Source organism: Streptococcus oralis ATCC 35037 (genome assembly GCF_900637025.1).
Taxonomy (GTDB): domain Bacteria; phylum Bacillota; class Bacilli; order Lactobacillales; family Streptococcaceae; genus Streptococcus; species Streptococcus oralis.
Window position 1 is genome coordinate 543,701 of the sequence record NZ_LR134336.1, and the last position, 230,686, is coordinate 774,386.

The following is a 230,686-nucleotide window of genomic DNA, read 5'->3' on the forward strand; positions in this document are numbered from 1 at the left end:
TTGATAGAGTGGTAAATATTGTTCAACAATGGACCAATCCAAAATAGAACCTCCCATCTAGGAATAATATAGCTATTGTAGCACTAAAGGACATGTTTGGATAATATGAATTTTTTATCACAATGATAGAAAATATTTATCATGTCTGTGCTTTGAAATTTCCAGACAAAATTTTTGAAAGGATTCTGAAAAAGAGGTAAGATAGTTTATGTAAGAAAAAGTAAACGCTTACTTAACAAGGAGGACACTTTATGTCATATAAAACAAGCAACGCAGAAGGACCTGTAGATTTTATTAACACTTATGATTTGGAGCCAATGGCGCAACAAGTCATTCCTAAAGCTGCCTTTGGTTATATCGCTAGCGGAGCAGAGGATACTTTCACTTTACGCGAGAACATCCGTGCCTTTAACCACAAACTGATTGTTCCACATACGCTTTGTGATGTTGAAAATCCAAGTACAGAGATTGAATTTGCAGGTGAAAAATTATCTTCACCCATCATTATGGCGCCTGTTGCGGCTCATAAATTGGCAAATGAACAAGGTGAAGTGGCTACTGCGCGTGGTGTGCATGAGTTTGGTTCTCTTTACACAACTAGCTCTTACTCTACTGTAGATCTTCCAGAAATTACAGAAGCTCTTCAAGGGACACCTCACTGGTTCCAATTTTACTTTAGTAAGGATGACGGAATCAACCGCCATATCATGGACCGTGTGAAGGCTGAAGGTTATAAAGCGATTGTCTTGACGGCGGATGCAACTGTAGGGGGCAATCGTGAGGTTGATAAGCGCAATGGTTTTGTCTTCCCAGTTGGTATGCCAATTGTTGAGGAATATCTGCCAGAAGGTGCTGGAAAATCAATGGACTTTGTTTACAAGTCAGCTAAACAACGCTTGTCTCCACGCGATGTCGAATTTATCGCTGCATACTCAGGTCTTCCTGTTTATGTCAAGGGGCCACAATGCCGTGAGGACGTTGAACGCTCTCTTGCCGCAGGTGCTTCTGGTATCTGGGTAACCAACCACGGTGGCCGCCAAATCGACGGTGGACCAGCATCCTTTGACTCGCTTCAAGAAGTGGCTGAAGCAGTTGATAAACGTGTGCCAATTGTCTTTGACTCTGGTGTTCGTCGCGGTCAACACGTCTTTAAAGCCTTGGCTTCAGGAGCAGACTTGGTAGCTATTGGTCGCCCTGTGATCTATGGTTTGGCTCTTGGTGGTAGTGTTGGTGTGCGTCAAGTCTTCGAGCACTTAAATGCAGAATTGAAGACAGTCATGCAGTTATCTGGAACTCAGACTATTGAGGATGTCAAACACTTCAAACTCCGTCATAACCCATACAACCCAACCTTCCCAGTCGATCCTCGTGATTTGAAATTGTATTGATAAAGTAGAAGGCCTCCACCTGATGTGGAGGTTTTTATTTGTGTTTTAATAGTTTTAATAAAGGGAAATAGTATCAAAAACTATATAAATATATTTTCTAATCAAATATCTTGCTAGGGCTTTCAAATTCTGTTATACTGGTCCAGTAATAAAATAATAAAGACATTTGGGGTGCTTTAGGCTGAGATGATACCCATTGAACCTGATACAGTTAAGACTGGCGAAGGGAAATGTGAAAAGGTTTTTTTCGTATGTCGAAAAGAACTGTCTAATCTTGTAAGCTAAACTCTAATTCTTGATTGTAATTGGAGTTTTTTTGTTTATCAAAAGAGGATAGGTTGGACGGCAAGCCTTTCGGTAGCTCTCCTTGAATGCCCCACTTTTCTTTAAAAAAGGAGTTTTTTATGTTGAAAAAATGGCAGTTAAAAGATGTTATCTTGCTTGCTTTCTTGTCTATCTTTTTTGGTGGCGTTTTTGTGGGTTCAGGCTATCTGTTTGATATCCTCACCCTGATCTTGGCCCCTCTTGGTTTGCAGGCCTTTGCCAATGAAATTCTCTTTGGTCTCTGGTGTATGGCTGCGCCCATTGCAGCTATCTTTGTTCCAAGAGTCGGAAGTGCAACGATTGGAGAAGTGTTAGCTGCACTTGCTGAAGTCCTTTATGGTAGCCAATTCGGTCTAGGTGCTCTTTTGTCCGGCTTGGTTCAAGGCTTGGGAAGTGAATTTGGTTTTCTCGTAACCAAGAATCGCTATGAAAGTTGGCTCTCTCTAACTGCCAATAGTATTGGGATTACGCTTTTTAGCTTTGTCTATGAATACATTAAGTTAGGTTACTACGCCTTTTCCCTTCCTTTTGTCCTTTCCTTGCTTGTGGTGCGTTTTATTTCTGTCTTTTTCTTCTGTGCCATCTTGGTTCGTGCCATTGTCAAGCTCTATCATCAGTTTGCATCTGGAGGTAAGGCATAGATGGGGCTGGAACTACGGGGGATTCAGTCACCAATCTTTTCGGAACCGATTGATTTTACTTTTCATGCGCAAGCTTTTACCTTGTTAGTTGGGAGCAGTGGTTCAGGAAAATCCAGTCTCTTTCAAATCATTGCCCAGGTCACTTCCTTACCCTATAGTGGTCAAGTCCTGATAGATGGAAACCAGGTCAGTCAGCTTTCAATCGTTGAACGTGTTCAGACGATCGGCATTCTCTTTCAAAATCCCAATCATCAATTTACCATGGAGAACTTGTTTGAGGAGCTGATTTTTACCTTGGAAAATATTGGGCATCCCGTTCAGGAAATTGATTCTAAAATAGCAGAGGTGGTCCAGCAATGTCGCTGCAAGGCGATTTTGCACCGTCCCATTCATCACTTATCAGGTGGGGAAAAGCAAAAGGCTGCTTTGGCTGTTCTCTTTGCTATGAATCCTAGGGTCTATCTCTTGGATGAGCCCTTTGCTTCTATTGACCGCAAGAGCAGGCTGGAGATATTGGAGATTCTAAAAGAGTTGGCCTCTGATGGGAAGACAGTCATCCTGTGCGACCATGATTTATCAGACTATGAAGCCTATATCGACCATATGGTGGAGCTAAGAGACGGCCAGTTAAGGGAGGTGTTTCAAATCCCTTGCTCTGAGATGACACAGGTTGCTTCAAAGAAAGTTGCTCCTAGCCCAGAACTATTCCACATGGACAGAACGACTTGTGAGCTAGATCATCGCCCCCTCTTTTCCATTTCTGATTTTACATTCTACCAAGGAATTTCTTGTATCTTGGGTGATAATGGTGTCGGGAAATCAACCCTCTTTCGTTCCATTCTTCAATTTCAAAAGTATAAAGGGCGCATTAGTTGGAAGGGATCGGTTCTCAAAAAGAAAAAGAGTTTGTATCGTGACTTGACAGGTGTTGTTCAGGAAGCTGAGAAGCAGTTTATCCGAGTCAGTCTGCGAGAGGAACTGCAATTAGATGTTCCAGATACTGTGAGAAATCAGCGGATTCTCCAAGCATTACGATATTTTGATCTGGAGCAGGCGCTCGATAAGAGTCCCTATCAATTAAGTGGTGGACAGCAAAAGATTCTTCAGCTATTGACCATCTTGACCAGCAAGGCTTCTGTGATTTTGCTAGATGAACCTTTTGCTGGTTTGGATGATAGAGCTTGCCATTATTTTTGTCAGTGGATTGTGGAGGAGAGCAATCAAGGAAGAAGTTTTTTGATCATTAGCCATCGTTTAGATCCCTTGATCTCTGTGGTTGATTATTGGATCGAGATGACTAGTGAGGGTCTCCGTCATATTAAAGACGTGACAATCAGCAAACCACTCACATCTCGGAGTATCAATACTCAAGGGGAGGTGAAGTAGTATGGTCAAAGTAGCAACCCAGACACCGATAATCGGTCTCTTCTTTCTAATTTTATCCTTGGAAACATCTTTCCTTCCTTCGATTGCTCTTAATCTTTCAGTAGTCGCATTTTGCATTCTCTTTATGCTCTATTATCGTCGATTTAAGATGTTGGCTTGGATGATTGTGCTCGCCATTTTGCCATCTTTGGCCAACTACTGGGCAGTTCAGTTGCATGGGGATGCTTCGCAGGCAGTGATACTTGGAACGAGGGCTTTTGTGACCGTTTGTATCGGCCTTGTCTTTGTTTCCAGCATTTCCTTAAAAGAGCTTCTCTTGTACTTGGCTCAAAAGGGGTTATCACGGTCTTGGGCCTATGCCTTGATTGTGGTATTCAATGCCTTTCCCCTCATTCAGCAGGAAATCAAGTCCCTCAAGGAAGCTTGCTTACTGCGTGGTCAAAAACTGCATGTTTGGTCGCCCTTGATTTACAGTAAGGTTTTGATGACGGTTTTTAGATGGCGCCATCTCTACTTGAGAGCTCTGTCTGCACATGGATATGACGAACATGCGCAGTTGGAGAATCGCTATCGGACTTTTTATATTTCTAAAAAAACAAAATTAATCTACCTGCTGTTCTTTTTATTACTTCAAACCAGTCTATTTTTATAAAGGAGTTATTATGGATTTTACAGATATTGCGATGGAATTATCCAGGGAAGCTTGGCAGGCTTCCTTTCATCACCCATTTGTATTACAGTTACAAGAGGGGAATTTAGAACCTTCCATCTTTCGCTATTACCTGATTCAGGATGCCTACTATCTGAAGGCCTTCTCAGAAGCCTATCACCTCTTGGCTGATAAGACTTCAAACGAGGAGATGAAAAGACTCTTGAAACAAAATGCCCAGAGTCTAGTGGAGGGTGAGTTGTTTATCCGACAACAATTTTTCAAGGAATTAGGAATCAGCGACCAGGAAATGGACGAGCAACCGATTGCTCCAACCTGTTATCATTACATTTCGCATATTTATCGACAGTTTGCAGAACCAAACTTGGGCATTGCTTTTGCTAGTTTGCTCCCTTGTCCTTGGTTATACCATGATTTGGGCAAGGCACTTAATCGCAAACCATCCCCGAATCCTCTTTATCAACAGTGGATTGAAACCTATATCACCGATGAGTTAGAACAGCAGATTAAAGAGGAAGAAGAGCTGGTCAATCAACTCTATCAAGAAAGCGACGAGACAGACAAACAAAAAATGCTAGAGGCCTTTCACCGAAGTGTCCACATGGAAGCCAAGTTTTGGGAGATGGCTTACCAACATCAAACATGGACGAGTGATTTGCAGTCCTTAGAAAAAGAGAAGAAATAGAAAATGAGAAAGCACCAACTACAAGTTCACAAATTAACTATTTTATCCATGATGATTGCCCTTGACGTAGTCCTTACACCCATCTTTCGAATTGAAGGAATGGCACCGATGTCTAGTGTAGTCAATATCCTAGCAGGAATTTTGATGGGGCCTGTTTATGCCTTGGTCATGGCTACAGTCACAGCATTTATCCGTATGTCAACTCAGGGGATTCCTCCTTTGGCCCTCACAGGAGCTACTTTCGGAGCCCTCCTAGCAGGTCTCTTTTATAAGTATGGTCGAAAATTTTACTTTTCTGCCCTAGGAGAAATCTTGGGAACAGGGGTTATCGGTTCCATTGTTTCCTATCCTGTTATGGTTCTCTTTACCGGATCTGCGGCCAAGCTCAGCTGGTTTATCTACACCCCTCGATTTTTCGGAGCAACCTTGATCGGTACAGCCATAGCCTTCCTTGCCTTTCGATTTTTAATCAAGCAGGAATTCTTTAAAAAAGTGCAGGGATATTTCTTTGGAGAAAGGATAGACTGATGCAGGCATTTACAAATCCTTTCCCTCTGGCAACCAGTTCCTTGATTCACTGCATCACCAATGAGATTTCCTGTGAGATGCTGGCTAATGGCATTTTGGCTCTAGGATGCAAACCTGTCATGGCAGATGACCCTCGTGAAGTTCTTGATTTTACTAAGCAAAGTCAAGCCCTCTTTATCAATTTGGGGCATTTGTCAGCCGAGAAGGAAAAAGCAATCCGTAGGGCAGCTTCTTATGCAGACCAAGCTTGTCTCCCAATGGTAGTAGATGCGGTTGGCCTAGCAGCATCTCCCATTCGAAAGACCTTAGTCAGAGATCTTTTAGAATACAAGCCCACAGTCCTTAAAGGGAATATGTCGGAAATCCGAAGTCTTGTTGGTTTAAAGCACCACGGAGTTGGAGTTGATGCTAGCCATAAAGATCAAGAAACTGAGGATTTACTTCAAGTCTTGAAAGACTGGTGTCAGCTTTATCCTGGTATGTCATTCTTAGTAACTGGACCTAAGGACCTCATAGTTTCAGAGAATCAAGTTGCTGTATTGGGAAATGGCTGTGACGAATTAGACTGGATAACGGGGACAGGAGACCTGGTTGGAGCCTTGACAGCTGTTTTTCTCAGCCAAGGAAAGACTGCCTTTGAAGCTTCGTGCTTAGCGGTTTCTTATCTCAATATTTCTGCTGAGAGAATTCTTGTTCAAGGAATGGGATTGGAAGATTTCCGCTTTCAAACTCTCAATCAGCTCTCTCTTCTAAAAAGAGATAAAAATTGGCTAGATGCTATCAAAGGAGACTTTTATGAATAGAGAAGCACTCAGACTATATCTGGTAACCAATCGCTACCAAGATTCCTTGGAAAACTTTCTTGAAAAAGTCGAGACGGCCTGCCGTTCAGGTGTTACCATCATCCAACTACGAGAAAAAAATCTCACCACCAATCAATACTATCAACTGGCAAAACAAGTCAAGGAAATAACCGATGCCTATCAGGTCCCCTTGATTATCGATGATCGTTTGGATGTTTGTCTCGCGGTTGATGCTGCTGGGTTGCATATAGGCGACGATGAACTACCAGTTTCGGTTGCCCGCAAAGTCTTGGGTCCTGAAAAAATCCTCGGTGTCACTGCTAAAACAGTAAAAAGGGCTCTTGAGGCGGAAACATCGGGTGCGGATTACTTGGGAACAGGAGCCATTTTCCCGACTACGACCAAAGAAAATGCACCCATCACTCTGATTTCAACCTTGAAAACCATTTGCCAAACGGTCGCCATTCCAGTAGTTGCTATCGGAGGATTGACGTCAGAGAATATTGACCAACTTGCTGAAACTGGTATAGCAGGGGTAGCCGTTGTCCGTGATTTGATGCAGGCAGAAGATATAGAAGCAAAAACGCAAGCTTTTTTAACAAAGCTAGATGACATTATTTCCTAATCAAAAACTCTCTAATTCCCTTATAGTGGGAACTAGAGAGTTTTTTCTTAATCTTTAAAGCTTGTATGGTTGACTGGGCCAGAACCATGACCGAGTTGAGGGGCGTCTTGGATGGCTTTTGTGATAAAGGCCTTGGCCTTATCGACTGCCTGATAAAGGGTCTTCCCCTTGGCTAGTTCAGCCGTAATCACTGCAGCAAAAGTACATCCAGTACCATGGGTGTGACAGGTTTGAATTCGTGGACTTTCCCAGACAAATTGTTCCTCCTTGGTAAAGAGGAAATCCTTGGCACCACCTTCAAGATGACCACCTTTGATAACTACAGACTGAGGACCAAATTCTTTTAAAATCAGGCGACCAGCACGCTGCATGTCTTCTGGATCATGGATTGAAAAACCAACAATCTCTTCTGCTTCAGGAAGATTGGGAGTGATAATGGTTGCAAGGGGAAGTAGGTTTGTTTTTAGGAAGCTTCTCGCACTGGTATCAATCAGGGTGTCCCCACTCGTAGCGACCATAACAGGGTCCAGCACATAGGGACAGTCCAGCTTTTTAAGGTAGGGTTGGATGATCTCCATGATCTCAGTAGTTGCCAACATACCAGTTTTCACAGCCTGAGGTTTGATATCCGAAAAGACACTCTCCAATTGAGCTTCCAGCATTTGGTTGGAGACGTGCTCGATTAATTGAACACCTCTGGTATTTTGAGCGACAAGGCTGGTGACAACGGCCATTCCATAGACATCTCTCGCTTGGAATGACTTCAAATCAGCCATAATGCCAGCACCGCCACTAGGGTCAGTTCCTGCAATGGTTAGAGCAACGGGTAAATAAGTCATCTAAAACCTCCCAACCAACTGAAGTTTGTATTCTCAAGAACAAGCTAGTCTGTTTGAGGAAAGCAATAGAAGACTAGCTAGTCCTCATTATCATTTCCACTTCCATCAGCTAGCATTACCTAGATTGAGTCAAAGGGATATAACAGTCGTTAATCTCAGCTTTACGCACCCCTAGTGGTTGTTTTCTTTTTTCTACAGTATAGCATATTTTTATAGTTTATATAGTGAAATTTGACTGCAAATCTCTCGTTACAGGATTAGAATTCTATTTTTCGAAAAAATAATAAAAATTATAGTTGACAAATGTAGATTTTGAGAGTATACTAATAACTGTAATCGACAAATGTAGATTTAGGAGGTGTGATGATGCAGATTTCAGATGCAGAATGGCAGGTCATGAAGATTATTTGGATGCAAGGAGAGCAGACCAGTACGGATTTGATCAGGGTTCTGGCGGAGCGGTTCGACTGGTCCAAGTCGACCATTCAAACTCTTTTGGCTCGTTTAGTTGAGAAAGAGTGTCTGACAAGGAAAAAAGAAGGCAAGTTCTTTGTCTATTCAGCCCTTTTAACTCTGGACCAGAGTCGAGACTTGCTTGTCCAAGATATCAAAGACAAGGTTTGTTCTCGTAGGATTAAGAACTTGTTGGCTGATTTGATTGTGGAATGTGATTTCACTTTGGCTGACTTGGAAGACTTAGAAGCTGTGATTTCTAAGAAGAAATCAAGCGCTGTAACAGAAGTAAGATGTAATTGTATGTAAAGGAGACGTCATGTTAAATAGTATTGTAACCATTATTTGTATTGCCCTTATCGCGTTTATCTTGTTTTGGTTTTTCAAAAAGCCTGAAAAATCTGGACAAAAGGCCCAGCAAAAAAAGGGTTACCAAGAGATCCGAGTGGAAGTCATGGGGGGCTATACGCCTGAGTTGATTATTCTTAAAAAATCAGTGCCAGCCCGCATTGTCTTTGACCGCAAGGACCCTTCACCCTGTCTAGATCAGATCGTCTTTCCAGATTTTGGTGTGCATGCGGATCTTCCTATGGGTGAAGAGTATGTAGTGGAAATCACACCTGAGCAGACTGGAGAGTTTGGCTTTGCATGTGGTATGAACATGATGCACGGCAAGATGATTGTAGAGTAGGAGGAGACTATGACAGAAATTGTGAAAGCAAGCCTAGAAAATGGCATTCAAAAAATCCGTATCCGAGCTGAAAAAGGCTATCATCCAGCTCATATTCAGCTTCAAAAAGGGATTCCGGCTGAGATAACTTTTCATCGTGTGACGCCATCAAACTGTTACAAAGAAATCCTTTTTGAAGAAGAAGGTATCTTGGAACCAATCGGCGTGGACGAGGAGAAGACAATTCATTTTACGCCTCAAGAGTTGGGGCAACATGAATTTTCATGTGGCATGAAGATGCAAAAGGGGAGTTATATCGTAGTTGAGAAGACGCGAAAATCTTTGTCACTTTTGCAACGTTTTTGGATTACCAGTATCTTTACTGTGCCGCTAGTTATTCTCATGATTGGGATGTTGACAGGGACTATCAGTCATCCAGTCATGCATTGGGGCACCTTTTTAGCCACGACGCCTATCATGCTAGTGGCCGGTGGTCCTTATATCCAGAGCGCTTGGGCCAGCTTTAAAAAACACAATGCCAACATGGATACCTTGGTGGCACTGGGAACCCTAGTAGCCTATCTCTATAGTCTAGTTGCTCTCTTTGCTGGTCTCCCTGTTTACTTTGAAAGTGCTGGATTTATCCTCTTCTTCGTTCTTTTGGGGGCGGTTTTTGAGGAAAAAATGCGAAAAAACACTTCTCAAGCTGTGGAGAAATTACTAGATTTGCAGGCTAAAACAGCAGAAGTCTTGCGTGAGGATAGCTATGTCCAAGTTCCCTTGGAGCAAGTCAAGGTAGGTGACCTGATTCGAGTGCGTCCCGGTGAAAAGATCGCGGTTGATGGTGTTGTTGTCGAAGGTGTCTCCAGTATTGATGAATCCATGGTGACAGGTGAGAGCCTGCCGGTAGACAAAACAGTTGGAGATACTGTGATTGGCTCCACTATCAATAATAGTGGAACACTGGTTTTTAAAGCAGAAAAAGTTGGTTCAGAGACTGTCTTGGCTCAGATTGTGGACTTTGTGAAGAAAGCCCAGACCAGCCGTGCACCGATTCAGGATTTGACGGATAAGATTTCAGGAATTTTTGTCCCAGCAGTTGTCATTTTAGCGATTTTGACTTTTTGGATTTGGTTTGTCTTACTTGGGGCTAGTTTTGTGACCTCTCTACTTTATGGTGTGGCAGTTTTGATTATCGCTTGCCCTTGTGCCCTAGGTCTTGCAACACCAACAGCCCTCATGGTAGGAACAGGGCGGAGTGCCAAGATGGGGGTTCTCCTAAAAAATGGAACCGTCCTACAGGAAATCCAGAAAGTCCAAACTCTCGTCTTTGATAAAACAGGAACTTTGACGGAAGGAAAACCAGTGGTCACTGATATCATTGGCGACGAGACAGAAGTACTTGGCTTAGCTGCCTCTTTGGAAGAAGCCTCTCAACACCCACTGGCTCAAGCTATTATCAAGCGAGCGAGTGAAGCAGGACTTGAGCTTCAACCTGTAGAAAATTTCCAAGCCCTACACGGAAAAGGTGTTTCAGGGCAAATCAATGGGAAACAAGTCTTGCTTGGAAATGCTAAAATGCTAGATGGCATGGATATTTCGAGCGCTTATCAGGAAAAACTAGAAGAACTGGAAAAAGAAGCTAAGACAGTTGTGTACTTGGCTGTTGACAATGAAATCAAAGGCTTGCTTGCCCTGCAAGATATTCCCAAAGAAAATGCCAAGCTTGCCATCAGTCAGCTGAAAAAACGTGGTCTCCGAACAGTGATGTTGACAGGAGATAATGCTGGAGTGGCGCGAGCTATTGCAGACCAGATTGGTATCGAAGAGGTCATTGCTGGTGTTTTGCCAGAAGAAAAAGCGCATGAAATCCATCAACTTCAACAGGCTGGTAAAGTAGCCTTTATCGGAGATGGTATCAATGATGCGCCAGCCCTTAGTGTAGCGGATGTGGGGATTGCCATGGGCGCAGGAACTGATATTGCTATTGAGTCGGCAGGGATTGTTCTTACTCACAATGATTTGACAGGAGTGGTTCGTGCCTTTGATATGAGCAAGAGAACCTTCAATCGAATTCTTCTCAACCTCTTCTGGGCCTTTATCTACAATGTTATCGGAATTCCGATTGCAGCAGGAGTCTTTTCAGGAATTGGTCTCGTTCTCAATCCAGAACTGGCAGGTCTAGCTATGGCCTTTAGTTCTGTATCTGTTTTAACCAGTTCACTCATGCTAAACTTTAGTAAAATAGACTAAAAGCGAGCTTGCTCGCTTTTTATACTCTTCGAAAATCTCTTCAAACCACGTCAGCTCTATCTGCAACCTCAAAACAGTGTATTGAGCAACCTGCGGCTAGCTTCCTAGCTTGCTCTTTGATTTTTATTGAGTATTATTATAAAACAGTTGTATAAAACGTTTTCAAACTGTACTGTAATAGAGAATAAAAACTTCTGAGCACATTCTTAGGAGACCCAAAACAAATGTGGTAAAGTAGTAGAGTAAAAATTTGCTGAAACGTTTCCAATTAGTATATGAAAACGGATTTATCAAATTTTAAAAATATTTGAAGGAGAGTTATCATTATGACTCAAGGGAAAATTACTGCATCTGCAGCAATGCTCAACGTATTGAAAACATGGGGCGTAGACACAATCTACGGTATCCCATCAGGAACACTCAGCTCATTGATGGACGCTTTGGCTGAAGACAAAGATATCCGCTTCTTGCAAGTTCGCCACGAAGAAACAGGTGCTCTTGCAGCGGTTATGCAAGCTAAATTTGGCGGCTCAATCGGGGTTGCAGTTGGTTCAGGTGGTCCAGGTGCGACTCACTTGATTAACGGTGTTTACGATGCAGCTATGGATAACACTCCATTCCTTGCTATCCTTGGATCACGTCCGGTTAACGAATTGAACATGGATGCCTTCCAAGAATTGAACCAAAACCCAATGTACAACGGTATCGCTGTTTACAACAAACGTGTAGCTTACGCAGAGCAATTACCAAAAGTTATTGACGAAGCTTGCCGTGCTGCCGTTTCTAAAAAAGGTCCAGCTGTTGTTGAAATTCCAGTAAACTTTGGTTTCCAAGAAATTGACGAAAACTCATACTACGGATCAGGTTCATATGAGCGCTCATTCATCGCTCCAGCTTTGAACGAAGTTGAAATCGACAAAGCTGTTGAAATCTTGAACAATGCTGAACGTCCAGTGATCTACGCTGGTTACGGTGGTGTTAAAGCTGGTGAAGTAATCACTGAATTGTCACGTAAAATCAAAGCACCAATCATCACGACTGGTAAAAACTTTGAAGCTTTCGAATGGAACTATGAAGGTTTGACAGGTTCTGCTTACCGTGTTGGTTGGAAACCAGCCAACGAAGTAGTCTTTGAAGCAGACACTGTTCTCTTCCTAGGTTCAAACTTCCCATTTGCTGAAGTTTACGAAGCATTCAAAAACACTGAAAAATTCATCCAAGTGGATATCGATCCTTACAAACTTGGTAAACGCCATGCCCTTGACGCTTCAATCCTTGGTGATGCAGGTCAAGCAGCGAAAGCTATCCTTGATAAGGTAAACCCAGTTGAGTCTACTCCATGGTGGCGTGCAAACGTGAAGAACAACCAAAACTGGCGTGATTACATGAACAAACTCGAAGGTAAAACTGAGGGTGAATTGCAATTGTATCAAGTTTACAATGCAATCAACAAACATGCTGATCAAGACGCTATCTATTCAATCGACGTAGGTGACACTACTCAAACATCTACTCGTCACCTTCACATGACACCTAAGAACATGTGGCGTACATCTCCACTCTTTGCGACAATGGGTATTGCCCTTCCTGGTGGTATCGCTGCTAAGAAAGACAATCCAAATCGCCAAGTATGGAACATCATGGGTGACGGTGCATTCAACATGTGCTACCCAGACGTTATCACAAACGTTCAATACGACCTTCCAGTTATCAACGTTGTCTTCTCAAATGGTAAATATGCCTTCATCAAGGACAAATACGAAGACACAAACAAACACTTGTTTGGTTGTGACTTCCCTAATGCTGACTATGCGAAAATCGCTGAAGCGCAAGGTGCTGTAGGATTTACAGTTGACCGTATCGAAGATATCGATGCAGTTGTTGCAGAAGCTGTTAAATTGAACAAAGAAGGTAAAACTGTTGTGATCGATGCTCGCATCTCTCAACATCGTCCACTTCCAGTAGAAGTACTTGAATTGGATCCAAAACAACACTCAGAAGAAGCAATCAAAGCCTTCAAGGAAAAATACGAAGCAGAAGAACTCGTACCATTCCGCCTCTTCTTGGAAGAAGAAGGATTGCAATCACGCGCAATCAAATAATTTCTCTCATCGAAAATCAAAAGTAAACATTGAAGATTTTATTCTTTGATTTTCATAGAGCGGAACTTGAAAAGATCGGAGCAATCCGGTCTTTTTCTGTTTCCTTTTTCTTATCACAAGATTGTGATAGTTTACATCTTCATAACAAAAGCTACAAAGTCTTGATTGTTTTGAAAAAAGATTATAAAATATGATTCATAAAAATGAAAGAGGTTTTGAAAATGTCTGAAAAACAAATGAAAATTTTGGGTTGGGTAGCGACCTTCATGTCCGTTATGATGTATGTCTCTTACTTCCCACAAATCATGAACAACCTGGCTGGTCAAAAAGGCAACTTCATCCAACCCTTGGTCGCAGCCATCAACTGTAGTCTATGGGTTTACTACGGTCTTTTCAAGAAAGAAAGAGATATTCCCCTTGCGGCTGCTAATGCGCCAGGTATCGTTTTTGGACTAGTAACGGCTATCACAGCTTTGATTTAAAAAGAAGACTGGTTTCAGTCTTTTTTCGTATATATAAAAGTAAGTTTAGTGCTATCATTATCCAGAGAGTTCAAAACTTTTTGCCTTCTTTTTAGTATAATAGAAGTAATAAATCAATCGAGGTAAAGTGATGACAGAAATACTACAATTTCCAGAAGTATTTCTCTGGGGTGGTGCAACGGCAGCTAATCAATGTGAGGGTGCTTATAATAAAGATGGCCGTGGTCTTGCTAATGTGGATGTGGTGCCGATTGGTCCAGACCGTGAAGCCATTATCACAGGTCAGAAAAAGATGTTTTCTTTTGAGGAGGGCTATTTTTACCCAGCAAAAGAAGCTATTGATATGTACCATCATTACAAGGAAGATATCGCTCTTTTTGCAGAAATGGGATTTAAAACCTATCGACTTTCCATTGCTTGGACTCGGATTTTTCCTCAAGGTGACGAAGCAGAGCCAAATGAAGCTGGTCTAGCTTTTTATGAGGATTTATTTAAGGAATGCCACAAGTATGGGATTGAACCTCTGGTGACCATCACGCATTTCGATTGCCCCATGCACTTAATCAGGGAGTACGGTGGTTGGCGCAACCGTCGTATGTTGGACTTTTACGCAAATCTCTGTCGCACCCTCTTTACCCGTTACAAGGGCTTGGTCAAGTACTGGCTAACCTTCAACGAAATCAATATGATTTTGCATGCCCCCTTTTTAGGAGCAGGGATTTGTTTTGAAGAAGGAGAAAATCAAGATCAGGTCAAATACCAAGCAGCCCACCATGAGCTGGTAGCCTCGGCTATGGCGACTAAAATTGCTCACGAAATTGATCCAGAAAACAAGGTGGGATGTATGTTGGCAGCAGGGCAATATTATCCTAACACTGCCCATCCGAGAGACTACTGGGCAGCCATGGAAGAAGACCGTAAGAGTTACTTTTTCATTGATGTTCAAGCGCGTGGGGAATACCCAAACTATGCCAAGAAGCAGTGGGAACGTGAGGGAATTGAGATAGAAATGACGACAGAAGATTTAGATTTGTTAAAGAATCACACTGTTGACTTTGTTTCCTTCTCTTATTATGCGAGTCGAGTGGCCTCAGGGGATCCAGAAGTGACGAATCTGACCGCTGGAAATGTCTTTGCCTCTATCAAAAATCCTTATCTGAAATCCTCTGAATGGGGTTGGCAGATTGACCCATTGGGGCTTCGTATCACCCTCAATGCCATCTGGGACCGTTATCAAAAACCTATGTTCATTGTAGAAAATGGGCTCGGCGCTATAGATACGCCAGATGAAAATGGCTATGTAGCAGATGACTATCGGATTGCTTACTTAGAGGCCCATATCAAGGCTATGCGAGATGCTATTTACCAAGATGGCGTTGAATTGCTTGGTTATACGACTTGGGGTTGTATAGATTTGGTTTCAGCTGGAACAGGCGAAATGAACAAGCGCTATGGTTTTATCTATGTGGATCGTGATAATGCAGGTCAAGGAAGTCTCAAACGAAGCAAGAAGAAATCCTTCTACTGGTACAAGGATGTCATTGCCAGCAATGGTGCAAGTATTAAGTAGAGCATATTTGTTCACTATTTTTATAAAATCTTCTCCCTACTTTATAATGTGTGAAAAAGAGTTCAATTAGACCTGGCTTTTTGCTATAATGAGGTGAGAAAAACAGATAGGAGAATAAGATGTCAGAACCATTATTTTTACAATCAGTTATGCAAGAAAAAATCTGGGGTGGAACCAAGCTACGTGATGAGTTTGGCTATGACATTCCAAGTGAAAAAATCGGAGAATACTGGGCTATTTCAGCCCACCCAAATGGAGTTTCTAAGGTAGCCAATGGGCGCTTTGAGGGAACAGACCTAGCTACTTTATATGCGGAACACCGTGAATTGTTTGGCAATCGTCCAGAACCTGTATTTCCACTCTTAACCAAGATACTCGATGCCAACGATTGGCTCAGTGTCCAAGTTCACCCAGACGATGCCTATGGACTAGAGCATGAAGGCGAGCTCGGGAAAACAGAGTGCTGGTACATCATCGCTGCGGATGAAGGTTCAGAGATTATCTATGGTCACAATGCCAAATCAAAAGAAGAACTTCGCCAGCAAATTGAGGACAAGAACTGGGATGCCTTGCTGACCAAAGTGCCTGTTAAGGCTGGAGACTTCTTCTATGTACCAAGTGGCACCATGCACGCTATTGGAGCAGGTATCTTGATTCTTGAAACCCAGCAGTCTAGCGATACCACCTACCGTGTTTATGACTTTGACCGTAAGGATGACAAGGGCAACTTGCGTGAACTTCACCTTGAAAAATCCATCGATGTCTTGAACATTGGTGAACCTGCTAATAGCCGTCCCGTAACTATCAAAGCAGATGATTTACGTTCCACTCTCCTTGTGTCTAATGACTTCTTCGCAGTTTACAAGTGGGAAATCACTGGAAAAGTTGACTTTAAAAAGACAGCAGACTACAGTTTGTTTAGTGTCTTAGCTGGTCAAGGTCAGCTTACTATTGACGGGAAAAACTATCCAATCCAAAAAGGTAGCCACTTTATCCTACCAAGTGATGTTGAAGCTTGGACCCTAGAAGGGCAAGGTTTGGAATTGATTGTTAGCCATCCATAAAAAAAGAAAGGGCCTGAGTTTACTACTCAAGTCCTTTTTGATTACATAAATTGGGCGATAAAAACCACAATGATGATAATAGGAATGATGAAACGAAGGAGGAAAAGCCAGACTTGGAAAAGTCCTTGTTTCCATGCTCTTTCATCAAGATGGAGTTCCTCCTTAGCATGAGCCTTCTTAAAGATGTAGCCTGTAAAAAGTGACAGGCAGAGAGCTCCAAATGGCATGAGGAGATTGGAAACCAAGAAATCCATAGCATCAAAGAAGGTCTTCCCAAAAATGTGAACATCCGCCATGACCCCATAGGATAGAGCTGAAGGAATTCCAAAGACAAAGGTCAAGATTCCTAAAATAGCACTCCATTTAGCACGCTTGCGATTGTCCTGATTGGTGATATTGCCCACATTGATTTCCAGCATAACGACAGAAGAAGTGACCGTCGCAAAGAGGAAAAGCAAGAGGAAAAGGATGTAGAAAATGGTTCCAAAAGGCATCTTGTCAAAGAGTTGAGGCAAGACGATAAAGAGCAGGCTTGGTCCCCCTTCCGACTGGATATTGAAAGCTGACATGGCTGGGAAAATGGCTAGTCCCGCCATGATGGAAACCGAGATGTTCATGGCTACGATGGAAATCCCTGACTGGACCAGATTGGTTTTCTTGTCCAAGTAGGAAGCATAGGTCAGCATGGCTGTAACCCCTAGTGAGAGGGCAAAGAAAGATTGTCCCAGAGCATAGAGGAGACCAGCGCTGGTCAGTTTTGAAAAGTCTGGTTTGAGGAAGTAGAGAACCCCTTCCATGGCGTTTGGCAAGCTGAGCGAGCGCCCGATGATCACGACAAAGATGATAAAGAGCATAGGCATCATGACTTTCGAGGCTCTTTCAATTCCTTTTTGAACCCCACGTGATACAATAAAGATATTCAACAAGATAAAGGCTGCTTGAGCTCCTAGGGCAATGGCTGGATTTGAAATGATTGAAGTAAATAACTGAGCATAATCACCCGTACCGCCAAGCTGGAACAATTTCCCAAACTCAATTCCTAGATAGACTAGAATCCAACCTCCGATGACACTGTAAAAGGAGAGGAGGATAAAGAGGGCAAAGGCACCAATCCAACCGATAAAGTTGTACTTGTTATTCTTGCCTAGTTTTCCAAAGGTTTTGATAGCGGAAACGCCAGCACTACGGCCAAGGGCAAATTCAGCCAGCAGGAGCGGGAAACCGATTAAAATGGTGGAAATGAGAAAGACCAGTAAAAAGCCTCCCCCGCCATTAGCGGCAGTCATGTAGGGAAATTTCCAAACGGCTCCAAGTCCGATGGCTGAACCAGCAGATGCTAGGATAAAGCCTAGTTTCGAGCCCCATTGCGATTTTTCTGACATAGTTGAAACTCCAATCTTGTTTTTTAAAATAAGAAAAGGCTACTTGAGTTGTCAAATAGCCCTCTCTCAATGGCTCTCTATGAACCTTCTGTTTGATTGATAGACTTGACTATCCTATCATGTTTTCAAAGGTCTGTCAAGAAAACCATTTTCAAGTTTTCACACCTTTCTCAAAAAGTTAAAAATTTTTCGCAAAAACGCTTGACTCTGACCTAGGGGGAGGGGTTATACTATCAATGTAATACTCTTCGAAAATCAAATTCAAACCACGTCAGCGTCGCCTTACCGTACTCAAGTACAGCTTGCGGCTAGCTTCCTAGTTTGCTCTTTGATTTTCATTGAGTATAAGGAGGAAATCATGTACCATATAAAAGAAGCTGCGCAGCTTTCAGGTGTCTCTGTTAAGACTCTGCATCACTACGATAAGATAGGACTTCTGGTTCCCTTAAAGTCGGAAAACGGCTATCGAACCTATAGTCAGGAGGATTTGGAACGACTTCAGGTCATTCTGTACTACAAATATCTAGGCTTTTCTTTAGAAAAAATAGCAGAGCTGTTAAAGGAAGAAAGAACAGATTTATTGCCCCATTTGACTAGGCAGTTGGATTATCTAACTCGAGAAAGGCAACACCTGGATACCTTGATTTCCACCTTGCAAAAAACCATTCAAGAACAAAAAGGAGAAAGAAAAATGACCATTGAGGAAAAATTCACTGGATTTAGCTATCAAGACAATCAAAAATACCACCAAGAAGCGGTAGAGAAATATGGTCAAGAAGTCATGAGCCAAGCGCTTGAACGCCAAAGTGGTAGAGAAGATGAGGCTACAGCCGCCTTCAACCAAGTTTTTCAAGCCTTGGTACAAAACCTTCAAGCTGGTCTGCCTGCAACAGCGGCCGAAAACCAAGAGGAAGCAGCCAAACTCTTGCAAGCTATTCGTACTTATGGATTTGACTGCTCTATTGAAGTCTTCGGTCATATCGGTAAAGGCTACGTCTACAACCCAGAGTTTAAGGAAAACATTGACAAGTTTGGACCTGGTACAGCTCAATACACATCAGATGTCATTGCTGCTTACGTTCAGACAAATGCAGAATAAATAGGCTAGGAATTTCCTAGCCTATTTTTTACTTCAAATCATAAAGCCAGTCGTCACCGTCTTTATAGTAAAAGAATTCACTGAGATCCTCTTCTAAAAAAACACGAAGCATATCAGACATATCATCAGTAGCAAGTTTTAGATGAGATAGATTGTCAAAATCTTCCCACCATACCTTCCCTTCGTCTGAAGACTGGAGTTCACCTGAAAAGTGTTTTGTTTTGTAAAAAAGGACGACATAACGATAATCCTTGTCATCGTACCAGTTTTTGATACCACAGAGTTGTGGTTTGGAAATGGTCAGACCAGTTTCTTCTTTCACTTCACGAATGACAGCATCGACAAAGGATTCGCCACGTTCAACATGACCACCAGGAAGAGTAATGCCAGGCCAGTCAGGATTAACTCGATCTTGAACCAGAACCTTGTCTCCGTTTTGAATCATACACATATTGACAAATTCGACTGTTTCTCTTCTGTTCATCTTGTTCTCCTATTTTGTTAGTAACTTTTCTACTACGTTTAACTTTCGCATGGTCAGAACCACGCCAAACAATTTTTCAAGATAGTTGGTATTGAGCTTTTTTTGTTTTGCAGTTCTAGGAAGATAGAGGTAGAGACAGTAATCGCCTACACAGATTTCTTCCTCGCCGTAGTCAGTTTTCAATTTTTCTAGTGGCAGACTTTGGATAAGTCCTTGATAAAGAATTACATGCACACGATCATGAAGATAGTCTTCTTTAAATGGATTCTCATGAACAATCTTTTCAAAATCGTTCTTATTCTTGATAACCATTTTTAAGTCGGCCCCAATTTTTTCCTTTATCAAAGTATGAACGCGTTCTCGTATTTCTTCTAAATCTGAGTCACTCTCAAGAATGATATTCCCACTTTGAATATAGGTTCGAACGTGTTGAAAACCAGCTTCTGTCAAAATATCTATCAAATAAGACATTTTCGGGATAGCATTTTTTCCATTAGGAGTAACGCCTCTCAGTAAAATAATATGTTCCAAAGGACTTCCTTTCTTACTTGGTATTTATTGGATTGGAGCCTGCCACCCAGCCGGTGCAGAGGGCAGAAGTGATGTTGAAGCCACCCGTGTGGGCATTGATATCTATGACTTCGCCAGCAAAGTGGAGACCAGGAACGAGCTTACTTTCCAGAGTTTTGGGATTGATTTCCTTGAGACTGACACCGCCTTTAGTTACAAAGGATTTGGCAAGAGACATTTTGCCAGTCACAGGAATTTTGAGAGCCTTGATAGACTGGAGTAGTTGTTCACGTTCCTTTTCAGTCAGTTGTTTGACTTTTTCAGGATAGGCTTGCGACAAAAATTCTGCCAAGCGTTCTGGAAGCAAAGTTTTTAAAGCATTTTTCAAGGATTTTTCCCGATTTTCCTCTAGAAATGCCACCAAGTCCTTCTCAGAAAGTTGAGGTAAGACATCTAGCGAGAGAACCTCCCCACCCTTGACAAAGCTGGACATACGCAGAGCAGCAGGACCGGATAGACCAAAGTGGGTAAAGAGCAGATCGTGAGTGATGACATGCTTACCATAGCTTAAGGTCACATCGTCTAGTGAAATCCCTTGAAGCGCTTTGTGTGGAAAATCAGTCAACAATGGGCTCTCAGCAGCTTCAAGCTCGGTAATGGTATGTTTGAAATGACGGGCAATCTCGTGACCAAAACCAGTAGAACCAGTAGACGGATAGGATTTTCCGCCAGTTGTGACAATGAGTTTATCACAAGTGAAGTTTTGGTCTGCGGACTTAAGGACAAACTGGTCATCCACCTTTTTAACAGAAACAATCTCTGTTTGAGTAGCAACTTGACCACCGAGTTCAGTGATTTTCTTTTCCAAGGCCTCGATAATGGTCCGAGACTTATCACTAGCAGGAAAGACGCGTCCGTGGTCCTCGACCTTAAGTTTGACTCCATTTTCCGTAAAAAAGTTAATGATATCATGGTTATCAAACTGAGAAAATACACTGTATAAAAAGCGCCCGTTACCAGGAATTCCAGCTAATAGGTCATCTAAAGTTCCATTGTTGGTCACATTACAACGACCACCGCCCGTTCCAGCTAATTTTTTCCCAAGTTTTCGATTTTTTTCGATGAGTAGAGTTTTCTGACCATAAAAGCTACTGGAAATGGTAGCCATCATACCTGCAGGTCCTCCACCAATGACAATAGTATCAAAATGTTTCATAGCTCTATTGTACCACAAAAAACAAGAGATGCTTGACATCTCTTGTTGCTCATAATCTTAGTTGATTTCATATCCCATCAACAAACCGCCATCTTCTGCATAGAAACTGCAGAGACCAGATGTCGGGATGATTTTGATATCCGCTTGTGGGAAGGTTTCCAGCAAGCGTTCTGACAATTGCTGACAGAATTTTTCATTGCTGCGATGAGCCATGACGATACGGCCACCAGCGTAGCCAGCCTTGATGAGTTCTTCATAGGCTGCTTGAAGGGATTTTTTTGGTCCACGCGCTTTTTGGAGTAGTTCTAGGGTTCCAGTTTCACTTGCTTCCCCAACCATACGGATGTTGAGAAGACCGACAACTGTACCGATCAGCTTGCTTAAACGACCATTTTTTACCAAGTTATCAACCTTAGCGAGTACAAAAAGCAACTTCGTTTTTTCTTGGTAGGCTGTAATAGCTTCAACAATTTCCTCATAAGAAAGTCCTTGATCAATCAAGCTATTGATTTTCTCGACAATCAAGTCAACCTCACCACCTGCAGACAATGTATCGATCACATGAATCTGAGTGTCAGGGTGTTCTTCCAGATAGATATTCTTAGCGAGCTGTGCACTATTATGGCTACCTGAAAGAGTACCAGTGATAGTAACGACAAAGATATGCTTAGCACCTTCAAATGCTCGCAAGTAATCATCAGGGCTAGGACAAGCTGATTTTGAAGCCTCAGAAGTCGCATACATGGTTTCCATCATGTGGTCAATGTCAAGATTGGCATCATCGATAAAGACCTGATCAGCTACTTGAATGGTTAAAGGAACACTAACAAATTCCGTATCAATAGCAGGAGTTGCCAGTTGACGATAATCACAACCAGAGTCAGCTACAATCTTCCAAGTCATAGAAATTCTCCATCTTTGTCACTTATACATTGACAAAGGTTCTGTCTTTTTTTACAATTATATCATGAAAGCCCTTGAAACAAAAGTACCACCTCTCTGTTGTCACAAGTAGAAAGAAATTGTTATGTCTGAACGTAAAATATCTGAAAAATCTCTTGAAAATCTCAGAAAATCAAATCAAGAATCCAATTTTTTAACCAGAGAAGCAATCGAGACGGCTCTTTTGCAACTTCTAGAGAAAAAAGACTTGGCCAAGATCAGTATTTCGGAGCTGGTCAAACGGGCGGGCGTCTCTCGTGCTGCCTTCTATCGTAACTATGACTCCAAAGAAGAGATTTTGGAAAGTGTTTTTAAACGCAGTGTCCATAACATTATGGAACAGTTGAGCCACTACGATGTCAAAACAGACCTTTATCTAGTCTGGGTACACCTTTTCCGCGCAGCCAAGAAAGAAGCCAAGGTTATCCAACTTGCTCTGGACTACCACTTGGAAAAGATTTTTGTCCAAGCCATGCAGGAATTTCTAGAAAAATACCACGGAAAGTCAAAAGGCGTTAGTAGCTACCTTCATTCCTTTTGGAGCTCTGCCATCGTATCGGTTCTGCTCAAATGGATCAAGGATGGCATGAAGGTTCCAGCTGAAAAGATTGCAGATTTACGCTTGCCATTTTTCAAAAAATAGAGGATAAGGAGAAGACTTATGACAGAAAAAAGACTGGCTTGGGATGAGTACTTTGCAGCCCAGGCCTTACTGATTGCCAATCGTTCGACCTGCAAACGTGCAAAAGTGGGAGCTGTCCTCGTTAAGGACAATAAAGTCATTTCAACAGGCTACAATGGTTCCGTATCAGGAACGGAACACTGTATTGACCACGAATGTCTGGTCATTGAAGGTCACTGTGTTCGAACCCTTCACGCCGAGGTTAATGCCATCTTGCAAGGAGCCGAACGAGGGGTTCCAAGAGGATTTACAGCCTATGTGACCCATTTTCCGTGTCTGAACTGCACCAAACAACTGCTACAAGTTGGTTGCAAGCGCGTGGTTTATATCAACCAGTACCGAATGGATGACTATGCCCAGTACCTTTATCAAGAAAAAGGCACCGAGTTAACCCATTTACCATTAGAGACTGTTCAGACAGCTCTTCAAGAGGCAGATTTGATTTAAAAATTAATAAAAATAAATGGTTTAGAAAGCTTTTTAAACCGTTTTTTGATATAATAAGAAGAATAAATTGAAAGAAGGAATTCAGAAAATGGGAAAAATTGAAGTCATTAATCATCCACTCATTCAACACAAATTGTCAATCTTGCGTCGTACAGACACATCTACAAAAGCTTTTCGTGAGCTAGTAGATGAGATTGCAATGTTGATGGGATATGAAGTACTTCGTGATCTTCCACTTGAAGACGTGGAAATCGAAACACCTATCACAAAGACCGTTCAAAAACAATTGGCTGGGAAAAAATTGGCGATTGTCCCAATCTTGCGTGCAGGTATCGGGATGGTAGATGGCCTCTTGAGCTTGGTTCCAGCAGCTAAAGTTGGTCATATCGGTATGTATCGTGATGAAGAAACCCTTCAACCAGTTGAATACTTGGTGAAATTGCCTGAGGATATTGACCAACGTCAAATCTTTGTCGTTGATCCAATGTTGGCAACAGGTGGCTCAGCAATCTTGGCAGTAGATTCGCTTAAAAAACGTGGCGCTTCAAATATCAAGTTTGTCTGCCTAGTATCTGCTCCAGAGGGAGTGAAAGCTCTTCAAGAAGCACACCCAGATGTAGAAATCTTTACAGCAGCCTTGGATGAACGCTTGAACGAACACGGTTATATCGTTCCAGGTCTTGGAGATGCTGGAGACCGCTTGTTCGGTACTAAATAAAATCCCAAAGTAAATAGTGAAACTAGAAGTTCGTTTTTAACTTGAAAGGAGGTTGAGTTTTTGTTTCTGTTTAGAGAATAGAGCAAAAATTTGACCTTTTTTGACCAAGAAGATATAATAGTTCTGTATTGAGTCGTAAGACTAAGAAAATTCAACATTAAAAGGAGAAATGAATGATTCCTGTAGTTATTGAACAAACAAGCCGTGGAGAACGTTCCTATGATATTTACTCTCGTCTTCTGAAAGACCGCATCATCATGCTAACAGGTCCAGTTGAAGACAACATGGCCAACTCCGTTATTGCTCAGTTGCTCTTCTTGGATGCCCAAGACAGCACAAAAGATATTTACCTTTATGTCAATACACCTGGAGGCTCTGTTTCAGCTGGTTTGGCAATCGTTGATACCATGAACTTTATCAAAGCGGATGTCCAAACAATCGTTATGGGGATGGCTGCATCCATGGGTACTGTCATCGCATCAAGTGGTGCAAAAGGCAAACGTTTCATGCTTCCAAATGCAGAGTATATGATTCACCAACCAATGGGTGGTACAGGTGGTGGTACCCAACAGACAGATATGGCAATCGCTGCAGAGCACTTGCTCAAAACTCGTAAGACTTTGGAGCAAATCCTTGCAGATAACTCTGGTAAATCAGTCGAGCAAATTCATGCAGATGCAGAACGTGATTACTGGATGAGTGCCCAAGAAACACTTGAATATGGCTTTATCGATGAAATCATGGCCAATAATTCGTTAAGCTAAGCAACCTAGAAAGCAAACTCGACGGAGTTTGCTTTTTTTGATATAATAGGAGAAGATTTCTTAGAAAGAGGATTCCTCATGTTTGAAAAAACAAATCGATCAGGATTAATCATCTATCTCTACTATAATCGAGATGCAAAAAAAATTCAGGAATACGGTGATATCTGTTACCATTCCAAAAAACATCGTTACTTGCAGCTCTATGTTCCAACTGAGGAGCTAGATGACTTAGTTGAGAGATTAGGTAAGGAAAGATATATCAAGAAAATTAGACGTTGCCATATTCAAGAGCTAGAAACTCCCTTCGTTGGGAATCTCTATCGTAACGAAGAAAACGTTATCATTTAAAAAATTAAATAAATGTATTGACAATTTTCTGATAATTCGGTATATTCTTAACATACTATTTTTTGAAACAACTATAAGGAGATTAAAAATGAAGAAAAAATTTGCCCTATCTTTTGTGGCTCTTGCTAGTGTGGCTCTTCTTGCTGCCTGTGGAGAGGTCAAGTCAGGAGCGTCAAACACAACTGGAAATCCAGTAGACGAAAAAACAATTAAAATCGGTTTTAACTTTGAAGAGACAGGTGCTGTGGCAGCTTACGGTACAGCTGAACAAAAAGGTGCCCAACTTGCCGTAGACGAAATCAATGCTGCAGGTGGAATTGATGGAAAACAAATCGAAGTTGTAGACAAAGACAACAAGTCAGAAACTGCTGAAGCAGCTTCTGTTACAACAAACCTTGTTACCCAATCAAAAGTAGCAGCTATTGTAGGACCTGCGACATCTGGTGCAACTGCTGCAGCTGTAGCTAACGCTACTAAAGCTGGAGTGCCATTGATTTCACCAAGTGCTACTCAAGACGGTTTGACTAAAGGTCAAGATTACCTATTTATCGGAACATTCCAAGATAGCTTCCAAGGGAAGATTATTTCTAACTATGTAACAAACAAATTGAATGCTAAGAAGGTTGTTCTTTATACTGACAACGCTAGTGACTATGCAAAAGGTATTGCTAAATCTTTCCGCGAATCCTACAAGGGTGAGATTGTAGCAGATGAAACGTTTGTAGCAGGTGATACTGACTTCCAAGCAGCCCTTACTAAAATGAAAGGGAAAGAGTTTGACGCTATCGTAGTTCCAGGTTACTACACAGAAGCTGGTAAAATTGTAAACCAAGCTCGTGGTATGGGAATTGATAAACCAATCATTGGTGGTGATGGATTTAACGGTGAAGAATTTGTTCAACAAGCAACTGCTGAAAGAGCATCAAACATTTACTTCATCTCTGGATTCTCAACTACAGTTGATGTTTCTGCAAAAGCTAAAGCTTTCCTTGAAGCATACCGTGCTAAATACAACGAAGAGCCTTCAACATTCTCAGCTTTGGCCTATGACTCAGTTTACCTAGTAGCAAATGCTGCAAAAGGTGCTAAAAACTCAAGTGAGATCAAGGACAACCTTGCTAAAACCAAAGATTTTGATGGTGTAACTGGTCAAACAAGCTTTGATGCTGACCACAATACAGTGAAAACTGCTTACATGATGACCATGAACAATGGTAAAGTTGAAGAAGCAGAAGTTGTAAAACCATAACATTAGAATAGTAATTGAAATGGGGAATGAGCCTTTGACTCACTCCCTGTTTCGGTGTTTATGAACTTGTGAAAATAATGAAATTTTCTAAAAAATAAGGATAGAAAAGAGTGAATGCTATGCTCCAACAACTTGTGAATGGTCTAATTCTGGGTAGTGTTTATGCACTTTTGGCTCTGGGTTATACCATGGTTTATGGAATTATCAAACTCATCAACTTCGCCCACGGTGATATTTACATGATGGGTGCCTTTATTGGTTACTTTTTGATTAATTCTTTCCAAATGGATTTCTTTTTAGCTTTAATTATTTCAATGGCAGGAACCGCACTACTTGGTGTTGTGATTGAGTTTCTTGCCTACCGTCCTTTACGACACTCTACACGTATTGCTGTATTGATTACTGCCATCGGAGTGTCTTTCCTACTGGAATACGGAATGGTTTATCTAGTAGGCGCCAATACTCGTGCCTTCCCTCAAGCAATTGAAACAGTCCGCTTTGACTTGGGACCAATTAGCTTGACAAATGTTCAATTGATGATTTTAGCAGTTTCTGTACTCTTGATGGTTTTATTACAATTGATCGTCCAAAAAACAAAAATGGGGAAAGCCATGCGTGCGGTATCAGTTGATAGTGACGCGGCTCAATTGATGGGAATTAATGTAAATCGTACAATCAGTTTTACCTTTGCTTTGGGTTCAGCTCTTGCTGGTGCAGCAGGTGTCCTCATTGCCCTTTACTACAACTCTCTTGAACCTTTGATGGGTGTGACTCCAGGTCTAAAATCATTCGTTGCGGCCGTACTGGGTGGTATCGGGATTATTCCTGGTGCAGCTCTAGGGGGATTTGTGATTGGCTTGTTGGAAACATTTGCTACTGCCTTCGGTATGTCTGATTTCCGTGATGCTATCGTATATGGAATCTTGCTTTTGATTCTGATTGTTCGACCTGCAGGTATCCTTGGTAAGAATGTGAAAGAGAAGGTGTAAACAATGAAGACAAATCTTAAAGTAAATATTCTCTGGTTATTCCTTCTGTTGGCGGGTTATGGATTGATTAGTGTACTGGTTTCTGCTGGTGTTCTCAATCTATTCCATGTCCAAATTTTAGAACAAATTGGGATTAATATCATCCTTGCAGTAGGCTTGAACTTAATCGTTGGTTTTTCAGGACAATTCTCACTTGGTCATGCAGGTTTTATGGCGATTGGGGCTTATGCAGCAGCGATTATTGGTTCAAAATCACCAACCTATGGTGCTTTCTTTGGAGCGATGGTCTTGGGCGCTTTGATTTCTGGTGCAGTCGCTTTGTTCGTTGGGATTCCAACACTCCGTTTGAAGGGTGACTACCTGGCTGTTGCGACACTAGGTGTTTCAGAAATCATTCGTATCTTTATCATTAATGGTGGAAGTTTGACCAACGGTGCTGCTGGTATCTTGGGTATTCCAAACTTTACCAACTGGCAAATGGTTTATCTATTTGTGGTGATCACAACTATTGCAACTCTCAACTTCTTACGTAGTCCAATTGGACGCTCTACTCTATCTGTTCGTGAGGATGAGATTGCTGCAGAATCCGTTGGGGTAAACACTACAAAGATCAAGATTATCGCTTTTGTCTTTGGTGCTATTACAGCAAGTATTGCTGGTTCACTTCAGGCTGGTTTTATCGGATCTGTTGTTCCAAAAGATTACACCTTTATTAATTCCATCAATGTGTTGATTATCGTTGTATTTGGTGGACTTGGATCGATTACTGGTACCATCGTTTCAGCGATTGTTTTAGGAATTTTAAATATGCTCCTTCAGGATGTAGCAAGCGTACGTATGATCATCTACGCTTTGGCTCTTGTATTGGTCATGATTTTCAGACCAGGTGGACTTCTTGGGACATGGGAATTGAGTCTATCACGTTTCTTTAAAAAATCGAAGAAGGAGGGACAAAACTAATGGCATTACTTGAAGTTAAACAGTTAACCAAACATTTTGGCGGTCTAACAGCTGTTGGAGATGTCACTCTTGAATTGAACGAGGGAGAATTGGTTGGTCTGATTGGACCAAACGGGGCTGGTAAAACAACCCTTTTCAATCTCTTGACTGGTGTTTATGAACCGAGCGAAGGTACTGTGACACTAGATGGTCACCTCCTAAATGGGAAAACTCCCTATAAGATTGCCTCACTTGGTCTCAGTCGTACCTTCCAAAATATTCGTTTGTTCAAGGACTTGACAGTTTTGGAAAATGTTTTGATTGCATTTAGCAATCATCATAAACAACATGTTCTTGCGAGCTTCCTACGCCTACCAGCTTTTTATAAGAACGAGGAAGAATTAAAAAGCAAAGCTTTGGACTTGCTGAAGATTTTTGATTTGGATGGTGACGCAGATACTCTTGCCAAGAATCTGGCCTATGGCCAACAACGTCGATTAGAAATCGTTCGTGCTCTGGCAACTGAACCTAAAATCCTCTTTTTGGACGAACCTGCAGCTGGTATGAATCCACAAGAAACAGCTGAATTGACAGAATTGATCCGTCGTATCAAAGATGAATTTAAAATTACCATCATGCTTATCGAACATGACATGAATTTGGTTATGGAAGTTACTGAGCGTATCTATGTTCTTGAATATGGTCGGTTGATTGCTCATGGGACTCCGGATGAGATCAAGAACAACAAACGCGTTATCGAAGCTTATCTAGGAGGTGAAGCCTGATGTCTATGTTAAAAGTTGAAAACCTCTCTGTGCATTACGGTATGATCCAAGCAGTTCGTGATGTAAGTTTCGAGGTTAATGAAGGTGAAGTTGTTTCCCTTATCGGTGCCAATGGTGCCGGTAAAACAACCATTCTTCGTACCCTTTCAGGTTTGGTTCGTCCAAGTGCTGGTAAAATTGAGTTTTTGGGAAAAGAAATTCAAAAGTTGCCTGCGCAAAAAATCGTGGCAGGTGGCCTTTCACAAGTTCCTGAAGGACGCCATGTTTTCCCAGGTTTGACTGTTATGGAAAACTTAGAAATGGGAGCCTTTTTAAAGAAAAATCGTGAAGAAAATCAAGCCAACTTGAAAAAAGTCTTTTCACGTTTCCCTCGTCTTGAAGAGCGTAAAAACCAAGATGCGGCAACTCTTTCAGGTGGTGAACAGCAGATGCTTGCTATGGGACGCGCTCTCATGTCTACACCTAAGCTCCTTCTCCTGGATGAGCCGTCAATGGGACTTGCCCCAATTTTTATCCAAGAAATTTTTGATATCATTCAAGATATTCAGAAGCAAGGAACAACAGTTCTCCTAATTGAGCAGAACGCCAACAAGGCCCTTGCTATCTCTGACCGTGGTTATGTCCTTGAAACAGGCAAGATTGTCCTATCAGGAACAGGAAAAGAACTCGCAGCATCCGATGAAGTCAGAAAAGCATATCTAGGTGGCTAAACTAGTCTGGGAGACTAGTTTAGGCTGTGGATGGAGATTGCGCACGCAATCCCTCTATAGTCCGAGGGACCTTTTTAGTCGGCAGATAAGGATTGCGTAAGTAATCATACAATCCAGTGGATTGTTTTAGTCGGCGGATAAGAATTGCGTATGCAATTCTCCTCTAGTCTGGGAGACTAGTTTAGGTTGTGGATGGAGATGATAATAGGTTTTCAATACTAATTGCTAGTATCCTTAACAACTGAAAGAAATATAAATAATGATTGCTAACTTGCACATATAGAGCTCTAGATTAGAGCTCTTTTTTGTAAAAGACTCAGATTATTCAAAATCTTGAAAAAGAGATGAAAGCGTTTGATAGATTTTCTAAGAAAGTGTATAATAAAAATAGCAATATAGAAGGAGAAGTCTCATGGCAGTTAAAGATTTCATGACCCGTAAGGTAGTTTATATCAGTCCAGATACGACTGTAGCACACGCAGCAGATTTGATGCGCGAGCAAGGTTTGCACCGTTTACCTGTTATCGAAAACGATCAATTAGTTGGATTGGTAACAGAAGGAACCATTGCGGAAGCCAGCCCATCTAAAGCAACCAGTCTCTCTATCTATGAGATGAATTATCTTCTGAATAAAACCAAAGTAAAAGATGTAATGATTCGAGATGTCGTGACGGTTTCTGGCTATGCTAGTCTAGAAGATGCGACCTACCTGATGCTGAAAAATAAAATTGGGATATTGCCAGTCGTAGACAATCATCAGGTCTACGGCGTCATTACAGACCGCGATGTTTTTCAGGCTTTCTTGGAAATCGCCGGATACGGAGAAGAGGGGATTCGGGTTCGTTTCATTACAGAAAATGAAGTCGGAGTACTGGGGAAAATTGTAGCTTTAATTGTAGAAGAGGATTTAAATATTTCCCATACTGTAAACATTCCACGTAAGGATGGCAAGGTCGTCATCGAAGTTCAAATTGATGGAAAAATCGATTTGACTGCATTAAAGGAAAAGTTTGAAAAAGAAGGAATTCAAGTGGAGGAGATTACTCATACCTCTGCCAAAGTCCTTTAAACAAGAGGCTTTAGAGCCTCTTTTCTTCTGCCATCAAAAGCGGTGAAAAGCAAAATATGGAAAGAAATGAGAGATTATGGTATAATAAAACGATATGAAAAGGAGTATCTATGGACATTTCAGAAATTCGTCAAAAAATTGACGCAAATCGTGAAAAATTAGCTTCTTTTAGGGGGTCTCTTTGACCTCGAAGGCTTAGAGGAAGAGATTGCCATCTTGGAAAACAAGATGACAGAACCTGATTTTTGGAACGATAATATCGCGGCCCAAAAAACGTCGCAAGAATTGAATGAATTAAAAAACACCTACAATACCTTCCGTAAAATGGAAGAGTTGCAGGATGAAGTTGAGATTTTATTGGACTTTTTAGCAGAAGACGAGTCAGTCCATGATGAACTGGTCGAACAGTTGACAGAACTGGATATGATGATGACCAGCTACGAGATGACCCTTCTCTTGTCAGAACCTTATGACCATAATAATGCAATCTTGGAAATCCATCCAGGATCTGGTGGTACTGAGGCACAGGACTGGGGCGATATGTTGCTTCGTATGTATACTCGTTATGGAAATGCCAAAGGCTTTAAAGTAGAAGTCTTGGATTACCAAGCTGGTGATGAAGCAGGTATCAAGTCTGTGACCTTGTCTTTTGAAGGACCCAATGCTTATGGCCTACTTAAATCAGAAATGGGTGTTCACCGTTTAGTCCGTATTTCGCCATTTGACTCTGCCAAACGTCGCCATACCTCTTTCACATCTGTAGAAGTAATGCCAGAGTTGGATGATACCATCGAAGTGGAGATTCGTGAAGATGATATCAAAATGGATACCTTCCGTTCAGGTGGTGCTGGTGGACAAAACGTCAATAAGGTTTCAACAGGTGTGCGTTTGACACACATTCCTACGGGAACTGTCGTCCAATCAACGGTCGATCGTACCCAGTATGGAAATAGAGATCGTGCCATGAAGATGTTGCAGGCTAAGCTCTATCAAATGGAGCAAGAAAAGAAAGCTGCGGAAGTTGATTCCCTTAAAGGTGAGAAAAAAGAAATCACATGGGGAAGCCAAATCCGTTCATATGTTTTCACGCCTTATACTATGGTAAAAGATCACCGTACAAGCTTTGAAGTTGCTCAGGTAGATAAGGTGATGGATGGAGACCTTGATGGTTTTATCGATGCCTACCTCAAGTGGCGAATCAGCTAAGATAGAAAGGAACTCATATGTCAATCATTGAAATGAGAGATGTTGTCAAAAAGTATGACAATGGAACGACTGCCCTGCGTGGTGTATCTGTTACTATTGAACCAGGAGAGTTTGCCTATATCGTAGGACCTTCTGGAGCAGGTAAGTCAACCTTTATTCGAGCTTTATATCGAGAAGTAAAGATCGAAAAAGGAAGCCTATCAGTTGCAGGCTTTAATTTAGTTAAAATTAAGAAGAAAGATGTCCCACTACTACGTCGTAGTGTCGGGGTAGTCTTTCAGGATTACAAACTTTTGCCTAAGAAGACCGTTTATGAGAATATTGCCTATGCAATGGAAGTAATCGGTGAGAGCCGTCGCAATATCAAAAAACGTGTTATGGAAGTATTGGACCTGGTTGGTTTGAAACATAAGGTTCGCTCTTTCCCTAATGAACTCTCAGGTGGAGAGCAGCAACGGATTGCGATTGCTCGCGCGATTGTCAACAATCCTAAGGTATTGATTGCCGATGAGCCAACAGGAAACTTGGACCCAGATAATTCATGGGAAATTATGAATCTGTTGGAACGCATCAATCTCCAAGGTACTACTGTCTTGATGGCAACCCACAATAGCCAGATTGTAAATACCTTGCGCCACCGTGTCATTGCCATTGAAAATGGCCGTGTCGTTCGTGACGAAGCTAAAGGAGAATATGGATACGATGATTAGTAGATTTTTTCGCCATTTATTTGAATCATTAAAAAGTTTAAAACGAAATGGCTGGATGACAGTAGCAGCAGTGAGTTCGGTTATGATTACCTTAACACTCGTTGCCCTGTTTGCATCTGTAATTTTTAATACAGCAAAACTGGCTACCGATATTGAAAACAACGTTCGGGTCATGGTTTACATTCGTAAGGATGTAGCTGATAACAGTGAAACGATTGAAAAAGAAGGTCAGACAGTTACCAATAATGACTACCACAAGGTCTATGATGCTTTGAAAGCTATGCCTGCTGTTAAAAGTGTTACCTTCTCAAGTAAAGAAGAACAGTACGAAAAACTAACGGAAACAATGGGTGACGATTGGAAGGTCTTTGAAGGGGATGCAAACCCTCTCTATGATGCTTATGTCGTTGATACAAATTCTCCGAGTGATGTTAAAACGGTAGCTGAAGAAGCTAAAAAAATTGAGGGAGTATCAGAGGTTCAAGATGGTGGAGCCAACACTCAACGACTTTTTGAACTAGCTTCCTTTATCCGTGTTTGGGGATTGGTTATTGCAGGGCTCTTAATTTTTATCGCAGTCTTCCTCATTTCCAATACCATTCGTATCACTATTATTTCACGTAGTCGTGAGATTCAGATCATGCGTCTTGTAGGAGCGAAAAATGGCTATATCCGTGGTCCATTCTTGCTAGAAGGTGCTTTTATTGGCTTGCTTGGTGCAGCAATTCCTTCAGTCCTTGTATTCTTTGTTTACAATATGGTTTATCAATCGGTCAATAAATCCTTGGTAGGTCAAAACTTGTCAATGATTACGCCAGATGTGTTTATCCCTCTGATGACAGTCCTATTATTTATAATCGGAATTTTCATTGGTTCAATTGGTTCAGGGATTTCAATGCGTCGATTCTTGAAGATCTAGTTGGATTTAAATGCAAATTGCAGAACAAATCAGAAAAATAATACATATTTAAAAGAGAAGTTTTCGTAAACTTCTCTTTTTCCTTTCTAAAAATTAAAAAAATAGACAATTTTTTTATAAAAGCCTTTACAAAAAAAATAAAAGTGGTATAATTAATACATAACCAAATGCAAACGTTTTCGTAAAACGTTTGCCTAAATAAAATAAAGGAGATTTGAATGATGAAAGCTACATTCAAAAATGTCTTGTCTTTCGAATTTTGGCAAAAATTCGGTAAGGCTTTAATGGTGGTTATCGCCGTTATGCCAGCGGCGGGATTGATGATCTCAATCGGTAAATCAATCGTGATGATCGACCCAAACCTTGCTCCTCTAGTGATTACAGGTGGAATCCTTGAGCAAATTGGTTGGGGGGTTATCGGTAACCTTCATATCTTGTTTGCCCTTGCTATTGGGGGAAGCTGGGCAAAAGAACGTGCAGGTGGTGCATTTGCAGCCGGACTTGCCTTTATCTTGATTAACCGTATCACAGGTACTATCTTCGGTGTTACAGGTGATATGTTGAAAAACCCTGAAGCAATGGTTACTACTTTCTTTGGTGGTTCAATCAAGGTTGCTGACTACTTTATCAGCGTTCTTGAGGCACCAGCGCTTAACATGGGGGTTTTCGTAGGGATTATCTCTGGTTTTGTTGGGGCAACAGCTTATAACAAATACTACAACTTCCGTAAACTTCCTGATGCCCTTTCATTCTTCAATGGTAAACGTTTCGTACCATTCGTCGTTATTCTTCGTTCAACTATTGCTGCAATTGTACTTGCTGCCTTTTGGCCAGTAGTTCAAACAGGTATCAACAACTTTGGTATTTGGATTGCCAACTCACAAGAAACTGCTCCAGTTCTTGCACCATTCTTGTATGGTACTTTGGAACGTTTGCTCTTGCCATTCGGTCTTCACCACATGTTGACTATCCCAATGAACTATACAGCTCTTGGTGGAACATACGAAGTGTTAACTGGTGCTGCAAAAGGAACACAAGTATTTGGTCAAGATCCACTTTGGCTTGCATGGGTAACTGACCTTGTTAACCTTAAAGGTTCAAATGCTGACCAATACCAACACCTTCTTACAACAGTCACTCCAGCTCGTTTCAAAGTTGGACAAATGATCGGTTCATTTGGTATCTTGATGGGTGTCATCGTTGCTATCTACCGCAATGTTGATGCTGACAAGAAACACCAATACAAGGGTATGATGATTGCGACAGCCCTTGCAACATTCTTGACAGGGGTTACTGAACCTATCGAGTATATGTTCATGTTCATCGCAACACCGCTTTACCTTGTTTATTCAGTAGTTCAAGGTGCTGCCTTTGCTATGGCAGATATTGTTCACCTTCGTGTCCACTCATTTGGTTCAATTGAATTCTTGACTCGTACACCATTGGCAATTAATGCTGGTATTGGTATGGATATCGTTAACTTTATCTGGGTAACTGTTCTCTTTGCGGTTATCATGTACTTCATTGCCAACTTCATGATCAAGAAATTCAACTACGCAACTCCAGGACGTAACGGAAACTACGAAACAGCTGAAGGAGCATCAGAAGAAGCAGCTCCTGGAACTCCAAAAGTTGCAGCAGCTTCTCAAGCCGTAAATATCATTAACCTTCTTGGTGGTCGTGCAAATATCGTAGATGTGGATGCATGTATGACTCGTCTTCGTGTAACTGTTAAAGATGCAGATCGCGTTGGTACTGAGGAACAATGGAAAGCAGAAGGAGCTATGGGTCTTGTCATGAAAGGACAAGGTGTCCAAGCTATCTACGGACCAAAAGCTGACGTATTGAAATCTGATATCCAAGATATTCTTGACTCAGGTGAAATTATTCCTGAAACTCTTCCAAGCCAAATGACAGAAAACCAACAAAATACTGTACACTACAAAGGTGTAACTGAAGAAGTTTACTCAGTAGCTGACGGTCAAGTTGTTGCTTTGGAACAAGTGGAAGATCCAGTTTTTGCTCAAAAAATGATGGGTGATGGATTTGCAGTAGAACCAGCAAATGGTAACATTGTATCTCCAGTTACTGGTACTGTATCAAGTATCTTCCCAACAAAACACGCTCTTGGTCTTGTCACTGACTCAGGTCTTGAAGTGCTTGTTCATATTGGTTTGGATACAGTAAGTCTTGAAGGAAAACCATTTACTGTTCATGTCTCTGAAGGACAAAAAGTGGCTGCTGGTGATCTTCTTGTTACAGCTGACTTGGATGCTATTCGAGAAGCAGAACGCAAAACATCAACAGTGGTTGTCTTCACAAATGGTGATGTCCTCAAATCAGTTAAATTAGAACAAACAGGTTCTCTTGCAGCTAAAACAGCAGTTGCTAAAGTAGAATTGTAATATACTTGGGGTTGGAAGCTGTTTTCCAACCTCTTGTTTTAGGAGAAAAGCATGAAATTTCTAACACTCAATACTCACAGTTGGATGGAGAAGGAAGCAGAGGAAAAATTCCAAATCTTACTCCAAGACATTCTCGAGAAGGACTATGATTTGATTTGTTTCCAAGAAATTAATCAAGAAATGACCTCGCCTGAGGTAGAGGTTAATAATCACTATCAAGCTTTACCATCAGCAGAACCCATTCATCAGGATCACTATGTCCAACTCCTGGTTGAAAAATTGGCTGAGAAAGGTAAAAACTACTACTGGACTTGGGCTTACAATCATATTGGCTATGACCGCTACCATGAAGGTGTAGCTATCTTATCCAAAACACCTATTAAGGCGCGTGAGATTTTAGTATCAGATGTAGATGATCCAACGGACTACCATACTCGTCGCGTTGCCTTGGTTGAGACAGAAGTTGAAGGCAAGGAACTTGCTCTTGCAAGCGTTCATCTCTCTTGGTGGGATAAAGGTTTCCAAGAAGAGTGGGCACGGTTTGAGGCTGTACTAAAAGAGTTGAATAAACCTCTGATTTTAGCAGGTGATTTTAATAATCCAGCTGGTCAGGAAGGCAATCAAGCGATTTTAGCTAGTCCATTAGGATTACAAGACGCGTTTGAAGTTGCAAAAGAAAGAAGTGGTAGCTATACCGTTCCACCAGAAATTGATGGTTGGAAAGGCAACACTGAACCACTACGAATCGACTACGTCTTTACGACTAAAGAGTTAGAAGTAGAGAGTTTACAAGTAGTTTTTGATGGACAAAATAGTCCACAAGTCAGTGATCATTATGGTTTGAATGCTGTATTGACCTGGAAATAATGAAAGAGGTTGGAATCAGAGGTTCCAACCTTTTAAGCTACTTGAATCTTTACTACAGAACTGAGACTCAAATGGGACTACTGCAATAGGACAAAATATGGTATAATTGAAAGGATAGAATCGAGGATAGTATGTCATTTAAGAAATTTCAATTTAAAAATTATATAGCAGAAGCCTTGGAGGAGTTGAAATTCTCAACTCCAACAGAGGTACAAGAAAAATTAATCCCTATTGTACTGGCAGGTCGTGATTTGGTGGGCGAGTCAAAAACAGGTTCAGGAAAGACTCATACTTTCTTGTTACCGATTTTCCAGCAATTAGATGAAACTAGCGATAGTGTGCAAGCAGTCATCACTGCACCAAGTCGTGAGTTGGCCACTCAAATCTACCAAGCAGCTCGTCAGATTGCAGCTCACTCAGATGTCGAAGTTCGTGTGGTTAATTATGTGGGTGGTACGGATAAGGCACGTCAGATTGAAAAACTTGCCAGCAACCAACCACATATCGTTATCGGAACGCCAGGTCGCATCTATGACTTGGTCAAATCTGGTGATTTGGCTATTCACAAGGCTAAGACCTTTGTTGTCGATGAAGCCGATATGACCTTGGATATGGGATTCTTGGAAACAGTCGATAAGATTGCAGGTAGCCTTCCAAAAGACTTGCAATTCATGGTCTTTTCAGCAACTATTCCACAAAAATTGCAACCATTCTTGAAAAAATACTTGTCAAATCCTGTCATGGAAAAAATCAAGACAAAAACAGTCATCTCAGATACGATTGATAACTGGTTGATTTCGACCAAGGGACGAGATAAGAATGCTCAGATTTATGAGTTGACGCAAGCCATGCAACCATATCTAGCCATGATTTTTGTTAATACCAAAACGCGTGCAGATGAATTGCATACATACTTAACAGCTCAAGGTTTGAAGGTAGCTAAGATTCATGGGGATATTGCTCCTCGTGAACGCAAGCGGATCATGAATCAGGTGAAAAATCTGGATTTTGAGTACATTGTCGCAACGGACTTGGCAGCGCGTGGAATTGATATTGAAGGGGTTAGTCATGTCATCAATGACGCCATTCCGCAAGACTTGTCCTTCTTTGTTCACCGTGTTGGACGAACTGGGCGCAACGGACTGCCTGGTACAGCTATTACCCTTTACCAGCCAAGTGATGACTCGGATATCCGTGAGTTGGAGAAATTAGGGATCAAGTTTACTCCTAAGATGGTCAAAGATGGAGAGTTTCAAGATACCTATGACCGTGATCGTCGTGCTAATCGTGAAAAGAAGCAGGACAAGCTTGATATTGAAATGATTGGCTTGGTTAAAAAGAAAAAGAAAAAAGTCAAACCAGGCTATAAGAAGAAGATTCAATGGGCGGTGGATGAAAAACGTCGCAAAACCAAGCGTGCTGAAAATCGTGCTCGTGGCCGTGCCGAGCGCAAAGCCAAACGCCAAACATTTTAAAAACTCAGTAGAATCACCTGATTCTACTGAGTTTTTATTTCCTGAAGTATTCGATAGAACTAATAATTATATACTTAAAAAAATTTGATTTATAAAACAGTATCAGCTTTAAAACTTGTTTTTAGACCAACATTTTATTGAAATTGTAAGGAAAAAAATTGAAAACTATACAAATTTGTGTTATCATACTATAAAACAATCGGATTATACCATTTGATCCGTGAAAAGAAAAGGGGACTTCTATGGATAAATCATTTATGAAACAACAACGTTTTTCATTCCGTAAAATGAAAGTTGGGTTGGCTTCTGTAGCAATTTTGTTTGCTTTTGCTCAGGTCGGACAAGTGTCTGCAGATGAAACAACACAACCGGCATCTACTTCAGCTGAAACAGTAAAGAAAACCGAAGCAAATAAATCGGCAGTCGAAGCTGCTGTAGCAGAAATTAAAGCTGATGAGGCGAAACCAGTCGTTAACAAATCAGATGCAAAACCTGGAGAACTTGTTGATGTTTCTAAGAAGGTTTCACCTATTGACGTGAAAGAACGCCAAGAAGGTGATCAAAAGATTCATGAAGAAACTGCAACAGTCGAAGTCACAAAGACAGAAGTGGCTCCTGTAAAAAGCGAAGAACTTCCTGCTCCAAAGACTGAAACAACTGAGAGTACAGTGAGCGGGAAAGATGAAGATGGAAATTCTTATACCCAATATGAACGTGTTGATAAAACAACTACAGTCGAAATCAAGAAAGCGACAAGAACGATTTCAAAATCTAACTCTGCCGATATCGTTTTTGTTGTTGACCGTTCAGCATCTATGTCTCGAACTATTGACACTGTCCGTAACAATATCAATGAGTTTGCAAGAAATCTTGCTAAAGATGGAGTAGCAGCACGTTTTGGATTAGCTACCTTTAGTGATGAAGTATATGGACGTATAGGTGGATTAGCAGATGAGGGTACAATTTTAACAAAATTTAATGAATCTTATTTTACCTCTGACCCAGCTGAGCTTGAAAAAGCCTTAGCAGGCATTAAGCTTGCACATGGTGGAGACTTCCCTGAAACATCTACACCTACTCTTACACAAATTGTTTCAACCTACGACTGGTCTAAGTCACCTAAAAATAAAAAGTTTGTCGTATTGTTGACAGATGCTCCAATGAAGGAGGATCCTTCAATTCCAACGATGGCGAATACTCTTGCGTCTTTGAAAGCCGCAAAAATCGAAAGAATTGTTGCAACTTCGACAGGGACCGATATTAGCTATAAAGATTTTGTATCTGAAGGTCGATTAATGAATATTAATCGTAACTTGGCTGATTCTTTAACTAAGGATGCAACTACATGGATTGTTGAAACTGTGACTGAAGGACACAATTACAAGGTAACGAAAGATAATTACCAATTTTACCTAGAACGTCGTACAACACTACCTATTGCTCAGACAGGAAGTGCGACTCCAACTACCACAGTTCCAGTAGCTACAGCTTATAAAAAAGAAGTGACGAAACTCCCTGATACAGGAAGTAATGATACAGCGAACTATGGTATTGTAGGACTTGGCCTCCTAATGGCTGGACTTGGCTTAACTGTAAGCAATAGAAAGTCTAAGGAACAGTAACCCTAACTGGAAGATTGTTTGTTAAAACATTGTGAGGAAAAAGCAGATAAAAAATAGGTAGTTTGTAAACGAAGTATGCAGATAAGCACAGGTATGACCTTCTGTATTATGGAGTACAAGCCGAATTTTTATGACGAGAAAAGAGCCGTAAGGTTCTTTTTTCGATTTCGAGAAAATACTGCAAAAAAAAGTAAAAAGTGGTATAATGATAAGGTTATATAGTCCCGATAAGGTGGTGGAAAGATCTATTTTTCTTTCGAGTCGCAACCCGTAGAGGATAGGATTTTCTACCAGTACTTTGTAACTCTATAACAATATTTTTTAAGGGGGGGACATTTTTATGTCAGAACGTAAATTATTCACGTCTGAATCTGTATCTGAGGGGCATCCGGATAAGATTGCAGACCAAATTTCAGATGCGATTTTGGATGCTATTTTAGCAAAGGATCCAGAGGCGCACGTTGCTGCTGAGACAGCTGTATACACTGGTTCTGTCCATGTTTTTGGTGAAATTTCTACACATGCTTATGTGGATATCAACCGTGTGGTTCGTGATACCATTGCAGAGATTGGTTATACGAATGCAGAATATGGTTTTTCTGCGGAGACGGTGGGAGTTCATCCATCGCTTGTTGAGCAGTCACCGGATATCGCCCAAGGAGTTAACGAAGCCTTGGAAGTCCGTGGAAATGCAGATCAAGATCCGCTTGACTTGATTGGTGCTGGTGACCAAGGTCTTATGTTTGGATTTGCAGTGGATGAAACGGAAGAACTCATGCCATTGCCAATCTCACTCAGTCATAAGTTGGTTCGTCGTTTGGCAGAACTTCGTAAGTCTGGTGAAATCAGCTATCTCCGTCCAGATGCTAAATCACAAGTTACTGTGGAGTATGATGAAAATGATCGTCCAGTACGTGTGGATACAGTCGTTATTTCAACTCAGCACGATCCAGAAGTCAGCAATGAACAAATTCACAATGATGTGATTAACAAGGTTATCAAAGAAGTAATTCCAGCTTCTTACTTGGATGAGCAAACAAAATTCTTCATCAATCCAACTGGTCGCTTTGTAATCGGTGGACCTCAAGGGGACTCAGGCTTGACTGGTCGTAAGATCATCGTGGATACCTATGGTGGCTACTCTCGTCATGGTGGAGGTGCCTTCTCTGGTAAGGATGCGACTAAAGTGGACCGTTCAGCTTCTTATGCAGCTCGTTACATTGCCAAGAATATCGTGGCAGCAGGTCTTGCTAGGAAGGCAGAAGTGCAATTGGCGTACGCTATCGGTGTTGCGCAACCTGTTTCCGTTCGTATCGATACTTTTGGTACAGGAACAGTAGCTGAAAGCAAGCTTGAAAAAGCAGCGCGTCAAATCTTTGACCTTCGTCCTGCAGGAATTATCCAAATGCTGGATCTCAAACGTCCAATTTACCGTCAAACAGCGGCTTATGGACACATGGGACGTACAGATATTGACCTTCCTTGGGAACGTTTGGACAAGGTAGACGCTTTGAAAGAAGCTGTGAAACAAAACTAAAAGATTGGTAGAAACTACCAATCTTTTTTTGCGAAAGAAAACCAGCTTTTGGCTGGCTTTCTTATTTTGTAGGAATAGAAATCTCAATCAATTTATCAGAATAAAGCGTCTTGATATTGGCTTCATCGATGCTTCCTTTGTCGATTTTACGTTTCAAGAAGAAGTCTTGAATGGTTTCAATTTCAGGTTCACGAATAGCACGGTGTTTGTTGGAAATGAGGATTTCATAGTGAAGCGGGGCTTGTGTGAAAACTACATCTGTGTTTCCAGCAGAATAGACCTCGACAAGAGTTGCGTCTGTGCTTTCTAATTGGCTTTTAACAAGTTGCGAGTGTGAGTTTGTCGTATTGATAAGCTTCATAATAGTTCCTCCGATTTTCTAACTCTATTATAGCACTTTTTGGATAAAATCGTGTATTTTAGTCAATTCCATGGTGGATTTTCCAAGCTTCAATTCCCCATTTGTGGCTACCACGTTTGAGTTTTTCAATTGCTTCATCAATAGGGAACCAAGCAATATGATTAAAATCTTCTAATGGTTTTTGTACTTTTTGGAAAGAAGTAGCTTCATAGAGATAAGCTGGGTTGTAGTAGTAGGTGTCACGGTGGCGAGAGTAGAAATACTCATCAGCTTGTCCGAAATAGCTTCCGATTTCAGCAGTAAAACCGAGTTCTTCGATGAGTTCTCTCTTCAGTGCTTCTTGATGGTCTTCTCCTGCTTCAATCTCTCCACCTGGCAAGAACCAAGCACCATTGGGAGCTTGAACTAAAACGATTTGTTTTTTTTCAGGATCAGGAATAACTGCGTAAACACCATAGCGGTGCTGGTAGGTCACATTCTCTTTTTTTTCACCAAAAGTTGGGTTTGCCATTGAACTGTCCTCATTCTCTAGTATCTTTATTATTATCATAATGGACGAGGGCCAAGCTGTCAAGAATAAACCAACGAACTTGTGCAGAAAAAGCTACTTTGTCTTGATCAATCCTTGTCTAGTTAAACTTTCCAACCCTCGCACTATAACTGGTATAATAAAAGAGAGGTGATTTTATGGCAGAATCAAGACTATTTCGTATCCTATATCTACTTTTAGAAAAAGGCAGTACAACGGCTCCTGAATTAGCTCGATTGTTTGAAGTATCTGTACGAACGATTTATCGTGATATTGAGCGGTTGAGTATGGCGGGGATTCCTCTGTATTCGATACCTGGAAAGGCGGGCGGAATCTTTTTAATGAAAGACTTTGTTCTGGATCGTACTCTAGTATCTGAGGATGAAAAATTAGAACTTCTGTCATCTTTGCAAGGGATTCAAGCCTTGACCGATAACAGGCAAGACCTGTTGCTTGAAAAATTGGAATCTATTTTTCAAGTTTCTACCAGCCCTTGGATAGAGGTAGACTTGACTGACTGGAGAAAGCGAGAAGGTCAAAAAGAATTATTCGATAACATCAAACATGCTATTTTAGAGAAGAGGCGACTGGTGATTACTTATCTAGGTGGGTGTGGTCAGAAAACGGTTCGTACAGTCGAGCCTTTTAGGCTCATATTTAAAAAGAGAGATTGGTACCTTCATGCCTACTGTTGTTTGAAAGAAGAGTGGCGTTTTTTCAAATTGTCTAGAATTAGGAATTATCACCTAACAACTGAAACTGTGAAGCAGAAAAATGTGATGGATTGCGTTGATGGTTCAGATCAAGTGGCAAATCAAATCGAAGTTTCCTTGAAGTTTAGTCCCAAGCTTGCTTTCCGGGTTTATGAAGATTTTTCAGAAGATGAGATTAGCTTGGGGAAAGATGGCTACTACTATGTCAAGACAGTCTTACCAGAGCATGAAAGTCTGTATACTTACCTCCTGTCTTATCTAGATGGGGTGGAAATACTCGCCCCCAATCATCTGAAGAAGGAATTGCTTTTTAGATTAGAAAAAATCCAAAAACTTTATAAACCTTGACAAAAGATGTCAGGGTTTTGGTGCTATACTAGAGATAGAAAGGAGAAGAACCAAATGAAATACGAATGGAGAAAAGAAGCGAAAGCTCTTTATCAAGTGAAGGCTAGGCCCAGCATCTCGCAGGTACCAGGTCAATCCTATATCGTGATTGATGGCAAAGGCGATCCAAATCAAGAAGATTTCTCAGAACGAGTAGGGGCCTTGTATGCCTTAGCCTATGCTATAAAGATGAAGTATAAAAAAACTCTTCTGGATCAAGTCTACACTGATTTTACTGTCTTTCCTTTAGAAGGTTTATGGAAAAAGGAGAAGGAAGGAGAACTGGTAAAAAGTGAGCTTTCTTATAGTATTATGATTGGGCAACCCGATTTTATTACGAGAGAACTATTTGAGGAAGTTCTGAACGAGGTCAAAATCAAGAAACCAAATCCTCTCTATGAGGCTATTCGCTTTGAAAAAATAGAAGAAGGCCAAAGTCTTGCTATGCTTCATGTAGGACCTTTTGATACTGAAAATGAGACTTTTGCAGAGATGGAGCATTTTTGTCAACTTCATAAACTCAAAAGAACTTCGGAAATCCACCGAGAAATCTATCTCAATAACCTTCATCGAACGGAGCCAAGTAAATTGAAAACAATTCTTCGCTATCAAGTTCAAGAAGAGAATTAAAAAAGAACAGGAAATCTTGTTTCCTGTTCTTTTTATGAGATTTTATTCTTCTATTTCAGAAGCAATCTCTTCTGTTTTCTCAGTTTTTTTGGCAGATTTGATTTGAATATTGCCATTGCTTGTCATGACTGCTTTGAGGGCTTTCTCACTTGGGTTTTCAAGGTAGTAGTCTGTGATAGCATCCTCGATATAGTCTTGAATGGTGCGGCGGAGTGGGCGAGCCCCCATTTTTGGATCATAACCTAAGTCAACCAATTTTTCCTTGACCTTGTCTGTCACATCGAGGTGGATATTGTTGCTAGAGAGGCGTTTGTTGACATCCGCTAGCATGAGTTCGACGATTTGGAGAAGGTTGTCCTTGCTGAGAGGTTTAAATTCGATGATGCCGTCAAAACGGTTCATAAACTCAGGACTAAAGAAGTTACCGAGTTCACCAAGAACAGAATTAGTACGTCCTTCACGAGCAGCTCCAAACCCAACACTGGCTTCGGCCTTACCCGTACCGGCATTTGAGGTCATAATAATGATAGCATCCTTAAAGCTAACTGTTCGTCCTTGCCCATCTGTCAAACGACCATCGTCCAAGACTTGAAGGAACATGTGCATCACATCTGGATGGGCTTTTTCGACTTCATCGAGAAGGATGAGTGAGTAAGGATTGCGACGAACTTTTTCCGTTAATTGACCAGCTTCATCATAGCCGACATAACCTGGAGGAGCTCCGACTAATTTAGCCACACTGTGTTTTTCCATGTATTCACTCATATCAAAGCGAATCATGCTGTCAGCAGAACCAAAGAGCTCAATGGCTAGTTGTTTGGAAAGTTCTGTCTTACCGACACCAGTTGGTCCGACAAAGAGGAAACTTCCGATTGGGCGGTTAGGAGTTCCAAGACCAACACGATTACGACGGATGGCCTTGGCAATCTTATCGACAGCTTCATCTTGTCCGATAACATGGGCCTTGAGGTCGTCTGCTAGATGGATAAGCTGAGACTGTTCTTTTTCTTTTAGCTCCCCAACAGGGATATTAGTTTTCTGCTCAATGATATGCTCAATGGTTTTCTCGCTAATGATAGGAGTATCCTGGTCAGTCACCTTGTTTTTCTGCATTTCCTTGTACTTGGCAATCTGATCGCGGAAATAGGCAGCCTTTTCAAAGTCTTCCTCTCGAGTAGCCTGAGCCTTGAGATTCTCAGCTTCAATTAAACGCTGGTCAATCACTTTAGGATCAACAAAGTTCAGTGTCAGATTCATCTTAGAACCAGCTTCATCTAACAGGTCAATAGCCTTGTCTGGCAAGAAGCGATCTTGGATATAGCGATTGGAAAGATTTGCAGCAGCTTCGATAGCAGCATCAGTATACTTGACGTGATGGTAGTCTTCGTATTTCTTTTGAACCCCTTTAAGGATGATAATGGTTTCTTCGACAGTTGGTTCATCTACCTTGACAGGCTGCATACGGCGCTCGAGGGCAGCATCTTTTTCAATGATGCGGTATTCATTGAGAGTAGTGGCACCGACCATTTGTAATTCACCACGGGCAAGGGCTGGTTTAAGGATATTGCCTGCATCCATATTGCCATCACCTGCTGACCCTGCACCAACAATTTCATGGATTTCGTCGATAAAGAGGATGATGTCCTCGCGTTTGCGAATTTCTTCCATGAGCTTTTGCATACGTTCTTCAAATTGGCCTCGAATCCCTGTTCCTTGGACTAGACTGACCACATCCAGACGGATGACCTGCTTGCCTTGGAGTTTATGAGGAACATCGCCATCGACAATCTTCTGAGCTAAACCTTCAACAACGGCTGTTTTACCAACACCTGGTTCTCCGATAAGGACAGGATTGTTCTTGGTTCTTCGGTTGAGGATTTCGATAACACGGATAATCTCCTCATCTCGACCGATAACAGGGTCAATATCTCCCCGACGAGCAATCTCAGTAATATTGATACCGTATTCCTCTAGGAGTCCTCTTTCTTGGCTAGGAGGTGTTTGAAGTGGACCGCGGTTTTGAGGCCCATAACCGCCGTTTCCTCCGTATCCCCCACCAGATTGAGTTGGAGGGACGTTATTAGAAGAAGGTTTGAAATTGTTCAAATCATTGAAAAAGTCGCCGAAAGGATCAAAGTCATGATTGTTTAAGTCAGTCATTCCTTTAAAGAGGGTATTATTTGGATCTGTTTTGATAATTTTATAGCAATTTTGACAGAGATCAATTTGCTTTTGCTGTCCATTGATATTGGTATACAGATGAATTGTTGAGTCGTTTATTTTACAGTTTTGACAGAGCATACATCTACCTCATTTCATTCATATTCTTGGCCTAAGAAAAAAGGTCAAGAATAGTCAAAGTTTTATACTCTCATTATAGCATGATTAAGGTGTAAAGCAAGTAAAAAGATTGGGAAGTAGTCGTTTTTAAAAGCAGGATTTATGGAGAATGAAGCAGCATTAAAGGTAAGAAAAAATCCCATTTGTGGTGACAAAAAGGATTCTCATTCATCGGGCCTTACTGCCCGTTTTTTTTTATATTAGTAAAGGAGTTCGTAGATCTCCATTGCAATCAAATCAATGCTATCAAAAGTATAAGTTTCACGAGCCTCTACATCGCGAAGGGTGAAGAGTGATCCGTTTTCTTCGTCGTGGCTGTATGCAACTTCTGCGACGACAACACCTTCACGTTCAAAATTACGTTTTAGATTTCCACCATCTTTTGTCATTGCTTCTAGGCGGTTAATGATTCTAACCAAATGTGATTCCATTTTGATTCTCCTCCATTTCTTATCGTTTCTATTTTACCATAAACAAGAGGTAGTTGACTAGAAAAAAACTGTGATTTCTCTCTATTTCTCCATTCTATCAAGTTAATTGGTAAAATTAGAGAAAAAGGATTGCATTTTAATTCAATTCATGTTATAATCATACAATCTAATACATAGAAAGTTGATTGAATATGAATTTTTCTTTTTTACCAAAGTATTTACCGTATTTTAACTATGGTGCTCTGATTACCGTATTGATTTCCATCCTTGTCGTCTGCTTAGGAACCATTATAGGTGTGTTACTGGCCTTTGCCCAACGTTCACGCTTTAAACCGCTCGTTTGGTTTGCAAATGTGTATGTTTGGATCTTCCGTGGAACTCCGATGATGGTTCAGATTATGATTGCCTTTGCTCTTATGCATATCAATGCTCCGACTATTCAAGTGGGAATTTTAGGAGTTGATCTTTCTCGTTTGATTCCTGGTATTCTGATTATTTCTATGAATAGTGGAGCTTACGTTTCAGAAACTGTTCGTGCTGGGATCAATGCGGTTCCTAAAGGGCAGTTAGAGGCTGCATATTCTCTAGGTATTCGTCCGAAAAATGCCATGCGTTATGTCATTTTGCCACAAGCTATCAAGAATATTCTTCCAGCTCTAGGAAATGAATTTATCACCATTATCAAGGATAGTTCCCTCTTGTCTGCGATTGGGGTGATGGAGTTGTGGAATGGTGCAACGACAGTAGCAACAACAACTTATTTACCGTTGACTCCTCTTTTATTTGCAGCCTTTTACTATTTGATTATGACCTCTGTTTTGACAGTGGCGTTGAAAGCATTTGAAAAACATATTGGACAAGGAGACAAGAAATAATGACAGAAACCTTGATTAAAATTGAAGAACTACATAAGTCTTTTGGGAAAAATGAAGTTTTAAAAGGCATCAACCTTGAGATTAAACGAGGAGAAGTTGTGGTCATTATCGGTCCGTCAGGGAGCGGGAAATCAACTCTCCTTCGTTCGATGAATCTCCTTGAAGAAGCAAGTAAAGGCAAGGTTATCTTTGAAGGAGTTGATATCACAGATAAGAAAAATGATCTTTTTGCTATGCGTGAAAAGATGGGTATGGTATTCCAACAATTCAACCTCTTTCCCAATATGACAGTGATGGAAAATATCACTTTGTCACCAATTAAAACCAAAGGTGAAAGCAAGGAAGTTGCGGAGAAAAGAGCACAGGAACTGTTAGAAAAAGTTGGCTTGCCAGATAAGGCGACGGCTTATCCTCAGAGTTTATCAGGTGGTCAGCAACAACGGATTGCCATTGCACGTGGACTTGCTATGGAACCAGATGTTTTGCTTTTTGATGAGCCGACTTCAGCCCTAGATCCTGAGATGGTCGGAGAGGTTCTAGCTGTTATGCAAGACCTTGCCAAGTCAGGGATGACTATGGTGATTGTGACTCATGAAATGGGCTTTGCGCGTGAGGTAGCAGACCGTGTTATCTTTATGGCGGATGGAGTTGTTGTCGAAGATGGAACACCAGAGGAGATTTTCGATCAAACAAAAGAACAACGGACCAAGGAATTTTTGAGTAAGGTTTTGTAATACCTCATTTTTAGAAGAAATGGAGTAGGCATCATGGCTTCCAGTAAAGAATATTTAAATTTTATTCTCGAACAGCTATCAGAGCTAGAGGAGATGAGTTATCGTCCAATGATGGGAGAGTATATCCTTTATTATCGTGGGAAGATTATTGGGGGAATCTATGATAATCGTCTGTTACTGAAGCCTGTGAAGCTGGTCATGGATCAACTGGGACAGACTAGGCTTGAACGTCCTTATGAAGGAGCTAAGGAGATGATTTTGATAGAAGACATTGAAGATAAATCATGTCTAATCAGATTAATCAAGGAGATGTATGAAGTCTTACCGGCTCCAAAAGTCAAAAAGAAAGCATAACAAGTTTACCTAGTATAAATAGGCATAAAAGCTCGATAAGGGCTTTTTCTTATAGTTTCAGACTATAGGGTCCATTAGGCAAGAAGTGTTAGGATGGCGAGTTATTTTTTGATATAATAGAGGATATTTGATAGAAAAGAGAAGAGATATGGCTCAGATTATCGATGGGAAGGCTCTTGCGGCTAAGTTACAAGGACAGTTGGCTGAGAAGACGGCTAAACTAAAAGAAGAAACAGGTCTAGTTCCAGGATTGGTAGTGATTTTGGTGGGGGACAATCCTGCCAGCCAAGTCTACGTTCGCAATAAGGAACGGTCAGCTCTCGCTGCTGGCTTCCGTAGTGAAGTCGTGCGAGTTCCAGAGACCATTACCCAAGCGGAATTGTTAGACTTGATTGCCAAATACAATCAAGATCCAGCTTGGCATGGGATTTTGGTTCAATTACCTTTGCCAAAACATATTGACGAAGAGGCGGTTTTATTAGCCATTGACCCCGAAAAAGACGTGGATGGTTTTCATCCTCTAAACATGGGTCGCCTCTGGTCTGGTCATCCAGTTATGATTCCTTCAACGCCAGCAGGAATTATGGAGATGTTTCATGAATATGGGATTGATCTAGAAGGTAAAAATGCGGTTGTTATCGGTCGTTCAAATATCGTTGGAAAACCCATGGCTCAGCTTCTTCTAGCCAAGAATGCGACTGTGACTTTGACCCACTCACGCACCCATCATCTTGCCAAGGTTGCTGCTAAGGCGGATATCCTTGTCGTAGCTATTGGTCGCGCCAAGTTTGTGACTGCTGACTTCGTCAAACCAGGTGCAGTTGTCATTGACGTTGGGATGAACCGAGATGAAAATGGCAAGCTTTGTGGAGATGTTGATTATGATGCCGTTGCACCACTTGCTAGTCACATCACACCTGTACCGGGCGGAGTTGGACCTATGACTATTACCATGCTAATGGAGCAAACCTATCAGGCAGCGCTTCGAACACTAAACAAGGACTAGGAAGATGAAATTCGTATTTGACCTGGATGGAACGCTATCTTTTGACTACATGACCATTGATGAGGAGATTAAGCAGGTTCTTTTAAAGGCTGAAGATTATGGGCATGAGATTGTATTTGCTTCAGCTCGCTCTTATCGGGATTGCCTGGGTTTATTAGGTTCTGAACTCAGTCAGCGCTTAGTCATAGGATTGAATGGTGGCGTAGCCTATCATCTGGGGCAGGCTATCTTCGAAAGGAATCTCGATGCTAGAGTTTATCAGGCGCTAGTGGATTATTGCCAGACCTACAATCTCCCTTTTTTTGCAGATGATTGCTTTGACTATAGTGGTCAGATTGTAGAGAAGATTCCATTTTTCTCCAGTGTAGATCCCCTAAAGGTGGCTCGTCATCAGAAACTCAAGGACTTGGGTACTCCGATTAAGGTAGTCGTTTATATGGGCGACCACGAGGAGTTGCTTGATGATTTGCTTGGTCAGTTAGAAAGACTGGGGCAGGCTCATCTCTCCTATCATGCGCATGAAAAGTGCCTTTATGTCAACCCCTTGGATACTCATAAGGCGACAACTGTTGAAAAGTTATGTGGGGAGAACTTCATCGCCTTTGGAAATGACCAAAACGATATTGAATTGTTTAAAACGTCTCTTTATTCAGTCCAGATAGGAGACTTTGCTGGCCTTACTCCATATGCAGATGACACGTTAGAGCTAAAAGGAGAACCTTCTCCAGCAGTGGCAGCTAAAATCTTACAGACCTTTGCGGAATTTAAGGGAAAATAGTGTAGAAGGAGGTCTGAACCTCCTTTTATAGTATAATGAATAGAGAGGAAAAAAGGATGAAAGTGATTGATCAAGCCTTACTAGAAAAAGTCATTATTGAACGTTCTCGTACCAGTCATAAAGGAGACTATGGCCGTCTGCTTTTGCTGGGAGGGACCTATCCTTATGGTGGAGCCATCATCATGGCTGCCTTGGCAACTGTAAAAAGTGGTGCAGGATTGGTGACCGTTGGAACAGATAGGGAAAATATCCTTGCTCTACACAGTCATTTACCTGAGGCTATGGCCTTCTCTCTTCAAGACCAGGAATTGTTAAAAGAGCAGTTGGAAAAGGCAGAAGTTGTCTTGTTAGGTCCGGGTTTGCGAGAGGATGCATTTGGAGAAGAACTCGTAAAAAGGGTCTTTGACAGCCTTAGAAAAGACCAGATTTTGATTGCAGATGGCGGCGCTTTGGGCATCTTAGCAAACGGCCAGTTACCATTTCCTTCTAGTCAGCTCATCCTAACTCCCCACCAAAAGGAATGGGAAAGACTGTCTGGTATAGTTCTTGACCATCAAAATACAGAGACGACTACTAGGGCTCTTTCTGATTTTCCTCAAGGAACGATTTTAGTTGAGAAAGGTCCGGCAACTCGTATCTGGCAAGTCGGTCAGCCTGAATATTATCAGTTACAGGTTGGAGGCCCCTATCAAGCAACTGGTGGAATGGGAGATACTCTGGCTGGGATGATTGCAGGTTTTGCAGGTCAGTTTCATCAAGTCAGTCTCTATGAGAGCGTGGTGGTAGCGACCTATCTTCATTCAGCTATTGCGCAAGAACTAGCTCAAGAAAACTATTTTGTCCTGCCAACAGAAATTAGTAAAGCTCTTCCGAAAACAATGAAAAAAATATCTCAAAAAGGCAGCTAATATCTTGGTTGTCTTTTTATGTTGATGTAGCTTTGTTGATAAAGTTTTCAAATACCTCAGAACCAGCGACCAACTGCTGAACTTGTGTGAAATTCTCTCTTTTAAGGTCTTGATTTTTAGTCAAACTCGCAAGGAAAGCGAGATTGTTATCAAAGTTGAGGGGTGTCAAATCATGCTTTTTTTGATATAATTTTTAATGATGAATGCAAGAAATGATCGGTATGTGGTCGTTGATTTAGAGGCGACCAGCACCGGAAGCAAGGCAAAAATTATTCAAGTAGGCATTGTGGTGATTGAGAATGGTGAAATCATCGATCAGTATGCGACTGATGTCAATCCTCATGAACCCTTGGACTCTCATATCAAAGAATTAACAGGTCTGACCGATCAACGTTTGGCTGTGGCACCAGAATTTTCTCAGGTGGCTGGAAAAATTTTTGAATTGGTTAAGGACGGTATTTTTGTTGCGCACAATGTACAGTTTGATGCCAACCTTCTTGCAGAATTTCTCTTTTTTGAAGGATATGAATTGCGCACACCGCGGGTGGATACAGTTGAGCTTGCCCAGGTTCTGTATCCTCAGTTTGAAAAGTATAACTTAGGTATCCTTTGTCAAGAGTTGGGAATTGAGCTGGAACATGCCCACACTGCCCTGTCAGATGCTCAGGCAACAGCTGAACTCTTGCTTTACATGCGTCAAAAACTTTTTGAGCTACCTAAAGGGCTCTTAGAAAGCTTGTTAGACCTTGCAGACAACCTTCTCTATGAAAGTTATCTGTTGATTGAGGAGGTTTACCAGCAACAATCTCTCTTATCTTCGCCAGACTTGATGGAGCTTCATGGGCTTTTCCTCAGAAAGGAAAGCAAAGCCTTAGTCCCACGAAAGTTATCCAAAGACTTTGCTAAAAACATTTCTTTATTGGGGCTGGAGGAGCGACCGCAACAGATGGAATTTGCGGAGAAGATTGAGCAATTATTGGAAGAACACCAGACTTCCTTTATCCAAGCCCAAACGGGACTGGGCAAGACTTATGGTTATCTCCTCCCAGCTTTGAACTTGGAGAGTCAAGTAGGTATCCTAGTGAGTGTTCCGACCAAAATTCTTCAAAATCAAATCATGCAAGAAGAAGGTCAGCGCTTAAAAGAGGTTTTCCATCTGGAGATTCATAGTCTCAAGGGTCCTCAAAACTATTTAAAACTGGATGCCTTTCACAGAGTTCTCCATCGATCAGAGTCCAATCGCCTTTTCACACGCTTTAAAATGCAGTTGCTTATCTGGCTAACAGAGTCAGAGACAGGTGACTTGGACGAAATCGGGCAGCTTTATCGCTACCAGCACTTTCTGCCAGAACTAGTCCACGATGGCAAGCTTTCAAAGAAAAGTTTATTTGCCACAGAGGATTTTTGGAAACGAGGGCAGGAAAAGGCCAAGACCAGTCGCGTTCTCTTGACTAATCATGCCTATCTGGTCACTCGTTTGGAAGACAATCCAGAGTTTGTCGATAACCGTTTGCTGATCTTGGATGAAGCTCAAAAAATGCTGCTAGCTCTCGAAAATCTAGCCCAGCAGGCTTATCGCCTTGAGGAACTTGTAACTCAAATTGAAAAGTCCTTGGAGACAGAGGAAGATTTGGTTCAGAAACGCTTGCTGGAGAGTATAGGTTTTGAATGTCGTTACTTGATGGAGCACTATCAGTCAGGTCTGAAGAATGGAAAGTGGTTGGATTCTCTTGAAGAGTTGCGCCAACATTTTTCGGAGTTAACTCTCCCAGAGTATCGAGAAATTGCAAACTTTTTCACCTCGGATCGTGAATTTTGGCTTGCTACAGCAGAGAAATCGAGCAAGGATGTCTTGATTTGTTCAAGTAAAAAAGGCCGCTTTATACTAGCAGACTTATTGCCAGAAGATTGTAGACTCCTAGGAGTATCGGCCACTCTTGAAATCAGTAATCGGGTTTCCTTAGCAGATTTGTTGGGATTTCCAGATGCTCCGCTTGTTAAGCTTGATGTAGCAAAGCAGGAGCAACAAGAAGTCTTTCTAGTCGATGATTTTCCTCTTGTGACAGAAGTTTCACCTGTTGACTATGCTAGTGAAGTGGCTTCTGTCACTCGAAGCTTACAGGCCTTTCAAGAACCCATACTGGTCTTGTTTACCTCAAAAGAGATGTTGCTGGCTGTTTCAGACCTGCTCGACCAACCGCATCTAGCTCAGTATAAAAATGGGGAACCAAGCCAACTGAAAAAACGTTTTGAAAAAGGTGAACGCCAGATCTTACTCGGAACAGGTAGTTTCTGGGAAGGAGTTGATTTTTCAACCCATCCTTGCGTGATCCAAGTGATTCCGAGATTGCCTTTCCAAAACCCCCAAGAACCGTTAACCAAAAAATTAAACCAAGAACTGCGTCAAGAAGGGAAAAATCCTTTCTATGATTATCAGTTGCCGATGGCGATTATTCGGCTAAAACAAGCTCTGGGCCGTACTGTTAGAAGATCTGACCAAGGTTCGGTTGCTGTTATCTTAGACAGTCGTGTCGTTAGCAAGCGTTACGGCAAACAAATCGCCCAGGCCTTGTCAAAAGAAAGGGCTGTTCAGGTTCTTTCTAGAGAACAGCTAGAGCCTGCTGTAGCTGATTTTCTCCAATCTCGTCGCAATAGAATGAAAGAAAAATCCAAGAAAGAGAAAAGGTAAAAAATATGAAACGTTCCTTCGACTCTCGAGTCGATTATAGCCTCCTCCTACCAGTGTTTTGTTTACTGGTGATTGGAGTAGTGGCCATTTATATAGCAGTTAGTCATGACTATCCAAATAATGTATTACCAATTCTAGGTCAGCAAATCGCTTGGATTTCCTTGGGCCTTGTCATTGGTTTTGTGGTCATGTTCTTTAATACCGAGTTTTTATGGAAGGTGACTCCCTATCTTTATGGTCTAGGGCTAGCTTTGATGATCCTACCTCTTGTTTTCTACAATCCAAATCTTGTAGCGTCAACAGGTGCCAAGAACTGGGTATCGATTGGTGGAACGACACTCTTTCAGCCATCGGAGTTCATGAAGATTTCCTATATCTTGATGTTGGCTCGAGCCATTGTAAGATTCACTCAAAAACACAAGGAATGGCGACGAACTATTCCCTTGGATTTCCTATTGATTGGTTGGATGATTGCCTTTACCATACCAGTCTTGATCCTCTTAGCCCTACAAAGTGACTTGGGGACTGCCTTGGTCTTTGTAGCTATTTTTTCCGGTATGGTTCTCCTTTCAGGTGTTTCGTGGAAGATTATCATTCCTGTTTTTGCGACAGGAGTGACTGCAGTTGTAGGCTTCATGGCCATCTTTATAAGCAAGGATGGACGTGCCTTCTTGCATCAGATTGGGATGCCAACCTACCAGATCAACCGCATCTTGGCTTGGCTCAATCCCTTTGACTTTGCACAAACAACAACATATCAACAGGCGCAGGGACAAATTGCGATTGGAAGTGGTGGCTTGTTTGGACAAGGTTTCAATGTGTCCAATCTCCTCATTCCAGTACGTGAGAGTGATATGATTTTCACCGTAATTGCAGAAGACTTTGGCTTTATTGGTTCAGTCTTTGTGGTTGCTTTATACTTGCTTCTCATCTACCGTATGTTGAAGATTACGCTCAGGTCAAATAACCAGTTCTACACCTACATTTCGACTGGTTTTATCATGATGTTGCTCTTCCATATCTTTGAAAATATCGGTGCCGTGACAGGCTTACTTCCTTTGACAGGTATTCCTCTGCCATTTATTTCTCAAGGGGGCTCCGCAATTATTAGTAACCTCATCGGTGTTGGTCTCCTCTTGTCTATGAGTTACCAGACCAATCTAGCAGAAGAGAAAAGTGGAAAAGTTCCATTCAAACGAAAGAAAGTCGTCCTAAAACAAATCAAATAAGGAGGCCACTATGGCAAAAGTTGCAGTTATCTTAGCAAATGGCTTTGAAGAAATCGAAGCCTTGACAGTAATCGATGTCTTGCGTCGAGCAAACATTTCCTGTGATATGGTAGGATTTGAGGAGCAGGTGACGGGATCACATGACATTCGGGTAACAGCCGACCGTATCTTTGATGGTGATTTGTCTGACTATGACTTGGTAGTTCTTCCAGGTGGCATGCCAGGATCAGCTCACCTACGGGATAATCCAGCCCTCATTTCTGAGATTAAAGCCTTTGATCAAGCTGGAAAGAAAATTGCAGCTATCTGTGCAGCTCCAATCGCTCTCCATCAAGCAGGTGTCCTGAAAGACAAGCACTTTACTTGTTATGACGGAGTTCAGGAGCAAATTACTGACGGAATTTATCAAAAACAAACAGTGGTTGTAGATGGTAATCTAACAACTAGCCGAGGACCGTCAACCGCACTTGCCTTTGCCTATGAATTGGTAGAGCAATTGGGAGGAGATGCTGAAAGTTTACGAGACGGCATGCTCTATCGAGATGTCTTTGGAAATCAACAGTAAAACGAGAGTTCGGCTCTCGTTTTTTTATTTACTCCATTTCTAAAAAATGTTTCATATGATTGTCCTGCGCTTTTATATCAATCTTTTATAAATCAACCAAGATTCGTTTAACATAAGAAGGAAATCTATCTCTAGAAATGTTAGTGTTTTCAAGTTGTTAGATAGAATAGTTCAGATTTCTACTGAAATCAATAGATTCATGAAAAAGATAGAACATTCAATAAATGCTATATTAAAATGCTTTATCATGCGAATTAATCTGCTTGTATTAATTTGAAATATAAAGTACTTTCTCTGTAATATAATTGAAACGTGTTACTAGTATATTAAAATTAGTAAGAATTTTTTGCATATACGAAACTGGGGGAGTGATATGTTGAAAGCATTTGGAAAAATATTCAAAGTCATTAGAGAATCAAAAAAAATGTCCCTGAAAGAGGTGGCTGCTGGTGATATTTCCGTGGCTCAGCTATCCCGTTTTGAACGGGGAGTCAATGGGATCACACTTGATTCTTTTTATTGCTGTTTAAAAAATATGGCCGTTTCCCTAGAGGAGTTTCAGTATGTTTACCATAATTACATTGATTCAGATGATGTGCTGTTCTCAAAAAAAGTAGCTGATGCATATCAGGAAAACAATGTTGTCAAGCTCCAAAATATTTTGTCAAGCTCAGAAGCATTGACCGAACAGTTTCCTGAGAAAAAAAACTATAAACTCAATACAATCATTGTCAGGGCCCTCTTGTCCTCCTGTTGCTCAGATTTTCAGATTAGCAAGAAGGATATAGAATTCCTGACGGATCATCTCTTTTCTGTTGAGGAGTGGGGACGTTATGAACTCTGGCTTTTTACAAACAGTGTTGATTTGATGACCTTGGAAACGCTGGAAACCTTTGCTAGTGAGATGATCAATCGTACCCAGTTTTATAACAACCTACCTGAAAATCGCCGCCGTATTATCAAGATGCTACTTAATGTCATTAGCGTCTGTATAGAAGGAAACCATCTGCTAGTTGCTATGAGGTTTCTCAATTATCTCGACCACTCTAAAATCCCTGAAACAGATCTATATGATCGAACGCTGATTAAGTATCATAGGGCTCTGTATGCCTACAAGGTTGGGAATACTAATGCTCTCAGTGACATCGAGCAATGCCTATCTTTTTTTGAATTTTTAGATTCCTTTGGTGTTGCCCAAAAACTTAAAGAACAGTTTGAAAGAATTTGCCTTTCATAGTTGTAGATGTGCAACAAAAAATGATCATTTTGAAAAATATACTAGAATAAGGGCATAACTTTATACTAAATTCAGAAGGAGGCTTTATGATGGAGAAAAAGATTCATTATAAGATGCATAAAGTTAAGAAAAACTGGGTAGCCATTGCTTTGACGACCTTGGCCCTTATTGTAGCACCAAAGGTACTTGGTCTAGAACCAGGCGTTGTCCATGCGGATGATGTAAAGCAGGTTGTGGTTCAAGAACCTGCTACAGCTCAGACTAGTGATCCGGGTCAGCAAACTCCAGCCCAAGCTAAAATAGCATCTGAGCAAGAAGCAGAAAAAGCAACCCCTGCAGACAAGGTGACAGGCGATGTTGCTGCTAGTGAAAAACCTGCTAAACCAGCAGAAAATACAGAAGCAACAGTTCAAACCAATGCTCAAGAGCCTGCTAAACCAGCAGATACGAAAGAAGCATCTACAGAAAAGGCTGCTGTTGCTGAAGAAGTTAAAGCTGCTAATGCAATCACAGAAACTCCTAAAACTGAAGTAGCAGACCAGAATAAACAAGCAAGGCCAACAACTGCCCAAGACCAAGAAGGCGACAAGCGAGAAAAAACGGCTGTTGAAGACAAGATTGTTGCAAATCCAAAGGTTGCAAAGAAAGATCGCTTGCCCGAACCTGCTCAAAAACAGGGAGCAATAGCTGAAAGAATGGTGGCAGATCAGGCTCAACCTGCACCTGTAAATGCTGACCATGATGATGATGTCCTATCTCATATTAAGACCATTGATGGTAAAAATTACTATGTTCAGGACGATGGTACAGTTAAAAAGAACTTTGCAGTTGAACTTAATGGGAGAATACTTTATTTTGATGCAGAAACCGGTGCCTTAGTTGATTCAAATGAATATCAGTTCCAACAAGGAACCAGCAGTCTCAATAATGAATTCTCTCAAAAGAATGCTTTTTACGGTACGACTGACAAGGATATCGAAACTGTAGACGGTTATTTGACAGCAGATAGCTGGTATCGTCCAAAGTTCATCTTAAAAGATGGAAAAACATGGACGGCTTCGACAGAAACAGACTTACGTCCCCTTTTGATGGCTTGGTGGCCTGATAAACGTACTCAGATTAATTACCTCAACTATATGAACCAACAAGGTCTGGGAGCAGGTGCTTTTGAAAACAAAGTTGAACAAGCTCTCCTGACAGGAGCTTCTCAGCAGGTTCAGCGCAAAATTGAGGAAAAAATTGGTAAAGAAGGCGATACCAAATGGTTGAGAACGCTGATGGGTGCCTTTGTCAAAACCCAGCCAAACTGGAATATCAAGACAGAGTCTGAAACAACTGGTACTAAAAAGGACCACTTGCAGGGTGGAGCTTTGCTTTATACCAATAATGAGAAGAGCCCTCATGCTGACTCTAAGTTCCGTCTGCTTAACCGTACCCCTACTAGTCAAACAGGTACACCTAAGTACTTCATTGACAAGTCAAATGGTGGTTATGAGTTCTTGCTCGCTAACGACTTTGACAACTCTAATCCAGCTGTTCAAGCCGAACAACTCAACTGGTTGCATTTTATGATGAACTTTGGAAGCATCGTAGCCAATGATCCGACTGCTAATTTTGATGGAGTTCGTGTCGATGCGGTGGACAATGTCAACGCAGACTTGCTCCAAATCGCATCTGACTACTTCAAGTCTCGCTACAAGGTGGGAGAAAGTGAAGAAGAAGCTATCAAGCATTTGTCTATCTTGGAAGCTTGGTCTGATAACGATCCTGACTACAACAAAGATACTAAAGGTGCTCAACTAGCAATTGACAACAAGCTACGCTTGTCCTTGCTTTATTCATTCATGCGTAATCTATCTATCCGTAGCGGAGTAGAGCCTACGATTACAAATAGTCTAAATGACCGTTCTTCTGAAAAGAAAAATGGCGAACGGATGGCTAACTATATCTTTGTTCGGGCTCATGACAGTGAAGTACAAACTGTTATTGCTGACATCATCCGAGAAAATATCAATCCAAATACGGATGGTTTGACCTTTACCATGGATGAACTCAAGCAAGCCTTCAAGATCTACAACGAAGATATGCGTAAGGCAGACAAGAAGTATACGCAGTTCAACATCCCAACTGCTCATGCCCTCATGCTCTCCAATAAAGACTCTATCACTCGGGTCTACTATGGTGACCTCTATACCGATGATGGTCAATACATGGAGAAAAAATCTCCTTACCACGATGCTATCGATGCCTTGTTGCGTGCTCGTATTAAGTATGTAGCAGGTGGACAAGACATGAAAGTCACATATATGGGTGTACCTCGTGAGGCTGATAAATGGTCTTACAATGGTATTTTGACTTCTGTGCGCTACGGTACTGGTGCCAATGAAGCAACAGATGAAGGAACAGCAGAAACTCGTACTCAAGGGATGGCTGTTATTGCTTCTAACAACCCTAACCTGAAACTGAACGAATGGGATAAACTGCAAGTCAATATGGGAGCAGCCCACAAGAATCAATACTATCGCCCTGTGCTTTTGACGACCAAAGATGGCATTTCCCGCTATCTAACTGACGAAGAAGTGCCGCAATCGCTCTGGAAGAAGACAGATGCTAATGGTATTTTAACCTTTGATATGAATGATATTGCAGGCTATAGCAATGTACAGGTTTCTGGATATCTGGCTGTTTGGGTACCAGTTGACGCTAAGGCAGATCAGGATGCTCGTACAACAGCAAGCAAGAAGAAAAACGCTAGTGGTCAGGTCTACGAATCTAGCGCAGCCCTTGATTCTCAGTTGATTTACGAAGGATTTTCTAACTTCCAAGACTTTGCAACCCGCGATGACCAATATACCAATAAAGTTATTGCTAAAAATGTCAACCTCTTCAAGGAATGGGGAGTAACTTCATTTGAGCTACCACCTCAGTATGTATCTAGCCAAGACGGTACTTTCTTAGATTCTATCATTCAGAATGGTTATGCCTTTGAAGACCGCTATGATATGGCGATGAGCAAGAACAATAAATATGGTTCTTTAAAAGATTTGCTCAATGCTCTTCGTGCGCTTCACAGTGTTAATATCCAAGCCATCGCGGACTGGGTACCAGACCAAATCTATAACCTACCAGGTAAGGAAGTGGTAACAGCAACACGTGTCAACAACTACGGAACCTACCGTGAAGGTGCAGAAATCAAGGAAAAACTCTATGTAGCTAATAGTAAGACCAATGGAACTGATTTCCAAGGTAAGTACGGTGGCGCCTTCTTAGATGAGCTCAAAGCTAAATATCCAGAAATCTTTGAACGAGTACAGATTTCCAATGGTCAAAAGATGACAACAGATGAGAAGATTACCAAGTGGTCGGCTAAGTACTTCAATGGTACCAATATCTTAGGTCGTGGTGCTTACTATGTTCTTAAAGACTGGGCTAGCAACGACTATCTCACTAACAGAAATGGCGAGATAGTATTGCCTAAGCAATTAGTTAATAAGAATGCTTACACAGGATTTGTTAGTGATGCCAATGGTACCAAGTTCTATTCAACTAGTGGTTATCAAGCTAAAAATTCCTTTATCCAAGATGAAAATGGAAATTGGTATTACTTCGATAAACGAGGTTATCTTGTAACAGGTGCTCATGAAATTGATGGCAAGCACGTTTATTTCTTGAAGAATGGTATTCAACTTCGTGATTCTATCCGTGAAGATGAAAATGGTAATCAGTACTACTATGATCAAACTGGTGCCCAAGTTCTCAACCGTTACTACACTACTGATGGTGAAAACTGGCGTTACTTTGATGCCAAGGGCGTTATGGCTCGAGGTCTTGTCAAGATAGGAGATGGACAGCAATTCTTTGATGAAAACGGCTATCAGGTTAAGGGCAAGATTGTGAGTGCTAAGGATGGCAAACTTCGTTACTTTGACAAGGATTCAGGAAATGCTGTTATTAATCGTTTTGCTCAGGGTGATAACCCAAGTGATTGGTACTATTTCGGAGCAGATGGAGTTGCTGTGACAGGTCTTCAAAAGATTGGTCAACAAACACTTTACTTTGACCAAGATGGCAAGCAAGTCAAGGGTAAAATCGTGACACTTTCAGATAAGAGTATCCGTTACTTTGATGCCAATTCAGGAGAAATGGCAGTCGGCAAGTTTGCAGAAGGTGCCAAGAGCGAATGGTATTACTTTGACCAAACTGGTAAAGCAGTGACAGGTCTTCAAAAGATTGGCAAACAAACACTTTACTTTGATCAAGATGGTAAGCAAGTCAAGGGTAAAGTAGTAACTTTGGCTGATAAATCCATCCGTTACTTTGATGCCAACTCAGGAGAAATGGCAGTCGGCAAGTTTGCAGAAGGTGCCAAGAACGAATGGTATTACTTTGACCAAACTGGTAAAGCAGTGACAGGCCTTCAAAAGATTGACAAACAAACACTTTACTTCGACCAAGATGGCAAGCAAGTCAAGGGCAAAATCGTGACACTTTCAGATAAGAGTATCCGTTACTTTGATGCTAACTCAGGAGAGATGGCAACCAACAAGTTTGTCGAAGGTTCCCCAAATGAGTGGTACTATTTTGATCAAACTGGAAAAGCAGTGACAGGCTTGCAGCAGGTTGGTCAACAGACTCTCTATTTCACGCAAGACGGTAAGCAAGTCAAAGGAAAAGTTGTTGATGTGAATGGAGTTAGTCGATATTTCGATGCCAATTCAGGGGATATGGCTCGAAGCAAATGGATTCAACTTGAAGATGGAAGTTGGATGTATTTTGACCGCGATGGTAGAGGTCAAAACTTCGGAAGAAACTAATCGAATGTAGCTCAATAAAAATCAAACTTTATCTGACGATATACAAAAACGATAACTCCTTTAAAGGACGTTATCGTTTTTTGACTGTTTGGAGAATAAATTACAATTGAAAAGAAAGATGGAATCATTGGAAACTGTAATGAATTAACAAGAGATTCCATATTGGAATAATCTTTTTCTGCTCTCTAATGTGGTATTCAAAGCAATGAGGATTCTATTTTTAAAGTTTGGAAATCCAAAAGCGTTTCGTTTGCGAATAATGACGCGGTTGTTAGTAGTTTCTATTTTTTAATTTGTACATTTGAGAGAAGAAAGATTTTGCTTGATTATTTAAATAGGAGCTATTCTTCACAAAAAGGCTCCATCGATGCAATAGTGTTTTACTCTCTATAGAAATTATAGAGCCGAAAAATCTAGGAAATCATCGCTTTTTTCATAAAAAAATGGTATAATGAAGGGTATGAAATATCACGACTATATATGGGATTTAGGTGGTACCCTATTGGATAATTATGAGACTTCTACAGCAGCTTTTGTAGAAACCTTAGCCCAATACGGAATAGAGCAAGAACACGACCGTGTCTACGAAGCCTTGAAGGTTTCGACAGCTTTTGCCATCGAGAAGTTTGCACCAGATATCGAGGTTTTTTTAGAGAACTACAAAGAAAATGAGGCGCGTGAGCTAGAGCATCCAGTTTTGTTTGAGGGAATTCCAGAATTACTCAAAGACATTTCGGACAAGGGTGGTCGCCATTTCTTGGTTTCTCATCGAAATGACCAAGTGCTAGAACTTCTTGCTAAGACCCAGATAGCGAACTACTTCACCGAGGTGGTGACTGCCAGTTCTGGCTTTAAACGGAAACCAGATCCTGAGTCCATGATTTATTTACGTGATAAATATCATATTACATCTGGTTTGGTCATTGGTGACAGAAATATTGATGTAGAAGCAGGTAAAGCTGCTGGCTTAGATGCCTATCTTTTTAATAACGTTGCGACATTGAGACAAGCAATAGACATGTAAGAAAAGGGAAAAAATGACAGAAGAAATCAAAAATCAACAGGCACAGGATTATGATGCCAGTCAAATTCAAGTTTTGGAGGGACTTGAAGCTGTTCGTATGCGTCCAGGTATGTATATTGGATCGACTTCAAAAGAAGGTCTTCACCATCTAGTATGGGAAATCGTTGATAACTCAATTGACGAAGCTCTAGCTGGATTTGCCAGTCACATCCAAGTCTTTATAGAGCCTGATAATTCCATCACCGTTGTGGATGATGGGCGTGGAATTCCTGTTGATATTCAGGAAAAGACAGGACGTCCCGCTGTTGAGACCGTTTTTACAGTCCTTCACGCTGGAGGAAAATTCGGCGGTGGCGGATACAAGGTTTCAGGTGGATTGCACGGTGTAGGTTCATCAGTAGTAAATGCCCTCTCAACTCAACTAGATGTTCATGTTCATAAAAACGGTAAGATTCATTACCAAGAATACCGTCGTGGTCATGTTGTTGCTGATCTTGAGGTGGTTGGAGATACAGATAAAACGGGAACAACAGTTCACTTCACACCAGATCCAGAGATTTTTACAGAAACAACGACTTTTGACTTTGAAAAATTAAACAAACGTATTCAAGAACTAGCCTTTTTGAACCGAGGCCTTCGAATCTCCATCACAGATAAGCGTGAAGGTCTCGAACAGACTAAACATTACCACTATGAAGGTGGGATTGCTAGTTACGTTGAATATATCAACGAGAACAAGGATGTGATCTTTGATACACCAATCTACACAGACGGTGAGATGGATGATATCACAGTTGAAGTAGCCATGCAGTACACAACTGGTTACCACGAAAACGTCATGAGTTTCGCCAATAACATTCACACCCATGAAGGTGGTACGCATGAGCAAGGTTTCCGTACAGCGCTGACACGTGTTATCAATGATTATGCCCGCAAGAATAAACTACTAAAAGACAATGAAGATAACCTAACAGGGGAAGATGTCCGTGAAGGCTTGACTGCAGTTATCTCAGTTAAGCATCCAAACCCGCAGTTTGAAGGACAAACCAAGACCAAACTGGGGAATAGTGAAGTAGTCAAGATTACCAATCGCCTCTTCAGCGATGCCTTCTCTGATTTCCTCATGGAGAATCCGCAGATTGCCAAGCGTATCGTGGAAAAAGGAATCTTGGCTGCCAAGGCTCGTGTAGCTGCCAAGCGTGCGCGTGAAGTCACACGCAAGAAATCTGGTTTGGAAATTTCCAATCTTCCTGGAAAACTAGCAGACTGTTCTTCAAATAACCCAGCTGAAACCGAACTCTTCATCGTCGAAGGAGACTCAGCTGGTGGATCAGCCAAATCTGGTCGTAACCGTGAGTTCCAGGCTATCCTTCCAATTCGTGGTAAGATCTTGAACGTTGAAAAAGCTAGCATGGATAAAATCCTTGCAAACGAAGAAATTCGAAGTCTTTTCACAGCCATGGGAACAGGATTTGGTGCAGAATTTGATGTCACTAAGGCTCGTTACCAAAAACTCGTTTTGATGACCGATGCCGATGTTGATGGAGCCCACATTCGAACTCTCCTGCTAACCTTGATTTACCGCTACATGAAACCAATCTTAGAGGCTGGTTATGTCTATATTGCCCAACCACCGATTTATGGGGTTAAAGTGGGAAGTGAGATCAAAGAATACATTCAACCTGGTGCAGATCAAGAAATTAAACTCCAAGAAGCCTTAGCACGTCATAGTGAAGGGCGTTCAAAACCAACCATCCAACGTTATAAAGGTTTGGGAGAAATGGATGACCACCAATTGTGGGAAACAACCATGGATCCTGAACATCGCTTGATGGCGCGTGTTTCGGTAGATGATGCTGCCGAAGCAGATAAAATCTTTGATATGTTGATGGGAGATCGAGTAGAACCTCGTCGCGAATTTATCGAAGAAAACGCTGTTTACAGTACACTTGACGTCTAAAAAATGTGGGAAATAGTTCCCTTGGTTTAAAAAATATGATATAATCATTACGATTGTTTCTAGTATAAAAGGAGTTTGATATGTCTAATGGACAACTAATTTATCTAATGGTTGCAATTGCAGTCATTCTGATCTTAGCTTATGTAACAGCCATCTTTTTACGTAAGCGTAATGTAAGCAGATTAACGGCCCTTGAAGAAAGAAAAGAAGAACTCTACAACCTTCCTGTAAATGATGAGGTTGAAGCCGTTAAAAACATGCACTTGATTGGTCAAAGTCAGGTGACCTTCCGTGAATGGAACCAAAAATGGGTTGATTTATCTCTGAACTCATTTGCTGATATCGAAAATCACCTCTTTGAAGCTGAAAGCTACAACAATTCTTTCCGTTTTTTCAAAGCTGCTCACAAGATTGATCAAATTGAAAGCCAAATCGGCTTGATTGAAGAAGATATTGCAGCTATTCGCAATGCCCTTTCTGATCTTGAAAAACAAGAATCTAAGAATAGTGGCCGTGTCCTTCATGCCTTGGACTTGTTTGAATCCCTTCAACATACCGTTGCAGAAGACTCGGAGAAATATGGGAAGGCCCTTCCTGAGATTGAGAAACAATTGGAAAACATCCAATCTGAATTCTCTCAATTTGTTACCCTAAATTCATCAGGTGACCCGGTTGAAGCGGCAGCAATTCTTGATTCAACTGAAAATCATATTCTCGCTTTGACACACATCGTTGAGCGAATTCCAGCTCTTGTTGAAACCTTGACAAAGGAACTGCCAGAACAATTGGCAGATTTGGAAGAAGGTTATCGCAAGCTGTTGGATGCCAACTACCACTTTACAGAAACAGATATTGAATCCCGTTTCCAACTTTTGCATGAGTCTTTGAAAAATAATCAAGAAAATATTCGTCAGTTGGAATTGGACAATGCAGAGTATGAAAATAATCGCATCCAAGAAGAAATCAACGCACTTTATGATATCTTCACTCGTGAAATTGCAGCTCAAAAAGTGGTTGAAAGTCTTCTTTCGACATTACCAACTTATCTCAACCACTTGAAAGAAAATAATCAGGTGCTTGTTCAAGATCTTGAACGTTTGACTAAAACCTACCTTCTTCCTGAAAGTGATGGCAATCATGTTCGTCGTCTTCAAGCAGAATTGGCTGCACTTGATACGGCAATCATGGAAGTGACAGAGGATAAAGGTGAGTCAACACAAGCCTACTCTGCTCTTGAAGAACAGTTGGAAATGCTTCAAAGCAACCTCAAGGATATAGAGGATGAGCAAATCTCTGTTAGCGAACGACTTGCGCAAATTGAAAAAGACGACCTCAATGCTCGCCAAAAAGCAAATGTCTATGTGAACCGTTTGCATACTATCAAACGTTACATGGAGAAGAGAAACTTGCCAGGTATTCCTCAAAGTTTCTTGAAACTTTTCTTTACTGCAAGTCATAACACAGAAGATTTGATGGCAGAGTTAGAACAACCACAAGTGAATATTGAATCGGTTAAACGAATTCTTGAAGTCGCAACAAATGATATGGAAGCACTTGAAACAGAAACCTATGATATCGTTCAATATGCAACCTTGACTGAGCAACTACTCCAATACTCAAACCGTTACCGTTCATTTGATGAGCGTATCCAAGAGGCCTTCAACGAAGCGCTTGAAATTTTTGAAAAAGAGTTTGACTACCAGGCGTCATTTGAAAAAATTTCACAAGCCTTGGAAGTTGCTGAACCAGGAGTCACAAACCGTTTTGTAACTTCATATGAGAAAACACGTGAAACGATTCGTTTCTAAACGAGAAGCTTAGATATTTCTAAGCTTTTTTATTTTTCTAAAAAGAAATCAGAATTCTTGTTTATCATTGAAATAATAGCCTCGATTTGATATGATGGAAATATGAAAAAAATAGAGCGAAACGTGTTTCTCACGATAAAACGAGAAGGCTATTGCTTTCCCTTGTTGGAATCTTAGGAATTGCTACGATTCTATTAGGAAGTGCTATTGGTTATAAGCTACTACAAAAGCAATCTTACGAACAAAAAATTGAAGCGCTAAAAAGCGAAAAGGACCAGCAATTCAACTCAGGTAGTCAGAAGGACCATTTCCGAAAAGGTCAAGCTGAGGTGATTGCCTACTACCCTCTGCAAGGAGAGGAAGTCATTGCGTCTGTTAGAGAAAAAATCAACCAGGATATTAAAGAAAAGCTGGAAGATAAAGAGGACTTGGTCTTTTATTATAGTGAGCAATTGGATCCCGTCTTAAAGGGAGTTGTTGCTCGTAATATCAGCAAGCAAGTCTACGATTTGTCTGCATCAAAGGTTGAAGAAAAAGAAAAGACTTCTTTAGGGAAAATTTTCTTGACCGAAGATGGGAAAGCTTTTGACCTCAGTAAACTCTTCAAAGATGCAAGTAAGGCTAAGGAACTCTTACTGAGTCAAATCAAATCAACTCTAGAAGATAAGAAACTTGACCAGGCAAAAATTGATCAAGTTATAAAGAGCTTCACAGACCAAGAATTGACATCTTGGAGTTTTGATTATAAGGATAGTCAAATCATCCTTTATCCTGCTAATCCTAGAGAGACTGTTGAGGAAATTGCCTTACCAATATCCAGTTTCTTTGATGTCATTGAGTCCTCTTATCTATTAGAAAAAGATGCTGAACTTTACCAAGCATACTTTGCTAAGAAAAATAAAAAAGTTGTAGCCTTGACTTTTGACGATGGTCCAAATCCAACTACAACCACGCAGGCTTTGGATACTTTAGCTAAATATGGTGTAAAAGCAACCTTCTTTGTACTTGGTAAAAACATTGCAGGTAATGAAAATCTTCTAAAACGAATGAAATCAGAAGGTCATGTTGTAGGAAACCACAGCTGGAGTCATCCCGTTCTTTCACAACTTTCGCTCGAAGATGCTAAAAAGCAAATCACTGATACAGAAGATCTGTTAACTCAAGTTTTAGGATCAAGCTCTAAACTCATGCGCCCACCTTATGGTGCCATCACTGATGATATTCGAAACGGCCTTGATTTAAGCTTCATCATGTGGGACGTGGATAGTTTGGACTGGAAGAGTAAAAACGAGACAGCCATTTTGACAGAGATTCAACGTCAGGTTCGCAATGGTTCCATCATCCTCATGCATGATATCCATGGTCCTTCTGTTAATTCTCTACCAAGTGTTATTGAGTATTTAAAGGGTGAAGGGTATACATTTGTGACCGTTCCTGAATTGCTCAATTCTCGCTTAAAAGCTCACGAGATCTATTACGATCGTGATCAATAATTGTTAAAATCTAAAGGAGCAAGTGTTCTGATAATCAGGGTTTTGTTTCTTTAGATTTTCTTCACATAGAAAGGAAAAACGATGAAATCTTACAACCTTAATAATGGAATTTCAATTCCTGTACTAGGATTTGGAACATGGAAAGCTGAAAATGGAGAGGTGGCCTACCAAGCCGTTTTAGAAGCCTTAAAGGCCGGCTATCGTCATATCGATACTGCAGCTATCTATAAAAATGAGGAAAGTGTTGGTCGTGCTATTCGAGATAGCGGTATTCCAAGACAAGAAATTTTTGTAACGACCAAACTCTGGAATACCAATCACAGCTATGATGAAGCACGCCAAGCATTTGAAGAATCAATGGAAAAACTGGGATTGGATTATCTAGATTTGTACCTTATCCATTGGCCAAATCCAAAACCACTAAGGGAAAATGAGGCATGGAAAACTCGCAATGCTGAAGTCTGGAGAGCGATGGAGGACCTTTACCAAGAAGGGAAAATCCGTGCTATCGGCGTTAGTAATTTCCTTCCCCATCATTTGGATGCCTTGCTTGAGACAGCAAGAATCATCCCGGCGGTCAATCAGGTGCGCTTGGCACCAGGAGTTTATCAAGAGGAAGTGGTTGACTACTGTAGAGAGAAAGGAATTCTCTTAGAGGCTTGGGGACCTTTTGGCCAAGGAGAGTTGTTTGAAAAGAAAGAAGTCCAAGAAATTGCTGCTAAGCATGGGAAATCAGTGGCTCAAATCGCCTTGGCTTGGAGTTTGGCAGAAGGATTTTTACCTCTACCTAAGTCAGTAACAGCCTCTCGCATCCAAAGCAATCTTGACTGTTTTGGAATTGAACTCAGCAAAGACGAGCGAGAAGTCTTAAAGACAATTTCAGTGACTTCGGGCGCACCTCGTGTAGATGAGATGGATTTTTAATTTTTAAAATCGATTTATACCGAATTAACAAAGACTAGGAATCTTAAATCCTAGTCTTTTTATGTATAAAAAATCTAAATTGTTTGTATAATGAAATGATTTTATGGATTGAAATATAGGAACGGATTTAGAAAGCATTGGTTTGATAGAACAAATAACACGAACGATAAAATTAAATAAGCGAAATATATACGTAAATATTACATTTTTGTGACAATTCAGATTTTTATGAAAATTTATGATTATTTGCGTTATAATAGGTATACTTTAAAGAAAAAGGAGATTATTTATGAATAGACGACAACGTTTTTCATTACGGAAATACAAATTTGGTCTTGCTTCAGTTTTATTGGGAACTGCATTGGTTTTTGGAGCAAGTCAAGTCAGTGCCAACGAGCAGAGTACAGGTGAAAATCAAGCCCAAACTCAGGCAATCAAGACAGAGCTAAAAGACGATAAACACTCAAACTCTTCAACTGACCAAACCAATACTAATGGGATAGCACCAGTAGTTGGAGAGAAACAAGAAGTTGAAACTTCTAAAGAGGATGCTAGTAAACAAGATGCTAAGGTAGATGCTCCGGTTGATAAAACTGCTGAAGCCCAAGAATCAGGAAAAGATAGCGCAGTTGCAAAAGAAGAAAATCAAGGTGTCGTTCAAAAAGAAACAACAGTCGATACCAGTACAGCGCCTGCTACTGAGAAGGCCTCTACCATAGAGAAAAAAGAGGCTAAAGCAACGACAGCTCCTAAAACTACTGGAGAAACAGCAACTACTGAAAAAGAACAAGAAAAAGCTGAGTCTGCAAAACCCAATAGTCTTTCAAGTAATGATATCATCACAGTACCAAAAACTTGGAAGGCTGGTTACAAGGGGACGGGGACCGTTGTTGCCATTATTGACTCTGGACTTGATTTGAATCATGAGGTACTTCGAATTTCGGATCCGTCAAAAGCAAAATTTAAAAACAAGGAAGCCATCGAAGCAGCTAAAAAGGCTGCTGGAATCGACTACGGTAAATGGTATAGTGATAAGGTTGTCTATGCCTATGACTACTTTGACGGAACAGATAAGATCAAAGAAGCAGAAAGAACTTCTCATGGGATGCACGTAACAGGGATTGCAGCTGGAAACCCTGATAAAGAGGCACCAAATGGTGAAAAGGTCTATGGTGTTGCGCCAGAAGCCCAAGTCATGTTTATGCGTGTCTTTTCAGACCGCCAAAAAACGACCAGTTCGGCCCTTTATGTAAAGGCGATTGATGATGCAGTTGCCTTGGGAGCAGATGCCATTAATATGAGTTTGGGATCTAGCACTGGTTCTATGGTCGATGCTGGTTCTGATATTGTGGATGCCATCAAACGGGCTCGTGCCAAGGGAGTTTCTGTTCTTATCTCAGCAGGAAATAGCAATACATTCGGAAATGGTTATTCAAAACCACTAGCTGAAAACCCAGACTATGGCTTGGTTGGAAATCCATCCACTGTTGAGGATTCGATTTCAGTTGCTTCTGTCAACAATAAAACATTGACAACAGCCGTTTTTGAAGTTAAAGGTCTAGAGGGAAATGCCGGCCTTCATAACGGAAAATTTGATTATAATCAACCTGAAGCAGATAAGGACTTTGAAAAAGGAAAAGAGTACGAATACGTCGAAGCAGGCTTAGGTCGTGAAGAAGACTTTGCGAAGTTGGATTTAACTGGGAAACTTGCCCTCATTCAGCGAGGAGCTATGAACTTTTCAGAGAAGATCAAAAATGCACGAAAACACGGTGCACTTGGTGCTTTGATCTACAATAATGTAGAAGGTGCAAACATCAATATGGCTATTGATGATGAAGCAAAGAAAATTCCTTCTGTATTTATTTCTAAACAGTATGGTGAAGCCTTAAAATCAGGAAACTACAAGATTGTTTTTAATGGTAAGATGGATAATCGTCCTTCTGATGTAGCCAATCAGCTATCTGACTTTTCAAGTTGGGGAGTGACTACCGATGGACAATTGAAACCAGATGTGACAGCTCCTGGTGGCAATATCTACTCATCCTTTAATGACAATACCTACGGTAGTATCAGCGGAACCAGTATGGCGGCTCCTCACGTTACGGGTGTTGCAGTTCTGGTTAAGGAATACCTTCAAAAACACCATCCAGAATTGACTCCTGAGCAAGTATCAGAGACTGTCAAGGCCTTGATCATGTCAACTGCAAAACCACATGTTAATAAGGACACAGGCACTTATACCTCTCCTCGTCAGCAAGGTTCTGGTATTGTGGATACAGCTGCTACAGTGTCAACAGACCTCTATGTAACGGGTGAAAATGGTTATCCAAGCGTGACTTTAGGAAATGTTGGAGATCAATTTACTTTCAAGGTCACTGTACACAATATTTCAGATACTGACCGTACTCTCAAGATGGTGGTGAATACCAATACAGACGAAGTTCAAGATGGAAAATTCACTCTTCGACCTCGAAAATTAACAGAGACAGTCTGGCCTGAAGTGACGGTCAAAGCCCACAGCAGTCAAACAGTCACTGTTAAAGTAGATGCTCGAAAATTTGCTGCTGAACTCAGCAAACAAATGCCAAATGGCTATTTCCTTGAAGGGTTTGTTCGCTTTGTAGATTCAGCAGATGATGGAGATATTGTGAGTCTTGCATTTATGGGCTTCCGAGGTGAATTCCAAAATCTCCCCGCTGTCGAAAAACCGATTTACAATCTTGTTCGAGAAGGGAAAAATGGATTTTACACAGAGGTAGACAAGGAAAATCCTGCCGTTAATTACTCTAATGATGCTACCTATCTCGCAACCTTGCAAAATGATCTTCTAGTATCTAAAGGTCAACGCCAAGGACGCCGAATTACCGTTCTGGGGATCGAACAAAATGCTGAAGGTAAGCATGTTCTTCAGTTGGACGAAAAAGGGAATATCCGTATTGCTATTTCTCCAAACGATGATGGAAACAAAGACCTAGTTGAATACAAAACGGTTGCTTTGAGAAATCTTGTAAATCTTCGGGCTACAGTTTATGCGGCTACGGATACCAAGCATGAACATCCTATTTGGGAGGGCGATGCAAAGGATCTTCGCAAGAATTACTTTGATGGAGACAGTAGAAATCTGAAGAGTTATATTCTAGATAATACCGCTTGGAGAGGTCAGGATTTTGATGGCAATACTGTTGCAGATGGTTTATATGACTATGTTATCAGTTATACACCAGACGTTCCAGGAGCTAAAGAACAACACACAACCTTTAAAATTCAGATTGATACTCAAAAACCTGTCATCACAAGTGGTTATATTCGCTTTAAAGATGGAAACCAAGAATTCGTAGCTCGTAAACCAAAAGATGTGGGTCAAGGCGGTATCCTTTCAGAAAAAGTCTTCTATATCACACCATTTGACCAGAAAGGGACCATGGTTCTAACTGGGAAAGACCAGTCTGGAACTCGTGCGCTTGAAAACACCCATCTGATTAAGGCCAATGCTGATGGTAGTTATACACTTCCTAAGGATGTTGACAAGGCTAATATTTACTATCTTGTAGAGGATTATGCAGGAAATGTAGACTATATCTCACTTGCTGAACTTGTCCGCGATCAAAATAGTGGTCGAGTGAAAATTGCCTTGAAGGATGCAAAAACAAACCAGGATATTGATACCCTTTACGTCTATCGAATCAAAAATAGCAAGGGGCAATATGTTGATGTTGACAAGACAAAAGCGATTCATTTCTTACAGTTTGGTCATTATACAGCAGAAATTTTCAGTTATGACCGAACAGAATTGAAATTTATCAGTGCCTTATCCCAAGAGTTTGACTTGACGGAAGAAAATAGTTTCCAAACCATTACCTTCCTAGCAAATCTCCTAGAATATGCACCAGTGTCTGTTTCCTTCAATCAAGCAGTTCCAAAGACGACTACTGTGGTTCTGAAAGGAGAAGATGGGACAAGTATCACTCTTCCTGCTGAAAAATACGGTCAATACGCCTTTGGTAAGAAAGTTGCTACAGGTCGTTATACTGTACAAGTCACCTTGCCAACTGGATATGAACTCCTTGAAGATCTTGTTTCCTTGCTCGTTCAGCCCGGTAGAAATAATACTTTGCGCCTATCTGTTGTGTCTAAGTTGGCTTTGATTGCTGCGGTAAATCAACAAAAAGAACTGGTAGAAACGTCTCGCTACTTTAATAGTAGTGCAGATAAGAGAAAAGCTTATGACCAAGCTTTCCAAGTGGCGCAGTCAGCCTTGTCAAGCAAGTTGAAGCAAGAATTGATTGATGGAGTTCTCGCTAGTCTTGAAGCTGCTGGTAAGGCTTTGGATGGAAAAGATTCGAATGTTGCAGCTTTGAAAGAAGCCATGAAAGCTTACTATGCAACGACTAAAACTGGAAGATATGCTAATGCCAAGGAAAAAGTACGTCGAGCTTATGATCGTGCCTTCCAAGAAATTGCCTTACTAGCTGTAGATCCTAAAGTCAAACAGGATCAAATTGACCAATCTCTCATTGCCCTAGCGACGGCTAAAAGTAAACTGAATGGCAAAGCTACTGACTTCTCTAGTCTGAAGAAACTGGTCAAAGATGAACGTCTTTTCCAAGAAAAAAATGCGAGATTTATCTACGCAGATAAGAAAGAAAAAGCTGCTTATCTTCTAGCCTTTAAAGAAGCTCAGGAACTCTTGAATGATCCAGGAGCGAGCCAAGAAGATGTCAAAGATGCCATTACAGCATTGAAACAAGCCAAGAGAAATCTACATGGCAAAAAACCAAAAGCAAGAAGACACCCTTAAACAGGAGTTTCTGAAGCTTTACTGATAAATGAGTCTGGAACTTTGTTTTCAGACTCATTTTTGGTTTACACTAGCTAGAAAATCTGCTATAATACTAGCTAGGAAAGAAAGTCTTATGGCGTTCTTCAAGCGAGCTTGGGACAGTGGGAGCCAAGTAGAACAAGCTAAGAAACTGGCGCTTTCTGTCGTATTTTTAAAAAAAATGAAGTAATAAATTAGGGTGGAACCGCGTTTCTGACGCCCCTAGTCGCAAGGCTTGGGTGTTGAAATTCGGTTCTTTTTGAATTTCGTCTAATGCCTAAGTAGAAAGGAGCATAATGCTTAAAGGATCTTGTTTATGCAAAGCAGTGACCTACACTTTAGATGAGGAATTGTCGGAATTAGTTTTTTGCCACTGCTCATTCTGTCGGAAAGCAACTGCGTCTGCCTATACAGTGAATGCCAAAGTTAGTAGTAAAAACCTAGTATTGCATGGAAAAGAACAGTTGGTTACCTATAGTTCATCTCCAGGAAAACAACGCTATTACTGTCAGAACTGTCATAGTCAAATTTTCACTGCTCAAGAAAATATACCAGAAGTCTGTGCTTTGAAACTAGGTACAATAGACGAATGCGATCAGAATTTACAAACTGTTCCCAAACGTCATATTTTTCAGGATCCAGCTTTTTCTTGGTTGCTTGATGAATAAATCTAAAAAGATAATATAAATTAAAGGAGTAAATAATGTCTAAAAAATTGACTTTCCACTGCGTCAGTGGCAGAGACCTCCTTACAGTCGGACTGCCCCACGCTCAGCACTAGAGTGCCTGAGCTAGACGCAGTACTAACTCGTCTTGCCTCGTATAATCGACAAGGCAGACTCGTGTCGCAAAAAATCATTTTTTATTAAGGAGTATTCAATGTCTAAGAAATTAACATTTCAAGAAATTATTTTGACTTTGCAACAATTTTGGAATGACCAAGGTTGTATGCTCATGCAGGCTTATGACAATGAAAAAGGTGCAGGGACAATGAGTCCTTACACTTTCCTTCGTGCTATTGGGCCTGAGCCATGGAATGCGGCTTATGTAGAGCCATCACGTCGTCCTGCTGACGGTCGTTACGGGGAAAACCCTAACCGTCTCTACCAACACCACCAATTCCAAGTGGTTATGAAGCCATCTCCATCAAATATCCAGGAACTTTATCTTGAGTCTTTGGAAAAATTGGGAATCAATCCATTGGAACATGATATCCGCTTCGTTGAGGACAACTGGGAAAATCCTTCGACTGGTTCAGCTGGTCTCGGTTGGGAAGTGTGGCTTGATGGTATGGAAATCACTCAGTTCACTTATTTCCAACAAGTTGGTGGATTGGCAACAGGTCCTGTGACTGCGGAAGTTACCTATGGTTTGGAACGTTTAGCTTCTTACATTCAAGAAGTGGACTCTGTCTATGATATCGAGTGGGCTGATGGTGTAAAATACGGAGAAATCTTTATTCAACCTGAGTACGAGCATTCGAAATACTCATTTGAAATTTCGGACCAAGAGATGTTGCTGGAAAACTTTGATAAGTTTGAAAAGGAAGCTGGTCGTGCCTTGGAAGAAGGCTTGGTTCACCCTGCCTATGACTATGTTCTCAAATGTTCACACACCTTTAATCTGCTTGATGCGCGTGGTGCCGTATCCGTAACAGAGCGTGCAGGCTATATCGCTCGTATCCGTAACTTAGCCCGTGTCGTAGCCAAAACCTTTGTCGCAGAACGCAAACGCCTAGGTTACCCACTTTTGGATGAAGCAACACGAGCTAAACTCCTAGCAGAAGACGCAGAATAGTAAGTAATATTGTGCTCTAAAATCGTTAAAGGCAAGTCGAAGACTTGCTAAAGGGATATGCACCGCGTACTGTTATGTGGGAATTTTTGAAACCTTGGGTTCAAAAATCAGTCAGCTAAATCCACTTTGATGAGACTGTTGGAAATCTTAGTTTATTTGGTATAAGATTTCCTTACAGACTCACAAAAGTTAGTTAGCGACGTCCCCAGTACCTAAGGTGCATATCAAAAAAGATTGAAGAAAATGTAAAGGAAAAAACATGACAAAAAACTTATTAGTAGAACTCGGTCTTGAAGAGTTACCAGCCTATGTGGTAACTCCAAGCGAAAAACAACTAGGTGAAAAAATGGTAGCCTTCCTCAAAGAAAATCGTCTTTCCTTTGAAGCCATTCAAACCTTCTCAACACCACGTCGTTTGGCTGTTCGTGTGACTGGTCTTGCAGACAAACAGTCTGATTTGACAGAAGATTTCAAGGGACCAGCAAAGAAAATTGCCCTGGATAGTGATGGAAACTTCACCAAAGCAGCTCAAGGATTTGTCCGTGGGAAAGGCTTGACAGTTGAAGATATTGAATTCCGTGAAATCAAAGGTGAAGAATATGTCTATGTTACCAAGGAAGAAGTGGGGCAACCAGTTGAAGCCATTGTTCCAGGTGTAGTAGACGTCTTGAAGTCACTAACTTTCCCTGTCAGCATGCACTGGGCTAACAACGCTTTTGAATATATCCGCCCTGTACACACTTTAACTGTTCTTTTAGATGAAGAAGAGTTTGACTTGGATTTTCTTGATATTAAGGGAGGTCGTGTAAGTCGTGGCCATCGTTTCTTGGGACAAGAAACTAAGATTCAGTCAGCATTGAGCTACGAAGAAGATCTTCGTAAGCAGTTTGTAATCGCGGATCCTCGTGAACGTGAGCAAATGATTGTTGACCAAATAAAGGCAATCGAAGCTGAACATGGTGTACGTATCGAAATTGATGCTGATTTGCTCAATGAAGTCTTGAACTTGGTTGAATACCCAACTGCCTTTATGGGAAGTTTTGATGCAAAATACCTTGAAGTTCCAGAAGAAGTCTTGGTGACTTCGATGAAAGAACACCAACGTTACTTCGTTGTCCGAGATCAAGATGGAAAACTCTTGCCAAACTTTATTTCTGTTCGTAACGGAAATGCAGAGCATTTGGAAAATGTCATCAAGGGTAACGAAAAAGTTTTAGTTGCCCGTTTGGAAGACGGAGAATTCTTCTGGCGTGAAGACCAAAAATTGGTCATTTCTGACCTTGTCGAAAAATTGAACCATGTGACCTTCCACGAAAAGATTGGTTCTCTTCGTGAACACATGATTCGTACGGGGCAGATTGCCATTCTCTTGGCAGAAAAAGCTGGCTTGTCAGTGGATGAAACAGTTGACCTAGCTCGTGCAGCAGCTATTTACAAGTTTGACTTGTTGACGGGTATGGTTGGTGAGTTTGATGAACTTCAAGGAATTATGGGTGAGAAATATGCCCTTCTTGCTGGGGAAACTCCAGCGGTGGCAGCTGCTATTCGTGAACACTACATGCCGACAGCTGCTGAAGGCGAACTTCCAGAGAGCAAGGTTGGAGCCATTCTAGCCATTGCAGACAAATTGGATACGATTTTGAGTTTCTTCTCAGTAGGTTTGATTCCATCAGGTTCTAATGACCCTTATGCCCTTCGTCGTGCGACGCAAGGTGTGGTTCGTATCTTGGATGCCTTTGGTTGGCATATTGCTATGGATGAGCTGATCGATAGCCTTTATGCTTTGAAATTCGACAGCTTGACTTATGAAAATAAAGCAGAGGTTATGGACTTTATCAAGGCTCGTGTTGATAAGATGATGGGTTCTACTCCAAAAGATATCAAGGAAGCAGTCCTTGCAAGTTCAAACTTTGTTGTGGCGGATATGCTAGAAGCAGCAAGTGCTCTTGTGGAAGCAAGCAAGAAAGAAGACTTCAAACCATCTGTCGAATCCCTCTCACGTGCCTTTAACTTGGCTGAAAAAGCCGAAGGAACTGATACTGTTGATCCTGCTCTCTTTGAGAATGAAGAAGAGAAAGCCTTGGCAGAAGCAGTAGAATCACTTGTTTTGTCAGGGGCTGCAAGTCAGCAATTAGAACAACTCTTTGCGCTTAGCCCAGTTATTGATGCTTTCTTTGAAAATACCATGGTAATGGCTGAAGATCAGACTGTTCGACAAAATCGTTTGGCTATCTTGTCGCAATTAACCAAGAAAGCAGCTAAACTTGCTCGTTTCAACCAAATCAATACCAAATAAACTCAGTCAAACGGACTGTATCTTATCACAAAGGAGAAGAAATGGATCCGAAAAAAATCGCTCGTATCAACGAGCTTGCCAAAAAGAAAAAAACAGAAGGCTTAACTTCTGCTGAAAAAGTGGAACAAGCTAAGCTTCGTGAGGAGTACATCGAAGGCTATCGTCGCTCTGTTCGTCACCACATCGAGGGAATTAAAATTGTGGACGAGGAAGGCAATGACGTCACACCAGAAAAATTACGCCAAGTACAACGTGAAAAAGGTTTGCACGGCCGTAGTATAGATGATCCTAACTCATAAAATGAAAGGGGGTGTAGATGATTTACATTCCCCTTTTCTGTTGTAACAAAAAAGAAGGAGCCACTAGGCTCCTTTTTAGTTTCTTAGTTGCTTGCACCAGAAGTAGCATCAGCGTCACCACCGTGGCCTCCAGCATCCCCTGAATCAGAAGCGCCAGAAGTAGCATCAGCATCTCCATGACCTCCAGCTGCAGGAGCAAATGGTCCGCTACCACCCACCAAACGTTGACCAGTCTCTTTTAGGTACCAGTCAAGCCATGGTTGGAAGTTAAAGACAATTTCATTGATTCCAGCGTATGATCCATCAGGATAGTACATTGCTTGGTAGTTGTGGGTGTTGATGACACCTGCAGGAGAACCTGGAACGATAGTACGGACGTATTCTTGGTTTCCGTTGCGAAGTGTTCCGATAACCCACTCTACATTCTTCATACGTGCTGGTGGAAGAGAACCATGAACAGTCGACATACGGCTACCTGATTGAGGTGGTACACGTTTAGCAAACATGGTGTCTGGATCTTGGTGAGCGTTGTTGTAGTAGAGGAATTGGTTGTTGTCGTCAGCGTATGTCAATTCAAATGGCATAGCTTTCAAGAACATATCAATTTGGTTAACTGTCAGGATACCGTGGTCCAATTTGACATAGGTATCACCAGAAACAGCGCCAGTGATTGCTGCAACTTTTTCTACCCATTCTGGATCGTCAGGATCAACTTCTGTGATGGTTGTAGCAATTGGTTTTCCACAATCTAAGTCTTCTGGTTCGATTGGTTTTGGTTTTTTCAATTTCGAAACGACTCCTACGTATTTTACAAAGTTATCTAAGCAAGTTTCAAGGAATTTAACAGTTCCTTCGTTGGTGATATTTCCGTTGTTATCAAAAGCTTCCTTAGCTTTACCAAGAAGGAATTCGTTACCTGGAAGCGTGTAGGCATTGACACCTGGAGCATCAAGGATTTTACGAAGGTGAACTTGGGCACGTGATGTTCCTTGGTCATAGTATGATGCACCCACAATCATAACAGGCTTGTTTTCAAATGGATGAACTTCGTATGAAAGCCATTCAAGTACAGATTTGAGAGAAGCTGAGATAGTGTGATTGTGCTCAGGAGTAGCGATAATGACACCATCAGCACGTGTAATCTTGTTATACAAGAAACGCAATTGGAAGCTTTCGTCCCATTTTTCGTCTTGGTTAAACATTGGAACTTCGTCGATTTCAAGGACTTCTAATTCAAATTTGAATTTGAAATTGCGACGGATAAATTCCAAGAGTTTGCGGTTATATGATTGATCGTAGTTTGATCCAACAAGTCCAACAAATTTCATTCTTTCGGTCTCCTATCTTACAAATTTTCCCAGTCAAATTCTTCAGCATCTTTGCGAAGCAATTCTTGTGCATTGCGCAATTTTTCAGTAATTTTCACAAAGATACGGAAGTCATCAAAGATGGCATCCAATTTCTTGATGACGTCAAGGTCAACCAAGTCGCCACTTGGGTTAAATGCTTGAAGAGAGTGTGAAAGCAAGAATTCATCTGGTAGAACATTTGCCTTGATTTCAGGAGCGTTCAAGATTTGACGAAGTTGCAATTGGGCACGAGATGAACCAAGTGTACCGTAAGAAGCACCAGTGATCATGATTGGTTTGTTCAAAAGTGGGTAGATACCGTAAGATAGCCAAGCAAGAGCGCTCATCAAAACGGCAGGGATAGAGTGGTCGTACTCAGGAGTACCGATAATCACACCATCAGCTTCTTCAATTTTAGCTGCAATCTCAAGAATTTCAGCTGGAAGTTGCTTATCTGCTGGTTTGTTGAAAACAGGGATATCCTTGATTTCAACGAGTTCAATTTCAGCTTTATCAGCAAAGTGTTTTTGCATGTATTGGAGCAATTGGCGGTTTGTAGAACGTTTAGAGTTCGTTCCAACAATGGCAATAAGTTTTAGCATGAGATTTCCTTTCTCTTTTTACATAATACAATTTTGAAGGCCTGAAGAACATGCAAGGCGTCCCTCTTTGTCGATGAGGATGGCTTCAATACCATCTATACTTTCGACTTGCCAGAGGATAGAAGCGCTTCGTTCTCCGAAAAGGCGCGTTGTCCAAATCTCACCATCAACGGATTTATCAGAGATAATCGTTAGGCTAGCGAGATCGGTTTCGACAGGGAATCCTGTCTCACTATCAAAGATATGATGATAGTCTTTTCCATCTACTGTCAGGTGGCGTTCATAGATACCTGAAGTGACAACGGATTTGTTAGAAGCAGGAATGGTTAGGAGATGATTGCCACGAGGATTTCGAGGATCTTGAATCCCAATCTGCCAGGCTTTCCCTTCTTTGGCTTGGTTGTTCCCGATGGTGAGGATATTTCCTCCGAGATTGATCAGGGCAGAGGTGACACCGTGTTCTTTCAAATACTGGGCAACCTTATCTGCACTATAGCCCTTAGCTAAACAACCTAAATCAAGCTTCATTCCTTTCTTCTCTAAAAAGACAGTAGAGTTAGTCGGATCCAACTTGATAAAATGCGGGTCAACTAGAGGCAAGACAGCTTCGATTTCTTTAGAGTCTGGAAGCCGTGCATCTGCAAATCCGATTCGCCAGGTTTGAATCAAGGGGCCAATGCTAATGTTTAGATGGCTAGATGGAGCTAAGCTATGCTCAAGTCCAAGAGCAATCAGTTCAAATAAGTCAGGATGAACCTTAACAGGTGCGATTCCAGCCTGGTAGTTGATTTCCATCAGTTCGGATTCTTGACTATTGGCGTTGAAGCGGTATTCGAGCTCCTTGAGCAAGTCAAAGGCTCCTTGAAGTAGGCAATCAGCCTGTTCATCTACTAATGAAATCGTGATAGTTGTTCCCATTAGCCGTTCCGAACGTGAATGAAGAGGCAAGCTACCAGCTCCTTTCTCTTTATAGGAAATCATTTAATATAAGGTCGTTAAAGAAAAATTAAACCCCTTACATTTTCTTTCCATGTATCTAGCATATCATAAAGTCAGCGTTTTCACAAATGAATTTTGACAAAAAGTCAAGAAATATGCTCAAAATTAATATGAAAACGATAGAAAAATTGGATTTATCAATGTTAAGTGTATTTTTTTCTGAAAAAAAGAGAATTCTGAGCAAATGCCTTGTAAACGCTAACAGTAAATGATATACTAGAAAGGTAAATCAAAAATTAAAGGTAGGAATTTTTCTATGAGTAAAATCGTTGTAGTTGGTGCTAACCACGCTGGTACAGCTTGTATTAATACGATGTTGGACAACTTCGGACATGAGAACGAAATCGTAGTATTTGACCAAAACTCAAATATTTCATTCCTTGGTTGTGGAATGGCGCTTTGGATCGGGGAACAAATTGATGGCCCAGAAGGTCTCTTCTACTCTGATAAAGAAAAATTGGAAGCAAAAGGTGCTAAAGTTTACATGAACTCACCAGTTCTTTCAATTGACTACGATAACAAAGTTGTGACTGCAGAAGTTGAAGGTAAAGAACACAAAGAGTCTTATGATAAATTGATCTTTGCAACTGGTTCAACTCCAATCTTGCCTCCAATCGAAGGTGTTGAAATCGTTAAGGGTAACCGCGAATTCAAAGCGACTCTTGAAAATGTACAATTTGTTAAATTGTACCAAAACGCTGAAGAAGTTATTGAAAAACTTGAAGACAAGAGCAAACACCTTGAGCGCATTGCCGTTGTTGGTGGTGGTTACATCGGTGTAGAACTTGCTGAAGCTTTCGAGCGTCTTGGAAAAGAAGTAGTGCTTGTAGATATTGTAGACACTGTCTTGAACGGCTACTATGACAAAGACTTTACTCAAATGATGGCGAAGAACTTGGAAGACCACAACATTCGCTTGGCTCTTGGTCAAACAGTTAAAGCCATCCAAGGTGATGGAAAAGTTGAACGCTTGGTAACAGACAAAGAAACATTTGATGTGGATATGGTGGTTCTTGCTGTTGGCTTCCGTCCAAACACAGCTCTTGCTGACGGTAAGATTGAACTCTTCCGTAACGGTGCTTTCCTTGTAGATAAGAAACAAGAAACATCTATCCCAGGTGTATACGCTGTTGGTGACTGTGCAACTGTTTATGACAATGCTCGTAAAGATACAAGCTACATCGCTCTTGCATCTAATGCTGTACGTACTGGTATCGTTGGTGCTTATAACGCTTGTGGTCATGAATTGGAAGGAATCGGAGTTCAAGGATCAAACGGTATTTCTATCTACGGTCTTCACATGGTTTCGACTGGTTTGACTCTTGAAAAAGCCAAAGCTGCAGGCTATAATGCAACTGAAACTGGCTTTAACGATCTTCAAAAACCAGAATTTATCAAACATGACAACCACGAAGTTGCCATCAAGATTGTCTTTGACAAAGACAGCCGCGAAATCCTTGGTGCGCAAATGGTTTCACACGATTCTGCTATCAGCATGGGAATCCACATGTTCTCACTTGCTATCCAAGAGCATGTAACCATTGATAAATTGGCTTTGACAGACCTATTCTTCTTGCCACATTTCAACAAACCATACAATTACATCACAATGGCTGCACTTACAGCTGAAAAATAACAATAGCTGAGCTATCTGGCCTTAAGTTAAGGTCAGATAGTTTTTTAGTTATACTCTTCGAAAATCAAATTCAAACCACGTCAGCTTCGCCTTACCGTACTCAAGTACAGCCTGCGGCTAGCTTCCTAGTTTGCTCTTTGATTTTCATTGAGTGTCAATCTGTACCCATACAATTATCCTTTTTTTATCTTGTACTTCATTCTAATCTGGCTTAAAATGAAATGGTAGCTACCAATACAAATGATGAGGATTAAGAAATGACCGAAAATCGTTATGAACTAAATAAAAACTTGGCACAGATGCTCAAAGGTGGGGTTATCATGGACGTTCAGAACCCTGAACAGGCTCGTATCGCAGAGGCTGCTGGTGCGGCAGCTGTTATGGCGTTGGAGCGGATTCCAGCTGATATTCGTGCAGCTGGTGGAGTTTCTCGTATGAGTGATCCAAAGATGATTAAGGAAATCCAAGAAGCGGTCAGCATTCCAGTGATGGCCAAGGTCAGAATTGGGCATTTTGTTGAAGCTCAGATTTTAGAGGCTATTGAGATTGACTATATCGATGAGAGTGAAGTGCTGTCTCCAGCAGACGATCGTTTCCATGTAGATAAGAAGGAATTCCAAGTTCCTTTTGTCTGTGGAGCTAAGGATTTGGGTGAAGCCTTGCGTCGTATCGCTGAGGGAGCTTCCATGATTCGGACAAAAGGAGAACCGGGGACAGGTGACATCGTTCAAGCCGTTCGTCATATGCGCATGATGAATCAAGAAATACGCCGTATTCAAAATCTACGCGAAGATGAACTTTATGTGGCTGCCAAGGACTTGCAAGTCCCTGTAGAATTGGTCCAATACGTTCATGAACATGGAAAATTGCCAGTTGTTAACTTCGCAGCTGGAGGTGTGGCAACACCAGCAGATGCTGCGCTGATGATGCAATTGGGGGCAGAGGGTGTCTTTGTTGGTTCAGGTATTTTCAAGTCAGGAGATCCTGTTAAACGAGCAAGTGCCATTGTCAAAGCGGTAACCAACTACCAAAATCCTCAAATTCTAGCACAAATCTCTGAAGACCTAGGGGAAGCCATGGTTGGTATCAATGAGAATGAAATTCAAATTCTCATGGCTGAGCGAGGAAAATAGATGAAAATCGGAATACTAGCCTTGCAAGGCGCCTTTGCAGAGCATGCAAAAGTGTTAGATAAATTAGGAGTCACTGGTGTCGAAATCAGAAATTTAGATGATTTTCAGAAATATCAGAGTGACTTGTCCGGTTTGATTTTGCCTGGTGGAGAATCTACAACCATGGGCAAACTCTTGCGTGACCAGCAGATGTTGATTCCCATCCGAGAAGCTATTTTATCTGGACTCCCAGTCTTTGGAACTTGTGCGGGCTTAATCTTGCTAGCTAAGGAAATCACTTCTCAGGAAGAAAGTCATCTTGGAATCATGGATATAGTGGTTGAGCGCAATGCTTATGGGCGCCAACTAGGAAGCTTCTATACAGAGGCAGAATGTAAGGGAGTTGGTCAGATTCCCATGACCTTTATCCGTGGACCGATTATCAGTAGTGTTGGAGAGGGTGTAGAAATTCTAGCAACAGTTGATAATCAAATCGTTGCTGCGCAAGAAAAAAATATGCTGGTAACCTCTTTTCATCCAGAATTGACAGATGATGTTGGCTTGCACCAGTATTTTATCAATATGTGTAAAGAAAAAAGTTGAGAAAAGATTCTCAACTTTTTTACATGTAATAAACAATGGCGATGTATTGGAGTGCAGATGCCGCTAGGATAAAGAGATGCCAGATCATGTGGAAATAAGGTTTTTTCTTAGCGTAAAATCCAGCTCCAACTGTATAACAGAGTCCACCAGTTACCATAAGACTCCAGAAAATTGGCGTTGTTTGACTGATAATGGCAGGAATGATAGCCAGAACCAACCAGCCCATGATCAGGTAAAGGGCAAGGCTGAATTTCTCATTGACCTTTTTAGCAAAGATTTTATAGAGGATGCCAAAGATAGTCGTTCCCCACTGAATGGCAATGATCAGATAGCCAAACCAGTTGTTCATCAAAGTCAATACGACCGGCGTATAAGAGCCTGCGATAGCCACATAAATCATAGAATGGTCGATGATTCGCAAGACGTATTTGTGGGTCGAACCATAGGCCATAGAGTGGTAAATGGTTGACGAGAGGAACATGAGAAAGAGACTGATAACAAAGATTGAAACACCAAAGGATGATAAAAACCCGTGTGCTTCATAACTATAGGTGGATGAAATAGGGAGTAGGATGAGCATGATAACGGCACCCACAGCATGGGTCACGCTATTAGCAATTTCCTCTCCAAAACTGAGTTTTTTACTGAGTTTTAGACTGGTATTCATTGGATTTCCTCCTCTTCTTTGATAAGGATTAAGTCTAGAGTTTGATGATAGAGTTTAACCGTTTGACAGCTAGTTTGGATAATAGGATTTTCTGGATCAATCCCATGGTTCATGTAGTCCACAAAAGCATCGTAGAGCTGGTCTGAGCTAGCTTGAGTTTGCAGAGTATTAAGTGTCTGAGCGATTTCTTGGATCGAAAAGACAGACTTGAGAGTGGTGATGGCAATCAAACGTGCAATCTGTTTGCGTTGGTATTTTTTCTTATCCGGCTTTGTCAGGTAACCATGTTTGACATAGTTATTGACCATGGATGCTGTTAGCCCCTTGTCCTTATCTGGAGAGATAGGGGCACAGACTTGATTGACATAAAGTAAAACCTGATCCAGATAGAGGTCAATGTTTGGAATGTCTTCCCATTTTGGGTAGGAAAAGTTAGAATTCATTTCCAACTCCTTTTTATCTAGTTTTAATAACTAGATTATAAAATAATAAAAAATAAAAGTCAAGTTTCAACTGCTTGTAGAAAGCTTTAAATTATGCTATGATGAGAGAAACTAGTTAGAAATGAGGGGAAAAGATGGAGATTCGTTTAGCTTTTCCAAACGAAGTAGATGCGATTATGCAGGTGATGGAGGATGCCAAAAAGTGCTTAGCTGAGTCTGGTAGTGACCAGTGGCAAAATGGCTATCCAAATGCCGACATCATTATCGATGATATCATCTCAGGTCAAGCTTATGTGGCATTGGAAGAAGGAGAACTGCTAGCTTATGCTGCTGTGACCAAGAGCCCAGAGGAAGCCTATGAAGCCATTTATGAAGGGAGTTGGCAGGGGGGAGAATCAGAATATCTGATCTTTCACCGTATCGCTGTGGCAGCAGATGTCCAAGGACAAGGTGTTGCTCAGACTTTCCTAGAAGGCTTGATTGAAGGTTTTGATTATCTAGATTTTCGTTCAGATACGCATGCAGAAAACAAGGTCATGCAGCATATCTTTGAAAAGCTAGGCTTCCAACAGGTTGGTAAGGTTCTAGTTGATGGGGAACGTTTGGCCTATCAGAAATTAAAAAAATGAAGCAGAATAAGTACGCAAAAATGCTCTACCCGTCACCAATTGGAACCTTATCCTTAGTTGCTGACGAGCAATATCTCTATGGAATTTGGGTGCAGGACCAAACTCATTTTGAGAGGGGATTAGGGGATGAAACGATAGAAGAAGTTGGTAGCCATCCTGTATTAGAGCAAGTTATTTCCTATTTAGATACCTATTTCGAAGGCAGTGTTCAGGATCTATCTGACTTACCTTTTGCTCCTATTGGAACAGATTTTGAAAAGCAAGTCTGGGCATACTTACAGGCCATTCCTTATGGTCAAACAGTGACTTACGGACAAATAGCGCAGGACCTGCAAGTAGCTTCTGCCCAAGCGATTGGTGGAGCAGTGGGGCGCAATCCTTGGTCCATCCTCGTACCCTGTCACCGTGTGCTGGGGTCAGGTAATCGCTTGACAGGCTATGCATCTGGAGTCGAAAAGAAAGCTTGGCTCTTGCAACATGAAGGTGCAGCATTTCAAGAAAACAAAAAATAGAAAGAAAAGAAGATGTTAGAATTTATCGAATACCCAAAATGTTCAACTTGTAAGAAAGCAAAAAATGAACTAGACCAACTCGGTGTGAACTATAAAGCTGTCCACATCGTAGAAGAAACACCAAGTGAAGACGTGATTTTGGACTGGTTGGAAACTTCCGGTTTTGAAGTGAAACAATTTTTCAATACTAGCGGGATCAAATACCGCGAACTGGGCCTAAAAGATAAGGTCGGAAGTTTGTCAAAACAAGAAGCAGCCAAGCTTCTAGCCAGTGATGGTATGTTATTGAAACGTCCAATTTTGGTGGAGAATGGTGCTGTTAAACAAATTGGCTATAGAAAAACCTATGAGGACTTAGGTTTGAGATAGTTTTTATTTATCTCCTTGATAGGTAAAATATATAGCCTCCCTGTTTTAAAGTGTGATAAACTAGAAGGTAGACAAAGTCTGAGCAGCCCGTAGCAAATAATTTGCTTGCGAGCAGAAGTATGATAGAATGAATCATTATCAGGAGAGGATGTTTTTATGACTGTTACAACATTTTTAGCATCAGATTGGTACCAAAGTTTGATGCAACTCATTCCGGATGGTAAGCTCTTTAGTTTGCGTTCGGTCTTTGATGGAATTCCAAGGATTGTCCAACAACTGCCTACAACCTTGATGTTGACGCTTGGAGGTGCACTCTTTGGTTTGCTACTTGCCCTGATTTTTGCCATTGTAAAGATCAATCGTGTTAAGATTCTATATCCCTTGCAGGCCTTTTTCGTCAGTTTCTTAAAAGGTACCCCAATCCTAGTTCAACTTATGTTGACCTACTACGGAATTCCTTTAGCACTGAAAGCTATCAACCAACAATGGGGAACTGGTCTCAATATCAATGCGATTCCAGCGGCACTTTTTGCGATTGTGGCCTTTGCTTTTAATGAGGCAGCTTATGCAAGTGAAACGATTCGTGCAGCCATCCTTTCTGTTAATCCAGGTGAAATTGAGGCGGCACGCAGTTTGGGTATGACTCGTGTTCAAGTTTACCGTCGCGTGATTATTCCAAATGCAGCGGTGGTAGCGACACCGACTTTGATTAACTCTCTTATCGGTTTGACCAAGGGAACTTCTCTAGCCTTTAGTGCAGGTGTTGTGGAAGTCTTTGCTCAGGCTCAAATTTTGGGTGGAGCCGATTATCGCTATTTTGAGCGTTTCATCTCCGTAGCCCTTGTTTATTGGGTGGTCAATATCGGAATTGAGAGCCTCGGTCGCTTTATCGAGAAGAAAATGGCTATTTCAGCACCGGATACAGTGTCTACAGATGTGAAAGGAGACCTTCGTTAATGATTAAGATTTCGAATTTAAGCAAATCCTTTTCAGGACAGACTGTCTTGGATCATCTGAACTTGGATATCCAAAAAGGTGAGGTAGTGGCTTTGATTGGTTCATCTGGAGCTGGGAAATCAACCTTTCTTCGTAGTTTGAACTACCTTGAAACTCCAGATAGTGGAACGATTCAGATTGACAATTTTAAAGTTGATTTTTCTCAGATTAGCCAAGAAGAAATCCTAACCCTTCGTCGCAAGTTGTCCATGGTTTTCCAACAGTTTAATTTGTTTGAACGCCGAACTGCTCTTGACAATGTCAAGGAAGGTTTGGTTGTCGTTAAAAAATTATCGGACGAGGAAGCAACAAAAATCGCTAAGGAAGAGTTGGCCAAGGTTGGTCTTTCTGACCGTGAAAACCATTATCCTCGCCACTTATCAGGTGGACAGAAGCAACGGGTTGCCCTCGCGCGTGCGCTTGCTATGAAACCAGATGTCTTGCTCTTGGACGAACCAACGTCGGCACTGGACCCAGAGTTGGTCGGTGAAGTAGAAAAGTCTATTGCAGACGCTGCCAAGTCAGGTCAGACCATGATTTTGGTCAGTCACGATATGTCTTTTGTAGCCCAAGTGGCAGACAAGGTTCTATTCCTAGATAAAGGGAAAATCATCGAGTCTGGTACACCGGATGAAATCATCAATCATCCGAAAGAAGAACGAACAAAAGAATTCTTCGCTAGTTACAAACGGACTTATATTTGATATAATAGAAAAAGGGAAACTCAGTTAGTTGGACTAGCTGAGTTTACTCTTTAAAAAAGATAGAAACGAGAGAGATCATGCTACTGCATTTATTTTCTTTATATTTCGAGAGTTTGATCTTAACGACCATCCTTGTCGTGATTTTTCTGGGGATTTGGATTGGATTGAGAGCTATGTCTGGTGTGGACAAGACAGCCAAGGCTCGCCAAGCCCATCTCTATGATATGATTATGATTGGAGTTTTGGTCATTCCGGTGTTATCCTTTGCCGTCATGAGTTTGCTCTTGGTTTTCAAGGCATAATCCTTGCGTGACTAGCAAGAATGAGTTAGAATAAAGATAGTTACAACAAGAAAGAAGGAATCGAAATGTACGATACGATTATTGTCGGTGCTGGACCTGCGGGAATGACTGCTGCCTTATATGCTGCTCGAAGCAATCTGAAAGTGGCTTTGATTGAAGGTGGTCTGCCAGGAGGGCAAATGAATAACACATCTGATATTGAAAACTATCCAGGTTATGCCAATATCAGTGGACCTGAATTGGCTGAAAAGATGTTTGAACCACTTGAAAACCTTGGAGTGGAGCATCTTTATGGCTATGTTGAAAATATTGAAGACCATGGTGACTATAAGAAGGTAATCACTGATGATCAAGTTTACGAAACCCGTACTGTCATTGTAGCAACTGGGTCAAAACACCGTCTTTTGGGTGTTCCTGGAGAAGAAGAACTGAACAGTCGAGGTGTTTCTTACTGTGCAGTCTGTGATGGAGCTTTCTTCCGTGACCAAGACTTGCTCGTAGTCGGTGGTGGAGATTCAGCGGTAGAAGAAGCTCTCTTCTTGACTCGCTTTGCCAAGACTGTTACCATTGTTCACCGTCGTGACCAACTTCGTGCCCAAAAGGTTTTGCAAGACCGTGCTTTTGCAAATGAGAAAGTCAACTTTATCTGGGATTCTGTCGTCAAGGAAATCAAAGGTGAAAATCGAGTAGAATCTGTAATTTTTGAAAATGTAAAAACGGGTCAAGTGACAGAGCAAGCCTTCGGTGGTGTCTTTATCTATGTCGGTTTGGATCCTGTTAGCGATTTTGTTAAAGAATTGAACATTCAAGACCAGGCAGGCTGGATTGTGACAGATAATCACATGAAAACTGCCGTTGACGGTATCTTTGCAGTTGGAGATGTTCGCCAAAAAGATCTTCGCCAAGTGACAACAGCAGTTGGAGATGGAGCCATCGCTGGTCAAGAAGCCTACAAGTTTATCACCGAACATAGTTAAGAAAAAAGTTTCCAATCAAGTGATTGGAAACTTTTTTTATAGTCGGTTTCGGAAAACTTCGTACATGAGAATGGCTGCAGCCACACTTGCATTGAGACTTTGAACATGTCCATTCATGGGAATGGTAATCATCTCATCGACCTGTTTTTTGATGTTACTCGAGATGCCTTTTCCTTCATTTCCGATGATGAGGGCGATTTTCCCTTTTGTATTCCACTTGTGGCAAGGAGTACCGTTCATATCCGTTCCAAAGGTCCAGAAGCCTTCAGCCTTGAGTTTGTCTAGGGTTTGACTGAGGTTGGTAACTCGCGCAATCGGTACATGCTCAATAGCACCTGTGGCCGTTTTGGCAACGACAGGAGTCACTCCGACAGCACGGTGCTTGGGAATGATGACACCTGAAACATTGGTCGCATCAGCAGTCCTTAAGATAGAGCCTAAGTTGTGAGGGTCAGTTAGACCATCCAGAATCAACAGAAGTGGATTTTCTTCTTGGCGTGTTTTTGCAAGGATGTGATCCAGCTCGCTATAGGCAAATTCGGACACTCGTAGAACAAAACCTTGGTGAACAGCGCCTTCGGTCATCTCAGACAGGGATTTTTTTGAAGTCCAAGAAATGGATACCTTCTTTTCTGTAGCCAGTTCCTTGACTTTTTCAACATTCTTACCTCGAAGATCTTCTTGGAGGTAAAGTTTATTTCCAGTGTTTGCAAGGAGGGCTTCTGTAACGGCGTGGACGCCATAGACAATATCATTTGTTTTCATGCCTCTATTATAACACAAAACCCCGTCTTGCAACGGGATTTTCTTTATTCCAGAATCAGTAAACCATCTTTAACAGCAAATGGATCTTTCTCATTGATACGATCGTAAAACATGATTCCGTTTAGATGATCAATTTCATGTTGGACAACGATAGAGTTGTAGCCTTTGAGCTTGATACGGTGTTTTTCTCCGTCCTTGTCAAAGTAGTCAACAGTAACGCGAGCATGGCGGACTACATAGCCAGGTACGTTTCGGTCAACAGACAGGCAACCTTCTCCTTCGCCAAGAGCAGCGTCCTGAACAGAGTGAGAGACAATTTTTGGATTGTACATAACAGCTTGCAAGTCGTAGGCTTCCTGTGGAGTTTCACCTTCTTCCACAATATTTGGGACCAAGACGGCAATAATGCGTTTTGAAATATCGAGTTGGGGAGCAGCCAGCCCAACACCACCGCGGAGCCCCATTTTCTCAGCCATAACAGGATCTTGGGAATGTTTGAGGAATTGCATCATCTTTTCGCCAAGGATGATTTCCTGGTCAGACAGTGGGAAAGTAACTTCCTCAGCAACTGCGCGAAGAGTTGGATTCCCCTCGCGGATAATATCGTTCATATCAATTAAGTGAGCAGCTTTTGTAATACGTTCTATTGCAGACATTTTCTCTCCTTTCATTACCTCTACATGATAACACAAAATAGGCGAGAAAGAAAGTCGCAGAAGTTCCTAAAAAATAATATAATAAACGGTATTCCTCTTTTGTCTGTGGTATAATAAAAGAAAAGACTTGCACCAAAAGGCAAGGGGGAATAAAGATGGAAAAGCGACAAGATAGACGGTCTCAGGGCTCTCTTTATGGAGTGTGGAGAACTAGTGTGGATTTCTTTCGGAATTATAAATCCTGGACCAATGCCCAGTTTATTATTGTGTTATTGCTTGCAGTTGCCTTATCCATGGGGGGGAACTTATTAGTTCGAGCAGTACAAGGTAGTAAGGGAACGAGTCCTAGTAATCAAACTCTTGATTCTGCAAGTACTTCCAGTCAATCCAAGGAAAATCAGTCTGGTGAAACGACGGCACGTATCATGGCAAATGGTGACCTTCTCTACCATATCCCCATCTACCGAACAGCTCTTAAAGAAGATGGAACCTATGATTTCCATGAAAATTTTGAGTATGTAAAACCTTGGCTCAAGCAAGCGGATTTAGTAATTGGTGACTTTGAAGGAACGGTGAACAAGGACCACTATTTGGCAGGTTATCCTCTCTTTAATGCACCAGGGGAAGTCATGGATGCAATCAAGGATGCAGGCTACCAAGTTCTAGACTTGGCTCATAATCACATTTTGGATTCTCAAATTGAGGGAGTGGTTTCAACAGCTCAAGCTATTGAAAAGGCAGGAATGACACCCATCGGAGTCTACACACATGAATCCCGTGACCAAGCCCCTATAGTCATCAAGGAAGTCAATGGTATCAAGGTAGCTCTCCTGGCCTATTCCTACGGTTTTAATGGCATTGAGCAGTATATCTCTCAAGAGGACTATAATCGCTATCTTTCTGATTTGAATGAAGATAAGATGAAGGCAGAAATCGAGCGTGCTGAGAAGGAGGCGGATATTACTGTCATCATGCCTCAGATGGGAATTGAGTACCAGCTAGAACCAACGGAAGAACAGAAAACACTGTACCACAAGATGATTGACTGGGGAGCTGATATTATCTTTGGAGGGCATCCTCACGTCGTTGAACCTGCTGAAACAGTTGAAAAAGATGGTGACAAAAAACTGATCATCTACTCCATGGGAAATTTCCTCTCAAACCAGCGCATTGAAACCATGCAAGATGAGGAAAATGCCAAGTGGACGGAGCGCGGTGTTCTCATGGATGTGACCATTAAGAAAAAAGATGGCAAGACTAGGATTGAAACGGCCAAAGCGCATCCTACTTGGGTCAATCGAACACCCAAAGGGACTTACTCTCCAGAAGGTTATCCGCTCTTCCTCTATCAGACCTATATCCTAGAGGACTTCATCGAGGGAGGCAGTCACCGTGACAAGTTGGACGAGGCGACCAAGGAACGAATTGACACGGCCTATAAAGAAATGAATGAACATGTAGGGTTGAAGTGGTAGGTACTCGCCCTAAAGGAGATATGATGACGATTAAATTAATTGCAACAGACATGGATGGAACCTTGCTAGACCCGAGGGGGCAGCTAGATCTGCCCCGCTTGGAAAGGATTTTAGATCAGCTGGATCAAAGGAATATCCGTTTTGTCATTGCGACCGGGAATGAAGTTCACCGTATGAGGCAATTACTAGAACACTTGGCGAGTAGAGTGATCTTGGTTGTTGCTAACGGTGCTCGGATATTTGAGTATGATACATTACTTCAGGCCCAGACTTGGGATGATGCTATGGTTGACAAGGCTCTCCTTCATTTTAAAGGGAGAGAGTGCCGAGATCAGTTTGTCGTAACAGGTATGAAGGGTGGTTTTGTCAAGAAAGGGACTGTTTTTACAGACCTAGAAAAATTTATGACACCAGAGATGATTGAAAAGTTCTATCAACGAATGAATTTTGTGGAAGACTTGCAAGCTGACCTCTTCGGTGGAGTGTTAAAGATGAGCATGGTTGTTGGTGAAGAACGTTCTAGTTCAGTTTTGCAGGAAATTAATGATTTATTTGATGGTCGTGTAAGAGCTGTTTCTAGCGGTTATGGCTGTATTGATATCCTGCAGGCTGGGGTTCACAAGGCTTGGGGATTGGAAGAATTACTCAAGCGCTGGAATTTGACATCGGAACAGATCATGGCTTTTGGTGATAGCGAAAATGATGTTGAGATGTTGGAGATGGCTGGAATTGCCTATGCTATGGAAAATGCTGATGAAGAGGCCAAGGCAGTTGCAACAGCCCTAGCTCCAGCTAACAGCCAAGGGGGCGTTTATCAGATTCTAGAAAAGTGGTTAGAGAAAGAGGGATAGGGTGGCAGTACAGTTATTAGAGAATTGGCTCTTAAAGGAGCAGGCAAAGATTCAAACCAAGTATCGTGAATTGAATCAAGTATCTGTTCTAGAGCCAGATATCATCTTTATTGGTGATTCGATAGTGGAATATTACCCTCTTCAAGAGTTGTTTGGGGTTGCCAAGACGATTGTTAATCGTGGTATCCGAGGCTACCAGACGAGATTGTTATTAGAGAATTTGGATGCCCATCTTTATGGTGATGCTGTCGATCAAATTGTTCTCCTAATTGGGACAAACGATATCGGAAAAGATATTCCCATGAATGAAGCTTTGGATAATCTTGAAGGTGTGATTCAATCGCTCAACCGAGATTATCCGCTGTCACAAATAAAGCTTGTTTCTATTCTGCCAGTCAATGAAGGAGAAGAATACAAGCAGACAGTATATATTCGTACCAATGAAAAGATCAGAGAATGGAATCAAGCCTATGAGGCTCTGGCCTCCGCCTATATGCAAGTAGATTTTCTACCAATTTATGATAGTTTGACAGATTCAGAAGGACAACTTCAATCAGCCTATACAACGGATGGTCTCCATCTGAGTGTAGCTGGTTATCAAGCCTTATCAGAAGTCTTAAAAGGGTGTCTTTTCTAAAGAAACGGCTTGATTTTGCATTTTTTGTGAAGATAGGTTATAATAGTTCTAACATCCTGGGGTCGTTACGGATTCGACAGGCATTATGAGGCATATTTTGCAACCCGTGTGGCGACGTAAACGCTCAGTTAAATATAACTGCAAAAAATAACACTTCTTACGCTCTAGCTGCCTAAAAAACAGCAGGCGTGACCTGATTTGGATTGCTCGTGTTCAATGACAGGTCTTATGATTAGCGAGATACGATCAAGCCTTGTCTAGTGGTTTGATAAGAGATTAATAGACTCGCAGTTCCTAGGCTTGAGTTATGTGTCGAGGGACTGTTAAAACAATACATAACCTATGGTTGTAGACAAATATGTTGGCAGGTGTTTGGACGTGGGTTCGACTCCCACCGGCTCCATTATGAACAGGTATACAGTAGATTTTTTCCAAATTGTATCCTTCGTTGTATCCTATTTATTCTAGTGTGTTAGTGGAGAATTACTCAAGAGGCTGAAGAGGACGGTTTGCTAAATCGTTAGGTCGGGTAACTGGCGCGGGGGTTCGAATCCCCCATTCTCCGTTAGATAAACCCAGTGTTTTTCTAAACAACTATCCTTGGAGGTAGTCTCCAAGAGTAAATTTTCATAATGAGGTGAAACATGAAAAAGATCAAGTTACTAAGTATCTTAGCACTTTCGACGGTTGTCTTGGGTGCATGTTCTGTATTTTCTAATCAGTCATCTGAGGCTTCTTCTGATAACAAGGAGAAAACGGAACAAGTTGAGAAGAAAGATGAAGCAGCAGAAGTTAAAGAAAAAGTTACAAAAGATGCTGAAATTCTCTTAGACTCAGTTCTCACTAGCGACTCTAGTCGATTTAAGAAGATTTATGGCGAAACCTATGAAAAATGGACTGAGGCCATTTTTGCAGTGCAAACAAGTGAAAAAATCAAAGAAGAAGGGCTTTCACCTGCATCTACCTACTCAGTACAATGGCACAAAGATTTCCCTGTAGAAACTCCAGAAGAAACCATTTCAGGTTTTTTGAAGATGAAACGCAAGTTATTCCAAGATATCGGTTCTTACACTGTTAAAGATGTGAAGGTTGATGAATCAGGCAATACTGCGACTGTTACTTTTAACTCTAAGAAGTTGCATTCTAAAGGGTTGACTTCATCAATTCGAGAAGTTCTAACAATTCTTATTGGTGGTATCGATAACCTAGGTAAGTACAACCAAGCTGGTTCAAATGTCGACATCAAGCGTTACCAAACATTGGTGACATATTGGATTTACGAACACCTCTTCAGAAAAGATTTTGCTACCTACAGTGATGTAGATGCTGAAGCTGCTCTTACACCTCTTACTACTGGAGATTTTGATACAGAAATCAAACTAACCAAGGATAAGGATGGAAACTGGCTCATTTCTCAAGAAGATTATCGTACTTTATCAACTGAGTTAATGGATACTACTGAGGGATATGATAAGATTGATCGTAAGAACTCTACAAAATCTAAGAGCAAATCAACAGACAAGTCTTCTGATAAATCTTCAGATAAATCCACTGATAAATCAACAGACAAATCTTCAGATAAAAAAGATAAAAGCAATATTTAATCCTAAGATTTAAAAGAAAAACAAGTAGTCTTAATAAACTACTTGTTTTTTTATGAATTAGGATACAAAAATGTGGTGTGATAGTTAGAGTAACTCAGCTTTTCATTTCTATATATTGCTCTTAGAACCATAAAAAAACTGCATTGAGGTGCAGTTTTTCTTTATTCTACGGAAGACATGGGATTCGAACCCACGCACGCTGTTACACGCCTACCGCGTTTCCAACACGGCCTCTTAAGCCTCTTGAGTAATCTTCCAATACTTACTCAAATAGTCTACCATAAAGCCACTTATCTTGCAATAAAAATTTTGGAAATAAGAAAAATGATAGAATTTGAAAGAAAATGATAAAAAATGCTTGACTTTGATAGAAATTGTGCTAGAATGAATAGTGTAAACGATAACAGGAGGTGATTTGGTGTTAAAAACTGAGCGAAAGCAACTGATTTTAGAGGAGTTAAATCAACATCATGTAGTTTCCCTAGAAAAATTGGTTAGTCTATTAGAAACATCAGAATCGACAGTACGAAGAGATTTGGACGAATTGGAGGCGGAAAACAAGCTTCGCCGTGTGCATGGTGGAGCAGAATTGCCCCACTCCTTGCAGGAAGAAGAAACCATCCAAGAAAAATCTGTCAAAAACCTTCAAGAGAAGAAGATACTGGCTCAGAAAGCTGCCTCTCTTATCAAGGAACAAGATGTTATCTTTATCGATGCTGGAACGACAACTGCTTTTTTAATCAAGGAATTGGTTAATAAGAATATCACAGTTGTGACCAACTCCATCCATCATGCGGTTCAGTTGGTTGAAAAACAGATTCCAACTGTCATGGTTGGAGGGAGTGTCAAGATGGCAACAGATGCATGTATCGGGGGTGTTGCTCTTAACCAAATTAATCAATTGCACTTTGACCGTGCCTTTATCGGGATGAATGGTGTGGACGATGGTTATTATACGACTCCTGATATGGAGGAGGGAGCCGTTAAACGTGCTATTTTGGAGAATGCCAAACAAACCTATGTTTTGGTTGATTCGTCAAAGATTGGTCAAACTTGCTTTGCCAAGGTAGCACCGCTTAAACGCGCTATTGTCATCACAAGTCAAGGGCATGAGCTCTTGCAGGCTATTAAGAAGAAAACGGAGGTAATAGAAGTATGATTTATACAGTCACACTCAATCCGTCTATTGACTATATCGTGCGCTTGGACCAAGTTCAAGTCGGTAGTGTCAATCGTATGGACAGTGATGATAAGTTTGCTGGAGGGAAAGGAATCAATGTCAGTCGAGTTTTGAAACGCTTGGATATTCCAAATACAGCGACTGGATTTATCGGAGGTTTTACTGGTAAATTTATCACAGATACTTTGGCAGAAGAGGAAATCGAAACGCGTTTTGTCCAAGTAGCAGAAGATACTCGTATCAATGTCAAGATTAAAGCAGACCAAGAAACAGAAATCAATGGGACTGGTCCAAATGTGGAACCGGCTCAGCTAGAAGACTTGAAAGCTATTCTTTCAAGTCTGACAGCAGATGATACGGTTGTGTTTGCGGGTTCGAGTGCTAAGAACCTGGGCAATATTATCTATAAGGATTTGATTGCCTTGACACGTCAGACTGGTGCGCAAGTGGTTTGTGACTTTGAAGGACAGACCTTGATTGATAGTTTAAACTACCAGCCACTTTTGGTTAAACCAAACAATCACGAGCTTGGAGCTATCTTTGGAGTGAAACTCGAAAGTTTAGATGAAATCGAGAACTATGCTCGTCAGTTACTGGCCAAGGGAGCTCAAAACGTCATCATCTCTATGGCTGGGGACGGTGCTCTTCTTGTCACATCTGAGGGAGCTTACTTCGCAAAACCTATCAAGGGAACAGTCAAAAATTCAGTGGGAGCTGGCGACTCTATGGTTGCTGGATTTACAGGTGAATTTGTCAAATCTAAAGATGCAGTAGAAGCCTTCAAATGGGGAGTAGCTTGTGGAACAGCAACTACCTTCTCGGATGACTTGGCAACGGCGGAATTTATTAAAGAAACATATGAAAAAGTTGAGGTAGAAAAACGATGAAAATTCAAGACCTATTGAGAAAAGATGTCATGTTGCTGGATTTGCAGGCAACTGAAAAAACAGCTGTTATCGAAGAGATGATTAAAAGTTTGGTAGATCACGGTTACGTGACGGATTTTGAAACCTTTAAAGAAGGAATCTTAGCGCGTGAAGCTCTCACTTCCACTGGCTTGGGTGACGGAATTGCTATGCCTCACAGCAAGAACTCTGCTGTCAAAGAAGCAACGGTTCTCTTTGCTAAGTCAAACAAGGGTGTTGACTACGAAAGCTTGGATGGGCAACCAACAGACCTCTTCTTCATGATTGCAGCTCCAGAAGGTGCCAATGATACTCACTTGGCAGCCTTGGCAGAATTGTCTCAATACTTGATGAAAGACGGTTTTGCTGACAAACTTCGTCAAGTAACATCAGCTGATCAAGTTATTGAACTTTTTGACCAAGCTTCAGAAAAAGCTGAGGAACCTGTTCAAGCACCTGCTAATGACTCTGGCGACTTTATCGTAGCTGTTACAGCTTGTACGACAGGTATTGCCCACACTTACATGGCTCAAGAAGCCCTTCAAAAAGTGGCTGCTGAATTGGGTGTTGGTATCAAGGTTGAAACCAATGGTGCTAGCGGTGTTGGGAACCAATTGACTGCGGAAGACATCCGCAAGGCTAAAGCTGTTATCATCGCAGCAGACAAGGCTGTTGAGATGGATCGTTTCGATGGGAAACCATTGATCAATCGCCCGGTTGCAGACGGTATCCGTAAGACAGAAGAATTGATCAATTTGGCTCTTTCAGGAGATGCTGAAGTTTATCGTGCTGCTAATGGAGCAAAAGCTGCAACAGCATCTAATGAAAAACAAAGCCTTGGTGGTGCCTTCTACAAACACTTGATGAGTGGTGTATCTCAAATGTTGCCATTCGTTATCGGTGGTGGTATCATGATTGCCCTCGCCTTCTTAATCGACGGAGCTTTTGGTGTGCCGCAAGATAGTCTTGGCAATCTCGGATCCTACCATGAGCTCGCTTCCATGTTCATGAAAATCGGTGGGGCTGCCTTTGGCTTGATGCTTCCAGTCTTTGCAGGATATGTAGCCTACTCTATCGCTGAAAAACCAGGTTTGGTAGCTGGTTTCGTTGCTGGTGCTATTGCCAAAGAAGGTTTTGCCTTTGGTAAAATTCCTTATGCCGCAGGTGGTGAAGCAACTTCAACTCTTGCAGGTGTCTCATCTGGTTTCCTAGGTGCCCTTGTTGGTGGATTTATCGCAGGTGCCTTGGTTCTTGCTATCAAGAAATACGTTAAAGTTCCTCGTTCACTTGAAGGTGCTAAATCTATCCTTATCCTACCGCTTTTCGGAACAATCTTGACAGGATTTGTTATGTTGGCTGTCAATATTCCAATGGCAGCAATCAACACTGCTATGAATGACTTCCTAGGTGGTCTTGGAGGAGGTTCAGCTGTCCTTCTTGGTATCGTTCTTGGAGGCATGATGGCTGTTGATATGGGTGGGCCAGTTAATAAAGCGGCTTATGTCTTTGGTACTGGTACGCTTGCAGCGACTGTTTCTTCAGGTGGTTCTGTAGCAATGGCAGCAGTTATGGCTGGCGGAATGGTGCCACCACTTGCCATCTTTGTCGCAACCCTTCTTTTCAAAGATAAATTTACCAAAGAAGAACGCAACTCTGGTTTGACAAACATCATCATGGGCTTGTCATTTATCACTGAGGGAGCGATTCCATTTGGTGCCGCTGACCCAGCTCGTGCGATTCCAAGCTTCATCCTTGGTTCAGCAGTAGCGGGCGGACTCGTTGGTCTTGCAGGTATTAAACTCATGGCGCCCCACGGAGGAATCTTCGTCATCGCTCTTACTTCAAATGCCCTTCTCTACCTTGCCTTTGTCTTGGTTGGCGCAATTGTAAGTGGTGTGGTTTATGGCTACCTACGCAAACCACAAGCATAAAAAGTATTAGAATAGAAAGATTGTTACCATTTGGTGCAATCTTTTTCTCTATTCGAAATGGCTGTGAAATATGGTATAATAAAAGAATGGCAAACAAGAATACTACAAAAACAAGACGGAGACCGTCTAAAGCAGAATTTGAAAGAAAACAAGCTATTCAGAGGATGTTGATTTCCTTAGGGATTGCTTTATTGTTGATTATTGCAGCCCTCAAGCTTGGTGCGGCGGGTGTCACACTTTATAATCTCATTCGACTGGTGGTTGGAAGTTTGGCCTATGTGGCTATAGGCGGTCTCCTCATTTATCTTTTTCTATTTAAATGGATCCGCAAGCAAGAGGGACTTCTGTCAGGATTTCTTTGTATCTTCGCTGGCTTGCTCTTGATTTTTGAGGCCTACTTGGTTTGGAAATATGGCTTGGAGCAGTCAGTTCTAAAAGGGACCCTGTCTCAAGTTATGACGGACCTGACTGGTATGCGGGTGACTAGCTTCGCTGGTGGAGGCTTGCTTGGTGTCGGACTTTATATTCCCATAGCCTTTCTTTTCTCAAATATCGGGTCGTACTTTATTGGAATTCTTTTGATTCTAGTTGGGGCACTCTTGGTTAGTCCTTGGTCTATTTACGATGTTGCAGCCTTTATTGGAACTCAGTTCAGATCTTTCATGGAAAAACAGGAACAGAGAAAACAGGAACGCTTCATCAAGAGAGAAGAAGAGAAGGCTCGTCAAGAAGCTGAAGAAGCAGCCAGAATTCAGAGAGAACAAGAAGAACAGGATGCATTACCGCTTCCTCCTGTAGATCCTGAAACGGGAGAAATCTTATCAGAAGTACCAGACTACGATTTCCCACCAATTCCTGAGGAAGAGTGGATCGAACCGGAGATTATCCTCCCTCAAACTGATTTTGACGTTCCAGATGTGGAAGAAGATTTTGAGGATGAAGAGGTGCAGGTTGATTTTTCTACCAAAGAAGCTCTCGAATACAAACTGCCAAGCTTGCAACTCTTTGCGCCAGATAAACCCAAAGACCAATCCAAGGAAAAGAAGATTGTTCGAGAAAATATCAAAATCCTAGAAGAAACCTTTGCCAGCTTTGGTATCAAGGTGACGGTAGAACGGGCTGAAATTGGACCATCAGTTACCAAGTATGAAGTCAAACCAGCAGTCGGTGTACGGGTTAACCGCATTTCCAATCTGGCAGACGACTTAGCGCTAGCTCTAGCAGCTAAGGATGTTCGGATTGAGGCTCCAATCCCTGGTAAATCCTTAGTCGGAATTGAAGTGCCCAACTCTGAGATTGCGACCGTTTCTTTCCGTGAACTCTGGGAACAGTCTCAGACTAAACCAGAAAATCTCCTCGAAATTCCTCTAGGGAAGGCGGTTAATGGAACTGCTCGCACCTTTGACCTTTCCAAGATGCCCCACCTACTGGTTGCAGGTTCGACGGGATCAGGGAAGTCAGTCGCAGTTAACGGTATTATTGCCAGCATTCTCATGAAAGCAAGACCCGACCAGGTCAAGTTTATGATGGTGGATCCAAAGATGGTTGAGTTATCGGTGTACAATGACATTCCTCACCTCTTGATTCCAGTTGTGACCAATCCACGCAAGGCCAGCAAGGCCCTGCAAAAGGTTGTGGATGAGATGGAAAATCGTTACGAACTCTTTGCTAAGGTTGGAGTACGAAATATCGCTGGTTACAATTCCAAGGTTGAAGAATTTAATAGCCAATCTGAGTACAAACAAGTACCGCTGCCTTTGATTGTTGTCATTGTGGATGAGTTGGCAGACCTCATGATGGTGGCTAGCAAGGAAGTAGAAGATGCCATCATTCGTCTCGGACAGAAGGCGCGTGCTGCAGGGATTCACATGATTCTCGCAACGCAACGTCCATCGGTTGATGTCATCTCTGGTCTCATTAAAGCCAATGTCCCATCTCGTGTGGCTTTTGCAGTTTCATCAGGTACAGATTCACGAACCATCTTGGATGAGAATGGAGCAGAAAAACTGCTTGGTCGAGGAGACATGCTCTTTAAACCAATTGATGAAAATCACCCAGTCCGTCTGCAAGGCTCCTTTATCTCGGATGATGATGTTGAACGTATCGTAAACTTCATCAAGGCGCAAGCCGATGCGGACTACGATGAAAGCTTTGACCCAGGAGATGTCCCTGAAAATGAAGGAGATTTCTCTGATGGTCAAGCTGGTAGCGATCCGCTTTTTGAAGAAGCTAAGGCTTTGGTTATCGAAACCCAGAAAGCTAGCGCTTCGATGATTCAGCGTCGTTTGTCAGTTGGATTTAATCGTGCGACTCGCCTGATGGAAGAACTCGAAATGGCAGGTGTCATCGGTCCAGCTGAGGGAACCAAACCACGAAAAGTATTGCAACAATAAAAAAATAGCTTCTTTCCAAATTTGGAAAGAAGCTATTTTGGTGATTACTGATTCGTTTTAGTTTCAGAACTCGTCGTACTTGACTGTGTTCCATTATCGCTTGTTTCTTTATTTGTAGCTGGTGTAGAAGAGTCCTGAGTTGTTGTTTTCTGTTCTTCTTTTTTCTCCTCTTTTTTATTGGATTGAGAAGTTTCTTCTTGCGTGGTATTTTCTTTAGTAGAAGTGTTGTCCCTGTTAGGTGTAGTATTTTCCTGAGGGGATTCCTTTTGAATTTCCTTGACAACAGTTGTTTGGGTTGTCGTCGGTTCTTTCTTGTTGTTTTTGTTATTATCCAAAGCGTTCATGATGGTGATAGTAGCGGTGATTAGGCCAAGGATACTACCGATGGTAGCAATCGTTTTTTGAAAGACAGTAAATCCCTTTTTGATATGTTCTGTTTTTGGTTTTGAAGTTCTACGATAGTTAGACATGATACTCTCCTTTAATTATGATTTATTATACCTCATTTCTTTAAAAAAATCTTAAAAAAAGAGAAACCTCCCTTTCTTGTCGCAGGTCTCTTTTCGTGATACAATAGAAGGAGTGATTTTAGAAAGCGTGAGAAAACATGATCTACTTTGATAATTCGGCGACAACCAAGCCTTATCCTGAAGCACTTGAAACTTACATGCAGGTCGCTTCAAAAATTGTAGGAAATCCATCTAGTCTCCATCGTTTGGGAGATCAGGCAACACGAATTTTAGATGCTTCCCGGCAGCAAATTGCAGATTTGATTGGGAAGAAGAGTGATGAAATCTTCTTTACCTCTGGTGGAACAGAAGGAGATAACTGGGTCATCAAGGGTGTGGCCTTTGAAAAAGCCCAGTTTGGCAAGCATATCATCGTATCAGCTATTGAGCATCCAGCAGTCAAGGAATCAGCCCTTTGGCTGAAAAGTCTAGGTTTTGAGATAGATTTTGCTCCAGTTGATGAGAAAGGATTTGTGGATGTTGAAGCATTAGCAGATTTGATACGTCCTGATACGACTCTCGTCTCCATCATGGCAGTTAACAATGAAATCGGTTCTATCCAGCCAATTCAAGCTATTTCAAAACTGTTGGCAGATAAGCCGACTATTTCTTTCCACGTTGATGCGGTTCAGGCACTCGCTAAGATTCCGATTGAAAACTATCTGACAGATCGAGTGGATTTTGCAACATTTTCGAGTCATAAGTTTCATGGTGTCAGAGGTGTTGGATTTGTCTATATCAAGTCTGGTAAGAAGATTACGCCTCTTTTAACTGGTGGTGGTCAGGAGCGAGACTCTCGTTCGACAACTGAAAATGTGGCAGGGATTGCAGCGACAGCCAAAGCTCTCCGTTTATCTATGGAAAAGTTAGATATCTTTGCTAGTAAGACAGGGCAGATGAAGGCAGTCATTCGTCAAGCCCTTCTGGATTATCCAGATATTTTTGTCTTTTCAGATGAGGAAGACTTTGCCCCTCATATCCTGACTTTTGGGATTAAGGGTGTTCGTGGTGAAGTCATCGTTCACGCCTTTGAAGACTATGATATTTTCATTTCCACAACCTCTGCTTGTTCGTCCAAGGCAGGAAAACCTGCGGGGACCTTGATTGCCATGGGAGTGGACAAGGATAAGGCCCAGTCAGCTGTGCGTCTAAGCCTAGACCTGGAAAATGATATGAGTCAGGTCGAGCAGTTCTTGACCAAGCTAAAATTAATTTACAATCAAACTAGAAAAGTAAGATAGGAGCATTTATGCAGTATTCAGAAATTATGATTCGCTATGGAGAATTGTCAACCAAACACAAAAATCGTATGCGTTTCATCAATAAACTTCGTAATAATATTTCAGACGTTTTGTCTATCTATCCCCAAGTTAAGGTAACCGCAGATCGCGACCGAGCCCACGCTTACCTCAATGGAGCTGATTATACAGCAGTAGCAGAATCGCTCAAACAAGTATTTGGGATTCAAAATTTTTCTCCTGTGTATAAGATTGAAAAGTCAGTGGAAGTTCTGAAGTCTGCTGTCCAAGAGATTATGAAGGAAATCTATAAGGAAGGGATGACCTTTAAAATCACTAGCAAGCGTAGCGACCACAACTTTGAATTGGATAGTCGTGAACTCAATCAAACTCTCGGTGGAGCTGTTTTCGAGGCCATTCCAAACGTGCAAGCTCAGATGAAAAATCCAGATATTAATCTTCAGGTTGAGATTCGTGAAGAGGCTGCCTATCTTTCCTATGAAACTTTTCGTGGAGCAGGAGGATTACCTGTGGGAAGTTCTGGTAAAGGTATGCTCATGTTGTCAGGGGGAATTGACTCACCTGTAGCTGGTTATTTAGCTCTTAAACGTGGTGTAGATATTGAGGCGGTTCACTTTGCCAGTCCGCCATACACGAGTCCCGGTGCCCTTAAAAAAGCCCAAGATTTGACTCGAAAATTGACCAAGTTTGGTGGAAATATCCAGTTTATTGAGGTGCCTTTTACAGAGATTCAAGAGGAAATCAAGGCTAAAGCGCCAGAAGCCTACCTCATGACCTTGACCCGTCGTTTTATGATGCGGATTACCGACCGTATTCGAGAGGTGAGAAATGGTTTAGTTATCATCAATGGGGAAAGTCTTGGTCAAGTAGCCAGCCAGACCTTGGAAAGCATGCAGACTATCAACGCTGTGACTAGCACTCCAATTATTCGTCCCGTGGTTACCATGGACAAGTTGGAAATCATTGACATCGCGCAGGAAATCGATACCTTTGAAATTTCAATCCAGCCTTTTGAGGACTGCTGTACTATTTTTGCACCTGACCGTCCCAAGACCAATCCTAAGATAGAGAATGCAGAGCAGTATGAAAAACGCATGGATGTTGAAGGCTTGGTTGAGCGAGCAGTGGCTGGGATTATGATTACTGAAATCACTCCCCAGGTTGAAAAAGATGCTGTCGATGAGTTAATTGACAATCTCCTCTAATCAGAAAATCCAGAAGAATTCAGAAAAACAAATGAAGAAAGTTAGTTATTTATCCTTAAAATGGACATTAACTGACTTTTTTTCTATTTTTATGGTATAATAAGATAAAATTTTGAATATAGAGAGTTTTCTGACAATGAATCATTCCTACTTTTACTTAAAAATGAAAGAACACAAACTCAAGGTTCCTTATACTGGAAAAGAGCGTCGTGTGCGTGTGCTCCTGCCAAAGGACTACGAGAAAGACACAGACCGTTTTTACCCTGTTGTTTACTTTCATGATGGGCAAAATGTCTTTTACAGCAAGGAGTCTTATATCGGACACTCTTGGAAGATTATTCCAGCCATTAAGCGAAATCCTGACATCAGTCGCATGATTGTCGTTGCCATAGATAATGATGGTATGGGGAGGATGAATGAGTATGCGGCTTGGAAATTTCAAGAATCTCCTATCCCAGGCCAGCAGTTTGGTGGTAAGGGTGTGGAGTATGCCGAGTTTGTCATGGAAGTGGTCAAGCCTTTTATCGATGAAACCTACCGAACCAAAGCTGATCGCCAGCATACGGCTATGATTGGTTCGTCACTAGGAGGCAATATTACTCAGTTTATCGGACTAGAGTACCAAGACCGAATTGGTTGTCTAGGTGTCTTCTCCTCTGCCAACTGGCTTCACCAAGAAGCCTTTAACCGCTATATCGAGCGCAAGAAATTGTCGCCTGAACAGCGCATTTTCATCTATGTTGGAACAGAAGAAGCGGATGATACGGACAAGACCCTGATGGCTGGCAATATTAAACAAGCCTATATCGACTCGTCGCTTCGTTATTACCGTGATTTGATTGCAGGTGGAGTACACTTGGATAATCTTGTCTTGAAAGTTCAGTCTGGTGCCATCCATAGTGAAATACCTTGGTCGGAAAATTTGCCAGACTGTCTCCGATTTTTTGCAGAGAAATGGTAAGTTAAGAAAGGAGAAAGCCAATGCATATTGAAAACCTTAGCCACTGGAGTGGCAATCTTAATCGTGAAATGTACCTCAACCGTTATGGACATGCTGGGATTCCAGTTGTTGTTTTTGCTTCATCTGGTGGCAGTCACAACGAATACTATGATTTTGGCATGATTGATGCCTGTGCTTCCTTTATCGAGGAAGGGCGCGTCCAGTTCTTTACTCTCTCCAGTGTTGACAGTGAGAGCTGGTTGGCTACTTGGAAAAATGGTCATGACCAGGCGGAGATGCACCGCGCCTACGAACGCTATGTGATTGAGGAGGCCATTCCTTTTATCAAGCACAAGATAGGTTGGTTTGATGGCATGATGACGACAGGATGCTCAATGGGGGCCTACCATGCACTCAATTTCTTTCTCCAGCATCCAGATGTCTTTACCAAGGTGATTGCCCTCAGTGGTGTTTACGACGCACGTTTCTTCGTTGGCGATTACTACAATGATGATGCTATTTACCAAAACTCACCAGTAGATTATATCTGGAATCAAAACGACGGCTGGTTTATTGATCGTTACCGTCAGGCAGAAATCGTCGTCTGTACGGGACTTGGTGCCTGGGAACAAGACGGTCTACCATCTTTCTACAAGCTTAAAGAAGCCTTTGACCAGAAACAAATTCCAGCCTGGTTTGCTGAATGGGGACACGATGTCGCCCATGACTGGGAATGGTGGCGTAAACAAATGCCCTATTTTCTTGGACACCTGTATCTATAAAAGGAGTTGCCTATGAATTACCTTGTTATTTCTCCCTACTATCCGCAAAACTTCCAACAATTTACCATCGAGTTAGCCAATAAAGGCATCACCGTTTTGGGAATTGGTCAAGAACCTTACGAACAACTAGATGAACCTTTGCGAAATAGCCTAACCGAGTATTTCCGTGTGGACAATCTTGAAAACATAGACGAAGTCAAACGTGCTGTTGCCTTTCTGTTCTACAAGCATGGCCCAATCGACCGCATCGAATCTCACAATGAATACTGGCTTGAGCTGGATGCAGCACTTCGTGAGCAATTCAATGTTTTTGGTGCCAAACCAGAGGATCTCAAAAAGACCAAGTTTAAGTCTGAGATGAAGAAACTTTTCAAAAAAGCAGGTGTCCCTGTGGTACCTGGTACTGTTATCCAGACAGAAGCAGATGTGGATAAAGCAGTGAAAGAAATCGGTCTACCAATGATTGCCAAACCTGACAATGGAGTGGGAGCGGCAGCAACCTTTAAGCTTGAGACAGAAGACGATGTAAATCACTTTAAGGCTGAATGGGACCATTCAACCGTTTATTTCTTTGAAAAATTTGTCACTTCTAGCGAAATCTGTACCTTTGACGGGCTTGTGGACAAGGATGGCAACATCGTCTTTTCAACGACTTTTGATTATGCCCATACACCACTTGATCTCATGATTTATAAGATGGACAATTCCTACTATGTACTCAAGGATATGGATCCAAAACTGCGCAAGTATGGCGAGGCCATTGTCAAGGAATTTGGTATGAAAGAGCGCTTTTTCCATATCGAGTTTTTCCGTGACGGGGATGACTACATTGCCATTGAGTACAATAACCGTCCTGCAGGTGGCTTTACCATTGATGTTTATAACTTTGCCCACTCCTTGGATCTCTACCGAGGTTATGCAGCTATTGTCGCAGGAGAAGAGTTCCCAGCATCAGAATTTGAACCTCAATACTGTCTAGCTACTTCACGTCGTGCCAATGCAAATTATGTCTATTCAGAAGAAGACTTGCTTGCTAAGTACAGCCAGCAATTCAAGGTCAAAAAAATCATGCCAGCAGCCTTTGCAGAGCTACAAGGGGACTACCTTTATATGTTGACCACTCCGAGTCGCCAAGAGATGGAGCAGATGATTGCAGATTTTGGTCAACGTCAAGAATAACGATTAGGACAAAAGGAGTTTGACTTCTTTTGTCCTTTTCTTAAAGATAAGTTAAATAAAGCGTTTTCCATAGATTCTTTTAGAAAAGATATTGCTAAAAGGCCTAAAAATTGATAGAATAAGGATTGTCTAAAAAAATTTAAGGAGAATCTATCAAATGGATTTTACATGGGCTATTAAATATGCCACAGAATTCTTGGGAACTGCTATTTTGATCATTCTTGGTAATGGTGCAGTTGCTAACGTTGAACTTAAAGGTACGAAAGGTCACCAAAGTGGCTGGCTCGTTATCGCGGTTGGTTATGGTATGGGGGTTATGATCCCAGCCTTGATGTTTGGTAATGTATCTGGTAACCACATCAACCCAGCTTTCACTCTTGGACTTGCTGTTAGTGGACTTTTCTCTTGGGAGCAAGTACCATATTACATCCTAGCACAAGTTTTGGGAGCAATCTTTGGTCAAGCTTTGGTTGTAGCGACTCACCGTCCTTACTACTTGAAGACAGAAAATCCAAACAATATCTTGGGTACCTTCTCAACGATTTCAAGCATCGACCACGGTACAAAAGAATCACGTTTTGCAGCTACTGTTAACGGTTTCCTCAATGAGTTTGTAGGTTCATTTGTTCTTTTCTTTGCAGCACTTGGTTTGACTAAAAACTTCTTTGGTGCTGAGGTTCTTCAATACATGAAACAAATGGCTACTCAAGCTGGACAAACTGTTGATTTAAGTGAATTGGCAGTGAAAGCTCAAGTAGCTCCACATACAGCTGCTGGGATCTCAGTTGCGCACTTGGCACTTGGTTTCCTAGTGATGGCCTTGGTAACTTCACTCGGTGGACCTACTGGACCTGGTTTGAACCCAGCTCGTGACTTTGGACCACGTCTTCTTCATGAACTCCTTCCAAAATCAGTTCTTGGTCAACACAAGGGTGATTCAAAATGGTGGTATGCATGGGTTCCGGTTGTAGCTCCAATTGCAGCGGGTATTGCAGCAGTAGCACTATTTAAACTACTTTACCTATAAAAAATAAAACTGGGGAATCCCAGTTTTTTTGTTATAAAATTTCTAAATAAAATAGATATGGCTTGTAAAATATTCGAAAATCCTTTAAAATAAAAGAGTTGGAGGAATTTATGAATGTGAATGAGATTGTTCGGATCGTTCCGACTTTGAAAGTTAATAATCGAAAATTAAATGAAAAATTTTACATTGAAACCCTAGGGATGAAACCTTTGCTGGAAGAGTCTGCCTTTCTTTCCTTAGGTGATCAGACAGGTACTGAAAGATTGATTTTAGAAGAGGCTCCAAGCATGCGAACACGCAGAGTTGAAGGGCTTAAGAAGCTAGCTAGACTCTTGATAAAGGTTGAGAATCCTTCTGAAATCGAGGCCCTCCTTTCTCAGATGAAGTCTCTTCCTCGCCTATTTAAAGGAAACCGTGGGTATGCTTTTGAGATTGTTTCTCCTGAAGAGGATGTGATCCTTGTTCATGCAGAAGATGATATAAGAGATTTGGTTCCACTGGAAACTGTTCCTGAATTTTATTCAAATACAAGTATAAAATACGTGAGCCAATTTGAGGTTTCTATGGAGTTGCGTTTACCTGAAGGGACAGAGAGTTTACTTGATCCCGAAGGAGTAGCGCCAGTAATTACCTTTACTAAAGGACAAGGACCAGATTTGGCTGTTGAAAACAATGTCACTTGGGACCTGACGATGTTAAAATTTTTAGTCAAGAATTTTGATCTAACCAGTCTTCGTCAGAAATTTGAAAAGACAGGCTACTTTGTCCCTAAGTCTGAAAAATTCTTCCTCGGTAAAGATACCAATAACATTGAATTGTGGTTTGAAGAAGCATGAAGTGGGAAAAAATTCTAAGAAAAATAGAAAATCAAATTGAGGCAGGGATTTATCCCGGGGCCTCTTTTGCGTATTATAAGGATGGTGAATGGAAAGAGTCTTATCTAGGATTGAGTGATCCAGAAAGAGACTTGAAGACAGAAAGTGGTTTGGTTTATGATCTAGCCAGTGTGAGTAAGGTCGTGGGAGTGGGGACGGTTTTGACCTTCTTGTGGCAGCAGGGCACATTCGATATTGAGCGACCGGTAACGGATTTTTTACCGGAGTGTGATTATCCTGATATCACTATACGGCAGCTTCTGACCCATGCCACAGACTTGGACCCCTTTATTCCCAATCGAGACAAGTTAAGGGCAGAGGAATTAAGAGAAGCCATGTTTCACCTCAACAGACGAAATCAGCCAGCCTTCCTATACTCGGACGTTCACTTTTTACTCTTGGGCTTTCTTTTGGAAAAAATCTTTAACCAAGACTTGGATCAGATTATAAAAAAACAAGTTTTGGAACCATGGGGGATGAAGGAAACGATGTTTGGTCCTGTTGAGCAAGCTGTACCAACAGTGAGAGGGGTGGAGGCCGGAAACATTCACGATCCCAAAGCCCGTCTATTAGGGAAACACGCAGGAAGTGCTGGTTTGTTTTCGACTGTTAAGGATTTGCAGATCTTTCTGGAACATTATTTGAAAGATGATTTTGCAGCAGAATTGAGCCGAAATTTTTCTCCTTTAGATGATAAGGAGCGGTCTCTATCATGGAATCTGGAAGGAGCTTGGCTCGACCATACGGGCTATACTGGTACCTTTATCATGTGGAATCGGGAGAAGCAGGAAGCGTCTATCTTTCTATCCAATCGAACGTATGAGAAGGATGAGCGTGCCCAGTGGATAGTCGATCGAAATCAAGTGATGGAAATGATTCGTCAAGAGGAGTAGGAAGAAGTATGTCAAAAACCGTAAAAGGAACTCTGTATACAGTAGTGGCAGGGATTGCTTGGGGCTTGTCTGGAACCAGTGGCCAATACCTGATGGCACACGGGATTTCTGCTTTAGTCTTGACCAATTTGCGACTTATCATTGCAGGCTTGGCACTGGTGTTCTTATCCTATACGACTGCAAAGGATAAACTCTATGCTTTTTTAAAAGACAGAAAAAGTCTGATATCTCTGTTGCTATTTGCAGTGTTCGGACTTTTCTTAAACCAGTTTGCCTATCTTTCTGCCATTCAGGAGACCAATGCTGGAACGGCAACGGTTCTCCAGTATGTATGTCCTGTTGGGATTTTGGTTTATACCTGTATGAAAGATAAGGTAGCACCGACTCTGGCTGAGATTATTTCGATTGGTTTAGCAATTGGAGGAACGTTTCTTATCGCGACGCATGGGAAACTTGACCAGTTGTCTGTCACACCTGCTGGACTTTTCTGGGGCCTCTTTTCAGCCTTGACCTATGCTCTCTATATTATCCTTCCCATCGTTTTGATTAAGAAGTGGGGCAGTATTTTGGTGATTGGTGTCGGGATGGTTATTTCTGGTGTAGTGGCTATTCCCTTCACAGGAGTCTTACAGGCCAGCATACCAACCAGCTTAGATTTTCTCTTTGCATTTGCTGGGATTATCATCATCGGAACGGTCTTTGCCTATACAGCTTTCCTAAAGGGAGCTAGTCTGATAGGCCCTGTTAAGTCTAGTTTATTGGCTTCCATAGAACCAATTTCTGCGGTTTTCTTTGCCTTTCTGATTATGAAGGAACAGTTTTATGCGATTGATTTTGTCGGTATGGCTATGATTTTACTAGCCGTGACCATTATTTCATTGAAAGATTTACTGTTGGAAATAAAGAGTAAGTAATTAAAAAATCCACTCAATCGAGTGGATTTTGTGTGTAGAGATGATTAGTCTTTATTTTCGTGTGGCAAAATCAAGTTCAGGATGATTCCTGTCATGGCTGATAAAGCAGTACCTGAAAGCGTAACTGGCCCAAGTTTGAGGATGGCTCCACCGAGTCCAAGTACCAACATGGCACTTGCGATGATGAGGTTACGCATTTGACTGAAGTCAACGCGCTCTTTAATCAAAACTTTTAGACCGTTGCTGGCGATAACTCCGTAGAGAAGGATGGACATGCCACCAAGCACAGCATTTGGAATGGTTGAAATCAAGGCAGTGAATTTACCTAGGAAGCTAAGAGCAATGGCGATGAAGGCCGCGTTACGGATAACAGAGACAGAAGCGATACGAGTCATCCCGATAACTCCTGTATTTTCTCCGTAAGTCGTATTAGCTGGTCCACCTAGGAAAGCAGATACAGATGTCGCGATACCGTCACCGAGAAGCGTACGGTGAAGTCCTGGTTCTTTTAGGAATTGACGGCCACAGATTTGGCTTAAAACTGTGTGGTCTCCGATGTGTTCTGAAATGGTTACAATAGCGATTGGTAAGATGGCGATTGTTTCAGGACCGAAGTACAAGTTGTACTCTTTAAAGGCTCCACCTGTACTAAATGGCAAGTAGAAACCAGGAATTTCAAACCAATTGGCTTGAAGGACTGGGGTAAAGTCAACCAAACCAAGCATCATAGCGAAGATGTACCCACCGATGATGGCAAAGAGGAAAGGAATGATACGAAGGAAACCTTTTCCTTTTGTATTGATAAAGGCGGCAATCAAGAATGTAACAACGGCTACAAGGGCGTTTTTCCAGTTTCCGTCTGCTACAAGTCCAGCATTCGTTACAGCAGAACCAGCAAGACCAAGACCGATAACGATAATCATAGGTCCGATAATGATTGGGGGCAAGAGTTTGTCAATCCATTTCGTACCTGCAAAACGAACACTTGCTGCTACAAGAACATAAACTAAACCAGTCAGGATAACTCCAGTTTGAGCAGCAGATACATCGCCCCCCATTTCTTTCATGGCTAGAGACATAGCCGTGATAAAGGCGAATGAAGAACCTAGGTAAACTGGAACCTTAAAACCAGTAGAAATCATGTAGATAAGTGTTCCAATACCGGAAGCAAAGAGAGCAACCGACACGGGCATTCCCAAAATTAAGGGAACGAGAATGGTTGCACCAAACATGGCAAATACGTGCTGGAAGCTGAGAAGAATACCTTTACCAGCAGAAGGACGTTGATCAACGTCTAGTAACAAGTCAACAGTTGATTCCTGTTTCATAAAAACCTCACTTTTGGGCACCAAAAAAGAGCCCATTATTTTGCAGCAATAGGCCCTCAGAGTAAGACTTTTTAAAAAATAGCTATCTTTTAAAAATTTATATAAATCTGCGCCTTCGTCACCTCACAGGATGACATTAAAAACCTTTGCTTGTGATAGTATAGCAGAAAAAAATGATTTTGTAAATCATTTTTTCCCGAGCTCGGAAATGCGAGAGCGAGGTCCGTTTTGTAAACGAATTTTTCCCGAGCCTAGAAATGCGAAAGCGAGGTTTGATTTTGTAAATCATTTTTTCCCGAGCCCGGAAATGCGAGAGCGAGGTATGATTTTGTAAATCATTTTTTCCCGAGCCCGGAAATGCGAGAGCGAGGTATGATTTTGTAAATCATTTTTTTCCCGAGCCTAGAAATGTGAGAGCGAAGTTGATTTTGTAAATGGTTTTCTGAACTTTAAACAAGGGTGCACCATTGTTTAAAGCGGGCGTTTATTGGGCATGCCAGCCTTTCTTGGGTACTTGTTAGGCGTCTCCTTTTTCTTTTTGACCACAGTGATGTAGCGCGGATCTCCATTTGGTAGAGCGTAGCTGAGATTGTCTTCGACCTTGCTGAAGAGGAGGTTGAGAGCGTTCTTGGCTTCTAGCAATTCCTCAGGAGCATTGCTGGCCTTGAGTGCCAATAGTTTTCCGCCGACTTTAAGATAGGGAATAGTCAGCTCAGACAAAACCTGCATGCGGGCAACCGCACGAGCCGTCACCACATCAAATTGGGCACGGAAGTTCTTGTCTTGGGCAAAGTCTTCTGCCCGTCCATGGTAGAAGTGAACACCTTCCAAATCCAGCTCTTGAGCCAAAAGCTGAAGGAAGTTGATGCGCTTATTGAGCGAATCAATGATGGTCACATCTAACTGAGGATAGAGGATTTTCATGGGTAGACTAGGAAATCCTGCCCCCGCTCCGATATCAAGAAGTTTGATAGTTTCATTTGAAATCAAGCCTTGCAGAATAGGTGCAATCGAATCATAAAAATGTTTGAGATAAACTTCCTCTTTATCTGTAATAGCGGTCAGGTTAATCTTTTCATTCCACTCGACCAAGAGTTCAAAATACCGTTCAAATTGGTTCTTTTGCTGGTCCGAAAGTGGAAGATTATGCTCAGCTAGTAGGCTGTAAAATGTTTCTGGTTTCATAGTAGTTTCCTTCTCTAGTATCATCTTATTTTACCATATTCGTTAAAATTTTGATATACTGGTAGTAATCTAAAAGCAGAAAGGAATAAGATTATGACTTGGATTATTCTTGGAGTTTTGGCTCTGATTGTTATTTTTGTGATTGTTAGCTATAACGGTTTGGTTAAAAATCGTATGCAGACCAAGGAGGCTTGGAGCCAGATAGATGTTCAGTTGAAGCGTCGTAATGATCTCCTCCCAAACTTGATTGAAACAGTCAAAGGCTATGCGAAATATGAAGGTTCTACCTTGGAAAAAGTGACAGAACTTCGTAGACAAGTAGCCGCAGCAACTTCACCGGCAGAAGCTATGAAGGCCAGTGATGCCCTTACCCGCCAGATTTCTGGTATCTTTGCAGTAGCAGAGAATTACCCAGACTTGAAAGCTAGTGCTAATTTTATCAAATTGCAAGAAGAGTTGACCAATACAGAAAATAAAATTTCATATTCACGCCAACTCTACAACAGTGTTGTCAGCAACTACAATGTAAAACTTGAAAGCTTCCCAAGTAACATCATCGCAGGGCTATTTGGCTTTAAAGCTGCAGACTTCCTTCAAACACCTGAAGAGGAAAAGGCAGTTCCTAAAGTTGACTTTAGCGGTTTAGGTGACTAAGATGTTGTTTGATCAAATTGCGAGCAATAAACGAAAAACTTGGATTTTGTTGCTGGTTTTCTTCCTACTCTTGGCCTTGGTTGGTTATGCGGTTGGCTATCTCTTCATGCGCTCAGGTCTTGGGGGCATGATTATTGCCTTGATTATCGGCCTTATCTACGCTCTGACCATGATCTTTCAATCGACAGAGATTGTCATGTCTATGAATGGGGCGCGTGAGGTTGATGAGCAAACAGCCCCAGACCTCTACCATGTAGTAGAAGATATGGCCATGGTCGCTCAGATTCCCATGCCGCGTGTTTTCATTATTGAGGATTCTTCTTTAAATGCCTTTGCAACAGGTTCAAACCCGCAGAATGCAGCTGTCGCAGCCACTTCGGGCCTTCTGGCTATCATGAATCGCGAGGAACTGGAAGCTGTTATGGGGCATGAGGTCAGTCATATCCGAAACTACGATATCCGTATTTCGACCATTGCTGTTGCCCTTGCCAGTGCCATTACCCTTCTGTCTAGTATGGCAGGACGGATGATGTGGTGGGGTGGCGCGGGTCGCAGACGGAGCGATAATGATCGTGATGGAAATGGTCTAGAGATTATCATGCTTATCATCTCTCTCTTAGCCATTGTTCTAGCACCTCTCGCAGCAACCTTGGTGCAACTGGCTATTTCCCGTCAGAGGGAATTTCTGGCGGATGCATCTAGTGTAGAGCTGACTCGCAATCCTCAAGGGATGATCAATGCCTTGCGTAAATTGGACAATAGCGAGCCGATGCATCACCATGTTGACGATGCCAGCAGCGCTCTTTATATTAATGATCCCAAGAAAGGTGGGGGACTACAAAAACTCTTTTATACCCACCCACCCATCTCAGAACGAATCGAACGCTTGAAACACATGTAAAAAAATCCAGAGAAGTCTCTCTGGATTTTTGCTATGTTCAACATTTATAAATCTTGTAAATCAACTACTTCTAATCCTTTTTCTGTCAAATGATAGATACTCGTACAGACCTCTTTTAAGAAGCGTCTGTCATGCGAAACAGTGATCAGACCGCCGGGATAGGAGGTAAAGAGTTTTCTGATTTCAGGTTGAGAAGTGGGAGAAAAATTTCGTGTAGGCTCATCCAGAAGGAGAAAGTTTGGTTTGCGCAACACTAAATCCAAAAGTAGGAGTTTACCTTGTTGCCCGCCAGATAGGGAGCGGATTTGGTGGTGCATCTCTGGATAGCTGAAATTGAGACTGGCTAGGTGAGATTGGATTTTCTGTAGTTCTTCTTTTTGTCCAGTGTGGCTGAGGTAGGCTACTGGAGATAAATCCAATTGCAGTTTTTTATGGTAATCTTGTGGCATAAAACCAAGCGAAATCTCTCTTTTGGCGCTGAGCAGCTGTTGCAACTTGGCTAACAGAGTTGATTTTCCAACACCATTTGGCCCGATGATACCGATTTTATCTTGGCCACGGACCGTTAGTCGTAACTCCTGAGCTAAAATACGCTCGCCAATGGACAAATTTTCTTTTTCCAGTTGGATTAAGACTTTAGAAGCTGGTAATGGTTGGATATCTGAGAAGAAAAGTTGGATTTGTTCCTCTTCAAGTGGCTTTTGTATCATGGACTGAGCTTCCTTTTCAAAGCGTTTTTCTTGAGAGAGAACAGTTTTCATCTTTTTAGCCAATAGGCGACCGGCAGTACTGTCTTTGGTAGCTCGAAGTGCAGTTTCTACATTTTGCTTGACTCGGCGATGCTTTTCCATGGTTTTGTCATAGGCTCTCTGGTCGTTAGCAGCTTGCTGGCTTTGTCTTGCAAAATTAGCCTTTCTCTGCTCACTATAGCGATCATAGTCTAAATGCTCGACTAGCGTTTCCGCTTCTTTCCGATGCTTGACTAATCGCAAGTGGACAATAGTATCAGCCGTTTGAGAGAGAAAGTCTTCATCATGGGAAATGAAAATAACAGTTTGCCTAGTCTTTCGAATCTGACCTTTTAGCCAATCAACCGTCTCAAGGTCTAGGTCATTTGAAGGTTCATCTAAAAATAGAATCTCAAAAGGTTTTGCTAACTCGTGACTGAGCTGAATTTTCAAAGCTTCGCCCCCCGAGAGGCTACCAATTTCTTGGTCGCTAGCAAAACGGTCGCTATCAAAGTGCAACTCCTCAGCCAAGCGATAGAGAATACTGTAGTCTAAATCAGCGGAATCTAAAAAGAAGTAATCGTGTAGAGTTCTATTTTTTAGCTCCTCAGGTAACTTTTGAGGAATGTAGGCCAGTGACTGAAGGTCAGACTGGATGTCGCCCTTGATAGTGAAATCAGGCAATGCTTCCCCCATTAAAGCTCGCAGCAAAGTTGATTTACCATTTCCTTCTTCACCAATAATAGCAACCTTTTCCCCGTCTTGGATAGTCATGCTTAAGTCAGATACAAGGTCTCGCAGATCTTTGTTTTGCGTGATAGTTAGATGATTGATTTTTATCATATTGTCGCCCTTTCTAGAATGTCCATAGTGCATAACAAAAAGCTCTACTTTATCTAGTAGAGCCCAAAGTCACTGTAAAAAAATGCCATTATCCATGTCAAAAATCCCATCAATCTAGGTCAGTCTAACCCTATCCAAGTCAAGAGGAGCAGATGGTTAGCTTTCTAGTTTTTTGGATTTTCAAAGAGGATAAAGTACTAGAAAATCTAGTACAAAAAGAGCATGCAAAAAGAGACAAAAACAAGATCTACTAAATAAAGTTCTTTATTTGATAGACTTAGTTGTTCATGTCTTCCTTACCTCCGAGTATTAGTACCTCTATCCTATACCTTTAAGAAAATTTTGTCAATAGAAAATCCAAAATTCTAAACTCTAAAATCCAAAAACAGGTCCATAAAGAGTCAGTACGTGTTTGACGTGCTCGTAATGGAACTTGTCATAGTTGCGCCAAGCGGTGCGTGCTGGGTCGTTTAGTTTTAGGCTACCTAGTCCAATAAGTAGACTGGTACGTTGGTAAAATTTCTCAAGGTCGATTAAGATACTATTGTCAAGCTTTTCCGCTTTTTTAAGTTCCTTAAGAGTGCTGTTCAGCAGTTCTTGTAGACGGAAATCATCGGCTGTACCTTGTTTGCAATTTTGGAAACTTTGATTTAACTCGGAAAGCAGTTGGTAAGCTTCAGTGATGAGTGCTTTGTCTTCCATATGAGCATCCTCCTTGCTCTGATGTATTCTTGCCTATAGTATAGCACTAAACAGAAAATATGTCATAGTAAATATGTTAAAAATGAGATTTTAATATCAAAGTTTGGGAGGCTGACTTATAGCCTTTTCATGGTATAATCAAGTGAGTACATCTTTATGGAGGAAATATGAAGTTAAATATTCAAGAAATTCGTAAGCAACCTGAAGGCCTGCATTTTGAACAAGCTTTAGACCTGGCATCAGACTTGCGTAAACGAAATCAAGAAATTTTAGATGTCAAAGATATCCTTGCAGTGGGGAAGGTGCAGTACGAAGACCGTCTGTATTTCTTAGACTATCAGTTGTCATATACCATTGTTCTTGCTTCCAGTCGTAGTATGGAACCAGTTGAGTTGGCTGAGTCTTATCCAGTCACAGAGGTCTTCATGGAAGGAGCGACCAACCAACTGGACCAGGAAGTTCTTGATGATGACTTGGTCTTGTCTATCGAAAATGGGGAAATCGACCTTGCTGAGAGCGTAGCAGATAATATCTTGCTCAATATCCCAATCAAGATCTTGACGGCAGAAGAAGAAGCGGGCCAAGGTTTTGTGTCTGGAAATGACTGGCAAATCATGACTGAAGACGAATATCAAGCTCAACAAGCAGTCAAGAAAGAAGAAAACAGTCCATTTGCTGGCTTGCAAGGACTGTTTGATGGAGACGAGTAGATGGTTTTATCCAAGAAACGTGCCCGTCATGTCATTGAGGAAATTATTGCCCTTTTTCCAGATGCCAAACCAAGTCTAGATTTTCGCAATCATTTTGAACTCTTGGTTGCAGTGATGTTGTCAGCCCAGACGACAGATGCTGCAGTCAACAAGGCTACACCAGGTCTCTTTGCTGCTTTTCCAACGCCTCAAGCCATGTCTGTCGCAACTGAAAGTGAAATTGCTTCACACATTTCTCGTCTGGGACTGTATCGAAATAAGGCTAAATTCCTTAAAAAATGTGCCCAACAACTATTAGACGATTTTGACGGCCAAGTACCTCAGACTCGCGAGGAATTAGAAAGCCTAGCAGGTGTTGGTCGCAAAACAGCAAATGTCGTCATGAGTGTTGGCTTTGGGATTCCAGCCTTTGCAGTGGACACTCATGTTGAGCGTATCTGCAAGCATCATGATATTGTCAAGAAATCGGCTACACCCCTCGAAGTAGAAAAACGTGTCATGGACATTCTGCCACCAGAGAAATGGTTGGCAGCCCACCAAGCCATGATATACTTTGGACGGGCTATCTGTCATCCAAAAAATCCAGAATGTGATCACTATCCTCAATTATATGATTTTAGCAATGTTTAAGGGGACTCTGAAAAAAGTTTTTGCTTGATTTTAAGGGTGCTTTGTGCTATAGTAAATGATAACTAAATAGTCCTTTAAACCTGTCCCGTGAGGCAGGCAAGGAGCGCGATAAAGTAGAAGGGTGAAGTCTATACTGTTTACAGTAGGGCTCGCTTGGCTATACATTTCAAGTCTCCTTGTAGAAGGAGACTTTTCTTTTTGGAGGTTTGTCATGAAGACAAAAGAAGTTGTAGACGAATTGACTGTCAAACGAGCGATTACGCGAATTACTTATGAGATTATTGAGCGCAATAAGGATTTGAATAAAATTATCCTAGCTGGGATAAAAACGCGAGGTGTTTTCATCGCTCATCGTATCAAAGAACGCTTGGAGCAGTTGGAAAACATCACTGTTCCTGTTGTGGAATTGGACACCAAACCTTTCCGTGATGATGTTAAAAGCGGAGAAGATACTTCTTTGATTTCTGTTGATGTGACAGACCGTGAAGTTATCTTGGTGGATGATGTACTCTATACAGGCCGTACCATCCGCGCCGCTATTGATAACATTGTCGGCCATGGTCGTCCTGCGCGCGTGAGTCTTGCGGTGCTAGTTGACCGTGGACATAGAGAATTGCCTATCCGTCCAGATTACGTTGGGAAAAATATCCCAACTAGCCGTTCTGAAGAAATCATCGTAGAGATGACAGAACTTGATGGCCAAGACAGAGTTCTGATTACTGAAGAAGCTTAGAAAGCTGAAGGAGTAGCCATGTCAGAAAATCAACAAGCATTGAATCATGTGGTTTCCATGGAAGACCTCACTGTCGATCAAGTGATGAAATTGATCAAACGAGGAATCGAGTTTAAAAACGGAGCCCAACTTCCCTACGAGAACAAACCTATCGTATCGAATCTCTTCTTTGAAGATTCTACACGGACACATAAGTCCTTTGAAGTGGCAGAGATTAAGCTAGGGCTCGAGCGATTGGACTTTGATGTGAAGACTAGCTCAGTCAATAAGGGTGAGACACTGTATGATACCATCTTGACCCTATCTGCTCTAGGAGTGGATGTCTGTGTGATTCGCCACCCAGAGGTTGACTATTACAGAGAGTTGATTGCGAGTCCGTCGATTACGACTTCCATTATCAATGGTGGGGATGGCTCAGGTCAACATCCTAGCCAGAGCTTGCTTGATTTGATGACCATTTATGAGGAATTTGGGCACTTTGAGGGTCTCAAGGTTGCTATTGCAGGCGACTTGGACCACTCACGTGTTGCCAAGTCCAATATGCAGATTTTGAAACGCTTGGGAGCTGAACTATACTTTGCAGGACCTGAGGAATGGAGAAGTCAAGAATTTGCGGACTATGGACAGTTTGTAACTATTGATGAGATTGTTGATCATGTGGATGTTTTGATGTTGCTCCGCGTTCAACATGAACGCCATGGAAGTGGAGCGGTCTTTTCAAAAGAAGACTACCATGCTCAACACGGTTTGAACCAAGAGCGCTATAATCGCTTAAAAGAAGAAGCCATTATTATGCATCCTGCTCCAGTTAATCGAGATGTGGAAATTGCTGACCACTTGGTTGAAGCGCCAAAATCACGCATTGTCCAACAAATGACCAACGGTGTCTTTGTTCGAATGGCAATCTTAGAATCCGTATTGGCGAGTAGAAACGCCAATGAAAACACAAGACGTTAAAAGACGCCAGTGAGCGTCCACGAGAGGTGAAAATATGACAAAAAGACTTCTAGTATTAGAAGATGGCACAGTTTTTGAAGGCAAGGCCTTCGGAGCAGATATTGATGTAACAGGCGAAATCGTCTTTAACACAGGGATGACCGGCTATCAAGAATCCATTACAGACCAGTCTTATAATGGACAAATCTTGACCTTCACTTATCCTTTGGTGGGAAATTATGGAATCAACCGTGATGATTACGAATCCATCATTCCAACTTGTAAGGGAGTTGTCGTTTTCGAAGAGGCGCGTCGAGCTAGCAACTGGCGCAACCAAATGACGCTGGATGAATTTTTGAAAGCTAAGAAAATTCCGGGTATTTCAGGGATTGATACGCGTGCACTTACCAAGATTATCCGTAAGCATGGTACCATGCGTGCAACCTTGACTCACGTTGGGGACAGCATGGACCATGTGACGGATCAGCTCCAAGCAACAGTCTTGCCGACAGACAATATCAAGCAGGTTTCTACTAAAACTTCCTATCCAGCTCCTGGAGTTGGTTTGAGTGTGGTGTTAGTGGACTTTGGTCTCAAGCACTCAATCCTACGTGAACTTTCTAAGCGTAACTGTAACGTGACGGTTGTTCCTTATTCAACAACGGCAGAAGAAATTCTCCACCTCAATCCTGATGGAGTTATGTTGTCAAATGGTCCAGGAAACCCAGAAGACGTTCCAGAAGCACTGGACATGATTCGTGGTGTGCAAGGGAAAATTCCAATTTTCGGTATTTGTATGGGACACCAACTCTTTGCTATGGCAAACGGGGCTAAGACCTACAAGATGAAATTTGGTCACCGTGGATTTAACCACGCGGTACGTGAGATTGCAACAGGACGTGTAGACTTTACCAGCCAAAACCATGGTTATGCAGTCAGCCGTGAGGACTTGCCAGAGCATTTGATCATTACTCACGAAGAAATCAATGACAAATCAGTTGAAGGTGTACGTCACAGATACCAACCAGGTTTTTCCGTGCAATTCCACCCAGATGCAGCTCCCGGTCCACACGACGCAAGCTACCTATTTGACGAGTTTATCGAGATGATGGAAGCTTTTAAACAAACAAACTAAGAACGAGTAAAAGCTCGTTAGAGAATTTATGTAACTGAACACGAACGGAAAGCTCGGAATTTAGAGAAACCAACCTGGATTGTCAATCCTTCCTTGGTTTCCTAAAATTCAATCGCTTTCTATTCGTCCTTTGTATCTTATTTAATGTCGCTCTGTGAGGCGACGAATAGAAAGGCAGGTCGTTTCTTTTAGTCGCTATTGGGCGAACTAAAAACTCCCTGCACTAGATTTTTTATCGAAAAATATCGTTTCTCTAAAAAATCGTCGGAGAATTTATTTAATGGCAACCCGAGAGTTGCCAAATAGAAAGGAGAAGGGTGGTCCGTATTTGCTGAACTGAATACGGGCTACGGACGGTGCTAAAAAGATAACTATTCCTAGAACTGACAGTTCTTCGTCATAACCCCTATTTTAGCTTTGTCCGCTTGACGCCCTTAATATCTTATAAATGCCTAAACGTACTGATATTCAAAAAATTATGGTGATTGGTTCTGGTCCGATTATTATTGGTCAGGCTGCTGAGTTTGACTATGCTGGGACCCAGGCCTGCTTGTCTTTGAAAGAGGAAGGCTATGAGGTTGTCTTGGTGAACTCAAATCCTGCAACCATCATGACGGACAAGGAGATTGCGGACAAGGTCTACATTGAACCGATTACACTCGAGTTTGTGACACGTATTCTCCGTAAGGAACGTCCAGATGCCTTGCTTCCAACTCTCGGTGGCCAGACAGGACTCAATATGGCCATGGAATTGTCTAAAAACGGTATCTTAGATGAGCTCGGTGTCGAACTTCTGGGAACTAAATTATCTGCCATCGACCAAGCCGAGGACCGTGACCTCTTTAAACAATTGATGGAAGAGCTTGAGCAACCAATTCCAGAATCTGAAATTGTCAACACAGTGGAAGAAGCTGTTGCCTTTGCAGCATCAATCGGCTACCCTGTTATCGTTCGTCCAGCCTTTACACTTGGTGGTACTGGTGGTGGTATGTGTGCCAACGAAGAAGAATTGCGTGAAATTTCTGAAAATGGGTTGAAACTGTCACCTGTTACCCAGTGTTTGATTGAGCGTTCAATCGCAGGTTTCAAGGAAATCGAATATGAAGTCATGCGCGATTCAGCTGACAATGCCCTCGTTGTTTGTAACATGGAAAACTTTGATCCAGTGGGGATTCACACAGGGGATTCCATCGTATTCGCCCCTGCGCAAACCATGTCTGACTATGAAAACCAAATGCTACGTGACGCGAGCTTGAGCATTATCCGCGCTCTCAAGATTGAAGGGGGGTGTAACGTTCAGCTGGCCCTTGATCCGCATAGCTTCAAGTACTATGTTATCGAAGTAAACCCTCGTGTATCGCGTTCGTCAGCCCTTGCTTCTAAGGCGACGGGTTATCCGATTGCCAAATTGGCCGCCAAGATTGCCGTCGGTTTGACCTTGGATGAGGTCATCAACCCAGTTACGGGTTCAACCTATGCCATGTTTGAACCAGCACTTGACTACGTGGTTGCCAAGATTCCACGTTTCCCATTTGACAAGTTTGAAAAAGGTGAGCGCCGTCTTGGAACTCAGATGAAAGCAACTGGTGAAGTCATGGCGATCGGTCGTAACATCGAGGAGTCACTTCTCAAGGCATGTCGTTCGCTTGAAATTGGCGTTCACCACAATGAAATGCCTGAGCTTGCAGCGGTTTCAGATGATGCTTTGATTGAAAAGGTTGTGAAAGCCCAAGATGACCGTCTCTTCTACGTTTCAGAAGCTATTCGCCGTGGTTACACACCAGAAGAAATTTCTGAATTGACCAAGATTGATATCTTCTATTTGGATAAACTCTTGCATATCTTTGAAATTGAGCAAGAATTGGGTGCCCATCCACAAGATCTAGAAGTTTTGAAAACAGCTAAACTAAATGGCTTCTCAGACCGTAAGATTGCTGAACTATGGAAAATAACAGCTGACCAAGTTCGCCAACTACGTTTGGAAAACCAGATTGTTCCAGTCTATAAGATGGTCGATACTTGTGCGGCAGAGTTCGACTCTGAAACGCCATATTTCTATTCAACCTATGGCTGGGAAAATGAATCTATCAAGTCTGATAAGGAATCTGTACTAGTCCTAGGTTCTGGTCCAATCCGTATCGGACAAGGGGTTGAGTTTGACTACGCAACTGTTCACTCAGTCAAGGCTATTCAGGCTGCTGGTTATGAAGCTATTATCATGAACTCAAACCCAGAGACCGTTTCAACAGACTTCTCGGTATCTGACAAGCTCTACTTTGAACCATTGACATTCGAAGATGTCATGAATGTCATTGACCTTGAGCAACCAAAAGGCGTCATCGTTCAGTTTGGTGGTCAAACAGCTATCAACCTTGCAGAGCCATTGGCAAAAGCAGGTGTGACCATTCTTGGAACTCAAGTCGCTGACCTAGATCGAGCTGAAGACCGTGACCTCTTCGAGCAAGCTCTTAAAGACTTGGATATTCCACAGCCACCAGGACAAACGGCTACCAATGAAGAAGAAGCAGTGCTTGCAGCTCGCAAGATTGGCTTCCCAGTCCTCGTTCGCCCATCTTATGTTTTAGGTGGACGTGCTATGGAAATTGTTGAAAACGAAGAAGACCTTCGTTCTTACATGAGAACTGCTGTTAAGGCTAGTCCAGACCACCCAGTTCTTGTCGATTCTTATATCGTTGGGCAAGAGTGCGAAGTCGATGCTATTTCAGACGGAAAAAATGTCCTCATCCCTGGTATCATGGAGCACATCGAACGTGCCGGTGTCCACTCAGGTGACTCAATGGCCGTTTATCCTCCACAAACCTTGTCTCAAAAGGTTCAGGAAACTATCGCAGACTACACAAAACGCCTAGCAATCGGCCTTAACTGTCTTGGTATGATGAACATTCAGTTTGTCATCAAGGATGAGAAAGTCTACGTTATTGAGGTCAATCCACGTGCCAGCCGTACTGTTCCATTCCTATCAAAAGTAACCAATATCCCGATGGCTCAGGTTGCAACTAAGTTAATTCTTGGTCAAAGTCTTGAAGAACTTGGTTACCAAGATGGACTTTACCCAGAAAGTAGTCGTGTTCATATTAAAGCACCAGTCTTCTCATTTACCAAGCTAGCGAAAGTAGATAGCTTGCTTGGTCCTGAAATGAAGTCAACAGGGGAGGTTATGGGTTCTGATACGACTCTTGAAAAAGCTCTCTACAAGGCCTTTGAAGCTTCTTATCTTCACTTGCCAACCTTTGGAAATGTTGTCTTTACTATCGCAGATGATGCCAAGGAAGAAGCTTTGGATTTGGCTCGTCGTTTCCAAAATATTGGTTATGGTATCCTTGCGACTCAAGGAACAGCAGCTTTCTTTGAAGGTCATGGCTTGAAGGCTCAACTCGTTGGTAAGATTGGTGATGATGAACATGATATCCCAAGCTATGTTCGTAAAGGGAAAATCCAAGCTATCATCAACACAGTTGGTACTAAGCGAACTGCTGATGAAGATGGTGAACAAATCCGCCGTTCAGCTATCGAACATGGTGTACCACTCTTTACAGCCCTAGATACAGCGGATGCTATGCTTAAGGTACTTGAAAGCCGTAGCTTCGTTACAGAAGCAATTTAGTTTCTTGTTAAATGATCTAAGTAGCTTTTATCCAGCGTCAAAAGACGCTGGTTTTTCATCTTTTATAGAGAAATCGAGTTAGAAATAATAGTTACAGTTCACTATTAAATGTCAAAGTTTATCAATAGATTTATCATTATCGTTAATGAGTAGACTTATTCTGACTTTCCCTAAAATTTTGTTGAATTTTCTTAAGTTTTTATCATATTTTTTATAATTAAGGTGCCTTAAGAAAAATAATGAAAAAACTAAATGTTTTTCATATAGTTTTCATTTTTTGTGTTATAATTAAGGCGCCTTAAGAAAAATATTAAGGTGCCTTAAGAAAAATAATGAAAAAACTAAATGTTTTTCATATAGTTTTCATTTTTTGTGTTATAATTAAGGTGCCTTAAGAAAAATATTAAGGTGCCTTAAGAAAAATAATGAAAAAAAAACTAAATGTTTTTCATATAGTTTTCATTGTTTTAATAGTTTAAAGTCAATCTTATTTTTCTCTAATAGAAAATAATGAAAAAGTAGGTTTAGAAAGAGGTAAGTATCTATGTCTTCTCATAAAAAAGTGTCACTTTCTGAGATCAACCAATCTATTGAAACTCCCAATAACAATCATTTCTGGCAAAATCTAAAAGCATTCTTAGGACCTGGAGCCCTTGTGGCAGTTGGCTACATGGATCCAGGAAACTGGATTACCAGTGTGGTTGGTGGTGCTTCCTACAAATATAGTCTTTTATTTGTTATTTTAATTTCATCCATCATTGCCATGCAGTTACAACAGATGGCTGGAAAGCTCGGTATCGTGTCTAGGATGGACCTTGCACAGGCAACAGCACATCATGCTCCCAAGTGGCTTCGCTATAGTTTATGGGTGATTTTAGAATTAGCTTTAATGGCGACAGACTTAGCCGAGGTTTTAGGCTCAGCAATTGCCTTAAATCTTTTATTTAAAATACCGATTATGGTCGCTATCCTCTTAACCGTTTTAGATGTATTTTTGTTACTTTTATTGATGAAATTTGGCTTCAAAAAAATTGAAGCCATTGTTACGACCTTTATTTTAACCATATTAGCCATCTTTACCTATCTGGTAGCTTTATCCAATCCAAGTATTCAGGGTATTTTTGGTGGTTATTTACCGACTTCAACTTTATTTGAAACACCGTTACCAGGTCATGAAAGCCAATTGACCTTGGCTCTAGGAATTGTGGGAGCGACAGTCATGCCCCATAATCTCTATCTTCATTCATCCCTATCCCAAACAAGGAAAATCAATCACAAAGATAAGAAGGATGTTCGAAAAGCCGTGCGTTTTATGACCTGGGATTCAAATCTTCAGTTGTCCCTAGCCTTTATTGTCAATTCCTTGCTTCTTATTTTAGGGGCATCTCTCTTTTTTGGTCATGCATCTGAAATTTCAGCTTTTTCTCAAATGTACAATGCTTTACAGGATTCGACAATAGCAGGAGCGATAGCCAGCTCAACTCTGTCAACTTTATTTGCCCTAGCCCTCTTAGCAAGTGGACAAAATTCGACCATTACAGGTACTTTAACAGGACAGATTGTCATGGAAGGTTTCTTGCATCTGAAATTGCCTCAGTGGATTATTCGTATCGGTACCCGTATTTTTGCCTTGCTTCCTGTGATTATTGTAGCCGTTTTGTTTGGACATCAAGAAAAAACTTTGGATCAGTTATTGGTCTATTCACAGGTCTTTCTGTCAATCGCTCTTCCGTTTTCAATCTTCCCCTTAATTTATCTGACCTCTAAGAAGTCACTGATGGGAGAATTCACCAATGCCAAGTGGAATACAATCCTAGGTTACGCAGTTTCAATCATCTTGACCATTCTCAATATCAAGCTTCTTTTTGATATTTTTTAACCTCGTTTGAAATCAATTATAGTGTCAGCGTGAAGGTTGACAACATAGAAAGTAGTAGTGATTGGTTCATAAAAAGAAGTACAAAAAAAGAACAGTGGTAACTGTTCTTTTTTATCATTATTTGAGACCGTATTTTTTGTTGAAACGATCCACGCGTCCATCTGCTTGAGTGAACTTTTGACGTCCAGTGTAGAATGGGTGTGAGTCTGATGAAATTTCCACACGGATCAATGGGTAAGTTTCGCCTTCGAACTCAACAGTTTCGTTAGAGCGTTTTGTTGAACCGCTAAGGAATTTGTAACCAGTAGTTGTGTCCATGAAGACAACTGGGCGATATTCTGGATGGATATCTTTTTTCATTTTGCAATATTTCCTTTCTGCCATGGTCTCTTTGCGAGCCATAGATTGTTACTATACTAGTCTATCAGATTCTGATAAGTTTGGCAAGTCTTTTCCCTGATTTTATTAAAAATCTTGATAAAAAATCACTCCAGTGTTTACTGGAGTGAGGGTAGAAGAATGATTAGTTCTCTTGATTTGGAGCTTTTTCTTCTTGTTGATTTTTTACTTCTGTTTCTTTTACTGGTTCTGCGTTTTCTTCTGCTGATTTAGCCTCTTTTTCAGTTTCAGTAGGTTCTGTTTCTGTTGATTCTGTTACAGTTTCAGCTTCAGCCTCTGTTTCAGTTGGTTCGGCTACTGGCTCAGCTTCTGTTTTTGTTTCAGATTCAGATTCAGTAGTTTCTTCTTTTACTGGTTCTGCATTTTCTGCTGCTGATTCAGCTTCCACATTAGCTGGTTCCTTAGATTCTTCTTTTTGCTCGGTTTCCTCTTTAGCTGTCTCTGTTTTATCAGCTGTAGTTTCTTCTTTTTTACGTTCTTGAGATTCTTTTTTGATTTCTTCGACTGCAGTTTTAACGGTAGAGCTTGTTACACGTCCGACAGTTTGAGCAAAATCTTTACCAGACTCAGCTAATTCAGTAAATGATTCTTTGGTAATTTTACCACCTGACATTGCCAAGAGACCAGTTACAACTAGTGCAATGCTAGCAAGAATAGCTAAAATCAAACCAAAGCCGATTGAAATGCCATATCCACCAAAGTTAGACATGTATTTATTTACATTAAAGAGACTATTTAGTGTGACGAGAGTTGCAATTGCACCTGCAACAATGACACCAATTGAGAACCCTTTAGGCATTTCTTTATTCATATTATTCAAGCACGCAAGAACAATAGATACAATAGCAGCGATAATGACAAACCACCCATCTCCTTGGTAACCATTCACGCTATAAGACCCAAAAGAACCTGCATTTAAACTAGCCCAAGGCAAGAGTGAACCAAGGATGGCTACTCCAGCAGAAATGAGAATATACAAACGATTTTTTTCCATTATTAAGTCTCCTTTTATTCAGTTTGATTTATTATACCATAAACTGAGGTACAAAGAAACCGTATATTTTAAGAATATAGCATATAAAAGGCCAAGAAAATTCTTTCTTAGCCTTGGTGAATCTGTAGAACTTCTTTCAGCTCTTGGTATATTTGTTCGTTTTCTTCTAGACTATAGGAATTAGCGCCACTGGCTAATGGATGCCCTCCACCGTCATGTCGTTTGGCAATTTCATTGATAGGAGTGATTTTACTGCGCATTCGCACGCGGAAGTGGCCATCAGTTTGTTCAACAAAGATAGCCCAAGCCTTAACGGTATCGATTCGACCAGGTGCTCCGACAATTGCCGCTGTTTCAGCATCCGTAACCTTATATTCTTTCAGGATGTCTTGAGTAAGCAGAACGCGTGCAGCCCCATTCTCATCAACTTCTAAGTGATCATAAACATACCCTTGCAATTTTGCAATCTTGAAGCTCATGGTATCCATTTGACGAGACAATCCAGCAAAGTCAAAATCAATTTCTCGGAGCTGGCCAGCTATTCTAAAGGTACGGGCACTAGTTGACGGGTAGAGAAAACGCCCTGTGTCTCCGACAATTCCTGCATAGAGAAGTCGTGCCGCTTCACTAGACAAAGCTAGCTGATTTTCTTGAGCAAATAATGTAATCATCTCACTGGCACTGCTTGAACTTGTATCCACCCATGATAGGTCACCATAGATATCATCATTTGGATGATGATCGATTTTGATGGTAAAAGCAGCTTGTTCGTAGCGTTTATCATCGATACGAGGACGATTCGCTGTATCACAAATAATAGCAAGAGCTCCTTGGTAGTCACTGTCTGGGACAGTATCCATTTCCGCCATCCAGGTTAGAGTTGGTTCGTTATAACCGACTGCTTTGATGGTCTTTTCTGGGAAATGGTGTGTGAGAAGAGCTTTCAAACCTACCTGACTCCCTAAGGCATCAGGATCTGGTTTCATATGACGGTGAATGATAATGGTATCGTATTCTTTGATTTTCTCTAATATTTGCTGGCAAATTTCCATAAATAACCTCAATTCTTTCTCATTTCATTGTAGCACAAGAATTTTTATTTTTAAAATGAAAAAGATATGATATAATGGAGAAAGATAAATTGAGGAGGACGATATGGCATTAGCAAAAATTGTATTTGCCAGTATGACCGGTAATACCGAAGAAATTGCAGATATTGTAGCAGACAAATTGCGTGACTTGGGCTTGGATGTCGATGTGGATGAATGTACAACTGTTGACGCTTCAGACTTCTTGGAGGCGGACATCGCGATCGTTGCGACTTATACTTATGGAGACGGAGAATTGCCAGATGAGATGATGGACTTTTACGAAGACCTAGCAGATCTCAACTTGAATGGCAAAATCTACGGGGTTGTTGGATCAGGTGATACCTTCTACGACGAATTCTGTAAGGCTGTTGATGACTTTGATCGTGTTTTTGTAGCGACAGGAGCAGAAAAAGGTTCAGAGTGCGTTAAAGTAGATCTTTCTGCTGAGGAAGAAGACATCGAACGCTTGGAACAATTCGCAGAAGAATTGGCTGCAAAAGTAGGATAAGAATCAAACTGCGCTGACTGGAAGAAGTCAGTGCGTTTTTTTATTAGTTTTTTTGGGATTTTACTAGCCTATTTAGAGGGTTTTTGATACAATAATTCAAATAAAGGAGGAGATGCCATGGATTTAGATATTATTCGGCAAGAAATTGATCAAATCGACGACCAAATCGTTAAGCTCCTAGAAGAACGGATGCATTTGGTTGAGGGAGTAGTTGCCTATAAGAAAGCCTCAGGAAAACCTATTTTAGATACTAAGAGAGAAGAAATTATTTTTGAAAAAGTCAAAAATCGAGTAGAAGATAAGCGCTATCAGGAGACCATTGTTGCGACTTTTTCAGACATTCTCAAACGTTCGCGTGATTATCAGGATCAAAACATTAAATGAAAAAAGAACAATTCTATCCGCTCGGAATTTTTCTGGCTGCCATGTTGGGAGGCCTTGTCCGCTATCTCATTTCCACTTGGTTACCAGCTAGCCCAGACTTTCCTTGGGGGACCCTTCTTGTCAACTATCTGGGCATTTTCTGCTTGGTCTATCTGGTGAAAGGCTATCTGGTCTATAAGGGAACTAGTAAAGGCTTGATTTTGGCGTTGGGGACGGGTTTTTGCGGAGGTTTAACAACCTTTTCTAGTCTAATGCTTGATGCCGTGAAACTGCTTGATACTGGGCGTTATCTTAGTTTAGGCATCTACTTATTTTTGAGCATTGGTGGAGGTCTACTCTTGGCTTGTGTTCTAGGGAGGAAGAAATGGTAGTCGTTTATCTTGCAATCGCTTGCGGGTTCGGAGCCCTGGTGCGTTATTTCTTTTCCCGATATAATCAAGCTTCAAAATTACCTCTAGGAACTCTCATTGCCAATCTTCTAGGATGTTTTTTGATTGGCCTATTCTACAATTATGTGGAATCCAAGGAAATCTATGCTATCTTAGCGACAGGTTTTTGTGGTGGGTTGACGACCTTTTCAACCTTGAATGACGAGCTGCAGAGACTATTCAGTGACAAGAAGGTGTTTTATAGCTATTTTCTCTTAACTTACATAGGCGGTTTTCTAGCGATTTTTTTAGGAATTCTGCTATAAATTTCTTTACTTTTAGGTGGAAATTTGGTAAACTGTATCTTGTGTGTAATGGACGCACAAAAATACAGTTTATCCGCTGAGGAAGGTTCCTCAAGATTGACAAAGATAGGAGAATAAAATGAATCCATTAATCCAAAGCTTGACTGAAGCTCAACTTCGTACAGATATCCCATCATTCCGTCCTGGTGACACAGTTCGTGTACACGCGAAAGTTGTCGAAGGTAACCGTGAACGTATCCAGATTTTTGAAGGTGTTGTTATCGCACGTAAAGGTGCTGGCATCTCAGAAAACTACACAGTTCGTAAAATCTCTAACGGTGTAGGTGTTGAGCGTATCTTCCCAATCCACACTCCACGTGTTGAAAAGATCGAAGTTGTTCGTTACGGTAAAGTACGTCGTGCGAAATTGTACTACTTGCGTGCTCTTCAAGGTAAAGCAGCTCGTATCAAAGAAATCCGTCGTTAATTCGACTAAAAAACTCTGCTCATCCAGCAGGGTTTTTCTCTAGCTCCCTTAGTTCAATGGATATAACAACTCCCTCCTAAGGAGTAGTTGCAGGTTCGATTCCTGCAGGGGGCAGTAAACTATTGATTTTACTGGGTATTTGAGGTGTTTCGCCCCAAATTCGCCCCTAAATTTGCGAATATCTCTCTTACTTCCGAATTACTTGCCTCTTCTAGTTCTTTTAATTGATGAGCGTAGACTTCGATGGTGACGTTCATATTCTCATGACCAAGGATTTTTGAAATAGATAGTAATTCAATACGCTTTGCAATCAAAAAAGAAGCATAAGTATGTCTAAGCGAATGAGCATGGACATTTCTACCAACAATTCTTCTCAATGTCTTATTGACTGCTATCTAAGCAATTTATCAAGTCTGGTGATGGCTGGTACTACCTGAAGGCAAAGGGTGAACTTCATACAGAACTAGCTTTCAAAACCGAACCAGATGGTCTGGTGACCGTCGTTGACAAACCAAAAGAAGAAAAATAAAAAAACAGAAAGACTTTCAAATTAGATTACACAAACCGCAAGCAATAGCTTGCGGTTTTTTTGTTTGCAATAATAAAAGCAGTGACCGAAATCAATGCTTATCAGCTGTAGCAAATTCATAGAGCTTTTCTGCCGTTAGAAGCGCCATTTTATCCATGCTTGTTTTTCCTTTTCTAAGATCAGAAACAGTAGTCCATGGAACTCCAGCACCTTGTGAAATAGTAGAAGTAGATATAGAACTGTCTAATAATTCTTGAATAACTTTTCTCATATTCTTTACCTCAATTTTTTATCTTAATCATATTATATAACGGAGAACCGAGGTGTCAAGTGTTTTAATAAATTATTTCAAAATATTTTCACCCTAAACCTGCCCCAAAAAACTTATTATTTTATATTTTTCAATCGTTTTTTTTTTATAAAAATCATAAATGACAACAAATCAGAAAGATTGATATATATTATTATGTTTGCAGGGGGCAGTAATTCAATCAAAAAGCACTGAATGATCAGTGTTTTTTGTCTTAAAATAGAAACCATTTCAGATGAAAATGGAGGTGTGGTATAATAGGAGAAAGTATAAGTGCTTATTTGAAGGGGAATTTCTCTCCTTATTATGAGTATTAGGATTTAGTTTTCTGAGAAAAATAATGATGTTTGAGCAAAGAAGGAAATGGAATGAAAATTTCTGGGACAAGTGGTAACGTTACTTTTGACTATGAAAATGGCTATGTTCTAAAAGCAGAGGGAGAGTTGTTGACTGTTGGTAGCTTTATTGTATATAGGTCAAGCATACAGAATTGGGAGCCACCTTACAATCACATTCCTATCACACAGAACGAGATAGATAAACTTGTCGAGGAAGTGAACTCCATGATGACGGAGCAAACAATCCAGATCGAATTTATCTGAGTTAGAGTAGGAGAAGGATGATGAAAATCGATTACAGTGAACGGATAGTCATATGGGATTGGAATGGTTGTGTAATAAAGATAGAACTACCAGATATCATTCATGCGGAATATAATAAAGATGAGAACATGGTGATGGTTTATAGTGGGGAAAATCTTATTAACAAAATCGTTTTCTACTATAGTTTAGAAGGAAAACTATTAGGGCGACAAAATGTAGAGGAAGGGAGACTAGATTGGAATCATAATGGGAAGCATCAGGTTATTTTTCAACATTTACATCATCTTCGATTTAGTCCTAAATATCAGCGTATCTTCAGTATATTTCGCTCATTCAGCGATTTTGACCTTCCATCAGAACTAGAGGTTTATAATTTAGAAGGTGATAAAATCGACCAAATTGAATCTCCTGCAGGGTTTACTATGCTATATATTTCTGAGATAAGTAAAGAAAAACTGAGAATTGTATGTGAAGCTCTTAATGAAGATTGTTTTGATAAATTTGGTCGAAGTGATTTCTATTTTAATGTGGATTTAGAAACTAGAAAATGGATAAAAGATGGCGTAGCCTATTGAGGAAGAGAAAAATAATCCTGATTTTATGATATTCTGGTTGAGAGAATAACTTGCACTAGGAGAATACAAATGAAACCAACAAAACTACAATGGGAAGATGTTATCCAGTTCGAAGAAGTAAAAGGTTACGGTCAGCATATCTGGAAAGATGAGGACAAGTATTATTTAGTTTTAGAAGAGGGAACCGTAGTTTCTTGGTTAGTTGTCTATGAATTACCACAAGAATTATTTACCTTACTAGAGAGTGGAGAACGGACGCTACTTGAAATATCTTGGAAGGTTCAAAACGATTGTTGGCCACCAACGGAAGAAGAAAAGAACGAAATTAGAAAAGATAGAGCTAGAAAAAAGCCAATTGTACTGATTTCCAACCGTAAAAATCAGTTGCTTTTTAGTAATAAAGAACTTGAAATACTTATTCCCCAAGCTGAAGAACAATGGATAGAATCAATGGGCAAACTTCCAGATGATTATGTATCACCACTTAAGTAAGGAATGTATAAATGAAACCAACAAGACTACAATGGGAAGATGTTATCCAGTATGAAGAAGTAAAAGGTTACGGTCAGCATATCTGGAAAGATGAGGACAAGTATTATTTAGTTTTAGAAGAGGGAACCGTAGTTTCTTGGTTAGTTGTCTATGAATTACCACAAGAATTATTTATCTTACTAGAGAGTGGAAAACGGACTCTACTTGAAATATCTTGCAAAGTTAAGCACGATTATTGGCCACCGACAGAAGAAGAAAAGAACGAAATTAGAAAAGATAGAGCTAGAAAAAAGCCAATTGTGCTGATTTCCAACCGTAAAAATCAGTTGCTTTTTAGTGATAAAGAACTTGAAATGCTTATTCCCCAAGCCGAACAACAATGGATAGAATCAATGGGCAAAGTTCCAGATGATTATGTATCGCCACTCAAGTAAAAGAGATATATAATGAAACTGAATTCCAGATATTAGAGAGCTCTAATCCAGTTCACTGAAGCTATGAAAAAGCTTATATCATTTGATTATGGTTAGAAAGGGAGTGGAAATGATAGAAAAGAGAAAACATTATAAAGAACTAGTTCATCTAGGAGAATTTAAGAACAAATTAGTCTATTATGACTTAAAGGCAAAGAAACTGTATTTTTCAATTCCAGAAAGAAGTTATAAGAATCAACAGTACGTTATTTTGTCTCTGGTATTGCTCGTTCTCCCTTTTATCAGATTTCTGAATGGATTGACAATCTTTAGTATACCTGCTCACAAGTATATTTATTTGATTTTATTCTCTTGTCTTTCCTTACTTTTCGGGAAATTGCTAGATGTCCATTTTAAGAAAGATTTGGATTTATATCCGGCTCTATTTACAGATTTGGAGTTCTTAGAATTCCTAGAAGTACTAAAGAAAAGTGGAGCTGTTGTTTCTTCTGTAATTCGTGGTAGCTTTATTAGTTTGTTAGTATCTTTAGTCGTCTTCCTGTTATATCCTAGTTTTTTGCCATTATTTTTCCACTCGATGCTTTTGTTTATTCTCTATTTGTGTTTAGCCAATAATTTGCACAAGCGAAAGAGGGTAATGGGGAGCTTGATAAGAAATGTGCGCACCAACTAGATCTTTTTTGCCTATGATAAAGAAGAATTAAAAAAGTAAAGAAAGTTGATTTATATGACAACAGAAATATTGCAATACAAAAATTGTACGGTATTAAAAAACAATAATGATTATGAGATTCTTTGGAGTAGAGGGAAAGAAGTGCTTAACTATCCCATTAGCCAAGAATTAGCAGAACGTGTTTCAAAATCAGAACAAGATTCTTTAGAAGTAATGTTTTATTGTGAACACCATCGTTGGCCAAAGGCAGATGAGTTAAATGATTATAATCATTCAGATACGATTGTACATAAAGGCGATGGATTTGTTGTATATGAGACAAATGGTTATTACGAAATTGGCTTCTTTAAAGAAATTGGAGGAGCCATGGGTCCAGAAGTTTGCTATCCTATCAATAAGGAACTGATGGATAAAGCATTTGAATCTTCTAGGGGAGCATATGAAGTCATGATTTATGCTGAAACAGGGCGCTGGCCCTTAAGTAAGCAAGATGATATTGATAGAAACTACATACGTAATCATCCTGAAACTATGCTATCAAATATAGAAGATCAACGTGAGTTGTTTGATGTTGAAGAGTTTAAAGCTCTTGTAAAAAAAGCCATCTCTTCAGAACTCAAGCCAACTGAACTTGATGCAATTGGTATAGTTGATAGTCATTTAGAGCTTCTTCTGGTGGATCCAGTCGGCTGGGAGGAAGAGATAGAAGTAGTCCATTTGGAAATTCTGCAAGAAAAAATGAATAATTACATTCACTTCCTCGAAAGCAAGCAGTATGTGGCACGATACGGTGATAAGTTTGACAAAAAAGTCATTCATATCAAATTACAATATTCTCCATCTGATAACGGATTGGCCTTTCTTGCGGCGGTTCAGAAGGTGTTACAACCCACAGATATGAGTTTGAAGGTGGAATTGCCGGAGTAAAGAGGGAGCGGAAACGCTCTCTTTTTGTGGTATAATGAGACTATATTTATAAAAAGATTATTTAGCATTTCTAAATAGCGAACTACTTATGCCAACGATTGACACAACGGGGCATTCTTACGATGATTTTCTATCTGCGATTGAACGTCAAGGCTATTATGAAATCAAAAATCCACGTGTCTATAAGCCTGGCACTAATGAAACTGAGCAAGTTGAGGGGATTTTTAGAATTAACCAATGGAGTAACTAAATGAAAAAATTTGAATTACCAGAGTCTAAAGATTATCAATCTTTTATTAATTTTTATCGTAATGTGATGGAAGAAGGGAAAGAGGAAGAAGCTTTTTTAGGTACAAATCCAAAATATCGTATATGGCAAAGGGACTCTTATGAACTTGATAGTACAGATATTGGAGTATTGATAGAATATTGCTTATTCCCTCTGTATGCAGAAGGTGATAGGGAGATAGCGCGCAGAACCTTTGAAATCTTGAAAGATTTTAGCTTATCTAATGATCTAATGAAATTAAAGAAGGTCACTCAATATATTTCTAATCAAAAATGGTTTGTAACGAATTATTATGATATTCCCTTTGTTATTGAAACAGATGAATTGGTAAGAAATATTATAGAAAGCACTTCCCACCTATCAGATGATCAAAAACGAACGTATACCTATGAAGGGTTGTGTAATGTATTAGATCGTAATCCAGAATACAGGCAGTGTGATGAAGAAAAGGTGGAGAAGATTTTTAAGGAATTCAAGGAAAAATACTACAATCCACCAAAAGCAGTGAAAACCATTAAAACAGTTGAGAAAATTGAACTAGACGTTACGAGTATCGATGCGATGGGTGTTTCAGATGACCATCTAGAGTTGTTGTTGATTGATGAAAACAAATGGATAGAGTCATTAGAAGAAGAACATCTGTTGAAACTTCAAGAAAAACTAAATAACTACATCTACTTCCTCGAAAGCAAGCAGTATGTGGAGCGATATGGTGATAAGTTTGATAAAAAAGTCATCCATATCACATTCCAGTATTCTCCATCAGACAACGGTCTAGCATTCCTCGCAGTGGTTCAGAAGGTGTTACAACCTACTGATATGAGCTTGAAGGTAGAATTACCGGAGTAATAAAGGGAGCGGAAACGATGCTAGCTATTGTTATTGATTCTGTAGGTGACAAGTCAGGAACCTATAAGTTGTTAAGAAATTATTCATCCTTGCCTTTCTCTTTAATTCAATCCAGAATAGAAGATCATGACACGGTAATAGAAGTAGACATGTTAGATTTGGATGAATTGAAAAAGGTTAGAGCACTCATCCATGAGTTGAGTGCTATTGGGACTATGGTTACGATGAGAGATTCGACTGGTATTATCACCTTAGAATTTTTAAATAATATTATTTCTACCTTCGAAGAGATTGCGGCTGAAAGAGAAGAATTAGATGCTCTGATGTTTGAGGAGGAAGAGTGATTGTCACCTTTTCCAGTGAATCATACATTCCCAAGATAATTTTTAGTAATAAAAGGAAAATCAATGAAAGATAATAAAAATTTGTTGCTCTTTCTACAGGAGTTGATATACGGTCTTGTAGATTTTATCAGTGAGAAAGAATATAAGGAATTTGTCTTTGACTCCTTAAAACTTTCAAAACAGGAGCTTGATAAAGAGAGTGGGTTTTGTCCAGATGATTTATACAATCGATTGGAAAATATGGATGAGCAGGATATCTTGACATTTCAGATGCTAGATAAGAAAACCAATCCACTAGTATGGAACTGTATCGCTAATTTCTTTGTCTTAGTTTGTCATTATTCTTATATGGCTTCGGGGGAAGTCTACCTGCCACAAACGATAGAAAGTGTCGACGAGGACACACTGGCTGTTCTTGCCTTAAGCTACAAACAAATCCTATCTGAAAACAGTGAACTCATTTCACAAATATCTGGGCCAGAAATAGAAGGATATTTAAAGGATGAGCTCGTTAAAAACTACTTTGGACCACTATTTTTATCTGATGAGAACGAATAGGCTATTCGTTCAAGTATAGATCAGGAGAGGATATGCTTACGAGTTATTTTATGTTGATTTTTGCTGAAGCAATTGTAAACCGTATGAAAACACGATACAATTCTCAAATTCGAACTGCCTTGGATGCATGTTGGAGTTTTTTGGAGAATAGAGATAAAAGGGGAGAGGAACTTTATCGCCTTTTAGATGATGGGACAGACTTCAGTGGAATATTTATCTACATGCAATTAGATGAAAATGAAGCGAATGGTCTCTTGTGGGACAACATTAGTTATGCAATAGGTGTGACTGCTAAAGAAGCTTTTGAGTTTGAAAATAAGAAGGAGCTTCCTTCTCCCTTGGAAAACATTGAACCGGAACTACTTGATGTCTTTATTGATAATTTAAAAGAGATTAGCATGGATCTTTATCATCACGTCGAAACAGTAAAAATTTTCATCAATAAAAATCCATACCCATCAAGAGAATCTGCCCTAAAAGAACTAGATAGACTAGGATTACTTAGATGATTTGAATAGATGATTTGGCGAAAATTCAAAAAGAACACCCCAGAAGTTAGAGTCTCATCTCTACTTTTGGGGTGTCGTTTATTTTCTATCCTTAAGTATTTTACAATACCCACGTACGAATAGCATGGGCAACGCCAGATTCATCATTTGTTTTGGTGATGTATTTGGCGATTTTTTTGAGTTCAGGATTTCCATTTTCCATAACAACGGGATTGCCAACGACTTCGAGCATGGCACGGTCATTTTCTTCGTCGCCGATCGCCATGGTTTCATCTTTGGTCAATCCGAGTTTTTCAGCTAAGTGAGTGATGGCTGAACCCTTGTCTACATTCTTTTTAAGGAGTTCGAGGTAGAAAGGAGCAGATTTGTTGATGGAGTAGCGCTCGTAAAATTCGGCTGGTATCTTTTCAATCGCAGCATCGAGGATTTCTGGTTCATCGATAAACATACACTTGACGATTTCCTTGCCAGCCATTTCTTCAGGAGTGCGGTAGAAGATGGGCATGTTGACGAGGGTTGATTCGTGCACCGTGTATTTTCCGATATTGCGATTGGCAGTGTAGATACCATCCTTGGTAATAGCGTGCATGTGGACACCGAGCTTGCGACTGAGAAATTCCATATACAGATAATCCTCATAGGTCAAGGATTCGCTGATAATCTCATGGCCAGTAGCAGTTTCTTGAACAAGGGCACCGTTGAAGGTTACAACATAGTCACCCTCATCTCTCAATTGCAAGTCGTCCAAAAGTTTGGCAACGCCTGCGATAGGACGACCCGTTGCAATCACGACTTTGACACCAGCTTCTTTGGCATCTTGGATGGCAGAAAAGACTTCCGGAGTGATTTCCTTTTTACTGTTAACCAGGGTACCGTCGATATCGACGGCGATTAGTTTAATACTCATAAATTTCCTCTATTCATTCTTATTTGGGGTAAAATGATCGTTCTCAATCAAGTGTAAAAATTGCTGGGTGATACTTGCGAAGATGCTGTTTTGGTCCAACATTTCTTTTGGAAAATAGAAACGATTGTCACCGTGGCGACTGCCAGCAAGGGATTGGACGATAGGGGACAGGCTAGAGAGTTCTGCCAGTTCACCATTTTTTTGTAAAATTTCAATCTGAGTCCGTGGATTTTCAGATTCGGGACGATAGATATCATAAGGGAGGTCAAAGTTCTTATGAATAGCAGTATAGTAGTCTGGATCAAAACCGATTTCTTCAACCAGTTGTCTCATGGTTGCGAGTTGGTCTTGGTCTTTTTCTGAAAAAGTAATGGATTTAAAGACCTTGCGGTTGACAAAACGTTGCGACAAGTCTGCGAGAATCTTGTCAGGACTGCTCATCCAGAGTTGGAAGTAGGTATTCATCACGCCGTCATCAAGTGCCAGATAGTCAGATAGAGTAACTTTTTTTTCAAAAAAAGGTAGCAAATGTGGAGAAGTGCGTGCAAAGAAGTCCTTGTCCTCAGGGTAGAGTTCCTTAGCACGCTTGAGAAGATTCTGTAGGAGAACTTCCATGGCACGTGTTGCTGGGTGGAAATAAACCTGCATATACATCTGGTAGCGACTGAGAACATAGTCTTCGATGGCGTGCATGCCATTGCGCTGAAAGGCGATGCCATTTTCGATAGGGCGAATCACTCGGAGGATGCGAGTCAGGTCAAATTCCCCATAAGATGCTCCTGTAAAATAGGAGTCGCGCAAGAGATAGTCCATGCGGTCCGCATCGATCTGACTAGAAATGAGCTGCACGACCTGCTTGTTAGGATAGGTATGATTGATGACACTGGCAACTTTTTTTGGAAAGTCAGGCGCTACTTGTAGCAGAACTTGGTGAATCTCTGTCTCAGGACTTTGGATGATTTCCTGGGTAATAGCTTCATGATCTGTATCAAAGAGATGTTCAAAAGTATGGGAGTAGGCACCATGCCCAAGATCATGAAGGAGCGCAGCGGTCATGGTCAAGAGAGACTCAGCAGGATCCCATTCTTCAGGATATTTTTCTTCAAAAATCTCTGTGATACGACGAGCAATCTCATAGACCCCCAAACAGTGGGAAAAGCGACTGTGTTCGCCACCATGGAAGGTATAGCTGGAAGTTCCTAGTTGCTTAATACGGCGCAGACGTTGAAATTCTTTTGTATTGATCAAGTCGTATATGACCTGATTGTTTACATGGATGTAGTTGTGAACTGGGTCACGGAATACTTTTTCGTTCATATGACCATTATAGCAAAATCCTGCTCTTTTTGGTAAAATAGTAGGACAAGAGACAAGAAAGAGGATTTGATGTGAAGATTCGGATGCGCAATACGATTCAGTTTGATGAACAGTTGGAAGTCATAGACCAACTTTATGACGTGGAAGTGCGTGAAAAGGGCGATTATAGCTATCTGCTTTTCTACAATGAGGAGAAGGAAAAAGTGGTTCTCAAGTTTCATGAAGAAGAACTGGTGATGACCCGTTTCTCGAGTCCCAAAACTATCATGCGTTTTCTAAAGGATAGCGATAGTTTAGCCTATATTCCTACACCTATGGGCATGCAGGAATTTATCATTCAAACGAATCACTATGAACTGGATGGGCAAAAGATTGAATTAGCCTATCAACTGCAAAACCAAGAGGGACACCCCTTTGCCAGCTATCAATTAGAAATTACTTGGGGATAAGAAAAAGGTTGGCGGTAGCCAACCTTATTTGATATAGAGTTCTTTATTTTTTAGGACAATTTCACGCACGCTTGCAAATTTTTTGAGTTTTTTAAGTTCTTCAGGATGGGTTACCAGAGTGATAACATAGCCCTCTTTGCCCATGCGACCTGTACGGCCAGCGCGGTGGGTATAGGTTTCCATATCTCTAGGAATATCAAAGTTTACGACACATTCTAGGCTATCAATATCAATTCCACGTGCCAGAAGGTCAGTTGCAAGGAGCAGGGTCAACTGTTTGTCTTTAAACTTTTCTAAGATGACTTTTCGAAATTTCACATTGACATCGCTAGCGAGGGAAACAGCTAAGATATCACGATACTGTAATTTTTCTTCTGCACTTCCAAGATCTGATAGGCTATTAAAGAAAACTAGTCCACGGAAATCCTCAACATGAGCCAATTTTCGTAGCATATCCACTCGGTGACGTTGGTCTACCTGCATGTAGAAATGTTGGATGTTGTTCAGTTTTTGATCAGAGAGATCAATGGTGCGCGTGTTTGGAGCAATCTTTTCTTGGTCAAACTTGGTCGTCGCACTCATGTAGATGAGTTGGTGGTCACGAGGTGCGTAGTGAGTGATTTTCTCGACAAAGTGAATCTGAGAATCATCGAGCAATTGGTCAAATTCATCCAGGATGATGGTTTCCACATTCATCATCTTGATTTTTTTCAATTTAATCAACTCAAAGATACGGCCAGGTGTTCCAATCAGAATTTCTGGTCCTTTTTTAAGACGTTCAATCTGGCGTTTCTGACTGGAACCTGATAAGAAGAGCTGAGCGGTCAAACCGATAGCCTCTGCCCACGTTTTACACACGTCGAAAATCTGTCCAGCAAGTTCCGTATTTGGTGCTAGAATCAAGAGTTGTTGGGCTTTTTTCTTTTGCAGTTTGAGAAGACTAGGTAGGAGGTAAGCGAGGGTCTTACCAGTTCCTGTTGGACTGACTCCAAGAATATTTTCCCCTTCTGTTATAGGTTCAAAAAGTTGAGTCTGAATGGGAGTGAAGTCTTGGAAACCGAGTTGGTCGCTCAGTTCTTGCCATTCAGTAGGTAGTTTGGTTTTCATTTTTCTGCCTCAAATCTAATGCCAGCAGTCTGGCGCATGGTATAGAGTAAATCATGAACAGAACCTGCATCATCCAGCCAGTTCTGGTAAAGCGTCTGGTCTGGTTGCTGAATCATCTGTGCGAATGCAGCGACTTCCTCAGTCATCGTATGAGGAACCTGTTGGATAGGAAGCTGAACTTGATTTCCTTGGTGGTTAGTAAAAATAGCTGAGCGGACATGCTCAATCGTGTTAAGGGTCAAGGTTCCATCTGCTGTGTAAATCTCACAAGGAAGATTGGAAGTGATGTTTTTCCCAGCCTTGATATGAACTTGAAATTCTGGGTAGAAGAGGATACCATCACCATTTAAGTCAATGCTATTGTCAAGCTGTTGAGCATGGTAAGTTGCGTCTTGAGCCTTTCCAAAGAGGCGAATGGTAGCGTAGAGGGGATAAATCCCCAAGTCCATAAGTGCTCCACCAGCAAAACGATCTGAAAAAACATTTGGCGTCTGCCCAGCCAATAAGTCAGGCATCTTGGAAGAATACTTGGCATAGTTGAAATCTGCTCCCCAAATTTGCTTGTCTGCCAAAAAATTCTTGATAGTGGTAAAGGCTTCCTCGTGGTAGTTTCGTGCTGCCTCAAAGATAAAACAGTGATTTTTCTCAGCTGTTTGCCTCAAATCTAGCCACTCTTGTGGCTGAGTGACAGCTGGCTTTTCAAGAATGACGTGCTTACCAGTAGACAAGGCAGCCTTGGCTTGAACAAAATGCAAGGAGTTTGGACTGGCGATATAGACCACATCAAAGGAAGACTTAAACAAGTCTTCTAATTGATCAAAGAGTTGGATATTTTCATAGCGAGAAGCAAAGGTTGCGGCAGTTTCTAGTTTTCTAGAATAGACTGCAACCAGCTGGTATTCTCCGCTAGCATGGGCTGCTTCTATGAAATGATGGCTGATAGCCCCTGTTCCGATAACACCTAATTTAAGCATAAATACTCCTTTTCCGACTTCAAATCCTTCCTTCATTATAACATAGAAAAGAAGGACTATCCAACAGATGGTAAAAATTTTCAAATGGGCTACGAATTTCTTGGAGAAAGTGGTACAATATTTAGATAAGTAGATGAAATGAAAAGGGGGAGAAAATGAGATTATTACCAATAAGGAAAATATCACGTCAGTCTAAGCGACTAGCGCTTTTTTTGACTTTTTGTGCAGGATATGTCGATGCTTATACCTTTATCGTGCGAGGGAACACCCTTGTCGCTGGACAGACTGGGAATGTCGTTTTTCTTTCTGTAGGACTCATTCAACAAAATGTATCGGATGCCAGTGCTAAAGTAATGACCTTGCTTTTCTTTATGATGGGTGTCTTTTTTCTGACATTGTATAAGGAAAAACTTCGAATTGTTAAAAAGCCGATTTTGTCCTTGATTCCTCTTGCAGTCCTGTCCCTAATTATAGGTTTTGTGCCACAAACGGTTGATAATATCTATCTCGTACCGCCCTTAGCCTTTTGTATGGGACTGGTGACAACAGCCTTTGGAGAAGTGTCAGGGATTGCCTATAATAATGCTTTTATGACAGGGAATATCAAACGTACCATGTTGGCTTTTGGAGATTATTTCCGGACCAAGCATACGCCTTTCCTACGAGAGGGATTGATTTTTGTTAGCTTGCTTAGCAGTTTTGTCTTCGGAGTTGTTTTTTCAGCTTATTTGACGATTTACTATCAGGAGAAGACAATTCTAGGTGTTCCTCTTATGATGAGTATCTTCTACTTCAGTATGCTTTTTGCTTCTTGGAGAAAAAAAGGAGAGAAATAGCTTAAATTTGATTGATTTTACTTGTAAGAAAAAAGAAGATATGCTATACTTGAAGAGTTGACTATGCACAATCCTGTGCAACCGCACGAACATCGTTGCTCACATAGTGAGTATAAAGTGGTTCGTCCCACGATGCTAGGCGAGTCTTCACAAAAACACGGGGAAACCCTAAAAATCATAGGAGGTGCCTAATGAGCACATACGCAATTATCAAAACTGGCGGAAAACAAGTTAAAGTTGAAGTTGGTCAAGCAGTTTACGTTGAAAAATTGAACGTTGAAGCTGGTCAAGAAGTTACTTTTAACGAAGTTGTTCTTGTTGGTGGTGAAAACACTGTTGTCGGAACTCCACTTGTTGCTGGAGCTACTGTAGTTGGAACTGTTGAAAAACAAGGAAAACAAAAGAAAGTTGTTACATACAAGTACAAACCTAAAAAAGGTAGCCATCGTAAACAAGGTCACCGTCAACCATATACAAAAGTTGTCATCAACGCGATCAACGCTTAATTTTAAGGAGAACACATGATACAAGCAGTCTTTGAGAGAGCCGAAGATGGCGAGCTGAGGAGTGCGGAAATTACTGGACACGCCGAAAGTGGCGAATACGGCTTAGATGTCGTGTGTGCATCGGTTTCTACGCTTGCCATTAACTTTATCAATTCCATTGAGAAATTTGCAGGCTATGAACCAATCTTAGAATTAAACGAAGATGAAGGTGGCTATCTAAAGGTTGATATACCAGCGGATCTTCCTTCACACCAGAGAGAAATGACCCAGTTATTCTTTGAATCATTTTTCTTAGGTATGGCAAACTTATCGGAGAACTCTTCTGAGTTCGTCCAAACCAGAGTTATCACAGAAAACTAACACGGAGGAAAACATTATGTTAAAAATGACTCTTAACAACTTGCAACTTTTCGCCCACAAAAAAGGTGGAGGTTCTACATCAAATGGACGTGATTCACAAGCGAAACGTCTTGGAGCTAAAGCAGCTGACGGACAAACTGTAACAGGTGGATCAATCCTTTACCGTCAACGTGGTACACACATCTACCCAGGTGTAAACGTTGGACGTGGTGGAGACGATACTTTGTTCGCTAAAGTTGAAGGCGTAGTACGCTTTGAACGTAAAGGACGCGATAAGAAACAAGTTTCTGTTTACCCAATCGCAAAATAAAAAGGTCCAGTGAACCTTTTTATCCCGAGCCTTGATATTTTAAGGCGAGGAAGCTAGAAGTAGCATAGAATAAGGCTTTCCGAGTTTTCGGAGAGCCTATTTTTTTGTTTTGATATCTATATTTAATTTAATAGAGAGTAGTTAGCCCTGGGTTTGTGATGGATATCTTTTCCTTTTTGGAAAAATTCTGAAATATGGTATAATGAACAGATAGAGAAGTTGGGGGTAAAAGATGAACATTCAACAATTACGCTATGTTGTGGCCATTGCCAATAGTGGTACTTTCCGTGAAGCTGCAGAAAAGATGTATGTCAGTCAGCCCAGTCTGTCTATTTCTGTGCGCGATTTGGAAAAAGAGCTGGGGTTTAAGATTTTCCGTCGGACGAGTTCGGGGACTTTCTTGACCCGTCGTGGTATGGAATTTTACGAGAAAGCACAAGAGTTAGTCAAAGGCTTCGATGTTTTTCAAAATCAGTATGCCAATCCTGAGGAAGAAAAGGATGAATTTTCCATTGCCAGCCAGCACTATGACTTCTTGCCACCAACCATTACGGCCTTTTCAGAGCGTTATCCTGATTATAAGAACTTTCGTATTTTTGAGTCTACTACAGTTCAAATCTTAGACGAAGTAGCGCAAGGACACAGTGAGATTGGGATTATCTACCTCAACAATCAAAATAAAAAGGGCATCATGCAACGGGTTGAAAAGCTTGGTTTAGAAGTTATTGAACTAATTCCTTTCCAGACTCACATTTATCTTCGTGAAGGGCATCCTTTAGCACAGAAAGAGGAATTGGTCATGGGGGATTTAGCGGATTTACCAACGGTTCGGTTTACTCAGGAAAAGGATGAGTACCTTTACTATTCAGAAAACTTTGTCGACACCAGCGCGAGTTCCCAGATGTTCAATGTGACCGACCGTGCTACTTTTAATGGTATTTTGGAGCGGACGGATGCTTATGCGACTGGATCTGGATTTTTAGATAGTGACAGTGTTAATGGGATCACAGTCATTCGTCTCAAGGATAATCTAGATAACCGCATGGTCTATGTCAAACGGGAAGAAGTGGAGCTTAGCCAAGCTGGGACTCTTTTCGTTGAGGTTATGCAAGAATATTTTGATCAAAAGAGGAAATCATGAAAAAAAGAGGAATAGTAGCAGTCATTGTACTGCTTTTGATTGGGCTGGATCAGTTGGTCAAAAATTATGTTGTCCAGCAGATTCCACTGGGTGAAGTGCGTTCGTGGATCCCCAATTTCGTTAGCTTGACCTATCTGCAAAATCGTGGGGCAGCCTTCTCCATGCTGCAAGATCAGCAGTGGTTATTTGCTGTCATTACACTGGTCGTCATGGTAGGAGCCATTTGGTATCTACATAAACACATGGAGGATTCTCTCTGGATGGTTTTTGGACTGACTTTGATAATCGCGGGAGGTCTGGGTAACTTTATTGACAGAATGAGTCAAGGTTTTGTGGTGGATATGTTTCACCTAGACTTTATCAACTTTGCGATTTTCAATGTGGCTGACAGCTATTTGACAGTTGGTGTCATTGTTTTATTGATTGCAATGCTTAAAGAGGAAGTAAATGGAAATAAAAATTGAAACTGGTGGGCAACGTCTAGACAAGGCTCTGTCAGATCTGACAGAATTGTCACGCAGTCTCGCGAATGAACAAATCAAGGCTGGACAAGTTTTGGTTAATGGGCAAGCCAAGAAAGCCAAATACACTGTCCAAGATGGGGATATCGTCACCTACCATGTGCCAGAACCAGAGGTTTTAGAGTATGTGGCTGAGAATCTGCCACTCGAGATTATCTACCAAGATGAGGATGTAGCCGTTGTTAACAAACCTCAAGGGATGGTGGTTCATCCGAGTGCTGGTCATACTAGCGGAACCTTGGTCAATGCCCTCATGTACCATATCAAGGACTTGTCGGGTATCAATGGGGTTCTCCGGCCGGGTATCGTTCACCGCATTGACAAGGACACGTCGGGTCTCCTCATGATTGCTAAGAATGATGAGGCACACTTGGCACTTGCCCAAGAACTCAAGGACAAGAAGTCTCTCCGCAAATATTGGGCGATTGTTCATGGCAATCTTCCCAATGATCGTGGTGTCATTGAAGCGCCGATTGGTCGTAGTGAAAAAGATCGTAAGAAACAGGCAGTGACTGCTAAAGGGAAGCCAGCAGTGACTCGTTTTCAAGTCTTGGAACGCTTTGGAGATTATAGTTTGCTAGAGTTGCAACTGGAAACAGGGCGTACTCACCAAATCCGTGTTCATATGGCTTATATTGGCCATCCAGTCGCTGGTGATGAAGTCTATGGTCCTCGTAAGACACTGAAGGGACATGGGCAATTTCTCCATGCTAAGACTCTAGGCTTTACTCATCCGAGAACAGGTGAAACCTTGGAGTTCACAGCAGATATTCCAGAGATTTTTAAAGAAACGCTGGAAAGATTGCGTAAAACTGAGAATAGATAAAAGAGTTGAGATGCCTTGTCTCAACCTTTTTCATTTCAAGTCTTTTCCATTTTAAAGTATTCATGTTATAATGGATAAATATGAAGAATCGGAGTGAGAATATGAAGTACAAACGAATCGTCTTTAAGGTAGGGACTTCCTCCTTGACAAATGAAGACGGGAGTTTATCAAGGAGTAAAGTAAAGGCAATTACCCAGCAATTGGCTATGCTACATGAAGCTGGACATGAGTTGATTTTAGTGTCATCTGGGGCAGTTGCCGCTGGATTTGGAGCTTTGGGTTTTAAAAAACGTCCGACCAAGATTGCAGATAAACAAGCTTCGGCTGCAGTTGGTCAGGGACTTTTGTTGGAGGAATACACAACCAACCTCCTCATGCGCCAGATCGTTTCTGCACAAATCTTGCTGACACAGGATGATTTTGTAGATAAGCGTCGCTATAAGAATGCCCACCAGGCCTTGTCTGTATTGCTTCATCGTGGTGCAATCCCCATCATCAACGAGAATGACAGTGTCGTTATTGATGAGCTCAAGGTGGGTGATAATGACACTCTGAGTGCCCAGGTAGCGGCGATGGTCCAAGCAGACCTTTTAGTTCTCTTGACGGATGTGGACGGTCTCTATACCGGAAATCCCAACTCAGATCCAACAGCCAAACGTTTGGAGAAAATCGAGACTATCAATCGTGAGATTATTGATATGGCTGGTGGAGCAGGTTCGTCAAACGGTACTGGGGGTATGTTGACAAAAATCAAAGCTGCAACTATTGCGACGGAGTCAGGTGTGCCAGTCTATATCTGCTCTTCCATGAAATCTGATGCCTTGATTGAAGCAGCAGAGGAGACCAAGGATGGATCCTTCTTTGTTGCGCAAGAGAAGGGACTTCGTACCCAGAAACAATGGCTGGCCTTCTATGCTCAAAGTCAGGGAACGATTTGGGTAGATGGTGGAGCTGCAGAGGCACTTTCAAAAAACGGGAAAAGTCTCCTTTTATCGGGTGTGGTAGAAGTGGAAGGAAACTTCTCTTACCACGATATTGTAACAGTAGCAGATAAAGAAACAGGTCAATCTCTTGGAAAGGGACGTGTCCAATTTGGTGTCTCAGCCCTAGAAGATATGCTCCGTTCTCAAAAAGCTAAGGGAGTCTTGATTCACCGTGATGACTGGATTTCCATCACTCCTGAAATCCAGCTGCTCTTTACAGAATTTTAGAGGTGAACGATGGTAAGGACACAAGAACAATTTGAACAGGTACAGGCTGTTAAGAAATCAATTAATACTGCTAGTGAAGCAGTGAAAAACCAAGCCTTGCTAGCCATGGCTGATCACTTGTTGGCAGCCACTGAGGGGATTCTAGAGGCCAATGCCCTCGATATGGCAGCGGCCAAGGGGAAAATCTCAGATGTTATGCTAGATCGTCTTTATTTGGATGAAGGACGTATAGAAGCGATGGCAAGAGGGATTCGTGAAGTGGTTGCTTTACCAGATCCAATTGGTGAAGTTTTAGAAACAAGTCAGCTTGAAAATGGCTTGGTTATTACCAAGAAGCGTGTGGCTATGGGGGTTATTGGTATTATCTATGAAAGTCGTCCAAATGTGACGTCTGATGCGGCTGCTTTGGCTCTCAAAAGTGGCAATGCGGTCGTTCTTCGTAGTGGCAAGGATGCCTACCGAACTGCTCATGCTATTGTCACAGCCTTGAAGAAGGGCTTGGAGACGACGACCATTCATCCAGATGTGATTCAACTAGTAGAAGATACCCGTCGAGAAAGTAGTTATGCTATGATGAAGGCCAAGGGTTATCTAGACCTTCTCATTCCTCGTGGAGGGGCTGGTTTGATCAATGCAGTGGTTGAAAATGCTATCGTGCCTGTTATCGAGACAGGAACTGGGATTGTCCATGTCTATGTAGATAAGGATGCAGACGAAGACAAGGCACTATCGATTATCAACAATGCTAAAACCAGTCGTCCTTCTGTCTGCAACGCCATGGAGGTCTTGCTAGTTCATGAAGACAAGGCAGCAAGCTTCCTTCCTCGCTTGGAACAAGTTCTGGTTGCAGAGCGTAAGGAAGCTGGACTGGAACCAATTCAATTCCGCTTGGATAGCCAAGCAAGTCAGTTTGTTTCAGGTCGAGCAGCTGAGGCCCAAGACTTTGACACTGAGTTTTTAGACTATGTCCTAGCGGTTAAGGTTGTGAGTAGTTTAGAAGAAGCGGTTGCGCATATTGAAGCCCACAGTACCCATCATTCGGATGCGATTGTGACGGAAAATGCTGAAGCTGCAGCTTACTTTACAGATCAAGTGGACTCTGCCGCAGTTTATGTCAATGCCTCAACGCGTTTCACTGATGGTGGCCAGTTTGGTCTTGGATGTGAGATGGGGATTTCTACTCAGAAACTTCACGCGCGTGGGCCTATGGGCTTGAAAGAGTTGACCAGCTACAAGTATGTGGTTACTGGTGACGGACAGATAAGGGAGTAAGAGATGAAGATTGGATTTATCGGTTTGGGGAATATGGGAGCTAGCTTGGCTAAGGCTGTTGTGCAGGCCAAGACGGGTGCTCAGATTCTCCTTGCCAATCGTAGTCAAGCAAAAGTAGATGCTTTCATTGCCAACTTTGGTGGTCAGGCTTCCAGCAATGACGAAATCTTCGCAGAAGCAGATGTGATTTTTCTAGGTGTTAAGCCTGCTCAGTTCTCAGACTTGCTTTCTCAATACCAGACCATCCTTGAAAAGAGAGAAAGTCTTCTTTTGATTTCCATGGCAGCTGGATTGACTTTGGAAAAACTGTCCAAATTTCTGCCGACTCATCACCGAATCATTCGCATCATGCCCAATACTCCAGTGGCTATCGGCCAAGGAGTGATTAGTTATGCCATGTCAGCAAATTGTCGTGCTGAGGACAGTGAACTCTTTTGTCAATTATTGGCCAAGGCCGGCCTCTTGGTTGAGCTGGGGGATGGCTTAATCGATGCAGCGACAGGTCTCGCAGGTTGTGGACCAGCTTTTGTCTATCTCTTTATTGAGGCTTTGGCAGATGCGGGTGTACAGACAGGATTGCCACGAGAAATGGCTTTGAAAATGGCAGCCCAAACAGTAGTTGGATCTGGACAAATGGTTCTGGAAAGCCAGCAACATCCTGGAGTTTTGAAAGACCAAGTTTGCAGCCCAGGAGGTTCGACTATCGCGGGTGTAGCAAGTCTGGAAGAACATGCTTTTAGAGGTACCGTCATGGACGCAGTTCAGCAAGCCTACAAACGAACACAAGAACTAGGTAAATAAGAGGTTGGATGACTCCCAGCCTCTTTTATGGTCGATTGAATGGAGAAGACACAAAAAGATTGTCACAAAAACCTATTTTTTTGATAGAATAGAAGGTAGAAAAAAAGAAATGAGTTAGACATGTCAAAAGGATTTTTAGTCTCTCTTGAGGGACCAGAGGGAGCAGGAAAGACCAGTGTTTTAGAGGCTCTACTCCCAATTTTAGAGGAAAAAGGAGTAGAGGTACTGACGACCCGTGAGCCAGGTGGAGTCTCGATTGGAGAGAAGATTCGGGAAGTGATTTTAGATCCAAGTCATACGCAGATGGATCCTAAAACAGAGCTTCTTCTCTATATCGCCAGTCGCAGACAGCACTTGGTGGAAAAAGTTCTCCCAGCACTTGAAGCTGGCAAGTTGGTCATTATGGACCGCTTCATTGATAGTTCTGTTGCTTATCAGGGATTTGGCCGTGGCTTGGATATTGATGCCATTGATTGGCTCAATCAGTTTGCGACAGATGGCCTCAAACCTGATTTGACACTCTATTTTGACATCGAGGTCGAAGAAGGGCTGGCTCGCATTGCTGCCAATAGTGATCGCGAGGTCAATCGTTTGGACTTGGAAGGCTTGGACTTGCACAAGAAAGTCCGTCAAGGCTACCTTTCTCTTCTGGACAAAGAAGGAAATCGCATGGTCAAGATTGATGCGAGTCTTCCTTTGGAGCAAGTTGTGGAAACGACCAAGGCTGTCTTGTTTGACAGAATGGGCTTGGCTAAATGAAACAAGATCAACTAAAGGCTTGGCAGCCAGACCAGTTTGACCGCTTTGTCCGTATCTTAGAACAAGACCAGCTCAATCATGCCTATCTCTTTTCAGGTTTCTTTGGAAGCTTGGAAATGGCACAGTTTTTGGCTAAGAGCCTCTTTTGTACGGATAAAGTAGGCGTTCTACCATGTGAGAAATGCCGAAACTGCAAGCTGATTGAGCAGGAAGAATTTCCCGATGTTACTTTAATCAAGCCAGTCAATCAGGTCATCAAGACAGAACGGATTCGGGAATTGGTGGGTCAGTTTTCTCAAGCAGGGATTGAAAGCCAGCAACAGGTTTTCATTATCGAGCAGGCGGAGAAAATGCACCCCAACGCAGCTAATTCTCTGCTCAAGGTCATCGAAGAACCCCAGAGTGAAGTTTACATTTTCTTCTTAACTAGTGATGAGGAAAAGATGTTGCCGACTATCCGTAGTAGGACACAGATTTTTCACTTTAAAAAGCAGGAAGAGAAGCTCATCTTGCTCCTAGAACAAATGGGGCTTGTTAAGAAAAAAGCGACTTTCTTAGCCCAGTTTTGTCAATCACGAGCTGAAGCTGAAAAGTTGGTCAATCAGGCAAGTTTTTGGACCTTGGTGGATGAAAGTGAGCGCCTGCTGACCTGGTTATTAGCCAAGAAAAAAGAAAGTTATCTCCAAGTTTCTAAATTAGCTAGCTTGGCAGATGACAAGGAAAAACAAGATCAGGTCTTGCGAATCCTCGAAGTGCTCTGTGGACAGGATCTCTTGCAAGAAAGGATTCGACAGATTCTGCAAGATTTGCTAGAAGCTAGAAAAATGTGGCAGGCTAATGTCAGCTTTCAAAATGCCATGGAATATCTGGTCTTGAAAGAAATATAAACTCAATGAAGGATAAAGAAAGGAAAGGGCTGGTTTATGGATAAAAAAGAATTATTTGACGCGCTGGACGATTTTTCCCAACAGTTACTGGTGACCTTGGCCGATGTGGAAGCCATCAAGAAAAATCTCAAGAGCCTGGTAGAGGAAAATACAGCTCTTCGCTTGGAAAATAGTAAGTTGCGCGAACGCTTGGGCGAGGTGGAAGCAGATACTCCCGTCAAGGCCAAGCATGTTCGTGAAAGCGTCCGTCGGATCTATAAAGACGGTTTTCACGTATGTAATGATTTTTATGGACAACGCCGAGAGCAGGACGAGGAATGTATGTTCTGTGACGAGTTGTTGTACAGGGAGTAGGCATGCAGATTCAAAAAAGTTTTAAGGGACAATCTCCATATGGCAAACTTTATCTAGTGGCAACACCGATTGGCAATCTAGATGACATGACCTTTCGTGCCATTCAGACCTTGAAAGAAGTGGACTGGATTGCAGCTGAGGACACGCGCAATACAGGACTTTTGCTCAAGCATTTTGACATTTCCACCAAGCAGATTAGTTTTCACGAGCACAATGCCAAGGAAAAAATTCCTGATTTGATTGGTTTCTTGAAAGCAGGACAAAGTATCGCTCAGGTATCCGATGCGGGTCTGCCTAGTATCTCGGACCCTGGTCATGATTTGGTTAAGGCAGCTATTGAGGAAGAAATTGCAGTAGTGACAGTTCCGGGTGCCTCTGCAGGGATTTCTGCTTTGATTGCCAGTGGTTTAGCTCCACAACCACATATCTTTTACGGTTTCTTACCGAGAAAATCAGGCCAGCAAAAGCAATTTTTCGACTTAAAAAAAGATTACCCAGAAACTCAGATTTTCTACGAATCGCCCCACCGTGTATCAGATACATTGGAAAATATGCTAGAAGTCTACGGTGACCGCTCGGTAGTCTTGGTCAGGGAATTGACCAAAATCTATGAAGAATACCAACGAGGAAAGATTTCAGAGCTACTAGAAAGTATTGCTGAAACGCCACTCAAGGGTGAATGCCTTCTCATCGTTAAAGGCGCAAGTCAGGATGTGGAGGAAAAGGACGAGGAGGACTTGTTTTCAGAAATCCAATCTCGTATCCAGCAAGGCATGAAGAAAAATCAAGCCATTAAGGAAGTTGCGAAACTCTACCAGTGGAATAAAAGCCAACTCTACGCTGCCTACCACGAATGGGAAGAAAATCAAGAAAATGACTAAACAGGGAAGTTTGCCATCTTCCCTTTTTTTGTTATACTAGTAGAAGAAAAATTAGAAAGATTTGTGGGTGTCAAACAGTCTAGTAGCTTGTTTTGATACGAACTTAGGTTCCACCCAAAGAGGTATTAGTGTCGTGTCTCAATCTTATATCAATGTTATCGGAGCAGGTTTGGCAGGTTCTGAAGCTGCTTATCAAATTGCAGAACGTGGTATTCCAGTTAAACTCTATGAAATGCGTGGTGTCAAGTCAACACCCCAACACAAAACAGACAATTTTGCTGAATTGGTTTGTTCCAATTCCTTACGTGGGGATGCTTTGACCAATGCAGTTGGGCTCCTCAAGGAAGAAATGCGTCGCTTGGGTTCTGTTATCTTGGAATCTGCTGAAGCTACACGTGTTCCTGCTGGTGGAGCCCTTGCGGTGGACCGCGATGGTTTCTCCCAAATGGTGACAGAAAAAGTGGCCAATCATCCCTTGATTGAAGTGGTTCGTGATGAAATTACAGAATTGCCGACTGATGTTATTACAGTTGTAGCGACTGGTCCTTTGACTAGTGATGCCCTAGCTGAGAAGATTCATGCCCTTAATGGCGGTGACGGTTTTTATTTCTACGACGCGGCGGCGCCGATTATCGACGTTAACACCATCGATATGAGCAAAGTCTATCTCAAATCTCGTTATGATAAGGGAGAAGCAGCCTACCTCAACGCTCCAATGACCAAACAAGAATTTATGGATTTCCATGAAGCCTTGGTCAATGCAGAAGAAGCACCGCTGAATTCGTTTGAAAAAGAAAAGTACTTTGAAGGATGTATGCCTATCGAAGTCATGGCTAAGCGTGGCATTAAAACCATGCTTTATGGTCCGATGAAGCCAGTCGGTTTGGAGTATCCAGACGACTACACAGGACCTCGTGATGGCGAATTCAAAACCCCTTATGCAGTTGTCCAGCTTCGTCAGGATAATGCGGCTGGTAGTCTCTACAATATCGTCGGTTTCCAGACCCACCTCAAATGGGGAGAACAAAAGCGTGTCTTCCAAATGATTCCAGGGCTTGAAAATGCGGAGTTTGTTCGCTATGGGGTCATGCACCGCAATTCTTACATGGATTCACCAAATCTTCTTGAGCAGACCTATCGTTCTAAGAAACAGCCAAACCTTTTCTTTGCTGGTCAAATGACGGGTGTAGAAGGCTATGTTGAGTCAGCAGCTTCAGGCTTAGTTGCAGGTATTAACGCAGCTCGTCTCTTTAAGGGTGAAAGTGAAGCTATCTTCCCAGAGACCACAGCGATTGGAAGTCTGGCTCATTACATCACTCACGCTGATAGCAAACATTTTCAACCCATGAATGTCAACTTTGGCATTATCAAGGAGTTGGAAGGCGAGCGTATCCGTGATAAGAAGGCTCGTTATGAAAAAATTGCAGAGCGTGCTCTTACCGACTTAGAGGAATTTTTAACGGTCTAATTTTTTTCAAAGAATTGCTCATGATACTATAAAAATCTTAGAAATTGTGATAAAATAGGTAGGATAAAAAAAGGAGAGTAAAAATGGCGAACCCCAAGTATAAACGTATTTTAATCAAGTTATCAGGTGAAGCCCTTGCCGGTGAACGTGGCGTAGGGATTGATATCCAAACAGTTCAAACAATCGCAAAAGAGATTCAAGAAGTTCATAGCTTAGGTATCGAAATTGCCCTTGTTATTGGTGGAGGAAATCTCTGGCGTGGAGAACCTGCTGCAGAAGCAGGAATGGACCGTGTTCAGGCCGATTACACTGGAATGCTTGGGACCGTGATGAATGCTCTTGTGATGGCAGATTCATTGCAACAAGTTGGTGTCGATACGCGTGTGCAAACAGCCATTGCCATGCAACAAGTGGCAGAACCTTATGTACGTGGACGTGCTCTTCGCCACCTTGAAAAAGGTCGTATTGTTATCTTTGGTGCTGGTATTGGTTCACCTTACTTCTCAACCGATACAACAGCAGCCCTTCGTGCAGCTGAAATCGAAGCAGATGCCATTCTGATGGCTAAAAATGGTGTCGATGGTGTTTACAATGCCGATCCTAAGAAAGACAAGACAGCCGTTAAGTTTGAAGAATTGACCCACCGTGATGTTATCAACAAAGGTCTTCGTATCATGGACTCAACAGCTTCAACCCTCTCTATGGATAATGACATTGATTTGGTGGTCTTCAACATGAACCAACCAGGCAACATCAAACGTGTCGTATTTGGTGAAAATATCGGAACAACAGTTTCAAATAATATCGAAGAAAAGGAATAGGAAAGATTATGGCTAACGCAATTGTAGAAAAAGCTAAAGAAAGAATGACCCAGTCTCACCAATCACTTGCACGTGAATTTGGTGGTATCCGTGCCGGTCGTGCCAACGCGAGCTTGCTAGACCGTATCCACGTAGAATACTACGGAGTCGAAACTCCTCTTAACCAAATCGCTTCAATTACCATTCCAGAAGCGCGTGTCTTGTTGGTAACACCATTTGACAGGTCTTCTTTGAAAGACATCGAACGTGCCTTGAACGCTTCTGACCTAGGTATCACACCAGCTAATGACGGTTCTGTAATCCGCTTGGTTATCCCTGCTCTTACAGAAGAGACTCGTCGTGACCTTGCCAAAGAAGTGAAGAAGGTTGGTGAGAATGCTAAAGTGGCTGTCCGCAATATCCGTCGTGATGCTATGGATGAAGCAAAGAAACAAGAAAAAGCAAAAGAAATCACTGAAGACGAATTGAAGACTCTTGAAAAAGATATTCAAAAAGTAACAGACGATGCTGTGAAACACATCGACGATATGACTGCCAATAAAGAAAAAGAACTCTTGGAAGTCTAAAAATAAACAGAAAAACTCAGTTGGCATTGCTGGCTGAGTTTTATTCGAAAGAAGGAAATATGAATACAAATCTTGCAAGTTTTATCGTTGGACTCATCATTGATGAAAATGACCGTTTTTACTTTGTGCAAAAGGATGGTCAGACCTATGCACTTGCCAAGGAAGAAGGTCGACACACAGTAGGGGATACGGTCAAAGGTTTTGCCTACTCGGATATGAAGCAAAAACTCCGCTTGACCACTCTAGAAGTGACTGCCACTCAGGACCAATTTGGTTGGGGAACCGTAACAGAAGTTCGTAAGGACTTGGGTGTCTTTGTGGATACAGGTCTACCTGATAAAGAAATCGTTGTGTCACTCGATATCCTCCCTGAGCTCAAGGAACTATGGCCTAAGAAGGGCGACAAACTCTACATCCGCCTTGAAGTGGACAAGAAAGACCGTATCTGGGGACTCTTGGCTTATCAAGAAGACTTCCAACGTCTGGCTCGTCCTGCCTACAACAACATGCAGAACCAAAACTGGCCAGCCATTGTTTACCGTCTCAAGCTATCAGGAACCTTTGTCTATCTGCCAGAGAATAACATGCTTGGTTTTATTCACCCAAGTGAGCGCTACGCAGAGCCACGTTTGGGGCAAGTCTTAGATGCGCGTGTCATTGGTTTCCGCGAGGTTGACCGCACTCTGAACCTCTCCCTTAAACCGCGTTCTTTTGAAATGCTAGAAAATGATGCCCAGATGATTTTGACCTACTTGGAAAGCAATGGCGGTTTTATGACCTTGAATGATAAGTCATCCCCTGAGGACATCAAAGCAACCTTTGGTATTTCTAAAGGTCAATTTAAAAAAGCGCTCGGTGGTTTGATGAAGGCTGGTAAAATTAAACAAGACCAGTTTGGTACAGAGTTGATTTAGGCCTTATAGACATGAAAAAGAAACTTGAAGAAATGAGTTTAGAGGAACTCTGGCAACTTTTTCCTATTTTTCTAGTAGAGCACAAGTCAGAGTGGAAAGACTGGTATGAATCGGAAAAAGCAAATCTGAAAAAAATATTGGGTGCAAATGTTATTAAAAGAATAGAACATATCGGTAGCACTGCTATCCCTAATATTTGGGCCAAGAATATCGTTGATATTCTGTTAGAAGTAGGTAGAATAGAGGATTTAGCAAGAGTTAGGGATTTATTGGTGAAGAATGGGTGGCTAGTGATGTCGGAGAGTCCTAACAGGATTTCGCTAAATAAAGGCTATACAGAGCAGGGATTTGCTGAGAAAGTTTTTCATTTACATTTGCGAATGACGGGAGATCATGACGAGATTTATTTTAGAGATTATCTCTGCCAGAATCCAGATATTGCCCAAGCGTATCAGGAATTAAAACTAAGTTTATGGAAACAATTTGAACACAATCGAGACGCCTATACTGATGCGAAAACGGATTTTATAAACCACTACGTTTCAGAGGCTAAGTCCAGTAATTTTCAAGAATCAGAAAAGTTTCATCAAAAAAGTTTTGATAGGAGAAAGAATTGAGAAAATCATTTTACACTTGGCTCATGACCGAGCGCAATCCTAAAAGTAACAGTTCCAAAGCTATCTTGGCAGACCTCGCTTTTGAAGAGTCAGCCTTCCCAAAACACACAGATGATTTTGATGAGGTGAGTCGCTTTTTGGAGGAACATGCCAGTTTCTCTTTTAACCTTGGTGACTTTGACGCCATCTGGCAAGAATACTTAGAACACTAGAGACAATGAGATGAGGCTAGTATTTTATTGTTCTCTTTGCTATAATAAAAAGAAATAAACGGATTAGAGAGGTTCTTTATTTGAAGGAACATTCAATAGACATTCAACTGAGTCATCCAGATGACTTGTTTCATCTTTTTGGTTCCAATGAGCGCCATCTTCGTTTGATGGAAGAAGAGCTCGATGTGGTGATTCATGCCCGTACGGAAATTGTCCAGGTTATCGGAGAAGAGTCTGCCTGTGAGGAAGCCCGTCAGGTTATCCAGGCTTTGATGGTCTTGGTGAATCGAGGAATGACGGTTGGCACGCCAGATGTGGTGACGGCGATTAGCATGGTCAAAAACGATGAAATCGACAAGTTTGTCGCCCTTTACGAAGAAGAAATCATCAAGGACAATACTGGGAAACCGATCCGTGTCAAAACCTTGGGTCAAAAACTTTATGTGGACAGTGTCAAACAGCATGATGTTACCTTTGGAATCGGACCAGCAGGGACAGGGAAGACCTTTCTTGCAGTGACTTTGGCAGTAACTGCCCTTAAACGTGGGCAGGTCAAGCGAATTATCCTTACTCGTCCAGCAGTGGAAGCAGGTGAGAGTCTAGGTTTTCTTCCGGGTGATCTCAAGGAGAAGGTGGATCCTTATCTTCGACCTGTTTATGATGCCTTGTATCAGATTCTCGGCAAAGACCAGACCACCCGTCTCATGGAGCGTGAAATTATCGAAATCGCGCCCCTTGCCTATATGCGTGGTCGGACCTTGGATGATGCCTTTGTCATTTTAGATGAGGCACAAAATACGACCATCATGCAGATGAAGATGTTCTTGACTCGTTTAGGCTTTAATTCTAAGATGATTGTCAATGGAGATATCAGTCAGATTGACTTGCCGCGTAATGTCAAGTCCGGTTTGATTGATGCCCAAGAAAAGCTCAAGAACATTCACCAAATCGACTTTGTTCATTTTTCAGCCAAGGATGTGGTTCGCCATCCAGTTGTCGCTCAGATTATCCGAGCTTATGAACCGGCTCCAGTTAAGGTTGAAGAAAAGAACCAAGAAACAGAATAGCAAAAAAGCAGTTCAGATGTGAACTGCTTTTTTTTAATGAGTGTCTAGCTTTAAACAAGTTCGTCGATAGACGTGTGCTCTTTATCGAGGCCTTGAGCAACTGGGAGGCTAGTTAAGTAACCTTGATAAGTGGTCACACCTTGACGCAAGCCCTCATCTTCAGCAATTGCTTGTGCGAATCCTTTGCCAGCAAGAGCTTCGATATAAGGAAGAGTGACATTGGTTAGGGCGATGGTTGAAGTACGGGCAACCGCACCAGGGATATTGGCAACGGCATAGTGGAGAACACCGTGTTTTTCATAGACGGGTTCATCGTGTGTTGTCACACGGTCAGCTGTCTCGATAACGCCACCTTGGTCAACGGCAACGTCAACAATGACAGAGCCTGGACGCATTTGTTTGACCATCTCTTCTGTCACCAATTTTGGTGCTTTGGCACCAGGGATGAGAACTGCACCAATCACCACATCAGCATCTCTCACACTTGCTTCGATGTTGAATGAATTAGACATAAGAGTTTGGATTTGGTTTCCAAAGACTTCTTCTAGAACTGAGAGACGCTTCGCACTGATATCTAAAATAGTCACTTGAGCACCAAGACCAAGGGCGATGCGGGCAGCATGTGTACCGACGACACCACCACCGATGATGGTTACTTTTCCTTTTGGAACACCTGGTACACCACCAAGTAGAACACCAGAGCCACCAGCTTGCTTAGTAAGGAAGTGGGCTCCGATTTGAACAGCCATACGACCTGCAACCTCACTCATAGGAACGAGGAGCGGTAGTTGTCTTTGATTGTCACGAACAGTTTCATAGGCAATTCCTGTTGTTTTTGCTGCTAGCATGGCATCTGCTAATTCTGGAGCAGCGGCCATGTGCAAGTAGGTGAAGAGGAGAAGATCGTCGCGCAGATAACCATATTCAGAAGCTAGTGGTTCTTTTACTTTCACGACCAACTCGGCAGCCCAGGCTTCGGCAGCAGTAGTGACAATCTCAGCTCCTTGCTTTTGATAGTCTGCATCAGTAAATCCTGAACCGAGACCAGCATTTGTTTCGATGAGAACACGATGTCCACGGCTGACTAAACTATGGACGCCAGCAGGAGTGAGGGCAACGCGGTTTTCGTTATTTTTAATTTCTTTTGGGATTCCGATTAACATAGAGATAACCTACCTTTCAATTGACGGGATTGTTTTAGTTGTCACATTTCAGTTCATAAATCAAAAATGTGATGGTTTTATTGTATATGAAACCGCTTCAAAAATCAAGAAAAACTTGTCATCCAAATTTCTTTATGCTAGACTAGTGAGAATCGAGCTCTAATGGAGGGAAAAGTATGGAATCAATATTTGTGAAATTTGCCCAGTATCCATCTATAGAAACGGAGCGTTTATTGCTCCGACCTGTAACCTTGGACGATGCAGAAGCTATGTTTGAGTATGCCTCAGACAGAGAAAATACACGCTATACTTTTCCAACAAATCAAAGCTTAGAAGAAACCAAGAACAACATCGCTCAGTTCTACTTGGCTAATCCCTTGGGACGGTGGGGAATCGAATTAAAAAATAACGGCAAGTTTATTGGTACCATTGACTTGCACAAGATCGATACTGTTCTTAAGAAGGCAGCCATTGGTTACATTATCAATAAAAAATATTGGAATCAAGGAGTGACGACAGAAGCCAATCGTACCGTGATTGAACTCGCTTTTGAGAAGATTGGAATGAACAAGTTGACCGCTCTTCACGATAAAGACAATCCCGCATCTGGAAGAGTCATGGAGAAATCAGGTATGCGTTTTTCCCACCAAGAACCCTATGCCAGAATGGATAATAAAGAACCAGGTCGAATTATCACAAGGGTTCATTATGTCTTGACTAAGGAAGACTATTTTGCAAATAAATAAGCAGGTGAAAAGATTTTTCACCTGTTTTTTTCTTTCTCTTACGAATAATCTAAGAGAGGAGAAAATATGGAAGTAATTATCGAGAAAATCAAAGAGTATAAAATCATTGTCATCTGTGCTGTTTTAGGCTTGGCCTTGGGCGCATTTTTCCTACTAAAGCCAACTTCACAAACATCTGTGAAAGAAACAAACTTGCAGGCTGAAGTTGCAGCTGTTTCAAAGGATTCATCATCTGAAAAGGAAATCAAGAAGGAAGAAAAGGAAGAATCTCCTGAACAAGATCTAATCACAGTAGATGTTAAGGGGGCTGTTAAATCGCCAGGGATTTATGATTTGCCAGTAGGGAGTCGTGTTCATGATGCCGTTCAGAAGGCAGGTGGCTTGACAGATGAGGCAGATAGCAAGTCGCTCAATCTAGCACAGAAAGTCAGTGACGAGGCTCTTGTCTATGTTCCAACTAAGGGAGAAGAAGCAGCTAGTCAGCAGGCTGCCTCTGGAACGACTCCTTCGACAAGTAAAGAAAAGAAAGTCAACCTCAATAAAGCTAGTCTGGAAGAACTAAAGCAGGTCAAAGGCTTGGGAGGAAAACGAGCCCAGGATATTATCGACCATCGTGAGGCAAATGGCAAATTCAAGTCGGTTGATGAATTAAAGAAGGTCTCTGGTATTGGCGCTAAGACCATAGAAAAGCTAAAAGATTATGTCACAGCGGATTAAGAATTTCCCTATCCCCTTAATCTATCTGAGTTTTCTGTTACTCTGGCTTTACTTTGTCATTTTAGGAGCGTCCTATCTCGCACTGCTAGGTTTTGTTTTTTTGCTGGTCTGCCTCTTTTTCCAATTTCCTTGGAAATCGGCTGGTAAAGTTCTAGCGATTTGTGGAGTTTTTGGAATTTGGTTTTTGTTTCAAAACTGGCAACAGACACAAGCTAGTCAGAACCTAGTGGATTCTGTTGAAAGGGTACGGATTTTACCAGATACCATCAAAGTCAATGGAGACAGTCTGTCCTTTCGGGGCAAGGCTGAGGGCCGCACCTTCCAAGTTTATTATAAACTCCAGTCCGAGGAAGAGAAAGAGCTCTTTCAGGCCTTAACAGACCTTCACGAGATAGAGCTAGAAGGAAAACTTTCTGAGCCTGAAGGGCAGAGAAATTTTGGTGGATTTGACTACCGAGCCTATCTGAAGACTCAGGGAATTTACCAGACACTGACTATCAAGAGCATCCAGTCACTTAAACAGGTTAGCAGTTGGGATATAGGTGAAAATTTGTCGGCTTTACGTCGAAAGGCTGTAGTTTGGATCAAGGCGCACTTTCCAGACCCTATGCGCAACTATATGACAGGGCTTCTTTTAGGACATTTGGACACGGATTTTGAGGAGATGAATGAGCTTTATTCCAGTCTTGGAATTATCCATCTATTTGCCTTGTCAGGTATGCAAGTGGGCTTCTTTATGGATGCCTTTAAGAAACTCCTCTTGCGATTGGGCTTGACCCAAGAAAAGTTGAAGTGGCTAACTTATCCCTTTTCTCTTATCTATGCAGGTCTGACAGGATTTTCAGCATCTGTCATTCGCAGTCTCTTGCAAAAGTTACTGGCCCAACATGGTGTTAAGGGTTTGGATAATTTTGCCTTGACGGTCCTTGTCCTCTTTATCATCATGCCCAACTTTTTCTTGACAGCTGGAGGGGTCTTGTCCTGCGCTTATGCTTTTATCTTGACTATGACAAGCAAAGAAGGGGAGGGGCTCAAGGCTGTTGCCAGAGAAAGTATGGTCATTTCTTTGGGAATATTGCCCATTCTATCCTTTTATTTTGCAGAATTTCAGCCTTGGTCTATCCTTTTGACCTTTGTTTTTTCCTTTCTGTTTGATGTGGTCTTCTTGCCACTTTTGTCCATCTTATTCATTCTGTCTTTTGTTTACCCAGTCACTCAGTTTAACTTTGTCTTTGAGTGGTTGGAGTGTATCATTCGCTTGGTATCGCAGCTGGCAAGTAGGCCCCTGGTCTTTGGTCAACCCAATGCGTGGTTTTTGATTCTTCTCTTAGTTTCATTAGCTTTAGTCTATGATTTTAGGAAAAATATTAAAAGAATAGCAGGAGTCATTCTCTTTATTGTGGGGCTCTTTTTCCTGACCAAGCATCCACTTGAAAATGAAATTACCATGCTAGATGTTGGGCAAGGGGAGAGTATTTTCCTACGGGATGTAACTGGTAAAACTATTCTCATAGATGTAGGAGGTAAAGCAGAATCTGACAAGAAAATACAAGCTTGGCAGGAAAAGGCGACGACCAGCAATGCCCAGAGAACTTTGATTCCCTATCTTAAAAGTCGAGGAGTAGATAAGATTGACCAGCTGATTTTGACCAATACAGACAAGGAGCATGTTGGCGATTTGCTGGAGGTGACCAAGGCTTTCCATGTTGGAGAGATTTTAGTATCAAAAGGAAGTCTGACACAGAAGGATTTTGTGGCAGAATTAGAAGCAAGTCAAACTAAGGTGCGCAGTGTGACAGAGGGGGATAATTTTTCGATTTTTGGAAGTCAGTTAGAAGTCCTATCTCCAAGGCAGATTGGAGATGGGGATCGTGATGATTCTTTGGTTCTTTATGGAAAACTCTTAGATAAGCACTTTCTCTTCACAGGAAATTTGGAGGAAAAAAGAGAGAAGGACTTGTTGAAGCATTATCCTGACCTAGAGGTGGATGTCTTGAAAGCAAGCCAACATGGTGCTAAAACCTCATCAAATCCAACTTTCCTAGAAAAAATCAAACCAGAAATTACTCTCATCTCAGTTGGAAAAAACAATCGTGCGAAACTCCCCCATCAGGAATCCTTGACACGAATGGAAAGTATCAAGAGTAAGATTTACAGAACTGACCAGCAAGGGGCTATCCGCTTTACAGGGTGGAATAGTTGGCGAATTGAAACGGTTCGATAAAATAGACAAACTTTTCGAAAAATTGACTTTTTATCTTGACAAGGAATAGAAAACTTGGTATCATATAAAAGTTGAGAAAAGCAGAAGTGAGAGCTTCTCGCCTTGTGACATCAAGTTGCCTGGCCCTACGGATGAAAAGTTTCTAAGAAACGCTATCATAACGTGCGGGCTTGTATCATTACGAGTCCGCTATTGTTTTTCTCTAATAATAAAAAAGAGGTGAAAACCATAGCAAAGCAAGACTTATTCATCAATGATGAAATTCGTGTACGTGAAGTTCGCTTGATCGGTCTTGAGGGAGAACAGCTAGGCATCAAGCCACTCAGCGAAGCGCAAGCATTGGCTGATAGTGCGAATGTTGACTTAGTTTTAATTCAACCCCAAGCAAAACCGCCTGTTGCTAAAATTATGGACTACGGTAAGTTCAAATTTGAGTACCAGAAAAAGCAAAAAGAACAACGTAAAAAACAAAGTGTTGTTACTGTGAAAGAAGTTCGTCTGAGTCCAACTATTGACAAGGGTGACTTTGACACAAAACTTCGCAATGCACGCAAGTTCCTTGAAAAAGGAAATAAAGTTAAGGTATCCATTCGCTTTAAAGGGCGTATGATCACCCATAAAGAGATTGGTGCAAAAGTTTTAGCCGAGTTTGCTGAAGCAACACAAGATATTGCGATCATCGAACAACGAGCTAAGATGGATGGACGCCAAATGTTCATGCAGTTGGCGCCAGCAACTGACAAAAAATAATTGTCAGAAAGTTAAATAAAGGAGAAAAAATCATGCCAAAACAAAAAACACACCGCGCATCAGCTAAACGTTTCAAACGTACAGGTTCTGGTGGACTTAAACGTTTCCGTGCTTACACTTCTCACCGTTTCCACGGAAAAACTAAGAAACAACGTCGTCATCTTCGTAAAGCATCTATGGTGCATTCAGGAGATTTCAAACGTATCAAAGCAATGCTTACTCGCTTGAAATAATAGCCTAACAGTAAGTAAACAATTCTAGGAAATATTTGGAGGAAATAAAACATGGCACGTGTTAAAGGTGGCGTTGTATCACGCAAACGTCGTAAACGTATTCTTAAATTAGCAAAAGGTTACTATGGAGCTAAACACATCTTGTTCCGTACTGCAAAAGAACAAGTAATGAACTCTTACTACTATGCATACCGTGACCGTCGTCAGAAAAAACGTGACTTCCGTAAATTGTGGATCACTCGTATCAATGCGGCAGCTCGTTTGAACGGACTTTCATACTCACAATTGATGCATGGTTTGAAATTGGCTGAAATCGAAGTTAACCGTAAAATGCTTGCTGACTTGGCTGTTAACGATGCAGCAGCTTTCACAGCTCTTGCAGATGCAGCTAAAGCAAAACTTGGTAAATAATGACAAACTGTTTCATTCTTACTCTCGTGGTTTTTACCGCAAGAGTAGGGTGAAACTTTTTTATTTTCCTTAAACGATTTTCTATTTTAGAGAGTAAATCACAGATTTTTTCAAAGAAAATAGGATATTTCTTGTATAATAGGAATATCTAAAAGATTTGGAGTTAGAAGAAGATGATAGTAGGTATTGATTTAGGAACGACTAATTCTTTAGTAGGGGTATACCAAGATGGCCAGGTTAAGCTGATTCCCAATGCTTTTGGTGAGTATTTAACTCCTTCTGTTGTGGCTTTAGATGACAATGATGAGATTATAGTTGGAAAAATTGCCAAGGAACGCTTGGTGACCCACCCAGATAAGACGGTTTCTCAGTTCAAGCGTTTTATGGGGACCAAGCATGAATTGACACTAGGAAATCGAGCATATAAGGCTGAAGAATTAAGCTCTTTTATCATTCGAAAGTTGGTAGACGATGCAGAGACTTATCTTGGAGAAAAGGTCGAGGAAGTGATTGTTAGTGTTCCAGCCTATTTCAATGATGCTCAACGTTATGCGACCAAACTAGCAGGGAAATTTGCTGGAGTTCAGATTGATCGGATTATCAATGAACCTTCCGCAGCGGCTCTTGCTAAAAGATCTGTGGTAAACCAAGAAGATCAATCTTTTATTGTGGTCGATTTTGGTGGTGGTACTCTGGATATTTCAGTTGTGGAGCTTTTTGATAATATCGTCGAAATCGTGTCGATCGCAGGGGACAATCGTTTGGGAGGAGAAGACTTCACTTCGGCTATTGCTGAGGAATTTTTAGTCTCCAATCAATTAACCAAGGATTCGATTTCCCGAGAATTTTATAGCAAAATTCTGGTACAGGCTGAAAAGACTAAGCTAGAACTCAATAGTAAAGAAGAAGTGAAGATGACAGTTCTGGACCAAGATCAGGAATACACTCTAGACTTGAGCTACCAGCGTTTTTATGAGCTTTGTCAACCTCTGCTAGCCCGTGTTAAGGCTGTTTTGGACCGTGCCTTAATGGACGCACGCTATAGCTATGTATCATCAGATAACTTTGTTCTTGTTGGGGGGACTTCGAAACTCCGCTTGGTTCAGGACTTTTTATCCTACTGTATCAATCAAGTGGTGCAGGTTTCGGATGATCCTGATCGGATGATTGCGAGAGGTTGTGCACTTCTAGCAGGTATCAAAGAACGCCAGGGTGAGATACGAGATTTATTACTGTCTGATATTTGTCCTTTTACACTGGGGATTGAGATAGTTGGAGACCGTTTTTCGCCGATTATTGAGCGAAATTCTACCCTACCTGCTTCACGCATTGAACAGTACTATACGGCTGAATTGGGACAGAGCCAAGTCAAGATAAAGGTCTATCAAGGTGAGATGATGAAGGCATCACAAAACCTGTTCCTAGGAGAATTAGAAGTTCCTGTCCCTGTGAATACTCGAGTAAATGAAAGTTTCACAGTTCGGTTTACCTATGATTTAAATGGAATTTTGGATGTCGAAGTGAAAATTGATTCAACACAGGAAGTCTTTAGTCATGTTATTCTCCAAGATAGTGTTACTCTGACAGAGAAGGAAATCAAGGCTAAGCAAGCAGAGTTGACTCGCTATAAGATCAATGCTCAAGAAACAGAGGTTTATCGTTTCTTGATTGAAAAAGCGAATCGTGTGTACAGTATGCTCTTGGGGAGAAGAAGAGATGAGCTAATGGCTGAAACTAGACGATTTGAAGAAGAGGTCAGTCAAGCATCTGTTTATCATTTGCCAAAACTTTATCAATCATTTTCAAACTATCTAGACTTCCTAGAGCGAGGACTGTAAAAGAGGAGACCTTATGAATATATGGGAAACTTTAGGGATAGAGCCAACGACTGACGTCAAGCTTATTAGAAGGCGTTATGCTGAACTGGTTCGGCTCTATCACCCAGAAGACCAATCAGAAATTTACCAAGAAATTGTTGAAGCGTACCAAAAAGCCTTGACTTATGCGAGGTCTAGAAATACAAGACCAGAAAATAGCCTAAGAAAAGCGAGTGACTCTCAAGAGGCTACTGAACTTGAAGAAGAGGCGAATGAAAAGACTAAGTCTAGTCTCAACTTTGAAAACTTGACTGAAGAAAGGAAAACTGAGAACGAAGAGTCTGAAACATCTAGTCTTGATTTCAGTGATTATCAGCAATCGACTGATAAAACCAGCAATTCCTTTAACTTTGAAACCTTTAAAGCAGAAGAGAATGAGCAAAAGTCCCCCCTTGACTTTAGTGACTATGATGAGGAAGTTCAGCTAAATGGAGATTCTGAAGAAAGAGCTAAGAATACCCTCAACTTTGAAACGTTTGGTGACGAAGAGAACCGTGGGCAAGAAGGAATAACAAGGTCTACTCTTGACTTTAGTGGTTATAATGAAGAAACTTATCTGATTCGAAATGCGATTGAAAGTATTGTTGGAAATGACGGTTATAACCAAGAGGAACAAGAGCATCTATGGCGTCAGTTCTTTCATCAGTATCAGTATGATATGGACATTGTTCAATCCGTTTTAGAGGAAATGGATGTTTATATTTTTAATAAACCAGAGCAATTCTCTATCCTCATTCCCTTGCTGGAAGATTATATACCTGACTTCCGACACTGGGGCTATTACTATAAATTGAAGTATTGGAAAGTTAAAAGAGCTATAGCAGAAGAGGAAGGCAGTTCGCTTGAAAGCGCACATGAAGCCACTGAAGAATTCTATTATTCTTATCAACTTTGCCAAGAAATTCTCCAAGATTTTAACAAAGCAAATCAATTGAGCTCCTGGATAGAGTTTTTCAAGCACCCTTATTTGGCCTTTATGGTCTTAGATCAAGTAAATCAGAATCGTCAAATAATCAAGAGTGTGCCCGTTTTAACCTATATCCTGGAAAAAAACCGACAAGTCATATTTGAAGAGGATTATCCACTCTTGAACGACTTGGCTGATTACTTAGAGGAAGTAAAAGAGGAGCTGGGAGAAAACGTTGACTTTAGTCATTACACTCTAGATAATCCGGATGAAGTTGAGGCAGCCTTCTATGAGTTGCTCCATGCTCACTATGAAGACGAGTATAAACTGTTACGTGATTGGCAATACCTTTTTGAATCAGTCAAAGATCACACGCTCCTACTTGATTTGTTAGAAAAGGTGGACGTCTATCCTTTAACCAATGCGAAAGTGTTAGCCCTTGTTTTCCAATTTGTGGAGCGTTATAGTGATGAGGAATCAAATCCTTACCTGAAGAAACTTCATTTCTGGAAGAGTATCCATTCTTATCCTTCAGTGGTAGAGGAGTATGCACTTAACAAAAAAGAAAATTTTGATTACTGGTACAATGAAGGTTATCTTTATATAGATAAGCTCACCAAGAGCGATGAAGATATCAATGATTGGGAGAAGTGGAGAAGCTACTTTAAAGGAAGACCACGCATTCTAACGATTTTACTTCAACAAATCTATAAGGAGTACCATCGATTTACAGATGGCGATCTCCTGAGATATGTTTTAGCTCCTTTTCCTACTTCTAAAACGGCTCCCCAAATGATGACGGAGGAGACAGACCAGAAACTAGAAGAGATGACAGTTTATGCCTATGAACTTAGTCATCCAAAGGCCAAGCTCTCTTATTTGGATTGGAAAAAAAGACAGGTATTTAATAATAAGTTTCTTCAGATTTTCTCTGGTCTCTTTACGATTGTAAGTTTGATACTCAGTATTATAGAGCGACCTGGTTATAATTCATGGGTTCATGCGGGTATGTTTTCTCTCTTTTACGTCTATATGCTAAAATTAAGGAAAACACCGATTGAGGAAGGAGTGACTGCTAGGGGGGAAAAACGGAAATTCTACTACAGCCCCCATCCATGGTTCCTATTAATCTTGTTATTAACCCTCGTCATTCCATCCTTACCGTTTGGCCTCATCGGTGCCCTTATGTTTATTACATTTTTCAGCTTCATCGATGGTTTCCAAGTGAGTCAGGGGTTGAAATGGGATTATTCTTTGGATAAGCTGATTCCTATCGGTATCTTTCTTTCTGCTGGCTTTCTTTCTGCTTTGGTAAATCAAAGCCAGACTATTTCAGGAGTTGCCATAGCTTACTTCCATATTTTTGCAATCCTTATGATTTGCTTGTCTTTTACAAGATTTAGTCCTGGATTTCCACCATCTCTGAAGAAAATTTTCATACCAGCAATCTTGGGAATCCTACTCTTTCAAACGTTGCCATATATTCACAGCCGTTTAGATATCTTTGATCCAACTATTCTACGAAATGAAACGCTGGCCATAACGGTTATTCTCTTGTTAAATGGAATTGCCTTATCTTATTTTACAAAGGAACAAAGCTTCATGATTGGTGTGAAGAAGGTCTTTATGATTTATGGATTGCAAATATTTATTTTCCTAAGAAGACTGTTCCGAATCCTATTTGCACCAAATTCAGTTTTCGGTAATAACTATCATCACAAAGACTTACTAATCATGAACAGTGAATTTACGTTCTACTTCCTCGAAGGACTTTTTGTCCTTATCATGCTTTTCCTTATTCGTAATATACGCAAGGAAAACCGCAAAAGTTCTGCATAGAATGAAATCGTAGAGAAGAGGACTCTAGTTCAAGTTCCTAGTAAATTTTTCTGAATAAAGGTATAATGGAACTATTCAAATGAAAGAGGTAATGAAAATGGCTTCAAAAATGTTACATACTTGCTTGCGAGTAGAAAACCTTGAAAAATCAATTGCATTCTATCAAGATGCTTTTGGTTTTAAAGAGTTGCGTCGTAAGGATTTTCCAGATTATGCTTTCACGATTGTCTATCTAGGACTTGACGGTGATGACTATGAATTGGAGTTGACCTATAACTATGACCACGGCCCTTATGTTGTAGGAGACGGCTTTGCCCATATTGCCCTCAGTACACCTGACCTTGAGGCACTCCATCAAGAACATAGCGCTAAAGGCTATGAGGTTACAGAGCCCAAAGGCCTACCAGGTAACCCACCAAACTATTACTTTGTCAAGGATCCGGATGGCTACAAGGTCGAAGTCATTCGTGAAAAATAATCCAGTACAGTCAAGTAGAATGTTCGTTTTCTACTTGACTTTTTTACTTTGAAAGAGTATACTAATACAAATTTAACCTTTAAGGGGAGTCCAGAGAGACTCACAAGGTGTCAGATAAAAGGGATAGGGAACTCTCTGCGGAGACTTTTTAGGTGTGCGCATGAGTTCTATCCTATCTCGACTGAGACCTTGCAATAGCAAGGTCTTTTCTTTATCTGGTCCCCTTAAATTTAAGGAGGAAAAGTCATGAATCCCACATGTAAGAAGCGTTTGGGTGCCATTCGTTTGGAAACCATGAAGGTGGTCGCTCAGGAGGAAATTGCGCCAGCAATCTTTGAATTAGTCCTAGAAGGAGAAATGGTTGAAGCCATGCGAGCAGGCCAATTTCTCCATCTGCGCGTGCCTGATGATGCCCATCTCTTGCGCCGTCCTATTTCAATTTCGTCTATTGACAAGGTCAAGAAGCAGTGTCATCTCATTTATCGGATAGAGGGGGCTGGGACAGCTATTTTTTCAACTTTAAGACAGGGAGATACTCTTGATGTGATGGGACCTCAGGGAAATGGTTTTGACTTGTCTGATTTAGACAATCAGAGCCAAGTTCTCCTCGTTGGTGGTGGGATTGGTGTTCCCCCCTTGCTTGAAGTGGCCAAGGAATTGCATGCGCGTGGGGTGAAAGTAGTGACAGTCCTCGGTTTTGCCAACAAGGATGCTGTGATTCTCGAAACAGAATTGACCCAATATGGTCAGGTCTTTGTAACGACAGATGATGGTTCATATGGTATCAAGGGAAATGTGTCAGTCGTCATTAATGACTTAGACAGTCAATTTGATGCTGTTTACTCATGTGGAGCGCCTGGAATGATGAAGTACATCAATCAAAAATTTTATAATCACCCAAGAGCCTATCTATCTCTAGAATCTCGTATGGCTTGTGGGATGGGGGCTTGCTATGCCTGTGTCCTAAAAGTGCCAGATAGTGAGACAATTAGTCAACGCGTCTGTGAAGATGGCCCTGTTTTCCGTACAGGAACAGTTGTATTATAAGGAGAAAGTCATGACTACAAATCGCTTACAAGTTTCACTACCGGGCTTGGATTTGAAAAATCCCATCATTCCAGCATCAGGCTGTTTTGGTTTCGGCCAAGAGTATGCCAAATACTATGATTTAGACCTTTTAGGCTCCATTATGATCAAGGCGACGACACTTGAACCCCGTTTTGGGAATCCTACTCCCAGGGTGGCAGAAACGCCTGCAGGTATGCTCAATGCAATCGGTTTACAAAATCCAGGTTTAGAAGCTGTTTTAGCTGAAAAGTTGCCTTGGCTGGAAAGAGAATATCCTTCGCTTCCCATCATCGCCAATGTAGCAGGCTTTTCAAAACAAGAGTACGCTGCCGTTTCTCAGGGGATTTCCAAGGCTACAAATGTAAAAGCTATCGAGCTCAATATCTCTTGTCCGAATGTGGATCACGGCAATCATGGACTTTTGATTGGGCAAGATCCTGACTTGGCTTATGAAGTGGTAAAGGCAGCTGTGGAAGCCTCTGATGTGCCAGTTTATGTTAAATTAACCCCTAGTGTAACGGATGTTGTCACCATCGCCAAAGCCGCAGAAGATGCAGGGGCAAGTGGCCTAACCATGATCAATACCCTTGTCGGTATGCGCTTTGACCTTAAAACCAGAAAACCAATCCTAGCCAATGGAACAGGTGGAATGTCTGGACCAGCAGTCTTTCCAGTAGCCCTCAAACTCATCCGCCAAGTCGCCCAAACAACCGACCTTCCCATCATTGGAATGGGAGGAGTGGATTCTGCTGAAGCAGCGCTAGAAATGTATCTGGCTGGTGCCTCTGCTATCGGAGTTGGAACAGCCAATTTTACCAATCCATATGCCTGTCCTGATATTATTGAAAATTTACCAAAAGTCATGGATAAATACGGCATTAGCAGTCTAGAAAATCTCCGTCAGGAAGTCAAAGCCAATCTGAGATAAGCTAGGTCTTCCTTATCGTCAACAAGAAATAGAATCTTCATCAATTTGTAATATTTCCGTCGATTAACTATGTTACAATAGGGTTTAGAAAACGTTATTGGAGCATTTAAATGAAACGATGGAAAGTGGCCCTAGTAAGTGCTGGCTTATTGGGGTGTTTTTTTACTGTAGTGGAGACAGCAAAAGCAGAAGAGGGGACTTGGCAAGGAAAGACCTACCTCAAAGCAGACGGGAAACCAGCAACCAAGCAATGGCTTTTTGACCAAACGCATCAGAACTGGTTTTATCTTAAAGATAATGGTCAACGTGCAGAAAATGGCTGGTTGACAGTTGGTGGTAAAGATTACTATTTTAACGAAGCTGGAAAATTAGCTACGAAAACGTGGGTTGGCCAGTACTATGTGACTGAAAGTGGTGCTAAAGCAAAGGAACAGTGGATATTTAATCAGGAAAAAGAATCCTGGTATTATCTAAAGTCTGATGGTCAGAAAGCTCAAAAAGAATGGATTCAACAAGGTCAAGAAAAATATTACCTTAAAGAAGACGGGAAAATGGCCAAAGATGAGTGGATCACTCAAGGTGAGAACCAGTACTACATCAATTCACAAGGTAAAATGCTGAAAAATGCTTGGCTTGGTAAAAGCTATATATCAGAAAATGGTAATAAGGTTAAACAAGCCTGGATTTATGATGACAACTATAGCAGTTGGTTCTACCTTCAACAAGATGGTACCTATGCTGAAAATAGGTGGTTAACTATAGATGGGAAGGACTACCATTTTAAATCAGGCGGTTATCTTTCTACTGAACGTTGGATTGATCGCTTCTATGTTGCGAAGAGTGGAGCTAAATTGAAATCGGAATGGCTCTTTGATAAGAATTATGATGCTTGGTTTTACTTGAAAGCTGACGGAACCTATGCCGAAAAAGGCTGGGAAACGATTAAAGAAAAAGATTACCATTTCAAATCAGGCGGCTATCTTTCTACCGAGCGCTGGATAGATCGTTTCTATGTTGCGAAGAGTGGAGCTAAATTGAAATCGGAATGGCTCTTTGACAAGAATTATAACTCTTGGTTTTACTTGAAAGATGATGGAACCTATGCTGAAAAAGGTTGGCAAACCATCAAAGGCAAGGATTACCATTTCAAATCAGGCGGCTACCTCTCTACGGAAACTTGGATTGACCGTAGTTATGTGACGAGCAGTGGTGTAAAAGCCGGCAAAGGTTGGCTCTTTGACAAGAACTATAACTCTTGGTTCTATATCAACTCTGATGGAAATTATGCCAATAAAGAATGGCTCTGGGATAATGGTTACTACTATCTCAAATCTGGTGGTTATATGGCTGCGAGTGAGTGGGTATGGTACAAGAATAACTGGTTCTATCTCAAGTCAAATGGAAAGATGGCTGAGAAAGAATTAATCTACGATTCATCCGACCAATCATGGTATTACCTTAAATCAGGCGGTTATATGGCAAAAAATGAAACTGTGGATGGTCATACCTTGGATGCTTCTGGTAGATGGCATGTTGCGGATAAAACCAAATATTACAAAGTTAAACCCATCACAGCCTATGTCTACAGTGCATCTGGAGAAATCTTGAGTTACATTAATCAAGGAAGTATTGTTTCACTGGATAGCTCGACGCGAAAAGGTGGCCGACTTGCAGTTTCGATTTCTGGCTTGTCTGGCTATATGAATCAAAGTGATTTGACAGCAGTGGATGAAGGAAGCGAGTTTATCCCTCATTATACTAGTGATGGGAAATTCCTTTACCATGAACTCTCTCCATACACGAGTATCAAAGTAGCTCCACACACCTCTGCTATGGTTATTGGCAAGAAGTACTACTCAACTGATGGAGAGCATTTTGATGGCTTTACCATTAAAAATCCTTTCCTCTATAAAAACTTGAGAGAACCAAGTAATTATAGTGCAGCTGAGTTGGATAAACTGTATTCAATGATGAACTTGCAGGATAGTCCTCTTGCAGGTAAAGGAGCGACTTTCAAAGAAGCTGAGGAACGCTACGGTGTAAATGCCCTTTACTTGATGGCCCATAGTGCCCTTGAAAGTGCTTGGGGACGCAGTCAAATTGCCAGAGATAAGAACAACTTCTTTGGTATTGCTGCTTATGATACTAGCCCATATCTCTCAGCCAAGAGCTTTGATAATGTGGACAAAGGAATTCTCGGAGCGGCCAAGTGGATCCGTGAGAATTACATCGACTACGGTAGAGACCACCTTGGAAATAAAGCAACCGGAATGAATGTTCGCTATGCTTCAGATCCATACTGGGGTGAGAAGATAGCCAGCATCATGATGACCATCAACAGCAAACTTGGTGGGAAAGACTAATCAAAAGAAATCAACGGTAACTACTGAGAAGTGGTTATCGTTTTTGTTTTAAACATTGGAGGAGAAATAGTATAATAACAGTCTCTTTATTCTTGAACAATTAACAAAATGATAGTAAAATGTAATAGGAGATATTAATCTAATTACTATATAAAGAGGAGACTTTTATGAAAAAGCTACTATCCTTCTCAATTGCCTTGCTTTCAATCACAACACTAGTTGCTTGTTCTGGACATAAGGCGGAATCAAAGGTCCCAGAAGAAAAAATTGAACAGAAGCAAATCAAGTTCGATGAAAAGTTGTTTAAAGAAGCTGGACTCTTGCCTTTTAAAAATGAGAAACAACTAGAACTTGGGGAATTGGATTCTAAATCACGCGCAACGGGTGCTCATATTCAACTTAAGGACAGTGATGAACCAACAGAGAAGAGAGAGCCTAAGATAAGTTATAACCCAGTTGGTTGGCACAACTATAATTTTTATTATGGAGATGGCTCTAAAAAGGCTTGGTTGATGAATCGTGGTCATTTGATTGGGTACCAGTTTAGTGGATTAAACGATGAAAAGAAAAACTTGGTTCCTATGACTAACTGGCTCAATGCTGGAAATTATTCTGGAACAGATGACCAAAACCAAAGTAGCATGCTTTACTATGAAAATCGATTGGACTCCTGGTTGGCCAATCACCCGAACTACTATCTTGATTACAAGGTGACCCCAATCTATCAGAAAGATGAATTGATTCCGAGACAAATTGAATTGCAGTATGTGGGAATTGATGAAAATGGCAAACTCTTGGAAATCAAATTGGGTGGTAGTAAAGAAAAGGTTGATCAGTATTCAGTGACACATGTTATTTTAGACAATGTTTCAGCTAATGCGGAAATCAATTATTTGGATGGTACGGCTAAAAATACAGTTGAAAACAAAGAAGAAAAAGCTAAAAAAGAAGCTGAAGAAAAGGCTAAGAAGGAAGCTGAGGAAAAAGCCAAGAAAGAGGCTGAAGAAAAAGAAGTAACTGAAAAGAAAGCAAAAGAAGAAGAACAGGAAAAAGCTCGTCAAGCCGCACAAGAACAAGAAGAAAGCCAGGAATCAAACTCGCAATCAACAAATTCAGGTGGTTACTTTAGAGATAGAAACGGAAGATGGCACAGACCAAATGGTAAATTCGCTTCTAAGAAAGAAATTAGAGAAGCCGGATTGCAGTGGTAGTGAGAATTTAGCAGATACACAGTCAAAAAGCCGTTGGAAAACGGTTTTTTGTTATAATTAAATGAAGAATGTAGAATTGAAGGAGAACATCATGACATTTGAAGAAATCCTGCCTGGGTTAAAGGCCAAGAAAAAATATGTACGAACTGGTTGGGGAGGGGCTGAAAACTATGTCCAACTCTTTGACACTATCGAGCAAAACGGGGTTGCACTTGAAGTGACGCCTTATTTCCTCATCAACGTGTCTGGAGAAGGGGAAGGTTTTTCCATGTGGAGCCCGACACCTTGTGATGTTTTGGCAACGGATTGGGTAGAAGTCCATGACTAGACGAGTATTGATTACGGGAGTGAGTTCAGGGATTGGTCTGGCTCAAGCCCGACTCTTTTTAGAGAATGGCTATCAAGTTTATGGTGTGGACCAAGGTGAAAATCCACTCTTAGAGCGTGATTTTCACTTTTTACAGAGAGATTTGACCTTGGGCTTGGAACCAATTTTTGACTGGTGTCCTCAGGTGGATGTCTTGTGCAATACTGCAGGAGTTTTGGATGATTACAAACCACTTTTGGTTCAAACAGCGCAGGAAATTCAAGAGATTTTTGAAATCAACTACGTGACTCCTGTTGAGTTGACTCGCTATTATTTGACGCAAATGCTGGAAAATAAAAAAGGAATCATTATCAATATGTGTTCCATTGCATCAAATCTAGCAGGAGGTGGTGGTCACGCCTATACGTCGTCTAAGCACGCCTTGGCAGGATTTACCAAGCAGTTGGCTCTAGACTATGCTGAGGCTGGTATTCAGATCTTTGGGATTGCTCCAGGAGCTGTCAAGACAGCCATGACTGCTGCCGACTTTGAGCCAGGTGGATTGGCTGACTGGGTGGCTAGTGAAACGCCAATCAAGCGCTGGATCGAGCCAGAGGAAGTAGCAGAGCTTAGTCTTTTCTTAGCAAGTGGAAAGGCGGGCGCCATGCAGGGACAAATCTTGACAATAGATGGTGGCTGGTCTTTGAAGTAGGAGGAGATAGATGGAAATCAAAAAACACTTTGGAGTCTATGCTGTTTGCTTTGAAAATGGGAAGTTACTCTGCATTGAAAAAACGAGGGGCCCTTATCAACATCGTTATGATTTACCCGGTGGTAGTCAGCAACTTGGGGAAGGATTGACGGAAACGCTGATTAGAGAAGTTATGGAAGAGACGGGACATACTGTTAGAAGCTACTCTAATCCTCGAATCTACGATGTTTTCGTCAGGGAAGAGTTAAAAAATTTTATGGTTCACCATATCATGGCATTTTATGATATTGAGGTCAACGAGAAGGAACCTCAGGTTACGATTTCGGAAGCTGTCTCTGATGGTGCGAATGATTCACTTGGATATATTTGGATGGATTTTCAGAAAATCACAGAAGAAAATGCATCGCCATTAGTCTTGAAGGTCAAGTCTGAATTATTAGGATTTCCAGAGCTGGACAAGACTTCTTACATGAATTGGAAGGTGAATGATGAGAAACCAACTTGTCCTTAGTGGAGAACAAATTGTTGAAAAAGTTTATCCTCAGTTATTGCACCACGTCGGTATGATTCGTGGAGAATATTTGTTGAGAGAGCTTAATCAGAACATCCTATTAGCAAGTTGCCAGCAATTTGTAAAAGATTATCTAGATACCATTTGCTCCTTGTACTCAGACGAAGAGGTTTGGTATCGTTTTTCAGAGTTAACAAATACAGAAGCTAATTGTTTAGAGGGGACTAAAGAGCATTTTGATGAAAATCATCCCTTGTTTGGTTATAGAGGAACTAGGCGCTTGCTGGCGTGTCCTGATGAATTTCAGGCTGAAGCACATGTCGTTACAGAAGTTTATCAAACAAATCCCAATCTGTCTGTTATCTTTCCTTTTGTCAATGATGCTGAGCAGTTAAAGCAAGTTATTAGGGTATTACGTCAGCATGGTTTTACTGGAAAAGTCGGTACAATGATTGAATTACCGTCAGCTTATTTTGACTTGGACAGGATACTGGAAACTGGTATTTCAAAGATTATAGTTGGAATGAATGATTTGACTTCTTTTGTTTTTGCGACTGTGAGAAACAGTCAATGGCATGATATGGAAAGTCCAATAATGTTAGATATGCTGAGAGATATGCAGGATAAAGCAAGGATGAAAAAGATTAACTTTGCTGTAGCAGGCTATCTGAATCCTTCTTTCATACAAAAAATGAATCAGACGGGTATCAAGTGTATTATCCACTACAGTTCTATTCCAGAGATTTTTAATTTAGAGATTGACCATCCAGACCACCTCAAACGTGTAAAAGAATTAAGTAAAAAATTACAAAGGAGCAACCCATGACACCGCAAGAAATGTGGAATGACTACAAGCAAATCAACCCCTCTATCGGAGATGAGATAGATGCCTGGGCTTTTGGAGTAGAGGCAGATCTCTTAGCTGACTTGGTTCTAAGAGGCGAAAAGACAGCAACTGCCTCGGCCTATGACCTCTACGCACTAGAAGACGAACCACTTCCACAAGAAGGGACCTTCGATGTCATTTTAGACAGTCAAAATCAGGCTGTCTGTATTGTCGAAATTACAAAGGTCTCCGTTCAGCCTTTTCATCAAGTTTCTGCAGACCATGCCTACAAGGAAGGTGAGGGAGACAAATCTTTAGCCTATTGGCGCCAGGTTCATGAAGACTGTTTCACGGAGTGGCTGGAGGAAGCGGGCTTGACTTTTACACCTGACAGCAAGGTTGTTTTAGAAGAATTTTGCAAGGTCTACCCTCTGTAGACAGATAGAAGGAAGAAAGTTTTGGAAATCGCCGTCCAATCCTTTTTTCTTAAGCAAAACATGATATAATAAGTTTGTTTGAAGAAGAGTAAAACTCTTAAACTTAGAATAGGAGAAAACTATGCAAGCAGTTGAACATTTTATTACCCAATTTGTTCCTGAACATTATGATTTATTTTTAGACTTGAGTCGTGAGACCAAGACCTTTTCTGGGAAGGTGACCATTACTGGTCAAGCACAAAGTGACCGTATTTCCCTTCACCAAAAAGACTTGGAAATCACTTCTGTAGAAGTTGCGGGTCAAGCTCGTCCATTTACAGTTGACCATGACAATGAAGCCCTTCATATCGAATTGGCTGAGGCTGGTCAAGTTGAATTGGTCATCGCTTTTTCAGGAAAAATCACAGACAACATGACAGGGATTTACCCTTCTTACTACACAGTGGATGGTATCAAGAAGGAAGTCTTGTCTACTCAGTTTGAAAGCCATTTTGCGCGTGAAGCCTTCCCATGTGTGGATGAGCCTGAAGCCAAAGCAACTTTTGACCTTTCTCTTCGTTTTGATCAAGCAGAAGGTGAAGTGGCCTTGTCGAACATGCCAGAAATCGATGTGGAAAACCGTAAGGAAACAGGCGTCTGGAAGTTTGAGACAACACCTCGCATGTCTTCTTACTTGTTAGCATTTGTAGCAGGTGATTTGCAAGGGGTGACCGCTAAAACTAAAAACGGTACCCTCGTAGGTGTCTACTCAACCAAAGCCCACCCACTATCTAACCTTGATTTCTCATTGGACATCGCCGTTCGCTCGATCGAGTTTTACGAAGATTACTATGGAGTTAAGTATCCAATCCCTCAATCTCTCCACATTGCCCTTCCTGACTTCTCAGCTGGTGCTATGGAAAACTGGGGTCTTGTGACCTACCGTGAAGTTTACTTAGTTGTGGATGAGAACTCAACCTTTGCTAGCCGTCAACAAGTTGCCCTAGTTGTAGCACATGAGTTGGCTCACCAATGGTTTGGTAACCTCGTGACTATGAAATGGTGGGATGACCTTTGGCTTAATGAAAGCTTCGCTAACATGATGGAATACGTCTGTGTGGATGCCATCGAGCCAAGCTGGAATATCTTTGAAGACTTCCAAACAGGTGGTGTTCCAGCTGCGCTTAAACGCGATGCGACGGATGGTGTTCAGTCTGTCCATGTCGAAGTCAAACACCCAGATGAAATCAATACCCTCTTTGACGGAGCTATTGTCTATGCCAAAGGAAGCCGTCTCATGCACATGCTTCGCCGTTGGCTCGGTGATGCGGATTTCGCTAAAGGCTTGCATGCTTACTTTGAAAAGCACCAATATGGAAATACCATTGGTCGTGACCTATGGAATGCCCTTGGTCAAGCATCAGGTCGTGATGTTGCAGCCTTCATGGATTCTTGGTTGGAGCAACCTGGTTATCCAGTTCTCACTGTCAAAGTTGAAAATGATGTCTTGAAGATTTCGCAAAAACAATTCTTTATCGGTGAGCACGAAGACAAGAACCGTCTCTGGGTTGTGCCACTTAACAGCAACTGGAAAGGCTTGCCAGATACACTCGAAACTGAAAGCATCGAAATCCCTGGCTATGCCGCTCTTCTTGCTGAAAATGAAGGAGCTCTTCGCCTTAACACAGAAAATACAGCCCACTATATTACAGACTACCAAGGAGACTTGTTAGATGCCATTCTTGCTGACCTAGTTGAGCTTGATAACACAAGCAAACTACAAATCGTCCAAGAACGTCGTCTGCTTGCTGAAGCGGGTCGCATTTCTTATGCAGACTTGCTCCCAGTCCTTGATAAACTTGCTAAGGAAGAGTCTTACCTTGTGGTTTCAGCTGTTTCTCAAGTGATTGCTGCCCTTGAACGCTTTATCGATGAAGGAACAGAAACTGAGAAAGCCTTTAACAGTCTGGTTGCTAAATTGGCTCGTCATAACTATGACCGTCTTGGTTTTGAAGCCAAAGATGGAGAATCAGAAGAGGATGAATTGGTTCGTCAGTTGGCCGTTTCTATGATGATTCGCTCCAATGATGCAGAAGCTAGTCAAGTCGCTAGCCAAATCTTTGCAGCTCATAAGGAAAATCTTGCAGGCCTTCCAGCAGCCATCCGTGCACAAGTTCTCATCAATGAGATGAAACACCATGAGACCAAGGAATTGGTCGCAACTTATTTGGACCTCTACACTCATGCCACAGATGCTGTCTTCAAACGCCAGTTGGCAGCTGCTCTAGCATACAGTACAGATGCCGACAATATCCAAACCTTGATTAGTTCATGGAAGGACAAGTTTGTGGTGAAACCACAAGATTTGTCTGCTTGGTATTACCAGTTCCTAGATCATCAAACAACTCAAGAAACTGTTTGGGTATGGGCGCGTGAAAACTGGGATTGGATCAAGGCAGCTCTTGGTGGGGATATGAGCTTTGATAGCTTTGTTATCCTACCTGCCCATGTATTTAAGACTGAGCAACGCTTGGCAGAGTACAAGGAATTCTTTGAGCCACAACTCTCTGACCTAGCTCTTAGCCGTAATATCCGCATGGGGATCAAGGATATCGCAGCGCGTGTTGACTTGATTAAGCGTGAGAAAGCAGCAGTCGAAGCTGTTGTAGCCCAATATGGCAAGGCTTAATTCGTTCAAAATGTAAACAAAAACTCAACTTTCTATCTGAAAAGAAGAGAGAGTTGAGTTTTTTTTAAGGCAATTTTGGTATAATAATCATAACAAGGAGGAGTTTCTGATGATAAAAATCTTATTAGTAGAAGATGACCTGGGTCTGTCAAACTCAGTATTTGACTTTTTGGATGATTTTGCAGATGTCATGCAGGTTTTTGATGGAGAAGAAGGTCTCTACGAAGCAGAAAGTGGCGTTTATGACTTGATTTTGCTTGACCTGATGTTGCCTGAAAAAAATGGTTTCCAAGTCTTGAAAGAATTGCGTGAGAAAGGAATCACGACACCAGTTCTTATCATGACTGCTAAGGAAAGTTTGGATGACAAGGGACATGGTTTTGAGTTGGGAGCGGATGACTACCTCACCAAACCTTTCTATCTAGAAGAACTCAAAATGCGGATCCAAGCCCTTCTCAAACGTTCAGGTAAATTTAACGAAAACACCTTAACCTATGGGGATATTGTCGTCAACCTTTCAACGAATGAAGTGAAAGTGGAAGATACTCCTGTAGAACTACTCGGAAAAGAGTTTGAGTTATTGGTTTATTTCCTTCAAAATCAAAATGTTATTCTTCCCAAGACGCAAATTTTTGACCGTCTATGGGGATTTGATAGCGATACGACGATTTCCGTTGTAGAAGTCTATGTCTCAAAAGTTCGTAAGAAATTGAAGGGAACAGCCTTTGCTGAAAATCTTCAAACCTTGCGTAGTGTCGGGTATATTTTAAAAGATGTTCAATAAACTAAAAAAAACATGGTATGCGGATGATTTCAGCTATTTCATTCGAAACTTTGGAGTGTTCACCCTGATCTTCTCTGCTATGACCTTGATTATCCTCCAGGTCATGCACTCGAGTCTCTACACTTCTGTAGATGAAAAACTCCAAGCCCTTAGTAGCAGTCCCCAAGCGGTTATCCAGTTGGCCCTGAATCGGGCAACTGAAGAGGTCAAGGATATTCAACCAGCAACAGCGGATGCCAACAAGGCTGAAATCAAACCCAATGTCAGCTCCAATACGGAAGTCTTGCTCTTTGACAAGGATTTTAACCAACTCTTACTGGGCAATCGTTTTTTAGGTTTGGATAAGATCAAGCTGGACAAAAAAGAGTTGAATCACATTCGGCAAATCCAAGTTGTCAATAGTTACGGTCAGGAAGAAACCTATCGGATGATTTTGATGGAAACCAACTCTTCCTCCGTATCAAGTAACGTCAAGTATGCGGCGGTTTTAATCAATACTAGCCAGCTCGAGCAAATCAGCCAAAACCACGAGCATTTAATTGTTGTAGTCATGGCTAGTTTCTGGCTCCTGTCTTTAATTGCCAGTGTTTATTTGGCACGTGTCAGTGTCAAACCCTTGCTGGAAAGTATGCAAAAGCAGAAGTCCTTTGTTGAAAATGCTAGTCACGAACTGAGAACGCCTTTGGCCGTTTTACAAAATCGGTTAGAGAATCTCTTTCGAAAACCAGAGGCAACGATTATGGAATCCAGCGAAAGTATCGCTTCCAGTCTTGAAGAAGTTCGCAACATGCGTTTCCTCACGACCAATCTTCTCAACCTTGCACGTCGCGATGATGGAATCAAACCAGAAATAGCAGAAGTATCACCACAGTTCTTTAAGACAACCTTTGCTAACTATGAGTTGATTGCTTCTGAAAATGATCGTATTTTTGAGTATGAAAATCGGATTTATCGTCCTTTCATGACCGATCAGTTGCTCCTAAAACAACTCATGACCATCTTATTTGACAATGCCATCAAGTATACTGAAGAAGATGGGAAAATTGAGTTTGTAGTCCATGCTACAGATCGTCACCTTTATCTAACAGTAACGGATAATGGAATTGGAATCTCAGCTACTGATAAGAAGAAAATCTTTGATCGATTTTACCGTGTAGACAAGGCGAGAACCCGTCAGAAAGGTGGCTTTGGTCTTGGACTATCTTTGGCCAAGCAGATTGTTGATGCTTTGCGAGGAACGATTAGCGTGAAAGATAACAAACCTAGAGGAACGATTTTTGAAGTTAAAATCGCTATTCAATCTCCTTCAAAACGTAAGAATAAATAAAAAAGACAGTTAGATAACTGTCTTTTTTGATAACTAGAAAAGAGGTTGGTAGAAGTACCAACCTTTATTTTGAAAATTTTCGTTTCATCATCTTTCGTTGAAGTTGTAAAAGAGCGAAGCTTGTTGCCATAGCAGCGATAAAGGACAAAGCTGTATTTAATTTTAAGGCTAAAAAGATAAAACTAAAAAGTGCCATAAAAATACAGAAACAAGCGATATTTACAAAAAATAAAATCTCTTTTAGGTTAGGGCCGACTGGGGCTTCAGGTGTGTAATCTTGGTAAAGCGGAGTTTGTTTCGATTCGGGAGCTTGTTCAAACTCATAAGCTTCTAGTTTTCTTGCGGACATGATTCTCTCCTTAACAGTACATAACTATTTTATCATTTTTTATGCAGAGAATTATTACAGGATTGTTACAAAAACACTAAAGTCTCTTATCATCCTCTAAGTCGCTCTTCTTGACACCCACTAGAGAAAATGATAGCATGGATGTTACACTTAAAAACAGATGACCTAACTTTCTATATTATAAATATACTGAGAAAGGTAAGGATAACTTATATAAATTGATAGCAAGCTGAGGCTTTTTCCTAAGATGATTTGTTAAGTTGCTACCTGGATACTTTTGAAGAGTATTGATAGGAGTTGTTTTGAATGGATGGAAGGACAGAGATTCTGTCTATTGGACTGGGTGGCATTCTTGCTACCTCTGGGAAAAGTAAAAGGAGATAAGCATGTATCTTGCTATCAAAGAGATATTACGAAACAAACTTCGATATAGTTTGATCTTAACGACCATTTTTCTTATCGCTTTTATGGTCTTTTTTATGACCAGTCTAGCTCTTGGTCTTGTGCGAAACAACCGGGCCGCTATTGATAATTGGCAAGCGACGGGTGTCGTTTTATCCGACTACGCAAATGATAATTTGACGGCATCTTTTATTCCTGAAAAAGACTACAAGGAAAAGAGTTCTGAAGAGGCTGCTCCATTGGGTTATATGTTCGCTGTGACCAATCTAGTCGATGGTAGTGAAAAGATTAACGTTTCCATCTTTGCTCAAAACTGGGACTCTTTTATCTCTCCTAGTTTGACGGAGGGAAGGTACCCAGAAGGGGATGATGAGGTTGTCGTGGATCAGTCTTTTGAGAACTATGGGATGAAGCTAGGTGATGCCATTCAGCTCAATGGAAGTGAGACAAGTTACAAGATCGTAGGCCTGACTCAAGGAAATAAATTTTTTACCGAGCCTGTTGTCTTTACGAGTCTGACAACTTATTGGACCTTACAAGGAACCTTGAAAGCCAATCGTTCCATCTCTGCCTTGGTATTGAAAAATGACATAGAAGTGACTGGCGACGGACTGAAACAGATTTCCATTCCAAAAATGATATCGAAAATTCCTGGTTACACGCCTCAGGTTAATGTATTTTCAGGAATGATTCTCGCTATGATTGTTATCACAGGCTTGATTGTGGGGATTTTTGTTTATATCATTACCATCCAAAAACTAGGTCTTTATGGAATAATGCGGGCTCAGGGAATACAGATTAAAACCATTGTATGGTCCCTTTTCTGTCAAATATTCCTTTTGTCTAGTATGGGGATTGTTTTAGCCTTGATGGCAATCGGAGGAGTGATTTTAGTCTTACCAGCTACCTTCTTTTTCTATCCAAGTTGGATAGCCTACTCTGTCCTAAGCTTGGTAATTTCCTTGATGGCCCTTCTAGGTGGTGTCATTTCACTTCCACGCTTGCTAAAGGTGGACCCGATTACTGCGATTGCAGAGTGATAAGGAGAATAGTATGACAACATTGATAGAAATGAATCAAGTGACAAAAACTTACGGGGAAGGAAAGATGAAAGTCGTAGCCCTGCATGAGACGAATTTTCAGCTAAATGCGGGAGAGTTCGTAGCTATCGTTGGGCCTTCAGGATCTGGAAAGACGACCTTTCTAACAACTCTAGGACAACTACAGGAGGCATCGAGTGGAAAGATTCTAGTCAAAGGGAAGGAAACAGGCAGTTTAACGGAGAAGGAAAAAACAGATCTCCGTTTTAGAGAGTTTGGTTTCATTCTCCAGGCTTCAAACTTAATTCCTTTTCTAACGGTCAAGGAACAGCTGGATTTGATAGACAGACTAGATAAGGGAAAAAATAGTAAAAGTGACCGAAAAAAGCTCTTTGACTTGTTGGATTTGGAAAAAGTTCAAAATCATTATCCCAAAGCTCTATCTGGTGGTGAACGTCAGCGTGCGGCGATAGCTAGAGCGCTCTATAACAATCCAAGCATTGTGCTCGCAGATGAGCCGACAGCCAGTCTGGATACCGAGCGTGCCTACCAAGTAACGGAGATGTTGGCTGCCATTGCCCATGAACAAGGTAGAGGAGTTGTTATGATTACACATGATACTCGTCTTCTTGATAAGGTTGACCGTATTTATGTCATGAATGATGGCCACCTAGTTGAAAAAACACATGCATAAAATAGAGTGAATAGTACAAGTTACTGTTCACTTTTTTGATTGGGAAAGATAGAAACAAGTTTAACTTTTTGTGAAACTCTCAGTAACCATAGCTGATTTTTGAGAAATGTGGTATAATTTTTCTTATGGAAAAGATTATCATTACAGCAACTGCTGAAAGTATTGAACAAGTTGAACAGTTACTCGAAGCCGGAGTAGACCGTATCTATGTCGGTGAGAAAGATTTTGGCCTTCGTCTGCCAACAACCTTTAGTTATGAAGACTTACGCACCATCGCTAATCTCGTTCATGAAGCTGGCAAAGAATTGATTGTCGCGGTTAATGCCCTCATGCACCAAGATATGATGGACCGTATTAAGCCATTCCTAGACTTCTTGGAAGAAATCAAGACAGACTATATTACAGTAGGAGATGCAGGTGTCTTTTATGTGATCAACCGTGATGGCTATTCCTTTAAGACCATCTACGATGCTTCAACCATGGTGACAAGTAGTCGTCAGATTAACTTCTGGGGTCAAAAGGCTGGCGCCTCTGAGGCTGTCTTGGCCCGTGAAATTCCATCTGCTGAGCTCTTCAAGATGCCAGAGATTTTGGAAATTCCTGCTGAAGTGTTGGTTTACGGGGCTAGTGTCATTCACCATTCTAAGCGTCCGCTCTTGCAAAACTACTATAACTTCACGCACATCGATGATGAAAAGACACGTAAACGTGACCTCTTCTTAGCAGAACCGAGTGACCCTGAGAGCCATTACTCTATCTTTGAAGACAATCATGGCACCCACATCTTTGCAAATAACGACCTTGATTTGATGACCAAATTGACAGAATTAGTAGAACATGGTTTCACTCACTGGAAGCTAGAGGGGCTCTACACACCTGGTCAGAATTTTGTAGAAATTGCTAAACTCTTTATTCAAGCGCGTGGCTTAATCCAAGAGGGCAACTTTAGCCATGACCAAGCTTTCTTGTTAGATGAGGAAGTGCGCAAGTTACACCCTAAAAACCGTTTTCTCGATACAGGATTCTATGATTACGATCCAGATATGGTTAAATAGGACACCAAAACCCGAAATAAAAATGTTCGGGTTTTTCCAGTGTATCCATGAAATAAAAACGGATACATGTTATAATAAAAATAGCTCTTTAATGGAGGTGTTTAAGTGGAGAATCTGAAAAAGATGGCAGGTATCAAGGCTGCTGAGTTTGTCAAGGATGGCATGGTAGTCGGACTTGGAACGGGCTCTACTGCCTACTATTTCGTAGAGGAAGTAGGTCGTCGGATCAAGGAAGAAGGTTTGCAGATTACTGCTGTGACAACTTCCAGTGTGACTAGTAAACAGGCTGAAGGACTTAACATCCCGCTCAAGTCGATTGATCAAGTGGATTTTGTTGATGTGACGGTTGACGGGGCGGATGAAGTAGATAGCCAGTTTAACGGAATCAAAGGCGGAGGTGGTGCCCTTCTGATGGAGAAGGTTGTAGCGACACCATCAAAAGAATACATTTGGGTGGTGGATGAAAGCAAACTGGTAGAGAAACTAGGTGCTTTTAAATTGCCTGTGGAAGTAGTTCAGTATGGTGCAGAACAGGTCTTTCGTCGGTTTGAGCGAGCTGGCTATAAACCAAGTTTCCGTGAAAAAGACGGCCAACGTTTTGTGACCGATATGCAGAACTTTATCATTGACCTAGCTTTGGATGTCATTGAAGATCCAATTGCCTTCGGGCAAGAATTGGACCATGTCGTTGGTGTCGTAGAGCACGGCTTGTTTAACCAAATGGTGGATAAGGTCATCGTAGCGGGACGAGATGGGGTTCAGATTTTAACTTCAACAAAAGCAAACTAATCAACATAATAAGGAGATACACTATGTCAAAATTTAATCGTATTCACTTGGTGGTACTGGATTCTGTGGGAATCGGTGCTGCGCCGGATGCCAATAACTTTGTCAATGCAGGAGTTCCAGATGGAGCTTCTGACACACTGGGACACATTTCAAAAACAGTTGGTTTGAATGTGCCAAACATGGCTAAAATCGGTCTAGGAAATATTCCACGTGAAACTCCTCTTAAGACTGTACCAGCTGAAAGCAATCCAACAGGGTATGCAACAAAATTGGAAGAAGTTTCCCTTGGTAAGGATACCATGACTGGTCACTGGGAAATCATGGGACTCAACATTACCGAGCCTTTCGATACTTTCTGGAACGGATTCCCAGAAGAAATCCTGACAAAAATCGAAGAATTTTCAGGACGTAAGGTCATTCGTGAAGCCAACAAACCTTACTCAGGTACGGCTGTTATCGATGATTTCGGACCACGTCAAATGGAAACTGGAGAGTTGATTATCTATACTTCAGCTGACCCTGTTTTGCAAATTGCTGCCCACGAAGACATCATTCCTTTAGATGAATTGTACCGTATCTGTGAATACGCGCGTTCGATTACTTTAGAGCGTCCAGCTCTTCTCGGACGTATTATCGCTCGTCCTTATGTTGGTGAGCCTGGAAACTTCACTCGTACGGCTAACCGTCGTGACTTGGCTGTATCTCCATTTGCTCCAACAGTGTTGGACAAATTGAATGAAGCTGGTATTGATACATATGCGGTTGGTAAGATTAACGACATCTTCAACGGTGCTGGTATCAACCATGACATGGGTCACAACAAGTCAAACAGCCACGGAATTGATACACTTTTGAAGACAATGGGACTTGCTGAGTTTGAAAAAGGATTCTCTTTCACAAACTTGGTGGACTTTGATGCCCTTTATGGACACCGCCGCAATGCTCATGGCTACCGTGATTGCTTGCATGAGTTTGATGAACGCTTGCCTGAAATTATCGCTGCCATGAGAGAAAATGATCTTCTCTTGATTACTGCGGACCACGGAAATGACCCAACCTATGCTGGAACTGACCACACTCGTGAATATATTCCACTTTTAGCATACAGCCCTAGCTTTAAGGGAAATGGTGTCATTCCAGTTGGGCATTTTGCAGATATCTCAGCAACAGTTGCGGATAACTTTGGTGTGGAAACTGCCATGATTGGGGAAAGTTTCTTAGATAAATTGGTATAAGATGAAACGCTATTCTTTACTGGTAAGGGGCATTAATGTCGGTGGCAAGAATAAGGTTGTCATGGCGCAACTTCGTCAAGAACTGACAGAGTTGGGAGTGGAAAAAGTTGATACCTACATCAACAGTGGCAATATTTTCTTTACTTCGACAGATTCCAAAGCCCAATTGGTTGAAAAGTTAGAGGATTTCTTTGCAGTCCATTATCCATTTATTCAGAGCTTTTCCTTGCTGAGTCAAGAGGATTTTGAAACGGAACTTGAAAATCTACCTGAATGGTGGACCAAAGATTTGGCACGAAAGGACGTCCTCTTTTACACGGAGGGCTTGGATGTTGCTCAAGTCATTGAGACAGTTGAAAGTTTGGAACTGAAAGATGAAGTGGTTCATTTTGGAAAACATGGGATTTTCTGGGGGAAATTCTCTGAAAAATCCTACTATGCAACTGCCTATCACAAGCACTTGCTCAAGATGCCTTTTTATCGCAATATCACCATTCGCAATGCAAAAACCTTTGACAAAATCGGTCAAATGTTAACAAATAATAAAGGAGACACACAATGACATTTTTAGATAAAATCAAGGAAACAGCTGCTTTCCTGAAAGACAAGGGAATCCAAGCGCCTGAGTTCGGTCTAATCCTTGGATCAGGACTTGGAGAATTGGCAGAAGAAATCGAAAATCCAATTGTAGTAGACTATGCAGATATCCCAAACTGGGGCCGCTCTACAGTAGTTGGGCACGCTGGTAAATTGGTATATGGTGAACTTGCAGGGCGTCAGGTCTTGGCTCTTCAAGGTCGTTTCCATTTCTATGAGGGAAATCCTCTTGAAGTCGTGACTTTCCCAGTACGTGTGATGAAAGTTCTCGGATGTGAAGGTGTCATTGTAACCAATGCAGCTGGAGGTATTGGATATGGTCCTGGTACCTTGATGGCTATCTCAGACCATATCAATATGACGGGGCAGAACCCATTGATGGGTGAAAACTTGGATGATTTTGGTCCACGTTTCCCTGATATGTCAAAAGCCTACACACCAGAATACCGTGCAACTGCCCATGAAGTGGCTAAGAAACTTGGTATCAAACTTGATGAAGGTGTCTATATCGGTGTAACCGGTCCGACTTATGAAACACCTGCAGAAATTCGTGCCTATAAGACATTGGGAGCAGATGCAGTTGGTATGTCCACTGTTCCTGAAGTTATTGTTGCAGCCCACTCTGGCTTGAAAGTTCTAGGAATTTCATGTATTACGAACCATGCTGCAGGATTCCAAGAAGAACTCAACCACGAGGAAGTTGTAGAAGTGACTGAACGTGTCAAAGGTGATTTCAAAGGCTTGCTTAAAGCGATTCTTGCTGAATTGTAATGTCATGAGAGTTCACTTTATTTTACATGAGACATTTGAGGTTCCAGGCGCATATCTAAAATGGGCTATAGAACGAGGTCATCAAATTACATCAACAAAGGTTTATGAAAAAGAACCTCTTCCTGAAACAATTGACGGGATTGATTTTCTGATTGTCATGGGTGGTCCTCAATCACCTGATGAGGATAGAGAAAACTTCCCATACTATGATCCAAAGGCTGAGCTTGCTTTTATGAAAGAAGCGATTGCAGCAGATATTTATATTGTTGGTGTCTGTCTTGGTGCGCAACTCCTGTCTGTTGCCTATGGTGCGGAGTATGAGCACAGTCCTGAGCGCGAGATCGGCGTTTATCCTGTGACATTGACGATACAAGGTCTAACAGATCCTCATGTCAGCTTGTTCGGAAAAAACATAGAAACCGGCCACTGGCACGGTGATATGCCAGGGCTGACAGATGAAGCTGTCGTCTTAGCGACCAGTCAAGGTTGTCCACGCCAAATTATTCGCTTCAGTTCAAAACATTATGCCTTTCAGGCTCATTTGGAATTTGATCCAGACGCAGTAGAATTATTGATTGCTGCGGATGGTGAGGAGAAATTAAGAGAGCAAAGTGAAAAGTTGCCTTTTGTTCAAACACCAGAAGAATTACGTGGAAACGATTATTCTGAAATGAATGCAAAACTGTATGCATTTTTAGATTCATTGGTAAACTAGGAACTACAGAAAGGCAGAGTATCTGAGTTATAGTCAAACTCGGGCTAATTGTTCTGTGAAATATTTAATTTTAAAATCAAGAAAGAAAGGATGGGTAAACCGTATTTGTTGAACTGAATACGGGCGGAGAACTGTTTAAAAAAGATAAACTGTCTAGCATCTGCGATGCGTCGTCAGTTTCCTATTTTTACTTTGTTCTCTGTCGCTATCCTAAATATATAAAAAGAAAGGTAGAGTGAAGTGTTCTGATTTGAACACGAGCGGAAAACTTTTCTAAAAACATTGAAAGGTAGGGTAGTTCGGGTTTGAATTGAACTCGGACTGTTCTCTTCTATATCATAAAAATTAAGAAAGAAAGGAATTGAACCCACACTAAAAGCAGTGGGAAAAAGACAGTTGGTCTAGCGAGCATCGCTCACTGCACCCAACTCCTATTTTCCCTTCGCTTTTTGACGGGTTTGGTATCTTAAATTATGTCTATCCATATTGCTGCTAAGCAGGGTGAAATTGCTGATAAAATTCTTCTTCCTGGGGATCCTCTTCGTGCGAAATTTATTGCGGAAAACTTCCTTGAAGATGCTGTTTGTTTTAACGAAGTGCGTAACATGTTTGGTTACACTGGTACTTACAAAGGGCACCGTGTATCGGTCATGGGAACTGGGATGGGGATGCCATCCATTTCGATTTATGCGCGTGAGTTGATTGTGGACTACGGTGTGAAGAAATTAATCCGTGTGGGAACTGCGGGTTCCTTAAACGAGGATGTCCATGTCCGTGAATTGGTCTTGGCACAAGCAGCTGCGACTAACTCAAACATCATCCGCAATGACTGGCCTCAGTACGATTTCCCACAAATCGCTAGCTTTGATTTGCTGGACAAGGCCTACCATATTGCAAAAGAACACGGTATGACAACCCACGTTGGGAATGTTTTGTCATCTGATGTCTTTTACTCAAACTACTTTGAAAAGAATATCGAGCTTGGTAAATGGGGCGTTAAGGCTGTGGAAATGGAAGCAGCGGCTCTTTACTACTTGGCGGCCCAACACCATGTTGATGCGCTAGCTATCATGACTATTTCTGATAGTTTGGTTAATCCAGAAGAAGACACAACAGCTGAAGAACGCCAAAATACCTTCACAGATATGATGAAGGTTGGTTTGGAAACTTTGATTTCAGACTAAACATCGTATTACTTCGAGATAAGGTTACTTCTAAGATTGATTCAAATACTTTAATCTCAAATACATAAGTAATGATAAAGGAAGAGTTGAAAATCAGATTGCTTGGAGCGATTGGTTTTCAACTTTTTTAGAATGTAAAATACAAGGAGAATAGGATGGATAAAATAGAACTATTACAAGACTTGATTGATAAAAGCTACAGAATAGTCTTTTTCGGAGGAGCAGGAGTGTCAACCGAGTCTAGTATCCCAGATTTTCGTAGTTCAGATGGTGTTTATAGTCATCAGTTAGGCCGTCATTTTACGGCAGAGCAACTCGTTTCTCGGACCATGTTTGAGCGCTATCCAGAAGATTTTTTTGACTTTTATAAAAAATACCTGATTTATCCAGAAGCCAAGCCTAATGCTGCTCACACTTATCTGGCTGCTTTGGAAAAGATAGGTAAGCTAAAGGCTGTTGTGACACAAAATATCGATAGTCTTCATGAAATGGCTGGCTCCCAAAAGGTTATCAAATTGCATGGGAGTGCGGACCGTAATTACTGCCTAGGTTGTCATCGTTTCTATGACTTAACTGCCTTTCTGGCCCTCAAGGGAACGATTCCTCACTGCTTGGACTGTGGCAAGGTGGTCAAGCCTGACGTGACCTTGTATGAAGAATCACTTGACATGGATGTTTTTAGTCAAGCTGCACAAGCTATTCGGCAAGCAGACTTGCTGATTATTGGTGGGACTTCCTTGGTTGTTTATCCTGCAGCTAGCCTAGTAAACTATTTTTCTGGGACAAATCTGGTCGTTATCAATAAAACCAGTATTCCACAAGACAGCCAAGCTACATTGGTCATTGAAGGCAAGATTGGGGAAGTTTTTTCGAAATTGAGACAATAAAAAAATTTTAGAAGATAGTAACAAAACCTTGTTACTTGAAAGAGGAAGATATTTCAGTTTTTGATCACTATCTCACTCATTGAGACTTGTTACAAACTAGCTGAGAAAATCAAAATACCTTCACAGATATGATGAAGGTTGGTTTGGAAACCTTAATTGCAGAGTAAAATGTAAAAGAAAATCCTGATTTCAATTGAAATCAGGATTTTTTCATAGATGCGATTTTTTCTGGGTCTGGTGTAACGCGGAGGGTCTTTTGTCCTGTGTAGGTTACAAAGCCAGGTTTGCCACCAGTTGGTTTATTGAGTTTCTTGACTTCAATCATATCCACTTGCACGAGATTTGACAAGCGACCTTTGGAGAAGTAGGCAGCTAATTCAGCCGCATCTGTCTTGACTTCGTCAGAAGGATTGAGATTTCCTGAGATGACGACGTGGCTTCCAGGGATGTCCTTGGCATGGAACCAGAGTTCTTCCTTGCGGGCCATTTTAAAGGTCAATTCCTCATTTTGCAGGTTGTTTCGTCCGACATAGATGATGGTCTTGCCATCGCTCGCCAGATACTGTTCTGGTTTTTTGCGTTTCTGAATTTTCTCGCGTTGGCGTCTTCTAATAAAGCCAGTTTGGATCAATTCTTCACGGATTTCAGCGATTTCCTCCAGCCCAGCTTGATTGAGAACAGTCTCGACACTTTCTAGATAAAGAATGGTAGCCTTGGTTTCTTCGATCAGTTCAGTCAGGTATTTGACTGCTTCTTTGAGTTTCTGGTAACGCTTAAAATAGCGTTGGGCATTCTGACTGGGAGTCAAGGCCTTATCAAGCGCAATGGTGATAGGTTGATTGGTGTAGTAGTTGTCCAAGGTAACCTGATCTTGGTCATTAGGCACTTGGTGGAGGAAGGTTGTCAACAATTCCCCTTTTTGGCGAAATTCCTCAGCATTGTCTGTTGCCAGTAATTCTTTTTCTTGTTTTTTCAGCTTATGTCGATTTTTCTGAAGTTCATTTTCAACACGTCGAATCAGTTCGCTGGCTTGCTGTTTGACACGGTCGCGTTCAGCCTTGTCCTTATAGTAGGTGTCCAGCAAGTCAGAAAGGCTGGCAAAAGGCTCTCCCACCTGATTTACAAAAGGAACTGGGCTGAAGGAAGTCTCTGTTAAGCATGGCTTGGTTTCTTGACTGAAAAAGTTTCGGAAAGTAGACAGTTTATCACTGACAAGAATGTTTTCCAATTCATTTGCCGTATCACGTCCCAGACCTTGAAAGAGACTTTGAAGATTTTTTGCAGTTAGTTCTTGGGTTTGCAGAATTTCAAAGAGTTTTCCATCCTTGACAGTAAAAGGATTGAGAGACTCGGTGCTTGGTGGAGCGAGATAGGTCGATCCGGGGAGCAAGGTGCGGTAGCTATTTTGTGAAAAGCCAACGTGTTTAATAACTTCGAGGATTCTATGGCTGCTTTTATCCACGAGGAGAATATTACTGTGTTTGCCCATGATTTCGATAATCAAGGTAGCCTGAATATGGTCCCCAATCTCATTTTTATTGGAAACTGTAATTTCCACAATACGGTCATTTTCGATTTGCTCGATCGACTCAATCAGGGCACCCTGCAAATACTTTCTCAAAACCATGATAAAAGTGGAAGGTTGGGCTGGATTTTCAAAGGTTGTTTGGGTCAGCTGGATGCGACCAAAAACGGGATGAGCAGAGAGGAGCAGGCGATGGCTTTGGCGATTGCTGCGGATTTGCAAGACCAACTCTTGTTCAAAAGGTTGATTGATTTTCTGGATGCGACCATTGACCAACTCTCTTCGCAATTCCTCAACCATATGGTGTAAAAAAAATCCGTCAAATGACATCGTTCTCTCCTTGTGATTGTATTCCATAGTATTATATCAAAAAGGTAGAATAAAATCATGGAAATGTGGTATAATAAAGCCAAGTAAAGAGAATCGAGAAGTACATGTATATTGAAATGGTAGATGAAACTGGTCAAGTTTCACAAGAAATATTGCAACAAACCCAAGAAATTTTGGAATTTGCAGCCCAAAAAATAGGAAAAGAAGACAAGGAGATGGCAGTTACTTTTGTGACCAACGAGCGTAGCCACGAACTCAACCTCGAGTACCGTGATACGGATCGTCCGACAGATGTCATCAGCCTTGAGTATAAACCAGAGTTGGACATTGCCTTTGATGAAGAAGATTTGCTTGAAAATCCTGAATTAGCAGAAATGATGTCCGAGTTTGATGCCTATATTGGGGAACTGTTCATCTCTATTGATAAAGCGCATGAGCAGGCTGAGGAATATGGCCACAGCTTTGAGCGTGAGATGGGCTTCTTGGCAGTACACGGCTTTTTACACATTAACGGCTACGATCACTACACTCCGGAAGAAGAAGCGGAGATGTTCGGTTTACAAGAAGAAATTTTGACAGCCTATGGACTCACAAGACAATAAACGAAAATGGAAAAATCGTGACCTGGTATCTAGTTTAGAATTTGCTCTTACAGGAATTCTGACTGCTTTCAAGGAAGAACGCAATATGCGAAAACATGCAGTGACGGCTCTAGTAGTCATCCTTGCAGGTTTTGTTTTTCAGGTGTCACGAATTGAATGGCTCTTTCTCCTAATGAGCATTTTCTTGGTAGTAGCCTTTGAGATTATTAACTCTGCTATTGAAAATGTGGTGGATCTAGCCAGTCACTATCACTTTTCTATGTTGGCAAAGAAAGCCAAGGACATGGCAGCAGGAGCCGTGCTAGTTGTCTCTCTTTTTGCTGCAGTGACAGGTGCACTTATCTTTCTCCCACGCATTTGGGATATACTATTTTAAACACTAAGAGGAAATTATGACATTTAAATCAGGCTTTGTAGCTATTTTGGGACGTCCCAATGTCGGGAAGTCAACCTTTTTGAATCACGTCATGGGGCAAAAGATTGCCATTATGAGTGACAAGGCGCAAACAACGCGCAATAAAATCATGGGGATTTACACCACGGATAAGGAGCAAATCGTCTTTATCGATACACCGGGGATTCACAAGCCCAAAACAGCTCTTGGAGATTTCATGGTGGAATCAGCTTACAGCACCCTTCGTGAAGTGGATACTGTTCTATTCATGGTACCAGCTGATGAGCCACGTGGTAAGGGTGACGACATGATTATCGATCGTCTCAAGGCTGCCAAGGTTCCTGTGATTCTGGTGGTCAATAAGATTGACAAGGTCCACCCAGACCAGCTTTTGGCTCAGATTGATGATTTCCGAAATCAGATGGACTTCAAGGAAATTGTTCCTATCTCAGCCCTTCAGGGAAATAACGTTTCTCGACTAATCGATATTTTGAGTGAAAATCTAGAGGAAGGTTTCCAGTATTTCCCAGCTGATCAAATCACAGATCATCCTGAGCGTTTCTTGGTTTCTGAAATGATTCGTGAGAAAGTCTTGCACCTAACTCGAGAAGAGATTCCTCACTCAGTTGCAGTGGTAGTTGACTCCATGAAGCGTGATGAAGAGACAGACAAGGTTCATATCCGTGCAACCATCATGGTCGAGCGTGATAGCCAAAAGGGCATCATCATCGGAAAAGGTGGCGCTATGCTCAAGAAAATAGGGACCATGGCCCGTCGTGATATCGAACTCATGCTAGGGGACAAGGTTTTCCTAGAAACTTGGGTCAAGGTCAAGAAAAACTGGCGAGATAAAAAGCTAGATTTGGCTGATTTTGGCTATAATGAGAAAGAATACTAAGTAGAGGTGGGCGCATGCCTGCTTCTTGTTTTTACAGAAGGAGGAGTTATGCCTGAATTACCTGAGGTTGAAACCGTTCGCCGTGGCTTAGAGAAATTAATTTTGGGAAAGAAGATTTCGAGTGTAGAGATTACTTATCCTAAGATGATCAAGACAGATTTGGACGAGTTTCAAAAGGAAGTGTCTGGCCAAGTAATTGAGTCTATGGGACGCCGTGGCAAGTATCTGCTTTTCTACCTGACAGATAAGGTCTTGATTTCCCATCTGCGAATGGAAGGCAAGTATTTTTATTATCCAGACCAGGTTCCTGAACGCAAGCATGCCCATGTTTTCATTCGGTTTGAAGATGGAGGAACGCTTGTTTATGAGGATGTACGCAAGTTTGGTACCATGGAACTATTGGTGCATGAACTTTTGGATGCCTACTTTGTTTCTAAAAAATTAGGACCTGAGCCAAGAGATCAGGACTTTGATTTGCAGTCCTTCCAAGCTGCCCTAGCCAAATCTAAAAAGCCTATCAAATCCCACCTCCTAGACCAAACCTTGGTAGCTGGCCTTGGCAATATCTATGTGGATGAGGTCCTCTGGCGAGCACAGGTCCATCCAGCAAGACCTTCGCAGACTTTGACGGCAGAAGAAGCGTTAGCCATCCATGACCAGACCATTGCTGTTTTGGGACAGGCAGTCGAAAAGGGCGGTTCCACCATTCGGACCTATACCAATGCCTTTGGGGAAGACGGAACCATGCAGGACTTCCATCAGGTCTATGATAAGACTGGACAAGCATGTTCGCGCTGTGGGACAGTGATTGAGAAATTCCAACTCGGTGGACGAGGAACTCATTTTTGTCCTCAGTGTCAAAGGAGGGACTGATGGGGAAAATCATTGGAATCACAGGAGGAATTGCTTCTGGTAAGTCAACTGTGACAAATTTCCTAAGAGAGAAAGGCTTTCAAGTGGTCGATGCTGACTCAGTCGTCCACCAGCTACAAAAACCTGGTGGTCGTCTTTATCAGCTCTTAGTTCACCACTTTGGGCAGGAAATCATCCTTGAAAATGGAGAACTCAATCGCCCTCTCCTGGCTAATCTCATCTTCTCAAATCCTGAGGAGCGAGAATGGTCTAAACAAACCCAAGGAGAGATTATTCGTGAGGAATTGGCTGCACTGAGAGACCAGTTGGCTCAGACAGAAGCGATTTTTTTCATGGATATTCCCCTACTTTTTGAACAGGACTACAGTGCTTGGTTTGATGAAACTTGGCTGGTCTATGTGGACCGAGATGTTCAGGTGGAACGTTTCATGAAACGAAATCAACTTTCTAAGGAAGTAGCAGAGTCGCGTTTGGCCGCCCAATGGTCTTTAGAGAAAAAGAAAGATTTGGCCAGTCATGTTCTAGACAACAATGGCAGTCGTGATCAGCTTGTGACTCAAGTAGTGAAGTTACTTGAAGGAGGCGATAGCTGTGCAAGAGATTAGTTGGAAAGAGAATCTTCGTGTCGCCTGGTTCGGTAGTTTTCTAACGGGCGCCAGCATTTCCTTGGTCGTTCCTTTCATGCCTATCTTTGTAGAACAGTTGGGAATTGAAGGGGACCAAGTTGCTTTTTATGCTGGATTAGCCATCTCAGTTTCGGCTGTTTCAGCAGCTCTAGTTTCTCCTATCTGGGGTATTCTTGCTGACAAATATGGTCGAAAACCCATGATGATTCGAGCAGGTCTTGCCATGACCATCACTATGGGAGGTTTGGCCTTCGTGCCAAATATCTATTGGCTACTCTTTCTGCGCTTGCTCAATGGTGTATTTACTGGTTTTGTCCCCAATGCAACGGCCTTGATTGCTAGTCAGGTACCTAAAGATAAGTCTGGAGCGGCTCTAGGGACTCTATCTACAGGTGTAGTTGCGGGAACACTGACGGGCCCCTTTGTTGGAGGCTTTATTGCTGAAATTTTTGGCATTCGTAATGTTTTTTTATTGGTAGGCGCTTTCTTATTTTTAGCTGCAATCCTAACCATTTTCTTTATCAAGGAAGATTTTCAGCCAGTGGCTAAGGAGAAGGCTATCCCAACGAAAGAAGTATTTTCTGCTTTCAAGTATCCTAGGCTCTTAGTAAACCTATTTTTGACGAGCTTTGTCATTCAATTTTCAGCTCAATCAATTGGCCCCATTCTAGCTCTCTATGTGCGGGACTTAGGGCAGACTGAGAATCTCCTCTTTGTATCAGGATTGATTGTATCCAGCATGGGATTTTCTAGCATGATGAGTGCTGGAATTCTAGGAAAACTTGGCGATAAGGTTGGGAATCATAGATTGTTAGTTGTGGCGCAGATTTATTCCGTCATCATTTACATACTTTGTGCTCATGCAACCAGCCCCCTTCAACTTGGCTTGTATCGTTTTCTCTTTGGTTTGGGAACGGGAGCTCTCATACCGGGGGTTAATGCCCTTCTTAGCAAATTGACTCCAAAATCAGGTATTTCAAGGATTTTCGCCTTCAACCAAGTCTTTTTTTACCTCGGTGGAGTGATTGGACCTATGGCGGGATCCGCAGTTGCAGGATATTTGGGCTACCATGCTGTCTTTTATGCGACAGCAGCCTGTGTGGCTTTCAGTTGTTTATGTAACTTAGTGCAATTTAGATCATTATTAAAAGTAAAGGAAATCTAGTGCGAGTAAAAATCAATCTCAAGTGCTCCTCTTGTGGCAGCATGAATTATCTAACCAGTAAGAACTCCAAAACCCATCCAGACAAGATTGAGGTGTTAAAATATTGTCCAAAGGAAAGAAAAGTAACTTTACATCTTGAATCTAAGTAGAATTTATGGTAAAATAATAGGGATTTTAAGGAGTTTGATATGTATAACCTATTATTAACCATTTTATTAGTATTATCTGTTGTGATTGTGATTGCGATTTTCATGCAACCAACTAAGAACCAATCCAGCAATGTATTTGATGCCAGCTCAGGTGATTTGTTTGAACGTAGTAAAGCGCGTGGTTTTGAAGCTGTGATGCAACGTTTGACAGGTATTTTAGTCTTTTTCTGGCTAGCCATTGCCTTAGCATTGACGGTATTATCAAGTAGATAAGAAATGGGCGAGACTAGGTCTTAGCCTATTTTTATTTTTAACGACACTTACAAAGTTATCAATCAAAAAAATATAAAAATCTAGAAAGAAAACATGAAAGATAAAATTAAAGAATATTTGCAAGAGAAGGGGCGAGTGACGGTAAATGACCTGGCTCAGGCTCTCGGAAAGGATGGGTCCAAGGATTTCCGTGAGTTGATTAAAACCCTGTCTCTGATGGAAAGAAAGCACCAGATTCGTTTTGAAGATGATGGTAGTTTATGTCTGGACCAAAAGAAGAAACATGAAATCACCCTCAAAGGGATTTTTCATGCCCATAAAAATGGCTTTGGATTTGTCAGTCTGGAAGGCGAAGAGGACGATCTTTTTGTAGGAAAAAACGATGTCAACTATGCCATTGATGGTGATACCGTTGAGGTCGTGATTAAGAAAGTCGCTGACCGTAACAAGGGAACTGCTGCAGAAGCAAAAATTATCGATATCCTAGAGCATAGCCTGACGACAGTTGTCGGGCAAATCGTTTTGGATCAGGAAAAGCCCAAGTATGCGGGCTACATCCGTTCAAAAAATCAGAAAATCAGCCAACCGATTTATGTGAAGAAACCAGCTATCAAGTTGGAAGGAACAGAGGTTCTCAAGGTCTTTATCGATAAATACCCAAGTAGAAAACACGATTTCTTTGTAGCATCTGTACTTGATGTAGTAGGACATTCTACTGATGCTGGGATTGACGTTCTTGAAGTCTTGGAATCCATGGATATTGTTTCAGAATTTCCAGAAGCTGTTCTCAAGGAGGCAGAAAGTGTACCAGAAGCTCCGTCTCAAAAGGATATGGAAGGGCGTCTTGATTTAAGAGATGAGCTTACCTTTACTATTGACGGTGCGGATGCCAAGGACTTGGACGACGCAGTACACATCAAGCCTTTAAAGAATGGCAATATCGAACTCGGAGTTCACATCGCGGATGTTTCCTACTACGTGACTGAGGGTTCTGCCCTGGACAAGGAAGCCCTTAACCGCGCGACTTCTGTCTACGTGACAGACCGTGTGGTACCAATGCTTCCAGAGCGTTTGTCAAACGGCATTTGCTCTCTCAATCCTCAAGTAGATCGCTTGACCCAGTCTGCTATTATGGAAATTGATAAACATGGTCGTGTGGTTAATTACACCATTACCCAAACAGTGATCAAGACAAGCTTTCGTATGACCTATAGCGCTGTCAATGACATCCTGGCTGGCGACGAGGAAAAGAGACAAGAGTTTAAGAAAATTGTTCCAAGTATCGAACTCATGGCCAAGCTCCATGAAAGGCTAGAAAGCATGCGTGAGAAGCGTGGTGCCCTTAACTTTGATACCAGCGAAGCAAAGATTCTAGTGGATAAAAAAGGTAAGCCTGTTGATATCGTTCTTCGTCAGCGTGGTGTTGCTGAGCGGATGATCGAGTCCTTCATGTTGATTGCCAATGAAACAGTTGCCGAGCACTTTAGCAAGCTGGACCTACCTTTCATCTATCGAATCCACGAGGAGCCCAAGGCTGAAAAAGTTCAGAAGTTTATTGACTATGCTTCAAGCTTTGGTTTGCGGATTTATGGGACTGCCAGTGAGATTAGCCAGGAGGCGCTTCAAGACATCATGCGTGCTGTTGAGGGAGAACCCTATGCGGATGTATTGTCCATGATGCTTCTCCGTTCTATGCAACAGGCTCGCTATTCTGAGCACAATCACGGTCACTATGGCCTTGCTGCAGACTATTATACTCACTTCACCAGTCCTATTCGCCGTTATCCAGATCTCCTTGTCCACCGCATGATTCGGGACTATGGTCGTTCCAAGGAAATAGCCGAGCATTTTGAACAAGTGATTCCAGAGATTGCAACCCAGTCTTCCAATCGTGAGCGTCGTGCCATCGAGGCCGAGCGTGAAGTCGAAGCCATGAAAAAGGCTGAGTACATGGAAGAATACGTTGGTGAAGAGTACGACGCAGTTGTATCAAGCATCGTCAAATTCGGTCTCTTTGTTGAATTGCCAAATACAGTCGAAGGATTGATTCACATTACCAATTTGCCTGAATTTTATCATTTTAATGAACGTGATTTGACTCTTCGTGGGGAGAAATCAGGAACAACCTTCCGTGTGGGACAGCAAATTCGTATTCGTGTAGAAAGAGCCGATAAGATGACAGGAGAGATTGATTTCTCTTATATTCCAAGTGAGTTTGATGTCATCGAAAAGGGCTTGAAACAAGCTGGTCGCAGAGACAGGGGTCGTGGCTCAAGTCGTCGTTCGGATAAGAAGGAAGACAAGAGAAAATCAGGGCGCTCAAATGATAAGCACAAGCATTCACAAAAAGATAAAAAGAAAAAAGGCAAGAAACCTTTTTACAAGGAAGTAGCTAAGAAAGGAGCCAAGCATGGCAAAGGGCGAGGGAAAGGTCGTCGCACAAAATAAAAAGGCGCACCACGACTATACAATCGTAGATACGCTAGAGGCAGGAATGGTCCTAACCGGAACTGAAATCAAGAGCGTTCGAGCAGCTCGAATCAATCTCAAGGACGGCTTTGCCCAAGTAAAAAATGGGGAAGTCTGGCTGAGCAATGTCCATATCGCCCCTTACGAAGAGGGCAATATCTGGAACCAGGAACCAGAACGACGTCGCAAACTTCTGCTCCATAAGAAGCAAATTCAAAAATTGGAACAAGAGACCAAAGGGACAGGAATGACCCTTGTTCCCCTTAAAGTCTATATCAAAGATGGTTATGCTAAACTCCTTTTAGGACTTGCTAAAGGGAAACATGACTATGACAAACGGGAGTCAATCAAGCGTCGTGAACAAAACCGCGACATCGCGCGTGTGATGAAAGCTGTCAACCAGCGTTAAGAAGAGGAAGTAAAATGGAAAAATTAATTGCCTATAAACGGATGCCCTTGTGGAATAAACAGACCATGCCTGAAGCAGTTCAGCAAAAGCACAATACCAAGGTCGGCACTTGGGGAAAAATTACTGTCTTAAAGGGGGCACTCAAGTTTATTGAGTTGACAGAAGATGGTGAGGTTCTAGCTGAGCACCTCTTTGAGGCAGGAGCTGGCAATCCCATGGCTCAACCGCAAGCCTGGCACCGAGTAGAGGCTGCCACTGATGATGTAGAATGGTACTTGGAATTTTATTGTAAACCTGAGGATTATTTCCCTAAGAAATACCAGACCAATCCAGTCCATTCGGAAGTCTTAGAGGCTATGCAGACGGTGAAACCAGGAAGAGCCTTGGATTTGGGTTGTGGTCAGGGGCGTAACTCTCTCTTTCTCGCACAGAATGGTTTTGATGTGACAGCTGTGGATCAAAATGAATTGTCCCTTGAAATCTTGCAAAGCATTGTGGAACAAGAGGATCTAGACATGCCTGTCGGACTTTATGATATCAATTCAGCCAGCATTAGCCAAGACTATGATTTTATCGTTTCAACAGTTGTTCTGATGTTCCTACAAGCGGACCGCATTCCAGCTATTATCCAAAATATGCAGGAGCACACCACAGTCGGTGGCTACAATCTCATCGTCTGTGCCATGGACACGGAGGATTATCCTTGCTCGGTTAACTTCCCATTCACCTTTAAAGAAGGGGAGTTGGCGGACTACTACAAAGATTGGGAATTGGTCAAGTATAATGAAAATCCAGGACATCTGCACCGTCGTGATGAAAATGGTAATCGCATTCAACTACGCTTTGCGACTATGTTAGCCAAAAAAATCAAGTAAATTAAACATCTACCAGCGAATAGTAACCGATTTGCAAGGTTTCTATTCGTTTTTGTTTGCGTTGGTTGATTGGGGCGAGCAGGATTTTATGCTATACTAGAAGTAGGAAATCTGAGCAGTAGAACTGTATTGCTGATACTCTCAGTGCAAGAAAGTCTTTATGATGGAGGTGGTCGAATGACGAGTTTTTTGGTGGAATTGTATGATCGGCATGTATTGGAAAAGAATGTCTACCAAGCCTTTATCAGTGATTGTGACGAGCTCCTCTTCCTTTCTTTGACAAAAATAAGTAATGAAGAGAAAGTTTCTCTCCGTCAGTTTATCATGGAAGAGGTTCCTCATATTCAACGAGTGACCTTTCGTCAGTTATCCTTAGAACAACTGTCTGATCAGTTAGATTATTGTCTAGCAGGCTATGATCAGGTTCTTCTTGATGTTTTTGGTGGGGATTCGCTACTAGCCTTATCTCTCTATCAATACGGCTTGGATCGGGACCTCCCCATCGTTGCCATGGATGTTGAGCGAGGAAAACAATACAAGTGGGTAGCCGGTCAGTTAGAAAAAGAAGACATGGACATTCCAACCCTAAGCATCCAGCAGCTGATAGCCTTGCGTGGTGGAAGAATGCTCAAATCAAAACGCCCTATCCACTCAGCTCAGCAAATTGCAGCCATCAAAAAACTAGCCAGCTCCGCCATTGCCAATCCTGCCCACTGGTATCAAGTGACCCAATTTTTCTCTCTAGCTAAGACCAATGACCTGCATGCAGAGACTGAAAAAATACTGGAAAACAATGGTAGGTATTATCACTATCCAAAATCCCTTATTCCTTTACTTGTGGAAGCAGGGATGCTTTGTATTGAAAGCGAGGACAAGAAACGAGTAGCATACAGCTTTCCAAGTCAAGAAGCTCAAATCTTTTGCCGCAATAAGGGACATATTTTAGAGGTATATCTCTATCTCTTGGCGCTTGAATCTCAGCTGTTTGATGAGTGCATGATAGGAGGTGAGATTGATTGGAATGGCATCTTTCCAGAGGCGGATAATGTCCAAAATGAGATTGATGTTATTCTGAGAAAGGGCCGCTCGATTACCTTTATCTCCTGCAAGATGACAGATTTATCAGTTGAAGCCATCAACGAACTAGAAGTCTACGCTAATCATTTTGCTGGGGAGAGTTGCCTCAAGTTAATTGTCTGTACGGGGAAAATCAATCCTGCTTATGCCAATCGCTGCCAAGAATACGGCGTGCTGGTCATTAGAAGTGAGCAGATTTCCAATCTCATTCCCATGCTAAAAAAATATTCTAAGAGACAAAAAAGATAAGAGATAATATCATGAAAGGCTGGAATTCCAGTCTTTTTTGCTTCTTTTTCGAATAAATGAGAAAAGGAGGTAGCCCATGTTTGTAGCCAGAGATGCCAAGGGGAATTTGGTGAATGCCCTTGAAAAAGATGTGACCAAGCAAGCCTATACTTGTCCAGCCTGTGGGGGCGGACTACGATTACGTCAAGGACAGAGTATTCGAACGCACTTTGCCCATGAAAGGTTAAGAGATTGTATGGCCATTTTTGAAAATGAAAGTCCAGAACACTTGGGCAACAAAGAGGCCCTTTATCACTGGGCCAAGAAGGACAGTCAGGTCGCCTTAGAATATAGTCTGCCTGAGATTCAGCAGGTTGCGGATGTTCTTGTCAATGAGAAACTAGCTCTGGAGGTTCAGTGCAGCCCCTTGTCTCAAAAGCTTTTAGGTGATAGAAGCCAAGGATACCGTAGCCAAGGCTATCAGGTTATCTGGCTACTGGGAGAAAAACTCTGGTTAAAAGAGCGATTAACACAATTGCAAAGGGGATTTCTCTATTTTAGTCAAAATATGGGTTTCTATGTTTGGGAACTGGATCTCAAAAAACAAGTTTTGAGACTCAAATATCTTTTGCATCAGGACCTACGTGGCAAGCTTCATTTTCAGGTCAAAGAATTTCCCTATGGAAAAGGAAATCTCTTGGAAATCCTACGATTTCCTTATCAAAAACAAAAACTGCCTCGTTTTGCAGTTGTGCAAGATCCCACTATCTGTCACTACATTCGCCAGCAGTTGTACTACCAAACGTCCTACTGGATGAAGAAGCAGGAGGAAGCTTATTATCAAGGAGACAATCTATTAAACCATCAACTGGACGACTGGTATCCCCAGGTCAGACCGATAGAGTCAGGTGATTTTTTGCAGATTGAAACGGATTTGACTAGCTATTATAGAAATTTTCAGGCTTACTATCAAAAAAATCCGAAAAATAATCGCCAAAAGCTCTATCCACCAGCCTTTTATCACTTATATTTCTCAAAAAATGTGGTAAAATAGAAAGGATGGAGGAATCTTATGGTATTACAACGACATGAAATAAATGAAAAAGATACATGGGATCTTTCAACAATCTACCCAACAGACCAGGCTTGGGAAGAAGCCTTGAAAGATTTAACTGAAAAAGTACAAACAGCATCTCAGTATGAGGGGCATCTCCTGGATAGCGCAGACAGTTTGCTTGAGATTACAGAATTCTCACTTGACTTGGAACGCCAAGTTGAAAAGCTTTATGTCTATGCGCATATGAAAAATGACCAGGACACACGTGAAGCCAAGTATCAAGAGTACTATGCTAAGGCAATGACCCTATACAGTCAGTTAGAACAAGCCTTTTCATTCTATGAACCTGAGTTTATGGAGATTAGCGAAGAACAGTATGCGGCCTTCCTAGAAGCTCAACCAAAACTCCAAGTTTACAAGCACTTTTTTGACAAGCTCTTGCAAAAGAAAGACCATGTTCTTTCGCAACGTGAGGAAGAATTGCTTGCTGGAGCAGGAGAAATCTTTGGTTCTGCTAGTGAAACCTTCGCTATTTTGGACAATGCGGATATTAGCTTCCCATACGTGCTTGATGACGAAGGCAATGAAGTGCAACTCTCACACGGTACTTACATCCGTTTGATGGAGTCTAAAAACCGTGAAGTGCGTCGTGGTGCCTATGAAGCCCTTTATGCGACATACGAGCAATTTCAACACACTTATGCTAAGACTTTGCAGACAAATGTTAAGGTGCAAAACTACCGAGCAAAAGTTCGCAACTATAAGAGTGCTCGCCATGCAGCCCTTGCAGCAAACTTTGTTCCAGAAAGTGTCTATGATAATCTAGTAGCAGCAGTTCGCAAGCATTTGCCACTCTTGCATCGTTACCTAGAACTTCGTTCTAAAATCTTGGGGATTTCCGACCTCAAGATGTACGATGTCTACACACCGCTTTCGTCAGTAGATTATAGCTTTACCTACGAAGAAGCCTTGAAAAAGGCAGAAGAGGCCTTGGCGGTTTTAGGTGACGACTACTTGAGCCGTGTCAAACGTGCCTTCAGTGAGCGTTGGATTGATGTCTATGAAAACCAAGGCAAGCGTTCTGGTGCCTACTCTGGTGGTTCTTATGATACCAATGCCTTTATGCTTCTCAACTGGCAGGACAATCTAGACAATCTTTTTACCCTTGTCCATGAGACAGGTCACAGTATGCACTCCAGCTATACTCGTGAAACCCAACCTTATGTTTACGGAGATTATTCTATCTTCTTGGCTGAGATTGCCTCAACGACTAACGAAAATATCTTGACAGAGAAATTGTTGGAAGAAGTAGAAGACGATGCGACTCGTTTTGCAATTCTCAATAACTTCCTAGACGGTTTCCGTGGAACAGTCTTCCGTCAAACTCAATTCGCTGAGTTTGAACATGCTATCCACCAAGCAGACCAAAATGGAGAAGTCTTGACAAGTGATTTCCTCAATAAGCTCTACGCTGACTTGAACCAAGAGTACTATGGACTCAGAAAGGAAGACAATCCTCAGATCCAATACGAGTGGGCGCGCATTCCACACTTCTACTATAACTACTATGTTTATCAGTATTCAACAGGTTTTGCAGCTGCTTCAGCCTTGGCTGAAAAGATTGTCCATGGTAGTCCAGAAGATCGTGACCGCTATATCGACTATCTCAAAGCAGGTAAGTCAGACTATCCACTCAATGTTATGAGAAAAGCGGGAGTGGATATGGAAAAAGAAGACTATCTCAACGACGCCTTTGCAGTCTTTGAACGTCGCTTGAACGAGTTTGAAGCCCTTGTTGAAAAATTGGGACTAGCTTAAGATGGTAGAGTCTTATAGTAAAAATGCCAATCACAATATGCGACGTCCCGTCGTCAAGGAAGAAATCGTAGAACTCATGCGCCAGCGTCAAAAGCAGGTGATAGGTTCTTTGAAAGAATTGGAGACCTTCGCTCGCAAGGAGAACATTCCCATCATTCCTCATGAGACAGTTGCTTATTTCCGTTTTCTCATGGAGACCATACAGCCCAAGAACATTTTGGAAATTGGGACAGCTATTGGCTTTTCTGCCCTCTTGATGGCAGAACATGCGCCAGATGCAAAGATTACAACCATTGACCGTAATCCTGAGATGATCGGTTTTGCCAAGGAGAACTTTGCCAAGTTTGACAGTCGTCAGCAAATCACTCTTTTAGAGGGAGATGCAGTAGATGTTTTATCTACTCTGACAGAAACTTATGACTTTGTCTTTATGGATTCGGCCAAGTCCAAGTATATCGTCTTTCTGCCTGAAATCCTTAAACATTTGGAAGTCGGTGGAGTAGTGGTCTTGGATGATATTTTTCAAGGAGGAGATGTTGCCAAGGACATCATGGAAGTCCGCCGAGGTCAACGAACCATTTACCGTGGTTTGCAAAGACTTTTCGATGCAACTTTGGACAATCCAGATCTAACAGCAACTCTAGTTCCGCTTGGAGACGGCATTCTCATGCTACGAAAGAATCTAGCAGAAGTAGAGCTTCCTGAGAGCGAATGATTTTCAGAAAAATTTAAGAAATTATAGTAAAATAGATAAGGTAACACTTACCGTAAAAGGAGTAAACATGAAGAAAAAACTTATGGCAGGAGCCATCACACTTTTATCAGTAGCAACACTTGCAGCTTGTTCAAACAGTTCTGAAGGAAAAGATTTGATCAGCATGAAGGGCGATGTGATTACAGAGCATCAATTCTTTGAAGAAGTAAAGAACAATCCAACTGCACAACAAGTCTTGCTCAATATGACCATCCAAAAAGTATTTGAACAACAATATGGGTCGGAGGTAACGGATAAAGATGTGGATGATGCCGTTGCTGAAGAACAAAAGAAATACGGCGATAGCTACAACAGCGTGCTTCAACGTGCAGGTATGACACCTGAGACTCGTAAAGCTCAAATCCGTACCAGCAAATTGGTTGAATTAGCGGTTAAGAAGGCTGCAGAGAGCGAGTTGACAGACGAAGCCTACCAAAAAGCTTTTGAGTCTTACACACCAGATGTAACAGCTCAAATCATCCGTTTGGATAATGAAGACAAGGCAAAAGAAGTACTTGAGAAAGCTAAAGCAGAAGGTGCGGATTTTGCTCAGTTGGCAAAAGACAACTCTAACGACGATAAAACAAAAGAAAATGGTGGAGAAATCACTTTTGACTCTGCTTCTACAGAACTTCCAGAACAAGTCAAGAAAGCAGCCTTTGCCTTGGATGTGAACGGGGTTTCTGATGTGATTACAGCTACTGGAACACAAGCCTACAGTAGTCAGTTCTACATCATCAAAGTAACGAAAAAAACAGAAAAATCTTCTAATATAGAGGATTACAAAGAAAAATTGAAGACCATCATCTTGACTCAAAAACAAAATGATTCAGCTTTTGTTCAAGGAGTAATTGGTAAAGAATTGCAAGCAGCAAACATCAAGGTTAAAGACCAATCATTCCAAAACATCTTCACCCAATACATCGGTGGTGGTGACTCAAGCTCAAGCAGCAGCTCTTCATCTAACTAGGAAAGCAAAAAACAAATCTCAAAAGAGATTTGTTTTTTTATACCTGATACTAGAAAATGAGTAAAATTCGAAGGATTAAAGGATAAGAGTTTTTTTCTTTCTGAAAAAGTGGTATAATAGCAATCAAAACTAGAAAATAAAACGGAATTGGGAACAGAAGCGTCTGTTCCTATTAGAGTGGTGAAATATGAAAATTAGTAAAAGGCACCTACTAAACTATTCCATTTTGATTCCTTACTTCCTTTTATCGATTTTGGGGCTGATTGTGGTGTACTCGACAACGAGTGCAACCTTGATCGAAGAAGGAAAAAGTGCCTTTCAATTGGTGCGTAACCAGGGGATCTTCTGGATAGCTAGTTTGATTCTGATTGCCTTAATCTATAAATTAAAATTAGGTTTCCTAAGAAACGGTCGTCTCATCTTTATCGTAATGATTGTGGAGATGGTTCTTTTAGCTCTGGCGCGACTGGTCGGAACACCTGTCAATGGAGCATACGGATGGATTTCTGTAGGACCTGTAACGATTCAGCCTGCTGAGTACCTTAAGATTATCATCATCTGGTACCTGGCACATCGATTTTCAAAACAACAAGGTGAGATTGCGGTTTATGACTTCCAGGTTTTGACACAGAATCAGTGGCTACCTCGAGCTTTTAATGACTGGCGTTTTGTTCTGCTGGTTCTGATTGGTAGCTTGGGGATTTTCCCAGACTTGGGAAATGCGACCATCTTGGTCTTGGTGGCGCTCATCATGTATACGGTTAGTGGGATTGCCTATCGTTGGTTCTCGACCATTTTGGCTCTCTTGGCAGGGAGCTCAATGTTAGTCTTGTCTGTCATTCGCTTTGTTGGGGTTGAAAAGTTCTCTCAAATTCCTGTATTTGGTTACGTTGCTAAACGTTTTAGTGCCTTCTTTAATCCCTTTAATGACTTGGCGGGTGCAGGACACCAGCTCGCAAATTCTTACTATGCAATGGTAAATGGTGGCTGGTTCGGACTTGGATTAGGAAATTCCATTGAGAAACGTGGTTATCTGCCAGAAGCCCATACGGATTTCGTCTTTTCGATTGTCATCGAGGAGTTTGGATTCGTAGGAGCCAGTATGATTTTGGCTTTACTCTTCTTCTTGATTTTGCGAATCATCTTGGTTGGTATTCGAGCAAAGGATCCCTTTAACTCTATGGTTGCTATTGGTGTGGGAGGGATGATCCTTGTTCAGGTCTTTGTCAATATCGGTGGGATTTCAGGGTTGATTCCTTCTACAGGGGTAACCTTCCCCTTCCTTTCACAAGGTGGGAACAGTCTATTGGTATTATCCGTAGCCATCGCGCTTGTACTGAACATTGACGCAAGTGAAAAACGTGCCAAACTTATCAGAGAATACGAGAATCAAACCGATGAAAATCTGTAAGGATTGAATGGAAAGGAAAGTATATGTCTCTTCAAAAATTAGAAAACTATAGTAATAAAGCAGTCGTCCAAGAAGAAGTCTTGATTCTGACTGAGCTATTAGAAGATATCACAAAGAATATGCTAGCGCCAGAAACCTTTGAAAAGATTATCCAGTTGAAGGAATTATCAACTAGCGAGAATTATCAAGGGCTCAATGACCTAGTGACCAGTCTTTCGAATGAAGAAATGATTTACATTTCACGCTATTTCTCAATCCTTCCACTTTTGATTAATATCTCTGAGGATGTGGATTTGGCCTATGAAATCAATCACCAAAACAATGTGGACCAAGACTATCTAGGAAAACTATCTACAACGATTAAGATGGTAGCTGAAAAAGAAAATGCAGCCGAAATTTTAGAAAAGTTAAATGTCGTTCCTGTCTTGACCGCTCATCCAACGCAAGTACAACGCAAGAGTATGCTGGACTTGACCAACCATATCCATACGCTTTTGCGCAAGTACCGTGATGTCAAACTTGGTTTGATTAATAAAGAAAAATGGCACACGGATCTCCGTCGTTACATTGAAATTATCATGCAGACGGACATGATTCGTGAGAAAAAATTGAAAGTAACCAACGAAATCACCAACGTGATGGAGTACTACCAAAGTTCTTTCCTGAATGCTGTTCCGCGTTTGACAGCTGAGTATAAAAAATTGGCTAAAGAACAAGGTATCGAGCTTGAGCATCCAAAACCAATTACCATGGGGATGTGGATTGGAGGAGACCGTGATGGAAATCCTTTCGTAACAGCGGAAACCCTCAATAAATCAGCCTTGACTCAGTGCGAAGTCATCATGAACTACTATGATGAAAAGATTTATAATCTTTATCGTGAATTTTCACTTTCAACCAGTATCGTGAATGTCAGCGACAAGGTTCGTGAGATGGCGCTGAAGTCACAAGATAACTCCATTTATCGCGAAAAAGAACTCTATCGTCGTGCCCTCTTTGACATCCAAGCTAAGATGCAGGCTACCAAGGCTTATCTCATAGAAGACAAGGATCTTCAGCCAAGATATGCCACTGCAGATGAATTCTATCAAGATTTGTTGGCCATTCGCGATTCTCTCCTTGAAAACAAAGGGGAATACCTGATTTCTGGAGAATTTGTCGAGTTGATGCAAGCTGTCGAAATCTTTGGTTTCTATCTTGCTTCTATTGATATGCGCCAAGATTCTAGTGTTCATGAAGCTTGTGTGGCAGAATTGTTAGCATCCGCAGGAATCAACGACCACTATAGCGATCTGTCTGAAGACGAAAAATGTGCCCTCCTCTTAAAAGAGTTGGAAGAAGATCCTCGTATCCTCTCAGCGACTCATGCTGAAAAGTCAGAACTGCTTGAAAAAGAACTCTCTATCTTTAAAGCTGCGCGCAAGTTGAAGGATAAACTGGGTGAAAATGTTATTCGTCAAACCATCATTTCTCACGCAACCAGTGTATCCGATATGCTTGAACTAGCCATTATGCTTAAGGAAGTCGGCTTGGTAGATGCCCAAAAAGCCCGCGTTCAGATTGTTCCCTTGTTTGAAACGATTGAGGACTTGGATCACTCAGAAGAAACCATGAGAAGATATTTCTCTCTACCTTTGGCTAAAAAATGGATTGCTTCAAAAGACAACTACCAAGAAATCATGCTTGGCTACTCTGATAGTAACAAAGACGGTGGTTACCTGTCATCATGTTGGACTCTCTATAAAGCTCAACAACAACTGACTGCTATTGGGGATGAATTTGGCGTTAAGGTTACTTTCTTCCATGGTCGTGGTGGTACTGTGGGTCGTGGTGGTGGACCAACTTATGAAGCCATCACATCTCAACCACTCAAGTCTATTAAGGACCGTATCCGTCTGACTGAGCAAGGAGAAGTCATTGGAAATAAATACGGTAACAAAGATGCAGCCTACTATAACCTTGAAATGCTGGTTTCTGCTGCCATTAACCGTATGATTACAAAGAAGAAGAGTGATACCAATACGTCAAATCGTTACGAAGCCATCATGGACCAAGTAGTAGACCGTAGTTATGATATCTACCGTGATTTGGTCTTTGGAAATGAACATTTCTATGACTATTTCTTTGAATCAAGTCCAATCAAGGCTATTTCAAGCTTCAATATCGGTTCGCGTCCAGCAGCTCGTAAGACCATCACTGAAATCGGCGGTTTGCGTGCTATCCCTTGGGTTTTCTCATGGTCACAAAGCCGTGTCATGTTCCCTGGCTGGTACGGAGTGGGATCAAGCTTTAAAGAGTTTATTGATCAAGATCCAAAGAATATCGAGTTCCTTCGTGATATGTACCAAAACTGGCCTTTCTTCCAATCTCTTCTTTCCAATGTGGACATGGTCTTGTCTAAGTCTAATATGAATATTGCTTTTGAATATGCCAAGCTCTGTGAAGACGAAGAAGTACAAGCTATCTACTACACTATTTTAGATGAATGGCAGTTGACTAAGGACGTTATTTTAGCTATCGAAGGTTATGACGAACTCTTGGCAGAAAACTCTTACCTAAAAGACAGTCTAAACTATCGTATGCCTTACTTTAATATCCTTAACTACATCCAGTTGGAGTTGATCAAACGTCAACGTCGCGGAGAATTGTCGGCAGACGAAGAAAAACTGATCCATACAACTATCAACGGAATTGCAACTGGTTTGCGTAATTCAGGCTGATATTCTACAAACTTCCTCTTTTTTCAAGGGGAAGTTTTTGAATTGTTTAAAAAATTCTAAAAATAAGCTTGACAAGTAGTTGAAAAATGATATAATTTAAACATTCAGAAAGTAATCATGCTCATTTTTTAGAGAGTCTGTGGTTGGTGAAAGCAGATAGATGAAATTGATGAAATTGGGCTGAATGTACTTAAGAATTTGAAATCATAAAAATTCGGTGAGCACACCTTACAGTGCAACTCGTTATTGCGAGAAAGAGCGATAGGGATATTCCCTATAATTGAGGTGGCACCGCGCATCGACGTCCTCACACAAGTTTTTTGTGTGAGGACTTTTTCTATGGGGAGGAAAGATATTGGAATTTAAACGATGGCATCGCTTGATGATGTGATTTAAAAAGTTAAGGTAAAAGAATTAAGGAGAAAGAAAAATGAAAAATAAACGTTTGATTGGAATTGTCGCTGGATTAGCAGTATTGGTGGTGGCTAGCTTGATTTATTCATCAATGAACAAGCCAGCAACTAAGGAAGAGCAAAAGGTCGCTAAGGTTGGTGTCCTTCAATTTGTTAGTCATCCATCCTTGGACTTGATTTACCAAGGGATTCAAGATGGACTAGCTGAAGAAGGATATAAGGGCGACCAAGTAAAAATCGACTTTATGAACTCTGAAGGTGATCAGAGCAAGGTTGCAACCATGAGTAAACAATTGGTAGCAAATGGAAACGATGTTGTTGTTGGGATCGCGACACCAGCTGCTCAAGGACTTGCTAGTGCTACAAAAGACCTACCTGTTATCATGGCTGCTATTACAGACCCAATCGGTGCTAACTTGGTTAAAGATTTGAAAAAACCAGGTGGCAACATTACAGGGGTGTCAGACCACAACCCAGCTGAACAGCAAGTGGAATTGATTAAAACTTTGACACCAAATGTCAAAACAATCGGTGCTCTTTACTCAAGTAGCGAAGATAACTCAAAAACACAGGTAGAAGAATTCAAGGCTTATGCTGAAAAAGCAGGTTTGACAGTCGAAACCTTTGCCGTTCCTTCGACTAACGAAATTGCTTCAACAGTCAATGTTATGACAAGCAAGGTCGATGCAATTTGGGTTCCAATTGACAACACCATCGCATCCGCATTCTCAACAGTTGTTTCAAGCAACCAAACTGCTAAAAAGCCAATCTACCCAAGTGCTACTGCCATGGTAGAAGCAGGTGGATTAGCATCTGTAGTAGTTGACCAACACGATCTTGGAGTGGCTACTGGTAAGATGATTGCCAAAGTTTTGAAAGGTGAAAAACCAGCTGATACGCCAGTTAATGTCTTTTCAACTGGTAAGTCAGTGATTAATAAAAAACTAGCGCAGGAACTTGGTATCACCATTCCTGAGTCCGTTCTAAAAGAAGCAGGACAAGTGATTGAATAAAGATAAAGGAGGAGCTGGACACATCTCCTCCCATTTTTACTAAAGAAAGAAATGAGTGAAAGATTATGATAGTATCCATTATTTCTCAGGGGATGGTCTGGGCGATTTTAGGTTTGGGAATCTTTATGACTTTTCGAATTTTGAATTTCCCTGATATGACTACTGAGGGCTCTTTTCCTCTTGGGGGAGCAGTAGCTGTAACCTTGATAACACAGGGAGTCAATCCATTCTTAGCGACCTTAGCTGCAGTAGGAGCGGGCTGTTTAGCTGGTATGGCGACGGGACTCTTATATACAAAAGGAAAAATCCCAACTCTCTTATCAGGGATTTTAGTCATGACTTCCTGCCATTCCATCATGCTCATGATTATGGGACGTGCCAACTTGGGGCTTCTTGGGACCAAGCAAATTCAAGATGTCTTGCCTTTTGATTCGGATCTCAATCAACTCCTGACTGGATTAATCTTTGTAGCTCTTGTAATTGGTCTCATGCTCTTTTTCCTTGATACCAAACTAGGTCAGGCCTACATCGCTACAGGTGACAATCCCGATATGGCTCGTAGCTTTGGTATCAATACGGGTCGTATGGAACTCATGGGCTTGGTTCTCTCAAATGGGATTATCGCGCTTGCAGGAGCCTTAATTGCTCAACAAGAAGGATATGCAGATGTTTCTCGAGGAATCGGCGTGATTGTCGTAGGGCTTGCTAGCTTGATTATTGGTGAGGTTTTGTTCAAGAGTTTGACCCTGGCAGAGCGACTCATGACCATCGTTGTAGGGTCTATTGCTTATCAATTCCTCGTTTGGGGAGTGATTGCTCTTGGGTTTAATACAAGTTATCTTCGTTTGTACAGCGCCTTGATTTTGGCAGTTTGTCTCATGATTCCAACCTTCAAAAGCAAATACCTGAAAGGAGTCAAGTTTAGCAAATGACAGCAATTGTAGAATTAAAAAATGCCACCAAAGTCATCACGAATGGCTTTGACGAGGAAAAAATCATTCTGAATGATGTTTCTCTTGAAATTTTCGAACATGATTTTATTACCATCTTAGGGGGAAATGGAGCTGGGAAGTCAACGCTTTTTAACACTATTGCAGGTACCTTGCCTTTAACAAGTGGAAGTATCCGTATCATGGGCGAGGACGTGACGCATTTTTCACCTGAAAAGCGGGCTAAGTACTTGTCTCGTGTCTTTCAGGATCCTAAGATGGGGACGGCTCCTCGTATGACGGTGGCGGAAAATCTCTTGATTGCCAAGTTTCGTGGTGAGAAGAGAGGACTCCTGCCTAGAAGCCTATCAAGTCATCGGGAAGAGTTTCAGGCTACCATTGAAAAAGTGGGAAATGGGCTTGAAAAGCATCTAGATACTCCGATTGAGTTTCTATCAGGTGGTCAACGCCAGGCCTTGAGTCTCTTGATGGCAACCTTGAAGCGACCAGAGTTGCTCTTGTTGGATGAACACACAGCAGCTCTCGACCCAAAGACCAGTGTTGCCTTGATGGAGTTAACAGATGACTTTGTCAGCAAGGATCATCTAACAGCCTTGATGATTACCCACCATATGGAGGATGCGTTGAAGTATGGAAATCGTCTGATTGTCATGAAGGAAGGTCGTATCATCCAAGACCTCAATAAAGAAGAAAAAGCTCAGATGAAAATTTCAGACTACTATCAATTATTTGAATAGATGAGTGAAGTAATCATCAAAAAATAGTGAAAATTAACTTAGAAACATGGAAGTGTTTCTGAGTTTTTTATCTCCTCTTTCTATCTAGAAAAATAAGGCAAAGAGAATTACGGAAAGCGTATGAAATGGTTTACTTTTTTTCAGAAATAAGCTATACTAGTTTACGTGAAACTATGATAAAATGGAGGTATTGTGTATGGTTGACAAGCAAGTCATTGAAGAAATCAAAAACAATGCCAACATTGTGGAAGTCATAGGTGATGTGATTTCTTTACAAAAGGCTGGACGGAACTATTTAGGGCTCTGTCCTTTTCATGGTGAAAAGACCCCCTCTTTCAACGTTGTGGAAGACAAGCAGTTTTATCACTGTTTTGGCTGTGGTCGTTCAGGAGATGTCTTTAAGTTTATCGAAGAATACCAAGGCGTGTCCTTTATGGAAGCCGTTCAGCTCTTAGGAGAGCGAGTTGGTATTCAACTAGCCATGCCTGTACAGTCTCGTCCTCATCAGGCTTCCCCTCATCAAGCTCTATATGATATGCATGAAGAAGCTGCTCGTTTTTACCATGCAATCCTCATGACGACCAAGATGGGAGAAGAAGCAAGGGCTTATCTCTACAAACGCGGATTGACAGATGATGTTCTGAAGCATTTCCAGATTGGACTGGCTCCAGCAGAGAGAACCTATCTCTATCAACGTTTGGCTGACAAGTTCGAGGAAAAGGATTTATTGGATTCGGGCTTGTTTTATCTGTCAGATGGCAATCAGTTTTATGATACTTTTTTTGGACGTATCATCTTTCCTTTGACCAATGACAAGGGGCAGGTCATTGCCTTTTCAGGTCGTATTTGGCAAGAAACAGATAATCAGACTGCCAAGTATAAAAATAGCCGTTCGACTGCAATTTTTAATAAGAGTTATGAATTGTATCATTTGGACAAGGCAAAAAAGGGAACAGGTAAGATCACAGAGCTCTATCTGATGGAAGGCTTCATGGATGTGATTGCAGCCTACCGTGCTGGCATAGAAAATGCTGTGGCTTCCATGGGAACAGCCTTAAGCAAGGAGCATGTTGACCACCTCAAACGTTTTACCAAAAAAATTGTTCTCAGCTATGATGGCGACAAGGCAGGGCAGGCAGCAACAGCCAAAGCTCTGGAAGAATTAAAAGATTTCTCAGTGGAAGTTGTCCGAGTACCTGATGCCATGGACCCAGATGAGTATTTGCAAAAGAATTCTGCTGAAGACCTGGCTTACCTTTTAACCAAGACTCGGATTAGTCCCATAGAGTTCTATATTCACCAGCTCAAGCCGGAAAATAGTGATAACTTACAGGCGCAAATCGAGTTCATTGAAAAGATTGCCCCCCTAATCGCCAAAGAAAAGTCTATCACTGCCCAGAATTCTTATATCCACATTCTGGCGGATAATCTACCTTCTTTTGATTACCAGCAGGTGGAGCAGATTGTAAATGAAAGTCGCATTGTTCAAAGGCAGGAAAGAGTCAAAGAGGAGCAACCTCCAGCAGCGATTAGTTTACCTGTAACGCGGCAACTGACAGCAGTCATGAGAGCAGAGGCTCATCTCCTCTATAGGATGGCTGAGAATCCAGTTGTTCTAAATGACTACCGATTAAGAGAAGATTTTTTCTTTGATACCCCAGAATTTCAAATTCTTTACGAATTATTAAGTGCAGAGGGAGAAATCGGTTCAGAGGAACTGTCTCATCAGACGCCTGAGGTTGAAAATGCTTGGTACCACGTGCTTAGTCTGGATTTGCCAGCTGAGATGTTGCCTCAAGAGCTAGTGGAAGTCGAAGCGACTCGAAATCGTGCCCTCCTCAGCAAGGACAACTTAAGAATTAAAAAGAAAGTGCAGGAAGCTAGCCATGTAGGAGATACAGACACAGCCTTGGAAGAATTGCAACGATTGATTTCCCAAAAGAGAAGAATGGAGTAATAATGGCAACAAAACAAAAAGAAGTAACCACATTTGATGTGCAAGTAGCAGACTTTATCCGTAACCACAAAAAAACAGGAACAGCAACAGATGACGAAATCAATTCAAGTCTGGTTATTCCTTTTACCCTAGATGCAGACGGCATTGAAGACCTTTTGCAACGGATTCAGGATGCTGGCATTTCTATTACGGATAACGAAGGGAATCCAAGTGCACGTGTCCTTAGTACAGAAGAAGAGCCTGAACTCAGTGATGAGGATTTGATTGGCTCAACCTCTGCTAAGGTTAATGACCCTGTCCGTATGTATTTGAAGGAAATTGGGGTCGTTCCTCTCTTGACCAACGAAGAAGAAAAAGAATTGGCTTTAGCTGTTGAAGCTGGTGATATCGAAGCCAAACAACGTCTTGCAGAAGCCAATCTTCGTTTGGTGGTTTCGATCGCGAAGCGCTACGTAGGTCGTGGCATGCAGTTTCTTGATTTGATTCAAGAAGGAAATATGGGCTTGATGAAGGCTGTTGACAAATTTGACTATTCAAAAGGCTTTAAGTTTTCTACTTATGCAACTTGGTGGATTCGTCAGGCGATCACTCGTGCCATTGCTGACCAAGCCCGCACCATTCGTATCCCTGTCCACATGGTAGAAACCATTAACAAGCTTGTCCGTGAACAGCGTAATCTCCTTCAAGAATTGGGACAAGATCCAACTCCTGAACAAATCGCTGAGCGTATGGATATGACTCCTGACAAGGTCCGTGAAATCTTGAAAATCGCTCAAGAACCAGTATCACTTGAAACACCGATTGGTGAAGAGGACGATAGCCATCTTGGGGACTTTATTGAAGACGAAGTGATTGAAAATCCAGTAGACTACACAACTCGTATCGTTTTGCGTGAGCAGTTGGATGAAGTCTTGGATACTCTCACAGACCGTGAAGAAAACGTTCTGCGCCTTCGTTTCGGGCTGGACGATGGGAAAATGCGTACCCTTGAAGATGTTGGTAAAGTCTTTAACGTAACTCGTGAACGTATCCGTCAGATCGAAGCCAAGGCTTTGAGAAAACTACGTCAACCAAGTCGCAGCAAACCGCTTCGTGATTTTATTGAAGACTAAGAGTGAGGAATAACATGGCTTATACAGAAGAGCAAATCGAAACGATCAAAACACGCATTTTAAATGCTTTGGAAGAAGTCATCGACCCTGAGTTGGGGATTGATATTGTCAACCTAGGTTTGATTTATGAAATTCGTTTTGATGGTGAAACAGGTCACACTGAAATTGATATGACCTTGACAACTATGGGCTGCCCACTGGCTGACCTTTTGACAGACCAGATACATGATGCGATGACAGATGTGCCTGAGGTAACTAATACCGAAGTTAAATTGGTCTGGTATCCAGCTTGGACGGTTGAAAAAATGAGTCGATACGCGCGTATCGCCCTAGGAATTAAATAAAGACTAAAAAAATGAGAGAGACGATTGGAAAATAAGGTAATTTTATCCTTTTTCCTTTGGTCTCTTCTTTCTTTTGCTGATTTTCTGGAAATAAAATGGTATAATGAGAGGTATGGAAAACGAAAAATTGCGTATTAATATGCTAAGTTCAAGTGAAAAAGTAGCTGGTCAAGGAGTGTCAGGAGCTTATAGAGAATTGGTTAGTCTCCTTCACCGTGATGCCAAAGACCAGTTGATTGTTACAGAGAATCTTCCTGTAGAAGCGGATGTAACTCACTTTCATACCATTGATTTCCCCTATTATTTATCTACTTTCCAAAAGAAACGCTCTGGGAGAAAAATTGGCTATGTGCATTTTTTGCCTGATACGCTTGAGGGGAGTTTGAAGATTCCATTTTTCCTAAAAGGAATTGTCAAACGTTATGTTTTTTCCTTTTACAACCGAATGGAACACTTAGTGGTGGTCAATCCCATGTTTATCGAGGATTTAGTGGCTGCTGGTATTCCGCGTGAAAAAGTAACTTATATTCCAAATTTTGTAAACAAAGAAAAATGGCATCCATTACCAGCTGAACAGGTTGCACAACTCCGGAAGGAAATGGATCTTGCGGAAGATCAGTTTGTCGTTATCGGTGCGGGTCAAGTTCAGAAACGTAAAGGGGTTGATGATTTTATCCGTCTTGCTGAGGAGTTGCCAGAAATTACCTTTATCTGGGCAGGTGGTTTTTCATTTGGTGGGATGACAGATGGTTATGAACGCTACAAGAAGATAATGGACAATCCACCTGAAAATCTTATTTTCCCTGGAATTGTGTCACCCGAACGGATGCGGGAACTTTACGCTATGGCGGATCTGTTCTTGCTACCAAGTTACAATGAATTATTCCCTATGACCATCTTAGAGGCCGCTAGTTGCGAGGCTCCTATTATGTTAAGAGATTTGGATCTGTATAAGGTTATTCTTGATGGGAATTATCGTGCTACAAGTGATGTTTCCGAGATGAGAGAAGCAATCCTAGAATACAAGAATGACCCTGAAGCTTTAAAGGACTTGAAAGAAAAAGCTCGTGAGATCTCCAAAGAGTACTCTGAGGAGCATTTGTTGGAAATCTGGTTAAAATTTTATCGAGAACAGGCTGCTTTGGGCAAAAAGTGAGGTAATTTATGCGAATTGGTTTATTTACAGATACCTATTTCCCTCAGGTTTCCGGGGTCGCGACTAGTATTCGGACTTTGAAAACTGAGCTTGAAAAGCAGGGGCATGCAGTTTTTATCTTTACAACGACTGATAAAGACGTAAACCGATACGAGGATTGGCAAATTATTCGCATTCCGAGTGTCCCTTTCTTTGCGTTTAAGGATCGACGATTTGCCTACCGAGGTTTTACAAAGGCGCTTGAAATTGCCAAACAGTATCAACTCGATATCATTCATACCCAGACAGAATTTTCTCTTGGTTTGTTAGGAATTTGGATTGCGAGAGAATTGAAAATTCCAGTTATTCATACCTACCATACCCAGTATGAAGACTATGTGCATTACATTGCTAAGGGCATGCTAATTCGTCCGAGTATGGTAAAATATTTGGTACGAGGCTTCCTTCATGATGTAGATGGTGTGGTTTGCCCTAGTGAGATTGTTCGTGACCTTTTAGCGAAATACAAAGTCAAGGTTGAAAAGCGTGTCATCCCAACTGGAATTGAGCTGGCTAAGTTTGAACGACCTGAGATCAAAGAGGAAAACTTACAAGAGCTTCGTTCGAAGTTAGGTATTCAGGAAGGCGAGAAAATGCTGCTGAGCCTTTCGCGTATTTCTTATGAGAAGAATATCCAAGCAGTCTTAGCTGCCTTTGCTGAGGTATTGAAAGAAGAAGACAAGGTGAAGTTGGTTGTTGCTGGAGACGGACCTTATCTGGACAGTCTGAAAGAACAAGCAGAGAAATTAAACATACAAAAACATGTGATTTTTACAGGTATGATTGCTCCGAGTGAGACAGCCTTGTACTATAAAGCAGCTGATTTCTTTATTTCAGCCTCTACGAGTGAAACTCAGGGTTTAACCTATCTAGAAAGTCTAGCCAGTGGAACGCCTGTTATTGCTCATGGCAATCCCTATCTTGAAAATCTGATCAATGATAAAATGTTTGGGACCCTCTACTATGGAGAACGAGAGCTTGCGGGCGCTATCCTTGAAGCATTGATCGCTACTCCTGATATGTCTGAACAAAAGTTGGCTGATAAGTTGTACGAGATTTCGGCTGAAAATTTTGGGAAACGAGTTCATGAGTTTTACCTTGATGCCATTATCTCAAATAACTTTGAACATGAGCTACATGATGGACAACCTGTCACTCAGCGCTTCTTAAAAACGATTCTCTATCTACCTCAACAAGCTGTTACAAGCCCAGTAAAAGAATCCAAGCGTATTTTAAGAGCGTCTCGAAAACAATTGTCTAGCATCAGAGATTATTGGAGAGACGAATTCAAATAATAGAATAAGAGGAAGAAAAAATGAAAAAATTAATGAGAAGCGGGAAAGATCAAAAAATTGGTGGAGTATGCGCAGGAGTTGCTCATTATTTTGATATCGATCCAACAATTGTTCGTGTCATTTGGGCTGTTCTTGCATTTTGTTATGGGACAGGAGTCCTTGCTTATATCATTTTATGGTTGATTGCACCAGTTTCAACAGAATATTAAATTAGAATTATATAGAAAAAGGAGAAGTTATGGCTTTTGGAGATAACGGAAAACGTAAAAAAACTTTGTTTGAAAAGGTGACACTTGTTGTCGTGCTCATCATGTTGTTTGTAACCCTTGCTGGTATCTTTGCAACTGCGCTTGGAGCTTTCAGTAGATTCTAAGCAAGCTACGAGGATAGAGACAATAACTAATGACTGGGTTCTCCCCAGCCTTTTTAAAGTGAGAAGAAAATATGAGTATGTTTTTAGATACAGCCAAGATTAAGGTCAAGGCTGGTAATGGTGGCGATGGCATGGTTGCCTTTCGCCGTGAAAAATATGTCCCTAATGGCGGTCCTTGGGGTGGTGATGGTGGACGTGGAGGTAACGTTGTTTTCGTGGTAGACGAAGGCTTACGTACCTTGATGGATTTCCGCTATAACCGTCATTTCAAGGCTGATTCCGGTGAAAAAGGAATGACCAAAGGAATGCACGGACGTGGTGCAGAAGATCTACGTGTTCGCGTGCCACAGGGGACTACTGTACGTGATGCGGAAACAGGTAAAGTCATCACAGACTTGATTGAACATGGTCAAGAATTTATCGTGGCTCATGGTGGTCGAGGTGGTCGTGGAAATATCCGTTTTGCCACTCCAAAAAATCCTGCACCTGAAATCTCTGAGAATGGAGAACCAGGACAAGAACGTGAGTTGCAACTGGAATTGAAAATCTTAGCAGATGTTGGTCTAGTCGGTTTCCCATCTGTCGGAAAGTCAACTTTGCTTAGTGTTATCACTTCAGCTAAACCTAAAATCGGTGCTTACCACTTTACGACAATTGTTCCTAATTTGGGTATGGTTCGTACGCAGTCAGGTGAATCTTTTGCAGTAGCAGACCTTCCAGGTTTGATTGAAGGGGCTAGTCAAGGTGTTGGTCTTGGAACCCAGTTTCTTCGTCATATCGAACGCACTCGAGTTATCCTCCATGTCATCGATATGTCAGCTAGTGAAGGACGTGATCCTTATGAGGACTACCTTGCTATCAATAAGGAATTGGAATCCTATAATCTTCGTCTCATGGAACGTCCACAGATTATCGTGGCCAACAAGATGGATATGCCTGAAAGTCAGGAAAATCTGAAAACTTTCAAGGAAAAGTTGGCTGCAAACTACGACGAGTTTGAGGAACTTCCAGCCATTTTCCCAATTTCTGGATTGACCAAGCAAGGGTTGGCGACTCTTTTGGACGCGACAGCTGAATTGTTAGACAAGACTCCAGAATTCCCGATTTATGATGAATCCGATATGGAAGAAGAGACTTACTATGGCTTTGACGAGGAAGAAAAAGCCTTTGAGATTAGTCGTGATGATGATGCGACATGGGTACTTTCTGGTGAAAAACTAATGAAACTCTTTAACATGACCAACTTTGACCGTGACGAATCGGTCATGAAGTTTGCCCGTCAGCTTCGTGGTATGGGGGTTGACGAAGCCCTTCGTGCACGTGGCGCCAAAGATGGCGACTTGGTCCGCATCGGTAAATTTGAGTTTGAATTTGTAGACTAGGAGATTGATATGGGAGATAAACCGATATCATTCCGAGATGCAGATGGCAATTTTGTTTCTGCAGCAGATGTGTGGAATGAAAAGAAACTAGAAGAATTGTTTAATCGTCTCAATCCTAAACGTGCTCTTCGATTGGCGCGTACAAAGAAAGAAGAAACACAGTCAAAGAAATAAAAAATTCCCGTGATCTTTTAATCACGGGATTTGTTTTATTCACTAAAGAAAAATGGCGGCGCATATTTTTTAAGACTCTCAAAACAAGCCTGCGCTTTTGCAGCATCTTCACAGATAATCATGCAGACATCGTCTCCACAAAGGGTTGCAACGACATCTGGAAAAGCCAAGGAATCAATTACAGATCCAAATGATTGGGCTAAACCGGGTAAAGTTTTCAAAATAACTTGGTGTTGCACCGGACGCAACATAACAAGAGCATCTTCCATATAATTTTCAAGACGTTTTTCCCATTTGGAGATAGAGCCTGTATTTAGCACATAGTAAGAATTATCCTCTTCGCGCACTTTTGAAAGGTTCATAGTTTTGATATCGCGTGATAAGGTAGCCTGAGTAACTTGGATATCATTTTCCGCTAATAAGGCTTGTAATTCAGCTTGCGTATGGATTTTGTTTTTTGAAACGAGGGCGCGGATAAGTTGGTGTCTGTGTTCTGATTTGTTCATAAAGTAAGTACTCCTTTTAAAAGGTACAGTAAGCGTGGACTGAACGAAAACGTCAGTCGGGTGGTAGGCGGTATTGTCACGTATGATGATTTTAAAGTCAGTAGGATAAAGAACTAGATGGAGAGATTCTCCTTCTTTTAACTTTTCACTAGTTGGGTGCAGATAAACTGGGTAGCGATTCGTTCATCTACATTGATGTTCTTTAATGACAGTGAATCATTCAATTTGGGTAGCTTTTTGTCACGGCGTTTTGTGAATTTACTCTAAATGTAATTCACAGAGATTTCCAACATGTGGTCTGGTAGCGTGTATGATAAATGGTTACACATGTTGGTTAGAGGGAGTATCTTTTGTCCAAGTTCCGTCTAGGGGCTTCTAAAATGCTTTCAGATGAACTGAATTTGATACAAAGTTTATGTCTGATTCGACTGTTCAAGTGGAAAACTTTGGTTATAGGAAGTTCAATGGTCAAATTCATTGACTTTTCCTTTGAATCCTTCCATATTGAAAGTCTGGTAGATTATACCTTTTGACAAGGTAGGATAAGACTAGACTGTGCTAAATCAACAGTCAACTGATAGTCTGTATTGTCTCGAATTGTAATCTCAAAGTCTGTGGTGTAGAGAACCAAACGGAGAGTATCTCCTTTTTTAAGTTTGTAGATAGTTGGTTGAAGCTCTAGCTTGAAGTCCATCCATTCATTTGGTTGGATTTCTTCAATCGTCAAGAGATTGGTTCGATTTTGAAGATTAAGGTAGCCTTTGGTGATGACACGTTGGGCACTTGGGTTGAATGGCAGTTCACAGAGATTTTCTAACATGTGGTAACGGCCATTATCAATGGTTCTAGCACTTAAAACCGCTGGATAAGGCTGCAGATATTTCTTTTGTCCAAGTTCTAGCAGTTGGGCTGATAATAAGCCCTTGTTTGTACTTGATTTGACACGAAGTTTTAGCTCTACTCGCCCATTTAAGTGAATGTCTTGACTTACTGGAAGGTCAATGGTGATCTGATTAGCTTTTCCTTGGTAAAGTTCGGTGTTGAAGGTCTGGTAAGTCTTACCATAACGATCAAAATCTTTTTGATCATACTGGTTTTGAATCACTTTTTCCTCATTACCAAGAGAGAAGGTATGCAGTTCATCCTGTTTGCCAAAGTTATCAAGACCTTGCCATTTTTGCGGTGCGATATTGTCCTGCCAAATGACAGTCGGAAGTTGGTAGCTTGAGTCAAGTCCTAACAATTTCATACTTAACAAGGCATTCATGGACTCGCGGAAGTCGATCGACTGCCAGTTATTCATATAAACATGGGCACCATGATGGAAAAAGAGGTGCTTATTGATATGGCTAGGAAGGGCATGAAACATCTGGTAAACATGAAGAGGTTTGACGTTCCAATCCTGGGAACCATGCGTAAAGACGACCTCAGCTTGAACCTTGTGAGCATTGAGCAGATAGTTGCGGTCATGCCAAAACTGATTGTAGTCACCAGTCTTGCGATCGAGTTTCTCTTTAACCTTTTCTAAGTCTGCTTGATAAGCTTCATTGCCACGAATATAGTCACCAGCTTGGAGGTTGCGAGAGTAGGTCAATTCAGCAAGTGAGTCAAAATCCTCACCTGGATAGCCCCCTGGGCTGGTCACTAGACCATTTTCCCGATAGTAGTTGTACCAAGAGGAAATACCTGCTTCTGCGATGATCACTTCCAAGCCATCAACACCAGTGGTGGCGAGACCATTGGACATGGTACCTAGATAGGAAATACCTGTTGTTGCGACTTTGCCGTTTGACCAGTCAGCTTTGACTTGGCGTTTGCGCGTGTGGTCCGTGAAAGCACGGCAACGACCATTGAGCCAATCAATGACATTTTTATAGGCCTCAATCTGCTGGTAGTTACCATTAGTCATGAGTCCTTGAGAATCTTTGGTTCCAACACCCGATACATAGAGATTGGCAAATCCACGTGGGAGGAAGTAGTCATTTAGAGTATATGAGCTATTGATATGAGATAGCTTTTCTTCAGCTTCTGAGACGACTTCTGCTTGACTATGAGGTCCGACTAAATTCAGCTTAGGTTCCTCAAGTTCAATGGTGTGGGGCAGTTTGACCTCAAGCTCCCCTTCCATTTTGTAGAGAGCCTTGTCACTGGCTTTGTCGTTGGTCCCTTGGTGATAAGGGCTGGCAGTCATAAGAGCAGGTACTTGACCATCGTAACGTGGGCGGATAACGCTGACTTTGACTAAATCAGGGAGTCCATCTTTATCAGTATCCACACGGCTCTCGACATACACGACTTCACGAATGACATCATGAGTAGAGAAGGTAGCCAAGCTCTTACCGTTAAAGTAGTGGTAGTGATTATCTTCTGAAATGAGTCCATCACTAACAAGCTGATCGATGAGCGTATTTCCTTTTTTCGTTCGCGTATTGAGCAATTGATAAAGATTTTCAATGAGATCTCCATAAACAATAGGAAAACCAGTTTCTTTACGGAACTGTTCGGCATCCTCAAAGTCAACAAGATAGCTAAATCCTAAAAGTTGAAAAACTACTGTGTAGAAAATCTCCGCAGTTAACTCACGGTCTGACTGGAAAAAGGTTACTAAATCTGTTTCTTTATCCGCAGCCAAAGTTGACAAGGCATAATCCGTGTTAGAATAAGTGAAAAAACTCCAACGAATGAAGTCTTCAAACTGTCTTTTTAAGGACAGTTGGGGTGACAGCTTTAGACCAAGACCTTCTAATTCCTCAAATCGTTGAGAACTAGTGGTTGGTTGGTAGCTGAATTGATTAAAACGCATGTTTCTCTCCTTTGAAAACAGACTGAATTTATTATATCAAAAAAGAGGGAAAAATGGAATAAATAAACTTAAATGAAATAAATTTCTTAAACCAGCATATCTATTTGGTAAGTTATTATAAAATGCTGAATAAATATCATAGAAGTAAGCCTTTTTCTAGAGATTTTTATATGTAAAACTGCATATAACTCCTATCTTTATTATTCTTCGTTTGGTATAAATATATCTAAATTTACATTAAAAACTATTATATAATATTAATTTTTGTTTCCTTCCTTTGAAAAATGAAGAATTTAACAGTAAGAAGAGAAGAAGTTTGTAACTGATGATATTGAAAAGAAAGTGCAGAGTTGCTTCAATATCCAGCTTAAAATGGTATAATAGTAGTAAAACGAAAGCAAGGAGGAGAAGTAATGATTGCACAGCTCGACACCAAGACTGTTTATAGTTTTATGGAAAGTGTG

The 230,686-nt window shown here is 41.5% G+C and carries 229 protein-coding genes, 3 tRNA genes, 1 other RNA gene, 3 pseudogenes, 2 riboswitches and 3 other annotated features (2 of these 241 cut by a window edge); of the genes and pseudogenes, 197 read left to right on the plus strand and 39 right to left on the minus strand.

The genetic code is table 11. From position 1 onward, the window contains the following. On the minus strand, positions 1-42 hold the 5' end (the start) of the coding sequence (locus tag EL140_RS02710; RefSeq protein ID WP_002875160.1) for an amino acid ABC transporter permease. The gene continues 639 nt to the left of window position 1, outside the view; 42 of the gene's 681 nt are visible here — the first part of the coding sequence; it begins with the start codon at positions 40-42; the stop codon falls past the left edge of the window. A 209-nt stretch (positions 43-251) separates the two neighbouring features. Here EL140_RS02710 and lctO point away from each other — a divergent pair, with 209 nt between their 5' ends. From lctO to thiE, 8 genes are all read left to right on the plus strand, one after another. Continuing rightward, positions 252-1,388 carry an L-lactate oxidase gene (gene lctO, locus EL140_RS02715; protein WP_000120738.1) on the plus strand — a complete coding sequence of 379 codons (1,137 nt, stop codon included), beginning with the start codon at positions 252-254 and terminating at the stop codon, positions 1,386-1,388. Positions 1,389-1,545: 157 nt separating this feature from the next. After that, a riboswitch (TPP riboswitch) is annotated at positions 1,546-1,634 on the plus strand. 158 nt (positions 1,635-1,792) lie between these two features. Continuing rightward, complete coding sequence (locus tag EL140_RS02720; RefSeq protein ID WP_000915271.1) at positions 1,793-2,353, plus strand: ECF transporter S component; 561 nt, start codon at positions 1,793-1,795, stop codon at positions 2,351-2,353. Continuing rightward, positions 2,354-3,739, plus strand: coding sequence for an ATP-binding cassette domain-containing protein (locus tag EL140_RS02725; protein WP_000522138.1), 1,386 nt, complete (start codon positions 2,354-2,356; stop codon positions 3,737-3,739). 1 nt (position 3,740) lies between these two features. Next, positions 3,741-4,391: an energy-coupling factor transporter transmembrane component T gene (locus EL140_RS02730; RefSeq protein ID WP_000241362.1), complete on the plus strand. Its 651-nt coding sequence runs from the start codon at positions 3,741-3,743 to the stop codon at positions 4,389-4,391. Between the two features lie 10 nt (positions 4,392-4,401). Then, positions 4,402-5,094, plus strand: coding sequence for a thiaminase II (tenA, locus tag EL140_RS02735; protein ID WP_000347963.1), 693 nt, complete (start codon positions 4,402-4,404; stop codon positions 5,092-5,094). A gap of 3 nt (positions 5,095-5,097) precedes the next feature. After that, entirely contained in the window at positions 5,098-5,622 is a 525-nt protein-coding gene (gene thiW / locus EL140_RS02740; protein ID WP_001225548.1) for an energy coupling factor transporter S component ThiW, read from the plus strand. Beyond that, on the plus strand, positions 5,622-6,425 hold the full coding sequence (gene thiM, locus EL140_RS02745) for a hydroxyethylthiazole kinase (protein ID WP_001147717.1): 804 nt from the start codon (positions 5,622-5,624) through the stop codon (positions 6,423-6,425). Before thiW ends, thiM begins: the two co-directional genes overlap by 1 nt. Next, positions 6,418-7,050 (plus strand): thiamine phosphate synthase, encoded by a 633-nt coding sequence (gene thiE, locus EL140_RS02750; protein WP_001078201.1) that lies wholly within the window; start codon positions 6,418-6,420, stop codon positions 7,048-7,050. The genes thiM and thiE overlap by 8 nt, the downstream gene beginning before the upstream one ends. A 47-nt stretch (positions 7,051-7,097) precedes the next feature. Here thiE and thiD read toward each other — a convergent pair whose 3' ends face one another. After that, on the minus strand, positions 7,098-7,889 hold the full coding sequence (thiD, locus tag EL140_RS02755; RefSeq protein WP_000221724.1) for a bifunctional hydroxymethylpyrimidine kinase/phosphomethylpyrimidine kinase: 792 nt from the start codon (positions 7,887-7,889) through the stop codon (positions 7,098-7,100). 84 nt (positions 7,890-7,973) lie between these two features. After that, a riboswitch (TPP riboswitch) is annotated at positions 7,974-8,072 on the minus strand. Between the two features lie 183 nt (positions 8,073-8,255). On the opposite strand from thiD, the gene EL140_RS02760 reads away from it, so the two are divergent. The 7 genes from EL140_RS02760 to manA all read left to right on the plus strand — a co-directional run bounded on the left by EL140_RS02760 (position 8,256) and on the right by manA (position 16,483). Next, a complete protein-coding gene (locus tag EL140_RS02760) occupies positions 8,256-8,651 on the plus strand; it encodes a CopY/TcrY family copper transport repressor (RefSeq protein WP_001167199.1) in 396 nt (131 codons plus the stop codon). A 10-nt stretch (positions 8,652-8,661) separates the two neighbouring features. Then, positions 8,662-9,033 (plus strand): cupredoxin domain-containing protein, encoded by a 372-nt coding sequence (locus tag EL140_RS02765; RefSeq protein WP_000935056.1) that lies wholly within the window; start codon positions 8,662-8,664, stop codon positions 9,031-9,033. A gap of 9 nt (positions 9,034-9,042) precedes the next feature. Further along, positions 9,043-11,265 carry a heavy metal translocating P-type ATPase gene (locus EL140_RS02770; RefSeq protein ID WP_000136319.1) on the plus strand — a complete coding sequence of 741 codons (2,223 nt, stop codon included), beginning with the start codon at positions 9,043-9,045 and terminating at the stop codon, positions 11,263-11,265. 326 nt (positions 11,266-11,591) lie between these two features. Next, positions 11,592-13,367 carry a pyruvate oxidase gene (gene spxB, locus EL140_RS02780; RefSeq protein WP_000191815.1) on the plus strand — a complete coding sequence of 592 codons (1,776 nt, stop codon included), beginning with the start codon at positions 11,592-11,594 and terminating at the stop codon, positions 13,365-13,367. Positions 13,368-13,588: 221 nt separating this feature from the next. Continuing rightward, positions 13,589-13,849: a SemiSWEET family transporter gene (locus tag EL140_RS02785; protein ID WP_001291473.1), complete on the plus strand. Its 261-nt coding sequence runs from the start codon at positions 13,589-13,591 to the stop codon at positions 13,847-13,849. Between the two features lie 130 nt (positions 13,850-13,979). Then, positions 13,980-15,419, plus strand: coding sequence for a 6-phospho-beta-glucosidase (locus EL140_RS02790; protein WP_000136077.1), 1,440 nt, complete (start codon positions 13,980-13,982; stop codon positions 15,417-15,419). A gap of 119 nt (positions 15,420-15,538) precedes the next feature. Then, complete coding sequence (manA, locus tag EL140_RS02795; RefSeq protein ID WP_001294295.1) at positions 15,539-16,483, plus strand: mannose-6-phosphate isomerase, class I; 945 nt, start codon at positions 15,539-15,541, stop codon at positions 16,481-16,483. Between the two features lie 41 nt (positions 16,484-16,524). Here the strand turns inward: manA and EL140_RS02800 are convergent, their stop codons facing one another. Further along, the gene (locus tag EL140_RS02800; protein ID WP_002874374.1) at positions 16,525-17,865 is read right to left on the minus strand and encodes a sodium-dependent transporter; all 1,341 of its coding nucleotides are present in this window, start codon (positions 17,863-17,865) and stop codon (positions 16,525-16,527) included. Positions 17,866-18,223: 358 nt separating this feature from the next. Here EL140_RS02800 and EL140_RS02815 point away from each other — a divergent pair, with 358 nt between their 5' ends. After that, entirely contained in the window at positions 18,224-18,964 is a 741-nt protein-coding gene (locus EL140_RS02815; RefSeq protein WP_000274793.1) for a MerR family transcriptional regulator, read from the plus strand. 28 nt (positions 18,965-18,992) lie between these two features. Here the strand turns inward: EL140_RS02815 and EL140_RS02820 are convergent, their stop codons facing one another. From EL140_RS02820 to EL140_RS02835, 4 genes are read right to left on the minus strand one after another with little or no spacing between them, the layout of a single operon-like run. Then, positions 18,993-19,448: an 8-oxo-dGTP diphosphatase gene (locus EL140_RS02820; RefSeq protein ID WP_001081775.1), complete on the minus strand. Its 456-nt coding sequence runs from the start codon at positions 19,446-19,448 to the stop codon at positions 18,993-18,995. A gap of 9 nt (positions 19,449-19,457) precedes the next feature. Then, positions 19,458-19,979, minus strand: coding sequence for a DUF1697 domain-containing protein (locus EL140_RS02825; protein WP_000400042.1), 522 nt, complete (start codon positions 19,977-19,979; stop codon positions 19,458-19,460). A 13-nt stretch (positions 19,980-19,992) separates the two neighbouring features. Next, positions 19,993-21,174 carry an aminoacetone oxidase gene (gene aao, locus EL140_RS02830; protein ID WP_000680065.1) on the minus strand — a complete coding sequence of 394 codons (1,182 nt, stop codon included), beginning with the start codon at positions 21,172-21,174 and terminating at the stop codon, positions 19,993-19,995. Between the two features lie 57 nt (positions 21,175-21,231). Next, positions 21,232-22,077, minus strand: coding sequence for a DegV family protein (locus tag EL140_RS02835; RefSeq protein ID WP_000219947.1), 846 nt, complete (start codon positions 22,075-22,077; stop codon positions 21,232-21,234). Positions 22,078-22,201: 124 nt separating this feature from the next. On the opposite strand from EL140_RS02835, the gene EL140_RS02840 reads away from it, so the two are divergent. From EL140_RS02840 to metK, 19 genes are all read left to right on the plus strand, one after another. Continuing rightward, entirely contained in the window at positions 22,202-22,759 is a 558-nt protein-coding gene (locus tag EL140_RS02840) for a TetR/AcrR family transcriptional regulator (RefSeq protein ID WP_000003897.1), read from the plus strand. Between the two features lie 18 nt (positions 22,760-22,777). Next, on the plus strand, positions 22,778-23,245 hold the full coding sequence (locus EL140_RS02845; protein ID WP_000136994.1) for a deoxycytidylate deaminase: 468 nt from the start codon (positions 22,778-22,780) through the stop codon (positions 23,243-23,245). A gap of 88 nt (positions 23,246-23,333) precedes the next feature. Continuing rightward, entirely contained in the window at positions 23,334-23,963 is a 630-nt protein-coding gene (gene upp, locus EL140_RS02850) for a uracil phosphoribosyltransferase (protein WP_000515974.1), read from the plus strand. Between the two features lie 173 nt (positions 23,964-24,136). Beyond that, the gene (gene clpP, locus EL140_RS02855; protein ID WP_000613467.1) at positions 24,137-24,727 is read left to right on the plus strand and encodes an ATP-dependent Clp protease proteolytic subunit ClpP; all 591 of its coding nucleotides are present in this window, start codon (positions 24,137-24,139) and stop codon (positions 24,725-24,727) included. A gap of 78 nt (positions 24,728-24,805) precedes the next feature. Then, complete coding sequence (locus EL140_RS02865; RefSeq protein WP_000462100.1) at positions 24,806-25,075, plus strand: YlbG family protein; 270 nt, start codon at positions 24,806-24,808, stop codon at positions 25,073-25,075. A gap of 88 nt (positions 25,076-25,163) precedes the next feature. Next, positions 25,164-26,324, plus strand: a complete 1,161-nt coding sequence (locus EL140_RS02870; RefSeq protein WP_000726132.1) for an ABC transporter substrate-binding protein — start codon at positions 25,164-25,166, stop codon at positions 26,322-26,324. Positions 26,325-26,443: 119 nt separating this feature from the next. Beyond that, complete coding sequence (locus EL140_RS02875) at positions 26,444-27,313, plus strand: branched-chain amino acid ABC transporter permease (protein WP_000941413.1); 870 nt, start codon at positions 26,444-26,446, stop codon at positions 27,311-27,313. A gap of 3 nt (positions 27,314-27,316) precedes the next feature. Further along, a complete protein-coding gene (locus tag EL140_RS02880; protein WP_000856260.1) occupies positions 27,317-28,273 on the plus strand; it encodes a branched-chain amino acid ABC transporter permease in 957 nt (318 codons plus the stop codon). After that, the gene (locus tag EL140_RS02885; protein ID WP_001186014.1) at positions 28,273-29,037 is read left to right on the plus strand and encodes an ABC transporter ATP-binding protein; all 765 of its coding nucleotides are present in this window, start codon (positions 28,273-28,275) and stop codon (positions 29,035-29,037) included. Before EL140_RS02880 ends, EL140_RS02885 begins: the two co-directional genes overlap by 1 nt. After that, complete coding sequence (locus EL140_RS02890) at positions 29,037-29,747, plus strand: ABC transporter ATP-binding protein (RefSeq protein WP_000062204.1); 711 nt, start codon at positions 29,037-29,039, stop codon at positions 29,745-29,747. The genes EL140_RS02885 and EL140_RS02890 overlap by 1 nt, the downstream gene beginning before the upstream one ends. 412 nt (positions 29,748-30,159) lie before the next feature. Further along, a complete protein-coding gene (locus EL140_RS02895; RefSeq protein ID WP_000268644.1) occupies positions 30,160-30,816 on the plus strand; it encodes a CBS domain-containing protein in 657 nt (218 codons plus the stop codon). A 110-nt stretch (positions 30,817-30,926) separates the two neighbouring features. Continuing rightward, a protein-coding gene (prfB, locus tag EL140_RS02905) for a peptide chain release factor 2 (RefSeq protein ID WP_126475664.1) occupies positions 30,927-32,022 on the plus strand; the annotation gives its coding sequence in 2 pieces (ribosomal slippage) (positions 30,927-30,998 and positions 31,000-32,022; 1,095 coding nt in all). A gap of 17 nt (positions 32,023-32,039) precedes the next feature. Further along, positions 32,040-32,732, plus strand: coding sequence for a cell division ATP-binding protein FtsE (gene ftsE, locus EL140_RS02910; RefSeq protein ID WP_000022272.1), 693 nt, complete (start codon positions 32,040-32,042; stop codon positions 32,730-32,732). Then, complete coding sequence (gene ftsX, locus EL140_RS02915) at positions 32,725-33,651, plus strand: permease-like cell division protein FtsX (RefSeq protein WP_000625558.1); 927 nt, start codon at positions 32,725-32,727, stop codon at positions 33,649-33,651. The genes ftsE and ftsX overlap by 8 nt, the downstream gene beginning before the upstream one ends. 218 nt (positions 33,652-33,869) lie before the next feature. After that, entirely contained in the window at positions 33,870-36,056 is a 2,187-nt protein-coding gene (locus tag EL140_RS02920; RefSeq protein WP_000973831.1) for a PTS transporter subunit IIBC, read from the plus strand. Between the two features lie 51 nt (positions 36,057-36,107). After that, complete coding sequence (locus EL140_RS02925; protein WP_000670850.1) at positions 36,108-36,923, plus strand: endonuclease/exonuclease/phosphatase family protein; 816 nt, start codon at positions 36,108-36,110, stop codon at positions 36,921-36,923. Positions 36,924-37,054: 131 nt separating this feature from the next. Beyond that, entirely contained in the window at positions 37,055-38,398 is a 1,344-nt protein-coding gene (locus EL140_RS02930; protein WP_002874391.1) for a DEAD/DEAH box helicase, read from the plus strand. Between the two features lie 242 nt (positions 38,399-38,640). Then, on the plus strand, positions 38,641-40,020 hold the full coding sequence (locus EL140_RS02935; RefSeq protein ID WP_000361429.1) for a VWA domain-containing protein: 1,380 nt from the start codon (positions 38,641-38,643) through the stop codon (positions 40,018-40,020). A gap of 340 nt (positions 40,021-40,360) precedes the next feature. Then, positions 40,361-41,557 (plus strand): methionine adenosyltransferase, encoded by a 1,197-nt coding sequence (gene metK / locus EL140_RS02940; RefSeq protein ID WP_000003921.1) that lies wholly within the window; start codon positions 40,361-40,363, stop codon positions 41,555-41,557. Positions 41,558-41,618: 61 nt separating this feature from the next. On the opposite strand, the gene EL140_RS02945 is transcribed toward metK, so the two are convergent. Continuing rightward, entirely contained in the window at positions 41,619-41,918 is a 300-nt protein-coding gene (locus EL140_RS02945) for a DUF1827 family protein (protein ID WP_000767207.1), read from the minus strand. Between the two features lie 58 nt (positions 41,919-41,976). Next, positions 41,977-42,429 (minus strand): NUDIX hydrolase, encoded by a 453-nt coding sequence (locus EL140_RS02950; protein ID WP_000013089.1) that lies wholly within the window; start codon positions 42,427-42,429, stop codon positions 41,977-41,979. A 176-nt stretch (positions 42,430-42,605) separates the two neighbouring features. On the opposite strand from EL140_RS02950, the gene EL140_RS02955 reads away from it, so the two are divergent. Beyond that, on the plus strand, positions 42,606-43,508 hold the full coding sequence (locus EL140_RS02955; protein WP_000841074.1) for a helix-turn-helix transcriptional regulator: 903 nt from the start codon (positions 42,606-42,608) through the stop codon (positions 43,506-43,508). A gap of 54 nt (positions 43,509-43,562) precedes the next feature. Continuing rightward, a complete protein-coding gene (locus EL140_RS02960; protein ID WP_000873097.1) occupies positions 43,563-44,177 on the plus strand; it encodes a GyrI-like domain-containing protein in 615 nt (204 codons plus the stop codon). Between the two features lie 42 nt (positions 44,178-44,219). Here EL140_RS02960 and EL140_RS02965 read toward each other — a convergent pair whose 3' ends face one another. Then, positions 44,220-46,478: an ATP-dependent Clp protease ATP-binding subunit gene (locus EL140_RS02965; RefSeq protein ID WP_000882482.1), complete on the minus strand. Its 2,259-nt coding sequence runs from the start codon at positions 46,476-46,478 to the stop codon at positions 44,220-44,222. A gap of 239 nt (positions 46,479-46,717) precedes the next feature. Beyond that, complete coding sequence (locus EL140_RS02970; protein WP_000443577.1) at positions 46,718-46,948, minus strand: DUF1797 family protein; 231 nt, start codon at positions 46,946-46,948, stop codon at positions 46,718-46,720. Between the two features lie 191 nt (positions 46,949-47,139). Between EL140_RS02970 and EL140_RS02975 the strand changes: the two genes are divergently transcribed. From EL140_RS02975 to EL140_RS03075, 21 genes and pseudogenes are all read left to right on the plus strand, one after another. Further along, a complete protein-coding gene (locus tag EL140_RS02975) occupies positions 47,140-47,823 on the plus strand; it encodes an amino acid ABC transporter permease (RefSeq protein ID WP_001011622.1) in 684 nt (227 codons plus the stop codon). Beyond that, positions 47,823-48,557: an amino acid ABC transporter ATP-binding protein gene (locus EL140_RS02980; RefSeq protein WP_000140925.1), complete on the plus strand. Its 735-nt coding sequence runs from the start codon at positions 47,823-47,825 to the stop codon at positions 48,555-48,557. Before EL140_RS02975 ends, EL140_RS02980 begins: the two co-directional genes overlap by 1 nt. Positions 48,558-48,590: 33 nt before the next feature. Further along, positions 48,591-48,911, plus strand: coding sequence for a TfoX/Sxy family protein (locus tag EL140_RS02985; protein WP_000168538.1), 321 nt, complete (start codon positions 48,591-48,593; stop codon positions 48,909-48,911). Between the two features lie 148 nt (positions 48,912-49,059). Beyond that, positions 49,060-49,917 (plus strand): bifunctional methylenetetrahydrofolate dehydrogenase/methenyltetrahydrofolate cyclohydrolase, encoded by an 858-nt coding sequence (locus EL140_RS02990; RefSeq protein WP_000057225.1) that lies wholly within the window; start codon positions 49,060-49,062, stop codon positions 49,915-49,917. A 4-nt stretch (positions 49,918-49,921) separates the two neighbouring features. Continuing rightward, the gene (locus EL140_RS02995) at positions 49,922-50,695 is read left to right on the plus strand and encodes an HAD hydrolase family protein (protein WP_000673607.1); all 774 of its coding nucleotides are present in this window, start codon (positions 49,922-49,924) and stop codon (positions 50,693-50,695) included. Positions 50,696-50,751: 56 nt separating this feature from the next. Continuing rightward, positions 50,752-51,603 (plus strand): NAD(P)H-hydrate dehydratase, encoded by an 852-nt coding sequence (locus EL140_RS03000; protein ID WP_002875132.1) that lies wholly within the window; start codon positions 50,752-50,754, stop codon positions 51,601-51,603. Positions 51,604-51,802: 199 nt separating this feature from the next. Then, entirely contained in the window at positions 51,803-54,292 is a 2,490-nt protein-coding gene (locus EL140_RS03005; RefSeq protein WP_002875130.1) for a bifunctional DnaQ family exonuclease/ATP-dependent helicase, read from the plus strand. Positions 54,293-54,297: 5 nt separating this feature from the next. Further along, complete coding sequence (locus EL140_RS03010; RefSeq protein WP_000830415.1) at positions 54,298-55,521, plus strand: FtsW/RodA/SpoVE family cell cycle protein; 1,224 nt, start codon at positions 54,298-54,300, stop codon at positions 55,519-55,521. 10 nt (positions 55,522-55,531) lie between these two features. Continuing rightward, positions 55,532-56,086 (plus strand): DJ-1 family glyoxalase III, encoded by a 555-nt coding sequence (locus EL140_RS03015; RefSeq protein ID WP_001140918.1) that lies wholly within the window; start codon positions 55,532-55,534, stop codon positions 56,084-56,086. 373 nt (positions 56,087-56,459) lie between these two features. Continuing rightward, entirely contained in the window at positions 56,460-57,323 is an 864-nt protein-coding gene (locus EL140_RS03020; protein WP_000909920.1) for a helix-turn-helix domain-containing protein, read from the plus strand. 86 nt (positions 57,324-57,409) lie between these two features. Then, on the plus strand, positions 57,410-62,137 hold the full coding sequence (locus EL140_RS03025; protein ID WP_000970247.1) for a glycoside hydrolase family 70 protein: 4,728 nt from the start codon (positions 57,410-57,412) through the stop codon (positions 62,135-62,137). A gap of 460 nt (positions 62,138-62,597) precedes the next feature. Next, positions 62,598-63,161, plus strand: a complete 564-nt coding sequence (locus EL140_RS03030) for an HAD-IA family hydrolase (protein WP_025169033.1) — start codon at positions 62,598-62,600, stop codon at positions 63,159-63,161. A gap of 13 nt (positions 63,162-63,174) precedes the next feature. Beyond that, entirely contained in the window at positions 63,175-65,121 is a 1,947-nt protein-coding gene (gene gyrB, locus EL140_RS03035) for a DNA topoisomerase (ATP-hydrolyzing) subunit B (protein WP_000134074.1), read from the plus strand. An 80-nt stretch (positions 65,122-65,201) separates the two neighbouring features. Next, positions 65,202-66,929 (plus strand): septation ring formation regulator EzrA, encoded by a 1,728-nt coding sequence (gene ezrA, locus EL140_RS03040; protein WP_000064802.1) that lies wholly within the window; start codon positions 65,202-65,204, stop codon positions 66,927-66,929. 104 nt (positions 66,930-67,033) lie between these two features. After that, a pseudogene (pgdA, locus tag EL140_RS03045) lies at positions 67,034-68,422 on the plus strand (peptidoglycan-N-acetylglucosamine deacetylase PgdA); the annotation flags it as partial. 81 nt (positions 68,423-68,503) lie between these two features. Next, the gene (locus EL140_RS03050; protein ID WP_000844460.1) at positions 68,504-69,346 is read left to right on the plus strand and encodes an aldo/keto reductase; all 843 of its coding nucleotides are present in this window, start codon (positions 68,504-68,506) and stop codon (positions 69,344-69,346) included. Positions 69,347-69,635: 289 nt separating this feature from the next. Further along, complete coding sequence (locus EL140_RS03055) at positions 69,636-74,147, plus strand: S8 family serine peptidase (protein WP_001081921.1); 4,512 nt, start codon at positions 69,636-69,638, stop codon at positions 74,145-74,147. Positions 74,148-74,464: 317 nt separating this feature from the next. After that, on the plus strand, positions 74,465-74,836 hold the full coding sequence (locus tag EL140_RS03060) for a GFA family protein (RefSeq protein WP_000912017.1): 372 nt from the start codon (positions 74,465-74,467) through the stop codon (positions 74,834-74,836). 211 nt (positions 74,837-75,047) lie between these two features. Beyond that, positions 75,048-75,965, plus strand: a complete 918-nt coding sequence (gene glyQ / locus EL140_RS03065) for a glycine--tRNA ligase subunit alpha (protein ID WP_000038733.1) — start codon at positions 75,048-75,050, stop codon at positions 75,963-75,965. A gap of 259 nt (positions 75,966-76,224) precedes the next feature. Next, positions 76,225-78,261 carry a glycine--tRNA ligase subunit beta gene (gene glyS, locus EL140_RS03070; RefSeq protein WP_000164798.1) on the plus strand — a complete coding sequence of 679 codons (2,037 nt, stop codon included), beginning with the start codon at positions 76,225-76,227 and terminating at the stop codon, positions 78,259-78,261. Positions 78,262-78,302: 41 nt separating this feature from the next. Beyond that, a complete protein-coding gene (locus EL140_RS03075) occupies positions 78,303-78,560 on the plus strand; it encodes a DUF896 family protein (protein ID WP_000371290.1) in 258 nt (85 codons plus the stop codon). 83 nt (positions 78,561-78,643) lie between these two features. Here EL140_RS03075 and EL140_RS03080 read toward each other — a convergent pair whose 3' ends face one another. From EL140_RS03080 to EL140_RS03090, 3 genes are read right to left on the minus strand one after another with little or no spacing between them, the layout of a single operon-like run. Beyond that, positions 78,644-79,888, minus strand: coding sequence for an NAD(P)H-dependent oxidoreductase (locus EL140_RS03080; RefSeq protein WP_000673672.1), 1,245 nt, complete (start codon positions 79,886-79,888; stop codon positions 78,644-78,646). 17 nt (positions 79,889-79,905) lie between these two features. Next, complete coding sequence (locus EL140_RS03085) at positions 79,906-80,511, minus strand: NADPH-dependent FMN reductase (RefSeq protein WP_000915935.1); 606 nt, start codon at positions 80,509-80,511, stop codon at positions 79,906-79,908. 18 nt (positions 80,512-80,529) lie between these two features. Further along, a complete protein-coding gene (locus EL140_RS03090) occupies positions 80,530-81,459 on the minus strand; it encodes an FAD:protein FMN transferase (protein WP_002875125.1) in 930 nt (309 codons plus the stop codon). Between the two features lie 307 nt (positions 81,460-81,766). Here EL140_RS03090 and nox point away from each other — a divergent pair, with 307 nt between their 5' ends. The 3 genes from nox (at position 81,767) to pdxT (ending at position 84,861) form a co-directional block, all read left to right on the plus strand. Then, on the plus strand, positions 81,767-83,146 hold the full coding sequence (nox, locus tag EL140_RS03095; RefSeq protein ID WP_000036762.1) for a H2O-forming NADH oxidase: 1,380 nt from the start codon (positions 81,767-81,769) through the stop codon (positions 83,144-83,146). A gap of 257 nt (positions 83,147-83,403) precedes the next feature. Continuing rightward, on the plus strand, positions 83,404-84,279 hold the full coding sequence (gene pdxS / locus EL140_RS03105; protein ID WP_000138520.1) for a pyridoxal 5'-phosphate synthase lyase subunit PdxS: 876 nt from the start codon (positions 83,404-83,406) through the stop codon (positions 84,277-84,279). Then, the gene (pdxT, locus tag EL140_RS03110) at positions 84,280-84,861 is read left to right on the plus strand and encodes a pyridoxal 5'-phosphate synthase glutaminase subunit PdxT (protein ID WP_000689932.1); all 582 of its coding nucleotides are present in this window, start codon (positions 84,280-84,282) and stop codon (positions 84,859-84,861) included. It begins immediately after the preceding gene. Positions 84,862-84,880: 19 nt separating this feature from the next. Here pdxT and trhA read toward each other — a convergent pair whose 3' ends face one another. Both trhA and EL140_RS03120 read right to left on the minus strand, forming a co-directional pair. Further along, positions 84,881-85,528 carry a PAQR family membrane homeostasis protein TrhA gene (gene trhA / locus EL140_RS03115; protein WP_001097972.1) on the minus strand — a complete coding sequence of 216 codons (648 nt, stop codon included), beginning with the start codon at positions 85,526-85,528 and terminating at the stop codon, positions 84,881-84,883. Beyond that, positions 85,525-85,971 (minus strand): DUF1836 domain-containing protein, encoded by a 447-nt coding sequence (locus EL140_RS03120; RefSeq protein WP_001087578.1) that lies wholly within the window; start codon positions 85,969-85,971, stop codon positions 85,525-85,527. Before EL140_RS03120 ends, trhA begins: the two co-directional genes overlap by 4 nt. A 134-nt stretch (positions 85,972-86,105) precedes the next feature. On the opposite strand from EL140_RS03120, the gene EL140_RS03125 reads away from it, so the two are divergent. From EL140_RS03125 to trxB, 7 genes are all read left to right on the plus strand, one after another. Further along, entirely contained in the window at positions 86,106-86,600 is a 495-nt protein-coding gene (locus EL140_RS03125; protein WP_000405838.1) for a GNAT family N-acetyltransferase, read from the plus strand. Next, on the plus strand, positions 86,597-87,112 hold the full coding sequence (locus tag EL140_RS03130; protein WP_000812479.1) for a methylated-DNA--[protein]-cysteine S-methyltransferase: 516 nt from the start codon (positions 86,597-86,599) through the stop codon (positions 87,110-87,112). Before EL140_RS03125 ends, EL140_RS03130 begins: the two co-directional genes overlap by 4 nt. 12 nt (positions 87,113-87,124) lie before the next feature. Next, positions 87,125-87,481: an arsenate reductase family protein gene (locus tag EL140_RS03135; protein ID WP_000889080.1), complete on the plus strand. Its 357-nt coding sequence runs from the start codon at positions 87,125-87,127 to the stop codon at positions 87,479-87,481. Between the two features lie 156 nt (positions 87,482-87,637). Beyond that, positions 87,638-88,438, plus strand: a complete 801-nt coding sequence (locus EL140_RS03140; protein ID WP_000219167.1) for an amino acid ABC transporter permease — start codon at positions 87,638-87,640, stop codon at positions 88,436-88,438. Then, complete coding sequence (locus tag EL140_RS03145) at positions 88,438-89,181, plus strand: amino acid ABC transporter ATP-binding protein (protein ID WP_000590992.1); 744 nt, start codon at positions 88,438-88,440, stop codon at positions 89,179-89,181. Before EL140_RS03140 ends, EL140_RS03145 begins: the two co-directional genes overlap by 1 nt. A 77-nt stretch (positions 89,182-89,258) precedes the next feature. After that, the gene (locus tag EL140_RS03150) at positions 89,259-89,483 is read left to right on the plus strand and encodes a DUF4059 family protein (RefSeq protein WP_000924293.1); all 225 of its coding nucleotides are present in this window, start codon (positions 89,259-89,261) and stop codon (positions 89,481-89,483) included. A 65-nt stretch (positions 89,484-89,548) separates the two neighbouring features. Beyond that, a complete protein-coding gene (gene trxB / locus EL140_RS03155; protein ID WP_000272341.1) occupies positions 89,549-90,460 on the plus strand; it encodes a thioredoxin-disulfide reductase in 912 nt (303 codons plus the stop codon). A gap of 36 nt (positions 90,461-90,496) precedes the next feature. Here the strand turns inward: trxB and rlmB are convergent, their stop codons facing one another. Together rlmB and def are read right to left on the minus strand one after the other, a co-directional pair. Next, a complete protein-coding gene (rlmB, locus tag EL140_RS03160; protein ID WP_000855740.1) occupies positions 90,497-91,225 on the minus strand; it encodes a 23S rRNA (guanosine(2251)-2'-O)-methyltransferase RlmB in 729 nt (242 codons plus the stop codon). Positions 91,226-91,269: 44 nt separating this feature from the next. After that, positions 91,270-91,881 (minus strand): peptide deformylase, encoded by a 612-nt coding sequence (def, locus tag EL140_RS03165; RefSeq protein WP_001272959.1) that lies wholly within the window; start codon positions 91,879-91,881, stop codon positions 91,270-91,272. Positions 91,882-92,036: 155 nt separating this feature from the next. On the opposite strand from def, the gene EL140_RS03170 reads away from it, so the two are divergent. From EL140_RS03170 to EL140_RS03195, 6 genes are all read left to right on the plus strand, one after another. Further along, positions 92,037-93,356 carry a CapA family protein gene (locus EL140_RS03170; protein WP_000415548.1) on the plus strand — a complete coding sequence of 440 codons (1,320 nt, stop codon included), beginning with the start codon at positions 92,037-92,039 and terminating at the stop codon, positions 93,354-93,356. 23 nt (positions 93,357-93,379) lie between these two features. Continuing rightward, the gene (locus EL140_RS03175; RefSeq protein ID WP_000152920.1) at positions 93,380-94,207 is read left to right on the plus strand and encodes a Cof-type HAD-IIB family hydrolase; all 828 of its coding nucleotides are present in this window, start codon (positions 93,380-93,382) and stop codon (positions 94,205-94,207) included. A gap of 1 nt (position 94,208) precedes the next feature. Next, a complete protein-coding gene (locus EL140_RS03180; protein ID WP_000290626.1) occupies positions 94,209-94,844 on the plus strand; it encodes an SGNH/GDSL hydrolase family protein in 636 nt (211 codons plus the stop codon). A 58-nt stretch (positions 94,845-94,902) separates the two neighbouring features. Then, positions 94,903-95,250, plus strand: a transfer-messenger RNA (tmRNA) gene (gene ssrA / locus EL140_RS03185). A 71-nt stretch (positions 95,251-95,321) separates the two neighbouring features. Further along, a tRNA-Ser gene (locus EL140_RS03190) sits at positions 95,322-95,409 on the plus strand. Positions 95,410-95,488: 79 nt separating this feature from the next. Continuing rightward, the gene (locus tag EL140_RS03195) at positions 95,489-96,448 is read left to right on the plus strand and encodes a hypothetical protein (RefSeq protein ID WP_000721419.1); all 960 of its coding nucleotides are present in this window, start codon (positions 95,489-95,491) and stop codon (positions 96,446-96,448) included. A 169-nt stretch (positions 96,449-96,617) separates the two neighbouring features. On the opposite strand, the gene EL140_RS03200 is transcribed toward EL140_RS03195, so the two are convergent. Next, positions 96,618-96,705 (minus strand) — tRNA-Ser (locus EL140_RS03200). A 161-nt stretch (positions 96,706-96,866) separates the two neighbouring features. On the opposite strand from EL140_RS03200, the gene EL140_RS03205 reads away from it, so the two are divergent. The 4 genes from EL140_RS03205 to EL140_RS03220 all read left to right on the plus strand — a co-directional run bounded on the left by EL140_RS03205 (position 96,867) and on the right by EL140_RS03220 (position 102,857). Continuing rightward, complete coding sequence (locus EL140_RS03205; RefSeq protein ID WP_000920635.1) at positions 96,867-97,607, plus strand: DeoR/GlpR family DNA-binding transcription regulator; 741 nt, start codon at positions 96,867-96,869, stop codon at positions 97,605-97,607. Beyond that, the gene (gene pfkB, locus EL140_RS03210; RefSeq protein ID WP_000640799.1) at positions 97,604-98,515 is read left to right on the plus strand and encodes a 1-phosphofructokinase; all 912 of its coding nucleotides are present in this window, start codon (positions 97,604-97,606) and stop codon (positions 98,513-98,515) included. The genes EL140_RS03205 and pfkB overlap by 4 nt, the downstream gene beginning before the upstream one ends. Beyond that, entirely contained in the window at positions 98,512-100,464 is a 1,953-nt protein-coding gene (locus EL140_RS03215) for a PTS fructose transporter subunit IIABC (RefSeq protein ID WP_000701468.1), read from the plus strand. The genes pfkB and EL140_RS03215 overlap by 4 nt, the downstream gene beginning before the upstream one ends. 86 nt (positions 100,465-100,550) lie before the next feature. Further along, on the plus strand, positions 100,551-102,857 hold the full coding sequence (locus EL140_RS03220; protein WP_002874419.1) for a DNA translocase FtsK: 2,307 nt from the start codon (positions 100,551-100,553) through the stop codon (positions 102,855-102,857). 44 nt (positions 102,858-102,901) lie between these two features. On the opposite strand, the gene EL140_RS03225 is transcribed toward EL140_RS03220, so the two are convergent. Further along, positions 102,902-103,327, minus strand: coding sequence for a DUF6556 family protein (locus EL140_RS03225; protein ID WP_000073912.1), 426 nt, complete (start codon positions 103,325-103,327; stop codon positions 102,902-102,904). Between the two features lie 137 nt (positions 103,328-103,464). Here EL140_RS03225 and EL140_RS03230 point away from each other — a divergent pair, with 137 nt between their 5' ends. From EL140_RS03230 to EL140_RS03270, 9 genes are all read left to right on the plus strand, one after another. After that, the gene (locus tag EL140_RS03230; protein ID WP_000638930.1) at positions 103,465-104,607 is read left to right on the plus strand and encodes a cysteine desulfurase family protein; all 1,143 of its coding nucleotides are present in this window, start codon (positions 103,465-103,467) and stop codon (positions 104,605-104,607) included. Between the two features lie 8 nt (positions 104,608-104,615). Continuing rightward, entirely contained in the window at positions 104,616-105,830 is a 1,215-nt protein-coding gene (gene thiI / locus EL140_RS03235; RefSeq protein ID WP_001200092.1) for a tRNA uracil 4-sulfurtransferase ThiI, read from the plus strand. Between the two features lie 136 nt (positions 105,831-105,966). Then, positions 105,967-106,791, plus strand: a complete 825-nt coding sequence (locus tag EL140_RS03240) for an alpha/beta hydrolase (protein ID WP_001016817.1) — start codon at positions 105,967-105,969, stop codon at positions 106,789-106,791. Positions 106,792-106,811: 20 nt separating this feature from the next. Then, positions 106,812-107,552, plus strand: a complete 741-nt coding sequence (locus EL140_RS03245; protein ID WP_000546813.1) for an esterase family protein — start codon at positions 106,812-106,814, stop codon at positions 107,550-107,552. 12 nt (positions 107,553-107,564) lie between these two features. Beyond that, positions 107,565-108,731, plus strand: coding sequence for an ATP-grasp domain-containing protein (locus EL140_RS03250; protein ID WP_001108607.1), 1,167 nt, complete (start codon positions 107,565-107,567; stop codon positions 108,729-108,731). 157 nt (positions 108,732-108,888) lie between these two features. Continuing rightward, the gene (gene gla, locus EL140_RS03255) at positions 108,889-109,758 is read left to right on the plus strand and encodes an aquaglyceroporin Gla (RefSeq protein WP_000348117.1); all 870 of its coding nucleotides are present in this window, start codon (positions 108,889-108,891) and stop codon (positions 109,756-109,758) included. Between the two features lie 110 nt (positions 109,759-109,868). Beyond that, the gene (locus tag EL140_RS03260) at positions 109,869-110,594 is read left to right on the plus strand and encodes a CppA N-terminal domain-containing protein (RefSeq protein ID WP_001102077.1); all 726 of its coding nucleotides are present in this window, start codon (positions 109,869-109,871) and stop codon (positions 110,592-110,594) included. Further along, positions 110,591-111,526: a serine hydrolase domain-containing protein gene (locus EL140_RS03265; RefSeq protein WP_000870775.1), complete on the plus strand. Its 936-nt coding sequence runs from the start codon at positions 110,591-110,593 to the stop codon at positions 111,524-111,526. Before EL140_RS03260 ends, EL140_RS03265 begins: the two co-directional genes overlap by 4 nt. Before the next feature lie 8 nt (positions 111,527-111,534). After that, a complete protein-coding gene (locus tag EL140_RS03270) occupies positions 111,535-112,440 on the plus strand; it encodes a DMT family transporter (RefSeq protein ID WP_000047998.1) in 906 nt (301 codons plus the stop codon). A 44-nt stretch (positions 112,441-112,484) separates the two neighbouring features. On the opposite strand, the gene EL140_RS03275 is transcribed toward EL140_RS03270, so the two are convergent. Beyond that, entirely contained in the window at positions 112,485-113,768 is a 1,284-nt protein-coding gene (locus EL140_RS03275; protein ID WP_000808282.1) for a uracil-xanthine permease family protein, read from the minus strand. 471 nt (positions 113,769-114,239) lie between these two features. After that, positions 114,240-114,953, minus strand: coding sequence for a 16S rRNA (guanine(527)-N(7))-methyltransferase RsmG (gene rsmG / locus EL140_RS03280; RefSeq protein WP_000801946.1), 714 nt, complete (start codon positions 114,951-114,953; stop codon positions 114,240-114,242). Between the two features lie 93 nt (positions 114,954-115,046). Here rsmG and EL140_RS03285 point away from each other — a divergent pair, with 93 nt between their 5' ends. Both EL140_RS03285 and htpX read left to right on the plus strand, forming a co-directional pair. Continuing rightward, positions 115,047-115,607 (plus strand): LemA family protein, encoded by a 561-nt coding sequence (locus EL140_RS03285; RefSeq protein WP_000219838.1) that lies wholly within the window; start codon positions 115,047-115,049, stop codon positions 115,605-115,607. 1 nt (position 115,608) lies between these two features. Continuing rightward, positions 115,609-116,508 carry a zinc metalloprotease HtpX gene (gene htpX / locus EL140_RS03290; protein ID WP_000895754.1) on the plus strand — a complete coding sequence of 300 codons (900 nt, stop codon included), beginning with the start codon at positions 115,609-115,611 and terminating at the stop codon, positions 116,506-116,508. A 44-nt stretch (positions 116,509-116,552) separates the two neighbouring features. Here htpX and EL140_RS03295 read toward each other — a convergent pair whose 3' ends face one another. After that, positions 116,553-118,112, minus strand: a complete 1,560-nt coding sequence (locus tag EL140_RS03295; RefSeq protein ID WP_002874429.1) for an ATP-binding cassette domain-containing protein — start codon at positions 118,110-118,112, stop codon at positions 116,553-116,555. 339 nt (positions 118,113-118,451) lie between these two features. Continuing rightward, a complete protein-coding gene (locus EL140_RS03300) occupies positions 118,452-118,781 on the minus strand; it encodes a hypothetical protein (RefSeq protein WP_000389555.1) in 330 nt (109 codons plus the stop codon). Between the two features lie 167 nt (positions 118,782-118,948). Here EL140_RS03300 and EL140_RS03305 point away from each other — a divergent pair, with 167 nt between their 5' ends. From EL140_RS03305 to EL140_RS03335, 7 genes are all read left to right on the plus strand, one after another. Next, positions 118,949-119,491 (plus strand): YceD family protein, encoded by a 543-nt coding sequence (locus EL140_RS03305; protein ID WP_000773198.1) that lies wholly within the window; start codon positions 118,949-118,951, stop codon positions 119,489-119,491. Beyond that, a complete protein-coding gene (gene nth, locus EL140_RS03310; RefSeq protein ID WP_000244430.1) occupies positions 119,492-120,121 on the plus strand; it encodes an endonuclease III in 630 nt (209 codons plus the stop codon). Positions 120,122-120,332: 211 nt separating this feature from the next. After that, positions 120,333-120,854, plus strand: a complete 522-nt coding sequence (gene pyrR, locus EL140_RS03315) for a bifunctional pyr operon transcriptional regulator/uracil phosphoribosyltransferase PyrR (RefSeq protein ID WP_000850018.1) — start codon at positions 120,333-120,335, stop codon at positions 120,852-120,854. A gap of 18 nt (positions 120,855-120,872) precedes the next feature. Next, positions 120,873-121,811 (plus strand): aspartate carbamoyltransferase catalytic subunit, encoded by a 939-nt coding sequence (locus EL140_RS03320; protein WP_001293855.1) that lies wholly within the window; start codon positions 120,873-120,875, stop codon positions 121,809-121,811. Between the two features lie 34 nt (positions 121,812-121,845). Beyond that, a complete protein-coding gene (locus tag EL140_RS03325; protein WP_000166849.1) occupies positions 121,846-122,925 on the plus strand; it encodes a carbamoyl phosphate synthase small subunit in 1,080 nt (359 codons plus the stop codon). 448 nt (positions 122,926-123,373) lie between these two features. Next, positions 123,374-126,550, plus strand: a complete 3,177-nt coding sequence (gene carB, locus EL140_RS03330) for a carbamoyl-phosphate synthase large subunit (protein WP_002874435.1) — start codon at positions 123,374-123,376, stop codon at positions 126,548-126,550. A gap of 544 nt (positions 126,551-127,094) precedes the next feature. After that, positions 127,095-128,429, plus strand: a complete 1,335-nt coding sequence (locus tag EL140_RS03335; RefSeq protein ID WP_000094602.1) for an Nramp family divalent metal transporter — start codon at positions 127,095-127,097, stop codon at positions 128,427-128,429. A gap of 117 nt (positions 128,430-128,546) precedes the next feature. Here EL140_RS03335 and EL140_RS03340 read toward each other — a convergent pair whose 3' ends face one another. From EL140_RS03340 to EL140_RS03350, 3 genes are all read right to left on the minus strand, one after another. Continuing rightward, positions 128,547-128,789, minus strand: a complete 243-nt coding sequence (locus EL140_RS03340; RefSeq protein ID WP_000710762.1) for a type B 50S ribosomal protein L31 — start codon at positions 128,787-128,789, stop codon at positions 128,547-128,549. A gap of 163 nt (positions 128,790-128,952) precedes the next feature. Continuing rightward, positions 128,953-129,822, minus strand: a complete 870-nt coding sequence (locus EL140_RS03345; RefSeq protein ID WP_000414501.1) for a Bax inhibitor 1 family protein — start codon at positions 129,820-129,822, stop codon at positions 128,953-128,955. Between the two features lie 107 nt (positions 129,823-129,929). Continuing rightward, on the minus strand, positions 129,930-130,874 hold the full coding sequence (locus EL140_RS03350) for a DHH family phosphoesterase (RefSeq protein WP_000401789.1): 945 nt from the start codon (positions 130,872-130,874) through the stop codon (positions 129,930-129,932). A gap of 103 nt (positions 130,875-130,977) precedes the next feature. On the opposite strand from EL140_RS03350, the gene EL140_RS03355 reads away from it, so the two are divergent. The 6 genes from EL140_RS03355 (at position 130,978) to EL140_RS03380 (ending at position 133,079) form a co-directional block, all read left to right on the plus strand. Then, positions 130,978-131,421, plus strand: a complete 444-nt coding sequence (locus EL140_RS03355; RefSeq protein ID WP_001162125.1) for a flavodoxin — start codon at positions 130,978-130,980, stop codon at positions 131,419-131,421. A gap of 117 nt (positions 131,422-131,538) precedes the next feature. Beyond that, complete coding sequence (locus EL140_RS03360) at positions 131,539-131,805, plus strand: chorismate mutase (RefSeq protein ID WP_000362437.1); 267 nt, start codon at positions 131,539-131,541, stop codon at positions 131,803-131,805. Then, positions 131,802-132,176: a fluoride efflux transporter CrcB gene (gene crcB, locus EL140_RS03365; RefSeq protein WP_000712089.1), complete on the plus strand. Its 375-nt coding sequence runs from the start codon at positions 131,802-131,804 to the stop codon at positions 132,174-132,176. The genes EL140_RS03360 and crcB (EL140_RS03365) overlap by 4 nt, the downstream gene beginning before the upstream one ends. After that, a complete protein-coding gene (crcB, locus tag EL140_RS03370) occupies positions 132,170-132,499 on the plus strand; it encodes a fluoride efflux transporter CrcB (protein ID WP_000261958.1) in 330 nt (109 codons plus the stop codon). Before crcB (EL140_RS03365) ends, crcB (EL140_RS03370) begins: the two co-directional genes overlap by 7 nt. A gap of 118 nt (positions 132,500-132,617) precedes the next feature. Next, a complete protein-coding gene (rplS, locus tag EL140_RS03375) occupies positions 132,618-132,965 on the plus strand; it encodes a 50S ribosomal protein L19 (RefSeq protein WP_001068666.1) in 348 nt (115 codons plus the stop codon). Between the two features lie 42 nt (positions 132,966-133,007). Continuing rightward, positions 133,008-133,079: transfer RNA gene (locus EL140_RS03380), tRNA-Arg, on the plus strand. Positions 133,080-133,093: 14 nt separating this feature from the next. On the opposite strand, the gene EL140_RS03385 is transcribed toward EL140_RS03380, so the two are convergent. After that, entirely contained in the window at positions 133,094-133,342 is a 249-nt protein-coding gene (locus tag EL140_RS03385; protein ID WP_002874436.1) for a tyrosine-type recombinase/integrase, read from the minus strand. An 11-nt stretch (positions 133,343-133,353) separates the two neighbouring features. On the opposite strand from EL140_RS03385, the gene EL140_RS03390 reads away from it, so the two are divergent. Beyond that, the gene (locus EL140_RS03390) at positions 133,354-133,494 is read left to right on the plus strand and encodes a hypothetical protein (RefSeq protein ID WP_126475670.1); all 141 of its coding nucleotides are present in this window, start codon (positions 133,354-133,356) and stop codon (positions 133,492-133,494) included. Positions 133,495-133,585: 91 nt separating this feature from the next. On the opposite strand, the gene EL140_RS03395 is transcribed toward EL140_RS03390, so the two are convergent. Next, positions 133,586-133,765, minus strand: coding sequence for a hypothetical protein (locus EL140_RS03395; protein WP_001233345.1), 180 nt, complete (start codon positions 133,763-133,765; stop codon positions 133,586-133,588). A gap of 407 nt (positions 133,766-134,172) precedes the next feature. On the opposite strand from EL140_RS03395, the gene EL140_RS03400 reads away from it, so the two are divergent. The 10 genes and pseudogenes from EL140_RS03400 to EL140_RS03445 all read left to right on the plus strand — a co-directional run bounded on the left by EL140_RS03400 (position 134,173) and on the right by EL140_RS03445 (position 140,056). Next, on the plus strand, positions 134,173-134,406 hold the full coding sequence (locus EL140_RS03400) for an Imm74 family immunity protein (RefSeq protein ID WP_000703150.1): 234 nt from the start codon (positions 134,173-134,175) through the stop codon (positions 134,404-134,406). Between the two features lie 20 nt (positions 134,407-134,426). Beyond that, complete coding sequence (locus EL140_RS03405) at positions 134,427-134,981, plus strand: hypothetical protein (protein WP_000687346.1); 555 nt, start codon at positions 134,427-134,429, stop codon at positions 134,979-134,981. A 69-nt stretch (positions 134,982-135,050) separates the two neighbouring features. Next, the gene (locus EL140_RS03410) at positions 135,051-135,473 is read left to right on the plus strand and encodes a hypothetical protein (RefSeq protein ID WP_000805165.1); all 423 of its coding nucleotides are present in this window, start codon (positions 135,051-135,053) and stop codon (positions 135,471-135,473) included. A gap of 11 nt (positions 135,474-135,484) precedes the next feature. Beyond that, on the plus strand, positions 135,485-135,907 hold the full coding sequence (locus EL140_RS03415) for a hypothetical protein (protein ID WP_000805398.1): 423 nt from the start codon (positions 135,485-135,487) through the stop codon (positions 135,905-135,907). An 886-nt stretch (positions 135,908-136,793) separates the two neighbouring features. After that, positions 136,794-137,507, plus strand: a complete 714-nt coding sequence (locus EL140_RS03425; protein ID WP_232007602.1) for a DUF6572 domain-containing protein — start codon at positions 136,794-136,796, stop codon at positions 137,505-137,507. An 85-nt stretch (positions 137,508-137,592) separates the two neighbouring features. After that, positions 137,593-137,757 (plus strand): annotated as a pseudogene (locus tag EL140_RS09620) (hypothetical protein); the annotation flags it as partial. Then, the gene (gene ifs, locus EL140_RS03430) at positions 137,758-138,645 is read left to right on the plus strand and encodes an NAD glycohydrolase inhibitor (RefSeq protein WP_000713034.1); all 888 of its coding nucleotides are present in this window, start codon (positions 137,758-137,760) and stop codon (positions 138,643-138,645) included. Between the two features lie 17 nt (positions 138,646-138,662). Continuing rightward, entirely contained in the window at positions 138,663-138,989 is a 327-nt protein-coding gene (locus EL140_RS03435; protein ID WP_000879811.1) for a hypothetical protein, read from the plus strand. A gap of 63 nt (positions 138,990-139,052) precedes the next feature. Further along, on the plus strand, positions 139,053-139,547 hold the full coding sequence (locus tag EL140_RS03440; protein WP_000654326.1) for an Imm6 family immunity protein: 495 nt from the start codon (positions 139,053-139,055) through the stop codon (positions 139,545-139,547). A gap of 32 nt (positions 139,548-139,579) precedes the next feature. Then, complete coding sequence (locus tag EL140_RS03445) at positions 139,580-140,056, plus strand: Imm6 family immunity protein (protein WP_000958203.1); 477 nt, start codon at positions 139,580-139,582, stop codon at positions 140,054-140,056. Between the two features lie 100 nt (positions 140,057-140,156). Here EL140_RS03445 and yidA read toward each other — a convergent pair whose 3' ends face one another. Together yidA and EL140_RS03455 are read right to left on the minus strand one after the other, a co-directional pair. Next, the gene (yidA, locus tag EL140_RS03450; protein WP_000023485.1) at positions 140,157-140,963 is read right to left on the minus strand and encodes a sugar-phosphatase; all 807 of its coding nucleotides are present in this window, start codon (positions 140,961-140,963) and stop codon (positions 140,157-140,159) included. 9 nt (positions 140,964-140,972) lie between these two features. Next, positions 140,973-142,280: an HD domain-containing protein gene (locus EL140_RS03455; RefSeq protein ID WP_001003525.1), complete on the minus strand. Its 1,308-nt coding sequence runs from the start codon at positions 142,278-142,280 to the stop codon at positions 140,973-140,975. 71 nt (positions 142,281-142,351) lie between these two features. Here EL140_RS03455 and EL140_RS03460 point away from each other — a divergent pair, with 71 nt between their 5' ends. After that, positions 142,352-142,729: a YwiB family protein gene (locus tag EL140_RS03460; RefSeq protein ID WP_002875584.1), complete on the plus strand. Its 378-nt coding sequence runs from the start codon at positions 142,352-142,354 to the stop codon at positions 142,727-142,729. A gap of 24 nt (positions 142,730-142,753) precedes the next feature. On the opposite strand, the gene EL140_RS03465 is transcribed toward EL140_RS03460, so the two are convergent. Beyond that, on the minus strand, positions 142,754-143,836 hold the full coding sequence (locus EL140_RS03465) for a DEAD/DEAH box helicase (RefSeq protein ID WP_000850556.1): 1,083 nt from the start codon (positions 143,834-143,836) through the stop codon (positions 142,754-142,756). Then, a complete protein-coding gene (locus EL140_RS03470) occupies positions 143,833-144,810 on the minus strand; it encodes a Gfo/Idh/MocA family protein (RefSeq protein ID WP_000915872.1) in 978 nt (325 codons plus the stop codon). Before EL140_RS03470 ends, EL140_RS03465 begins: the two co-directional genes overlap by 4 nt. Positions 144,811-144,965: 155 nt before the next feature. On the opposite strand from EL140_RS03470, the gene EL140_RS03475 reads away from it, so the two are divergent. The 4 genes from EL140_RS03475 to rpmA all read left to right on the plus strand — a co-directional run bounded on the left by EL140_RS03475 (position 144,966) and on the right by rpmA (position 146,822). Then, entirely contained in the window at positions 144,966-145,646 is a 681-nt protein-coding gene (locus EL140_RS03475; protein ID WP_002874454.1) for a YoaK family protein, read from the plus strand. Between the two features lie 69 nt (positions 145,647-145,715). Beyond that, positions 145,716-145,803 (plus strand) — a sequence feature (ribosomal protein L21 leader region). Between the two features lie 34 nt (positions 145,804-145,837). Further along, entirely contained in the window at positions 145,838-146,152 is a 315-nt protein-coding gene (rplU, locus tag EL140_RS03480; RefSeq protein ID WP_000109141.1) for a 50S ribosomal protein L21, read from the plus strand. Positions 146,153-146,167: 15 nt separating this feature from the next. Next, entirely contained in the window at positions 146,168-146,512 is a 345-nt protein-coding gene (locus EL140_RS03485; RefSeq protein WP_000613696.1) for a ribosomal-processing cysteine protease Prp, read from the plus strand. Positions 146,513-146,528: 16 nt separating this feature from the next. Next, on the plus strand, positions 146,529-146,822 hold the full coding sequence (rpmA, locus tag EL140_RS03490) for a 50S ribosomal protein L27 (RefSeq protein WP_000916509.1): 294 nt from the start codon (positions 146,529-146,531) through the stop codon (positions 146,820-146,822). Between the two features lie 165 nt (positions 146,823-146,987). On the opposite strand, the pseudogene EL140_RS09695 reads toward rpmA, so the two are convergent. Next, positions 146,988-147,062, minus strand: a pseudogene (locus EL140_RS09695) (AraC family transcriptional regulator); the annotation flags it as partial. Between EL140_RS09695 and EL140_RS03495 the strand changes: the two are divergent. From EL140_RS03495 to EL140_RS03575, 17 genes are all read left to right on the plus strand, one after another. After that, entirely contained in the window at positions 147,055-147,963 is a 909-nt protein-coding gene (locus EL140_RS03495) for a LysR family transcriptional regulator (protein WP_001025718.1), read from the plus strand. The pseudogene EL140_RS09695 and the gene EL140_RS03495 overlap by 8 nt on opposite strands. Beyond that, positions 147,960-148,427 carry a signal peptidase II gene (lspA, locus tag EL140_RS03500; RefSeq protein WP_000745680.1) on the plus strand — a complete coding sequence of 156 codons (468 nt, stop codon included), beginning with the start codon at positions 147,960-147,962 and terminating at the stop codon, positions 148,425-148,427. Before EL140_RS03495 ends, lspA begins: the two co-directional genes overlap by 4 nt. Then, positions 148,411-149,310: an RluA family pseudouridine synthase gene (locus EL140_RS03505; protein ID WP_000403220.1), complete on the plus strand. Its 900-nt coding sequence runs from the start codon at positions 148,411-148,413 to the stop codon at positions 149,308-149,310. Before lspA ends, EL140_RS03505 begins: the two co-directional genes overlap by 17 nt. Before the next feature lie 101 nt (positions 149,311-149,411). After that, positions 149,412-150,521, plus strand: coding sequence for a glutamate 5-kinase (gene proB, locus EL140_RS03510; RefSeq protein WP_000875730.1), 1,110 nt, complete (start codon positions 149,412-149,414; stop codon positions 150,519-150,521). 9 nt (positions 150,522-150,530) lie between these two features. Then, on the plus strand, positions 150,531-151,793 hold the full coding sequence (locus tag EL140_RS03515) for a glutamate-5-semialdehyde dehydrogenase (RefSeq protein WP_000252660.1): 1,263 nt from the start codon (positions 150,531-150,533) through the stop codon (positions 151,791-151,793). Positions 151,794-151,796: 3 nt separating this feature from the next. Then, positions 151,797-152,594 carry a pyrroline-5-carboxylate reductase gene (proC, locus tag EL140_RS03520; protein ID WP_000689685.1) on the plus strand — a complete coding sequence of 266 codons (798 nt, stop codon included), beginning with the start codon at positions 151,797-151,799 and terminating at the stop codon, positions 152,592-152,594. Between the two features lie 120 nt (positions 152,595-152,714). Beyond that, positions 152,715-153,353: a dTMP kinase gene (gene tmk / locus EL140_RS03525; RefSeq protein WP_000033385.1), complete on the plus strand. Its 639-nt coding sequence runs from the start codon at positions 152,715-152,717 to the stop codon at positions 153,351-153,353. Beyond that, positions 153,350-154,240, plus strand: a complete 891-nt coding sequence (locus EL140_RS03530; protein WP_000806725.1) for a DNA polymerase III subunit delta' — start codon at positions 153,350-153,352, stop codon at positions 154,238-154,240. The genes tmk and EL140_RS03530 overlap by 4 nt, the downstream gene beginning before the upstream one ends. Positions 154,241-154,276: 36 nt before the next feature. Then, entirely contained in the window at positions 154,277-154,594 is a 318-nt protein-coding gene (gene yabA / locus EL140_RS03535) for a DNA replication initiation control protein YabA (RefSeq protein ID WP_000358229.1), read from the plus strand. Positions 154,595-154,596: 2 nt separating this feature from the next. Next, positions 154,597-155,475, plus strand: a complete 879-nt coding sequence (rsmI, locus tag EL140_RS03540; protein ID WP_001166866.1) for a 16S rRNA (cytidine(1402)-2'-O)-methyltransferase — start codon at positions 154,597-154,599, stop codon at positions 155,473-155,475. 133 nt (positions 155,476-155,608) lie between these two features. After that, the gene (gene trmFO, locus EL140_RS03545) at positions 155,609-156,943 is read left to right on the plus strand and encodes a methylenetetrahydrofolate--tRNA-(uracil(54)-C(5))-methyltransferase (FADH(2)-oxidizing) TrmFO (protein WP_000083717.1); all 1,335 of its coding nucleotides are present in this window, start codon (positions 155,609-155,611) and stop codon (positions 156,941-156,943) included. A gap of 83 nt (positions 156,944-157,026) precedes the next feature. Beyond that, positions 157,027-157,764, plus strand: a complete 738-nt coding sequence (pyrH, locus tag EL140_RS03550; RefSeq protein ID WP_000002996.1) for a UMP kinase — start codon at positions 157,027-157,029, stop codon at positions 157,762-157,764. A gap of 8 nt (positions 157,765-157,772) precedes the next feature. Further along, positions 157,773-158,330: a ribosome recycling factor gene (frr, locus tag EL140_RS03555; RefSeq protein ID WP_001262238.1), complete on the plus strand. Its 558-nt coding sequence runs from the start codon at positions 157,773-157,775 to the stop codon at positions 158,328-158,330. 59 nt (positions 158,331-158,389) lie between these two features. Continuing rightward, positions 158,390-159,244 carry an RNA-binding virulence regulatory protein CvfB gene (gene cvfB, locus EL140_RS03560; RefSeq protein ID WP_001095468.1) on the plus strand — a complete coding sequence of 285 codons (855 nt, stop codon included), beginning with the start codon at positions 158,390-158,392 and terminating at the stop codon, positions 159,242-159,244. A gap of 11 nt (positions 159,245-159,255) precedes the next feature. Then, positions 159,256-159,861 (plus strand): GrpB family protein, encoded by a 606-nt coding sequence (locus EL140_RS03565; RefSeq protein WP_000727655.1) that lies wholly within the window; start codon positions 159,256-159,258, stop codon positions 159,859-159,861. Beyond that, positions 159,858-160,073, plus strand: coding sequence for a YozE family protein (locus EL140_RS03570; protein ID WP_001232091.1), 216 nt, complete (start codon positions 159,858-159,860; stop codon positions 160,071-160,073). Before EL140_RS03565 ends, EL140_RS03570 begins: the two co-directional genes overlap by 4 nt. Positions 160,074-160,153: 80 nt before the next feature. Next, positions 160,154-161,140, plus strand: coding sequence for a PhoH family protein (locus EL140_RS03575; RefSeq protein ID WP_000658168.1), 987 nt, complete (start codon positions 160,154-160,156; stop codon positions 161,138-161,140). Positions 161,141-161,190: 50 nt separating this feature from the next. On the opposite strand, the gene ald is transcribed toward EL140_RS03575, so the two are convergent. Then, on the minus strand, positions 161,191-162,303 hold the full coding sequence (gene ald / locus EL140_RS03580; RefSeq protein ID WP_000904713.1) for an alanine dehydrogenase: 1,113 nt from the start codon (positions 162,301-162,303) through the stop codon (positions 161,191-161,193). Positions 162,304-162,479: 176 nt separating this feature from the next. Here ald and EL140_RS03590 point away from each other — a divergent pair, with 176 nt between their 5' ends. The 21 genes from EL140_RS03590 (at position 162,480) to EL140_RS03690 (ending at position 185,627) form a co-directional block, all read left to right on the plus strand. Then, positions 162,480-163,049 carry a GNAT family N-acetyltransferase gene (locus EL140_RS03590; RefSeq protein ID WP_000443753.1) on the plus strand — a complete coding sequence of 190 codons (570 nt, stop codon included), beginning with the start codon at positions 162,480-162,482 and terminating at the stop codon, positions 163,047-163,049. Positions 163,050-163,115: 66 nt separating this feature from the next. Continuing rightward, entirely contained in the window at positions 163,116-163,766 is a 651-nt protein-coding gene (locus EL140_RS03595; protein ID WP_000452010.1) for a helix-hairpin-helix domain-containing protein, read from the plus strand. Further along, positions 163,750-165,990 (plus strand): DNA internalization-related competence protein ComEC/Rec2, encoded by a 2,241-nt coding sequence (locus tag EL140_RS03600; protein ID WP_000083028.1) that lies wholly within the window; start codon positions 163,750-163,752, stop codon positions 165,988-165,990. The genes EL140_RS03595 and EL140_RS03600 overlap by 17 nt, the downstream gene beginning before the upstream one ends. Positions 165,991-166,062: 72 nt before the next feature. Beyond that, positions 166,063-166,194: a sequence feature (ribosomal protein L20 leader region), on the plus strand. 15 nt (positions 166,195-166,209) lie between these two features. Further along, entirely contained in the window at positions 166,210-166,740 is a 531-nt protein-coding gene (gene infC / locus EL140_RS03605) for a translation initiation factor IF-3 (protein ID WP_000848184.1), read from the plus strand. Positions 166,741-166,772: 32 nt separating this feature from the next. Beyond that, on the plus strand, positions 166,773-166,973 hold the full coding sequence (gene rpmI / locus EL140_RS03610) for a 50S ribosomal protein L35 (protein WP_001125942.1): 201 nt from the start codon (positions 166,773-166,775) through the stop codon (positions 166,971-166,973). 51 nt (positions 166,974-167,024) lie between these two features. After that, the gene (gene rplT / locus EL140_RS03615; RefSeq protein WP_000124830.1) at positions 167,025-167,384 is read left to right on the plus strand and encodes a 50S ribosomal protein L20; all 360 of its coding nucleotides are present in this window, start codon (positions 167,025-167,027) and stop codon (positions 167,382-167,384) included. A 173-nt stretch (positions 167,385-167,557) separates the two neighbouring features. Further along, a complete protein-coding gene (locus tag EL140_RS03620; protein ID WP_000635029.1) occupies positions 167,558-169,222 on the plus strand; it encodes a molecular chaperone HscC in 1,665 nt (554 codons plus the stop codon). A 13-nt stretch (positions 169,223-169,235) separates the two neighbouring features. Continuing rightward, positions 169,236-172,007 carry a J domain-containing protein gene (locus EL140_RS03625; RefSeq protein WP_001028668.1) on the plus strand — a complete coding sequence of 924 codons (2,772 nt, stop codon included), beginning with the start codon at positions 169,236-169,238 and terminating at the stop codon, positions 172,005-172,007. Positions 172,008-172,104: 97 nt separating this feature from the next. Next, entirely contained in the window at positions 172,105-172,485 is a 381-nt protein-coding gene (gene gloA / locus EL140_RS03630) for a lactoylglutathione lyase (RefSeq protein WP_000157141.1), read from the plus strand. A 246-nt stretch (positions 172,486-172,731) separates the two neighbouring features. Beyond that, positions 172,732-173,532, plus strand: a complete 801-nt coding sequence (locus EL140_RS03635; RefSeq protein ID WP_001070080.1) for a dihydroorotate dehydrogenase electron transfer subunit — start codon at positions 172,732-172,734, stop codon at positions 173,530-173,532. Continuing rightward, the gene (locus EL140_RS03640) at positions 173,495-174,481 is read left to right on the plus strand and encodes a dihydroorotate dehydrogenase (RefSeq protein WP_002874472.1); all 987 of its coding nucleotides are present in this window, start codon (positions 173,495-173,497) and stop codon (positions 174,479-174,481) included. The genes EL140_RS03635 and EL140_RS03640 overlap by 38 nt, the downstream gene beginning before the upstream one ends. A gap of 110 nt (positions 174,482-174,591) precedes the next feature. Then, a complete protein-coding gene (locus EL140_RS03645; RefSeq protein WP_000832905.1) occupies positions 174,592-176,844 on the plus strand; it encodes a glucosaminidase domain-containing protein in 2,253 nt (750 codons plus the stop codon). Positions 176,845-177,011: 167 nt separating this feature from the next. Then, on the plus strand, positions 177,012-178,055 hold the full coding sequence (locus EL140_RS03650) for a DNA/RNA non-specific endonuclease (RefSeq protein WP_000735443.1): 1,044 nt from the start codon (positions 177,012-177,014) through the stop codon (positions 178,053-178,055). A 91-nt stretch (positions 178,056-178,146) separates the two neighbouring features. Then, positions 178,147-178,383, plus strand: coding sequence for a DUF2829 domain-containing protein (locus tag EL140_RS03655; RefSeq protein WP_000141913.1), 237 nt, complete (start codon positions 178,147-178,149; stop codon positions 178,381-178,383). After that, a complete protein-coding gene (locus EL140_RS03660) occupies positions 178,376-179,074 on the plus strand; it encodes a 3-oxoacyl-ACP reductase (RefSeq protein WP_000198461.1) in 699 nt (232 codons plus the stop codon). The genes EL140_RS03655 and EL140_RS03660 overlap by 8 nt, the downstream gene beginning before the upstream one ends. 10 nt (positions 179,075-179,084) lie before the next feature. Continuing rightward, positions 179,085-179,585 (plus strand): NUDIX hydrolase, encoded by a 501-nt coding sequence (locus tag EL140_RS03665; protein WP_000403333.1) that lies wholly within the window; start codon positions 179,085-179,087, stop codon positions 179,583-179,585. Further along, entirely contained in the window at positions 179,563-180,411 is an 849-nt protein-coding gene (locus EL140_RS03670; protein ID WP_001245872.1) for a putative PEP-binding protein, read from the plus strand. Before EL140_RS03665 ends, EL140_RS03670 begins: the two co-directional genes overlap by 23 nt. After that, positions 180,408-180,848: an ASCH domain-containing protein gene (locus EL140_RS03675; protein ID WP_000188823.1), complete on the plus strand. Its 441-nt coding sequence runs from the start codon at positions 180,408-180,410 to the stop codon at positions 180,846-180,848. The genes EL140_RS03670 and EL140_RS03675 overlap by 4 nt, the downstream gene beginning before the upstream one ends. A 121-nt stretch (positions 180,849-180,969) precedes the next feature. Continuing rightward, entirely contained in the window at positions 180,970-183,516 is a 2,547-nt protein-coding gene (locus tag EL140_RS03680) for a M1 family metallopeptidase (RefSeq protein WP_001149145.1), read from the plus strand. A gap of 109 nt (positions 183,517-183,625) precedes the next feature. After that, complete coding sequence (gene ciaR / locus EL140_RS03685; RefSeq protein ID WP_000590630.1) at positions 183,626-184,300, plus strand: two-component system response regulator CiaR; 675 nt, start codon at positions 183,626-183,628, stop codon at positions 184,298-184,300. Beyond that, the gene (locus EL140_RS03690; protein WP_000482347.1) at positions 184,290-185,627 is read left to right on the plus strand and encodes a sensor histidine kinase; all 1,338 of its coding nucleotides are present in this window, start codon (positions 184,290-184,292) and stop codon (positions 185,625-185,627) included. Before ciaR ends, EL140_RS03690 begins: the two co-directional genes overlap by 11 nt. 64 nt (positions 185,628-185,691) lie before the next feature. Here EL140_RS03690 and EL140_RS03695 read toward each other — a convergent pair whose 3' ends face one another. Then, on the minus strand, positions 185,692-185,976 hold the full coding sequence (locus tag EL140_RS03695) for a DUF3270 domain-containing protein (RefSeq protein ID WP_001276162.1): 285 nt from the start codon (positions 185,974-185,976) through the stop codon (positions 185,692-185,694). Positions 185,977-186,362: 386 nt separating this feature from the next. On the opposite strand from EL140_RS03695, the gene EL140_RS03700 reads away from it, so the two are divergent. The 10 genes from EL140_RS03700 (at position 186,363) to EL140_RS03745 (ending at position 195,345) form a co-directional block, all read left to right on the plus strand. Next, complete coding sequence (locus tag EL140_RS03700) at positions 186,363-187,418, plus strand: ABC transporter permease (RefSeq protein WP_000280278.1); 1,056 nt, start codon at positions 186,363-186,365, stop codon at positions 187,416-187,418. 13 nt (positions 187,419-187,431) lie between these two features. Beyond that, a complete protein-coding gene (locus EL140_RS03705; protein ID WP_000209232.1) occupies positions 187,432-188,112 on the plus strand; it encodes an ABC transporter ATP-binding protein in 681 nt (226 codons plus the stop codon). 125 nt (positions 188,113-188,237) lie between these two features. Then, positions 188,238-189,167: a peptidase U32 family protein gene (locus EL140_RS03710; RefSeq protein WP_000411177.1), complete on the plus strand. Its 930-nt coding sequence runs from the start codon at positions 188,238-188,240 to the stop codon at positions 189,165-189,167. Between the two features lie 105 nt (positions 189,168-189,272). Beyond that, positions 189,273-189,956, plus strand: coding sequence for a ribose-5-phosphate isomerase RpiA (gene rpiA / locus EL140_RS03715; protein WP_000429279.1), 684 nt, complete (start codon positions 189,273-189,275; stop codon positions 189,954-189,956). A gap of 23 nt (positions 189,957-189,979) precedes the next feature. Next, positions 189,980-191,191, plus strand: coding sequence for a phosphopentomutase (locus EL140_RS03720; protein ID WP_000033119.1), 1,212 nt, complete (start codon positions 189,980-189,982; stop codon positions 191,189-191,191). 1 nt (position 191,192) lies between these two features. Next, on the plus strand, positions 191,193-191,753 hold the full coding sequence (locus tag EL140_RS03725; RefSeq protein WP_002874484.1) for a DUF1697 domain-containing protein: 561 nt from the start codon (positions 191,193-191,195) through the stop codon (positions 191,751-191,753). Next, a complete protein-coding gene (locus EL140_RS03730; protein ID WP_000143352.1) occupies positions 191,750-192,559 on the plus strand; it encodes a purine-nucleoside phosphorylase in 810 nt (269 codons plus the stop codon). Before EL140_RS03725 ends, EL140_RS03730 begins: the two co-directional genes overlap by 4 nt. Positions 192,560-192,563: 4 nt before the next feature. Next, positions 192,564-193,274 (plus strand): type 1 glutamine amidotransferase, encoded by a 711-nt coding sequence (locus tag EL140_RS03735; RefSeq protein WP_002874486.1) that lies wholly within the window; start codon positions 192,564-192,566, stop codon positions 193,272-193,274. A gap of 473 nt (positions 193,275-193,747) precedes the next feature. After that, entirely contained in the window at positions 193,748-194,458 is a 711-nt protein-coding gene (gene deoD, locus EL140_RS03740; protein WP_000022078.1) for a purine-nucleoside phosphorylase, read from the plus strand. 155 nt (positions 194,459-194,613) lie between these two features. After that, positions 194,614-195,345, plus strand: a complete 732-nt coding sequence (locus EL140_RS03745) for an NAD-dependent protein deacylase (protein WP_000357677.1) — start codon at positions 194,614-194,616, stop codon at positions 195,343-195,345. A 199-nt stretch (positions 195,346-195,544) separates the two neighbouring features. Here the strand turns inward: EL140_RS03745 and pavA are convergent, their stop codons facing one another. Then, positions 195,545-197,200, minus strand: a complete 1,656-nt coding sequence (pavA, locus tag EL140_RS03750; RefSeq protein ID WP_000006742.1) for an Rqc2 family fibronectin-binding protein PavA — start codon at positions 197,198-197,200, stop codon at positions 195,545-195,547. A 104-nt stretch (positions 197,201-197,304) separates the two neighbouring features. Between pavA and ybeY the strand changes: the two genes are divergently transcribed. The 30 genes from ybeY to EL140_RS09625 all read left to right on the plus strand — a co-directional run bounded on the left by ybeY (position 197,305) and on the right by EL140_RS09625 (position 226,913). Continuing rightward, entirely contained in the window at positions 197,305-197,802 is a 498-nt protein-coding gene (ybeY, locus tag EL140_RS03755; protein ID WP_000275169.1) for an rRNA maturation RNase YbeY, read from the plus strand. Next, entirely contained in the window at positions 197,783-198,178 is a 396-nt protein-coding gene (locus tag EL140_RS03760) for a diacylglycerol kinase family protein (protein WP_000378181.1), read from the plus strand. Before ybeY ends, EL140_RS03760 begins: the two co-directional genes overlap by 20 nt. Before the next feature lie 16 nt (positions 198,179-198,194). Then, positions 198,195-199,094, plus strand: a complete 900-nt coding sequence (era, locus tag EL140_RS03765) for a GTPase Era (RefSeq protein ID WP_000143270.1) — start codon at positions 198,195-198,197, stop codon at positions 199,092-199,094. A gap of 48 nt (positions 199,095-199,142) precedes the next feature. Continuing rightward, positions 199,143-199,967, plus strand: coding sequence for a DNA-formamidopyrimidine glycosylase (mutM, locus tag EL140_RS03770; protein ID WP_001114632.1), 825 nt, complete (start codon positions 199,143-199,145; stop codon positions 199,965-199,967). Further along, positions 199,967-200,572, plus strand: coding sequence for a dephospho-CoA kinase (coaE, locus tag EL140_RS03775; protein WP_000516168.1), 606 nt, complete (start codon positions 199,967-199,969; stop codon positions 200,570-200,572). Before mutM ends, coaE begins: the two co-directional genes overlap by 1 nt. After that, positions 200,559-201,758 (plus strand): multidrug efflux MFS transporter PmrA, encoded by a 1,200-nt coding sequence (locus EL140_RS03780; protein WP_001156298.1) that lies wholly within the window; start codon positions 200,559-200,561, stop codon positions 201,756-201,758. Before coaE ends, EL140_RS03780 begins: the two co-directional genes overlap by 14 nt. Continuing rightward, a complete protein-coding gene (gene rpmG / locus EL140_RS03785) occupies positions 201,758-201,907 on the plus strand; it encodes a 50S ribosomal protein L33 (RefSeq protein ID WP_007519517.1) in 150 nt (49 codons plus the stop codon). The genes EL140_RS03780 and rpmG overlap by 1 nt, the downstream gene beginning before the upstream one ends. Positions 201,908-201,946: 39 nt before the next feature. Further along, the gene (gene secG, locus EL140_RS03790) at positions 201,947-202,180 is read left to right on the plus strand and encodes a preprotein translocase subunit SecG (RefSeq protein ID WP_000282517.1); all 234 of its coding nucleotides are present in this window, start codon (positions 201,947-201,949) and stop codon (positions 202,178-202,180) included. Between the two features lie 93 nt (positions 202,181-202,273). Beyond that, positions 202,274-204,628, plus strand: a complete 2,355-nt coding sequence (gene rnr, locus EL140_RS03795) for a ribonuclease R (RefSeq protein WP_000653278.1) — start codon at positions 202,274-202,276, stop codon at positions 204,626-204,628. Further along, complete coding sequence (smpB, locus tag EL140_RS03800) at positions 204,591-205,058, plus strand: SsrA-binding protein SmpB (RefSeq protein WP_001051742.1); 468 nt, start codon at positions 204,591-204,593, stop codon at positions 205,056-205,058. Before rnr ends, smpB begins: the two co-directional genes overlap by 38 nt. Before the next feature lie 14 nt (positions 205,059-205,072). Next, positions 205,073-205,933 carry an SAM-dependent methyltransferase TehB gene (gene tehB, locus EL140_RS03805; protein WP_000413065.1) on the plus strand — a complete coding sequence of 287 codons (861 nt, stop codon included), beginning with the start codon at positions 205,073-205,075 and terminating at the stop codon, positions 205,931-205,933. A gap of 177 nt (positions 205,934-206,110) precedes the next feature. Continuing rightward, positions 206,111-207,259 (plus strand): PDDEXK family nuclease, encoded by a 1,149-nt coding sequence (locus tag EL140_RS03810; RefSeq protein WP_000200351.1) that lies wholly within the window; start codon positions 206,111-206,113, stop codon positions 207,257-207,259. A gap of 76 nt (positions 207,260-207,335) precedes the next feature. Further along, positions 207,336-208,292, plus strand: coding sequence for a competence protein CoiA (locus tag EL140_RS03815; protein ID WP_000495880.1), 957 nt, complete (start codon positions 207,336-207,338; stop codon positions 208,290-208,292). 18 nt (positions 208,293-208,310) lie between these two features. Next, positions 208,311-210,113 (plus strand): oligoendopeptidase F, encoded by a 1,803-nt coding sequence (gene pepF / locus EL140_RS03820; RefSeq protein ID WP_000244099.1) that lies wholly within the window; start codon positions 208,311-208,313, stop codon positions 210,111-210,113. A 1-nt stretch (position 210,114) separates the two neighbouring features. Beyond that, entirely contained in the window at positions 210,115-210,828 is a 714-nt protein-coding gene (locus tag EL140_RS03825; protein ID WP_000230403.1) for an O-methyltransferase, read from the plus strand. 67 nt (positions 210,829-210,895) lie between these two features. Next, complete coding sequence (gene prsA, locus EL140_RS03830) at positions 210,896-211,837, plus strand: peptidylprolyl isomerase PrsA (protein WP_000728082.1); 942 nt, start codon at positions 210,896-210,898, stop codon at positions 211,835-211,837. A gap of 187 nt (positions 211,838-212,024) precedes the next feature. Further along, on the plus strand, positions 212,025-213,248 hold the full coding sequence (gene ftsW / locus EL140_RS03835) for a cell division peptidoglycan polymerase FtsW (protein WP_000703344.1): 1,224 nt from the start codon (positions 212,025-212,027) through the stop codon (positions 213,246-213,248). 23 nt (positions 213,249-213,271) lie between these two features. Next, a complete protein-coding gene (ppc, locus tag EL140_RS03840; RefSeq protein ID WP_000058163.1) occupies positions 213,272-215,968 on the plus strand; it encodes a phosphoenolpyruvate carboxylase in 2,697 nt (898 codons plus the stop codon). A 96-nt stretch (positions 215,969-216,064) separates the two neighbouring features. After that, positions 216,065-216,280, plus strand: a binding site (T-box leader). A 118-nt stretch (positions 216,281-216,398) separates the two neighbouring features. After that, positions 216,399-217,394, plus strand: coding sequence for a tryptophan ABC transporter substrate-binding protein (gene trpX, locus EL140_RS03845; RefSeq protein WP_000792186.1), 996 nt, complete (start codon positions 216,399-216,401; stop codon positions 217,392-217,394). Between the two features lie 65 nt (positions 217,395-217,459). Beyond that, positions 217,460-218,326, plus strand: coding sequence for an ABC transporter permease (locus tag EL140_RS03850; protein WP_000637255.1), 867 nt, complete (start codon positions 217,460-217,462; stop codon positions 218,324-218,326). Continuing rightward, positions 218,323-219,081 carry an ABC transporter ATP-binding protein gene (locus tag EL140_RS03855; protein WP_000125427.1) on the plus strand — a complete coding sequence of 253 codons (759 nt, stop codon included), beginning with the start codon at positions 218,323-218,325 and terminating at the stop codon, positions 219,079-219,081. Before EL140_RS03850 ends, EL140_RS03855 begins: the two co-directional genes overlap by 4 nt. Before the next feature lie 196 nt (positions 219,082-219,277). Further along, positions 219,278-221,038, plus strand: coding sequence for a DNA primase (dnaG, locus tag EL140_RS03860; protein WP_000227880.1), 1,761 nt, complete (start codon positions 219,278-219,280; stop codon positions 221,036-221,038). A 2-nt stretch (positions 221,039-221,040) separates the two neighbouring features. Beyond that, positions 221,041-222,150: an RNA polymerase sigma factor RpoD gene (rpoD, locus tag EL140_RS03865; protein ID WP_000201893.1), complete on the plus strand. Its 1,110-nt coding sequence runs from the start codon at positions 221,041-221,043 to the stop codon at positions 222,148-222,150. A gap of 14 nt (positions 222,151-222,164) precedes the next feature. Next, a complete protein-coding gene (locus EL140_RS03870; RefSeq protein ID WP_000331930.1) occupies positions 222,165-222,494 on the plus strand; it encodes a metal-sulfur cluster assembly factor in 330 nt (109 codons plus the stop codon). Positions 222,495-222,606: 112 nt separating this feature from the next. Further along, positions 222,607-223,650, plus strand: coding sequence for a glycosyltransferase family 4 protein (locus tag EL140_RS03875; protein ID WP_000426715.1), 1,044 nt, complete (start codon positions 222,607-222,609; stop codon positions 223,648-223,650). An 8-nt stretch (positions 223,651-223,658) separates the two neighbouring features. Beyond that, positions 223,659-224,984 (plus strand): glycosyltransferase family 4 protein, encoded by a 1,326-nt coding sequence (locus EL140_RS03880; protein ID WP_001219464.1) that lies wholly within the window; start codon positions 223,659-223,661, stop codon positions 224,982-224,984. A 20-nt stretch (positions 224,985-225,004) separates the two neighbouring features. Next, the gene (locus EL140_RS03885; RefSeq protein ID WP_000735790.1) at positions 225,005-225,193 is read left to right on the plus strand and encodes a PspC domain-containing protein; all 189 of its coding nucleotides are present in this window, start codon (positions 225,005-225,007) and stop codon (positions 225,191-225,193) included. Between the two features lie 29 nt (positions 225,194-225,222). Next, positions 225,223-225,357, plus strand: a complete 135-nt coding sequence (locus EL140_RS03890) for a DUF4044 domain-containing protein (protein ID WP_000863851.1) — start codon at positions 225,223-225,225, stop codon at positions 225,355-225,357. Positions 225,358-225,428: 71 nt separating this feature from the next. Beyond that, positions 225,429-226,739 (plus strand): GTPase ObgE, encoded by a 1,311-nt coding sequence (obgE, locus tag EL140_RS03895; protein WP_000061638.1) that lies wholly within the window; start codon positions 225,429-225,431, stop codon positions 226,737-226,739. Positions 226,740-226,748: 9 nt separating this feature from the next. Then, positions 226,749-226,913 carry a hypothetical protein gene (locus tag EL140_RS09625; RefSeq protein ID WP_000502578.1) on the plus strand — a complete coding sequence of 55 codons (165 nt, stop codon included), beginning with the start codon at positions 226,749-226,751 and terminating at the stop codon, positions 226,911-226,913. A 35-nt stretch (positions 226,914-226,948) separates the two neighbouring features. Here the strand turns inward: EL140_RS09625 and EL140_RS03905 are convergent, their stop codons facing one another. Beyond that, positions 226,949-227,419, minus strand: coding sequence for an arginine repressor (locus EL140_RS03905; protein ID WP_001043019.1), 471 nt, complete (start codon positions 227,417-227,419; stop codon positions 226,949-226,951). A gap of 520 nt (positions 227,420-227,939) precedes the next feature. Then, a complete protein-coding gene (locus EL140_RS03910) occupies positions 227,940-230,222 on the minus strand; it encodes a Xaa-Pro dipeptidyl-peptidase (protein ID WP_001212020.1) in 2,283 nt (760 codons plus the stop codon). Positions 230,223-230,635: 413 nt separating this feature from the next. Between EL140_RS03910 and EL140_RS03915 the strand changes: the two genes are divergently transcribed. Continuing rightward, on the plus strand, positions 230,636-230,686 hold the 5' portion of the coding sequence (locus EL140_RS03915) for a DNA polymerase III subunit alpha (protein ID WP_000561561.1). The gene runs 3,051 nt beyond the window's last position; 51 of the gene's 3,102 nt are visible here — the first part of the coding sequence; its start codon is at positions 230,636-230,638; the stop codon falls past the right edge of the window.

Bases quoted from the DNA above. Each gene is read 5' to 3' on its own strand.
- lctO (WP_000120738.1), top strand. From the start codon at position 252: ATGTCATATAAAACAAGCAACGCAGAAGGACCTGTAGATTTTATTAAC.
- EL140_RS02720 (WP_000915271.1), top strand. From the start codon at position 1,793: ATGTTGAAAAAATGGCAGTTAAAAGATGTTATCTTGCTTGCTTTCTTG.
- EL140_RS02725 (WP_000522138.1), top strand. From the start codon at position 2,354: ATGGGGCTGGAACTACGGGGGATTCAGTCACCAATCTTTTCGGAACCG.
- EL140_RS02730 (WP_000241362.1), top strand. From the start codon at position 3,741: ATGGTCAAAGTAGCAACCCAGACACCGATAATCGGTCTCTTCTTTCTA.
- tenA (WP_000347963.1), top strand. From the start codon at position 4,402: ATGGATTTTACAGATATTGCGATGGAATTATCCAGGGAAGCTTGGCAG.
- thiW (WP_001225548.1), top strand. From the start codon at position 5,098: ATGAGAAAGCACCAACTACAAGTTCACAAATTAACTATTTTATCCATG.
- thiM (WP_001147717.1), top strand. From the start codon at position 5,622: ATGCAGGCATTTACAAATCCTTTCCCTCTGGCAACCAGTTCCTTGATT.
- thiE (WP_001078201.1), top strand. From the start codon at position 6,418: ATGAATAGAGAAGCACTCAGACTATATCTGGTAACCAATCGCTACCAA.
- thiD (WP_000221724.1), bottom strand. From the start codon at position 7,889: ATGACTTATTTACCCGTTGCTCTAACCATTGCAGGAACTGACCCTAGT.
- EL140_RS02760 (WP_001167199.1), top strand. From the start codon at position 8,256: ATGCAGATTTCAGATGCAGAATGGCAGGTCATGAAGATTATTTGGATG.
- EL140_RS02765 (WP_000935056.1), top strand. From the start codon at position 8,662: ATGTTAAATAGTATTGTAACCATTATTTGTATTGCCCTTATCGCGTTT.
- EL140_RS02770 (WP_000136319.1), top strand. From the start codon at position 9,043: ATGACAGAAATTGTGAAAGCAAGCCTAGAAAATGGCATTCAAAAAATC.
- spxB (WP_000191815.1), top strand. From the start codon at position 11,592: ATGACTCAAGGGAAAATTACTGCATCTGCAGCAATGCTCAACGTATTG.
- EL140_RS02785 (WP_001291473.1), top strand. From the start codon at position 13,589: ATGTCTGAAAAACAAATGAAAATTTTGGGTTGGGTAGCGACCTTCATG.
- EL140_RS02790 (WP_000136077.1), top strand. From the start codon at position 13,980: ATGACAGAAATACTACAATTTCCAGAAGTATTTCTCTGGGGTGGTGCA.
- manA (WP_001294295.1), top strand. From the start codon at position 15,539: ATGTCAGAACCATTATTTTTACAATCAGTTATGCAAGAAAAAATCTGG.
- EL140_RS02800 (WP_002874374.1), bottom strand. From the start codon at position 17,865: ATGTCAGAAAAATCGCAATGGGGCTCGAAACTAGGCTTTATCCTAGCA.
- EL140_RS02815 (WP_000274793.1), top strand. From the start codon at position 18,224: ATGTACCATATAAAAGAAGCTGCGCAGCTTTCAGGTGTCTCTGTTAAG.
- EL140_RS02820 (WP_001081775.1), bottom strand. From the start codon at position 19,448: ATGAACAGAAGAGAAACAGTCGAATTTGTCAATATGTGTATGATTCAA.
- aao (WP_000680065.1), bottom strand. From the start codon at position 21,174: ATGAAACATTTTGATACTATTGTCATTGGTGGAGGACCTGCAGGTATG.
- EL140_RS02835 (WP_000219947.1), bottom strand. From the start codon at position 22,077: ATGACTTGGAAGATTGTAGCTGACTCTGGTTGTGATTATCGTCAACTG.
- EL140_RS02840 (WP_000003897.1), top strand. From the start codon at position 22,202: ATGTCTGAACGTAAAATATCTGAAAAATCTCTTGAAAATCTCAGAAAA.
- EL140_RS02845 (WP_000136994.1), top strand. From the start codon at position 22,778: ATGACAGAAAAAAGACTGGCTTGGGATGAGTACTTTGCAGCCCAGGCC.
- upp (WP_000515974.1), top strand. From the start codon at position 23,334: ATGGGAAAAATTGAAGTCATTAATCATCCACTCATTCAACACAAATTG.
- clpP (WP_000613467.1), top strand. From the start codon at position 24,137: ATGATTCCTGTAGTTATTGAACAAACAAGCCGTGGAGAACGTTCCTAT.
- EL140_RS02865 (WP_000462100.1), top strand. From the start codon at position 24,806: ATGTTTGAAAAAACAAATCGATCAGGATTAATCATCTATCTCTACTAT.
- EL140_RS02870 (WP_000726132.1), top strand. From the start codon at position 25,164: ATGAAGAAAAAATTTGCCCTATCTTTTGTGGCTCTTGCTAGTGTGGCT.
- EL140_RS02875 (WP_000941413.1), top strand. From the start codon at position 26,444: ATGCTCCAACAACTTGTGAATGGTCTAATTCTGGGTAGTGTTTATGCA.
- EL140_RS02880 (WP_000856260.1), top strand. From the start codon at position 27,317: ATGAAGACAAATCTTAAAGTAAATATTCTCTGGTTATTCCTTCTGTTG.
- EL140_RS02885 (WP_001186014.1), top strand. From the start codon at position 28,273: ATGGCATTACTTGAAGTTAAACAGTTAACCAAACATTTTGGCGGTCTA.
- EL140_RS02890 (WP_000062204.1), top strand. From the start codon at position 29,037: ATGTCTATGTTAAAAGTTGAAAACCTCTCTGTGCATTACGGTATGATC.
- EL140_RS02895 (WP_000268644.1), top strand. From the start codon at position 30,160: ATGGCAGTTAAAGATTTCATGACCCGTAAGGTAGTTTATATCAGTCCA.
- ftsE (WP_000022272.1), top strand. From the start codon at position 32,040: ATGTCAATCATTGAAATGAGAGATGTTGTCAAAAAGTATGACAATGGA.
- ftsX (WP_000625558.1), top strand. From the start codon at position 32,725: ATGATTAGTAGATTTTTTCGCCATTTATTTGAATCATTAAAAAGTTTA.
- EL140_RS02920 (WP_000973831.1), top strand. From the start codon at position 33,870: ATGATGAAAGCTACATTCAAAAATGTCTTGTCTTTCGAATTTTGGCAA.
- EL140_RS02925 (WP_000670850.1), top strand. From the start codon at position 36,108: ATGAAATTTCTAACACTCAATACTCACAGTTGGATGGAGAAGGAAGCA.
- EL140_RS02930 (WP_002874391.1), top strand. From the start codon at position 37,055: ATGTCATTTAAGAAATTTCAATTTAAAAATTATATAGCAGAAGCCTTG.
- EL140_RS02935 (WP_000361429.1), top strand. From the start codon at position 38,641: ATGGATAAATCATTTATGAAACAACAACGTTTTTCATTCCGTAAAATG.
- metK (WP_000003921.1), top strand. From the start codon at position 40,361: ATGTCAGAACGTAAATTATTCACGTCTGAATCTGTATCTGAGGGGCAT.
- EL140_RS02945 (WP_000767207.1), bottom strand. From the start codon at position 41,918: ATGAAGCTTATCAATACGACAAACTCACACTCGCAACTTGTTAAAAGC.
- EL140_RS02950 (WP_000013089.1), bottom strand. From the start codon at position 42,429: ATGGCAAACCCAACTTTTGGTGAAAAAAAAGAGAATGTGACCTACCAG.
- EL140_RS02955 (WP_000841074.1), top strand. From the start codon at position 42,606: ATGGCAGAATCAAGACTATTTCGTATCCTATATCTACTTTTAGAAAAA.
- EL140_RS02960 (WP_000873097.1), top strand. From the start codon at position 43,563: ATGAAATACGAATGGAGAAAAGAAGCGAAAGCTCTTTATCAAGTGAAG.
- EL140_RS02965 (WP_000882482.1), bottom strand. From the start codon at position 46,478: ATGCTCTGTCAAAACTGTAAAATAAACGACTCAACAATTCATCTGTAT.
- EL140_RS02970 (WP_000443577.1), bottom strand. From the start codon at position 46,948: ATGGAATCACATTTGGTTAGAATCATTAACCGCCTAGAAGCAATGACA.
- EL140_RS02975 (WP_001011622.1), top strand. From the start codon at position 47,140: ATGAATTTTTCTTTTTTACCAAAGTATTTACCGTATTTTAACTATGGT.
- EL140_RS02980 (WP_000140925.1), top strand. From the start codon at position 47,823: ATGACAGAAACCTTGATTAAAATTGAAGAACTACATAAGTCTTTTGGG.
- EL140_RS02985 (WP_000168538.1), top strand. From the start codon at position 48,591: ATGGCTTCCAGTAAAGAATATTTAAATTTTATTCTCGAACAGCTATCA.
- EL140_RS02990 (WP_000057225.1), top strand. From the start codon at position 49,060: ATGGCTCAGATTATCGATGGGAAGGCTCTTGCGGCTAAGTTACAAGGA.
- EL140_RS02995 (WP_000673607.1), top strand. From the start codon at position 49,922: ATGAAATTCGTATTTGACCTGGATGGAACGCTATCTTTTGACTACATG.
- EL140_RS03000 (WP_002875132.1), top strand. From the start codon at position 50,752: ATGAAAGTGATTGATCAAGCCTTACTAGAAAAAGTCATTATTGAACGT.
- EL140_RS03005 (WP_002875130.1), top strand. From the start codon at position 51,803: ATGAATGCAAGAAATGATCGGTATGTGGTCGTTGATTTAGAGGCGACC.
- EL140_RS03010 (WP_000830415.1), top strand. From the start codon at position 54,298: ATGAAACGTTCCTTCGACTCTCGAGTCGATTATAGCCTCCTCCTACCA.
- EL140_RS03015 (WP_001140918.1), top strand. From the start codon at position 55,532: ATGGCAAAAGTTGCAGTTATCTTAGCAAATGGCTTTGAAGAAATCGAA.
- EL140_RS03020 (WP_000909920.1), top strand. From the start codon at position 56,460: ATGTTGAAAGCATTTGGAAAAATATTCAAAGTCATTAGAGAATCAAAA.
- EL140_RS03025 (WP_000970247.1), top strand. From the start codon at position 57,410: ATGATGGAGAAAAAGATTCATTATAAGATGCATAAAGTTAAGAAAAAC.
- EL140_RS03030 (WP_025169033.1), top strand. From the start codon at position 62,598: ATGAAATATCACGACTATATATGGGATTTAGGTGGTACCCTATTGGAT.
- gyrB (WP_000134074.1), top strand. From the start codon at position 63,175: ATGACAGAAGAAATCAAAAATCAACAGGCACAGGATTATGATGCCAGT.
- ezrA (WP_000064802.1), top strand. From the start codon at position 65,202: ATGTCTAATGGACAACTAATTTATCTAATGGTTGCAATTGCAGTCATT.
- EL140_RS03050 (WP_000844460.1), top strand. From the start codon at position 68,504: ATGAAATCTTACAACCTTAATAATGGAATTTCAATTCCTGTACTAGGA.
- EL140_RS03055 (WP_001081921.1), top strand. From the start codon at position 69,636: ATGAATAGACGACAACGTTTTTCATTACGGAAATACAAATTTGGTCTT.
- EL140_RS03060 (WP_000912017.1), top strand. From the start codon at position 74,465: ATGCTTAAAGGATCTTGTTTATGCAAAGCAGTGACCTACACTTTAGAT.
- glyQ (WP_000038733.1), top strand. From the start codon at position 75,048: ATGTCTAAGAAATTAACATTTCAAGAAATTATTTTGACTTTGCAACAA.
- glyS (WP_000164798.1), top strand. From the start codon at position 76,225: ATGACAAAAAACTTATTAGTAGAACTCGGTCTTGAAGAGTTACCAGCC.
- EL140_RS03075 (WP_000371290.1), top strand. From the start codon at position 78,303: ATGGATCCGAAAAAAATCGCTCGTATCAACGAGCTTGCCAAAAAGAAA.
- EL140_RS03080 (WP_000673672.1), bottom strand. From the start codon at position 79,888: ATGAAATTTGTTGGACTTGTTGGATCAAACTACGATCAATCATATAAC.
- EL140_RS03085 (WP_000915935.1), bottom strand. From the start codon at position 80,511: ATGCTAAAACTTATTGCCATTGTTGGAACGAACTCTAAACGTTCTACA.
- nox (WP_000036762.1), top strand. From the start codon at position 81,767: ATGAGTAAAATCGTTGTAGTTGGTGCTAACCACGCTGGTACAGCTTGT.
- pdxS (WP_000138520.1), top strand. From the start codon at position 83,404: ATGACCGAAAATCGTTATGAACTAAATAAAAACTTGGCACAGATGCTC.
- pdxT (WP_000689932.1), top strand. From the start codon at position 84,280: ATGAAAATCGGAATACTAGCCTTGCAAGGCGCCTTTGCAGAGCATGCA.
- trhA (WP_001097972.1), bottom strand. From the start codon at position 85,528: ATGAATACCAGTCTAAAACTCAGTAAAAAACTCAGTTTTGGAGAGGAA.
- EL140_RS03120 (WP_001087578.1), bottom strand. From the start codon at position 85,971: ATGAATTCTAACTTTTCCTACCCAAAATGGGAAGACATTCCAAACATT.
- EL140_RS03125 (WP_000405838.1), top strand. From the start codon at position 86,106: ATGGAGATTCGTTTAGCTTTTCCAAACGAAGTAGATGCGATTATGCAG.
- EL140_RS03130 (WP_000812479.1), top strand. From the start codon at position 86,597: ATGAAGCAGAATAAGTACGCAAAAATGCTCTACCCGTCACCAATTGGA.
- EL140_RS03135 (WP_000889080.1), top strand. From the start codon at position 87,125: ATGTTAGAATTTATCGAATACCCAAAATGTTCAACTTGTAAGAAAGCA.
- EL140_RS03140 (WP_000219167.1), top strand. From the start codon at position 87,638: ATGACTGTTACAACATTTTTAGCATCAGATTGGTACCAAAGTTTGATG.
- EL140_RS03145 (WP_000590992.1), top strand. From the start codon at position 88,438: ATGATTAAGATTTCGAATTTAAGCAAATCCTTTTCAGGACAGACTGTC.
- EL140_RS03150 (WP_000924293.1), top strand. From the start codon at position 89,259: ATGCTACTGCATTTATTTTCTTTATATTTCGAGAGTTTGATCTTAACG.
- trxB (WP_000272341.1), top strand. From the start codon at position 89,549: ATGTACGATACGATTATTGTCGGTGCTGGACCTGCGGGAATGACTGCT.
- rlmB (WP_000855740.1), bottom strand. From the start codon at position 91,225: ATGAAAACAAATGATATTGTCTATGGCGTCCACGCCGTTACAGAAGCC.
- def (WP_001272959.1), bottom strand. From the start codon at position 91,881: ATGTCTGCAATAGAACGTATTACAAAAGCTGCTCACTTAATTGATATG.
- EL140_RS03170 (WP_000415548.1), top strand. From the start codon at position 92,037: ATGGAAAAGCGACAAGATAGACGGTCTCAGGGCTCTCTTTATGGAGTG.
- EL140_RS03175 (WP_000152920.1), top strand. From the start codon at position 93,380: ATGACGATTAAATTAATTGCAACAGACATGGATGGAACCTTGCTAGAC.
- EL140_RS03195 (WP_000721419.1), top strand. From the start codon at position 95,489: ATGAAAAAGATCAAGTTACTAAGTATCTTAGCACTTTCGACGGTTGTC.
- pfkB (WP_000640799.1), top strand. From the start codon at position 97,604: ATGATTTATACAGTCACACTCAATCCGTCTATTGACTATATCGTGCGC.
- EL140_RS03215 (WP_000701468.1), top strand. From the start codon at position 98,512: ATGAAAATTCAAGACCTATTGAGAAAAGATGTCATGTTGCTGGATTTG.
- EL140_RS03220 (WP_002874419.1), top strand. From the start codon at position 100,551: ATGGCAAACAAGAATACTACAAAAACAAGACGGAGACCGTCTAAAGCA.
- EL140_RS03225 (WP_000073912.1), bottom strand. From the start codon at position 103,327: ATGTCTAACTATCGTAGAACTTCAAAACCAAAAACAGAACATATCAAA.
- EL140_RS03230 (WP_000638930.1), top strand. From the start codon at position 103,465: ATGATCTACTTTGATAATTCGGCGACAACCAAGCCTTATCCTGAAGCA.
- thiI (WP_001200092.1), top strand. From the start codon at position 104,616: ATGCAGTATTCAGAAATTATGATTCGCTATGGAGAATTGTCAACCAAA.
- EL140_RS03240 (WP_001016817.1), top strand. From the start codon at position 105,967: ATGAATCATTCCTACTTTTACTTAAAAATGAAAGAACACAAACTCAAG.
- EL140_RS03245 (WP_000546813.1), top strand. From the start codon at position 106,812: ATGCATATTGAAAACCTTAGCCACTGGAGTGGCAATCTTAATCGTGAA.
- EL140_RS03250 (WP_001108607.1), top strand. From the start codon at position 107,565: ATGAATTACCTTGTTATTTCTCCCTACTATCCGCAAAACTTCCAACAA.
- gla (WP_000348117.1), top strand. From the start codon at position 108,889: ATGGATTTTACATGGGCTATTAAATATGCCACAGAATTCTTGGGAACT.
- EL140_RS03260 (WP_001102077.1), top strand. From the start codon at position 109,869: ATGAATGTGAATGAGATTGTTCGGATCGTTCCGACTTTGAAAGTTAAT.
- EL140_RS03265 (WP_000870775.1), top strand. From the start codon at position 110,591: ATGAAGTGGGAAAAAATTCTAAGAAAAATAGAAAATCAAATTGAGGCA.
- EL140_RS03270 (WP_000047998.1), top strand. From the start codon at position 111,535: ATGTCAAAAACCGTAAAAGGAACTCTGTATACAGTAGTGGCAGGGATT.
- EL140_RS03275 (WP_000808282.1), bottom strand. From the start codon at position 113,768: ATGAAACAGGAATCAACTGTTGACTTGTTACTAGACGTTGATCAACGT.
- rsmG (WP_000801946.1), bottom strand. From the start codon at position 114,953: ATGAAACCAGAAACATTTTACAGCCTACTAGCTGAGCATAATCTTCCA.
- EL140_RS03285 (WP_000219838.1), top strand. From the start codon at position 115,047: ATGACTTGGATTATTCTTGGAGTTTTGGCTCTGATTGTTATTTTTGTG.
- htpX (WP_000895754.1), top strand. From the start codon at position 115,609: ATGTTGTTTGATCAAATTGCGAGCAATAAACGAAAAACTTGGATTTTG.
- EL140_RS03295 (WP_002874429.1), bottom strand. From the start codon at position 118,112: ATGCACTATGGACATTCTAGAAAGGGCGACAATATGATAAAAATCAAT.
- EL140_RS03300 (WP_000389555.1), bottom strand. From the start codon at position 118,781: ATGGAAGACAAAGCACTCATCACTGAAGCTTACCAACTGCTTTCCGAG.
- EL140_RS03305 (WP_000773198.1), top strand. From the start codon at position 118,949: ATGAAGTTAAATATTCAAGAAATTCGTAAGCAACCTGAAGGCCTGCAT.
- nth (WP_000244430.1), top strand. From the start codon at position 119,492: ATGGTTTTATCCAAGAAACGTGCCCGTCATGTCATTGAGGAAATTATT.
- pyrR (WP_000850018.1), top strand. From the start codon at position 120,333: ATGAAGACAAAAGAAGTTGTAGACGAATTGACTGTCAAACGAGCGATT.
- EL140_RS03320 (WP_001293855.1), top strand. From the start codon at position 120,873: ATGTCAGAAAATCAACAAGCATTGAATCATGTGGTTTCCATGGAAGAC.
- EL140_RS03325 (WP_000166849.1), top strand. From the start codon at position 121,846: ATGACAAAAAGACTTCTAGTATTAGAAGATGGCACAGTTTTTGAAGGC.
- carB (WP_002874435.1), top strand. From the start codon at position 123,374: ATGCCTAAACGTACTGATATTCAAAAAATTATGGTGATTGGTTCTGGT.
- EL140_RS03335 (WP_000094602.1), top strand. From the start codon at position 127,095: ATGTCTTCTCATAAAAAAGTGTCACTTTCTGAGATCAACCAATCTATT.
- EL140_RS03340 (WP_000710762.1), bottom strand. From the start codon at position 128,789: ATGAAAAAAGATATCCATCCAGAATATCGCCCAGTTGTCTTCATGGAC.
- EL140_RS03345 (WP_000414501.1), bottom strand. From the start codon at position 129,822: ATGGAAAAAAATCGTTTGTATATTCTCATTTCTGCTGGAGTAGCCATC.
- EL140_RS03350 (WP_000401789.1), bottom strand. From the start codon at position 130,874: ATGGAAATTTGCCAGCAAATATTAGAGAAAATCAAAGAATACGATACC.
- EL140_RS03355 (WP_001162125.1), top strand. From the start codon at position 130,978: ATGGCATTAGCAAAAATTGTATTTGCCAGTATGACCGGTAATACCGAA.
- EL140_RS03360 (WP_000362437.1), top strand. From the start codon at position 131,539: ATGGATTTAGATATTATTCGGCAAGAAATTGATCAAATCGACGACCAA.
- crcB (WP_000712089.1), top strand. From the start codon at position 131,802: ATGAAAAAAGAACAATTCTATCCGCTCGGAATTTTTCTGGCTGCCATG.
- crcB (WP_000261958.1), top strand. From the start codon at position 132,170: ATGGTAGTCGTTTATCTTGCAATCGCTTGCGGGTTCGGAGCCCTGGTG.
- rplS (WP_001068666.1), top strand. From the start codon at position 132,618: ATGAATCCATTAATCCAAAGCTTGACTGAAGCTCAACTTCGTACAGAT.
- EL140_RS03395 (WP_001233345.1), bottom strand. From the start codon at position 133,765: ATGAGAAAAGTTATTCAAGAATTATTAGACAGTTCTATATCTACTTCT.
- EL140_RS03400 (WP_000703150.1), top strand. From the start codon at position 134,173: ATGAAAATTTCTGGGACAAGTGGTAACGTTACTTTTGACTATGAAAAT.
- EL140_RS03405 (WP_000687346.1), top strand. From the start codon at position 134,427: ATGAAAATCGATTACAGTGAACGGATAGTCATATGGGATTGGAATGGT.
- EL140_RS03410 (WP_000805165.1), top strand. From the start codon at position 135,051: ATGAAACCAACAAAACTACAATGGGAAGATGTTATCCAGTTCGAAGAA.
- EL140_RS03415 (WP_000805398.1), top strand. From the start codon at position 135,485: ATGAAACCAACAAGACTACAATGGGAAGATGTTATCCAGTATGAAGAA.
- EL140_RS03425 (WP_232007602.1), top strand. From the start codon at position 136,794: ATGTTTTATTGTGAACACCATCGTTGGCCAAAGGCAGATGAGTTAAAT.
- ifs (WP_000713034.1), top strand. From the start codon at position 137,758: ATGAAAAAATTTGAATTACCAGAGTCTAAAGATTATCAATCTTTTATT.
- EL140_RS03435 (WP_000879811.1), top strand. From the start codon at position 138,663: ATGCTAGCTATTGTTATTGATTCTGTAGGTGACAAGTCAGGAACCTAT.
- EL140_RS03440 (WP_000654326.1), top strand. From the start codon at position 139,053: ATGAAAGATAATAAAAATTTGTTGCTCTTTCTACAGGAGTTGATATAC.
- EL140_RS03445 (WP_000958203.1), top strand. From the start codon at position 139,580: ATGCTTACGAGTTATTTTATGTTGATTTTTGCTGAAGCAATTGTAAAC.
- yidA (WP_000023485.1), bottom strand. From the start codon at position 140,963: ATGAGTATTAAACTAATCGCCGTCGATATCGACGGTACCCTGGTTAAC.
- EL140_RS03455 (WP_001003525.1), bottom strand. From the start codon at position 142,280: ATGAACGAAAAAGTATTCCGTGACCCAGTTCACAACTACATCCATGTA.
- EL140_RS03465 (WP_000850556.1), bottom strand. From the start codon at position 143,836: ATGAAAACCAAACTACCTACTGAATGGCAAGAACTGAGCGACCAACTC.
- EL140_RS03470 (WP_000915872.1), bottom strand. From the start codon at position 144,810: ATGCTTAAATTAGGTGTTATCGGAACAGGGGCTATCAGCCATCATTTC.
- EL140_RS03475 (WP_002874454.1), top strand. From the start codon at position 144,966: ATGAGATTATTACCAATAAGGAAAATATCACGTCAGTCTAAGCGACTA.
- rplU (WP_000109141.1), top strand. From the start codon at position 145,838: ATGAGCACATACGCAATTATCAAAACTGGCGGAAAACAAGTTAAAGTT.
- EL140_RS03485 (WP_000613696.1), top strand. From the start codon at position 146,168: ATGATACAAGCAGTCTTTGAGAGAGCCGAAGATGGCGAGCTGAGGAGT.
- rpmA (WP_000916509.1), top strand. From the start codon at position 146,529: ATGTTAAAAATGACTCTTAACAACTTGCAACTTTTCGCCCACAAAAAA.
- EL140_RS03495 (WP_001025718.1), top strand. From the start codon at position 147,055: ATGAACATTCAACAATTACGCTATGTTGTGGCCATTGCCAATAGTGGT.
- lspA (WP_000745680.1), top strand. From the start codon at position 147,960: ATGAAAAAAAGAGGAATAGTAGCAGTCATTGTACTGCTTTTGATTGGG.
- EL140_RS03505 (WP_000403220.1), top strand. From the start codon at position 148,411: ATGGAAATAAAAATTGAAACTGGTGGGCAACGTCTAGACAAGGCTCTG.
- proB (WP_000875730.1), top strand. From the start codon at position 149,412: ATGAAGTACAAACGAATCGTCTTTAAGGTAGGGACTTCCTCCTTGACA.
- EL140_RS03515 (WP_000252660.1), top strand. From the start codon at position 150,531: ATGGTAAGGACACAAGAACAATTTGAACAGGTACAGGCTGTTAAGAAA.
- proC (WP_000689685.1), top strand. From the start codon at position 151,797: ATGAAGATTGGATTTATCGGTTTGGGGAATATGGGAGCTAGCTTGGCT.
- tmk (WP_000033385.1), top strand. From the start codon at position 152,715: ATGTCAAAAGGATTTTTAGTCTCTCTTGAGGGACCAGAGGGAGCAGGA.
- EL140_RS03530 (WP_000806725.1), top strand. From the start codon at position 153,350: ATGAAACAAGATCAACTAAAGGCTTGGCAGCCAGACCAGTTTGACCGC.
- yabA (WP_000358229.1), top strand. From the start codon at position 154,277: ATGGATAAAAAAGAATTATTTGACGCGCTGGACGATTTTTCCCAACAG.
- rsmI (WP_001166866.1), top strand. From the start codon at position 154,597: ATGCAGATTCAAAAAAGTTTTAAGGGACAATCTCCATATGGCAAACTT.
- pyrH (WP_000002996.1), top strand. From the start codon at position 157,027: ATGGCGAACCCCAAGTATAAACGTATTTTAATCAAGTTATCAGGTGAA.
- frr (WP_001262238.1), top strand. From the start codon at position 157,773: ATGGCTAACGCAATTGTAGAAAAAGCTAAAGAAAGAATGACCCAGTCT.
- cvfB (WP_001095468.1), top strand. From the start codon at position 158,390: ATGAATACAAATCTTGCAAGTTTTATCGTTGGACTCATCATTGATGAA.
- EL140_RS03565 (WP_000727655.1), top strand. From the start codon at position 159,256: ATGAAAAAGAAACTTGAAGAAATGAGTTTAGAGGAACTCTGGCAACTT.
- ald (WP_000904713.1), bottom strand. From the start codon at position 162,303: ATGTTAATCGGAATCCCAAAAGAAATTAAAAATAACGAAAACCGCGTT.
- EL140_RS03590 (WP_000443753.1), top strand. From the start codon at position 162,480: ATGGAATCAATATTTGTGAAATTTGCCCAGTATCCATCTATAGAAACG.
- EL140_RS03595 (WP_000452010.1), top strand. From the start codon at position 163,116: ATGGAAGTAATTATCGAGAAAATCAAAGAGTATAAAATCATTGTCATC.
- EL140_RS03600 (WP_000083028.1), top strand. From the start codon at position 163,750: ATGTCACAGCGGATTAAGAATTTCCCTATCCCCTTAATCTATCTGAGT.
- rpmI (WP_001125942.1), top strand. From the start codon at position 166,773: ATGCCAAAACAAAAAACACACCGCGCATCAGCTAAACGTTTCAAACGT.
- rplT (WP_000124830.1), top strand. From the start codon at position 167,025: ATGGCACGTGTTAAAGGTGGCGTTGTATCACGCAAACGTCGTAAACGT.
- EL140_RS03620 (WP_000635029.1), top strand. From the start codon at position 167,558: ATGATAGTAGGTATTGATTTAGGAACGACTAATTCTTTAGTAGGGGTA.
- EL140_RS03625 (WP_001028668.1), top strand. From the start codon at position 169,236: ATGAATATATGGGAAACTTTAGGGATAGAGCCAACGACTGACGTCAAG.
- gloA (WP_000157141.1), top strand. From the start codon at position 172,105: ATGGCTTCAAAAATGTTACATACTTGCTTGCGAGTAGAAAACCTTGAA.
- EL140_RS03635 (WP_001070080.1), top strand. From the start codon at position 172,732: ATGAATCCCACATGTAAGAAGCGTTTGGGTGCCATTCGTTTGGAAACC.
- EL140_RS03640 (WP_002874472.1), top strand. From the start codon at position 173,495: ATGGCCCTGTTTTCCGTACAGGAACAGTTGTATTATAAGGAGAAAGTC.
- EL140_RS03645 (WP_000832905.1), top strand. From the start codon at position 174,592: ATGAAACGATGGAAAGTGGCCCTAGTAAGTGCTGGCTTATTGGGGTGT.
- EL140_RS03650 (WP_000735443.1), top strand. From the start codon at position 177,012: ATGAAAAAGCTACTATCCTTCTCAATTGCCTTGCTTTCAATCACAACA.
- EL140_RS03655 (WP_000141913.1), top strand. From the start codon at position 178,147: ATGACATTTGAAGAAATCCTGCCTGGGTTAAAGGCCAAGAAAAAATAT.
- EL140_RS03660 (WP_000198461.1), top strand. From the start codon at position 178,376: ATGACTAGACGAGTATTGATTACGGGAGTGAGTTCAGGGATTGGTCTG.
- EL140_RS03665 (WP_000403333.1), top strand. From the start codon at position 179,085: ATGGAAATCAAAAAACACTTTGGAGTCTATGCTGTTTGCTTTGAAAAT.
- EL140_RS03670 (WP_001245872.1), top strand. From the start codon at position 179,563: ATGAGAAACCAACTTGTCCTTAGTGGAGAACAAATTGTTGAAAAAGTT.
- EL140_RS03675 (WP_000188823.1), top strand. From the start codon at position 180,408: ATGACACCGCAAGAAATGTGGAATGACTACAAGCAAATCAACCCCTCT.
- EL140_RS03680 (WP_001149145.1), top strand. From the start codon at position 180,970: ATGCAAGCAGTTGAACATTTTATTACCCAATTTGTTCCTGAACATTAT.
- ciaR (WP_000590630.1), top strand. From the start codon at position 183,626: ATGATAAAAATCTTATTAGTAGAAGATGACCTGGGTCTGTCAAACTCA.
- EL140_RS03690 (WP_000482347.1), top strand. From the start codon at position 184,290: ATGTTCAATAAACTAAAAAAAACATGGTATGCGGATGATTTCAGCTAT.
- EL140_RS03695 (WP_001276162.1), bottom strand. From the start codon at position 185,976: ATGTCCGCAAGAAAACTAGAAGCTTATGAGTTTGAACAAGCTCCCGAA.
- EL140_RS03700 (WP_000280278.1), top strand. From the start codon at position 186,363: ATGTATCTTGCTATCAAAGAGATATTACGAAACAAACTTCGATATAGT.
- EL140_RS03705 (WP_000209232.1), top strand. From the start codon at position 187,432: ATGACAACATTGATAGAAATGAATCAAGTGACAAAAACTTACGGGGAA.
- EL140_RS03710 (WP_000411177.1), top strand. From the start codon at position 188,238: ATGGAAAAGATTATCATTACAGCAACTGCTGAAAGTATTGAACAAGTT.
- EL140_RS03720 (WP_000033119.1), top strand. From the start codon at position 189,980: ATGTCAAAATTTAATCGTATTCACTTGGTGGTACTGGATTCTGTGGGA.
- EL140_RS03725 (WP_002874484.1), top strand. From the start codon at position 191,193: ATGAAACGCTATTCTTTACTGGTAAGGGGCATTAATGTCGGTGGCAAG.
- EL140_RS03730 (WP_000143352.1), top strand. From the start codon at position 191,750: ATGACATTTTTAGATAAAATCAAGGAAACAGCTGCTTTCCTGAAAGAC.
- EL140_RS03735 (WP_002874486.1), top strand. From the start codon at position 192,564: ATGAGAGTTCACTTTATTTTACATGAGACATTTGAGGTTCCAGGCGCA.
- deoD (WP_000022078.1), top strand. From the start codon at position 193,748: ATGTCTATCCATATTGCTGCTAAGCAGGGTGAAATTGCTGATAAAATT.
- EL140_RS03745 (WP_000357677.1), top strand. From the start codon at position 194,614: ATGGATAAAATAGAACTATTACAAGACTTGATTGATAAAAGCTACAGA.
- pavA (WP_000006742.1), bottom strand. From the start codon at position 197,200: ATGTCATTTGACGGATTTTTTTTACACCATATGGTTGAGGAATTGCGA.
- ybeY (WP_000275169.1), top strand. From the start codon at position 197,305: ATGTATATTGAAATGGTAGATGAAACTGGTCAAGTTTCACAAGAAATA.
- EL140_RS03760 (WP_000378181.1), top strand. From the start codon at position 197,783: ATGGACTCACAAGACAATAAACGAAAATGGAAAAATCGTGACCTGGTA.
- era (WP_000143270.1), top strand. From the start codon at position 198,195: ATGACATTTAAATCAGGCTTTGTAGCTATTTTGGGACGTCCCAATGTC.
- mutM (WP_001114632.1), top strand. From the start codon at position 199,143: ATGCCTGAATTACCTGAGGTTGAAACCGTTCGCCGTGGCTTAGAGAAA.
- coaE (WP_000516168.1), top strand. From the start codon at position 199,967: ATGGGGAAAATCATTGGAATCACAGGAGGAATTGCTTCTGGTAAGTCA.
- secG (WP_000282517.1), top strand. From the start codon at position 201,947: ATGTATAACCTATTATTAACCATTTTATTAGTATTATCTGTTGTGATT.
- rnr (WP_000653278.1), top strand. From the start codon at position 202,274: ATGAAAGATAAAATTAAAGAATATTTGCAAGAGAAGGGGCGAGTGACG.
- smpB (WP_001051742.1), top strand. From the start codon at position 204,591: ATGGCAAAGGGCGAGGGAAAGGTCGTCGCACAAAATAAAAAGGCGCAC.
- tehB (WP_000413065.1), top strand. From the start codon at position 205,073: ATGGAAAAATTAATTGCCTATAAACGGATGCCCTTGTGGAATAAACAG.
- EL140_RS03810 (WP_000200351.1), top strand. From the start codon at position 206,111: ATGACGAGTTTTTTGGTGGAATTGTATGATCGGCATGTATTGGAAAAG.
- EL140_RS03815 (WP_000495880.1), top strand. From the start codon at position 207,336: ATGTTTGTAGCCAGAGATGCCAAGGGGAATTTGGTGAATGCCCTTGAA.
- pepF (WP_000244099.1), top strand. From the start codon at position 208,311: ATGGTATTACAACGACATGAAATAAATGAAAAAGATACATGGGATCTT.
- EL140_RS03825 (WP_000230403.1), top strand. From the start codon at position 210,115: ATGGTAGAGTCTTATAGTAAAAATGCCAATCACAATATGCGACGTCCC.
- prsA (WP_000728082.1), top strand. From the start codon at position 210,896: ATGAAGAAAAAACTTATGGCAGGAGCCATCACACTTTTATCAGTAGCA.
- ftsW (WP_000703344.1), top strand. From the start codon at position 212,025: ATGAAAATTAGTAAAAGGCACCTACTAAACTATTCCATTTTGATTCCT.
- ppc (WP_000058163.1), top strand. From the start codon at position 213,272: ATGTCTCTTCAAAAATTAGAAAACTATAGTAATAAAGCAGTCGTCCAA.
- trpX (WP_000792186.1), top strand. From the start codon at position 216,399: ATGAAAAATAAACGTTTGATTGGAATTGTCGCTGGATTAGCAGTATTG.
- EL140_RS03850 (WP_000637255.1), top strand. From the start codon at position 217,460: ATGATAGTATCCATTATTTCTCAGGGGATGGTCTGGGCGATTTTAGGT.
- EL140_RS03855 (WP_000125427.1), top strand. From the start codon at position 218,323: ATGACAGCAATTGTAGAATTAAAAAATGCCACCAAAGTCATCACGAAT.
- dnaG (WP_000227880.1), top strand. From the start codon at position 219,278: ATGGTTGACAAGCAAGTCATTGAAGAAATCAAAAACAATGCCAACATT.
- rpoD (WP_000201893.1), top strand. From the start codon at position 221,041: ATGGCAACAAAACAAAAAGAAGTAACCACATTTGATGTGCAAGTAGCA.
- EL140_RS03870 (WP_000331930.1), top strand. From the start codon at position 222,165: ATGGCTTATACAGAAGAGCAAATCGAAACGATCAAAACACGCATTTTA.
- EL140_RS03875 (WP_000426715.1), top strand. From the start codon at position 222,607: ATGGAAAACGAAAAATTGCGTATTAATATGCTAAGTTCAAGTGAAAAA.
- EL140_RS03880 (WP_001219464.1), top strand. From the start codon at position 223,659: ATGCGAATTGGTTTATTTACAGATACCTATTTCCCTCAGGTTTCCGGG.
- EL140_RS03885 (WP_000735790.1), top strand. From the start codon at position 225,005: ATGAAAAAATTAATGAGAAGCGGGAAAGATCAAAAAATTGGTGGAGTA.
- EL140_RS03890 (WP_000863851.1), top strand. From the start codon at position 225,223: ATGGCTTTTGGAGATAACGGAAAACGTAAAAAAACTTTGTTTGAAAAG.
- obgE (WP_000061638.1), top strand. From the start codon at position 225,429: ATGAGTATGTTTTTAGATACAGCCAAGATTAAGGTCAAGGCTGGTAAT.
- EL140_RS09625 (WP_000502578.1), top strand. From the start codon at position 226,749: ATGGGAGATAAACCGATATCATTCCGAGATGCAGATGGCAATTTTGTT.
- EL140_RS03905 (WP_001043019.1), bottom strand. From the start codon at position 227,419: ATGAACAAATCAGAACACAGACACCAACTTATCCGCGCCCTCGTTTCA.
- EL140_RS03910 (WP_001212020.1), bottom strand. From the start codon at position 230,222: ATGCGTTTTAATCAATTCAGCTACCAACCAACCACTAGTTCTCAACGA.